At 36.0% G+C, this 225,579-nt stretch carries 272 protein-coding genes, 1 tRNA gene, 1 other RNA gene and 17 pseudogenes (2 of these 291 cut by a window edge); 139 read left to right on the top strand and 152 right to left on the bottom strand.

The window, feature by feature from the left end:
* Both petA and Bandiella_RS00620 read left to right on the top strand, forming a co-directional pair.
* Window positions 1-217, top strand: partial view of a ubiquinol-cytochrome c reductase iron-sulfur subunit gene (gene petA / locus Bandiella_RS00615; RefSeq protein WP_323732987.1) — the end only. Its footprint begins 323 nt before the window's first position; only the last 217 of its 540 coding nucleotides appear in the window; its start codon lies off the left edge, out of view; it ends in the stop codon at window positions 215-217.
* A gap of 12 nt (window positions 218-229) precedes the next feature.
* Window positions 230-1,432 (top strand): cytochrome b, encoded by a 1,203-nt coding sequence (locus tag Bandiella_RS00620; protein ID WP_323732988.1) that lies wholly within the window; start codon window positions 230-232, stop codon window positions 1,430-1,432.
* Between the two features lie 149 nt (window positions 1,433-1,581).
* Here the strand turns inward: Bandiella_RS00620 and Bandiella_RS00625 are convergent, their stop codons facing one another.
* From Bandiella_RS00625 to Bandiella_RS00635, 3 genes are all read right to left on the bottom strand, one after another.
* On the bottom strand, window positions 1,582-2,457 hold the full coding sequence (locus Bandiella_RS00625) for a hypothetical protein (protein WP_323732989.1): 876 nt from the start codon (window positions 2,455-2,457) through the stop codon (window positions 1,582-1,584).
* Window positions 2,454-3,217 (bottom strand): IS5 family transposase gene (locus Bandiella_RS00630; RefSeq protein WP_323732990.1). Its coding sequence is split into 2 segments (ribosomal slippage): window positions 2,454-2,845 and window positions 2,845-3,217, totalling 765 coding nucleotides; the frame shifts between segments, so codons are not numbered across the junction. Before Bandiella_RS00630 ends, Bandiella_RS00625 begins: the two co-directional genes overlap by 4 nt.
* Before the next feature lie 193 nt (window positions 3,218-3,410).
* The gene (locus tag Bandiella_RS00635; RefSeq protein WP_323732991.1) at window positions 3,411-3,674 is read right to left on the bottom strand and encodes a hypothetical protein; all 264 of its coding nucleotides are present in this window, start codon (window positions 3,672-3,674) and stop codon (window positions 3,411-3,413) included.
* 20 nt (window positions 3,675-3,694) lie between these two features.
* Between Bandiella_RS00635 and Bandiella_RS00640 the strand changes: the two genes are divergently transcribed.
* Window positions 3,695-4,168: an IS1/IS1595 family N-terminal zinc-binding domain-containing protein gene (locus Bandiella_RS00640; RefSeq protein WP_323732992.1), complete on the top strand. Its 474-nt coding sequence runs from the start codon at window positions 3,695-3,697 to the stop codon at window positions 4,166-4,168.
* A complete protein-coding gene (locus Bandiella_RS00645) occupies window positions 4,072-4,440 on the top strand; it encodes an IS1 family transposase (protein WP_323733369.1) in 369 nt (122 codons plus the stop codon). The genes Bandiella_RS00640 and Bandiella_RS00645 overlap by 97 nt, the downstream gene beginning before the upstream one ends.
* Here the strand turns inward: Bandiella_RS00645 and Bandiella_RS00650 are convergent.
* Window positions 4,437-5,042 (bottom strand): hypothetical protein, encoded by a 606-nt coding sequence (locus Bandiella_RS00650; RefSeq protein ID WP_323732993.1) that lies wholly within the window; start codon window positions 5,040-5,042, stop codon window positions 4,437-4,439. The two genes, Bandiella_RS00645 and Bandiella_RS00650, sit on opposite strands and share 4 nt — an antisense overlap.
* A gap of 199 nt (window positions 5,043-5,241) precedes the next feature.
* On the opposite strand from Bandiella_RS00650, the gene Bandiella_RS00655 reads away from it, so the two are divergent.
* Together Bandiella_RS00655 and Bandiella_RS07395 are read left to right on the top strand one after the other, a co-directional pair.
* Window positions 5,242-5,667, top strand: coding sequence for an IS1/IS1595 family N-terminal zinc-binding domain-containing protein (locus Bandiella_RS00655; RefSeq protein WP_323732659.1), 426 nt, complete (start codon window positions 5,242-5,244; stop codon window positions 5,665-5,667).
* Window positions 5,616-5,960 carry an IS1 family transposase gene (locus tag Bandiella_RS07395; protein ID WP_407651266.1) on the top strand — a complete coding sequence of 115 codons (345 nt, stop codon included), beginning with the start codon at window positions 5,616-5,618 and terminating at the stop codon, window positions 5,958-5,960. The genes Bandiella_RS00655 and Bandiella_RS07395 overlap by 52 nt, the downstream gene beginning before the upstream one ends.
* A gap of 52 nt (window positions 5,961-6,012) precedes the next feature.
* Here Bandiella_RS07395 and ccmC read toward each other — a convergent pair whose 3' ends face one another.
* The 11 genes from ccmC to gap form a co-directional block, all read right to left on the bottom strand.
* On the bottom strand, window positions 6,013-6,717 hold the full coding sequence (gene ccmC, locus Bandiella_RS00660; protein WP_323732994.1) for a heme ABC transporter permease CcmC: 705 nt from the start codon (window positions 6,715-6,717) through the stop codon (window positions 6,013-6,015).
* An 8-nt stretch (window positions 6,718-6,725) separates the two neighbouring features.
* Entirely contained in the window at window positions 6,726-7,571 is an 846-nt protein-coding gene (ccoP, locus tag Bandiella_RS00665; protein WP_323732995.1) for a cytochrome-c oxidase, cbb3-type subunit III, read from the bottom strand.
* Window positions 7,568-7,720 carry a cbb3-type cytochrome oxidase subunit 3 gene (locus Bandiella_RS07400; RefSeq protein WP_407651250.1) on the bottom strand — a complete coding sequence of 51 codons (153 nt, stop codon included), beginning with the start codon at window positions 7,718-7,720 and terminating at the stop codon, window positions 7,568-7,570. The genes ccoP and Bandiella_RS07400 overlap by 4 nt, the downstream gene beginning before the upstream one ends.
* A gap of 20 nt (window positions 7,721-7,740) precedes the next feature.
* On the bottom strand, window positions 7,741-8,460 hold the full coding sequence (gene ccoO, locus Bandiella_RS00670) for a cytochrome-c oxidase, cbb3-type subunit II (RefSeq protein WP_323732996.1): 720 nt from the start codon (window positions 8,458-8,460) through the stop codon (window positions 7,741-7,743).
* Window positions 8,461-8,464: 4 nt separating this feature from the next.
* The gene (gene ccoN / locus Bandiella_RS00675; protein ID WP_323732997.1) at window positions 8,465-9,856 is read right to left on the bottom strand and encodes a cytochrome-c oxidase, cbb3-type subunit I; all 1,392 of its coding nucleotides are present in this window, start codon (window positions 9,854-9,856) and stop codon (window positions 8,465-8,467) included.
* A 139-nt stretch (window positions 9,857-9,995) separates the two neighbouring features.
* Window positions 9,996-11,921: an ATP-dependent zinc metalloprotease FtsH gene (gene ftsH / locus Bandiella_RS00680; protein ID WP_323732998.1), complete on the bottom strand. Its 1,926-nt coding sequence runs from the start codon at window positions 11,919-11,921 to the stop codon at window positions 9,996-9,998.
* Between the two features lie 86 nt (window positions 11,922-12,007).
* Window positions 12,008-12,844, bottom strand: coding sequence for a pyruvate, water dikinase regulatory protein (locus Bandiella_RS00685; protein ID WP_323732999.1), 837 nt, complete (start codon window positions 12,842-12,844; stop codon window positions 12,008-12,010).
* 105 nt (window positions 12,845-12,949) lie between these two features.
* Window positions 12,950-13,759 carry an NADPH-dependent 7-cyano-7-deazaguanine reductase QueF gene (gene queF / locus Bandiella_RS00690; protein ID WP_323733000.1) on the bottom strand — a complete coding sequence of 270 codons (810 nt, stop codon included), beginning with the start codon at window positions 13,757-13,759 and terminating at the stop codon, window positions 12,950-12,952.
* On the bottom strand, window positions 13,756-14,469 hold the full coding sequence (queC, locus tag Bandiella_RS00695) for a 7-cyano-7-deazaguanine synthase QueC (RefSeq protein WP_323733001.1): 714 nt from the start codon (window positions 14,467-14,469) through the stop codon (window positions 13,756-13,758). Before queC ends, queF begins: the two co-directional genes overlap by 4 nt.
* A complete protein-coding gene (locus Bandiella_RS00700; RefSeq protein ID WP_323733002.1) occupies window positions 14,466-15,659 on the bottom strand; it encodes a phosphoglycerate kinase in 1,194 nt (397 codons plus the stop codon). The genes queC and Bandiella_RS00700 overlap by 4 nt, the downstream gene beginning before the upstream one ends.
* A gap of 1 nt (window position 15,660) precedes the next feature.
* A complete protein-coding gene (gene gap / locus Bandiella_RS00705; RefSeq protein WP_323733003.1) occupies window positions 15,661-16,671 on the bottom strand; it encodes a type I glyceraldehyde-3-phosphate dehydrogenase in 1,011 nt (336 codons plus the stop codon).
* Window positions 16,672-16,764: 93 nt separating this feature from the next.
* On the opposite strand from gap, the gene Bandiella_RS00710 reads away from it, so the two are divergent.
* Complete coding sequence (locus Bandiella_RS00710) at window positions 16,765-19,938, top strand: UvrD-helicase domain-containing protein (protein ID WP_323733004.1); 3,174 nt, start codon at window positions 16,765-16,767, stop codon at window positions 19,936-19,938.
* Between the two features lie 350 nt (window positions 19,939-20,288).
* On the opposite strand, the gene Bandiella_RS00715 is transcribed toward Bandiella_RS00710, so the two are convergent.
* Together Bandiella_RS00715 and Bandiella_RS00720 are read right to left on the bottom strand one after the other, a co-directional pair.
* Window positions 20,289-20,873, bottom strand: coding sequence for an IS6 family transposase (locus tag Bandiella_RS00715; RefSeq protein WP_323733405.1), 585 nt, complete (start codon window positions 20,871-20,873; stop codon window positions 20,289-20,291).
* A gap of 255 nt (window positions 20,874-21,128) precedes the next feature.
* Entirely contained in the window at window positions 21,129-21,740 is a 612-nt protein-coding gene (locus Bandiella_RS00720) for a diacylglycerol/polyprenol kinase family protein (protein WP_323733005.1), read from the bottom strand.
* Window positions 21,741-22,170: 430 nt separating this feature from the next.
* Here Bandiella_RS00720 and Bandiella_RS00725 point away from each other — a divergent pair, with 430 nt between their 5' ends.
* Entirely contained in the window at window positions 22,171-22,755 is a 585-nt protein-coding gene (locus Bandiella_RS00725; RefSeq protein WP_323733405.1) for an IS6 family transposase, read from the top strand.
* Between the two features lie 52 nt (window positions 22,756-22,807).
* Here Bandiella_RS00725 and Bandiella_RS00730 read toward each other — a convergent pair.
* A pseudogene (locus Bandiella_RS00730) lies at window positions 22,808-22,960 on the bottom strand (IS6 family transposase); the annotation flags it as partial.
* 59 nt (window positions 22,961-23,019) lie between these two features.
* Window positions 23,020-23,358, bottom strand: a pseudogene (locus tag Bandiella_RS00735) (IS5 family transposase); the annotation flags it as partial.
* Between the two features lie 108 nt (window positions 23,359-23,466).
* Between Bandiella_RS00735 and Bandiella_RS00740 the strand changes: the two are divergent.
* From Bandiella_RS00740 to Bandiella_RS00750, 3 genes are all read left to right on the top strand, one after another.
* Entirely contained in the window at window positions 23,467-23,859 is a 393-nt protein-coding gene (locus Bandiella_RS00740) for a transposase-like zinc-binding domain-containing protein (RefSeq protein ID WP_323733006.1), read from the top strand.
* Complete coding sequence (locus Bandiella_RS00745) at window positions 23,843-24,211, top strand: IS1 family transposase (RefSeq protein ID WP_323733371.1); 369 nt, start codon at window positions 23,843-23,845, stop codon at window positions 24,209-24,211. The genes Bandiella_RS00740 and Bandiella_RS00745 overlap by 17 nt, the downstream gene beginning before the upstream one ends.
* Window positions 24,212-24,557: 346 nt before the next feature.
* Complete coding sequence (locus tag Bandiella_RS00750) at window positions 24,558-25,754, top strand: porin (RefSeq protein ID WP_323733007.1); 1,197 nt, start codon at window positions 24,558-24,560, stop codon at window positions 25,752-25,754.
* 127 nt (window positions 25,755-25,881) lie between these two features.
* Here the strand turns inward: Bandiella_RS00750 and ftsA are convergent, their stop codons facing one another.
* The 4 genes from ftsA to Bandiella_RS00770 all read right to left on the bottom strand — a co-directional run bounded on the left by ftsA (window position 25,882) and on the right by Bandiella_RS00770 (window position 28,325).
* The gene (ftsA, locus tag Bandiella_RS00755) at window positions 25,882-27,105 is read right to left on the bottom strand and encodes a cell division protein FtsA (protein ID WP_323733008.1); all 1,224 of its coding nucleotides are present in this window, start codon (window positions 27,103-27,105) and stop codon (window positions 25,882-25,884) included.
* A complete protein-coding gene (locus Bandiella_RS00760) occupies window positions 27,102-27,830 on the bottom strand; it encodes a cell division protein FtsQ/DivIB (protein WP_323733009.1) in 729 nt (242 codons plus the stop codon). Before Bandiella_RS00760 ends, ftsA begins: the two co-directional genes overlap by 4 nt.
* 253 nt (window positions 27,831-28,083) lie before the next feature.
* Entirely contained in the window at window positions 28,084-28,185 is a 102-nt protein-coding gene (locus Bandiella_RS00765; protein WP_323733010.1) for a M15 family metallopeptidase, read from the bottom strand.
* A complete protein-coding gene (locus Bandiella_RS00770) occupies window positions 28,185-28,325 on the bottom strand; it encodes a hypothetical protein (RefSeq protein ID WP_323733011.1) in 141 nt (46 codons plus the stop codon). Before Bandiella_RS00770 ends, Bandiella_RS00765 begins: the two co-directional genes overlap by 1 nt.
* 20 nt (window positions 28,326-28,345) lie before the next feature.
* On the opposite strand from Bandiella_RS00770, the gene Bandiella_RS00775 reads away from it, so the two are divergent.
* Together Bandiella_RS00775 and Bandiella_RS00780 are read left to right on the top strand one after the other, a co-directional pair.
* Window positions 28,346-28,738, top strand: coding sequence for a transposase-like zinc-binding domain-containing protein (locus Bandiella_RS00775; protein ID WP_323732635.1), 393 nt, complete (start codon window positions 28,346-28,348; stop codon window positions 28,736-28,738).
* Window positions 28,722-29,090, top strand: coding sequence for an IS1 family transposase (locus Bandiella_RS00780; RefSeq protein ID WP_323733367.1), 369 nt, complete (start codon window positions 28,722-28,724; stop codon window positions 29,088-29,090). The genes Bandiella_RS00775 and Bandiella_RS00780 overlap by 17 nt, the downstream gene beginning before the upstream one ends.
* A 221-nt stretch (window positions 29,091-29,311) precedes the next feature.
* Here the strand turns inward: Bandiella_RS00780 and Bandiella_RS00785 are convergent, their stop codons facing one another.
* The 13 genes from Bandiella_RS00785 to Bandiella_RS07405 form a co-directional block, all read right to left on the bottom strand.
* Window positions 29,312-29,809, bottom strand: a complete 498-nt coding sequence (locus Bandiella_RS00785; RefSeq protein WP_323733012.1) for a hypothetical protein — start codon at window positions 29,807-29,809, stop codon at window positions 29,312-29,314.
* 70 nt (window positions 29,810-29,879) lie between these two features.
* Window positions 29,880-30,203 (bottom strand): hypothetical protein, encoded by a 324-nt coding sequence (locus Bandiella_RS00790; protein ID WP_323733013.1) that lies wholly within the window; start codon window positions 30,201-30,203, stop codon window positions 29,880-29,882.
* The gene (locus Bandiella_RS00795) at window positions 30,169-30,558 is read right to left on the bottom strand and encodes an IS1 family transposase (RefSeq protein ID WP_323733368.1); all 390 of its coding nucleotides are present in this window, start codon (window positions 30,556-30,558) and stop codon (window positions 30,169-30,171) included. The genes Bandiella_RS00790 and Bandiella_RS00795 overlap by 35 nt, the downstream gene beginning before the upstream one ends.
* Window positions 30,521-30,913, bottom strand: a complete 393-nt coding sequence (locus Bandiella_RS00800; protein ID WP_323732428.1) for a transposase-like zinc-binding domain-containing protein — start codon at window positions 30,911-30,913, stop codon at window positions 30,521-30,523. The genes Bandiella_RS00795 and Bandiella_RS00800 overlap by 38 nt, the downstream gene beginning before the upstream one ends.
* The gene (locus tag Bandiella_RS00805) at window positions 30,910-32,037 is read right to left on the bottom strand and encodes an ankyrin repeat domain-containing protein (RefSeq protein ID WP_323733014.1); all 1,128 of its coding nucleotides are present in this window, start codon (window positions 32,035-32,037) and stop codon (window positions 30,910-30,912) included. Before Bandiella_RS00805 ends, Bandiella_RS00800 begins: the two co-directional genes overlap by 4 nt.
* A 96-nt stretch (window positions 32,038-32,133) precedes the next feature.
* Window positions 32,134-33,951, bottom strand: coding sequence for a glutamine--fructose-6-phosphate transaminase (isomerizing) (gene glmS / locus Bandiella_RS00810; protein ID WP_323733015.1), 1,818 nt, complete (start codon window positions 33,949-33,951; stop codon window positions 32,134-32,136).
* A 226-nt stretch (window positions 33,952-34,177) separates the two neighbouring features.
* A complete protein-coding gene (locus tag Bandiella_RS00815) occupies window positions 34,178-34,762 on the bottom strand; it encodes an IS6 family transposase (RefSeq protein ID WP_323733405.1) in 585 nt (194 codons plus the stop codon).
* 200 nt (window positions 34,763-34,962) lie between these two features.
* A complete protein-coding gene (locus Bandiella_RS00820; protein ID WP_323733016.1) occupies window positions 34,963-35,499 on the bottom strand; it encodes a hypothetical protein in 537 nt (178 codons plus the stop codon).
* A 138-nt stretch (window positions 35,500-35,637) separates the two neighbouring features.
* Window positions 35,638-36,885 carry a tRNA (N(6)-L-threonylcarbamoyladenosine(37)-C(2))-methylthiotransferase MtaB gene (gene mtaB, locus Bandiella_RS00825; protein WP_323733017.1) on the bottom strand — a complete coding sequence of 416 codons (1,248 nt, stop codon included), beginning with the start codon at window positions 36,883-36,885 and terminating at the stop codon, window positions 35,638-35,640.
* Window positions 36,886-36,921: 36 nt separating this feature from the next.
* On the bottom strand, window positions 36,922-37,194 hold the full coding sequence (locus Bandiella_RS00830; RefSeq protein ID WP_323733018.1) for a hypothetical protein: 273 nt from the start codon (window positions 37,192-37,194) through the stop codon (window positions 36,922-36,924).
* Window positions 37,195-37,211: 17 nt separating this feature from the next.
* Window positions 37,212-37,649: a phage tail tube protein gene (locus tag Bandiella_RS00835; protein WP_323733019.1), complete on the bottom strand. Its 438-nt coding sequence runs from the start codon at window positions 37,647-37,649 to the stop codon at window positions 37,212-37,214.
* Window positions 37,650-37,663: 14 nt separating this feature from the next.
* Entirely contained in the window at window positions 37,664-38,038 is a 375-nt protein-coding gene (locus tag Bandiella_RS00840) for a hypothetical protein (protein WP_323733020.1), read from the bottom strand.
* 95 nt (window positions 38,039-38,133) lie between these two features.
* Window positions 38,134-38,319, bottom strand: coding sequence for an IS1/IS1595 family N-terminal zinc-binding domain-containing protein (locus tag Bandiella_RS07405; RefSeq protein ID WP_407651251.1), 186 nt, complete (start codon window positions 38,317-38,319; stop codon window positions 38,134-38,136).
* A gap of 42 nt (window positions 38,320-38,361) precedes the next feature.
* Here Bandiella_RS07405 and Bandiella_RS00850 point away from each other — a divergent pair, with 42 nt between their 5' ends.
* A complete protein-coding gene (locus Bandiella_RS00850; RefSeq protein WP_323733021.1) occupies window positions 38,362-38,520 on the top strand; it encodes an HK97 family phage prohead protease in 159 nt (52 codons plus the stop codon).
* A gap of 5 nt (window positions 38,521-38,525) precedes the next feature.
* On the opposite strand, the gene Bandiella_RS00855 is transcribed toward Bandiella_RS00850, so the two are convergent.
* Window positions 38,526-38,602: transfer RNA gene (locus tag Bandiella_RS00855), tRNA-Val, on the bottom strand.
* Window positions 38,603-38,826: 224 nt separating this feature from the next.
* On the opposite strand from Bandiella_RS00855, the gene Bandiella_RS00860 reads away from it, so the two are divergent.
* The 6 genes and pseudogenes from Bandiella_RS00860 to Bandiella_RS00885 all read left to right on the top strand — a co-directional run bounded on the left by Bandiella_RS00860 (window position 38,827) and on the right by Bandiella_RS00885 (window position 41,545).
* Window positions 38,827-39,408, top strand: a complete 582-nt coding sequence (locus Bandiella_RS00860) for a phage major capsid protein (protein ID WP_323733022.1) — start codon at window positions 38,827-38,829, stop codon at window positions 39,406-39,408.
* Window positions 39,405-39,617, top strand: a complete 213-nt coding sequence (locus tag Bandiella_RS00865; RefSeq protein WP_323733023.1) for a transposase-like zinc-binding domain-containing protein — start codon at window positions 39,405-39,407, stop codon at window positions 39,615-39,617. Before Bandiella_RS00860 ends, Bandiella_RS00865 begins: the two co-directional genes overlap by 4 nt.
* Before the next feature lie 129 nt (window positions 39,618-39,746).
* The gene (locus Bandiella_RS00870; RefSeq protein WP_323732863.1) at window positions 39,747-40,151 is read left to right on the top strand and encodes an IS1 family transposase; all 405 of its coding nucleotides are present in this window, start codon (window positions 39,747-39,749) and stop codon (window positions 40,149-40,151) included.
* A gap of 135 nt (window positions 40,152-40,286) precedes the next feature.
* Window positions 40,287-40,493, top strand: a pseudogene (locus Bandiella_RS00875) (IS6 family transposase); the annotation flags it as partial.
* Window positions 40,494-40,563: 70 nt separating this feature from the next.
* Complete coding sequence (locus Bandiella_RS07410; RefSeq protein ID WP_407651252.1) at window positions 40,564-40,830, top strand: hypothetical protein; 267 nt, start codon at window positions 40,564-40,566, stop codon at window positions 40,828-40,830.
* A gap of 130 nt (window positions 40,831-40,960) precedes the next feature.
* Window positions 40,961-41,545 carry an IS6 family transposase gene (locus tag Bandiella_RS00885; protein ID WP_323733405.1) on the top strand — a complete coding sequence of 195 codons (585 nt, stop codon included), beginning with the start codon at window positions 40,961-40,963 and terminating at the stop codon, window positions 41,543-41,545.
* Window positions 41,546-41,593: 48 nt separating this feature from the next.
* Here Bandiella_RS00885 and Bandiella_RS00890 read toward each other — a convergent pair.
* Window positions 41,594-42,171: pseudogene (locus Bandiella_RS00890) on the bottom strand (IS5 family transposase); the annotation flags it as partial.
* A 55-nt stretch (window positions 42,172-42,226) separates the two neighbouring features.
* Complete coding sequence (locus Bandiella_RS00895; RefSeq protein ID WP_323733024.1) at window positions 42,227-42,358, bottom strand: hypothetical protein; 132 nt, start codon at window positions 42,356-42,358, stop codon at window positions 42,227-42,229.
* A 20-nt stretch (window positions 42,359-42,378) separates the two neighbouring features.
* Here Bandiella_RS00895 and Bandiella_RS00900 point away from each other — a divergent pair, with 20 nt between their 5' ends.
* Window positions 42,379-42,504 carry a transposase-like zinc-binding domain-containing protein gene (locus Bandiella_RS00900; protein ID WP_323733025.1) on the top strand — a complete coding sequence of 42 codons (126 nt, stop codon included), beginning with the start codon at window positions 42,379-42,381 and terminating at the stop codon, window positions 42,502-42,504.
* Here Bandiella_RS00900 and Bandiella_RS00905 read toward each other — a convergent pair.
* Both Bandiella_RS00905 and Bandiella_RS00910 read right to left on the bottom strand, forming a co-directional pair.
* A complete protein-coding gene (locus Bandiella_RS00905; protein WP_323733026.1) occupies window positions 42,501-42,632 on the bottom strand; it encodes a hypothetical protein in 132 nt (43 codons plus the stop codon). The two genes, Bandiella_RS00900 and Bandiella_RS00905, sit on opposite strands and share 4 nt — an antisense overlap.
* Window positions 42,633-42,764: 132 nt before the next feature.
* Complete coding sequence (locus Bandiella_RS00910; protein ID WP_323733405.1) at window positions 42,765-43,349, bottom strand: IS6 family transposase; 585 nt, start codon at window positions 43,347-43,349, stop codon at window positions 42,765-42,767.
* Between the two features lie 216 nt (window positions 43,350-43,565).
* Between Bandiella_RS00910 and Bandiella_RS00915 the strand changes: the two are divergent.
* A pseudogene (locus tag Bandiella_RS00915) lies at window positions 43,566-43,763 on the top strand (transposase); the annotation flags it as partial.
* Entirely contained in the window at window positions 43,760-44,371 is a 612-nt protein-coding gene (locus tag Bandiella_RS00920; protein ID WP_323733027.1) for a transposase, read from the top strand. The pseudogene Bandiella_RS00915 and the gene Bandiella_RS00920, both read left to right, overlap by 4 nt.
* Before the next feature lie 167 nt (window positions 44,372-44,538).
* Here Bandiella_RS00920 and Bandiella_RS00925 read toward each other — a convergent pair whose 3' ends face one another.
* The 10 genes from Bandiella_RS00925 to Bandiella_RS00970 all read right to left on the bottom strand — a co-directional run bounded on the left by Bandiella_RS00925 (window position 44,539) and on the right by Bandiella_RS00970 (window position 53,292).
* The gene (locus Bandiella_RS00925) at window positions 44,539-44,718 is read right to left on the bottom strand and encodes an RNA methyltransferase (RefSeq protein ID WP_323733028.1); all 180 of its coding nucleotides are present in this window, start codon (window positions 44,716-44,718) and stop codon (window positions 44,539-44,541) included.
* Window positions 44,709-45,257 (bottom strand): thioredoxin family protein, encoded by a 549-nt coding sequence (locus Bandiella_RS00930; RefSeq protein WP_323733029.1) that lies wholly within the window; start codon window positions 45,255-45,257, stop codon window positions 44,709-44,711. Before Bandiella_RS00930 ends, Bandiella_RS00925 begins: the two co-directional genes overlap by 10 nt.
* A 72-nt stretch (window positions 45,258-45,329) precedes the next feature.
* A complete protein-coding gene (locus Bandiella_RS00935; protein WP_323733030.1) occupies window positions 45,330-45,992 on the bottom strand; it encodes an RlmE family RNA methyltransferase in 663 nt (220 codons plus the stop codon).
* Window positions 45,989-46,642: a guanylate kinase gene (gmk, locus tag Bandiella_RS00940; RefSeq protein ID WP_323733031.1), complete on the bottom strand. Its 654-nt coding sequence runs from the start codon at window positions 46,640-46,642 to the stop codon at window positions 45,989-45,991. The genes Bandiella_RS00935 and gmk overlap by 4 nt, the downstream gene beginning before the upstream one ends.
* A gap of 38 nt (window positions 46,643-46,680) precedes the next feature.
* Window positions 46,681-47,631 (bottom strand): glutathione synthase, encoded by a 951-nt coding sequence (gene gshB, locus Bandiella_RS00945; protein WP_323733032.1) that lies wholly within the window; start codon window positions 47,629-47,631, stop codon window positions 46,681-46,683.
* A gap of 192 nt (window positions 47,632-47,823) precedes the next feature.
* Window positions 47,824-47,946, bottom strand: a complete 123-nt coding sequence (locus tag Bandiella_RS00950) for a hypothetical protein (RefSeq protein ID WP_323733033.1) — start codon at window positions 47,944-47,946, stop codon at window positions 47,824-47,826.
* Window positions 47,943-48,706 (bottom strand): IS5 family transposase gene (locus tag Bandiella_RS00955; RefSeq protein WP_323732779.1). Its coding sequence is split into 2 segments (ribosomal slippage): window positions 47,943-48,334 and window positions 48,334-48,706, totalling 765 coding nucleotides; the frame shifts between segments, so codons are not numbered across the junction. Before Bandiella_RS00955 ends, Bandiella_RS00950 begins: the two co-directional genes overlap by 4 nt.
* A gap of 55 nt (window positions 48,707-48,761) precedes the next feature.
* A complete protein-coding gene (locus Bandiella_RS00960) occupies window positions 48,762-51,599 on the bottom strand; it encodes a hypothetical protein (protein ID WP_323733034.1) in 2,838 nt (945 codons plus the stop codon).
* 78 nt (window positions 51,600-51,677) lie between these two features.
* Window positions 51,678-51,869 (bottom strand): hypothetical protein, encoded by a 192-nt coding sequence (locus tag Bandiella_RS00965; RefSeq protein WP_323733035.1) that lies wholly within the window; start codon window positions 51,867-51,869, stop codon window positions 51,678-51,680.
* Between the two features lie 196 nt (window positions 51,870-52,065).
* On the bottom strand, window positions 52,066-53,292 hold the full coding sequence (locus Bandiella_RS00970; RefSeq protein ID WP_323733036.1) for a hypothetical protein: 1,227 nt from the start codon (window positions 53,290-53,292) through the stop codon (window positions 52,066-52,068).
* A 46-nt stretch (window positions 53,293-53,338) separates the two neighbouring features.
* On the opposite strand from Bandiella_RS00970, the pseudogene Bandiella_RS00975 reads away from it, so the two are divergent.
* A pseudogene (locus Bandiella_RS00975) lies at window positions 53,339-53,554 on the top strand (transposase); the annotation flags it as partial.
* Between the two features lie 3 nt (window positions 53,555-53,557).
* Here the strand turns inward: Bandiella_RS00975 and Bandiella_RS00980 are convergent.
* Window positions 53,558-53,800, bottom strand: a pseudogene (locus Bandiella_RS00980) (IS1 family transposase); the annotation flags it as partial.
* Between the two features lie 52 nt (window positions 53,801-53,852).
* On the opposite strand from Bandiella_RS00980, the gene Bandiella_RS00985 reads away from it, so the two are divergent.
* Window positions 53,853-54,431 carry a transposase gene (locus tag Bandiella_RS00985; RefSeq protein WP_323733037.1) on the top strand — a complete coding sequence of 193 codons (579 nt, stop codon included), beginning with the start codon at window positions 53,853-53,855 and terminating at the stop codon, window positions 54,429-54,431.
* Window positions 54,432-54,467: 36 nt separating this feature from the next.
* Here Bandiella_RS00985 and Bandiella_RS00990 read toward each other — a convergent pair whose 3' ends face one another.
* Both Bandiella_RS00990 and thyX read right to left on the bottom strand, forming a co-directional pair.
* Window positions 54,468-55,052 carry an IS6 family transposase gene (locus tag Bandiella_RS00990; protein ID WP_323733405.1) on the bottom strand — a complete coding sequence of 195 codons (585 nt, stop codon included), beginning with the start codon at window positions 55,050-55,052 and terminating at the stop codon, window positions 54,468-54,470.
* Window positions 55,053-55,288: 236 nt separating this feature from the next.
* Window positions 55,289-56,227: an FAD-dependent thymidylate synthase gene (thyX, locus tag Bandiella_RS00995; RefSeq protein WP_323733038.1), complete on the bottom strand. Its 939-nt coding sequence runs from the start codon at window positions 56,225-56,227 to the stop codon at window positions 55,289-55,291.
* 119 nt (window positions 56,228-56,346) lie between these two features.
* On the opposite strand from thyX, the gene Bandiella_RS01000 reads away from it, so the two are divergent.
* The 7 genes from Bandiella_RS01000 to Bandiella_RS01030 all read left to right on the top strand — a co-directional run bounded on the left by Bandiella_RS01000 (window position 56,347) and on the right by Bandiella_RS01030 (window position 64,501).
* Complete coding sequence (locus Bandiella_RS01000; RefSeq protein WP_323733039.1) at window positions 56,347-58,074, top strand: RelA/SpoT family protein; 1,728 nt, start codon at window positions 56,347-56,349, stop codon at window positions 58,072-58,074.
* Between the two features lie 30 nt (window positions 58,075-58,104).
* Window positions 58,105-58,868, top strand: a protein-coding gene (locus tag Bandiella_RS01005) for an IS5 family transposase (protein ID WP_458693264.1) whose coding sequence is annotated in 2 segments (ribosomal slippage) — window positions 58,105-58,465 and window positions 58,465-58,868 — 765 coding nt in all. Because the reading frame shifts where the segments join, the coding sequence is not laid out codon by codon here.
* A gap of 30 nt (window positions 58,869-58,898) precedes the next feature.
* Window positions 58,899-59,384, top strand: a complete 486-nt coding sequence (locus Bandiella_RS01010; protein WP_323733040.1) for an ACT domain-containing protein — start codon at window positions 58,899-58,901, stop codon at window positions 59,382-59,384.
* A gap of 4 nt (window positions 59,385-59,388) precedes the next feature.
* The gene (locus Bandiella_RS01015; RefSeq protein ID WP_323733041.1) at window positions 59,389-61,443 is read left to right on the top strand and encodes a TRCF domain-containing protein; all 2,055 of its coding nucleotides are present in this window, start codon (window positions 59,389-59,391) and stop codon (window positions 61,441-61,443) included.
* Window positions 61,444-61,517: 74 nt separating this feature from the next.
* Window positions 61,518-61,808, top strand: a complete 291-nt coding sequence (gene groES, locus Bandiella_RS01020; protein ID WP_323733042.1) for a co-chaperone GroES — start codon at window positions 61,518-61,520, stop codon at window positions 61,806-61,808.
* Between the two features lie 19 nt (window positions 61,809-61,827).
* A complete protein-coding gene (groL, locus tag Bandiella_RS01025) occupies window positions 61,828-63,474 on the top strand; it encodes a chaperonin GroEL (protein WP_323733043.1) in 1,647 nt (548 codons plus the stop codon).
* A 442-nt stretch (window positions 63,475-63,916) separates the two neighbouring features.
* Window positions 63,917-64,501, top strand: a complete 585-nt coding sequence (locus Bandiella_RS01030; protein ID WP_323733405.1) for an IS6 family transposase — start codon at window positions 63,917-63,919, stop codon at window positions 64,499-64,501.
* A 36-nt stretch (window positions 64,502-64,537) separates the two neighbouring features.
* Here the strand turns inward: Bandiella_RS01030 and Bandiella_RS01035 are convergent, their stop codons facing one another.
* The 5 genes from Bandiella_RS01035 to Bandiella_RS01055 form a co-directional block, all read right to left on the bottom strand.
* A complete protein-coding gene (locus tag Bandiella_RS01035; RefSeq protein ID WP_323733044.1) occupies window positions 64,538-64,801 on the bottom strand; it encodes a hypothetical protein in 264 nt (87 codons plus the stop codon).
* A 54-nt stretch (window positions 64,802-64,855) separates the two neighbouring features.
* Window positions 64,856-65,080 (bottom strand): transposase-like zinc-binding domain-containing protein, encoded by a 225-nt coding sequence (locus Bandiella_RS07415; RefSeq protein WP_407651253.1) that lies wholly within the window; start codon window positions 65,078-65,080, stop codon window positions 64,856-64,858.
* Window positions 65,077-65,673 carry an MFS transporter gene (locus tag Bandiella_RS01045; RefSeq protein WP_323733045.1) on the bottom strand — a complete coding sequence of 199 codons (597 nt, stop codon included), beginning with the start codon at window positions 65,671-65,673 and terminating at the stop codon, window positions 65,077-65,079. The genes Bandiella_RS07415 and Bandiella_RS01045 overlap by 4 nt, the downstream gene beginning before the upstream one ends.
* Window positions 65,649-66,143, bottom strand: a complete 495-nt coding sequence (locus tag Bandiella_RS01050; protein ID WP_323733046.1) for an MFS transporter — start codon at window positions 66,141-66,143, stop codon at window positions 65,649-65,651. Before Bandiella_RS01050 ends, Bandiella_RS01045 begins: the two co-directional genes overlap by 25 nt.
* 155 nt (window positions 66,144-66,298) lie before the next feature.
* Window positions 66,299-66,937, bottom strand: a complete 639-nt coding sequence (locus Bandiella_RS01055) for an O-methyltransferase (protein WP_323733047.1) — start codon at window positions 66,935-66,937, stop codon at window positions 66,299-66,301.
* 108 nt (window positions 66,938-67,045) lie between these two features.
* On the opposite strand from Bandiella_RS01055, the gene Bandiella_RS01060 reads away from it, so the two are divergent.
* A complete protein-coding gene (locus Bandiella_RS01060) occupies window positions 67,046-67,651 on the top strand; it encodes an NADH-quinone oxidoreductase subunit C (RefSeq protein ID WP_323733048.1) in 606 nt (201 codons plus the stop codon).
* On the top strand, window positions 67,632-68,591 hold the full coding sequence (gene ubiA / locus Bandiella_RS01065) for a 4-hydroxybenzoate octaprenyltransferase (RefSeq protein ID WP_323733049.1): 960 nt from the start codon (window positions 67,632-67,634) through the stop codon (window positions 68,589-68,591). Before Bandiella_RS01060 ends, ubiA begins: the two co-directional genes overlap by 20 nt.
* Before the next feature lie 30 nt (window positions 68,592-68,621).
* On the opposite strand, the gene mraY is transcribed toward ubiA, so the two are convergent.
* The 3 genes from mraY to map form a co-directional block, all read right to left on the bottom strand.
* Window positions 68,622-69,710, bottom strand: coding sequence for a phospho-N-acetylmuramoyl-pentapeptide-transferase (mraY, locus tag Bandiella_RS01070; RefSeq protein WP_323733050.1), 1,089 nt, complete (start codon window positions 69,708-69,710; stop codon window positions 68,622-68,624).
* A 7-nt stretch (window positions 69,711-69,717) separates the two neighbouring features.
* Window positions 69,718-70,647, bottom strand: a complete 930-nt coding sequence (gene holA, locus Bandiella_RS01075) for a DNA polymerase III subunit delta (protein WP_407651254.1) — start codon at window positions 70,645-70,647, stop codon at window positions 69,718-69,720.
* 65 nt (window positions 70,648-70,712) lie between these two features.
* Window positions 70,713-71,507 carry a type I methionyl aminopeptidase gene (gene map / locus Bandiella_RS01080; protein WP_323733052.1) on the bottom strand — a complete coding sequence of 265 codons (795 nt, stop codon included), beginning with the start codon at window positions 71,505-71,507 and terminating at the stop codon, window positions 70,713-70,715.
* Window positions 71,508-71,553: 46 nt separating this feature from the next.
* On the opposite strand from map, the gene Bandiella_RS01085 reads away from it, so the two are divergent.
* Both Bandiella_RS01085 and Bandiella_RS07420 read left to right on the top strand, forming a co-directional pair.
* Window positions 71,554-72,159 carry a COQ9 family protein gene (locus Bandiella_RS01085; protein WP_323733053.1) on the top strand — a complete coding sequence of 202 codons (606 nt, stop codon included), beginning with the start codon at window positions 71,554-71,556 and terminating at the stop codon, window positions 72,157-72,159.
* 335 nt (window positions 72,160-72,494) lie between these two features.
* A pseudogene (locus Bandiella_RS07420) lies at window positions 72,495-72,572 on the top strand (IS5/IS1182 family transposase); the annotation flags it as partial.
* Window positions 72,573-72,626: 54 nt separating this feature from the next.
* On the opposite strand, the gene Bandiella_RS01095 reads toward Bandiella_RS07420, so the two are convergent.
* Entirely contained in the window at window positions 72,627-72,971 is a 345-nt protein-coding gene (locus Bandiella_RS01095) for a DDE-type integrase/transposase/recombinase (RefSeq protein WP_407651255.1), read from the bottom strand.
* A 524-nt stretch (window positions 72,972-73,495) separates the two neighbouring features.
* On the opposite strand from Bandiella_RS01095, the gene Bandiella_RS01100 reads away from it, so the two are divergent.
* Window positions 73,496-73,921: an IS1/IS1595 family N-terminal zinc-binding domain-containing protein gene (locus Bandiella_RS01100; protein WP_323732659.1), complete on the top strand. Its 426-nt coding sequence runs from the start codon at window positions 73,496-73,498 to the stop codon at window positions 73,919-73,921.
* A complete protein-coding gene (locus Bandiella_RS07425) occupies window positions 73,870-74,214 on the top strand; it encodes an IS1 family transposase (protein WP_407651266.1) in 345 nt (114 codons plus the stop codon). The genes Bandiella_RS01100 and Bandiella_RS07425 overlap by 52 nt, the downstream gene beginning before the upstream one ends.
* Here the strand turns inward: Bandiella_RS07425 and Bandiella_RS01105 are convergent.
* Window positions 74,211-74,474 (bottom strand): annotated as a pseudogene (locus Bandiella_RS01105) (IS6 family transposase); the annotation flags it as partial. The gene Bandiella_RS07425 and the pseudogene Bandiella_RS01105 sit on opposite strands and share 4 nt — an antisense overlap.
* A gap of 119 nt (window positions 74,475-74,593) precedes the next feature.
* Between Bandiella_RS01105 and Bandiella_RS01110 the strand changes: the two are divergent.
* The 4 genes from Bandiella_RS01110 (at window position 74,594) to lptB (ending at window position 76,839) form a co-directional block, all read left to right on the top strand.
* The gene (locus tag Bandiella_RS01110) at window positions 74,594-75,193 is read left to right on the top strand and encodes an HD domain-containing protein (protein ID WP_323733054.1); all 600 of its coding nucleotides are present in this window, start codon (window positions 74,594-74,596) and stop codon (window positions 75,191-75,193) included.
* Window positions 75,194-75,274: 81 nt separating this feature from the next.
* Window positions 75,275-75,630: RNase P RNA component class A (gene rnpB, locus Bandiella_RS01115), an RNA gene on the top strand.
* Between the two features lie 14 nt (window positions 75,631-75,644).
* Window positions 75,645-76,142, top strand: coding sequence for an LptA/OstA family protein (locus Bandiella_RS01120; protein ID WP_323733055.1), 498 nt, complete (start codon window positions 75,645-75,647; stop codon window positions 76,140-76,142).
* A complete protein-coding gene (lptB, locus tag Bandiella_RS01125; protein WP_323733056.1) occupies window positions 76,129-76,839 on the top strand; it encodes an LPS export ABC transporter ATP-binding protein in 711 nt (236 codons plus the stop codon). Before Bandiella_RS01120 ends, lptB begins: the two co-directional genes overlap by 14 nt.
* Window positions 76,840-76,919: 80 nt before the next feature.
* On the opposite strand, the gene Bandiella_RS01130 is transcribed toward lptB, so the two are convergent.
* Window positions 76,920-77,558, bottom strand: coding sequence for a DUF2659 family protein (locus tag Bandiella_RS01130; RefSeq protein ID WP_323733057.1), 639 nt, complete (start codon window positions 77,556-77,558; stop codon window positions 76,920-76,922).
* Window positions 77,559-77,719: 161 nt separating this feature from the next.
* On the opposite strand from Bandiella_RS01130, the gene Bandiella_RS01135 reads away from it, so the two are divergent.
* The 4 genes from Bandiella_RS01135 to hemA all read left to right on the top strand — a co-directional run bounded on the left by Bandiella_RS01135 (window position 77,720) and on the right by hemA (window position 81,240).
* On the top strand, window positions 77,720-78,256 hold the full coding sequence (locus Bandiella_RS01135) for a DedA family protein (protein WP_323733058.1): 537 nt from the start codon (window positions 77,720-77,722) through the stop codon (window positions 78,254-78,256).
* 10 nt (window positions 78,257-78,266) lie between these two features.
* On the top strand, window positions 78,267-79,580 hold the full coding sequence (locus Bandiella_RS01140) for a sigma-54-dependent transcriptional regulator (protein ID WP_323733059.1): 1,314 nt from the start codon (window positions 78,267-78,269) through the stop codon (window positions 79,578-79,580).
* Between the two features lie 131 nt (window positions 79,581-79,711).
* The gene (locus Bandiella_RS01145; RefSeq protein WP_323733060.1) at window positions 79,712-80,005 is read left to right on the top strand and encodes a hypothetical protein; all 294 of its coding nucleotides are present in this window, start codon (window positions 79,712-79,714) and stop codon (window positions 80,003-80,005) included.
* A gap of 26 nt (window positions 80,006-80,031) precedes the next feature.
* Entirely contained in the window at window positions 80,032-81,240 is a 1,209-nt protein-coding gene (gene hemA / locus Bandiella_RS01150) for a 5-aminolevulinate synthase (protein WP_323733061.1), read from the top strand.
* Window positions 81,241-81,256: 16 nt separating this feature from the next.
* Here hemA and Bandiella_RS01155 read toward each other — a convergent pair whose 3' ends face one another.
* Entirely contained in the window at window positions 81,257-82,312 is a 1,056-nt protein-coding gene (locus Bandiella_RS01155; protein ID WP_323733062.1) for an ankyrin repeat domain-containing protein, read from the bottom strand.
* A gap of 226 nt (window positions 82,313-82,538) precedes the next feature.
* Between Bandiella_RS01155 and Bandiella_RS01160 the strand changes: the two genes are divergently transcribed.
* Window positions 82,539-82,943 (top strand): IS1 family transposase, encoded by a 405-nt coding sequence (locus Bandiella_RS01160; protein ID WP_323732914.1) that lies wholly within the window; start codon window positions 82,539-82,541, stop codon window positions 82,941-82,943.
* Here Bandiella_RS01160 and Bandiella_RS01165 read toward each other — a convergent pair.
* A complete protein-coding gene (locus Bandiella_RS01165; protein WP_323733063.1) occupies window positions 82,930-83,682 on the bottom strand; it encodes an AAA family ATPase in 753 nt (250 codons plus the stop codon). The two genes, Bandiella_RS01160 and Bandiella_RS01165, sit on opposite strands and share 14 nt — an antisense overlap.
* Here Bandiella_RS01165 and Bandiella_RS01170 point away from each other — a divergent pair.
* On the top strand, window positions 83,567-83,824 hold the full coding sequence (locus tag Bandiella_RS01170; protein ID WP_323733430.1) for a transposase-like zinc-binding domain-containing protein: 258 nt from the start codon (window positions 83,567-83,569) through the stop codon (window positions 83,822-83,824). The genes Bandiella_RS01165 and Bandiella_RS01170 overlap by 116 nt on opposite strands.
* Window positions 83,825-83,829: 5 nt before the next feature.
* Here the strand turns inward: Bandiella_RS01170 and Bandiella_RS01175 are convergent.
* A protein-coding gene (locus Bandiella_RS01175; protein WP_323732779.1) for an IS5 family transposase occupies window positions 83,830-84,593 on the bottom strand; the annotation gives its coding sequence in 2 pieces (ribosomal slippage) (window positions 83,830-84,221 and window positions 84,221-84,593; 765 coding nt in all).
* A gap of 46 nt (window positions 84,594-84,639) precedes the next feature.
* Between Bandiella_RS01175 and Bandiella_RS01180 the strand changes: the two genes are divergently transcribed.
* Window positions 84,640-84,876, top strand: coding sequence for a hypothetical protein (locus Bandiella_RS01180; RefSeq protein ID WP_323733064.1), 237 nt, complete (start codon window positions 84,640-84,642; stop codon window positions 84,874-84,876).
* Complete coding sequence (locus Bandiella_RS01185; RefSeq protein ID WP_323733367.1) at window positions 84,780-85,148, top strand: IS1 family transposase; 369 nt, start codon at window positions 84,780-84,782, stop codon at window positions 85,146-85,148. Before Bandiella_RS01180 ends, Bandiella_RS01185 begins: the two co-directional genes overlap by 97 nt.
* Window positions 85,149-85,200: 52 nt before the next feature.
* Here Bandiella_RS01185 and Bandiella_RS01190 read toward each other — a convergent pair whose 3' ends face one another.
* Window positions 85,201-85,434: an exodeoxyribonuclease VII small subunit gene (locus Bandiella_RS01190; RefSeq protein ID WP_323732424.1), complete on the bottom strand. Its 234-nt coding sequence runs from the start codon at window positions 85,432-85,434 to the stop codon at window positions 85,201-85,203.
* Window positions 85,435-85,507: 73 nt separating this feature from the next.
* Between Bandiella_RS01190 and Bandiella_RS01195 the strand changes: the two genes are divergently transcribed.
* Complete coding sequence (locus tag Bandiella_RS01195; RefSeq protein WP_323732425.1) at window positions 85,508-85,792, top strand: NADH dehydrogenase ubiquinone Fe-S protein 4; 285 nt, start codon at window positions 85,508-85,510, stop codon at window positions 85,790-85,792.
* Between the two features lie 124 nt (window positions 85,793-85,916).
* Here the strand turns inward: Bandiella_RS01195 and Bandiella_RS01200 are convergent, their stop codons facing one another.
* From Bandiella_RS01200 to Bandiella_RS01210, 3 genes are read right to left on the bottom strand one after another with little or no spacing between them, the layout of a single operon-like run.
* Entirely contained in the window at window positions 85,917-86,156 is a 240-nt protein-coding gene (locus tag Bandiella_RS01200; RefSeq protein WP_323732426.1) for a hypothetical protein, read from the bottom strand.
* A 60-nt stretch (window positions 86,157-86,216) separates the two neighbouring features.
* Window positions 86,217-86,606 (bottom strand): IS1 family transposase, encoded by a 390-nt coding sequence (locus tag Bandiella_RS01205; RefSeq protein WP_323733368.1) that lies wholly within the window; start codon window positions 86,604-86,606, stop codon window positions 86,217-86,219.
* Complete coding sequence (locus Bandiella_RS01210; protein ID WP_323732428.1) at window positions 86,569-86,961, bottom strand: transposase-like zinc-binding domain-containing protein; 393 nt, start codon at window positions 86,959-86,961, stop codon at window positions 86,569-86,571. Before Bandiella_RS01210 ends, Bandiella_RS01205 begins: the two co-directional genes overlap by 38 nt.
* Window positions 86,962-87,132: 171 nt before the next feature.
* Here Bandiella_RS01210 and tilS point away from each other — a divergent pair, with 171 nt between their 5' ends.
* Window positions 87,133-88,419 carry a tRNA lysidine(34) synthetase TilS gene (gene tilS / locus Bandiella_RS01215; RefSeq protein ID WP_323733065.1) on the top strand — a complete coding sequence of 429 codons (1,287 nt, stop codon included), beginning with the start codon at window positions 87,133-87,135 and terminating at the stop codon, window positions 88,417-88,419.
* A gap of 67 nt (window positions 88,420-88,486) precedes the next feature.
* Entirely contained in the window at window positions 88,487-89,089 is a 603-nt protein-coding gene (locus tag Bandiella_RS01220; RefSeq protein ID WP_323733066.1) for an AAA family ATPase, read from the top strand.
* Here the strand turns inward: Bandiella_RS01220 and Bandiella_RS01225 are convergent.
* Window positions 89,051-89,557: pseudogene (locus Bandiella_RS01225) on the bottom strand (IS1 family transposase); the annotation flags it as partial. The gene Bandiella_RS01220 and the pseudogene Bandiella_RS01225 sit on opposite strands and share 39 nt — an antisense overlap.
* An 18-nt stretch (window positions 89,558-89,575) precedes the next feature.
* A complete protein-coding gene (locus tag Bandiella_RS01230) occupies window positions 89,576-89,797 on the bottom strand; it encodes a transposase-like zinc-binding domain-containing protein (protein WP_323732861.1) in 222 nt (73 codons plus the stop codon).
* Between the two features lie 20 nt (window positions 89,798-89,817).
* Between Bandiella_RS01230 and Bandiella_RS01235 the strand changes: the two genes are divergently transcribed.
* From Bandiella_RS01235 to Bandiella_RS01250, 5 genes and pseudogenes are all read left to right on the top strand, one after another.
* Window positions 89,818-90,549 (top strand): hypothetical protein, encoded by a 732-nt coding sequence (locus tag Bandiella_RS01235; RefSeq protein ID WP_323733067.1) that lies wholly within the window; start codon window positions 89,818-89,820, stop codon window positions 90,547-90,549.
* 55 nt (window positions 90,550-90,604) lie between these two features.
* A pseudogene (locus Bandiella_RS01240) lies at window positions 90,605-91,293 on the top strand (IS5 family transposase); the annotation flags it as partial.
* A 78-nt stretch (window positions 91,294-91,371) separates the two neighbouring features.
* A complete protein-coding gene (locus Bandiella_RS01245; protein WP_323732659.1) occupies window positions 91,372-91,797 on the top strand; it encodes an IS1/IS1595 family N-terminal zinc-binding domain-containing protein in 426 nt (141 codons plus the stop codon).
* Entirely contained in the window at window positions 91,746-92,090 is a 345-nt protein-coding gene (locus Bandiella_RS07430; protein ID WP_407651266.1) for an IS1 family transposase, read from the top strand. The genes Bandiella_RS01245 and Bandiella_RS07430 overlap by 52 nt, the downstream gene beginning before the upstream one ends.
* 8 nt (window positions 92,091-92,098) lie before the next feature.
* A pseudogene (locus tag Bandiella_RS01250) lies at window positions 92,099-92,179 on the top strand (IS5/IS1182 family transposase); the annotation flags it as partial.
* Window positions 92,180-92,223: 44 nt separating this feature from the next.
* On the opposite strand, the gene Bandiella_RS01255 reads toward Bandiella_RS01250, so the two are convergent.
* The 3 genes from Bandiella_RS01255 to Bandiella_RS01265 all read right to left on the bottom strand — a co-directional run bounded on the left by Bandiella_RS01255 (window position 92,224) and on the right by Bandiella_RS01265 (window position 93,736).
* Window positions 92,224-92,430, bottom strand: coding sequence for a hypothetical protein (locus Bandiella_RS01255; RefSeq protein WP_323733068.1), 207 nt, complete (start codon window positions 92,428-92,430; stop codon window positions 92,224-92,226).
* A 275-nt stretch (window positions 92,431-92,705) separates the two neighbouring features.
* A complete protein-coding gene (locus Bandiella_RS01260) occupies window positions 92,706-93,056 on the bottom strand; it encodes a transposase (protein WP_323732514.1) in 351 nt (116 codons plus the stop codon).
* Between the two features lie 20 nt (window positions 93,057-93,076).
* Window positions 93,077-93,736, bottom strand: a complete 660-nt coding sequence (locus tag Bandiella_RS01265) for a transposase (protein WP_323733069.1) — start codon at window positions 93,734-93,736, stop codon at window positions 93,077-93,079.
* Between the two features lie 70 nt (window positions 93,737-93,806).
* On the opposite strand from Bandiella_RS01265, the gene alaS reads away from it, so the two are divergent.
* Complete coding sequence (alaS, locus tag Bandiella_RS01270) at window positions 93,807-96,380, top strand: alanine--tRNA ligase (RefSeq protein ID WP_323733070.1); 2,574 nt, start codon at window positions 93,807-93,809, stop codon at window positions 96,378-96,380.
* Between the two features lie 103 nt (window positions 96,381-96,483).
* On the opposite strand, the gene Bandiella_RS01275 is transcribed toward alaS, so the two are convergent.
* Window positions 96,484-96,993, bottom strand: coding sequence for a CCDC90 family protein (locus tag Bandiella_RS01275; protein WP_323733071.1), 510 nt, complete (start codon window positions 96,991-96,993; stop codon window positions 96,484-96,486).
* 265 nt (window positions 96,994-97,258) lie between these two features.
* Here Bandiella_RS01275 and Bandiella_RS01280 point away from each other — a divergent pair, with 265 nt between their 5' ends.
* The 4 genes and pseudogenes from Bandiella_RS01280 to Bandiella_RS01295 all read left to right on the top strand — a co-directional run.
* Window positions 97,259-98,251, top strand: a complete 993-nt coding sequence (locus Bandiella_RS01280) for a ribonucleotide-diphosphate reductase subunit beta (RefSeq protein ID WP_323733072.1) — start codon at window positions 97,259-97,261, stop codon at window positions 98,249-98,251.
* Between the two features lie 9 nt (window positions 98,252-98,260).
* Window positions 98,261-99,046 carry a TatD family hydrolase gene (locus Bandiella_RS01285; RefSeq protein WP_323733073.1) on the top strand — a complete coding sequence of 262 codons (786 nt, stop codon included), beginning with the start codon at window positions 98,261-98,263 and terminating at the stop codon, window positions 99,044-99,046.
* Window positions 99,047-99,156: 110 nt separating this feature from the next.
* A complete protein-coding gene (locus Bandiella_RS01290; protein WP_323733074.1) occupies window positions 99,157-99,789 on the top strand; it encodes an MBL fold metallo-hydrolase in 633 nt (210 codons plus the stop codon).
* A 231-nt stretch (window positions 99,790-100,020) separates the two neighbouring features.
* A pseudogene (locus Bandiella_RS01295) lies at window positions 100,021-100,640 on the top strand (IS5 family transposase); the annotation flags it as partial.
* On the opposite strand, the gene Bandiella_RS01300 reads toward Bandiella_RS01295, so the two are convergent.
* The 5 genes from Bandiella_RS01300 to Bandiella_RS01320 all read right to left on the bottom strand — a co-directional run bounded on the left by Bandiella_RS01300 (window position 100,617) and on the right by Bandiella_RS01320 (window position 103,458).
* Window positions 100,617-100,985: an IS1 family transposase gene (locus Bandiella_RS01300; protein ID WP_323733369.1), complete on the bottom strand. Its 369-nt coding sequence runs from the start codon at window positions 100,983-100,985 to the stop codon at window positions 100,617-100,619. The pseudogene Bandiella_RS01295 and the gene Bandiella_RS01300 sit on opposite strands and share 24 nt — an antisense overlap.
* Complete coding sequence (locus tag Bandiella_RS01305) at window positions 100,889-101,362, bottom strand: IS1/IS1595 family N-terminal zinc-binding domain-containing protein (protein ID WP_323732418.1); 474 nt, start codon at window positions 101,360-101,362, stop codon at window positions 100,889-100,891. Before Bandiella_RS01305 ends, Bandiella_RS01300 begins: the two co-directional genes overlap by 97 nt.
* 18 nt (window positions 101,363-101,380) lie before the next feature.
* Window positions 101,381-101,605 (bottom strand): transposase-like zinc-binding domain-containing protein, encoded by a 225-nt coding sequence (locus Bandiella_RS01310; RefSeq protein WP_323733075.1) that lies wholly within the window; start codon window positions 101,603-101,605, stop codon window positions 101,381-101,383.
* Window positions 101,606-101,623: 18 nt separating this feature from the next.
* A complete protein-coding gene (locus Bandiella_RS01315) occupies window positions 101,624-101,938 on the bottom strand; it encodes a hypothetical protein (protein WP_323733076.1) in 315 nt (104 codons plus the stop codon).
* A 182-nt stretch (window positions 101,939-102,120) separates the two neighbouring features.
* A complete protein-coding gene (locus Bandiella_RS01320) occupies window positions 102,121-103,458 on the bottom strand; it encodes an amino acid carrier protein (RefSeq protein ID WP_323733077.1) in 1,338 nt (445 codons plus the stop codon).
* A 131-nt stretch (window positions 103,459-103,589) separates the two neighbouring features.
* On the opposite strand from Bandiella_RS01320, the gene rpsU reads away from it, so the two are divergent.
* Both rpsU and Bandiella_RS01330 read left to right on the top strand, forming a co-directional pair.
* On the top strand, window positions 103,590-103,799 hold the full coding sequence (rpsU, locus tag Bandiella_RS01325) for a 30S ribosomal protein S21 (RefSeq protein ID WP_323733370.1): 210 nt from the start codon (window positions 103,590-103,592) through the stop codon (window positions 103,797-103,799).
* A 45-nt stretch (window positions 103,800-103,844) separates the two neighbouring features.
* Entirely contained in the window at window positions 103,845-105,197 is a 1,353-nt protein-coding gene (locus Bandiella_RS01330) for a sodium:solute symporter family protein (protein WP_323733078.1), read from the top strand.
* An 18-nt stretch (window positions 105,198-105,215) separates the two neighbouring features.
* Here the strand turns inward: Bandiella_RS01330 and Bandiella_RS07435 are convergent, their stop codons facing one another.
* On the bottom strand, window positions 105,216-105,596 hold the full coding sequence (locus Bandiella_RS07435) for an IS1 family transposase (RefSeq protein WP_407651267.1): 381 nt from the start codon (window positions 105,594-105,596) through the stop codon (window positions 105,216-105,218).
* Window positions 105,509-105,934 (bottom strand): IS1/IS1595 family N-terminal zinc-binding domain-containing protein, encoded by a 426-nt coding sequence (locus Bandiella_RS01335; protein WP_323732464.1) that lies wholly within the window; start codon window positions 105,932-105,934, stop codon window positions 105,509-105,511. Before Bandiella_RS01335 ends, Bandiella_RS07435 begins: the two co-directional genes overlap by 88 nt.
* 160 nt (window positions 105,935-106,094) lie before the next feature.
* Between Bandiella_RS01335 and udk the strand changes: the two genes are divergently transcribed.
* Together udk and Bandiella_RS01345 are read left to right on the top strand one after the other, a co-directional pair.
* Window positions 106,095-106,721 carry a uridine kinase gene (gene udk / locus Bandiella_RS01340; protein WP_323733079.1) on the top strand — a complete coding sequence of 209 codons (627 nt, stop codon included), beginning with the start codon at window positions 106,095-106,097 and terminating at the stop codon, window positions 106,719-106,721.
* Window positions 106,722-106,725: 4 nt separating this feature from the next.
* The gene (locus Bandiella_RS01345) at window positions 106,726-107,952 is read left to right on the top strand and encodes a NupC/NupG family nucleoside CNT transporter (protein WP_323733080.1); all 1,227 of its coding nucleotides are present in this window, start codon (window positions 106,726-106,728) and stop codon (window positions 107,950-107,952) included.
* Between the two features lie 320 nt (window positions 107,953-108,272).
* Here Bandiella_RS01345 and dnaJ read toward each other — a convergent pair whose 3' ends face one another.
* A complete protein-coding gene (gene dnaJ, locus Bandiella_RS01350) occupies window positions 108,273-109,427 on the bottom strand; it encodes a molecular chaperone DnaJ (protein ID WP_323733081.1) in 1,155 nt (384 codons plus the stop codon).
* Window positions 109,428-109,950: 523 nt separating this feature from the next.
* Between dnaJ and Bandiella_RS01355 the strand changes: the two genes are divergently transcribed.
* Together Bandiella_RS01355 and Bandiella_RS01360 are read left to right on the top strand one after the other, a co-directional pair.
* Window positions 109,951-110,714 (top strand): IS5 family transposase gene (locus Bandiella_RS01355; RefSeq protein WP_458693267.1). Its coding sequence is split into 2 segments (ribosomal slippage): window positions 109,951-110,311 and window positions 110,311-110,714, totalling 765 coding nucleotides; the frame shifts between segments, so codons are not numbered across the junction.
* A 148-nt stretch (window positions 110,715-110,862) separates the two neighbouring features.
* Window positions 110,863-111,626 (top strand): IS5 family transposase gene (locus Bandiella_RS01360; RefSeq protein ID WP_458693264.1). Its coding sequence is split into 2 segments (ribosomal slippage): window positions 110,863-111,223 and window positions 111,223-111,626, totalling 765 coding nucleotides; the frame shifts between segments, so codons are not numbered across the junction.
* On the opposite strand, the gene Bandiella_RS01365 is transcribed toward Bandiella_RS01360, so the two are convergent.
* The 5 genes from Bandiella_RS01365 to Bandiella_RS01385 form a co-directional block, all read right to left on the bottom strand.
* The gene (locus Bandiella_RS01365) at window positions 111,613-111,861 is read right to left on the bottom strand and encodes a transposase-like zinc-binding domain-containing protein (RefSeq protein ID WP_323733083.1); all 249 of its coding nucleotides are present in this window, start codon (window positions 111,859-111,861) and stop codon (window positions 111,613-111,615) included. The two genes, Bandiella_RS01360 and Bandiella_RS01365, sit on opposite strands and share 14 nt — an antisense overlap.
* Before the next feature lie 568 nt (window positions 111,862-112,429).
* On the bottom strand, window positions 112,430-114,043 hold the full coding sequence (locus Bandiella_RS01370) for a hypothetical protein (RefSeq protein WP_323733084.1): 1,614 nt from the start codon (window positions 114,041-114,043) through the stop codon (window positions 112,430-112,432).
* A gap of 30 nt (window positions 114,044-114,073) precedes the next feature.
* Window positions 114,074-114,679 (bottom strand): hypothetical protein, encoded by a 606-nt coding sequence (locus tag Bandiella_RS01375; RefSeq protein WP_323733085.1) that lies wholly within the window; start codon window positions 114,677-114,679, stop codon window positions 114,074-114,076.
* Window positions 114,680-114,807: 128 nt separating this feature from the next.
* Window positions 114,808-116,697, bottom strand: coding sequence for a tetratricopeptide repeat protein (locus Bandiella_RS01380; RefSeq protein WP_323733086.1), 1,890 nt, complete (start codon window positions 116,695-116,697; stop codon window positions 114,808-114,810).
* Between the two features lies 1 nt (window position 116,698).
* Window positions 116,699-117,973, bottom strand: coding sequence for a hypothetical protein (locus Bandiella_RS01385; protein ID WP_323733087.1), 1,275 nt, complete (start codon window positions 117,971-117,973; stop codon window positions 116,699-116,701).
* A gap of 406 nt (window positions 117,974-118,379) precedes the next feature.
* Here Bandiella_RS01385 and Bandiella_RS01390 point away from each other — a divergent pair.
* A pseudogene (locus Bandiella_RS01390) lies at window positions 118,380-118,532 on the top strand (transposase); the annotation flags it as partial.
* A gap of 158 nt (window positions 118,533-118,690) precedes the next feature.
* Here the strand turns inward: Bandiella_RS01390 and Bandiella_RS01395 are convergent.
* From Bandiella_RS01395 to Bandiella_RS01415, 6 genes and pseudogenes are all read right to left on the bottom strand, one after another.
* Entirely contained in the window at window positions 118,691-119,059 is a 369-nt protein-coding gene (locus Bandiella_RS01395) for an IS1 family transposase (RefSeq protein WP_323733371.1), read from the bottom strand.
* Complete coding sequence (locus Bandiella_RS01400) at window positions 118,963-119,436, bottom strand: IS1/IS1595 family N-terminal zinc-binding domain-containing protein (RefSeq protein ID WP_323733088.1); 474 nt, start codon at window positions 119,434-119,436, stop codon at window positions 118,963-118,965. Before Bandiella_RS01400 ends, Bandiella_RS01395 begins: the two co-directional genes overlap by 97 nt.
* Window positions 119,437-119,518: 82 nt before the next feature.
* Window positions 119,519-119,869, bottom strand: a complete 351-nt coding sequence (locus Bandiella_RS01405; protein ID WP_323732514.1) for a transposase — start codon at window positions 119,867-119,869, stop codon at window positions 119,519-119,521.
* 20 nt (window positions 119,870-119,889) lie between these two features.
* Window positions 119,890-120,474 (bottom strand): transposase, encoded by a 585-nt coding sequence (locus Bandiella_RS01410; protein ID WP_407651268.1) that lies wholly within the window; start codon window positions 120,472-120,474, stop codon window positions 119,890-119,892.
* Window positions 120,475-120,522: 48 nt separating this feature from the next.
* Window positions 120,523-120,744, bottom strand: a pseudogene (locus Bandiella_RS07440) (transposase); the annotation flags it as partial.
* A gap of 191 nt (window positions 120,745-120,935) precedes the next feature.
* Window positions 120,936-121,682 (bottom strand): IS1 family transposase, encoded by a 747-nt coding sequence (locus Bandiella_RS01415; protein ID WP_323733090.1) that lies wholly within the window; start codon window positions 121,680-121,682, stop codon window positions 120,936-120,938.
* 162 nt (window positions 121,683-121,844) lie between these two features.
* Here Bandiella_RS01415 and rseP point away from each other — a divergent pair, with 162 nt between their 5' ends.
* Genes rseP through Bandiella_RS01440 form a run of 5 tightly spaced genes read left to right on the top strand, consistent with a single transcriptional unit; the run spans window position 121,845 to window position 130,281 of the window.
* Window positions 121,845-122,951, top strand: a complete 1,107-nt coding sequence (gene rseP / locus Bandiella_RS01420) for an RIP metalloprotease RseP (protein WP_323733091.1) — start codon at window positions 121,845-121,847, stop codon at window positions 122,949-122,951.
* A gap of 14 nt (window positions 122,952-122,965) precedes the next feature.
* Window positions 122,966-125,317, top strand: coding sequence for an outer membrane protein assembly factor BamA (gene bamA, locus Bandiella_RS01425; RefSeq protein ID WP_323733092.1), 2,352 nt, complete (start codon window positions 122,966-122,968; stop codon window positions 125,315-125,317).
* A gap of 17 nt (window positions 125,318-125,334) precedes the next feature.
* Window positions 125,335-125,865, top strand: coding sequence for an OmpH/Skp family outer membrane protein (locus Bandiella_RS01430; protein WP_323733093.1), 531 nt, complete (start codon window positions 125,335-125,337; stop codon window positions 125,863-125,865).
* Between the two features lie 7 nt (window positions 125,866-125,872).
* Complete coding sequence (locus Bandiella_RS01435; RefSeq protein WP_323733094.1) at window positions 125,873-127,744, top strand: SurA N-terminal domain-containing protein; 1,872 nt, start codon at window positions 125,873-125,875, stop codon at window positions 127,742-127,744.
* Between the two features lie 53 nt (window positions 127,745-127,797).
* A complete protein-coding gene (locus tag Bandiella_RS01440; protein ID WP_323733372.1) occupies window positions 127,798-130,281 on the top strand; it encodes a valine--tRNA ligase in 2,484 nt (827 codons plus the stop codon).
* Between the two features lie 69 nt (window positions 130,282-130,350).
* Here the strand turns inward: Bandiella_RS01440 and clpB are convergent, their stop codons facing one another.
* The 7 genes and pseudogenes from clpB to Bandiella_RS01475 form a co-directional block, all read right to left on the bottom strand.
* Entirely contained in the window at window positions 130,351-132,930 is a 2,580-nt protein-coding gene (gene clpB, locus Bandiella_RS01445) for an ATP-dependent chaperone ClpB (protein ID WP_323733095.1), read from the bottom strand.
* A 235-nt stretch (window positions 132,931-133,165) separates the two neighbouring features.
* Window positions 133,166-134,314 (bottom strand): 1-deoxy-D-xylulose-5-phosphate reductoisomerase, encoded by a 1,149-nt coding sequence (dxr, locus tag Bandiella_RS01450; RefSeq protein WP_323733096.1) that lies wholly within the window; start codon window positions 134,312-134,314, stop codon window positions 133,166-133,168.
* Window positions 134,314-135,159 carry a phosphatidate cytidylyltransferase gene (locus Bandiella_RS01455; protein ID WP_323733097.1) on the bottom strand — a complete coding sequence of 282 codons (846 nt, stop codon included), beginning with the start codon at window positions 135,157-135,159 and terminating at the stop codon, window positions 134,314-134,316. Before Bandiella_RS01455 ends, dxr begins: the two co-directional genes overlap by 1 nt.
* The gene (gene uppS, locus Bandiella_RS01460; RefSeq protein ID WP_323733098.1) at window positions 135,156-135,839 is read right to left on the bottom strand and encodes a polyprenyl diphosphate synthase; all 684 of its coding nucleotides are present in this window, start codon (window positions 135,837-135,839) and stop codon (window positions 135,156-135,158) included. The genes Bandiella_RS01455 and uppS overlap by 4 nt, the downstream gene beginning before the upstream one ends.
* Before the next feature lie 257 nt (window positions 135,840-136,096).
* Window positions 136,097-137,995 (bottom strand): annotated as a pseudogene (locus tag Bandiella_RS01465) (ATP-dependent helicase); the annotation flags it as partial.
* The gene (locus tag Bandiella_RS01470; RefSeq protein ID WP_323733099.1) at window positions 137,995-139,218 is read right to left on the bottom strand and encodes a DNA recombination protein RmuC; all 1,224 of its coding nucleotides are present in this window, start codon (window positions 139,216-139,218) and stop codon (window positions 137,995-137,997) included. The pseudogene Bandiella_RS01465 and the gene Bandiella_RS01470, both read right to left, overlap by 1 nt.
* A 23-nt stretch (window positions 139,219-139,241) precedes the next feature.
* The gene (locus Bandiella_RS01475; RefSeq protein ID WP_323733100.1) at window positions 139,242-140,429 is read right to left on the bottom strand and encodes a D-alanyl-D-alanine carboxypeptidase family protein; all 1,188 of its coding nucleotides are present in this window, start codon (window positions 140,427-140,429) and stop codon (window positions 139,242-139,244) included.
* Window positions 140,430-140,445: 16 nt separating this feature from the next.
* On the opposite strand from Bandiella_RS01475, the gene Bandiella_RS01480 reads away from it, so the two are divergent.
* From Bandiella_RS01480 to Bandiella_RS01520, 9 genes are all read left to right on the top strand, one after another.
* Entirely contained in the window at window positions 140,446-140,922 is a 477-nt protein-coding gene (locus tag Bandiella_RS01480) for a hypothetical protein (protein ID WP_323733101.1), read from the top strand.
* Between the two features lie 10 nt (window positions 140,923-140,932).
* A complete protein-coding gene (gene cgtA, locus Bandiella_RS01485; protein WP_323733102.1) occupies window positions 140,933-141,916 on the top strand; it encodes an Obg family GTPase CgtA in 984 nt (327 codons plus the stop codon).
* 227 nt (window positions 141,917-142,143) lie between these two features.
* A complete protein-coding gene (locus Bandiella_RS01490) occupies window positions 142,144-142,857 on the top strand; it encodes a substrate-binding periplasmic protein (RefSeq protein ID WP_323733103.1) in 714 nt (237 codons plus the stop codon).
* A complete protein-coding gene (ychF, locus tag Bandiella_RS01495) occupies window positions 142,858-143,967 on the top strand; it encodes a redox-regulated ATPase YchF (RefSeq protein WP_323733104.1) in 1,110 nt (369 codons plus the stop codon). It abuts the gene before it with no gap.
* A 3-nt stretch (window positions 143,968-143,970) separates the two neighbouring features.
* Window positions 143,971-145,308 carry a phosphoglucosamine mutase gene (glmM, locus tag Bandiella_RS01500; protein ID WP_323733105.1) on the top strand — a complete coding sequence of 446 codons (1,338 nt, stop codon included), beginning with the start codon at window positions 143,971-143,973 and terminating at the stop codon, window positions 145,306-145,308.
* 19 nt (window positions 145,309-145,327) lie between these two features.
* Complete coding sequence (gene murJ / locus Bandiella_RS01505; RefSeq protein WP_323733106.1) at window positions 145,328-146,821, top strand: murein biosynthesis integral membrane protein MurJ; 1,494 nt, start codon at window positions 145,328-145,330, stop codon at window positions 146,819-146,821.
* A 194-nt stretch (window positions 146,822-147,015) separates the two neighbouring features.
* Window positions 147,016-147,429, top strand: coding sequence for an IS1/IS1595 family N-terminal zinc-binding domain-containing protein (locus tag Bandiella_RS01510; RefSeq protein ID WP_323733107.1), 414 nt, complete (start codon window positions 147,016-147,018; stop codon window positions 147,427-147,429).
* Window positions 147,430-147,477: 48 nt separating this feature from the next.
* Window positions 147,478-148,182 carry an IS6 family transposase gene (locus Bandiella_RS01515; protein ID WP_323732571.1) on the top strand — a complete coding sequence of 235 codons (705 nt, stop codon included), beginning with the start codon at window positions 147,478-147,480 and terminating at the stop codon, window positions 148,180-148,182.
* A 46-nt stretch (window positions 148,183-148,228) separates the two neighbouring features.
* Window positions 148,229-148,417 carry a hypothetical protein gene (locus Bandiella_RS01520; protein WP_323733108.1) on the top strand — a complete coding sequence of 63 codons (189 nt, stop codon included), beginning with the start codon at window positions 148,229-148,231 and terminating at the stop codon, window positions 148,415-148,417.
* On the opposite strand, the gene Bandiella_RS01525 is transcribed toward Bandiella_RS01520, so the two are convergent.
* The 5 genes from Bandiella_RS01525 to guaB form a co-directional block, all read right to left on the bottom strand.
* Window positions 148,414-149,223, bottom strand: coding sequence for an AAA family ATPase (locus Bandiella_RS01525; RefSeq protein WP_323733109.1), 810 nt, complete (start codon window positions 149,221-149,223; stop codon window positions 148,414-148,416). The two genes, Bandiella_RS01520 and Bandiella_RS01525, sit on opposite strands and share 4 nt — an antisense overlap.
* A 140-nt stretch (window positions 149,224-149,363) precedes the next feature.
* Window positions 149,364-149,984, bottom strand: a complete 621-nt coding sequence (locus Bandiella_RS01530; RefSeq protein WP_323733110.1) for a ribonuclease D — start codon at window positions 149,982-149,984, stop codon at window positions 149,364-149,366.
* A gap of 5 nt (window positions 149,985-149,989) precedes the next feature.
* Complete coding sequence (gene ykgO / locus Bandiella_RS01535; RefSeq protein WP_323733111.1) at window positions 149,990-150,115, bottom strand: type B 50S ribosomal protein L36; 126 nt, start codon at window positions 150,113-150,115, stop codon at window positions 149,990-149,992.
* Between the two features lie 105 nt (window positions 150,116-150,220).
* A complete protein-coding gene (guaA, locus tag Bandiella_RS01540) occupies window positions 150,221-151,777 on the bottom strand; it encodes a glutamine-hydrolyzing GMP synthase (RefSeq protein ID WP_323733373.1) in 1,557 nt (518 codons plus the stop codon).
* Between the two features lies 1 nt (window position 151,778).
* Window positions 151,779-152,897: an IMP dehydrogenase gene (gene guaB / locus Bandiella_RS01545; protein WP_323733112.1), complete on the bottom strand. Its 1,119-nt coding sequence runs from the start codon at window positions 152,895-152,897 to the stop codon at window positions 151,779-151,781.
* Window positions 152,898-153,012: 115 nt separating this feature from the next.
* On the opposite strand from guaB, the gene Bandiella_RS01550 reads away from it, so the two are divergent.
* The 8 genes from Bandiella_RS01550 (at window position 153,013) to Bandiella_RS01585 (ending at window position 160,495) form a co-directional block, all read left to right on the top strand.
* Complete coding sequence (locus Bandiella_RS01550) at window positions 153,013-154,326, top strand: amidohydrolase family protein (RefSeq protein ID WP_323733113.1); 1,314 nt, start codon at window positions 153,013-153,015, stop codon at window positions 154,324-154,326.
* A 54-nt stretch (window positions 154,327-154,380) separates the two neighbouring features.
* Entirely contained in the window at window positions 154,381-154,992 is a 612-nt protein-coding gene (locus Bandiella_RS01555) for a transposase (protein ID WP_323732477.1), read from the top strand.
* A 20-nt stretch (window positions 154,993-155,012) separates the two neighbouring features.
* A complete protein-coding gene (locus tag Bandiella_RS01560) occupies window positions 155,013-155,363 on the top strand; it encodes a transposase (RefSeq protein ID WP_323732514.1) in 351 nt (116 codons plus the stop codon).
* Window positions 155,364-155,670: 307 nt separating this feature from the next.
* Complete coding sequence (gene atpH, locus Bandiella_RS01565) at window positions 155,671-156,237, top strand: ATP synthase F1 subunit delta (protein ID WP_323733114.1); 567 nt, start codon at window positions 155,671-155,673, stop codon at window positions 156,235-156,237.
* A 2-nt stretch (window positions 156,238-156,239) separates the two neighbouring features.
* Complete coding sequence (atpA, locus tag Bandiella_RS01570) at window positions 156,240-157,769, top strand: F0F1 ATP synthase subunit alpha (protein ID WP_323733374.1); 1,530 nt, start codon at window positions 156,240-156,242, stop codon at window positions 157,767-157,769.
* A gap of 6 nt (window positions 157,770-157,775) precedes the next feature.
* Complete coding sequence (gene atpG / locus Bandiella_RS01575; protein ID WP_323733115.1) at window positions 157,776-158,678, top strand: ATP synthase F1 subunit gamma; 903 nt, start codon at window positions 157,776-157,778, stop codon at window positions 158,676-158,678.
* A gap of 22 nt (window positions 158,679-158,700) precedes the next feature.
* The gene (atpD, locus tag Bandiella_RS01580; protein WP_323733116.1) at window positions 158,701-160,113 is read left to right on the top strand and encodes a F0F1 ATP synthase subunit beta; all 1,413 of its coding nucleotides are present in this window, start codon (window positions 158,701-158,703) and stop codon (window positions 160,111-160,113) included.
* A 1-nt stretch (window position 160,114) separates the two neighbouring features.
* Complete coding sequence (locus tag Bandiella_RS01585; RefSeq protein ID WP_323733117.1) at window positions 160,115-160,495, top strand: FoF1 ATP synthase subunit delta/epsilon; 381 nt, start codon at window positions 160,115-160,117, stop codon at window positions 160,493-160,495.
* Window positions 160,496-160,611: 116 nt separating this feature from the next.
* On the opposite strand, the gene Bandiella_RS01590 is transcribed toward Bandiella_RS01585, so the two are convergent.
* Complete coding sequence (locus tag Bandiella_RS01590) at window positions 160,612-160,836, bottom strand: hypothetical protein (protein WP_323733118.1); 225 nt, start codon at window positions 160,834-160,836, stop codon at window positions 160,612-160,614.
* A gap of 159 nt (window positions 160,837-160,995) precedes the next feature.
* On the opposite strand from Bandiella_RS01590, the gene Bandiella_RS01595 reads away from it, so the two are divergent.
* The 3 genes and pseudogenes from Bandiella_RS01595 to Bandiella_RS01605 form a co-directional block, all read left to right on the top strand.
* A complete protein-coding gene (locus Bandiella_RS01595) occupies window positions 160,996-161,655 on the top strand; it encodes a transposase (protein WP_323733119.1) in 660 nt (219 codons plus the stop codon).
* A gap of 20 nt (window positions 161,656-161,675) precedes the next feature.
* Window positions 161,676-162,026, top strand: coding sequence for a transposase (locus Bandiella_RS01600; RefSeq protein WP_323732514.1), 351 nt, complete (start codon window positions 161,676-161,678; stop codon window positions 162,024-162,026).
* A 179-nt stretch (window positions 162,027-162,205) separates the two neighbouring features.
* Window positions 162,206-162,352 (top strand): annotated as a pseudogene (locus Bandiella_RS01605) (IS5/IS1182 family transposase); the annotation flags it as partial.
* Here the strand turns inward: Bandiella_RS01605 and Bandiella_RS01610 are convergent.
* Window positions 162,339-163,322 (bottom strand): hypothetical protein, encoded by a 984-nt coding sequence (locus tag Bandiella_RS01610; RefSeq protein ID WP_323733120.1) that lies wholly within the window; start codon window positions 163,320-163,322, stop codon window positions 162,339-162,341. The pseudogene Bandiella_RS01605 and the gene Bandiella_RS01610 overlap by 14 nt on opposite strands.
* A 109-nt stretch (window positions 163,323-163,431) precedes the next feature.
* Between Bandiella_RS01610 and Bandiella_RS01615 the strand changes: the two genes are divergently transcribed.
* Both Bandiella_RS01615 and Bandiella_RS01620 read left to right on the top strand, forming a co-directional pair.
* Entirely contained in the window at window positions 163,432-163,905 is a 474-nt protein-coding gene (locus tag Bandiella_RS01615) for an IS1/IS1595 family N-terminal zinc-binding domain-containing protein (protein WP_323732992.1), read from the top strand.
* The gene (locus Bandiella_RS01620) at window positions 163,809-164,177 is read left to right on the top strand and encodes an IS1 family transposase (protein WP_323733371.1); all 369 of its coding nucleotides are present in this window, start codon (window positions 163,809-163,811) and stop codon (window positions 164,175-164,177) included. Before Bandiella_RS01615 ends, Bandiella_RS01620 begins: the two co-directional genes overlap by 97 nt.
* A 185-nt stretch (window positions 164,178-164,362) precedes the next feature.
* Here Bandiella_RS01620 and frr read toward each other — a convergent pair whose 3' ends face one another.
* The 4 genes from frr to rpsB are packed head-to-tail and all read right to left on the bottom strand — an operon-like array spanning window position 164,363 to window position 167,370.
* Window positions 164,363-164,926 carry a ribosome recycling factor gene (gene frr, locus Bandiella_RS01625; protein WP_323733121.1) on the bottom strand — a complete coding sequence of 188 codons (564 nt, stop codon included), beginning with the start codon at window positions 164,924-164,926 and terminating at the stop codon, window positions 164,363-164,365.
* An 8-nt stretch (window positions 164,927-164,934) separates the two neighbouring features.
* Window positions 164,935-165,657 (bottom strand): UMP kinase, encoded by a 723-nt coding sequence (gene pyrH / locus Bandiella_RS01630; protein ID WP_407651256.1) that lies wholly within the window; start codon window positions 165,655-165,657, stop codon window positions 164,935-164,937.
* Window positions 165,658-165,669: 12 nt separating this feature from the next.
* Window positions 165,670-166,533 (bottom strand): translation elongation factor Ts, encoded by an 864-nt coding sequence (gene tsf, locus Bandiella_RS01635; RefSeq protein WP_323733123.1) that lies wholly within the window; start codon window positions 166,531-166,533, stop codon window positions 165,670-165,672.
* Window positions 166,534-166,548: 15 nt separating this feature from the next.
* Window positions 166,549-167,370, bottom strand: a complete 822-nt coding sequence (gene rpsB / locus Bandiella_RS01640; RefSeq protein ID WP_323733124.1) for a 30S ribosomal protein S2 — start codon at window positions 167,368-167,370, stop codon at window positions 166,549-166,551.
* Between the two features lie 216 nt (window positions 167,371-167,586).
* Here rpsB and Bandiella_RS01645 point away from each other — a divergent pair, with 216 nt between their 5' ends.
* Both Bandiella_RS01645 and Bandiella_RS01650 read left to right on the top strand, forming a co-directional pair.
* Window positions 167,587-168,006: a host attachment protein gene (locus Bandiella_RS01645; protein WP_323733125.1), complete on the top strand. Its 420-nt coding sequence runs from the start codon at window positions 167,587-167,589 to the stop codon at window positions 168,004-168,006.
* A 191-nt stretch (window positions 168,007-168,197) separates the two neighbouring features.
* On the top strand, window positions 168,198-168,347 hold the full coding sequence (locus tag Bandiella_RS01650; RefSeq protein WP_323733126.1) for a hypothetical protein: 150 nt from the start codon (window positions 168,198-168,200) through the stop codon (window positions 168,345-168,347).
* Between the two features lie 34 nt (window positions 168,348-168,381).
* Here the strand turns inward: Bandiella_RS01650 and Bandiella_RS01655 are convergent.
* The 3 genes from Bandiella_RS01655 to Bandiella_RS01665 form a co-directional block, all read right to left on the bottom strand.
* A protein-coding gene (locus Bandiella_RS01655; RefSeq protein ID WP_458693264.1) for an IS5 family transposase occupies window positions 168,382-169,145 on the bottom strand; the annotation gives its coding sequence in 2 pieces (ribosomal slippage) (window positions 168,382-168,785 and window positions 168,785-169,145; 765 coding nt in all).
* A gap of 30 nt (window positions 169,146-169,175) precedes the next feature.
* Window positions 169,176-169,916: an IS1 family transposase gene (locus Bandiella_RS01660; RefSeq protein WP_323733127.1), complete on the bottom strand. Its 741-nt coding sequence runs from the start codon at window positions 169,914-169,916 to the stop codon at window positions 169,176-169,178.
* 125 nt (window positions 169,917-170,041) lie between these two features.
* The gene (locus tag Bandiella_RS01665; RefSeq protein ID WP_323733128.1) at window positions 170,042-170,485 is read right to left on the bottom strand and encodes a YraN family protein; all 444 of its coding nucleotides are present in this window, start codon (window positions 170,483-170,485) and stop codon (window positions 170,042-170,044) included.
* A gap of 51 nt (window positions 170,486-170,536) precedes the next feature.
* Between Bandiella_RS01665 and Bandiella_RS01670 the strand changes: the two genes are divergently transcribed.
* Window positions 170,537-171,271 carry a YebC/PmpR family DNA-binding transcriptional regulator gene (locus Bandiella_RS01670; RefSeq protein ID WP_323733129.1) on the top strand — a complete coding sequence of 245 codons (735 nt, stop codon included), beginning with the start codon at window positions 170,537-170,539 and terminating at the stop codon, window positions 171,269-171,271.
* Window positions 171,272-171,309: 38 nt separating this feature from the next.
* On the opposite strand, the gene Bandiella_RS01675 is transcribed toward Bandiella_RS01670, so the two are convergent.
* On the bottom strand, window positions 171,310-171,714 hold the full coding sequence (locus tag Bandiella_RS01675; protein WP_323733130.1) for a SufE family protein: 405 nt from the start codon (window positions 171,712-171,714) through the stop codon (window positions 171,310-171,312).
* A gap of 77 nt (window positions 171,715-171,791) precedes the next feature.
* Here Bandiella_RS01675 and Bandiella_RS01680 point away from each other — a divergent pair, with 77 nt between their 5' ends.
* The 4 genes from Bandiella_RS01680 to Bandiella_RS01695 all read left to right on the top strand — a co-directional run bounded on the left by Bandiella_RS01680 (window position 171,792) and on the right by Bandiella_RS01695 (window position 175,698).
* Window positions 171,792-172,121 carry an Rrf2 family transcriptional regulator gene (locus Bandiella_RS01680; RefSeq protein ID WP_323733131.1) on the top strand — a complete coding sequence of 110 codons (330 nt, stop codon included), beginning with the start codon at window positions 171,792-171,794 and terminating at the stop codon, window positions 172,119-172,121.
* Between the two features lie 112 nt (window positions 172,122-172,233).
* Window positions 172,234-173,670: a Fe-S cluster assembly protein SufB gene (sufB, locus tag Bandiella_RS01685; protein ID WP_323733132.1), complete on the top strand. Its 1,437-nt coding sequence runs from the start codon at window positions 172,234-172,236 to the stop codon at window positions 173,668-173,670.
* A 23-nt stretch (window positions 173,671-173,693) separates the two neighbouring features.
* Window positions 173,694-174,437, top strand: coding sequence for a Fe-S cluster assembly ATPase SufC (sufC, locus tag Bandiella_RS01690; protein WP_323733133.1), 744 nt, complete (start codon window positions 173,694-173,696; stop codon window positions 174,435-174,437).
* Between the two features lie 58 nt (window positions 174,438-174,495).
* Window positions 174,496-175,698 carry a SufD family Fe-S cluster assembly protein gene (locus tag Bandiella_RS01695; protein WP_323733134.1) on the top strand — a complete coding sequence of 401 codons (1,203 nt, stop codon included), beginning with the start codon at window positions 174,496-174,498 and terminating at the stop codon, window positions 175,696-175,698.
* 184 nt (window positions 175,699-175,882) lie between these two features.
* On the opposite strand, the gene Bandiella_RS01700 is transcribed toward Bandiella_RS01695, so the two are convergent.
* The 4 genes from Bandiella_RS01700 to Bandiella_RS01715 form a co-directional block, all read right to left on the bottom strand.
* The gene (locus Bandiella_RS01700; RefSeq protein ID WP_323733135.1) at window positions 175,883-176,629 is read right to left on the bottom strand and encodes an IS1 family transposase; all 747 of its coding nucleotides are present in this window, start codon (window positions 176,627-176,629) and stop codon (window positions 175,883-175,885) included.
* An 80-nt stretch (window positions 176,630-176,709) separates the two neighbouring features.
* Window positions 176,710-177,156 (bottom strand): protoporphyrinogen oxidase HemJ, encoded by a 447-nt coding sequence (gene hemJ, locus Bandiella_RS01705; protein WP_323733136.1) that lies wholly within the window; start codon window positions 177,154-177,156, stop codon window positions 176,710-176,712.
* Between the two features lie 2 nt (window positions 177,157-177,158).
* Window positions 177,159-178,409, bottom strand: a complete 1,251-nt coding sequence (locus Bandiella_RS01710; protein WP_323733137.1) for an MFS transporter — start codon at window positions 178,407-178,409, stop codon at window positions 177,159-177,161.
* On the bottom strand, window positions 178,399-179,754 hold the full coding sequence (locus tag Bandiella_RS01715) for a sodium/proline symporter (RefSeq protein ID WP_323733138.1): 1,356 nt from the start codon (window positions 179,752-179,754) through the stop codon (window positions 178,399-178,401). Before Bandiella_RS01715 ends, Bandiella_RS01710 begins: the two co-directional genes overlap by 11 nt.
* 241 nt (window positions 179,755-179,995) lie before the next feature.
* On the opposite strand from Bandiella_RS01715, the gene Bandiella_RS01720 reads away from it, so the two are divergent.
* From Bandiella_RS01720 to Bandiella_RS01725, 3 genes are read left to right on the top strand one after another with little or no spacing between them, the layout of a single operon-like run.
* The gene (locus Bandiella_RS01720) at window positions 179,996-180,421 is read left to right on the top strand and encodes an IS1/IS1595 family N-terminal zinc-binding domain-containing protein (protein WP_323732464.1); all 426 of its coding nucleotides are present in this window, start codon (window positions 179,996-179,998) and stop codon (window positions 180,419-180,421) included.
* The gene (locus Bandiella_RS07445; protein ID WP_407651266.1) at window positions 180,370-180,714 is read left to right on the top strand and encodes an IS1 family transposase; all 345 of its coding nucleotides are present in this window, start codon (window positions 180,370-180,372) and stop codon (window positions 180,712-180,714) included. Before Bandiella_RS01720 ends, Bandiella_RS07445 begins: the two co-directional genes overlap by 52 nt.
* 15 nt (window positions 180,715-180,729) lie before the next feature.
* Window positions 180,730-181,497 carry a ribonuclease T2 family protein gene (locus tag Bandiella_RS01725; RefSeq protein WP_323733139.1) on the top strand — a complete coding sequence of 256 codons (768 nt, stop codon included), beginning with the start codon at window positions 180,730-180,732 and terminating at the stop codon, window positions 181,495-181,497.
* Window positions 181,498-181,596: 99 nt separating this feature from the next.
* Here Bandiella_RS01725 and lpxC read toward each other — a convergent pair whose 3' ends face one another.
* A complete protein-coding gene (gene lpxC, locus Bandiella_RS01730; RefSeq protein WP_323733140.1) occupies window positions 181,597-182,445 on the bottom strand; it encodes a UDP-3-O-acyl-N-acetylglucosamine deacetylase in 849 nt (282 codons plus the stop codon).
* 236 nt (window positions 182,446-182,681) lie between these two features.
* Between lpxC and Bandiella_RS01735 the strand changes: the two genes are divergently transcribed.
* The 9 genes from Bandiella_RS01735 (at window position 182,682) to Bandiella_RS01775 (ending at window position 188,970) form a co-directional block, all read left to right on the top strand.
* Window positions 182,682-182,945 (top strand): response regulator, encoded by a 264-nt coding sequence (locus Bandiella_RS01735; protein ID WP_323733141.1) that lies wholly within the window; start codon window positions 182,682-182,684, stop codon window positions 182,943-182,945.
* Window positions 182,946-183,107: 162 nt separating this feature from the next.
* Complete coding sequence (locus tag Bandiella_RS01740; protein ID WP_323733142.1) at window positions 183,108-183,581, top strand: IS1/IS1595 family N-terminal zinc-binding domain-containing protein; 474 nt, start codon at window positions 183,108-183,110, stop codon at window positions 183,579-183,581.
* Complete coding sequence (locus Bandiella_RS01745; protein ID WP_323733375.1) at window positions 183,485-183,763, top strand: IS1 family transposase; 279 nt, start codon at window positions 183,485-183,487, stop codon at window positions 183,761-183,763. The genes Bandiella_RS01740 and Bandiella_RS01745 overlap by 97 nt, the downstream gene beginning before the upstream one ends.
* Entirely contained in the window at window positions 183,729-183,860 is a 132-nt protein-coding gene (locus Bandiella_RS01750; RefSeq protein WP_323733026.1) for a hypothetical protein, read from the top strand. Before Bandiella_RS01745 ends, Bandiella_RS01750 begins: the two co-directional genes overlap by 35 nt.
* A 204-nt stretch (window positions 183,861-184,064) precedes the next feature.
* The gene (locus Bandiella_RS01755) at window positions 184,065-184,694 is read left to right on the top strand and encodes a 50S ribosomal protein L25/general stress protein Ctc (protein ID WP_323733143.1); all 630 of its coding nucleotides are present in this window, start codon (window positions 184,065-184,067) and stop codon (window positions 184,692-184,694) included.
* Between the two features lie 144 nt (window positions 184,695-184,838).
* The gene (trmFO, locus tag Bandiella_RS01760) at window positions 184,839-186,158 is read left to right on the top strand and encodes a methylenetetrahydrofolate--tRNA-(uracil(54)-C(5))-methyltransferase (FADH(2)-oxidizing) TrmFO (RefSeq protein WP_323733144.1); all 1,320 of its coding nucleotides are present in this window, start codon (window positions 184,839-184,841) and stop codon (window positions 186,156-186,158) included.
* A gap of 24 nt (window positions 186,159-186,182) precedes the next feature.
* On the top strand, window positions 186,183-186,389 hold the full coding sequence (gene ccoS, locus Bandiella_RS01765) for a cbb3-type cytochrome oxidase assembly protein CcoS (protein ID WP_323733145.1): 207 nt from the start codon (window positions 186,183-186,185) through the stop codon (window positions 186,387-186,389).
* Entirely contained in the window at window positions 186,386-188,113 is a 1,728-nt protein-coding gene (gene argS / locus Bandiella_RS01770; protein ID WP_323733146.1) for an arginine--tRNA ligase, read from the top strand. The genes ccoS and argS overlap by 4 nt, the downstream gene beginning before the upstream one ends.
* Window positions 188,114-188,206: 93 nt before the next feature.
* Window positions 188,207-188,970, top strand: a protein-coding gene (locus tag Bandiella_RS01775; RefSeq protein ID WP_323733147.1) for an IS5 family transposase whose coding sequence is annotated in 2 segments (ribosomal slippage) — window positions 188,207-188,579 and window positions 188,579-188,970 — 765 coding nt in all. Because the reading frame shifts where the segments join, the coding sequence is not laid out codon by codon here.
* Between the two features lie 193 nt (window positions 188,971-189,163).
* Here the strand turns inward: Bandiella_RS01775 and Bandiella_RS07450 are convergent.
* The 6 genes from Bandiella_RS07450 to Bandiella_RS01800 form a co-directional block, all read right to left on the bottom strand.
* Window positions 189,164-189,532, bottom strand: coding sequence for a DUF2335 domain-containing protein (locus Bandiella_RS07450; protein ID WP_407651257.1), 369 nt, complete (start codon window positions 189,530-189,532; stop codon window positions 189,164-189,166).
* Window positions 189,492-189,719 (bottom strand): hypothetical protein, encoded by a 228-nt coding sequence (locus tag Bandiella_RS01780; RefSeq protein ID WP_323733148.1) that lies wholly within the window; start codon window positions 189,717-189,719, stop codon window positions 189,492-189,494. Before Bandiella_RS01780 ends, Bandiella_RS07450 begins: the two co-directional genes overlap by 41 nt.
* A gap of 66 nt (window positions 189,720-189,785) precedes the next feature.
* A complete protein-coding gene (locus tag Bandiella_RS01785; protein WP_323733149.1) occupies window positions 189,786-191,252 on the bottom strand; it encodes a cryptochrome/photolyase family protein in 1,467 nt (488 codons plus the stop codon).
* Between the two features lie 353 nt (window positions 191,253-191,605).
* Window positions 191,606-191,974 (bottom strand): IS1 family transposase, encoded by a 369-nt coding sequence (locus Bandiella_RS01790; protein ID WP_323733371.1) that lies wholly within the window; start codon window positions 191,972-191,974, stop codon window positions 191,606-191,608.
* Window positions 191,878-192,351 (bottom strand): IS1/IS1595 family N-terminal zinc-binding domain-containing protein, encoded by a 474-nt coding sequence (locus Bandiella_RS01795; RefSeq protein WP_323733088.1) that lies wholly within the window; start codon window positions 192,349-192,351, stop codon window positions 191,878-191,880. Before Bandiella_RS01795 ends, Bandiella_RS01790 begins: the two co-directional genes overlap by 97 nt.
* Before the next feature lie 18 nt (window positions 192,352-192,369).
* Complete coding sequence (locus Bandiella_RS01800; RefSeq protein ID WP_323733150.1) at window positions 192,370-192,612, bottom strand: hypothetical protein; 243 nt, start codon at window positions 192,610-192,612, stop codon at window positions 192,370-192,372.
* 64 nt (window positions 192,613-192,676) lie between these two features.
* Here Bandiella_RS01800 and Bandiella_RS01805 point away from each other — a divergent pair, with 64 nt between their 5' ends.
* Window positions 192,677-193,150, top strand: a complete 474-nt coding sequence (locus Bandiella_RS01805) for an IS1/IS1595 family N-terminal zinc-binding domain-containing protein (protein ID WP_323732830.1) — start codon at window positions 192,677-192,679, stop codon at window positions 193,148-193,150.
* Window positions 193,054-193,422, top strand: coding sequence for an IS1 family transposase (locus Bandiella_RS01810; protein ID WP_323733367.1), 369 nt, complete (start codon window positions 193,054-193,056; stop codon window positions 193,420-193,422). Before Bandiella_RS01805 ends, Bandiella_RS01810 begins: the two co-directional genes overlap by 97 nt.
* A 100-nt stretch (window positions 193,423-193,522) precedes the next feature.
* On the opposite strand, the gene dnaE is transcribed toward Bandiella_RS01810, so the two are convergent.
* The 8 genes from dnaE to secG all read right to left on the bottom strand — a co-directional run bounded on the left by dnaE (window position 193,523) and on the right by secG (window position 203,473).
* Window positions 193,523-196,939 (bottom strand): DNA polymerase III subunit alpha, encoded by a 3,417-nt coding sequence (gene dnaE, locus Bandiella_RS01815; protein ID WP_323733151.1) that lies wholly within the window; start codon window positions 196,937-196,939, stop codon window positions 193,523-193,525.
* Window positions 196,908-197,381 (bottom strand): crossover junction endodeoxyribonuclease RuvC, encoded by a 474-nt coding sequence (gene ruvC / locus Bandiella_RS01820; RefSeq protein WP_323733152.1) that lies wholly within the window; start codon window positions 197,379-197,381, stop codon window positions 196,908-196,910. The genes dnaE and ruvC overlap by 32 nt, the downstream gene beginning before the upstream one ends.
* A gap of 7 nt (window positions 197,382-197,388) precedes the next feature.
* Window positions 197,389-198,426, bottom strand: coding sequence for a class I SAM-dependent methyltransferase (locus Bandiella_RS01825; protein ID WP_323733153.1), 1,038 nt, complete (start codon window positions 198,424-198,426; stop codon window positions 197,389-197,391).
* Window positions 198,416-198,982: an HdaA/DnaA family protein gene (locus Bandiella_RS01830; protein WP_323733154.1), complete on the bottom strand. Its 567-nt coding sequence runs from the start codon at window positions 198,980-198,982 to the stop codon at window positions 198,416-198,418. Before Bandiella_RS01830 ends, Bandiella_RS01825 begins: the two co-directional genes overlap by 11 nt.
* Window positions 198,983-199,056: 74 nt before the next feature.
* Window positions 199,057-199,965: an AEC family transporter gene (locus tag Bandiella_RS01835; RefSeq protein ID WP_323733155.1), complete on the bottom strand. Its 909-nt coding sequence runs from the start codon at window positions 199,963-199,965 to the stop codon at window positions 199,057-199,059.
* 52 nt (window positions 199,966-200,017) lie between these two features.
* Window positions 200,018-201,400 (bottom strand): UDP-N-acetylmuramoyl-L-alanine--D-glutamate ligase, encoded by a 1,383-nt coding sequence (gene murD, locus Bandiella_RS01840; protein WP_323733156.1) that lies wholly within the window; start codon window positions 201,398-201,400, stop codon window positions 200,018-200,020.
* A 129-nt stretch (window positions 201,401-201,529) separates the two neighbouring features.
* Window positions 201,530-203,152 (bottom strand): CTP synthase, encoded by a 1,623-nt coding sequence (locus Bandiella_RS01845; protein ID WP_323733157.1) that lies wholly within the window; start codon window positions 203,150-203,152, stop codon window positions 201,530-201,532.
* A gap of 6 nt (window positions 203,153-203,158) precedes the next feature.
* Window positions 203,159-203,473, bottom strand: a complete 315-nt coding sequence (gene secG / locus Bandiella_RS07455) for a preprotein translocase subunit SecG (protein WP_407651258.1) — start codon at window positions 203,471-203,473, stop codon at window positions 203,159-203,161.
* 77 nt (window positions 203,474-203,550) lie between these two features.
* Here secG and Bandiella_RS01850 point away from each other — a divergent pair, with 77 nt between their 5' ends.
* Window positions 203,551-203,865, top strand: a complete 315-nt coding sequence (locus Bandiella_RS01850; RefSeq protein WP_323733158.1) for an FtsB family cell division protein — start codon at window positions 203,551-203,553, stop codon at window positions 203,863-203,865.
* A 45-nt stretch (window positions 203,866-203,910) separates the two neighbouring features.
* Here Bandiella_RS01850 and Bandiella_RS01855 read toward each other — a convergent pair whose 3' ends face one another.
* Both Bandiella_RS01855 and lgt read right to left on the bottom strand, forming a co-directional pair.
* Entirely contained in the window at window positions 203,911-204,375 is a 465-nt protein-coding gene (locus Bandiella_RS01855; protein ID WP_323733159.1) for a ComF family protein, read from the bottom strand.
* Between the two features lie 259 nt (window positions 204,376-204,634).
* A complete protein-coding gene (gene lgt / locus Bandiella_RS01860; protein ID WP_407651259.1) occupies window positions 204,635-205,429 on the bottom strand; it encodes a prolipoprotein diacylglyceryl transferase in 795 nt (264 codons plus the stop codon).
* 54 nt (window positions 205,430-205,483) lie between these two features.
* Between lgt and Bandiella_RS01865 the strand changes: the two genes are divergently transcribed.
* The gene (locus Bandiella_RS01865; protein WP_323733160.1) at window positions 205,484-205,744 is read left to right on the top strand and encodes an accessory factor UbiK family protein; all 261 of its coding nucleotides are present in this window, start codon (window positions 205,484-205,486) and stop codon (window positions 205,742-205,744) included.
* Window positions 205,745-205,821: 77 nt separating this feature from the next.
* On the opposite strand, the gene Bandiella_RS01870 is transcribed toward Bandiella_RS01865, so the two are convergent.
* Window positions 205,822-206,523 (bottom strand): TIGR02281 family clan AA aspartic protease, encoded by a 702-nt coding sequence (locus tag Bandiella_RS01870; protein WP_323733377.1) that lies wholly within the window; start codon window positions 206,521-206,523, stop codon window positions 205,822-205,824.
* Between the two features lie 219 nt (window positions 206,524-206,742).
* Here Bandiella_RS01870 and dapB point away from each other — a divergent pair, with 219 nt between their 5' ends.
* From dapB to Bandiella_RS01895, 5 genes are all read left to right on the top strand, one after another.
* Window positions 206,743-207,471 (top strand): 4-hydroxy-tetrahydrodipicolinate reductase, encoded by a 729-nt coding sequence (dapB, locus tag Bandiella_RS01875; RefSeq protein WP_323733378.1) that lies wholly within the window; start codon window positions 206,743-206,745, stop codon window positions 207,469-207,471.
* On the top strand, window positions 207,468-208,349 hold the full coding sequence (gene dapA / locus Bandiella_RS01880) for a 4-hydroxy-tetrahydrodipicolinate synthase (RefSeq protein WP_323733161.1): 882 nt from the start codon (window positions 207,468-207,470) through the stop codon (window positions 208,347-208,349). The genes dapB and dapA overlap by 4 nt, the downstream gene beginning before the upstream one ends.
* Complete coding sequence (gene dapF, locus Bandiella_RS01885; protein ID WP_323733162.1) at window positions 208,342-209,211, top strand: diaminopimelate epimerase; 870 nt, start codon at window positions 208,342-208,344, stop codon at window positions 209,209-209,211. The genes dapA and dapF overlap by 8 nt, the downstream gene beginning before the upstream one ends.
* Before the next feature lies 1 nt (window position 209,212).
* Window positions 209,213-210,385 carry an aminotransferase class I/II-fold pyridoxal phosphate-dependent enzyme gene (locus Bandiella_RS01890; protein ID WP_323733163.1) on the top strand — a complete coding sequence of 391 codons (1,173 nt, stop codon included), beginning with the start codon at window positions 209,213-209,215 and terminating at the stop codon, window positions 210,383-210,385.
* A 217-nt stretch (window positions 210,386-210,602) separates the two neighbouring features.
* On the top strand, window positions 210,603-210,836 hold the full coding sequence (locus Bandiella_RS01895) for a hypothetical protein (RefSeq protein ID WP_323733164.1): 234 nt from the start codon (window positions 210,603-210,605) through the stop codon (window positions 210,834-210,836).
* 35 nt (window positions 210,837-210,871) lie between these two features.
* Here Bandiella_RS01895 and Bandiella_RS01900 read toward each other — a convergent pair whose 3' ends face one another.
* From Bandiella_RS01900 to Bandiella_RS01930, 7 genes are all read right to left on the bottom strand, one after another.
* Window positions 210,872-211,576: an IS6 family transposase gene (locus Bandiella_RS01900; protein ID WP_323732571.1), complete on the bottom strand. Its 705-nt coding sequence runs from the start codon at window positions 211,574-211,576 to the stop codon at window positions 210,872-210,874.
* Between the two features lie 29 nt (window positions 211,577-211,605).
* Complete coding sequence (locus Bandiella_RS01905; RefSeq protein ID WP_323733165.1) at window positions 211,606-211,773, bottom strand: hypothetical protein; 168 nt, start codon at window positions 211,771-211,773, stop codon at window positions 211,606-211,608.
* The gene (locus tag Bandiella_RS01910) at window positions 211,722-212,114 is read right to left on the bottom strand and encodes a transposase-like zinc-binding domain-containing protein (RefSeq protein WP_323732428.1); all 393 of its coding nucleotides are present in this window, start codon (window positions 212,112-212,114) and stop codon (window positions 211,722-211,724) included. The genes Bandiella_RS01905 and Bandiella_RS01910 overlap by 52 nt, the downstream gene beginning before the upstream one ends.
* A 43-nt stretch (window positions 212,115-212,157) precedes the next feature.
* A complete protein-coding gene (locus Bandiella_RS01915) occupies window positions 212,158-213,102 on the bottom strand; it encodes a tyrosine recombinase XerC (RefSeq protein ID WP_323733166.1) in 945 nt (314 codons plus the stop codon).
* 430 nt (window positions 213,103-213,532) lie between these two features.
* A protein-coding gene (locus Bandiella_RS01920) for an IS5 family transposase (protein ID WP_323732753.1) occupies window positions 213,533-214,296 on the bottom strand; the annotation gives its coding sequence in 2 pieces (ribosomal slippage) (window positions 213,533-213,924 and window positions 213,924-214,296; 765 coding nt in all).
* A 30-nt stretch (window positions 214,297-214,326) separates the two neighbouring features.
* Window positions 214,327-214,467: a hypothetical protein gene (locus tag Bandiella_RS01925; RefSeq protein WP_323732634.1), complete on the bottom strand. Its 141-nt coding sequence runs from the start codon at window positions 214,465-214,467 to the stop codon at window positions 214,327-214,329.
* Window positions 214,416-214,571, bottom strand: a complete 156-nt coding sequence (locus Bandiella_RS01930; RefSeq protein WP_323733167.1) for a hypothetical protein — start codon at window positions 214,569-214,571, stop codon at window positions 214,416-214,418. The genes Bandiella_RS01925 and Bandiella_RS01930 overlap by 52 nt, the downstream gene beginning before the upstream one ends.
* A gap of 46 nt (window positions 214,572-214,617) precedes the next feature.
* Here Bandiella_RS01930 and Bandiella_RS01935 point away from each other — a divergent pair.
* From Bandiella_RS01935 to traW, 3 genes are all read left to right on the top strand, one after another.
* Window positions 214,618-215,381, top strand: a protein-coding gene (locus tag Bandiella_RS01935; RefSeq protein ID WP_323733147.1) for an IS5 family transposase whose coding sequence is annotated in 2 segments (ribosomal slippage) — window positions 214,618-214,990 and window positions 214,990-215,381 — 765 coding nt in all. Because the reading frame shifts where the segments join, the coding sequence is not laid out codon by codon here.
* A 39-nt stretch (window positions 215,382-215,420) separates the two neighbouring features.
* Window positions 215,421-217,103 (top strand): type IV secretion system protein TraC, encoded by a 1,683-nt coding sequence (gene traC, locus Bandiella_RS01940; RefSeq protein WP_323733168.1) that lies wholly within the window; start codon window positions 215,421-215,423, stop codon window positions 217,101-217,103.
* Window positions 217,096-217,806 (top strand): type-F conjugative transfer system protein TraW, encoded by a 711-nt coding sequence (gene traW / locus Bandiella_RS01945; protein WP_323733169.1) that lies wholly within the window; start codon window positions 217,096-217,098, stop codon window positions 217,804-217,806. The genes traC and traW overlap by 8 nt, the downstream gene beginning before the upstream one ends.
* Window positions 217,807-217,808: 2 nt before the next feature.
* Here traW and Bandiella_RS01950 read toward each other — a convergent pair whose 3' ends face one another.
* Window positions 217,809-218,156 (bottom strand): CCDC90 family protein, encoded by a 348-nt coding sequence (locus Bandiella_RS01950; RefSeq protein ID WP_323733170.1) that lies wholly within the window; start codon window positions 218,154-218,156, stop codon window positions 217,809-217,811.
* Window positions 218,157-218,372: 216 nt separating this feature from the next.
* On the opposite strand from Bandiella_RS01950, the gene Bandiella_RS01955 reads away from it, so the two are divergent.
* From Bandiella_RS01955 to Bandiella_RS01995, 9 genes are all read left to right on the top strand, one after another.
* Window positions 218,373-218,765 carry a transposase-like zinc-binding domain-containing protein gene (locus Bandiella_RS01955; protein WP_323733171.1) on the top strand — a complete coding sequence of 131 codons (393 nt, stop codon included), beginning with the start codon at window positions 218,373-218,375 and terminating at the stop codon, window positions 218,763-218,765.
* A complete protein-coding gene (locus Bandiella_RS01960; protein ID WP_323733371.1) occupies window positions 218,749-219,117 on the top strand; it encodes an IS1 family transposase in 369 nt (122 codons plus the stop codon). The genes Bandiella_RS01955 and Bandiella_RS01960 overlap by 17 nt, the downstream gene beginning before the upstream one ends.
* Window positions 219,083-219,388 (top strand): hypothetical protein, encoded by a 306-nt coding sequence (locus Bandiella_RS01965; protein ID WP_323733172.1) that lies wholly within the window; start codon window positions 219,083-219,085, stop codon window positions 219,386-219,388. Before Bandiella_RS01960 ends, Bandiella_RS01965 begins: the two co-directional genes overlap by 35 nt.
* A 26-nt stretch (window positions 219,389-219,414) precedes the next feature.
* A complete protein-coding gene (gene traN, locus Bandiella_RS01970) occupies window positions 219,415-220,794 on the top strand; it encodes a conjugal transfer protein TraN (RefSeq protein WP_323733379.1) in 1,380 nt (459 codons plus the stop codon).
* A gap of 83 nt (window positions 220,795-220,877) precedes the next feature.
* Window positions 220,878-221,165 carry a hypothetical protein gene (locus Bandiella_RS01975; protein ID WP_323733173.1) on the top strand — a complete coding sequence of 96 codons (288 nt, stop codon included), beginning with the start codon at window positions 220,878-220,880 and terminating at the stop codon, window positions 221,163-221,165.
* Window positions 221,162-221,560 carry a PIN domain-containing protein gene (locus Bandiella_RS01980; RefSeq protein ID WP_323733174.1) on the top strand — a complete coding sequence of 133 codons (399 nt, stop codon included), beginning with the start codon at window positions 221,162-221,164 and terminating at the stop codon, window positions 221,558-221,560. Before Bandiella_RS01975 ends, Bandiella_RS01980 begins: the two co-directional genes overlap by 4 nt.
* A 73-nt stretch (window positions 221,561-221,633) precedes the next feature.
* Window positions 221,634-221,846, top strand: coding sequence for a ribbon-helix-helix domain-containing protein (locus tag Bandiella_RS01985; RefSeq protein ID WP_323733175.1), 213 nt, complete (start codon window positions 221,634-221,636; stop codon window positions 221,844-221,846).
* 56 nt (window positions 221,847-221,902) lie between these two features.
* Complete coding sequence (locus tag Bandiella_RS01990; protein ID WP_323732932.1) at window positions 221,903-222,295, top strand: transposase-like zinc-binding domain-containing protein; 393 nt, start codon at window positions 221,903-221,905, stop codon at window positions 222,293-222,295.
* Window positions 222,279-222,647, top strand: a complete 369-nt coding sequence (locus Bandiella_RS01995; protein ID WP_323733371.1) for an IS1 family transposase — start codon at window positions 222,279-222,281, stop codon at window positions 222,645-222,647. The genes Bandiella_RS01990 and Bandiella_RS01995 overlap by 17 nt, the downstream gene beginning before the upstream one ends.
* Here the strand turns inward: Bandiella_RS01995 and Bandiella_RS02000 are convergent.
* Genes Bandiella_RS02000 through Bandiella_RS02010 form a run of 3 tightly spaced genes read right to left on the bottom strand, consistent with a single transcriptional unit; the run spans window position 222,634 to window position 224,048 of the window.
* Window positions 222,634-223,245, bottom strand: coding sequence for a hypothetical protein (locus Bandiella_RS02000; RefSeq protein ID WP_323733176.1), 612 nt, complete (start codon window positions 223,243-223,245; stop codon window positions 222,634-222,636). The two genes, Bandiella_RS01995 and Bandiella_RS02000, sit on opposite strands and share 14 nt — an antisense overlap.
* A gap of 57 nt (window positions 223,246-223,302) precedes the next feature.
* Window positions 223,303-223,671 (bottom strand): IS1 family transposase, encoded by a 369-nt coding sequence (locus tag Bandiella_RS02005; protein WP_323733369.1) that lies wholly within the window; start codon window positions 223,669-223,671, stop codon window positions 223,303-223,305.
* Window positions 223,575-224,048, bottom strand: coding sequence for an IS1/IS1595 family N-terminal zinc-binding domain-containing protein (locus Bandiella_RS02010; protein ID WP_323733142.1), 474 nt, complete (start codon window positions 224,046-224,048; stop codon window positions 223,575-223,577). The genes Bandiella_RS02005 and Bandiella_RS02010 overlap by 97 nt, the downstream gene beginning before the upstream one ends.
* Between Bandiella_RS02010 and Bandiella_RS02015 the strand changes: the two genes are divergently transcribed.
* Together Bandiella_RS02015 and pdhA are read left to right on the top strand one after the other, a co-directional pair.
* The gene (locus Bandiella_RS02015; protein WP_323733177.1) at window positions 224,032-224,334 is read left to right on the top strand and encodes an aminotransferase class III-fold pyridoxal phosphate-dependent enzyme; all 303 of its coding nucleotides are present in this window, start codon (window positions 224,032-224,034) and stop codon (window positions 224,332-224,334) included. The two genes, Bandiella_RS02010 and Bandiella_RS02015, sit on opposite strands and share 17 nt — an antisense overlap.
* 337 nt (window positions 224,335-224,671) lie before the next feature.
* Window positions 224,672-225,579, top strand: the 5' portion of a protein-coding gene (gene pdhA, locus Bandiella_RS02020) for a pyruvate dehydrogenase (acetyl-transferring) E1 component subunit alpha (protein WP_323733178.1). It continues 73 nt past the right edge of the window; 908 of the gene's 981 nt are visible here — the first part of the coding sequence; it begins with the start codon at window positions 224,672-224,674; its stop codon lies beyond the right edge, outside the window.

Here is a 225,579-nt window from a genome sequence, read left to right on the forward strand (position 1 = left end):
TAAGCCTGGTAAAGCTGAATGGCTAGTAACAATAGGAATATGCACACACCTTGGATGCGTTCCGATTGGTAATAAAGGCGAGTTTGGCGGTTGGTTTTGCCCATGCCATGGGTCTCATTATGATAGCTCAGGCAGAATTCGGAAAGGGCCTGCACCCAAAAATCTGGCTGTTCCACCGTATGAGTTCATTAGTGATACCAAGATTAAAATAGGATAAGATATCTAAAATATGAAGAAAACCACAACAAGCATCTCAGATTCTATTATAAACTGGATTGAATATAGGTTGCCGATATTTAGTTTTATCAAACACTCTTCAGAGTATCAAGTGCCTAAAAACCTTAATTACGCCTGGAGTTTTGGCTCTATGGCTGGAATCGCTTTGGTCTTCCAAATAATAACAGGGCTGTTTTTGGCAATGCAATACACCCCCCATGTAAAAATGGCGTTCGACAGTGTTGAAAACATTATGAGGAACGTTAATTATGGGTGGTTAATCCGATATATGCATGCAGTGGGAGCATCAATGTTTTTTGCAACTATTTACATTCATATGGCCAGAGGGCTTTATTACGGCTCATACAAATCTCCACGTGAGTTGGTGTGGTTTTTCGGGTTATTTATATTCGTGGCTACCATGGCAACAGCGTTTATGGGATACGTATTGCCTTGGGGGCAGATGAGCTATTGGGGGGCTAATGTGATAACCAATTTGTTCTCCGCAATCCCTTTTGTTGGAGATGATGTAGTAATATGGTTATGGGGCGGTTTTTCAGTGGATAATCCTACGCTTAACAGATTTTTTGCACTTCATTTTTTGTTACCATTCGTGATTGTTGGTCTTATAATAGTCCATATTATCGCGCTCCATGTACATGGATCTAACAACCCAACAGGTGTTGAGATAAAGTCCAAGAGGGATTCAATAGCTTTCCATCCTTATTACACGATCAAGGATTTCTTTGGTTTTGGTATATTCTTCATGATATACTTTTACTTCGTGTTTTTCCAACCAAACATGCTTGGGCATCCAGATAATTACATCGAAGCCAATCCTCTTGTAACTCCAGCACACATAGTACCAGAGTGGTATTTTCTTCCATTCTACGCAATTTTACGATCTATTCCGGATAAACTTGCCGGGGTGGTTGCTATGTTTGGGGCAATTGTTATACTATTTGCTTTGCCGTGGCTTGATAGATGCAAAGTAAAAAGCGCTAGATACCGTCCTCTGTTCAGAATTTTTACATATATGTTTTTTGTTAACTTTATCATTTTGGGATATTTAGGTGGTGAGGTTGCAGAAGAACCTTACATCACGTTTAGTCAGATATCTATGGGATGGTATTTTAGCCATTTCTTGATAATTTTGCCACTGTTATCCAAGTTCGAGAAAACAAAGCCCTTACCTGATTCTATCAGCATGAGTTAAATTTATAAGACCGTTAAGAACTCCCTCCGTCAAAAGTTGAAGTTAAAATTTGAAATTTTCTTATGGATTTGATCAGATTTTTATCTGCTTATACCCTCGCTTCACCATACTTCAACATATTTTGACGGAGAGACCGTATACCGCTTTATCTATGATAGTTCATAATGGAAAGTTGTGGTTTCAACGATTGCTAAGGACTGAGTGCTATCGGCAGCATCAGAACTGCCTATAACAACAGTGTTATCACCAACGTCGCTTTCGACATATTTGCTTGGCAATATATTGTCAAACCCGCCACTCTTATAAATTGAGTATAACTCATACGCACCCAATCCTGACACTATTGAACCAGCAAGCAACGGTGTATCCCATATATAACCACCAAGTTGCACAACAGCATTAGCTGAATAGAAACCTACATAAGCAATGTCTGCGACTGTATGCAATGCACCAACACTTAACCATCCCAATGCTGCCGAAGAGTAATAAGCAGCATACCCAATATCCTGTATGATTTCACATCCATGGAAAATGGTCATCCCAACTTGTTCCAAAACGTTTAGAACATATATGGGGGCTGGCCCACTATGAGATAGTACGTCCAATCCCACTACAGCCGCTGTATAATATTTTAGGTGGGTAAAATCGTATAAGCTGGAGTAGGTAAAACCATTAGTATCGCCTTCAGATACATCTTTTGCCAATGGCTGATCTTTATTTTCAATAACGCTGTTTTTAGCCATACTCTCAGAGTTGATTTTTCTATAAAGTTTGGCAAACGCTTTACCCATACCCCCATTAGGAACATACTCAACAACATTGCTTTGTTTAAAAGTAGGCAAATATGTCGAAAATGGCGTGGTTGAAAAATCATCTAAAAAAGGTGAGGAAAGCACATATTCATTGACACCATCAGCACTTTTTACAACATCTACTTGAGACGCCTGTGGAACAGATATTAATATACTGTTTTGTTTATCACTATTCATAAAATATCCCCATATTAAATTAGATAATGTCGTCATGAGATTTTAAGCCAAAGAGATAAACATCTAATCTGAATTGCGGCAAGGAAAGAAGCTGAATTTTTAGCATATCTGGTTGCAATTCCCCTCCATCTTTTAAGATGAAGAAAGGTGTTTTCTACAATATGCCTTATTTTATATAAATCTTTATTGTATTTTCTCTGGGTGATTCTGTTCTTTTTAGGAGGAATAACAACTCTCATGCCCAATTCTTGGGCATGGTCAATTATGTAATTAGCATCGTACCCTCTGTCGGCTAGTAAGTACTCAGCTTTCATCTCTTCAATAAGATTAACAGCCTGCTTGCAATCAGCTTCTGAGCCTTTTGTGATAATAACTTTGAGTGGCATACCATGTGAATCCACGGCAAGGTGAATCTTTGTATTGAGCCCCCTTTTGTACGACTCATATCTTGATTGCCGCCTTTTGCACCTGAAGCATGTGGATGCACTTTACTATGACTTGCGTCTATCATTAACCATTCCATATCAGGTTCTTTCACAAATATCTCCAATAAAGCCTCCCATATCCTTTTGTCTCTCCATCTGCAAAATCTTTTATGTGTATTTTTCCATCCTCCATATTCTGAAGGCAAATCTCTCCAGGGAGAACCTGTTCTTAATATCCAAAATACTGCGTTAATGAATCTTCTGTTATTATGTGCCAAACCTCCCCACGTACCCTCCCTTCCTGGCAAATGATCCTTTATCAAATCCCACATATTATCTGTTATATCATGCCTATGTAGCCCTAAATCCATTTTTACTCCTGATTTATCTTTTCTTTCATATTATACCACAAATCTCATGACGACACTATCTAAGGAAGTTTGGACCATGGTCTAAAAAAATTAACAAAAAACTGGTTTCCCCAAGAATTCAAAAGATTTCTTTGAGGTGGGATATGGTAATTTTTAGCTTTTTATTGATTCTGCGAAGCGTGATTTTATGAGCTTAGGCAGTAAGAACCGTTAAACGTTTTAAATTAAAGCAGATAGCATTCATAAATTCAGCAAACTGATTTTTGGCAATTCCTATGTATCGCAATCGTTTATTATCTTGAGAAAACACCCTCTCAAACGGAGCCCTTATGGAAGTATAGTATCGATCAAGGTCAAAATTCTTTTGCTTCATATTGTTTTTCTTGATGGCGCAAAAATGAATACCTCTGCTTTTAGCTGCATTCTTTGCTGGTGCAACACAAGGGAGTGTTGCCATAAGATAGATAAGATGCTAAAATGAATATAGCGAGCAACAAAGAAAATAGAGATATGAATACAGAGTGTAAAAAATGCAGTAGCAGTAAATACGTTAAGAATGGTAATATTAGGGGTATGCAAAGGTATAAATGCAAAGAGTGTGGATGTAATTTTACAAACACTAAATTAAGAGGCTGTTCGCCAGAGATGAAGGCTCTGGCAGTGTTATTGTACAGCATGGGAAAAAGTAGCTTTAGATGGCTAGGGAAATTATTTAAAGTAGCTCATACTAGCGTATATAAGTGGATAATACTGTATGCTAAAAAGATACCAAGACCAACAGTGCCGGAAGAATTGAGAGAAGTTGAAATAGATGAGATGTGGCATTTTGTAGATTCAAAAAAAACAAATTATGGATATGGAAAGCCTATAGTAGGGAGCTCAAGAGAGTTGTTGCCTGGGTGGTTGGTAAGCGTAACGTTACAACCTTTAGAAAATTGTGGAAAATCATAAGTAGAGATAATTGCACTTATTACACAGACGATTGGTCTGTTTATTCAGAGGTTATACCTCGCCATCAACATGTTGTTGGCAAACAACATACACTCTCAATTGAGTCCAATAACTCAAACACAAGGCACAGAATTGCAAGAATGACCAGAAAAACAAAGGTAGTTTCAAAATCTGAAGAAGTTGTCGATCTTACGATTAAGCTCTGGCTACATTTTGAGGATAACAATAATTTCCTAAGTGAGCAGGGCAATTTTATATCTATCTTTGGCTAACACTCTGAATAATTATTCTCAAAAGTAAAAATCAACGAGGTCTTGTCTGAGATTTTTAATCCTAAAATTGCTGCAAAAAACAATTCATTATTTTTTATTTTAGAATGTAGCTTAGCTGCAGACATGACTTCAAAAAAATTTCCCTTCATTTTTCCCATATCAAATGACCTAGCATAAGCAGCTCCGAACTTCAGTGAGGGATGAAAAACATGAGCACCACCTGCTCCTTGTATAGCAGGCGGCAACCCTATCATTACATCAAAAGAAGCCCGCTGATTTGCTTTTTTATATAACAATGTCCTAAGTCCTAAATCATACCCAACTCCAACAAAGTTCATATTAACTTTTGCATTTCTTAGTAGTATTTTTTCATCTTCTGATATCTGCTGATTACTTTGTATGTATTTCACGTCCTCTTTATTAAGTTGGCTATAATTGCCGTTGTTATGATGTACGGCATTATCTCCTTCGTCTAAGTCTATCTTTAAGGTACACATTATTCTTTGTATCTCTAATTTACTGATAAAAGTAAATCTATCAGATAACCCTCGCTCTTTATAAATTGAAAATATAAGTTTTTTTGTACTATCGTTGAAGAACAACTGTTGATTTGCAGCAGTATTTATATAACAGAACGACGTACTGTAACCTGAATCAAGCGCTATGCCATACTCAGTATATTTGTGTTTTTTTCCTCTTTCCCATGCATAACCAAGAAGCTTTGGGAGTGTTTTAAAAGGGATAGGAAAGAAGAAAAGAATGTGATATAAGGAGAGGGAAGGAAAAAAAAGAAAGGGAAAAATGGAGAAAATAGAATGTAAATATTGCAAAGGGAAAGGGGTATCAAAAAATGGATATGCAAGGAAAAAGCAGAGATACAAATGTAAGAGTTGTAATAAAAACTTTACAGAAGGAGATGGTAGGAAGAATTGGAAATATGGTAATAAAGAGAGGAGCATGGTGATAAAGATGTATCTAAATAACTGCGGAATTAGGAGGATAGCTCACATATTAAATATCCCGTTAAGTACAGTATTTTATTGGATCAAACAAGCAGGGAAAGTAGTAGATGAGATGGTGACGAATCAAAAGATAGAGGGAGATAAGAGGCGTATAGAGATATTAGAGATGGATGAGCTATATACATACGTCAAAAAAAAGAGAATAAAACAAGAATATGGACTGCTGTCGATAGGGACAGATTCAAAACTGTTGCGTTTAAAGTAGGTTCAGGTGATAAAGAAAATTACGTAGATTTAGCTCGTGAGCTAGGAGAAAAATACCAAATTCGTTATATGTGTACAGATGGGTATGAGGTCTATTGTCATTATAAAATTGCTCAAATACATCTGCAGACAAAGTCTGAAACTTGTTTGGTTGAGAGCTTCAATTCCTCCTTAAGGGATATGCTTGCTAGATTAAATCGCAAGACTAAACGCTTTAGCAAGTGTTCTGAAATGCTAAGATTATCCCTTGTTTTATTTTTTAACAAAGCTTTAGCTCTTTCTATCTATTTATGAACACTCCCGAAGCTTTGTTGGGCATAATACAAAACAACATATAATTAGTATTTTAAAAAATTTTTCCCTTAAATGATGCATTTCTTGCCTTCCTGACAACCATCTCTGATTGGATGATAACCATTATTATGGATATAGCAAGAAAAAATATTGCCAGAAATGTGATACTTAAAGGAAAAAGCATAGATGCATGTATCTTGGGGCCGTTAAATGTAAGGACGCTGCTTTTTTGATGCAACGTTGCCCACAAATCAACAGAGAACTTTATAATGGGCAAGTCTAACAGCCCGAAGATCGCAAGGACTGCCGACACTTTGGCGGCTCTGAGTTCATTTTGAAATGAATGCCTCATCATAAAATATAGTAGTTCGAAGCAAAATAATATAAGCATTGATGTCAATCTTGCATCCCAAATCCACCAAGTACCCCATGCTGGTTTACCCCATATTGCACCGGTTAGAAGTGTGCATATAGTCAGATATATACTCACATACGCAGAGGATTTGGCAGTAATATCATAAACTGGATTTCTGAAGATTAAGAACAGCAATGAGAATGCCCCTAAAAAGAAATAAAATGCCACAGCAAGCCATGCAGAGGGTACGTGCAAATATAATATTTTAACTAAACTTCCCTGCAAATAATCATCTGGAGAATCAAAGAAGATTATATATAAAGCATATGCGAATAAAATAGAGGATAATCCAAATGTTATAACAAGTGTTTTAAGGAAATGTTTATTAAAGAATTTAAGCATATTTGAGCCTAATCACTACCACCACTCAATTGGTTCACATAAATTGCAAGTTGCCTAATTGTTGGATCTGATAATTTCCCTTGCCAGTACGGCATCACTCCAGCCCTGCCATTGTAAATAACGTCATAAATAGTGTTGTAATCTTTACCGTAAAGCCAAATAGCGTCACGTAAATTGGGGGCCCCAAATTCCTTTAAACCTGATGCATCCGCACCGTGGCACGAAGAGCAGTTTTGTTGGAACAGCGCGTTTGCATCGTCATCGGAATAAGAATTGTTGTTTAAATTCATAACATATTTTGTTAGGCTGTCTATTTGTTTTGGTGTTAAAATTTTATCCTTGCCAAATGCTGCCATTGCAGAATCTCTTGTATCGTCGTGATTGGAACGTATTCCGTACTTGATCGTTGTGTATATATCATCAATTTCCCCACCCCACATCCATGCACCTGAAGCAAGGCTTGGGTAGCCAATATTGCCACCTCCTCCAGCTCCATGGCAAACTACACAGTTGTTTTCAAATGCAGATTTTCCACCTGCCATAGCAAACTTTGTTAGCTTCTTGTCTTTCAATACCTCCTCAAAACTACTTTTGTTAAATTGTTCCTGATATTTAAATCGTACCTTTTCTAAGTCTTTCAGTTTTTCATCAACTTCTCCACCAGATGACCAGCCTAAAATACCGCCACTATTGGGTACAGGCCACGCTGGGTATAAAAGCCAGTATCCAAGTGCAAAAAACAAAGATCCGTAAAAGAATAGCCTCAACCAGAAAGGGTCAGGTGTGTCATACTCTTTGATACCATCCCATTCATGGCCAGTTGTTTTAGTTTCTTCTTTTTCCTCTTTTCTCACTTTTTTGCCTCATCTTTGTTAATTGGAATTCTACTTAGTTTCTCATATAGTTTCTTTGATTTTGGGCGATATAACCAACCCAAAAGAACCACTATACTAAAACTTAAAAAAATCAGTGTTCCAATTTTTATGTATAGAATTTCACGCATGGTATGTGTATGGTTAATTTTTATTTATTGCTGGTTATTTCAATTTTGTTACCAAGTCCCTGTAAATACGCCACTAATGCATCCATCTCGGTGATTTCATCCGTTTTTCTGTTAAATTTTCTAATAGAAACTTTATCGCTGTATCTTTTTTGAAAATCCGCAAGTGCTTCTGCATCTTGATTTATTCCCAATTGTACTTGTATGTCGACCTCGCTGGCATCTATATCCTTATCACTATATGGGACACCTATCAACTTTAAAGTCGACATCTTTTCTTTTAGATTGCTTGTATTGAGCTTTTTTGTCAATAAAAATGGATACGATGGCATTATCGATTCTGGCACCAGGCTTCGTGGATTGAATAAGTGCTCTGTATGCCAATCATCCGAGTATTTCTCCCCAACTCTTGCCAAATCTGGCCCCGTCCTTTTTGACCCCCAAGTGAATGGAAAGTCATACATACTTTCAGCTGCCAAGGAATAATGACCATATCTTTCTACTTCATCGCTTAAACGTCTGATTTGTTGGCTATGACAGCCATAGCACCCCTCTCTTTTGTAGATGAAAAACCCCTGAAGCTCAAGGGGGGTATAAGGTCTTAACTTCTGGGTTTCTTGGGCCTCTACTTCTTTTTTAAATAACGGGAAGATTTGTATAATCGCCCCTATTGAGGTAACAAAAATCGTTAAAACTAACAGTATGAATATACTCTTTTCTATTTTGCTATGAAAGCCATTCATAATTTCACTCCTTCGTCCTGTATATTGTCATATAAGTATTGTATATCATAACAAAAGTTCCAGACCAAAAAAATAAACCACCTATTGCGCGTATCAAGTAAAATGGTGCCAGAGCTTTGACTACCTCAATAAACGAATATTGCAAAAAGCCCATATCATCATAGCTTCTCCACATTAATCCTTGGGCAATCCCAGCAGTCCACATGGATGTTATATACAAAACAATCCCTATTGTTGATAGCCATAGGTGTATGCTGATTAATTTTACAGAATACATTTCTTTCTTCCCCCATAAATCTGGTATCATATGATACAGAGCGCCAAAACTAATCAATGCAACCCATCCTAAAGCACCGGAATGCACGTGGCTTACAGTCCACTCTGTGTAATGGCTCAGGGCATTTACAGATTTTATGGACATCACCGGTCCTTCAAAAGTACTCATTCCATAAAAAGCAACCGCTATTATCAAAAATCTTAAGACTGGGTCCTCGCGCAACTTATGCCAGGCACCTGATAGTGTCATAATCCCATTCACCATCCCTCCCCAAGATGGTATCCAAAGAATGATAGACATTGTCATTCCTAAAGTCTGTACCCAATCTGGTAAAGATGTATAATGTAAATGGTGGGGGCCAGCCCAGATGTATAAGAATAACAATGCCCAAAAATGCAATATTGACAAGCGGTATGAGTAGACAGGTCTATTTGCTCTTTTGGGAACGAAGTAATACATAATTCCTATGAATCCAGCAGTCAACCAGAACCCCACAGCATTATGACCGTACCACCACTGAATCATAGCTGATTGTACTCCCGAAAAATATGAGACACTTTCGCTACTTGTAATTGAGACGGGAATACTTATGTTATTTCCTAAGTGCAGTACTGCAACAACTATAATAAATGCTAGAAAAAACCAATTTGCTACGTAAATATGAGGCTCTTTTCTGTTTTTTAATGTCATGATAAAAACAAACAGATAGCTCACCCATACAATTGTTAATAGAATATCGGCGTACCATTCAGGCTCTGCGTACTCTTTCCCCTGTGTAATCCCCATTACATAGCCAGAAGCGGCTAACAATATGAAGAGTTGATATGCATAAAAAATAAAGGTAACTAATTTTGGAGCATAGATTTTAGTTTGACTTGTTCTTTGGACAACATAAAGAGAGGTAGCAAGTAAAACATTGCCGCCAAATGCAAAAATAACGCCGCTAGTATGAACTGGCCTCAGCCTTCCAAACGTAGTCCACTCTATACCAAAATTGAGCTCTGGGTAAAATAACTGGAATGCTATAAACACACCGGCACCCATTCCAACAACCCCCCAAAACAATGAAGCCAATGTAAAAAGCTTTAAGTTTTTGTAGTCATAATCTACCGAACTCATCACATATTAAAAAATTGATTGTCAAAACCGGTAACAGGCTAGCATAAATTAGGTTCACAATCAATAGAGGTGATTACAAATGGCTCAAAAATTCATAAAAGCATTTCTTCCATCAGAGTTTATGATTGACAAATTTTCATCAAGTATACTTTACATCTTGCGATACTACTGAACCAGAAGTATCAGACCTACTACTAGGAATTGAGGAAGTGCCAAAATCACTGGATTTGTTAATGTCTGAACTTCTGTTAATTTCTTTTCCAACAAGTAGCCCCTGAATTTCCTCCCCTGTTAGGGTTTCATACTTTATAAGCTGCTTAGCTAAATTGTGCAACTTATCCTTGTTTTTTGTGACAATATCCTGAGCAGTACTATAGGCATGTGTTAACAACTTGTTAATTTCATGATCAACTTTTTCGGCAAGTTGATCTGATATTCCACTTTCTTTACCTGCGCTGTACCCTAAGAATACCTCTTCTTTGTCGTTTCCTATCATAATTGGGCCAATTTCATCACTCAGACCCCATTTTGTCACCATATTTCTAGCAATCTCCGTTGCGACTTTAATGTCATTGGATGCTCCCGTCGTAACTTTTTCCTTACCAAATATCACCTCTTCAGCGACTCTGCCACCCATTAAAATTGCTAATTTGGTCTCAAGCCGTTGTTTACTGTAAGACAGCCTATCTCCTTCTGGTAATTGCATCACCATACCTAAAGCCCTCCCACGCGGTATAATCGTGGCTTTATGGATAGGGTCAGATTCAGGCATAGAAAGCCCAATTAAAGCATGCCCGCCTTCGTGATACGCAGTGATCTCTTTCTCCGTTTCTGACATCACCATCGATCTTCTTTCTGCTCCCATCATCACCTTATCTTTCGCGTGCTCTAATTCTTCCATCGTCACGACGTTTCTGTCTAAACGTGCGGCTGCAAGGGCTGCTTCATTAATTAGATTGGCAAGGTCTGCGCCGGAAAAACCAGGTGTTCCACGGGCAATGATACTGACATTGACGTCAGGAGCAGTTGGAACATTTTTTATATGAACTTGCAAAATCTGTTCCCTACCTCTCACATCTGGTATCGGTACTGTAATTTGCCTGTCAAACCTACCTGGTCTTAAAAGTGCTGGATCTAACACGTCCGGTCTATTTGTGGCTGCCACCACGATTATCCCCTGATTATCGGCGAATCCATCCATCTCAACTAACAATTGGTTCAAAGTTTGCTCACGCTCGTCATTTCCTCCGCCCAATCCAGCTCCTCTATGTCTACCAACTGCATCAATTTCATCAATAAAAACTATGCAAGGAGCATGTTTTTTGGCCTGAACAAACATATCTCTAACTCTGCTTGCTCCAACTCCAACAAACATTTCAACGAAATCTGAGCCAGAAATAGTAAAGAATGGAACTCCAGCTTCGCCAGCAACCGCCTTTGCAAGTAAGGTTTTTCCGGTGCCTGGAGAACCAATCAGCAAGCATCCTTTTGGGATTTTACCTCCTAATTTGCTGAATTTTGCCGGATTTTTCAAGAAATCCACCACTTCTTTTAATTCCTCCTTTGCTTCGTCAACCCCTGCCACATCGGCAAAAGTGATTTTTTTGCCGTGATCTTGCGTTAATTTGGCTTTAGATTTTCCAAACCCCATAGCTTTTTCTCCAGGGTTCTGCATACTTTTCATAAAGTACATCCACACTCCCACTAACAGAAGTACTGGAAACCAAGAAAACAACACGCCCACTATGCTGCCTAATGTGGATTCTAGCGGCATTATGTTTATCTTTACGTCATTGCTTCTCAGATCATCTACCAGCTGAGAGTATTCTTTCGGTGCTAAGGTTACAAAAGACTCTCCGCTGTAAAATATACCATCTATGTTATTGCCGCGTATATTTACCTCTTTGACTTCTTTATTAGCAACTTTATTTAAAAAGTCAGAAAAAATTAACTTTTTACCTGTAACTCCAACCACATCGATTAGGCTATACACCATAATAATAACAAAAACTACGCCAATCCACTTGGTTATGTTGCTGTTGAAGTTATTTTTAAAATCTTTCATAAAACTATTGAAATTTACTTTTTACCTTTACCTTACGATATGGAATGCTACCACATATCAAAATTTTTATCATTAATAATTTATATTTAAGATATTCTCACCAAATGCTCTCCTTTTTTTGTGAAATATAAATTTATAATTTCTGCAGATATTTCTTCTATTGCTTTTGATGTTACATCGATGACAGGAATGTTATGGTGCCGAAAAATTTTATTTGCATACTTCAGTTCTTCTTTTGCAACCAAAGCATCTGTATACTCATTATTACAATGTTTTATATCTTTTGAGATAAGCCTAAACTGCCTAATCTGGATTAGTCTGTCTACACTAATTGTAAGCCCAACTACCAAAGGATTATTGATCTGAGACAGATTGTAATCAATACCATTTATGACTGGCCAATTTGCCACTTTATATCCTCTTTGAGCCAAATACAATGATGTGGGTGATTTAGATGTTCTAGAAACACCCATTATCAATATATCTGCCTCATTAAAATTTTGGCTTAGTTGTCCGTCATCGTGATTTACTGTGAAGTTGATCGCTTCTATTTTTTTAAAATAGCTTTCATCATCAAAAATTTCCTTCTCTGGATTTTTCTTGGATGCTGCAATTCCACAGTAGCTTGATATTTCAGAAATAATATTCCCGATGGGAGAAATACACTTGGTGTTTGTTTCTTGACAACGTGCTTTTAGGTAGTCTCTTAAATCTTTGTTTATTATCGTATATATTACCAACCCGGGTTTTTTCTTAATGCTTTCTATCAGTTGATTGATTTGCGATTTTACGCGTACCAAAGGCCACATATATTCTTTGATCTCGATGTTCTCAAACTGTGATGTTGCAGCTTTAGAAACTGCGATCACGGTCTCTCCAGAAGAGTCTGAAACCATGTATAAGTTTAAAGTTGGTTGCTGCATTTTTTTATTTTTCTGTGTTAGTAAGATTTAGTAAAAGAATTTAATATTTCAAGGGCTGGTTTGAAATTTTAGGAACGCCTTATAATCCTCGCTTGAGGGGGTAAATTATTGTCTTTGCACCCTATAATTTAGTGGGGCCTCGCTCTTCTCAGAGCATCTATAAGGATTAATATCAACCCCGCCTCTTCTCGTATATCTTGCGTATACCTCTAAGTACTCAGGTTTGCAGGTGTGATAAATGTCCATGTATATTTTTTCAATACATTGTTCATGGAACTCATTTAAACCTCTTAGGGAAATTATATAATTTAGCAAACTCGCATAATTTATTTTATTCCCCGAGTAAGTCAACATTAATGTCCCCCAATCTGGCTGCATTGTGACTGGACAATTAGATTTTAGCAGGTTTGTAAATAACTTTTCTTTAAACACTCTGGTTCCCTCTATGGCTGCTAGCTTTTTATTCTCCACTGCGTTTGAGTAAAAATCATCTATACTGACCCCAGGCGGAGTCATATAAGTTACTTTTGTTTCCAAAGGAATCAGTTTCACTTGTACATCGGTGTTCAACTTATCAGACATATCCTTTTGAATGGTGTCCTTAACATGCTGCGGAGAAGTGAAAACAGTTCCGTTAAAGGAATTTAGGTATAATTTGAGTGACTTAGATTCAATTATAAACTCAGATTGAGCAGAATAGATAATTTCGGCCATACTAACCTCAGGCCTTCCATCGCTTCTGAGCCAAGAGATTTCATACGCATTCCACACATCATGTCCAAAAACAGGGGTGTTGGCTGACATTCCCAATTCGTTTCTTTTAAGCGTTCTTGATATAGGGAATAATAAGCTGTTATCATACAATTCTGTATATTCTGATTTTTTCCCTAAAAATGTACCTCTATATGACGTCATAGTGCCAAGTATGTATAAGAATCAGTATATTTTATAGGGTCTCTTAACCCTATGTCTGTAAAGGCATTGATCCTTAACTGGCATGCATCACACTGACCACAAGCAACTCCCTCAATATTTGGGTTATAACATGAAGAGGTAAGTGAGTAGTCAACTCCTAATCTCAAGCCCTCTTGTATAATCTGCGCCTTGTTTAGCTGCAAGAGTGGGGCATGGATTTTTATCACAGCACCACCTCTTTGCGTAGATCTGGCTAATGCTAAATTAGCCATTCGGTTGTAAGCTTCTATATATGCCGGTCTGCAGTCGGGATAACCACTGTAATCTAATATGTTAGCGCCGATAAATATATCGTCAGCAGGCAATACTTCCGCATAAGCAAGAGAATATGACAGAAATATAGTGTTCCTAGCGGGCACATATGTGCTGGTAATGCCGCTTAATATCTCTTCTTGAGTCCTGTTGATTGGCACTTTAATGTCGTCAGTAAGAGCTGAATTTCCAAATGTCTTTAAATCTATTGTTATGATCTTGTGCTGTGCTTCTGGCGCAATTAAAGCCTTTACCTTTTTCGCTGCCTCCAACTCCACAACTTGCTTCTGGCCATAATCAAAACTTATGCAACATGGTTCATACCCTCTTTCTTTCACTATGGCTAATGTTGTTGAAGAGTCAAGGCCTCCACTTAATAACACAACTGCTTTTTTCATATCTTTTTCTCTCTTAAATGTGTTAATCCTATCAAATTTCCTTTTTCAAGCAACTCCAAAAACGCTCCTCCTCCCGTGGAGATATAGGAGAAATCAGACTTTAACCCTGACATCTTTGCAACTGCAGCTGCATCTCCCCCGCCAATGATGCTGATTAAACCATCTATTTTTGTCAAATATGCTATTGCTCTCGCAATATATAAGCTGCTGACAGCATATTGAGGCTCTTCATAAAACCCTATTGGTCCATTCCATACGACCACCTTAGAAGATTTGAGAATATTGTGTATTTTTTCGCAACTATTTGGCCCAATATCAAGTACACAATCATCACCAGAGATGTCTGCCAATTGCTTAATGAAAAGCTTATTGGCGCTATTTTTCCCCACAAAATCTGTTGGTAACACTATCTTATCTTGGTACTCGTAGTAAAGATTTTTTGCTTCTTGTATAAAGTTTTCCTCATAGAAAGAACTTCCAACCTGCAATCCAAGGGCCTTAAAAAAGTTATTTGCCATCGCTCCACCGATGACTATGTTGTCCACTTTGTTTGCCAGGTTTTTTAATACAGAGAGCTTCGTGGATATTTTTTTACCACCGATTATTAAAGTTTGGGGCCTTCTATTTCCATTTAATGCGGTGTTTAGGTGCTGCATCTCATTTGCCACCAATAACCCTGGATAAGATGGAACGAATTCTGTTATAGCCTCAATTGAGGCGTGCCTTCTATGGCAACAGGAAAATGCATCGTTTACATAAATATCGCAAAATTTACTTAATTGCTTGGCAAAGCTTTTATCATTGCTTTCCTCTCCTTCATGAAACCTTAAATTTTCCAACAATGCTATTTCTGTGCTATGCAATTGCTTAATAATATCCACACTGTCTTGCGAGAAGATATCTGCTATAAACTTTACCGAAACATTATAATATGTTTCCAGATAGGGAATAAGCTTTCTTAAGGATAGCTTCGGATCAACTTTACCATTTGGTCTTCCGAAATGGCTTGCCAACACTATCTTAGCTCCACTTTGAGCCAGGTAATTAATGGTAGGAATAATGCTTGTGATTCTTGTGTCGTCAAGCAACGTCTCATTATCATCAAATGGTACATTAAGATCGCATCTTAGCAAAACTCTTCTGCCTGATAAATTGATGTTTTTTAGTTGTTTTAAGCTCTCTTCCTTCATACTAAAGTCCTGTTATTAAGTTTGCAACTTCCAACATTCTACAAGAAAATGCCCATTCATTATCGTACCAAGCCATAATTCTGCAGAATCTTTTGTTTAAAACTCTTGTTTCATTTATATCAAAAATCGCACTGGCAGTTGTATGATTGAAGTCTATGGATACAAGTTGTTCATCCACCACTTCAACTATGCCTTTATAAAGCAGTTTTGCCTCTTTTCTTACTATATCATTGATTTCTTCACTTGAAGTTTCTTTGCTTGCGTAAAAACTTAAGTCAATCATAGAAACGTTTGGGGTAGGGACTCTGATTGCCGCTCCATCAAGCTTTCCCTTTAAGCTTGGAAGGACCAAACCTATAGACTTTGCAGCGCCAGTTGTGGTTGGAATCATTGAAACAGCTGCTGCTCTTGCTCTTCTTAAGTCTGTATGTCCCCCATCTATAATTCTTTGGTCGTTTGTGTATGAATGGATGGTGGTCATAAAGCCACTCTCAATCCCCACTCCGCTATCAAGGATTTTTGCAATAGGTGCCAAACAATTTGTTGTACATGAACCGACAGATATTATTTCATCATCAGACGTAATATCCTGATGATTAACCCCCATAACAATGGTTTTGTCAGCTTCTTTACAGGGTGCAGAAACAAGTACTTTCCTTGCACCCTGCTTGATGTGTTGGTAAGATTTATCTCTGTTAGTAAAATTTCCTGTACATTCTAATACTACATCCACACCGTATTGCTCCCAATTGATTGATTCTATATTTCTTTGAGTCAACAATTTAACCCTCTTACTTCCTACAAAAATCTGATCGTTCTCAATTTTTTCAACGCCGGAGAAATGACCATGCACAGAGTCATGGCGAAGCAGGTGGATCTTGGACTCTATGTTAGATTCTCCCAAATTAACAGCAACCAAGTTAAAGTTCTCATAATCCTCCTCAAAATACCGTCTGAATAAATTTTTTCCTATCCTACCAAGTCCGTTAATAGCAACGTTTTTTTTGCGCATGAATGCAACTTTATTTTGTTTTACGCTTAAGAATTTAAATGTTAACTTCCAGTATGGCAAGTAAGGATTTTAATTATTTTTACAAAAATTACAATGAAAGCGGGTATAAGCACCTCCATAAAAATTCAACAGCAAGCATCAAACCCAGAAAATAGCGTTTATCTGGCTGCATCTGCTGGAACTGGTAAAACAAAAACATTGGTGGACAGAGTCCTAAGGTTCTTATTGGATGGTGTAAAGATAGAAGAAATTCTGTGCATCACCTTTACTAACGCAGCTGCGAACGAAATGCTCGAGAGATTAAAAAGTAGGCTTGAATCTTGGTTTTTAATGCCAGAAGAATGTTTGAGTCTTAGTATAAAAGAGCTAATTGGGAAAGAAGTAACCGTACATCAATTGCAATATGCAAAACAGCTTTATACTATCTGCCTTAATAATTTTGAAAAATTCAGAATACAAACACTCCATTCGTTTTGTGCAGAAGTGCTAAGCCAATTACACTATATAGATGGAAATGAGCTGGATAAAATAAAAATCATAGATAATTATACAAAAAAACGGTTAATAGAAGTGGCCTATGAAAAGGTAGCCGTCTCTTCCCGTTCGAAAATAGAGGTAGACTTGGCAATTACTAGGCTGGCTCATAAGTATGACTATACCGACCTTCTGAATTTAGTTTTTAATCTGCTTTCTCAAAAGCAGAATCTCTATAATTTTTTAAACTCTCACGGATCAATTCAAGAATTGGTTGATGAGCAATACAAGTTTTTTCGCGCAAATAAACAGCTGCCCGCGGATGATATAACGGACAGATTCATAACACACAATATGGATGAATTGACAGCAGACATAAAACATTCGCAAGGGGAAGAAACTTTGCGAACAATCAACGAATGGTGTGAAGGTGATTTGAGTTTTCGCAAGGTTAACCTTAGTGAGTATATAGATTGTTTCTTAACAAAAAGCATGGAACCAAGAATAAGGTTACCATTTAGCAAGCACTTCAGAGACAATAGTCTTGCCTTTATAGATTTATATAAACTTGAGCAGCAAAGGATTATAGATTTTCTTGAAGCGAAAACTGCTTATGAACAAGCTGAGTTCATGCAATACTTAATTATTTTTATTAACCAAATCACCATCGAATATGAAAAGCTAAAAGAAGAACTGGGTTATTTAGAATACGATGATTTAATTTTAAAAGTGCTAATGTTGTTCGAGGAGAATAACGATGCGGAAACCTTATTGTTTTCTCTTAACCTTTATCCAACGCATATCTTGATTGATGAAGCTCAGGATTTAAGTAAAAGCCAATGGCGGTTAATGCAAAAAGTTATAGGGAGTTTAGGGAACTCAAAAAATACCATTTTTATGGTTGGGGACTATAAACAATCAATCTATGGGTTCCAAGGCGCAGAGCCAGAATATTTTTTGGAAATTAATCAACTATATAAAACTAAGTTTACGTCATGGGAGTGTTTGGAGTTAACTCATTCGTTTCGTTCTCAAAAAGAAATTTTAGAGGCTGTTGATAAGATTTTTAACTCAGTTGGACTGACTGATAACCTGGTGCATATAGCAATCAAAGAGGGAATCGGCAAAGTTAATGTTATCCAACATTCTTATCAGGAACCCAAAAAAGATAGAGATACAGAGTGGAGTTTGCCGCAAAAAGAAATAAAAATGCTGGATAAAAAACAGCATAGTGCAAAAGAACTGGCACTTTTTATAGAGCACCTTTTAGGGGGGGGCAATGTAGAGCCTCAAGACATAATGGTGTTGTTTAGGAAAAGGGGAGAAAAGGTAGGATATTTTATTGAAGAACTAAGGAAAAAGAATATTAGTGTATCTCAGACAGATCAGGTGAATTTGAATGAAAACATCTTGATTCTTGATTTGCTATCATTGGTGAAATTTTTTTTGTTACCCGAGGATGATCTTAACTTAGCGAGTCTTCTTAAGTCTTCACTTTTTTGCTTCTCTGAAGATGCTTTGTTTAAAATTACGTATGGAAGAGAAGAAAATACGCTATGGGCTGTTTTACAAGATGTTTATCCAAAAATAAGTAAGACCTTATCAGAACTTAAAGAAGAGTATCAAAGTGGTTCAATCTATCAGTTTTATACTAATATATTGTATAAACGCCAGTTTATCAGAAACTTGAACAAAGAATTTGGTAGTAGTAGTTATGAAGTGGTTGATATATTTCTGGATAAAGTATTAGAATTTGAAAACACGTATCACAGGGGAGGACAGTCTTTTATAGAGTGGATTCAAGCCAATGCCCAGATATCAATCAAGAATGACCACATCCAAGGAGTCAGGGTCATAACTGCGCACGCGGCAAAAGGTCTGCAATCACCCATCGTCATAATAGCAGATGCCTCTGATTCAGAAAATCTGCCAACCGATAATTATTTTTGGCATGAAGACCGACTGATTGTCCAATATTCAAGCCAGTATGAGATACTTGCTCTTACAAAAATAAAGCATGCAAAAAACATTAAAGCGAAGCAAGAAAGCTTAAGATTGCTTTATGTGGCAATGACAAGAGCTGAAAATGAGCTTTATATATTTGGTGATGAAAAGGGTAGAGATGGAAGTTGGTATGGTATTGCAAAAAGTATATTACCGGAGAATTGTGTTTTATTTGAGAACTTAACGCTGAATAAAATGGAGTTAAAAAGCGATGCTGTAAAAAGTGTTGAGGTCCCTACTTTTTTAAAAAATAAACATGACGTAGGAAAAAACCAAGTACATAGACCTGTCGCGTCTACTGGAGAGCAGATATACTCAAATTTATCTGTTGTACGTGGAGTTTTTATTCACAAGATTCTGTCTGAAATTTCAAAAATTCCAGAACGAAGTTGGGTCCCTTATATTCAAAATTTAGCTAATATGGAGGAATTTAAGGTGATAGAGGATGAAGAAGTGGATAATATCATAAGAATAACGCAGATTATCGTGAGCAAGTTCCCTAAAATTTTTTATGGGCAGAATGTATTATCCGAAGTAAACATAAAAACTGATCTTGATGGAGAATTGATGCTGGCAAGAATTGATAAACTTGTTATAAACGATGAGGGCATAGAGATCATTGAAATCAAGGCTGATAAATCAAAGCGAATCAACCCCAATATGCTTCCTCTCGAATACAAAAAGCAGCTAGAGATATACAAAAAGTGCATATCCCTAGCATATCCAGGTAAGAACATCACATACAAAGTTCTTAGTTTCTATCAACAAAAGTTGCTAGAATTTAACTAAACTTTAAAACGAAACAAAATTGACAAAGTTATGATTATTTTCTAACTTCTCGCTGACCCAAAATAAGTGGCTTTCCGCACGCCTAGCGTTGCCAAGCATGTTTTGTTCATTTATGATTTTGGCCATAAAGTCTACTCGTTATTTTGTTGTTTATTTTGCTCGCGTTGTTCACGTTGCTTGTTTTGGCTTTGATCTTTTTCGTTTTGTTTATTAGATTGTTTTTTGTTTGTTAACATAATATCCTCCAAAAATTAAAGTATTAACTACCATAAGTAGAGCATAATTCACAGCTCATTACGGCACCGTCAAGTTAATGGAGGTAAGGGCGTGACAGAGCATCTTTTTGAAAATTATGCAGCAGCTATGGATTGAGCGGCGTGATCCCAAATAGATTTAGCTTCGAAAAACATTTCTTTTTGCTTGCTAGAACTGTTAATATACCTGCCCACATCTACTGAAAATATGTTCCTTATTTTTCCCATCAAAGAAAGAGTTTGCTGTACCCCAGAAGGAGATTTGAATTTTATTAGGCATTTCTCTTTCCTGCGTGTTGGTTGGTGTGCATTTTCAACCCTATTATTTAATCCTTTATGGCGCCTATGCTCTGTTTTAGGGCACATTTCTTTTATAGGTTTGGTATAGCTTTTTAATTTATCTGTCACGATTACTCTGGGTACTGGATTTGATTGTAATAATCTTGATAAAAACCTTATCGCAGACTTTTTATTACGTCTGGTCTGTAGGAAGACATCTATCTCATATCCATCTTCATCTACAGCTCTCCACAAAATAAAATATTTACCGTTAATTTTAATGCTCATCTCATCCAAATGCCATTTATCCTTTACTTTCCTCTGCTTCTTCTTGATTATATCTAAAAACCTTTTTCCAAATTTAATACACCATGCTCTTATCGTTTCATGGCTTACTTCTATACCCCTTTATAACAACTCTTCTGCTACGTCTCTATAACTCAAATTAAATCTGTGGTACAACCAAACTGCATGTCCTATTATCACCATTGGATATCTGTATCTGCTCGCTCTTTCTTCCATTGTTTTTCTATTATTTTTTATTTTGCTCCAATTTACTATTTTTTCCCTCTTCTCTCAATACCTTTTGCACCTCAACTTTTTTAACTTGACGGTGCCAAGCTTTAGCTCTTTCTATCTATTTATGAACACTCCCATTTAGAATGCATACATAATGATGCTTACTGATATAGGGATGGACATGTTATCGTTGATATTACTATTCTTAGAGAACAACTCAACAAGTGTTGCAACCAGAGATGCACAAAATGCAGTTAGCAGAAAACCCATACCTTGTACATAGACATGAGCAATAACTAAGCTTAATATACAGGAAACAATAAAAAATGCACAACTGCCTTCAATACTTTTGCCATTAATTTTTTTAGTGCCAAATAGAATACCAACTATCGCCGCAGCAGTGTCAGAGAATGTTAAAATACACACAGCAAGATTAAAAACTGGCTTTGATGAGATGAGCACACATAACATCATACCAACAAAAGCGAATGTTAAGGCCGAAAATCCACTTTTTTCGTGACTTCTGAATATCTGAGATACCCCCATTTTTTTTAAAAACCAAGCGTCTGTTACATCGAATTTAATGCGTAGCATATCCATAAAAAATGATAGAAACAAAAGGCTTGCAATAGCAACAATCATGCTTTTTTGATCGATAAAGTGATATAACACCGGTATAATCACACCCAACAAGTGTATAGCTTTCCTATAAATTTCTATGGTAAGACACGGAGAGGGAATTTTTTGCATATATACGGCTAGGATATCTTTCAATTTGTTATAGCGTTTATCCTTGTGAGTCGACAAGGTGCGACAAGTGAAGTGCAGTTAAAATCTTATATGAATGAATAATAGCGATGTTTAATTGCAAAAGTGTTTCACCATATGAATTTTCACAGCAAATGATACTCGTATTTACAGAAAAATAAAATAAAAATAATTTTATATTTATAGTGGTAATGAGGGCACCGTCAAGTTAAAAAAGTTGAGGTGCAAAAGGTATTGAGAGAAGAGGGAAAAAATAGTAAATTGGAGCAAAATAAAAAATAATAGAAAAACAATGGAAGAAAGAGCGAGCAGATACAGATATCCAATGGTGATAATAGGACATGCAGTTTGGTTGTACCACAGATTTAATTTGAGTTATAGAGACGTAGCAGAAGAGTTGTTATAAAGGGGTATAGAAGTAAGCCATGAAACGATAAGAGCATGGTGTATTAAATTTGGAAAAAGGTTTTTAGATATAATCAAGAAGAAGCAGAGGAAAGTAAAGGATAAATGGCATTTGGATGAGATGAGCATTAAAATTAACGGTAAATATTTTATTTTGTGGAGAGCTGTAGATGAAGATGGATATGAGATAGATGTCTTCCTACAGACCAGACGTAATAAAAAGTCTGCGATAAGGTTTTTATCAAGATTATTACAATCAAATCCAGTACCCAGAGTAATCGTGACAGATAAATTAAAAAGCTATACCAAACCTATAAAAGAAATGTGCCCTAAAACAGAGCATAGGCGCCATAAAGGATTAAATAATAGGGTTGAAAATGCACACCAACCAACACGCAGGAAAGAGAAATGCCTAATAAAATTCAAATCTCCTTCTGGGGTACAGCAAACTCTTTCTTTGATGGGAAAAATAAGGAACATATTTTCAGTAGATGTGGGCAGGTATATTAACAGTTCTAGCAAGCAAAAAGAAATGTTTTTCGAAGCTAAATCTATTTGGGATCACGCCGCTCAATCCATAGCTGCTGCATAATTTTCAAAAAGATGCTCTGTCACGCCCTTACCTCCATTAACTTGACGGTGCCCCATGCTCTTATCGTTTCATGGCTTACTTCTATACCCCTGTATAACAACTCTTCTGCTACGTCTCTATAACTCAAATTAAATCTGTGGTACAACCAAACTGCATGTCCTATTATCACCATTGGATATCTGTATCTGCTCGCTCTTTCTTCCATTGTTTTTCTATTATTTTTTATTTTGCTCCAATTTACTATTTTTTCCCTCTTCTCTCAATACCTTTTGCACCTGAAGCATGTGGATGCACTTTACTATGACTTGCGTCTATCATTAACCATTCCATATCAGGTTCTTTCACAAATATCTCCAATAAAGCCTCCCATATCCTTTTGTCTCTCCATCTGCAAAATCTTTTATGTGTATTTTTCCATCCTCCATATTCTGAAGGCAAATCTCTCCAGGGAGAACCTGTTCTTAATATCCAAAATACTGCGTTAATGAATCTTCTGTTATTATGTGCCAAACCTCCCCACGTACCCTCCCTTCCTGGCAAATGATCCTTTATCAAATCCCACATATTATCTGTTATATCATGCCTATGTAGCCCTAAATCCATTTTTACTCCTGATTTATCTTTTCTTTCATATTATATCACAAATCTCATGACGACACTATCTAGTATAAATTTCTGGGAGTGTTGCCATAAGATAGATGAGATGCTAAAATGAATATAGCGAGCAACAAAGAAAATAGAAATATGAATACAGAGTGTAAAAAATGCAGTAGCAGTAAATACGTTAAGAATGGTAATATTAGGGGTATGCAAAGGTATAAATGCAAAGAGTGTGGATGTAATTTTACAAGCACTAAATTAAGAGGCTGTTCGCCAGAGATGAAGGCTCTGGCAGTGTTATTGTACAGCATGAGAAAAAGTAGCTTTAGATGGCTAGGGAAATTATTTAAAGTAGCTCATACTAGCGTATATAAGTGGATAATACTGTATGCTAAAAAGATACCAAGACCAACAGTGCCGGAAGAATTGAGAGAAGTTGAAATAGATGAGATGTGGCATTTTGTAGATTCAAAAAAACAAATTATGGATATGGAAAGCCTATAGTAGGGAGCTCAAGAGAGTTGTTGCCTGGGTGGTTGGTAAGCGTAACGTTACAACCTTTAGAAAATTGTGGAAAATCATAAGTAGAGATAATTGCACTTATTACACAGACGATTGGTCTGTTTATTCAGAGGTTATACCTCGCCATCAACATGTTGTTGGCAAACAACATACACTCTCAATTGAGTCCAATAACTCAAACACAAGGCACAGAATTGCAAGAATGACCAGAAAAACAAAGGTAGTTTCAAAATCTGAAGAAGTTGTCGATCTTACGATTAAGCTCTGGGTACATTTTGAGGATAACAATAATTTCCTAAGTGAGCAGGGCAATTTTATATCTATCTTTGGCTAACACTCTGAAGTTTTTTACGCTACGTTTCAAGCCAAAACCTTGTTTATGTAAAGTTTATAATATATACTTAATAAATTAAACGTTGGAGATCTTATAGACGACAGGTAACTGCCAGAAGGTCTATGAATATGCGTGATAAGCAATGAGGAGCGTATAAAGAAGTATGCAACTAAATGCGAAGCTCAGAATACAATGGTCCCGACTTTTGAAGTGAACGGAGTATAACAATGTTATCTGTCTTTCGACTACAAAATAAATAAAACATAAATTAATGCTGAATATACTATCTATCAAAAGTTGTCTTTCCCATGCTGCTTCAACCTTCAGTATCAGAAGTTTTGCAGTTATGGCAGCTGTTCTAATTGGAACATTTTGTACAAGCGCTGATGCCAAAGTTAAGGTCAAAGTTAGTGGGAGTATTGACTCTCAATGGTCGAGCATCCAACAAGCAGAGCCTTTTAAGTACAAAAATCCAAGTGATACAACTAAAGACAAGTTGTCCAGTAACCTTCTTTCAACTGATGCACGTATCAATTTCAATGTGCGTGGCATTGCAAAAAACGGATTGAAATATGGTGGATTAATTGGTCTTAATGCGAATACATCTAAAGCCAAAAAGGAACCATTTATGTATAATAGAGACAGAAGTAATATTGCTGAGCAAGTGATGATGTACCTGGAAAGTGTGTATGGTCGTGTTGAAATTGGTTCTTACAACGGCGTATCCAGCGCAATGCAGGTTGATGCTTCAACATTTGCAGCAGCAACTGGCGGTATAAACGGAGACTCTCAGTATTATTGGAATAGATATATGATTTCAGGAAATGTTAGAACCGCTCGATCTTTTTTACAAAGCCCTAATCTACCTACTAATGACATTGGCACAGTTGGTATCAGTGGTGTGAACGCTGGCAAAATTAACTATTACACGCCGGCTTTCTCAGGTTTAAGAGTGGGCGTTTCGTTTGTTCCAGATTCAAGAAGTCACGGGACAGCCAACAATGTTAGTGGTATAACCAGAACAAGCCAAGGATTCCAAAATGTTTTTGAATCAGGCATATTATACACCACTGAAGTGAAAAATGTTGGAGTTAAAGTTGCTTTAGTTACGGAGCTGGGCAAGAATAAAATTGAACTAAACAAAAGCTTAAAAGCTTGGAATATTGGTGCTAATATCAGTTATCGAGGTTTTGTGTTTGGTGGTTCTTACGGTGATTGGGGAAGGTATAATGTCGTGAAGGCTGATGCTCAACAGTTTGGTCAATCAACTTATTGGAGCGCGGGGGTTGGCTGCGCACAAGGTCCGTTTAGAGCAAGTTTGACACATATGCAGAGTAAAATAGGGGTATCTGTAGCGGGGCAGAGAGATACTAATCAGCTTCGAAATACAGTATTGGGAATTGATTATAAAATGTCTCCAGGCTTATTACCTTATGTTGAGTTTGCATCATTTAAAATGAACGACAAGTCAGCTGAAGGACAAGAAAAAGATGGAAGCAATAATGGACGTGTGTTGCTGACAGGTATTAGACTAATTTTCTAAAAAACTTTTACTTTTTACATTTACAGTAGGTAATACTAAAATGGCTAAACAACTATATCTCTGTTTCAAAAAATAGGTCTTGGCAGTAGAACGCAAGTAAGCAGTCTATCCTTCCTCTTAAATTAAACTAAAAATTTTCTTTCAGCCATTCCCAAACGATTTTTAACAGACTTTTCTTATCTTCCAATAAGTTTCTCCTATCATATTTGTTGGATTCACTGATGCACCTCAGCATCCCCATAGGAACGCTAAAATTAGCCTTGAAATATTCATTGCTAACCCCTATTTGTTCCGCCGGTGCACCAATTCTGACTTTTACTTTAAAAATCTCTCCTATAAATTCCTTTATGCCATAAAGTTGGCTGCACCCGCCTGTAACAATAATTTTATTTACGAGTTCACTCATATCATGATCCTGCAATTTACTCTGTAGCAAAGTGCTGATCTCATACATTCTGGCTTTAATTATGGCGTTTAACTCCGATTGATTAATCAATAATTCTTCCTCTTGCTCAGCACTTCTGTCTATTCTTATAACTTCATCTGTATTGGCGTCATTCGGCATTACAGAACCGTAAAGATTCTTTATTTTTTCTGCATTTTTTATATCTAAGTTCAAAACTTTAGCTATATCTTTAGTTATGTGTATCCCCCCATACGGAATTCCATCAGTAAAAACGATGTTATCATTAAAGAATACTGATATTGTACTTGAGCCCCCACCTATCTCGATCAACGCAGAGCCAAACTCCTTTTCATCATCTTTCAAACACGCTGACCCTGAGGCATACCCACTACTTATATATCCCTCTATATTCAGTGTGCATTTCTCCAAGCATTTAGCTATGTTGATAACATAATTGCTTGGAACTGAAATTACGTGAAAAAATCCAGTTAACTTATTGCCACATAAGCCAAGTGGTTGGGTAATACCTCTGTTGCCATCTAAAATATATTCATACGGAAGTGTATGTACGACTTCTATTTCTTGCCTATCGTACTTTTCTAGTATTTTAAACAGTAACTTGTTGAGGTCCTTTACATTGATCTCCTGATTTGCAAGTATCAAATCTGCAGAGTTTCTTTCCGAAATCAAAAAAGATGAATTCAAACTTACATACACATCTTTTATGTTTTCAGCTGCCATGTCCTCAGCCAATTCAACAGTTTTGATAATCGCGTCTTTAGCAGCCTCAAGATCAATGATCATCCCAGCTTTCACGCCTTGAGAAGCAGTTTGAGCAGTGCCTAAGATGTCATATCCATGAGAAAGGCTTCTCTTTGCTATAAAGCACGTAATCTTAGTACTTCCTATATCAAGAACTGAAATTAAATTTCTTCCTTTGATCATACCTTATCTTTTATCTTCAAAAATATTTTTTTTGGATATAATCTTAAATCTATTATATCAACCTTATTTTTATACCTTGTGTTACCCAGAAGCTTTCCAGCATATTCTAAAGCGGCACCTATGTTTTGTTCTGGTAGTTTTATAACGATATTATTGTTCAGATATATATCCCACCTTCTGTTTCCTATATAATGCATGGTTATAATCTCCCTATATAACGTCCACGCAGAAACGATATTGAGAAAAACGTTTAATTTATCCTCAATGTTTTTTCCAAAAATTATAATTAGGTCATTGTAACCTTGTTTATCATAAATTTGAAGTATTTTTTTGCCGTCCTTGTCAATTAGCCATGGAGTGTTATTGTGCCACCAAATAGCAAAAGGCTCTCTCTCTTCGACCGCAATCTTAATTACGCCTGAGTAATTGATTTGAACGCTCACGTCTTTAATTTCGTTTTCTGAAAGAAGTTTATCCCTAACATTTTGCGCAGATTGTTTGTACAGGGTGTCTCCCTTTTTGATATTTACAATTTCCAATATGTTCGCTGTTGTCAAAAGATGATTGCCAATGACTTGTATTTCTTTAACTTGGGTGAGATCATCAAATTTTAAAATCAGAGAGCGAAGGAGTTTTTGTCCATAATGAGTATTTTGTAAAAAGTGCCAGGGCACCGTAATACAAAAAATTATTACGAAAAATTTCAATAATTTTTTACGCAACATAGTTACTTATTTACCGGGTATTATAATAAATCAAGCTAATGCAGATACTAAACCATATATCTAGCACTGCTATAGGGCTGAGTAAAGCTTTATTTGTCCTCACAACTTCTTTCTTATGTATACCCTCTGCTAACTTCAAAAATTGGTCTCAAATATATCGTGCAGTAGTATTTTTGTTGCGTACTATTGCGTTCATCATGCTTATTACGCATAGTCCTAGCTATTTTTTAGGCTATATGTCGTTACTGGAACGCTACTTTACTGTAAAGTCAAAATATTGATCTTTATATGGCTCATCTATCAGCGTGTAATGCCACCATTCTGTCCATAAATTCTCAAATCCGTGCTTTTCCATTATGTTCTTAAGGAGCTTTCGGGTTTTTTGGCCAAATCGGATATTATTGGAGTTTCTGTGTGTGAGGATTCATCGAAAAAGTCAAATATGGTCCCCATATCAAGCTCTTCATGACTTTCTTTTTCTGGGAGTGTTGCCATAAGATAGATGAGATGCTAAAATGAATATAGCGAGCAACAAAGAAAATAGAAATATGAATACAGAGTGTAAAAAATGCAGTAGCAGTAAATACGTTAAGAATGGTAATATTAGGGGTATGCAAAGGTATAAATGCAAAGAGTGTGGATGTAATTTTACAAACACTAAATTAAGAGGCTGTTCGCCAGAGATGAAGGCTCTGGCAGTGTTATTGTACAGCATGGGAAAAAGTAGCTTTAGATGGCTAGGGAAATTATTTAAAGTAGCTCATACTAGCGTATATAAGTGGATAATACTGTATGCTAAAAAGATACCAAGACCAATAGTGCCGGAAGAATTGAGAGAAGTTGAAATAGATGAGATGTGGCATTTTGTAGATTCAAAAAAACAAATTATGGATATGGAAAGCCTATAGTAGGGAGCTCAAGAGAGTTGTTGCCTGGGTGGTTGGTAAGCGTAACGTTACAACCTTTAGAAAATTGTGGAAAATCATAAGTAGAGATAATTGCAGTTATTACACAGACGATTGGTCTGTTTATTCAGAGGTTATACCTCGCCATCAACATGTTGTTGGCAAACAACATACACTCTCAATTGAGTCCAATAACTCAAACACAAGGCACAGAATTGCAAGAATGACCAGAAAAACAAAGGTAGTTTCAAAATCTGAAGAAGTTGTCGATCTTACGATTAAGCTCTGGGTACATTTTGAGGATAACAATAATTTCCTAAGTGAGCAGGGCAATTTTATATCTATCTTTGGCTAACACTCTGGATTTTTATTATAATAAGAGATGTTAAATTTTATTTTAAAATCTCTTCAAGTGAGACTATAGAGTAATATACCTCTCGTAAATCAAGAGTTGACGAAATTTATAGACGACAGAAAACTTTGAAAAGAGCTAGGAGCGTACTATTTGTACGTGACTAAATGCGAAGTCCGGAGCATTTTAACACCAATTTTTCAAGTTCTCGGAGTATATAACTCTTATTTTACAAGAGGTATACCGGCAAGTTTCCAAATTAGCTGCAACCGCAGCTCTTGTGTTAAAGAAATTAGTATCCGCGTTTTTAGATCGTCTTCAGATACATAATCCGCATATGGAGATTCCGTTATTGCAAAACTATCAAAATCCATCAACTGCCCAGTAGCAATCACATTCCCACCCTGGATATCGGTTACTTCATAATGCATTATTACTTGAATTTTCTTTCTACTAGCAAAGCTGTTGTCCTGAATTAGATAATCATCAATATCAACATCATACTTTACTTTCAGTAGGTATTTTGGTTTATCCTTTGTGTCTAGGATTTTTTCAATTTCATTGTTTAAAAAAAATGTAGCTCGTGGATTTTTTGCGTTATCTTCAATCTTTTGGTAAGCAACATCAAACAACATCCCATGCCGCGTTTTTGCGTGATAAAATGGTTTAAAACCGCACCCAGAACAAAATAACAAAACAAATAATAACTTAACAATCCGCATAACATAGCCAAATTAAAAGTGTATATGGATAATTCAAAACTACAATTACTTTCCCAATCTAACAAGTAATTTAATATATTTCTGCTAAATAATGTCCCCCAATCTCTTCATCATTATGATTGTTACATTCATAGCCTCCTAAAGGAATGCTGCCATAATTAACAGAAGCCCCACCATTTTTGCTATGGTAATCGGCAGTTATAGGGCCAAACCAGCACTCATCCCCAGGATTAGAATCTATTGTGAAACCAATATTATTTTTTTGTTGTTCCTCCCATAACGTGAACTTGAACGATATTTTGTTGTTATTATGTTCATTCATTGCTTTTTCCGAAGCTTCTATAATTATTTTCAGAGTGTTAGCCAAAGATAGATATAAAATTGCCCTGCTCACTTAGGAAATTATTGTTATCCTCAAAATGTAGCCAGAGCTTAATCGTAAGATCGACAACTTCTTCAGATTTTGAAACTACCTTTGTTTTTCTGGTCATTCTTGCAATTCTGTGCCTTGTGTTTGAGTTATTAGACTCAATTGAGAGTGTATGTTGTTTGCCAACAACATGTTGATGGCGAGGTATAACCTCTGAATAAACAGACCAATCGTCTGTGTAATAACTGCAATTATCTCTACTTATGATTTTCCACAATTTTCTAAAGGTTGTAACGTTACGCTTACCAACCACCCAGGCAACAACTCTCTTGAGCTCCCTACTATAGGCTTTCCATATCCATAATTTGTTTTTTTGAATCTACAAAATGCCACATCTCATCTATTTCAACTTCTCTCAATTCTTCCGGCACTGTTGGTCTTGGTATCTTTTTAGCATACAGTATTATCCACTTATATACGCTAGTATGAGCTACTTTAAATAATTTCCCTAGCCATCTAAAGCTACTTTTCCCCATGCTGTACAATAACACTGCCAGAGCCTTCATCTCTGGCGAACAGCCTCTTAATTTAGTGTTTGTAAAATTACATCCACACTCTTTGCATTTATACCTTTGCATACCCCTAATATTACCATTCTTAACGTATTTACTGCTACTGCATTTTTTACACTCTGTATTCATATTTCTATTTTCTTTGTTGCTCGCTATATTCATTTTAGCATCTTATCTATCTTATGGCAACACTCCCAGAAATTTATACTCAAGTTAATCATTGTTTCTGATAGCCCCTTGCTAAATTCTAAATGAAAATCTTGTTTATGAAATTTTAATTGTTCAATAAAAAAATCTCTATTTTCTTCAAAATATTCTTTTAGCCATTTTCTTCCATAATGTGTATAACCAAAGAGATCAGCAACACGTTTAAAATCTGCCTCGTTATAATTGTCTCCACCGAATTCTATATGGTCAGTTTCTTTCTTTGCATCTTTAAGCTTATTTTCATTGTTATTGGAGCTTTTTTCTGTCATTTTTCGCTTTATATTACCATCTCCCTTACTTAATCTATGATCAATAAAAATTTCTTCCATTTCTTTATCGTGTTCTATTAATCCCAGTAGTATGATCGCTTTTTTAATACAATCTTTAGTACATTTACCACTCTGCAATAATAACTTTGCAACTTCCAGGCGTCCGTCACTTACTGCAGATAGTAACGCTTTTCCAACCACCCCCTCACTACATCTTTCATTCTGCAATACCACCTTCATCATTTCCAAATTATGACCTTTCATCACAAAAGATAATATCCTACCAACTTCCTCCTCACTGCATAGCTCGCTTTGTAATAACCTTTGCAATATACTTAGATTCCCATTACTAACAGCGAACTCCAATCCCATCCATAACTCTTCTAAACGACATTTATCGCTCCGTAACAATAGCTCCATTGCTTCTACATAATTATGAATTATTGAGGATAACAGCGCTTTTTCCACCGCATTACAACTGCACCTTTCATTTTGCAACAATATCTGCAATATTTCCAAACGTTGAAAACGTACTGCTGATGATAGCGCTTTTTCTACACCGTTATGACCACATTTTTCATCATGCAACAATACTTTGACTATTTCTATATATCCATGCTTTGTTGCATGGTGTAACGCCGCATCAACACCACTTGTGGTACATGTCCCATATATTAACAAGTCCCCTACCACTTCCAACTGACCCAACGATGCTGCAACTCTCAATTTCATGTCATAAGTGACGATCAAAACATCCCAATAGAGAAAAGAGTCGAGCTTCATATTTACTTCCATTTTAAAATTTTCCACCACATAGCAATATATCAAGTATGTGATAAAATCAAGAAAGTAGCAATAAATTTAGGCCAAGTTTTGAAGTTAGCGGTTTATATATTTGGATTTCGCTTACTCAACAGTAACTGACTTAGCAAGATTCCTAGGTTTGTCTACATTCTTCCCTAAATTAACCGCAACCTGATATGCTATCAACTGCAATGGTATTGTGTAGAATAAAGGGGTTAATATGTCGGAGATTTTTGGGATAGCATACAAATACTCAACTTCCATATCTAATTTACTTTGCTCATCAACACTTGTGAACAACGCAACTTTCGCCCCCCTTGCCCTTACTTCCTCGACGTTAGACATCATTTTATAATAAACTGAATTTCGAGGTGCAAGCGCTATAACTAAAGTCTTGTCATCGATTAAAGCTATAGGCCCATGCTTTAACTCTCCGGCAGCGCTAGCAAAAATCGGAAGATATGAAAGTTCCTGAAGCTTTAGAGCACCCTCTAAAGCAATTGGATACATGGAAGAACGTCCTAGAAAAATTATGGTCTTAGCTTTTTCTATCGCTTTAGAGATATCCATTACATTTTCATTAATCGAAGTCATATCTCCCAAATCCCTCAGCTCAGTATAAATACCATGAAACATTGTCGAATAATCTGTCATAGACAGTATTTTTTTACCAACTGCAGCTAAAAATACGATGTTTGCTAACTGCATCAACTGCGCTGAAAAACTTTTAGTCGATGCAACAGCAATTTCCATACCAGCAGAAATAGGTACAACATAATCAGCTAAGGATGCGATCGAACTTTGTAAAGTATTTACCAACGCTATAGTTCTTACACCAATTTTTTTCGCTTCTTTTAGCGCAGCCAAAGTATCGAGTGTTTCACCAGATTGCGATATAAAAATATATAACGCATTCTTATCATAAACCACATCTCTTGCCCTAAACTCAGACGCAAAATCTACTTCAACCGAAATTTTTGCATAACTCTCAAACCAATATCTTGCAACCATCCCAGCATGGTATGAACTACCACATGCTATAACTGAAATTTTTGTTACGCTATCCCAGTTAAGATCCATTACACTGTTACTTTTCTGCTCAAAGAGAATGTCCCGTAATATATTCTGCATGATTTTTGGCTGCTCATTAATTTCCTTAAGCATATACGTGGGGAAATGAGCTAATTCGTTAGATGTTTCTACCCGATCCGTGCTTTTAATATCACGTATAACGTTCTGATAATCTAAATCCAGCACTTCATATGAACTGTTGGAAACTATCACAACATCACCATCTTCTAAGGTGATTACTTTATCAACAAACAAAGTTAAGGCATTTATATCCGAAGAGACATACACCTCACCATTACCAAGGCCTAAAGAAAGTGGTGATCCATTTTTAACACAATAAATTTTTTCAGGGTCTTGCAAGAATAACGCTGCTATAGAATAGTTCCCCTTTATTTCTTTTATTGCATGTTTAAAGGCATCTAAGCTGTGGCATCCTTTATCCACATGGTATTGAATTAAGTTCAGAATCACTTCGGTATCTGTATCACCATTAAACTTATAATTCTCCTCTATCAATCTACTTTTTAGCTCCCTGTAGTTTTCTACGATGCCATTGTGGATAATAGCTATGTTTGCATTAAAAATGGGATGGGTGTTGTTGATTGTGACTTTGCCATGCGTTGCCCATCTTGTATGCCCAATACCTATGCTACCATCAACGGGCTCAAGGCTGGTTTTTTCCACAAGTTTTGAGACATCTCCTATGGCTTTAATGCATTCTATTTTACCATTTGGGTCTATAAGGGCAATACCAGCTGAATCATATCCTCTATATTCCAGAAACTTAAGTCCATCTGTAATTTGCTTCTTAACACCTTTATTGCTAGCTATGCAAAATATCCCGCACATATATATTTTATATCCGATTTTTCATGCCTATTTTAGTAACATAAAACTACTTCTTTTTCAATGATCCCAAAAGACACAGCTTCTTAGATAGTGTCGTCATGAGATTTGTGGTATAATATGAAAGAAAAGATAAATCAGGAGTAAAAATGGATTTAGGGCTACATAGGCATGATAGGCACCGTCAAGTTAATGGAGGTAAGGGCGTGACAGAGCATCTTTTTGAAAATTATGCAGCAGCTATGGATTGAGCGGCGTGATCCCAAATAGATTTAGCTTCGAAAAACATTTCTTTTTGCTTGCTAGAACTGTTAATATACCTGCCCACATCTACTGAAAATATGTTCCTTATTTTTCCCATCAAAGAAAGAGTTTGCTGTACCCCAGAAGGAGATTTGAATTTTATTAGGCATTTCTCTTTCCTGCGTGTTGGTTGGTGTGCATTTTCAACCCTATTATTTAATCCTTTATGGCGCCTATGCTCTGTTTTAGGGCACATTTCTTTTATAGGTTTGGTATAGCTTTTTAATTTATCTGTCACGATTACTCTGGGTACTGGATTTGATTGTAATAATCTTGATAAAAACCTTATCGCAGACTTTTTATTACGTCTGGTCTGTAGGAAGACATCTATCTCATATCCATCTTCATCTACAGCTCTCCACAAAATAAAATATTTACCGTTAATTTTAATGCTCATCTCATCCAAATGCCATTTATCCTTTACTTTCCTCTGCTTCTTCTTGATTATATCTAAAAACCTTTTTCCAAATTTAATACACCATGCTCTTATCGTTTCATGGCTTACTTCTATACCCCTTTATAACAACTCTTCTGCTACGTCTCTATAACTCAAATTAAATCTGTGGTACAACCAAACTGCATGTCCTATTATCACCATTGGATATCTGTATCTGCTCGCTCTTTCTTCCATTGTTTTTCTATTATTTTTTATTTTGCTCCAATTTACTATTTTTTCCCTCTTCTCTCAATACCTTTTGCACCTCAACTTTTTTAACTTGACGGTGCCATAATACCATTAGCCCTCAAAGCTTCATCTTTTAAAGCTTCGTTTTCAAGATAGGTAATAGCAGCAGAGTTTCCTTTCTCGCCAATCGCTCTATTAAAGTCACCCTTAATGGTTTTTGCAATGCCATAATAATGCAGAAATTCATCTCTATCCTTGCTATTCCTCATCATCTCGAACGCTTCGACAAAGGCTGTGGCTTTTATTTCCTTTTTGCTTTCATCTGGAATGTCCAATTCATTAATCCCTGCAAGCTGTTTCAGACCAAAAGCTTCTTCAGGGTTAAACACACAACCATAAAACTCAAAGATTGCAGAATTTGTTTCAGCCACTAAATAACCATCCACAATATCGTAACCTTTCGTGTCGAGACCAGCTTCTGCTATTAACGAAGATAACTCTTGTACTTTGGGGTTGCTATCGTAAACTTCCTCAGACCTCTTGGCCCTGTTTGTATTTACGTAAATATCACTTAAAATCCTATAATACTGCTTTTTAAAATCATCTATGTTCTCAACCGGCATATCCGAACCCCCAATAAATAGTTATACTACTTAGGGTATATTTATTTTTGTAACGATGCAATCATAAAAAGAGCGAGGCAAATAAAACTATCCAGCCATATTATGAACATTCCCAAAACCCAAACATAAATACGCCATTTATACCAACAGCGCCTGTTTAGAACTTGACTTAACCGTTACGGTATGCAAACTGCCCCTCTCTAATTTTTGCTCAGAGATAACGTGGCAATAGTCTTCCGTATATCCATGGTTTTCTGATTCAGCAAGAATGCATTCTTGCTTGCCAATTTTCTTTTGTAAATATATGCCCAACAGCTCGTCCTTCAGCTCTCTTAGCATTTTTGCCCTTATTTTTATTACATCTCCCTTTACTTGTGGCATTCTTGCCGCTGGCGTTCCTTCTCTTGGAGAGTATGGGAAAGTATGTAGGTGGATGATGTTAAGCTCTTTAACCAAATTATATGTATTTTTAAACATTTCATCTGTCTCGGTGGGGAATCCCGCAATAACATCAGCTCCAAAGGCAATTTCTGGCCTTATGGTGCGGACTTTATTGCAGAAATCAATTGTCTGTTGCCTAGCGTGCCTTCTTTTCATTCTTTTCAAAATCATATCATCTCCAGCCTGAAGACTTAAGTGTAAATGCGGCATAAACCTACTTTCTCCAACGATCAATTCAAATAATTCATCATCAACTTCAGCAACGTCGATTGAGGAGAGTCTAAGCCTCTTAATCTCTGGCACCATGCGTAAAAGGCGCATAATCATGTTACCAAGAGTTGGTTGCCCTGGAATATCCTTACCATAATCCGTTATGTCAACCCCTGTTAGTACAAATTCTTTGTACCCCTTTTCCACAAGATTTTGAGCATATCGAATTATCTCACCCACAGGAACGCTCCTGCTATTCCCCCTACCATACGGAATAATGCAAAAAGTGCACCTATGGTTACACCCATTTTGTATTTGCAGAAAAGCTTTGGACTTATTCTCAAGACCATCGATCATTTGGTGAGCAGTATCCTCAACCGACATGATATCGTTTACCAATATAGGTTCGTGAGGAAATGCCAACTTACTGTATGTATCTCGTTGCAATTTTTCATGATTGCCGAATACAACGTCAACTCCAGGCATTTTTGCGTATTTGGCAGCAGAAATTTGCGCAGCACAACCAGTTACCATAACCTTGCAATTGGGATTATCTTTCTTTGCCTTTCTGATTGCTTGTTTAAGCTTTCTTTCTGCTTCCCTGGTAACAGCACAACTGTTAAAAATGATGGCATCTTTTATCCCAGCATCTTTTGCATGCTTTTTAATCAGCTCGCTTTCATAGATATTAAGTCTACAGCCAAAAGTTATAACCTCTAGCACCATTTTTTGCATAAAAGAAATTTGAGTAGCAGGTATGCTACTATTATTTCAGAAAAAAGTCCACCAAAGCAATAACATACTAATAATCACAAAAGTTTGTATTATACTGATGCTGACGAACCACTTCAACAAACTGTTTTTTGTTTCCAGAAACTTTTGCTCAATTCTAGTATGATGATGCTTTATCGACTCATCAAGACACTTGGATGTTACCTGATTTTTGCTATAAGCGCGAACTAACTTACATAACTTATCAATCATCTTTTTCTGTTCATCACCCCATACCAATTCACCTTCTGAGAATTTTATTTTTTTGGGCATTTTATCTCTTCCTCTGGTTACATATTGTTTTTCAAATGTAATTTGCCGGTGTTTATTAACGTAAAGGTAAAGTACATGAAATCAGTGGTATTACACTCAATTTCAAAATCTGATATCATAAATTTACCACATATATTAAAGTTTTTTTCCAATGCCATTTGGCATTCCAAATATACACCCGAAAAAGAAGCATCTCTCAATATCTGCGCTGCTTCTATATCAGTGTAAAGACCTGTTAGCGAGATTTTTAGCACTTTTTTGTTGCCAATTTCGCGCAATACCACAGCATCATCAAGAAGTGTGGAGCAGTCTTGATACTTGTTTAAAACAACAAGCTTTACTAATTTCAACCCCACCAACTGCTTCACTTCGCTTGGAGAGTTAGTGTGCGGTCTAGTTAAAATTGAAAAAGCAATATTTTTACCTGTTTTTAGGTGCTCAGTTTTTTTTATCATTTTCTTTTACCATTCTAAGAATTAAGCATATAAGTAAACGACACATAAAAATCTGCTCGCCAAAATCCATCCTCACTCTGTAGAAGTTTTTTATCGCCAACACCAAAATGATAATAAGCCGCTATATCCATGTTTATACTGCTATTCATATCTATTCCCTCAAGCTTGCTAACAAGCTGAATACATTCTGCATTGGTAGCGCAGTTAGTGTGAATGCTAAGCTCCACTTCAATTTGATATAAATTCGCCACCATGCCAAAATTATGTTTCTTGCTTATGGTATTGATTTTTATAAATGGGTATGTTGGATTCTGAGGGATATAAGTATACACTTCCTTTATCACCCCACCGAATTCATCACAACCCCTGTAAAATTGGTTCTGTCGCATCTGTGAAAATTCAGTGCAAAAAGTGAAAAGTGAAAATTTCAAAGTGCGGAAAATCGGGAGTTAAAAATTCTTAATTTTTACTTTTATTTCAAAAATTAACAGATGCGACAGAACCCTGGCGAACAGCCTCTTAATTTAGTGCTTGTAAAATTACATCCACACTCTTTGCATTTATACCTTTGCATACCCCTAATATTACCATTCTTAACGTATTTACTGCTACTGCATTTTTTACACTCTGTATTCATATTTCTATTTTCTTTGTTGCTCGCTATATTCATTTTAGCATCTTATCTATCTTATGGCAACACTCCCATATTTTGATGCAAAATCAAATTACAGACTCGTTAAGTATTGGATATGAGGTGGTCGATGCTTATTACAAAGGTTATGTTAGATATATTACCAGAGTGAATCTTTGGGAGGTTAGTATTGTGACATTCCCAGCCAATAAATTTGCAGGGATCACCTGTGTAAACTAAAAACATGGTGGGTGATAGTGGGCTCGAACCACCGACCTCTACGATGTCAACGTAACGCTCTAGCCAACTGAGCTAATCACCCTATTTTATAATGTTCCGATAATTATTCTCAAAAACAACATGGCGCAGCGTTATCTAATTTCATGGTACGCAGTCTGTGATGTTTTTTAAGCTTAATTATCGTAATACACCCTGAGTATTTTGAATATAACGGAAGACTTAGAGTATACCTTGAGTGAATATATATAAATAGTCGCGCAAGTTCAAGATTTTTAATTTTAACAACTTAAACAAAGGAGTGCATCAATGCAAACAAATGAAACAAAATCAAATAAAATAGCTGATCTTTCTACTGCCTATAAGGTGGGGAATGCTTGGGAACAGTACAAGGCCATCAACGATAGAAGAATAGAAGAGGTTGAAAAAAAGGGGGCTCCAGATCCGCTTACCATAAACCATTTAGAGAAGATTAATAAAATGATGGATAGAATGGATGAGATGGAGGCTGTGTTAAATAGACCACAGATGGGGATGCATGAGTTGAGAGAACGTGTGGAGAATCGTGAATATAAATATGCATTTTGCAATTACATCAGAAAAGGTGCGGAATCTGATATTGCAAGTCTTGAGCATAAAAACTTGAGCGAGTCTTCCGAGAGAGAGTTGGGCTATTCAGTGACTTATAAGGTTAATGAGCAAATCAGTACGTTACTTGTGCAAAATTCTCCTATGAGGCAAATATCAAGCGTGATGTCTATATCTTCTGATGCTTTAGAGCTAATTGAGGATAGAGAAGACACTTTGAGCGGTTGGTCGCAAGATTCTCTAGCTGGTATTGAGAAGGAAAAAGGGGAGTGTTGCCATAAGATAGATAAGATGCTAAAATGAATATAGCGAGCAACAAAGAAAATAGAAATATGAATACAGAGTGTAAAAAATGCAGTAGCAGTAAATACGTTAAGAATGGTAATATTAGGGGTATGCAAAGGTATAAATGCAAAGAGTGTGGATGTAATTTTACAAGCACTAAATTAAGAGGCTGTTCGCCAGAGATGAAGGCTCTGGCAGTGTTATTGTACAGCATGGGAAAAAAGTAGCTTTAGATGGCTAGGGAAATTATTTAAAGTAGCTCATACTAGCGTATATAAGTGGATAATACTGTATGCTAAAAAGATACCAAGACCAACAGTGCCGGAAGAATTGAGAGAAGTTGAAATAGATGAGATGTGGCATTTTGTAGATTCAAAAAAAACAAATTATGGATATGGAAAGCCTATAGTAGGGAGCTCAAGAGAGTTGTTGCCTGGGTGGTTGGTAAGCGTAACGTTACAACCTTTAGAAAATTGTGGAAAATCATAAGTAGAGATAATTGCAGTTATTACACAGACGATTGGTCTGTTTATTCAGAGGTTATACCTCGCCATCAACATGTTGTTGGCAAACAACATACACTCTCAATTGAGTCCAATAACTCAAACACAAGGCACAGAATTGCAAGAATGACCAGAAAAACAAAGGTAGTTTCAAAATCTGAAGAAGTTGTCGATCTTACGATTAAGCTCTGGCTACATTTTGAGGATAACAATAATTTCCTAAGTGAGCAGGGCAATTTTATATCTATCTTTGGCTAACACTCTGGGAAAAAGATACTGCTTTTACTAGATAATGTCGGCACCGTCAAGTTAAAAAAGTTGAGGTGCAAAAGGTATTGAGAGAAGAGGGAAAAAATAGTAAATTGGAGCAAAATAAAAAATAATAGAAAAACAATGGAAGAAAGAGCGAGCAGATACAGATATCCAATGGTGATAATAGGACATGCAGTTTGGTTGTACCACAGATTTAATTTGAGTTATAGAGACGTAGCAGAAGAGTTGTTATACAGGGGTATAGAAGTAAGCCATGAAACGATAAGAGCATGGTGTATTAAATTTGGAAAAAGGTTTTTAGGGCACCGTCAAGTTAAAAAAGTTGAGGTGCAAAAGGTATTGAGAGAAGAGGGAAAAAATAGTAAATTGGAGCAAAATAAAAAATAATAGAAAAACAATGGAAGAAAGAGCGAGCAGATACAGATATCCAATGGTGATAATAGGACATGCAGTTTGGTTGTACCACAGATTTAATTTGAGTTATAGAGACGTAGCAGAAGAGTTGTTATACAGGGGTATAGAAGTAAGCCATGAAACGATAAGAGCATGGTGTATTAAATTTGGAAAAAGGTTTTTAGGGCACCGTCAAGTTAAAAAAGTTGAGGTGCAAAAGGTATTGAGAGAAGAGGGAAAAAATAGTAAATTGGAGCAAAATAAAAAATAATAGAAAAACAATGGAAGAAAGAGCGAGCAGATACAGATATCCAATGGTGATAATAGGACATGCAGTTTGGTTGTACCACAGATTTAATTTGAGTTATAGAGACGTAGCAGAAGAGTTGTTATAAAGGGGTATAGAAGTAAGCCATGAAACGATAAGAGCATGGTGTATTAAATTTGGAAAAAGGTTTTTAGATATAATCAAGAAGAAGCAGAGGAAAGTAAAGGATAAATGGCATTTGGATGAGATGAGCATTAAAATTAACGGTAAATATTTTATTTTGTGGAGAGCTGTAGATGAAGATGGATATGAGATAGATGTCTTCCTACAGACCAGACGTAATAAAAAGTCTGCGATAAGGTTTTTATCAAGATTATTACAATCAAATCCAGTACCCAGAGTAATCGTGACAGATAAATTAAAAAGCTATACCAAACCTATAAAAGAAATGTGCCCTAAAACAGAGCATAGGCGCCATAAAGGATTAAATAATAGGGTTGAAAATGCACACCAACCAACACGCAGGAAAGAGAAATGCCTAATAAAATTCAAATCTCCTTCTGGGGTACAGCAAACTCTTTCTTTGATGGGAAAAATAAGGAACATATTTTCAGTAGATGTGGGCAGGTATATTAACAGTTCTAGCAAGCAAAAAGAAATGTTTTTCGAAGCTAAATCTATTTGGGATCACGCCGCTCAATCCATAGCTGCTGCATAATTTTCAAAAAGATGCTCTGTCACGCCCTTACCTCCATTAACTTGACGGTGCCGGAATAACAACTCTCATGCCCAATTCTTGGGCATGGTCAATTATGTAATTAACATCGTACCCTCTGTCGGCTAGTAAGTACTCAGCTTTCATCTCTTCAATAAGATTAACAGCCTGCTTGCAATCAGCTTCTGAGCCTTTTGTGATAATAACTTTGAGTGGCATACCATGTGAATCCACGGCAAGGTGAATCTTTGTATTGAGCCCCCTTTTGTACGACTCATATCTTGATTGCCGCCTTTTGCACCTGAAGCATGTGGATGCACTTTACTATGACTTGCGTCTATCATTAACCATTCCATATCAGGTTCTTTCACAAATATCTCCAATAAAGCCTCCCATATCCTTTTGTCTCTCCATCTGCAAAATCTTTTATGTGTATTTTTCCATCCTCCATATTCTGAAGGCAAATCTCTCCAGGGAGAACCTGTTCTTAATATCCAAAATACTGCGTTAATGAATCTTCTGTTATTATGTGCCAAACCTCCCCACGTACCTTCCCTTCCTGGTAAATGATCCTTTATCAAATCCCACATATTATCTGTTATATCATGCCTATGTAGCCCTAAATCCATTTTTACTCCTGATTTATCTTTTCTTTCATATTATACCACAAATCTCATGACGACACTATCTAGTATTAGTTGGAATATCTATAGGTTTGCTATTTATTAATTCATCGCAGAATATTATCGTTGCCATTACATCCTTCTCTGCTGCAGCGCTGTTATATTTAGTTACAGAAGAAGGGAGTGTTGCCATAAGATAGATAAGATGCTAAAATGAATATAGCGAGCAACAAAGAAAATAGAAATATGAATACAGAGTGTAAAAAATGCAGTAGCAGTAAATACGTTAAGAATGGTAATATTAGGGGTATGCAAAGGTATAAATGCAAAGAGTGTTAGCCAAAGATAGATATAAAATTGCCCTGCTCACTTAGGAAATTATTGTTATCCTCAAAATGTACCCAGAGCTTAATCGTAAGATCGACAACTTCTTCAGATTTTGAAACTACCTTTGTTTTTCTGGTCATTCTTGGGCACCGTCAAATTAATGGAGGTAAGGGCGTGACAGAGCATCTTTTTGAAAATTATGCAGCAGCTATGGATTGAGGGCACCGTCAAGTTAATGGAGGTAAGGGCGTGACAGAGCATCTTTTTGAAAATTATGCAGCAGCTATGGATTGAGCGGCGTGATCCCAAATAGATTTAGCTTCGAAAAACATTTCTTTTTGCTTGCTAGAACTGTTAATATACCTGCCCACATCTACTGAAAATATGTTCCTTATTTTTCCCATCAAAGAAAGAGTTTGCTGTACCCCAGAAGGAGATTTGAATTTTATTAGGCATTTCTCTTTCCTGCGTGTTGGTTGGTGTGCATTTTCAACCCTATTATTTAATCCTTTATGGCGCCTATGCTCTGTTTTAGGGCACATTTCTTTTATAGGTTTGGTATAGCTTTTTAATTTATCTGTCACGATTACTCTGGGTACTGGATTTGATTGTAATAATCTTGATAAAAACCTTATCGCAGACTTTTTATTACGTCTGGTCTGTAGGAAGACATCTATCTCATATCCATCTTCATCTACAGCTCTCCACAAAATAAAATATTTACCGTTAATTTTAATGCTCATCTCATCCAAATGCCATTTATCCTTTACTTTCCTCTGCTTCTTCTTGATTATATCTAAAAACCTTTTTCCAAATTTAATACACCATGCTCTTATCGTTTCATGGCTTACTTCTATACCCCTTTATAACAACTCTTCTGCTACGTCTCTATAACTCAAATTAAATCTGTGGTACAACCAAACTGCATGTCCTATTATCACCATTGGATATCTGTATCTGCTCGCTCTTTCTTCCATTGTTTTTCTATTATTTTTTATTTTGCTCCAATTTACTATTTTTTCCCTCTTCTCTCAATACCTTTTGCACCTCAACTTTTTTAACTTGACGGTGCCGTTATTCCTCCTAAAAAGAACAGAATCACCCAGAGAAAATACAATAAAGATTTATATAAAATAAGGCATATTGTAGAAAACACCTTTCTTCATCTTAAAAGATGGAGGGGAATTGCAACCAGATATGCTAAAAATTCAGCTTCTTTCCTTGCCGCAATTCAGATTAGATGTTTATCTCTTTGGCTTAAAATCTCATGACGACATTATCTAGAGATCAACTAAAATCTCAAGGATATATGAGCGAGGTATTTACTTTTGTTGATGCAAGTCACTTGATCTCCAAAGCTAATTTATGGGAAGAGCGGGATGAAGCCAGAAAACAAAAATATGAAAAACTTAACAACGAAGTCTTGCCTAAAGTCGCACATGATAAACAAGCCAAAATAGGGTGCAAGGGTGGTAGTAAATTTTGGTATGGCTATAAGAAACATGTAAGCGTAGATATTCAATCCGGAATGATCAACAAGGTTGCTATAACGCCTGCTAATGTTACCGATGCAAAGGGAGTTGCGCATGTTTTACCAAATAGTGGAGCAGTTTATGCTGACAAAGGGTATTGTGTTGCACCAGCAAAGAATGCAGCTAAAAGCAGAGGTATTCATTTTTGCGCCATCAAGAAAAACAATATGAAGCAAAAGAATTTTGACCTTGATCGATACTATACTTCCATAAGGGCTCCGTTTGAGAGGGTGTTTTCTCAAGATAATAAACGATTGCGATACATAGGAATTGCCAAAAATCAGTTTGCTGAATTTATGAATGCTATCTGCTTTAATTTAAAACGTTTAACGGTTCTTACTGCCTAAGCTCATAAAATCACGCTTCGCAGAATCAATAAAAAGCTAAAAATTACCATATCCCACCTCAAAGAAATCTTTTGAATTCTTGGGGAAACCAGTTTTTTGTTAATTTTTTTAGACCATGGTCCAAACTTCCTTAAATCAAACCATCACATTTATCCTTATTTTATCTTTCAACGCTCCCGAATATATCGGCCTTTTGCAGCTAATTCATAGGCTTTATCAGAAGGAGGCCATCCATCTCTTGGCAACACAACCCTAAAATCTTCCAATCCAAAATTGCTCATCACCCTTGCAACTGCCCCAATATTCTCAGCAAGTTGCGGGCAGACTAAAACAATACTTATTTCCACTTAATAGAACATCCAATACTTGGGATTTGCTCACCTTTAAATTCTTCCGTCTTAGCAACCTCAGACATTGCAATAAACAATTCCCTCTTCGCGTCTGGGATTACATCTTTTTTTGCTGAATCCAATCTGCCACGATACTGAAGCTCCAGCTTAGAATTAAAACCAAAAAAATCTGGTGTGCAAACAGCATCATACTTCTTGGCAACTTCCTGTGTCGCGTCAAATAGATATGGGAACTTAAATTTATGCTGCCTAGCAAAAATCTGCATGTTGTCATATGAATCATCAGGATATGCAATTGCATCATTTGAATTAATTGCCACAAACCCAACGCCTAATTTACGCAACTCATCCGCTTCTCTGACAATCTTATCGGCAATTGCTTTGACATATGGACAATGATTGCAAATAAATGCAACAACTAATCCATTCTCTCCCCTTACCTCTTCCAGGTTATAATAACCACCATCCACAGAAAGCAAATTAAAATCAACTGCCTTCCATCCTTTCTCCAGTTGTGGGGTTGTTAGTGCTACCATTTATATTCCGTTATGTTTAATTTCATTCTCATAATATAACAACTTTTAGCACAAAATCATTAAAATTTTGCACTACTTTGAGACAATCTTATCTTTGGCAATAATAAAAATTTCTGATGAGTCGCTATAACTAGCCGACGGCTTGAAAAATGAGACTTTTGAAAACCGTTCCTTCAATCTATTAAAAAACAATTTCGTTGTGTTCCCTTCAAAAAGCTTTATAACTAGATTTCCCCTCTCACCTAAAAACTCTTCGGAAAAAAGAAAAACAGCTTCCGCTAAATTCATGATGTTTATGTGATTAATACTCCTAGTACCACTTGTGGATGGCGCCATGTCACTGCATATTAAATCAAAGCCACCCCCATTTCTCAGAACAATCTCCTCCAGTTTAGCCTGTACTTCCGCAGAAGTGAAATCCCCCTGGATAATTTTCACCCTCTCTATGCTTTCAATAAGTTTTAAGTCAACCCCAATCAGCTGACAATCACTTTTCACCACCCCCTTCATATATTGCAACCAAGAGCCAGGATATGCGCCTAAATCCAAAACAAATTTGGCATTTTTTAAAACGTTGAATTTTCGATTGATCTCCTCCAGTTTATAAGCAGCTCTTGAACGCAAATTGTTCTGTTTTGCCAGCTTGCTGTATTTATCTCTGGCATTTCTATCAAGCCATCTTGCGGATGAGTTTGTCAGCTTAGCCTTATTTTTAACTTTCTTAATTATCTTCAAACAACCTTACTCTTAACAAATTTTTCATGAATCAATGACGCCACAAAATCGTTTAAACCCGTCCTTCTTTCCTTCCTTAATCTTTCAGCCCTCAGAACAGATAGCAATTTTTCTGTGCTCTGCTTAATATCCCTATTGATTATTATATAATCATACTCATGCCAATGGCTGATTTCCTCATCAGCCCTTTCCATTCTGTATTGAATGATCTCAGAATTATCTTGATTTCTGGCTTTAAGCCTTTGCAATAACGCCTCTTTAGAAGGGGGCAATAAAAACACACTCGCAACGTCTGACCTTGCTATCGCAGACAACTGCCTATGGCCTTGCCAGTCTATGTCAAACAGCACATCTTCTCCCTTTTTCAACTTGTCTAAAACCTGTTTTTTCAGCGTACCATAAAATTCTCCAAAAATTTCTGCGTATTCCAGAAATTCATCATTATCAATCTGCTTTTGGAACTGTTCCCTGGTTTTAAAGAAATAATACTTACCATCAATTTCATTTGGCCTTTTACTCCTAGTTGTGCATGAGATTGACAAAGAAATATGCTCATCTTCCTCGATAATATTCTTCGCCAACGTGGTTTTACCAGTCCCTGACGGGGCAGACAAAACCAGCATAAGTCCCCTTCGTGTTACGTTTGACATCCATGTTCGTTTAAATTTCCAATCAGCCTGAGACTATATCAACGTTTTAACTTATTTTCAATTTTATCTACAATTATTTTTTCTAAAGTGCGATTATAAAGCTTATTCATCACAACAAGCCCTGTTGGTGAAGTAACGTTTATCTCTATTAGCTTTTCAGATATTAGGTCTATCCCTGCCAAGAATATATTTTCTTCTTTTAAAAACCCACCAACAGCATTACATATGTCTTTCTCCGTTTTTGTGAGAGTTGTTGGGTATCCTTTCCCACCAAGCACCATATTGGCCCTAAATTCCTCAGAAGGAGGTATTCTGCTAATTGCTCCTATAATTTCCCCATCCATCAACATCACTCTTTTATCACCAGAACTAACGATCTCTGGCAGGTACTCCTGCACCATTAAGTAGCCGTAGGTTTTTAGTAACTGTTTGATTGTTACTTGAAAATTTTCATCGACATACTCCAACTTAAACACGCCTTCCCCACCATAATTATATAACGATTTTACGATCACCGTTTTATGTTCATGAGAAAAGCTTATAATTTCACCAATATTTTCAGTCACTATAGTATTTGGAATCAGCCTCTGGAAGTTCATAATGCTTAGTTTCTCAGAAACGTTTCTTATCGCGCGAGGATTGTTGATGATGAGAGGTTTCTGCAAGGTTTCAAGTATATAAGTGGTTGTTAAATACTGCTGATTAAATGGAGGATTTTGACGTATTAAAATGATCTGAAAATCTTCCAACAACAATTTTTGCCACCCATACTTTGTAAAAGTTTCACCCCCACAATCAAGCTCAATATAATCCCCAATTGCATATAACTTCCCGCAATCCAAAAGCAAATCCTGCGGCGAATAACAGAAAAGTTTATACCCTCTCTCCTGCAGTTCACTCGCAATTAACAACGTGCTGTCAGTTGTAAAATTTAACGTCTCTATTGGATCGATCTGAAGCGCAACTTTATTTTTGCCACCAAGGTACATATTTCATGTTATTAAGAATTTTCCAATCATTAATGCCATTCAACAACAAAAAAGCAAATACGATAACTTCAAAAATTAGCAATCATATTTCGTATTTCGCCGTGTATCACTCACATTCCAAGCTCTTTACCTACAGGAACCACAAAGTGATTCAGCAATATGGAATCGCATCATTACACTCGATATAACGTTTTATACACTACGTTTCCTTTTGTCATCATTACTTTTCTCATTGTTGTAGTTGTTAACATGCTCATTTGTTTTGGTTTCTTTTGTATTATCTGAAACCGACATTCCACTAGATAATGTCGTCATGAGATTTTAAGCCAAAGAGATAAACATCTAATCTGAATTGCGGCAAGGAAAGAAGCTGAATTTTTAGCATATCTGGTTGCAATTCCCCTCCATCTTTTAAGATGAAGAAAGGTGTTTTCTACAATATGCCTTATTTTATATAAATCTTTATTGTATTTTCTCTGGGTGATTCTGTTCTTTTTAGGAGGAATAACAACTCTCATGCCCAATTCTTGGGCATGGTCAATTATGTAATTAACATCGTACCCTCTGTCGGCTAGTAAGTACTCAGCTTTCATCTCTTCAATAAGATTAACAGCCTGCTTGCAATCAGCTTCTGAGCCTTTTGTGATAATAACTTTGAGTGGCATACCATGTGAATCCACGGCAAGGTGAATCTTTGTATTGAGCCCCCTTTTGTACGACTCATATCTTGATTGCCGCCTTTTGCACCTGAAGCATGTGGATGCACTTTACTATGACTTGCGTCTATCATTAACCATTCCATATCAGGTTCTTTCACAAATATCTCCAATAAAGCCTCCCATATCCTTTTGTCTCTCCATCTGCAAAATCTTTTATGTGTATTTTTCCATCCTCCATATTCTGAAGGCAAATCTCTCCAGGGAGAACCTGTTCTTAATATCCAAAATACTGCGTTAATGAATCTTCTGTTATTATGTGCCAAACCTCCCCACGTACCCTCCCTTCCTGGCAAATGATCCTTTATCAAATCCCACATATTATCTGTTATATCATGCCTATGTAGCCCTAAATCCATTTTTACTCCTGATTTATCTTTTCTTTCATATTATACCACAAATCTCATGACGACACTATCTAAGACTATTGCCGATTTCTTTTACCTTTTTTTCATCCTCTTTCGTGAGAGTTACAGCATTGGTTGTCACCTTAATCCCACTATCTTGAATGTCGTTAACTTTTTCTGGTTTAGTGATAACTTGTGTATCTTTTCTATTAGTTTTATCATCAACTTTCTGCGTATTGATATCTTTATCGTTGACTTTCTCTGTTCCAACACCCTTTTCTTCACCTTTTGCTTGTCCTTGACCTTTGTCTTTACCCTCAAGCAACCCCTTAACATCCACTCTCTCTAACGCCTCAGAATTAAGCTTAGACGTAGGCTTCTCAAACCATTTGTCATTAACCCAACTTTGAAGCTTACTACCATCATAAAAATGGTTTTTTGCTGCCTTTAACATTAAAAAAGCACATGCTATCAAACCAGCTGGAGGTGCTAACACTGCAAGTGCAACCACGCCCATCACCGCCGTCTGCCAAGGTTTAGGGAACTCACTCTCCGGCCTAAGTGCATTTAGAAGGTCCATTGGTTTTCTCCATAGTGCATTGTACCCCAAACTTGCCAAGCTACCCCTATTATCTTTATCATTCTCATATTCCAGAGCCTTTGTCACATTTGCATCAAATGTGGGAGCATCCATTTTATTTGCTTTGTCGGTATATTTACCATGTAATTCTTCTTTTCCACGCATATCTTGGCCATCCGTGGACCAAGAACCAACTCTTCCTGTCTGGGCAATTAATTCTTTAGACTGCTTTTCTATAGCACTTTTCAACACTGCGTCCTTCCCGTCTAACATTGTTGCCATATTATCATCGGTAATGTCTTTTGCACCAACACCTTCCAATAGATTGTCCACTCTTTTCATTATGGCATCTTTCGCCTTGCCACCTTTGGATAAAATCTCATTCGCTTGTGCATCGCTTACTCCCGCCACTTTCAATATGTTTTTTGCCAAACTCTCCTTCATTTCTGCCAAAGTGACTTTAGGCTTTATTACATCAGGGGTTTTATTTTGTGTTGTATTATTTGTATAAGGCACCTGATCCCCAGTAACATTCTGATCCTGAGTAATATTCTGGTCTTCCTTACCATTCACATCCACGTCCATCGTCGTCTTATCAGAAACTTCTAGTGTATCGTCTGCAGTTATTCTGTTGCCATAGCTTTTTTCTTCAACTTTACTTGTATCCTTATGTATATCTTGATCCTTTACACCTGTGCTGATTTTTATATCTTTTTGGAGATCATTCTTACTGTTATCGACCTGGACACCAGTTAGGTTATTGGATGGATAATTATTTGGATCTATATTTTCATTTTCTTTGGAATTAATATCCTTCCTGTTATCGGCCAAGTTATTAGTATTATTTAACGAATTCTCTCTACCTTCTTGGAGGCTATTATTTATGCTGTTCTCAGGAACATCATCAAGCGATTTACCCAACAGATCTTTAACTAACTTTGCGTACTCAGCATACTTAGTAGTAAAATCTTCTTTGTCTTCGCTCTTCCACATCTCCTCACGTGCTTTTTCAATCTTTTCCCAATCGTGTAGTTCATTTTTGTATTCAGAACGATAAAGACTAGGCGATTTCTCCGCTGCTCTCATTATTTTCTGCAACTCTGAGAAGTTATTTTCTTCTGGTTGTAATTCGACCATTATCTTGAGATTGCAAAATTTTTTGATAGATTCATCTATGTCTGTCCCATTATTTTTAAGATCCAGATCTTTAAAAGCATCATCACCACCTATTTCTTCATACAAATCCTTTGCTTTTTCGTATTTTTCATAAAACTCTGTTGGATTTTTAACCCCCTTCAATTCTGTATAAGCCTGTAAAAACTCTTCTCCTTTAACTGACTTTTCCTGTCTCCTAAAAAATGCTCCCAAATTAACCTGCTCATCTCCACCAATTTCTTTTACCTCTTTGTTTTCCTCAAGCGGTTGATTTTGTATTTCTGAAAAACCCTCATTGATTAGAGCACCCTCATCATACTTCACCGAGCTTTGGTCTTTATATTTCGCCCCCTCTTCTTCAAAGAACTCATCAATGGAGTCAACAACCTGTTTTTGTACGCCAAGCCCATCTGGAATTTTATTTAAATCCAATAAGTCGTCTTTTTCTACATTTGTTTTAGAAGGCCCTTTAAAATGATCATCAATCATATTAAACTCAACTTTCACAATCCCATCCAGATTCTCTCCAGTATCCTTTTCTTTGTATTCTTCTTCGTTGGACAAGCCTGAGTTAAGATATTCCTCTGCATCTTGCAGCTTTTTCTTGATATCCGGATTAAGTTTGTTGTACTCTTGTTCGTTGAAATCAGCTTGATTCTCTGCTGTCTTAAGCATCCAATTCAGATCAGATATCCCCACCTTAGAATTCAGGTCTTCCTCTTTTTCCTGAAATTGCTTCTCAAAGCCTGCAAAACCCCTCATGGCTTTTTCAACATCTAGCCCCTTTGGCTGTTGATCAACATCCTTACCGACATCACCTAATTTATTATATAATTCCTTCACCTTTTCATACTGTTTGAGAAATGCCTCACTTGTTTCACTCCCCTTCATCAAGTTGTAAGCCTGCAAAAATTCCTCTCCTGGAGCCACCCTTTTAGGTTCGTCTTGAACTATAGGATCATTTATCTTATCTTTGTTATCTTCCTTTTCTATCTCTATCTCCTTCTGCAACTCCTTCTCTAAATCCTTTAGTTTTTTCTCATCCTTCAGATCATCATCAAACAATACATTAATATTTTCCCAAACTTGTTCTATTTCTTCATTTTCCCCATCCACCTTCACCTTCTTTTCTATCACTTCTAATTCTTTCTTAAACCCCTCTAGATCCAAATCCTCGTTTTTTGCTAATTCCCCAAGCTCAGCATAATACTTGTAATATTTTTTTATTATACCTATATCTTGATTATTTTATACTAAATCTTCTTTCCAGGCTCTTTTAGACTCTCCATCAGCTTTTGTTGTGTATTGATCAAGTATGGTTTGAAAAAAATTTTTGCTAGCGAATTGAGCTTCGGTTTTTAGTTTATCAACATCACTTTGTTCAGCAATAATGCTAATATTTTTTATAAGACCGCTTTGAAACTCTTGTTCGTTGATCATAACCCACCCACTATAATTTGTTTAAACCACTATTTTGGAGTGTATCAGGTTAACAATCAAGATTCAAGCGAAAATTTTACCATAAGCCCCACATTTTTTGAAAAGAGCACTTATGCAGCGGGCTTTGAAATACTTTGAGTAGACAACAAATACAAAGGGCGGAGTGACGACGCAATCCACCCATAGAGAAATAACACTATACTCCTATACCAGAGCCATTAGAAACACTCTTTCGCCTTCTTTCCTCTTCTTTAGCCAAACTAGTTGACACAGAGCTTCCTGAATCACTTCTAAAGCCCCCCATACTCAAACTCCGCGCAACAGTTGAAATTTTCTCATGATCTTCCACAAGTCTAGCTGATATTGGCATCGATGTAGATGAACTAACAACACGAGCTGGAGTTTCAAAACCCTTAACAACGTCTTGCAGTGCAACCGCCTGTTCTGTTAATGCAGTTGCAGCACCCTTTGTACTTGGGTTAAGACTTGCCACTTCCTCATATGCCCCTGACGCTTTTACCACCTCTTCCACCGCTCTTGCCAATGCCCGCTGAAGATCAGCAAGCCTGGTGTCATCAACAGCCAATGAAGAGCTTCTTCTGCTCGCCATTAATGTTGGTTCTTCTATGGCAGAAGAACTCAGTGAATCTATCGCCCCCCTGCTTGAAGCCACTGTTCCTTCGCTAAGAAACCGTTCCATCTGAGTTAATGCATTGTCCAGATTGGCTGAGCGTTTTTGAGTTCTGGCGCGTGCGATTTCTGGTTCCTCCACTTCTCTCACAGCCCGATCTCTGCCCAGTAGCTGGTCGACAGAAACGCCATCCAACTCCCTCTGATTAAACTTAGGGTGGGGTTCGGCGAACCATTTTTTATTAACTCTCTCCTGTAACTTACTTCCATCATAAAGTTCATTTTTTATTGCTTTGGCCATAAAAAACACACATGCAATCACGTTAGCCGGTGGCGGCAAAACTGCAAGAGCAACAATTCCCATTAAAGCAGTTTGCCATGGTTTTGGAAATTCACTACCAGTTCTAAGTGAGTTGAGCATATCCATTGGCTTTCTGTATAAATTATAGAGGAAACTTTTACCGGTGCTTCTTTCATCCTTCGCTGTTTCGTACTCCAATGATTCTTCTGCCTTTTTATCAAATAGGGCTTCATCCATTTTATTTGCCCTGGCTGTGTATTTTTTATGTAGCTTTTCGTTTCCTCTCATGTCCTGCTTTTGGATGGACCAAGCATTCCTCCTTCCTGTTTGGGCGATAAGTTCTTCCGCCTGCTTGCCTATCTCATCCCTCAAAGCACTATCTTTACCTTGCAGCTTTTCTATCATATTGTTCTGGGTGATATCACCAATACCAATATTGGTCAGAACATTATCAACTCTTTTCATTACAGCCGTCTTAGATAGTGTCGTCATGAGATTTGTGGTATAATATGAAAGAAAAGATAAATCAGGAGTAAAAATGGATTTAGGGCTACATAGGCATGATATAACAGATAATATGTGGGATTTGATAAAGGATCATTTGCCAGGAAGGGAAGGTACGTGGGGAGGTTTGGCACATAATAACAGAAGATTCATTAACGCAGTATTTTGGATATTAAGAACAGGTTCTCCCTGGAGAGATTTGCCTTCAGAATATGGAGGATGGAAAAATACACATAAAAGATTTTGCAGAGTGTTAGCCAAAGATAGATATAAAATTGCCCTGCTCACTTAGGAAATTATTGTTATCCTCAAAATGTACCCAGAGCTTAATCGTAAGATCGACAACTTCTTCAGATTTTGAAACTACCTTTGTTTTTCTGGTCATTCTTGCAATTCTGTGCCTTGTGTTTGAGTTATTGGACTCAATTGAGAGTGTATGTTGTTTGCCAACAACATGTTGATGGCGAGGTATAACCTCTGAATAAACAGACCAATCGTCTGTGTAATAAGGGAGTGTTGCAAGATGGAATAAAGAAAGGTATAGTGGAGTGGATTACAGAATAAAGAAGAGAAAAATGTCATCAGCGCATCAAATAATAATGGTATGTTTGGATCAATTGGTTGGTAGTGAGCATCAATATCGCAAATTTAAGGAGCTGTTTAATTTTGGGGCAGCAGAGCAAGAGCTGAAGGGAATTGAATCTCCTGCTAATTATAAGGGATATGGTGTTTTACGTTTATTTAAATGCTTGTTGTTACAGTTTATGGAAGATTTGTCAGATCGTGAACTAGAAAGATATTTGAGTGACAGTGTTGCAGCCAAGTGGTTTTGTGATTTTGATTTAACCGAAGCCACACCTGATTATAGCGTTTTTAGTAGAATCCGCTCAAAGATAGGAACAAATTTGTTATCAAAAATCTTTGCCATTTTTAGAGATCAACTAAAATCTCAAGGATATATGAGCGAGGTATTTACTTTTGTTGATGCAAGTCACTTGATCTCCAAAGCTAATTTATGGGAAGAGCGGGATGAAGCCAGAAAACAAAAATATGAAAAACTTAACAACGAAGTCTTGCCTAAAGTCGCACATGATAAACAAGCCAAAATAGGGGCACCGTCAAGTTAATGGAGGTAAGGGCGTGACAGAGCATCTTTTTGAAAATTATGCAGCAGCTATGGATTGAGCGGCGTGATCCCAAATAGATTTAGCTTCGAAAAACATTTCTTTTTGCTTGCTAGAACTGTTAATATACCTGCCCACATCTACTGAAAATATGTTCCTTATTTTTCCCATCAAAGAAAGAGTTTGCTGTACCCCAGAAGGAGATTTGAATTTTATTAGGCATTTCTCTTTCCTGCGTGTTGGTTGGTGTGCATTTTCAACCCTATTATTTAATCCTTTATGGCGCCTATGCTCTGTTTTAGGGCACATTTCTTTTATAGGTTTGGTATAGCTTTTTAATTTATCTGTCACGATTACTCTGGGTACTGGATTTGATTGTAATAATCTTGATAAAAACCTTATCGCAGACTTTTTATTACGTCTGGTCTGTAGGAAGACATCTATCTCATATCCATCTTCATCTACAGCTCTCCACAAAATAAAATATTTACCGTTAATTTTAATGCTCATCTCATCCAAATGCCATTTATCCTTTACTTTCCTCTGCTTCTTCTTGATTATATCTAAAAACCTTTTTCCAAATTTAATACACCATGCTCTTATCGTTTCATGGCTTACTTCTATACCCCTTTATAACAACTCTTCTGCTACGTCTCTATAACTCAAATTAAATCTGTGGTACAACCAAACTGCATGTCCTATTATCACCATTGGATATCTGTATCTGCTCGCTCTTTCTTCCATTGTTTTTCTATTATTTTTTATTTTGCTCCAATTTACTATTTTTTCCCTCTTCTCTCAATACCTTTTGCACCTCAACTTTTTTAACTTGACGGTGCCATCGGAGTATATATACAAGTTTACTCAGAGTGTTTATATGGGAATATTTGAATAAGTTCATCCCATTCGCGCTTAGACATACCGCTAGTTTCTTGGCTTATCTTTTCCCCCCTTAACATACTTTGCAATGCCGCAACCCCTGTTTTTGACAAATTAACTGCATCTTTCCTATAATTTATAAATGCCTCGTACGCACACGGCACCCATTTTTCAACAATTCCCAGTATTGCATTGGCATACTCCCTAATTTCATACTGTGCATGAGAGTCTGCCCGCAATCTTAAGAAATGAAGTAAATTGTTCAGGTCTATTTTCCAATACCATTGTGTATAATAGTTTAACGTCAGGTTCATTCTTGCCAGCTCCCTTGCAATACCATCTTTATTTGGGTCTTTCACTTCACCTGTTTCTTCGTCCAGGTTCAGCAAGTCCATGTAGGTATCATAGCACTTCAATGCATCTTCTCTTAAAATATCCAAAACTCTCTGGGCTTTTTGTGTATCTAAGGTATTTCCTCTTCCTTGATTGTTAATTTTAGATTGAACCGCTATGTTCTCTGGATTTGGGAGGTAAAACTCTTTATCCAAAATAGAGTATCTTGCAGAATATTCATTCACATTAGCAGTTCTATGCCTTATCCACTGCCTGGCTATAAATATTGGTAGCTTTATGTGCAGCTTAATTTCACACATCTCGAATGGAGTTGTGTGGTGATGTCTCATTAAGTAATTAATCAGCCCTTTGTCCTGGCTTAACACCTTAGTGCCTTTGCCATATGAAACCCTTGCCGCTTGAACGATAGCTCCATCATCGCCCATGTAGTCAATTACTCTCACAAAACCATGATCCAATACTTTGATTGGATCAAATAATATACGCTCTAATTGCTCAACAGTAGCTCTCTTTGTTGTGAAAGTTTGATCCTTTAAAAGCTCTATTTCTTCTTGGTTTTTGTTCATATCCACACATTATTATTTTTTTATGCTTGATTATCAAAAATACTTACTATTATATTTGGGATGATAGAAAGCAGTAGTTCGCATTATAAATAAAAATCAAAAATTAGTAAAACTATAAAATGAAAGAATTGTCCAACAAACATTGGGAGAGTAAATTACAGGATTCGTTTGCGGAGCTAGTAGGAAAATTAAAGAATAATCATAATATCGACTTAGATTTAGTCACCAAAGCTTTTGATGTAGCAAGAAACGCACATAAAGGGCAATTTAGAGCATCTGGGGAGCCATATATATTTCATCCTCTGGAAGTAGCAAAAATAATAGCTGACTTAAGAGTGGACACTTCCACCATAGTAACTGCTCTTTTACATGATACTATAGAAGACACCACGTTAACATATGATGAGATAAGTGATTTATTTGGCAAAAAAGTTACTGAGATGGTTTTGGGGGTGACGAAGCTAAAAATAATAGAGAATAAGAACACAATCTTAAACAAAGAAGCCAAAAGGATAGAGAATTATAAGAATTTAATATGTGCGGTCTCAAAAGACATAATGGTATTGCTTGTCAAGCTTGCAGACAGACTTCACAATATGCAAACTCTGCATCACATAAAAAATCCTGATAAAAGAAGAAGGATTGCAGCTGAAACAATGGATATCCACTCGGCTTTGGCCGAGAGGATAGGGTTACACAGTTTTAAAAATGAGCTTCAAGATTTGGCATTTACGGAGTTATACCCCCAAGAAAAAAAGAGCATACAGGCCCAGCTAAAGAAGTTGAACAAAAATAACGCTGGGGTGGTTGAAGAGATTGTCGCAGAGCTTAATATGGTTGTGGCCAAGGCCGAATTAAGTTTCGTTAATATATCAGGTAGAGAAAAAAAACCTTGCTCTATATGGAGGAAAATCCAAAATAAAAGGATTTCTTTTGAAAACTTATCTGATATCTTCGCCTTTAGAATTATAGTGGAGGACGTAATTAGCTGTTATAAAGTATTGTATGCAATTCACAGCACCTATCACATGGTGCAAAGCGGGTTTAAAGATTACATAAGCATTCCAAAAACTAATGGTTACAAATCCATACACACCATCATCAATGGTCCTGGTGGCAGAAAAATAGAAATCCAGATCAGGACAAAAGAGATGCATGATATAGCAGAATTTGGGGTGGCTGCACATTGGTGGTATAAAGAAGGATTAATTGACAGAGAAGAAATCAACCGCTTTGCTGGCCTTAACAGCGTTGTATCGGTTGTGAATAATTCGCCAAACTCTATAGAGGTCTTAGAGAATTCCAAACTGGAAATGCGTTACCATCAGGTGTTTTGTTTTAGTACAAAAGATGAGTTATTTTCATTGCCAATAGGTGCTACACCATTGGATTTCGCATTTTATGTGCATTCGAACATAGGATTAAGATGCATAGGTGCTGTTGTGAATAAGAAAGTTGTACCTTTGGTATATGAACTGCAAAATGGAGATTGTGTTGAAATTTTATGTAGCCAAGAAGAAAAAGCTTCAGAATTATGGGAAGATATTTTAGTAACAGGCAAAGCAAAGACTAAATTAAAAAGATATCTAAATGAAAAGAAAAAGAGAAAGCTAACTAAGATAGGGGAATCAATATATAACAAGGCTTTAATTAGATTGAATATGAGTTATGATAGGGCATTAACATATTTCCCATTAAAATTACCGATCAAATATAATGATATAAACCATTTGTTTTACTTATTGGGCCAAGAAAAATTAAAGATGCGTGATGTGGTAAAGGCAATTTATGTTGAGTTGGAAAAAGAAAAAAAGCTAGATAATGTCGTCATGAGATTTGTGGTATAATATGAAAGAAAAGATAAATCAGGAGTAAAAATGGATTTAGGGCTACATAGGCATGATATAACAGATAATATGTGGGATTTGATAAAGGATCATTTGCCAGGAAGGGAAGGTACGTGGGGAGGTTTGGCACATAATAACAGAAGATTCATTAACGCAGTATTTTGGATATTAAGAACAGGTTCTCCCTGGAGAGATTTGCCTTCAGAATATGGAGGATGGAAAAATACACATAAAAGATTTTGCAGATGGAGAGACAAAAGGATATGGGAGGCTTTATTGGAGATATTTGTGAAAGAACCTGATATGGAATGGTTAATGATAGACGCAAGTCATAGTAAAGTGCATCCACATGCTTCAGGTGCAAAAGGCGGCAATCAAGATATGAGTCGTACAAAAGGGGGCTCAATACAAAGATTCACCTTGCCGTGGATTCACATGGTATGCCACTCAAAGTTATTGTCACAAAAGGCTCAGAAGCTGATTGCAAGCAGGCTGTTAATCTTATTGAAGAGATGAAAGCTGAGTACTTACTAGCCGACAGAGGGTACGATGTTAATTACATAATTGACCATGCCCAAGAATTGGGCATGAGAGTTGTTATTCCTCCTAAAAAGAACAGAATCACCCAGAGAAAATACAATAAAGATTTATATAAAATAAGGCATATTGTAGAAAACACCTTTCTTCATCTTAAAAGATGGAGGGGAATTGCAACCAGATATGCTAAAAATTCAGCTTCTTTCCTTGCCGCAATTCAGATTAGATGCTTATCTCTTTGGCTTAAAATCTCATGACGACATTATCTAATATATTTTATCACTATATTGAAAAATTGGCTGGTCAAAATATTTTTTAGAAAAAAAGTACCTGAAGATGAGTTGGATGAAAGTACTGTCCTGTATTTTGCTGATTGCTGTTTCCCTGTTAAGAACGACCAAGCCGTAAAGTTACTGAATAATGGGATGAGTTATTCCGTTCACAGATCAATATGTTTAAAAAGTAGTAATCCAAGTGATCCGCAACAAAAAAGCACAAACTTCAACTGGGATGTGTGCAAGAAAATCAAACTCTATAAGTCTAAAATTGCTGTGCTAATAGAAAATGAAATTGGTAATCTAAAAACAGTGATAGATTGCATTGTGTGTATGAGAATTAATATTTTTAGCATCAATACGGCCAATATATTTGAGGATTTTTTTGAGTGCACTATAGTGGTTGAAATAGAGGATTTAGTAGTGTTGAACAGGCTGCTTGATGAGCTTGGAGAGTTGCAAGCTGTATATTCGGCTGTAAGGTATTTAGAGAGTTAGAGTTTTGGCTAAGGTTCAAAAATTATTTTTTCAGTCAGCCAGTCAGTATGAGGAGGGCGATTATGTAATTCACAGGGATTGTGGTATAGGCAAATTCCTGGGGTTAAAAAAAATTTCTATACAAAATATACATAAGGAATTTATTGCGCTTGAGTATTTAAATGCAGACAAGTTATATGTCCCAATTGAACATATAGAACTGATTTCAAAATACAGCTCAAATAGTCACAAACATATTGAGCTAGACAAATTGGGTAGCAAATCATGGGGAGCTAGAAGACAAAAAGTTAAGCAAAAAATCAAAGAGGCAGCAAAAGAGCTAATAAAACTCGCTGCTTTGCGGATGGGTAAAAAAGCTCCAATCCTGGAAAAATGTGATGTAACTTATGAAAAATTCTGCAGAGAATTTCCCTTCCTGGAAACCAAAGATCAGTTAAATGTAATAGAAGAAGTTATAAATGATTTAAAATCCACAAAACCAACGGACAGATTAGTCTGCGGCGATGTGGGGTTTGGCAAGACGGAAGTGGCGCTAAGAGCTGCTTGCGTCGCTGTTCTTGGTAAAAATAAGGTGCAGGTTGCTGTGATTGTCCCATCAACTTTGTTGGTGATGCAACATGAAAAATTATTTAGAGAGAGGTTTTTTGAGTTCCCGGTTAATATTTGTACTATCTCAAGATTAAACTCAAAGCAAGAGTCTGAGCATTTTAAAGATTTATGCAGATTGGGCAAAGTTGACATCGTTATAGGCACGCATGCACTGTTGGCAAAAGACGTTAAATTTAACAATCTTGGTTTATTAATCATAGATGAGGAGCAGCACTTTGGAGTTTTTCAAAAAGAAAAATTGAAAAATTTAAATAGTAACGTTCATATCGTTTCGCTATCTGCGACTCCGATTCCAAGAACTTTGCATCTTTCATTGTCTGGCGTAAAAGACTTAAGTGTCATCGCCAGCCCCCCTTTAAAAAGGAAACCCATAACAACCTACATATTGCCTTTTGACGAAACAACTCTGAAAGAAGCAATAGTACAAGAAATCAAGAGGGATGGAAAAGTAATTATCGTCACACCAAGAATCAGACATATTCCAGAACTGGAAAAACTAATGGATAAAAATTTGCCAGAAATAAAGCGCATTTCCCTGCATGGAAGCCTTCCTCCTGATGTAATAAAAAGTCATATTAGTTCATTCAAGCAAGGGACGTATAAAGTCCTAATTTGCACACAGATTGTTGAATCAGGCCTGGATATAGAGGGGGCAAACACCATAATCATAGATAGGGCAAACATGTTCGGTTTGGCGCAACTTTACCAGATTAGAGGGCGCGTAGGAAGAGGGGATAAACAAGCTTATGCGTATATAACATACCAACCAAAAGTTAAATTAACAAAATCTGCTAGCGCAAGACTTGATGTGATGCGAAGCCTTGAATCTTTGGGCAGTGGTTTTGATATAGCAGCTGCAGATATGGATATTAGAGGATATGGAAACTTATTGGGGGAAGAACAAACCGGGCATATCAGGGATGTGGGAATGGAGTTATATCAAAAGATGCTAGCGCAGGAGATACAAGATGCTAAAAATTCTGAAGATACTGCTATCCCAAGCCATGAAGATTTTATGCCGAATGTAAACCTTAAGGTATCTGCATTAATCCCAGAAAACTATATCGATAATCACCAGACCAGATTGAATTTTTATAAAAAATTTGCAGAGATTCACGAGGGGGAGGAGCTGGAGGAGATATATCGAGAGCTGGTTGAAAATTTTGGGCCAATTCCGCAAGAAGTGGAGAACTTAGTACTTGTAATGCAGATTACAGAACTTGCAAAAAACGCATATGTTGAAAAGGTTGATGAAACACAGATAGGCTTTTATCTTAAGTTTCATCAAAACAAACCAAAAAATGTAGAGAAAATTATCACCATCATCAAAGATGGAAAGCATAAATTAAATTTCGCTGGGGAACATAAACTGTTTTTGGAGAGAACTGCATGTTCAACAGATGAGAGCAGCTATATGATGCTTAAACATGTTCTACAATTATTAAGTTAATCCTGTTCCTTGAAATTGAAAATTTACTTTATATATTCTGTTGCATACATAAACTTATTGATTTTGAGGTAAAAATGAAATTTCAACCATTACATGATAGGGTTCTAGTTGAAAGACTGGACCAAGAGAGTAAAACAGAAAGTGGTATTATTATTCCGGATACCGCTAAGGAAAAACCTATGCAAGGGCGCGTTATAGAAGTGGGTTCTGGCACAAAGGATGAAAAGGGTAATATCGTATCTTTAGACGTTAAGGTTGGGGATAAAGTTTTATTCGCAAAATGGGGCGGCACTGAAGTGAAGCTTGAAAACAAGGAATATTTGATTATGAAAGAATCAGATATTTTAGGGATAATAAAAGAATAATTATATTAAGAGGTTGAATATGACAAAAATAATTCATACAGGTAGCGAAGCAAGAGACAAATTGCTAAAAGGGATTAAAATTTGTGCAGATACAGTAGGTGCAACTTTAGGGCCAAGAGGTCGAAATGTGGTGATTGAAAAATCTTTTGGGGCTCCAAAGATCACAAAAGACGGCGTTACTGTCGCAAAAGAAATCGAACTGGAAGATAAGCTAAACAATCTTGGAGTTCAAGTACTAAGGGAAGCCGCAAACAAAACTAATGATAGGGCTGGCGATGGAACCACCACTACAGTAGTACTTGGTGAGGCAATAACACGTGAAGGTATTAAAGCTGTGACTGCTGGAATGAACCCTATGGACTTAAAAAGGGGTATTGAAGCAGCAAGTGAGAAGGTACTTCAGGCAATCAAATCCGCTTCTAAAAATATTTCTTCATCGGAAGAAATAGCACAGGTAGCAACAATCTCAGCAAATGGTGACGCTGACATTGGTGACAAAATTGCTAAAGCTTTCGAAAAAGTTGGCAAAGATGGAGTTATTACCGTTGAAGAAGCAAATAAAAGCGATGAATTTGAAGTTGAAATTGTTGAAGGTATGAACTTCGATAGAGGTTATTTATCACCATACTTCATCACAAATTCTGAAAAAATGACATGTGAGTTAGAGAATGCATATGTGTTATTATTCGAGAAAAAAATCAGCAATATCCAGCAAATGTTGCCATTGCTTGAAGCAGTGGTGCAATCTGGCAAACCATTGGTGATTATTGCCGAAGATGTTGAAGGTGAAGCTCTTGCAACACTTGTTGTGAATAAATTAAGGGGAGGTTTGAAAATTGCCGCTGTTAAGGCGCCTGGCTTTGGGGATAGAAGAAAAGCAATGCTTGAAGATATTTCGACAGTGATTGGGGGTCAGCTTATTAGCGAAGATTTAGGACAAAAACTTGAAAACGTTACAATCCAAGACCTTGGTAGTGCCAAAAAAATTATAATCTCCAAAGATGATACCACAATTGTACATGGCGCTGGCGACAAGAAAGATATCGATGCAAGATGTAAGCAAATTAAAGCTCAAATCGCTGAAACAAAATCTGACTATGACAGAGAAAAACTTGAAGAAAGGCTGGCTAAATTAGCAGGTGGAGTTGCAGTTCTTAAAGTTGGTGGCGTGACCGAAGTTGAGGTGAAAGAGAAGAAAGATAGGGTAGAAGATGCATATCATGCAACAAAAGCAGCTATAGCAGAGGGTATCGTTCCTGGTGGGGGTTGCACGTTGTTGTATGCGTCTAAAGTGCTTGAAGGTATGAAAGGTAAAAATGCTGATGAAACTGCAGGAATAGACATCGTAAAGAGGTCACTGTCTGCTCCAATCCGCAAGATACTTGAAAATGCTGGTGTTGAAAGCTCTATGATTGTTGGGAAACTATTGGAACAGAGTAAAAACACCATGATATATGATGCGCAAAATCATGAAGTGGTTGATGCTTTCAAAAAAGGTATTATCGACCCTACAAAAGTAGTGAGAAACGTATTGCAAAGCGCTGTTTCAGTTGCATCATTATTAATCACCACAGAGGCAACTATCACTGAAAATCCTGAGAAAAAAGAAGCTGCAGGAATGGGCATGCCGGGTGGTATGGGCGGTATGGGTGGTATGGGAATGTAATTCATCCCCCTATTAAGTTACTATCAAACTAACAGACTTCCTGCGAAAGTTCACCCTTATTGCGGGAAGTCTGTTATTTAAAATCGCTAAGCGCTCTTTAATCAGCTCTTGGAATGCATGAAGTTGATAACACAAGCACAAATATTATCAATATTGAAATAACATATGTCAGAGGCAATATGGTACCGTTAAAAGAGTATCCTATAATTGCCACAGCAATTGCGACGGCACCGTCAAGTTAAAAAAGTTGAGGTGCAAAAGGTATTGAGAGAAGAGGGAAAAAATAGTAAATTGGAGCAAAATAAAAAATAATAGAAAAACAATGGAAGAAAGAGCGAGCAGATACAGATATCCAATGGTGATAATAGGACATGCAGTTTGGTTGTACCACAGATTTAATTTGAGTTATAGAGACGTAGCAGAAGAGTTGTTATAAAGGGGTATAGAAGTAAGCCATGAAACGATAAGAGCATGGTGTATTAAATTTGGAAAAAGGTTTTTAGATATAATCAAGAAGAAGCAGAGGAAAGTAAAGGATAAATGGCATTTGGATGAGATGAGCATTAAAATTAACGGTAAATATTTTATTTTGTGGAGAGCTGTAGATGAAGATGGATATGAGATAGATGTCTTCCTACAGACCAGACGTAATAAAAAGTCTGCGATAAGGTTTTTATCAAGATTATTACAATCAAATCCAGTACCCAGAGTAATCGTGACAGATAAATTAAAAAGCTATACCAAACCTATAAAAGAAATGTGCCCTAAAACAGAGCATAGGCGCCATAAAGGATTAAATAATAGGGTTGAAAATGCACACCAACCAACACGCAGGAAAGAGAAATGCCTAATAAAATTCAAATCTCCTTCTGGGGTACAGCAAACTCTTTCTTTGATGGGAAAAATAAGGAACATATTTTCAGTAGATGTGGGCAGGTATATTAACAGTTCTAGCAAGCAAAAAGAAATGTTTTTTGAAGCTAAATCTATTTGGGATCACGCCGCTCAATCCATAGCTGCTGCATAATTTTCAAAAAGATGCTCTGTCACGCCCTTACCTCCATTAACTTGACGGTGCCATTTTAATGCTCATCTCATCCAAATGCCATTTATCCTTTACTTTCCTCTGCTTCTTCTTGATTATATCTAAAAACCTTTTTCCAAATTTAATACACCATGCTCTTATCGTTTCATGGCCTACTTCTATACCCCTGTATAACAACTCTTCTGCTACGTCTCTATAACTCAAATTAAATCTGTGGTACAACCAAACTGCATGTCCTATTATCACCATTGGATATCTGTATCTGCTCGCTCTTTCTTCCATTGTTTTTCTATTATTTTTTATTTTGCTCCAATTTACTATTTTTTCCCTCTTCTCTCAATACCTTTTGCACCTCAACTTTTTTAACTTGACGGTGCCTGCCAGAGCCTTCATCTCTGGCGAACAGCCTCTTAATTTAGTGCTTGTAAAATTACATCCACACTCTTTGCATTTATACCTTTGCATACCCCTAATATTACCATTCTTAACGTATTTACTGCTACTGCATTTTTTACACTCTGTATTCATATTTCTATTTTCTTTGTTGCTCGCTATATTCATTTTAGCATCTTATCTATCTTATGGCAACACTCCCTTATAAATAAAGAAACCAGACTTTCTGTATTAGTAAGCCAATACGGAATAATTGGTAAGAAAAGGAAAAATATACCAATCGCTACAGCAGTTATTTTTAAAGGATGATACTTTTTCACAAAACTTATCATCAATATGCCCATTACTATAGTGCATGAGGAAACCTTTAGATTCTGATTAATCACTTTAGCAGCAGTCATACCTAAAGATTCTTTCATGAACCCACCAAGATATACATAAGTAGTATGAACAGACACTGCTACAATCATTGCGGTAAAAATATAACCCAATAATGCTCTTTTATCTATTTTTTCCTTATAAACAGAGAGGGGGTATTCAATCCCTAAGTTTTGTTTAAGCACCTCAGTTTTAATTTTCATTCTGCGTTTAAAATCAGAAAAGTCAGGTGTTTCTCTTAATCTTATTCTTGCAAACAAGCCAATCACAGCTATAACTGCTCCAATGTAAAATGCTAATCTCCAATTAAGGCCTGCTGAAATAGAAAACAAAGCAACGGCCAGAGCAAACATGCCACCTAATCGTGCAGCAATGGCAAGCACTCCACATGCCATGCCATATATCTGTGAGGTGGCTTAAAAATTTCCGATAAATAAAGTGACGCTCCCATCACTTCTCCCAATGATGAAAACCCCTGTAACATTCTACATACCATCACTATAATCGTTGCTGTTATGCCTATTTCTGCATAAGTTCCTACTGTTGCCATCATCAGGCACGATGTAGCCATGATTAATGTGGTGATAACTATAGTTGCCTTTCTACCAATCTCATCTCCGATCCATCCAATGACAAACCCTCCAATTGGTCTTAAAACAAAAGTCATAACAATAGCTAAAGCCCCCATTAGTTTAGCAGTAGTTGGATTGTCTTGCGGGAAGAACAGTCCATTCAAAAGAACGGCCATATGAACGTATAGCATTAAGTCAAAGTACTCAAGAAAAGTACCAATTGACAGAAGGGCTACGGCTTCTTTTTGCTGTCTGCTCAACTTACTGGCGTTGTTAGTCATATTTCTTCCTATATCATGTTAAAAAGAAGCCTTTTAACGCTCAATATTACGCCACTTCAAACATTAGACACAACACACCCTAATTTCTCAATAATACTTCACATTTGCTTCCGGATACAACTATACATAAGTTTGACATAAATTCAACCATCATTTTATATTTTGATAGCTACTGTTAATCCCTCATTTGTTGGGAAAATCAGACTTCTATATTTTTCCGTATCGCTAATTTCCATGTTAAATTTTTTCATAGCTTCTTGCATCTCACCGGGTTGACTGTCATATACCCCACCAAACAGCAAAGTATTATCGGCTATTATTAACCCTCCTTTTCTTAATAAAGTATAGGATAAATTCAGGTATGCTGGATAATCGACTTTTTTCGCATCTATAAAAACTGCGTCCAATTGATAGTCCAGCTCTAAACCTTTCAGATAGGTGGCTCCATCTGCGTTAATTGTTATAATTTTATCTTTAAATTTGGTGGTGGCGAAATTTTTCTTTGCGATTTCAAAATTTTCTTTACTCTTTTCAATGGTAATAACTTTGCCGTCCTCAGGAAGAACAGATGCAATCCAACAACATGAGTAACCAACCAAGGTTCCAATTTCAAGGACATATTTTGCCTTGTGAATCGCCAATATCATGCTAACTAATTTGCCTTCTTCTGGGCTTAATTGTATACCTTTTTTCTCCCCAGCTGTTTGAAAAACATCTGAAAAAGCTGCCTCTTCTTTGCAGTATAGTGACCTTATGTATTGCTGTCTTTTTGTTGTGTCTTCAGTCCGTGCCATTACTTATATTTTAATCCATTTTTTGAATAGTGAAACTATACCATATATAATTTGCAGAAATTTTCAATCTTTGCTAGTCTTCGAAAAATAAACAATGTCGTTGGATTGATGCAAGATATAGCCAAACTACACAAAGATTTAATTGAAGATCAAAGTCTAAAGATGATTATCGAGGAAATTGAAGAAAAAAACGGGGAGCTATCGGTGAAAATTCGCGCTGAACACTTAACAACTTTTTTGTTCCAAATGCGTGATGGGATGCAATATTTATTCAAAGTATTACTGGATGTGTGCGCAGTTGACTACCCAGGTAACGACAAAAGATTTGTTATAGTATATCACCTATTAAGCATAGAGCATAACTTGCGAATAAGAGTAAAGGTTTGGGTAAATGAGGATGATTTTGTACCAACAATCAAAGATATATTCAGCTCATCTCACTGGTATGAAAGGGAGGTATGGGATATGTATGGCATTTTGTTTATTGGTAATGATGATTTAAGGAGGATTTTAACTGATTATGGCTTCTCGGGATATCCTATGAGGAAAGATTTTCCACTAACTGGTTACGTGGAAGTCAGGTATGATGCTGCCAAACAAGGCGTGGTGTATGAAAGTGTTAAGTTAGCACAAGAATATAGAAATTTTGACTGTAAAAGCCCATGGGAAGGCGAAGATTATATATTGCCTGGTGATGAAAAAGCAAGTAAGTAACCGATTCCAAAAAATAGTCACAAAGTGTAACAACTTAATAAGCTCAGTTGGACAAAAAAGCCATAATCTTTTTTTGCAATTACACCACTGTTGTAATAGTTCTCCGTATGCAAGACTTATGCGTTTGCATGAGCCTGTTGGTATTTTGTTGGTTTTGCTCCCAGTCCTTTGGGCTTTGGTTGCCGCTTCTTCAAATGTTTTTCAGTTTATGTTGTGGCTACCCATCTTCATTATAGGTGCAGTGGCCACACGAAGTGCTGGATGCATATTGAACGATATTGTGGATCGGGAAATTGATAAGTATGTTGAAAGAACTAAAAAGAGACCCCTTACAAATGGCGAACTGTCAGTTATTCAGGCTAAAAAATTTGTTATTATCCCTGTTGGCGTGTCACTTATCATATTGTTATTTTTACCAATCAAAGCAATATTTTTTGGGATTTTGGCGGGGGTGCTTACTGCACTGTATCCTTTCGCAAAGAGATATAGTAATTTTCCACAAATTTTTCTTGGACTTATTTTTAATTTAGGCGTGTTTATTGCATGGTTTACGATCCAAGATTATTTATCCTTTGTTCCAATTTTAATTTATATCGCAGCCGTGCTTTGGACAATAGGCTATGATACAATTTACGCACATCAAGATAAGCAATATGATAGAAAAATCGGCGTGAAGTCCATGGCAATTACTTTACAAAACCAAACTAAAGAAGTAGTGAGATACCTATATAGAATGGCAATATTGCTATTGGGATTGGCTGGTTTAAACTTAAATCTTAATGCTGTTTTTTTTCTTTTGATATTTTTGGTATCATTAAAGCTGAATGAACAAATTGATGATGTTGAGCTTGACTCGCCAACGGACTGCAAAAATAAGTTCTACAGCAATGTTGATTACCAGCTAATAATCCTCTTAGCTTTTACGCTGGGCGAGATATAGCGCAATAACTGACGATGCTAATCCTTGGAATTATCTGATTTTAAGGCTTGCAAGCCCTATCAAAGCAAATATTATCGCTAAAATCCAAAATCTAATCACTATAGTTGGTTCAGACCATCCAATTTTTTCAAAATGATGGTGTATTGGCGCCATTTTAAATATTCGTTTTCCCCTCAGTTTAAAAGAGTATACTTGTAAGATAACAGAAATGGCTTCAAAAACAAAGACAAACCCAGTTATAAACAGTATAATCTCGTGTTTTGTAATGATACTGATAATTCCAACCACAGCGCCCAAAGCAAGACTGCCAGTATCTCCCATAATGACTTTTGCAGGGGGTGCATTATACCATAAAAACCCCAATCCTGCACCAATCAAAGCTGAACAAAACACCATGATTTCTCCAGAATTCTTTATGTAAGCAATCTTTAAATAATTAGCAAACACAATATTCCCAGTTAGGTATGCAATTATGGCAAAGAATGCGGATATTATGATAATTGGACCTATAGCCAATCCATCCAGCCCATCAGTAAGATTAACAGCATTAGACGAACCAACAACAACGCACATAGTAAAAATAAAATAAAACACCCCCATATCTAGCATTAAGTTTTTAAAGAAAGGGAAAAATATTGTGGTAGAATGGTTTGCAGTGCTGATCTTACTAACCGTAAAAACCACTATAAGGCTTAAAATCAACTGCAAAGAGAACTTCAACTTAGCTGATAAACCTTTGGAGTTATTAAACTTTAGCTTCTTGTAATCGTCAATCCCGCCTATCAAACCAAATGCTATCAAAGCGAAATTCAATAGCCAAATATAACTATTACCTATATTTCCCCATAATATGGTAGATGCTAATACTGCCAATATAATTAGTATCCCGCCCATGCATGGAGTCCCCTTTTTAATTATAAGATGGTTCTGCGGACCATCTTCCCTAATGGGTTGCCCATGCTTCTGAAATGATGAAAGAAAACTTATAAATCGACTACCAAAAATTAGCATGATTAAAAAAGAGGTAAACAACGCTGCCCCACTTCTGAATGTAATGTATTGGAACACATTGAAAAATGATGAATATTTTATTAAGAAATCAGCAATAATTTGTAACATAAGCCTTCTACTCTACTTTCTGGATTATATAATTGTATAGTAATGTATTTGGATTAAAACTTGTAAATTTGCAACTAATTTCAAGCTGAATTAATTCATTCATTATCTGGATCGCATTCCCATAACTCATATTATTGCACATCTCAACAAGAATGGCTTTTTCCTTGAAAAATACTGGTGGCCTTAGATTGTTAATAATTGCATCTGTCTTGATTTTTTTATCTTGCTCCTCTTTCTTTACATAAAGTACTTTGGCAAATTGATTTTGCAACATCCTTATAACACTAATGTAGTTAATCCCCTCACCTTCCATTCTTCTTAGCTGCTCCAGCATTTTCTTCTGATCTTTAAATACAATACTTGAACATAAGTTGATACAGGAAAAGTCCTTAACACCCGCCAAAATTTTTTCAATAATTTCAATTGTTAATTCTTCCTCCCCCAAATATTGGACCATTTTTTCAAGCTCATTCTGTGCCAAAAGAACGTTGTCCGGCAGATAATTGACTATAATCTGTGGGATCTCTCTTTGATACCTCACCCCGTGGCTCTTAAGAAATTTGTCAACAAAAATGGTCATGTACCTAACATCCAGTTTATAGCAGCTAATAAGACATGTATTATTAAGAGACTCTAGTTCCTTATATGTTTTCGAGGATTTCTTCAGCCCATCTCCCTGTATGATCAACAAATAATCGCTATTTCTGCTTTTTATAACTTCAAGCATTTCTTTCTTTATGGTATCACCCGCACTTTTTATTATAATAGCCTTTTTTTGCGAAAATAATTGTAGTGATTGCAAGCTATTTCGTAATATGGAAACGTCTTTTTGCAAATCACTATAATGAAATGTGTCTGTATAATATTTCTCATCACCAAAATACTTTTTTAGCAGCTTATCAGTTGCACACACCACTTGGCCAAAATCATCACCCACAAGCAAAAAACAATATGCAGTTTCAGATTTGGCTATATAGTCATCTATTTGAGCAAAATTTATATTCATACGTAAGATGGGAGAGTATAATTCTTGGGGGATTTTGTGAATATCTCATGCCCGTCATCTGTAACTCCAATTGTGTGTTCGAATTGTGCAGAAAGTGAGTTATCCTTTGTTACAACCGTCCAACCGTCTTGTAATAAATGTGTTTGATATCCCCCAACGTTTATCATTGGTTCAACTGTGAAAAACATGCCCTTTTGCAGAATTAAATCGTTCTTTTTGTCATAATAATGCAAAACGCTAGGTGCTGTATGGAACTTTCTCCCTATTCCATGCCCACAGTAGTCTCTTACGGTAGAATACCCAAAGCCTTCAATATATTCCTGAATTGTCCTACCAATTTCATAAAGCGGAACACCTGGTTTTATAATCTCAATACCACGCATCATTGCTTCATATGTGAAGTTCACCAGTCTTTTCGCCTTCAATGAGATTTTTTTGCCCACAAAATACATTCTGCTTGTGTCACCATGCCAGCCATCTAATATGACAGTAACATCTATATTTAGTATATCGCCTTCCTGCAGCTTTTTATCCCCTGGTATTCCATGGCAAACAACATGGTTAACTGAGGTGCAAATTGACTTTGGGAATCCTCTGTAATTCAATGGAGCAGGAATCGCTTTATTCTCAATGATTTTGTCATGACATAATGTATTGAGCTCATCAGTAGTAATACCTGGCTTTACATAATCAGTAATATAGTCAAGTACTGAAGCAGCTAATACCCCTGCTTTTCTCATACCTTCAAAATCTTCTTCTTGATGGATTATTACATTGTTCTCGTATTTCATGCGTTTTTATTGTAGAATTGGTCAGTAGTAAAAAGTCATTTATTATATGACAGAGCACATCAGCCACTTAAAGCAAAAAGTGTTATCATCAGTTATTGGGATACTACCTTATGAACCTTTTGATGGCAATATAATTTCTAAAGCTTGTGCAGATATGGGGCTTGAGCCACAATATGGAGATTTACTTTTTCCCAATGGAAGGATGGGGGTGCTTGAGATGTTCCGGGATAGCATAGACCAACAAATGACAGAAAGAGTTAATAATGAGCTTGAGCAAATAAACAGCATAACTTCCAGAATATATGAGGCAATAAAAATTAGGCTTGAAATTCTAGCTGAATATAAAATTGCCATTTCTAAAATCAATACGTTCTTTAGTACTCCATGGAACCATCATAAGCTTTATCCATACACCTGGCATAGCATTAATTTGATATGGAGAGTTGCTGGTAAAGACAAATCTACAGACTTTAATTATTATACTAAAAGAGGATTGTTAACAGCTATATATTTATCAACCGTGTTGTATTGGATTTCGGATGATTCAGAAGATTTTAGTGATACACAAAACTTCTTAAGAAGGAAACTACGCTTGGTAGGAAAGATAGGTGGGAAAATACACTCCTTACGAAGATCAAGGAAACGTGGCTGAGTATACTCCGATAACTTGAAAAATTGGCGTCGTCATACTTCGGATTTCGCATAACGTTTAGGTACATATGTACGCGCCTCATGCTCATCGCTTGTATTCCTAGCTCTTTTCCAAGTTCTCTCTCGTCTATAAATTTGCCAACCCCTGATTTACTAGAGGTATATACGTTGCTTTTGAAACCAGAGAATCTAAATTGATTTCGTTATAAACTCAAAATTCAAATTTAAATTTTTATTGACATAAAAGTTATTATGTAATCCAATGTCATGTAGTAATAACTAGGGGCTGTTATGGATAAAGACTACTATTCAATTTTAAAGTTCAGAGTGTTAGCCAAAGATAGATATAAAATAAGGCATATTGTAGAAAACACCTTTCTTCATCTTAAAAGATGGAGGGGAATTGCAACCAGATAGGCACCGTCAAGTTAATGGAGGTAAGGGCGTGACAGAGCATCTTTTTGAAAATTATGCAGCAGCTATGGATTGAGCGGCGTGATCCCAAATAGATTTAGCTTCGAAAAACATTTCTTTTTGCTTGCTAGAACTGTTAATATACCTGCCCACATCTACTGAAAATATGTTCCTTATTTTTCCCATCAAAGAAAGAGTTTGCTGTACCCCAGAAGGAGATTTGAATTTTATTAGGCATTTCTCTTTCCTGCGTGTTGGTTGGTGTGCATTTTCAACCCTATTATTTAATCCTTTATGGCGCCTATGCTCTGTTTTAGGGCACATTTCTTTTATAGGTTTGGTATAGCTTTTTAATTTATCTGTCACGATTACTCTGGGTACTGAATGTGCGCCGGGCATGAGGTAAGAGCAAAGGGTTCAAGTCCCTTATGGGCTGAGATAGAGCGGTCCATTAGCTGAGGCAAGGTTAACTTCGTGAGGAGTTGGCTGAAGGAAGCTGACGGCAAAGTAAGGCTGAAACGAACAGAAACTTGGTAGTAGGCCGTTATAACTGGGCAACCTAGCATTAACTGGAATAGCCCGCCTCTATGCGGAAGTGTATAGCGGTAAACCAAGTTCAGCCTTATGGAGGTCTTGCATCTTACCCCGGGAGGCCTTTTATCTAGCTTGAGTATAAGCTACTTTGCTAGCAATAGTAGAGGACAGGATAAAAGGAGTCAGCAGAAGGCATAGTACTTAAGAGAATCGGTACCTCTCTTGAGGAAGGCCTGAATTAGATTTGTTAGGTACTGGAATTTTAATTTTGGAGTTATATGGTAGCAAAAGATAGCAATACCATCCACGGAGGGAGTGTTTTAAAAGGGATAGGAAAGAAGAAAAGAATGTGATATAAGGAGAGGGAAGGAAAAAAAAGAAAGGGAAAAATGGAGAAAATAGAATGTAAATATTGCAAAGGGAAAGGGGTATCAAAAAATGGATATGCAAGGAAAAAGCAGAGATACAAATGTAAGAGTTGTAATAAAAACTTTACAGAAGGAGATGGTAGGAAGAATTGGAAATATGGTAATAAAGAGAGGAGCATGGTGATAAAGATGTATCTAAATAACTGCGGAATTAGGAGGATAGCTCACATATTAAATATCCCGTTAAGTACAGTATTTTATTGGATCAAACAAGCAGGGAAAGTAGTAGATGAGATGGTGACGAATCAAAAGATAGAGGGAGATAAGAGGCGTATAGAGATATTAGAGATGGATGAGCTATATACATACGTCAAAAAAAAGAGAATAAAACAAGAATATGGACTGCTGTCGATAGGGACAGATTCAAAACTGTTGCGTTTAAAGTAGGTTCAGGTGATAAAGAAAATTACGTAGATTTAGCTCGTGAGCTAGGAGAAAAATACCAAATTCGTTATATGTGTACAGATGGGTATGAGGTCTATTGTCATTATAAAATTGCTCAAATACATCTGCAGACAAAGTCTGAAACTTGTTTGGTTGAGAGCTTCAATTCCTCCTTAAGGGATATGCTTGCTAGATTAAATCGCAAGACTAAACGCTTTAGCAAGTGTTCTGAAATGCTAAGATTATCCCTTGTTTTATTTTTTAACAAAGCTTTAGCTCTTTCTATCTATTTATGAACACTCCCGTTAATTTTAATGCTCATCTCATCCAAATGCCATTTATCCTTTACTTTCCTCTGCTTCTTCTTGATTATATCTAAAAACCTTTTTCCAAATTTAATACACCATGCTCTTATCGTTTCATGGCTTACTTCTATACCCCTGTATAACAACTCTTCTGCTACGTCTCTATAACTCAAATTAAATCTGTGGTACAACCAAACTGCATGTCCTATTATCACCATTGGATATCTGTATCTGCTCGCTCTTTCTTCCATTGTTTTTCTATTATTTTTTATTTTGCTCCAATTTACTATTTTTTCCCTCTTCTCTCAATACCTTTTGCACCTCAACTTTTTTAACTTGACGGTGCCAATGTAAACACCAACAAAAGTTGATGAATATCATATTAAACAAAGCTAAACAGGAGAACAAAGAGCTGAACATTCCGATGATAAGAAAAGCCATTACATTTGCTAAGAAATGGCATGCTGGACAGAATCCTCGAGACAATGGGGAACCGTTTTATTCCCACCCGTTTGCAGTTGCTGAGATTATGACAGAATTTTATTTAAAAACCGATGTAATAATAGCTGCAATACTTCATGATGTTGTGGAGGACAGTGACTGCACGGTTGAGTTGATAGAAAAAGAGTTCAATCCACGTGTTGCCCAAATTGTTTGCAGATTAACCAATAAAAAACAGGTTGAGAATGGTAAAACAATTGAAAAGCTGAGTTTAAAAGAAGTGGTGGATAAACTGCATGAAACTGGTGATCATGAAGCTTTGCTCATCAAAGAAATCGATAGGTTGCACAATTTGGAAACCATTGGGGCCAGGTCAGAGGGCAAACAAGTCAATGAGGCGCAAAACACCCAAGAATATTTAATCCCAATTGTGGCGCATGTTGGGGATGAGCTGAACATATCTCATGCGTTTAAACTGGAAAATAAGTTATTTAAGTACTGCCGTGATATTTGGCGCAAACGAAAATAAACTAAAAACTTTATTTGGCAATAAAGTGAAAACTTAAATTCCATATGGATTTTTTAGCGAAATTGATTTATCCTCGGACTTGCAGGTAGCTAGATGGTTGCTGTCATTTGAAAATGACAGAGGAAAGTCTGGGCTTCATGGAATTATAGAGTTGGATAACGTCCAGCGAAGGTAACTTCAGGGAAAGTGCCACAGAGAATGTACCGCCTAAGCTATTAGGTAAGGGTGAAAAGGTGGGGTAAGAGCCCACCAGCTTTCTAGCAATAGAAAGTGTTTGGTAAACCCCTCTAGAAGCAAGACCAAGCAGCACTTATATGGTAGATTCCAAACAAGAGTGCGGGTAGGTTGCTAAAATTTAGTGGCAACATTAAATTAAGATGAATAACCATCGGATATAATCATATCTACAGAACCCGGCTTATAGGCTGCCTGCCGTGAACAAATGTATTATATGTTAAAGAAAGGATTCCTAATTGCGCTTTGCCTATTTTTTCCCTCAAGCCAAATTTTTGCTTTTGACTTGAAGAATGGAGACATTGATATTCAAGCTGATAGCCTAAAAATTCTTATTGATGAAAACAGGGCTGAGTTTATTGGAAATGCCGTAGTTAAACAGGGTTTGCTCACTGTTAAAGCAGATAAATTGGATTTGTTTTTCCAAAAAAATCAATTTGAACGGATAACTTTCTTTCAAAATATAAAAGTTTACATGGGTGGCCAAGTTGCACAGGGCGATATGGCACAGTACTCAAAAAACGACCCTATATTTAGGCTAACAGGCAATGTACGTTTAATTCAAAACAACAATGAAATTCACGGAGATTTGTTTACCTATAATATAAAAACTCAAGAAGCCAAAATAAAGACAAAAAAGAATGCGATAACACCGCAAAAAAACCGCGTTAAAGCGAAATTTAATTTTAGTTCAAAAAAAGATGTTGGTAGCTGAAAATTTATGTAAGATTTATTCTAAGAGAAATGTTGTAAAAAACGTGACTTTTTCTATCCAGAAATCTGAGATAGTTGGTTTGCTTGGGCCAAATGGATCAGGAAAATCCACTTCATTTTACATGTTAGCAGGCCTGATTAAACCAGACCACGGTAAAGTGTTCCTCAATGGAATTGAAATCACACACTTATCGCTTGCAGCTCGTGCTAAATTAGGTATAGCTTATCTACCGCAAGAAAGCTCTATTTTTAGAGGCATGACAGTGTCTGAGAATATCATGACAGTTTTAGAAATAACGGAAAAAGAGCAATTCACAAAAGAACAAAGGTTAGAAGAATTACTGGCAGAATTTTCAATAGAACACCTACGTTCTGCAAATGCGGTATCTCTCTCAGGCGGGGAGAGAAGAAGGTTAGAAATTGCCAGATGCGTTGCGATGGAGCCAAAATACATATTACTTGACGAGCCCCTAGCAGGTATTGACCCAATCGCGATTGATAATCTGGTAGAGTTGATTAAACAATTAAAAGCACGCGGTATAGGAATTTTAATAACAGACCACAACGTCAAGGAGGCGTTATCCTTAATTGATAGGGCATATATTCTATATAACGGAGAGGTTATAGCTTGCGATAGTAGCGATAAAATAGTTCAAAATAATCAAGTGAGACACATTTACCTTGGGAAGAACTTTTAGTGTAATCCGCGTCTTTTAAAAGATCAAACATTTAATCTATCGGAGTAAAACTATCTATCGTACCTTCTCATTATTTCTTATTATTGTGTTGCCGCCCTTCTTTGGATAATTCTGGCCAAGTTGATCAACAAAGATGGTGCCTTGGTATCCGTAATTATAAAATTTATTTCTGCTTTAGCTCTGTCTTTATCCCCTTCACTTATAAGTAAAGCGGCTTTTTCAAGCCTTGCAACGTCTTTGAAATATATTGAGTTTTTCAGATATTCGTCAAATAACCCTATGGCATTTTTATTATTAGCCACATTTGCGGCAACTTTTGTTCTAATCAGCATCAATTTTGCATAGTCTAAGTGGAAAACTTCAACATTCCTGTTTTTTATAAGCTGTTCGTAATAATAAATTGCCTTGGTAAAGTCGCCTTTATCAACATAGAGCGCAGCCAACTGTAGTTGAGCTAAACTTGAATATATCGTATTCCTCCCCTTAAAAGCTTCTAGTTTGATTATTCTATCGGCTTTTTTCGCAGAGAGTGCGTCATTGTACATTGTGGCCTCTTCTAAATTTAAATTTTGCTGATAGTTCTGCCACCACAAATTCAATATCAAAGCTAAAATACCTGAGAAAGCTAAATATGCAAAATACCTACCATACTTTTTATAAAAAAAAGCAATCTTCTCGATTTGCACGTCTTGCTTTGCTTCATCCAAAATATCTACCATTTGATATACTCATGTTGTCTTTTTTTTTAATTTCTCTATATTAAGCTATAAGATCGAAAAATAACACCTTTTTTTCAAAAATGTTCTCTGGATTTATCGAAACAACCCTAAAAATTATACTAGAGTTTGTTGAGACATTCGGGTACTTAGGCGTGTTTTTTATGACATTGTTGGAAAGTACGTTTCTTCCAATCCCAAGTGAATTAACCTTAATACCAGCCGGTTACCTCATATCCAAAGGCACGATGCATGTTACTCCAACATTATTTGCAAGCGTGACTGGCACATTACTTGGCTCATTAATCAATTATATGATTGCATATTATTTTGGAAGGAAGCTCTTTATAAACTACGGAAAATACTTCTTTATAAAGCCTGGTCAATTGCATTCTTTAGAGTTATTTTTCAACAAGTATGGAGCTGTATCGACTTTTTTTGGCAGAATGCTGCCAGGAATCAAACATTTTATTTCATTTCCAGCTGGACTTGCAAGAATGAATATTAGGCTTTTTTGCACATATACAGTACTTGGTAGTTTTATATGGGTATCTTTTCTATTATATCTTGGACGAGTAATAGACGAAAATGAGGAATTAATTTCAAAATATATCAGCCGGTTTAATTTTTTTATTATCTTCATCGTTGTTTTGACTATTATTTTAGCTTATACAAAGGGTAGGAATAAAAAGAAACGTTGATCAGATCAATATGACGGATATTTTAGTTGTTGATGATGAGATAGACATAGGGGAGTTGATTAAAGATATCATCGAGGACGAGTTAACACTAAAAACAAGCTTTGTACTTAACTCATCCGCAGCCCTAGAAACGCTAAAAAAAACATCTCCAAAAGCAATTATTCTTGATGTTTGGTTGGAAGGAAGTGATATGGATGGACTGGGTTTGCTCAAACTAATCAAGGAAAAGTACAAAGATATTCCCGTTATTGTTATAAGTGGTCACGGGAACATTGAAACGGCAGTAAAAGCAATAAAATGGGGAGCATACGATTTCATTGAAAAACCCTTTAAATCTGAAAAATTGATACTAACAGTTAAAAGAACTATAGAAAATGCTGATCTAAAGCAATGCAATACCCAGCTTAATCAGAAAAATGATCTTGCCTCCTTGATTGGCAAAAGCAAACAGATAATTGAGATTAAAAATAAAATCACATCGAATTCCACAGATAATGTTAGGACATTGATTCGCGGGGAAGTAGGTGTGGGAAAAGAAAGATTGGCAAAGTTGATACACAATTACTCTAACTTAGCAGAAAAGCCGTTTTTTCAAGTTAACCTAGAAAGTCATCCAGAGGAAGAACTGGAAGCACTCCTGTTTGGTTCAGACAACTCTAGGTCTATATTTGAAAAAGCAAAAGGAGCAACATTGTACCTCAACAATATATCGGCACTTTCCTCAAGGATGCAAACTCAATTGCTTCGATGCATTAACAATTTACAAACCAATCAGAGCAGATGTCGAGTAATATGCTCCTCAATAGTTGATATTAAACAGCTAGTTGTTCTGAATCAATTTAACCCTGACCTATATCAAAGACTGTCTAGTATGGAATTGTATATTCCACCATTACGAGATAGAAAACAAGACATTGAGCCCATTACTAATTATTACATCAATCAATTTGCAAGCAGTTATGGCATTGCGCACATCAAAGTGGATGATGGTGCTTACTCAAAACTTATTGAATATGATTGGCCTGGCAATATAATGGAATTGAAAAATTTTATTGAAAACTTAGTAATAAAACTAACAATATCTGGCAGTTGCGAGTTGAACTCTGGAGATATAAGTTTTACCATACCTAAGGTCAACCAATCTGGAGCTGAGTGCAATACCAATTTTTACGATAAAAATCTAAAAGAAGCAAAAAAGGCTTTTGAGAAACAATATATCGGGTTTCAACTGCAAAAATTTGGTGGCAATATTTCGCAAGTAGCAAAGTTCATTGGGATGGAAAGACCAGCGCTTCATAAAAAAATGCGAGATTTGGATTTATAACTCCCCTAACGTGTGTGTTCAACTAAAGAAAAATATTTATTTTCAATAACCTGCATTTTATGCTTGATTATGTTACGTAAATTATGTATTTATCTTGTAAGATATATAACTAATAGTTTACAGTTCTGATCATGTCTGAAAAAATAATGAATGTCCTGCATGTAATTCCTTTTTTTATTATAATCGCTTTAGAGGTTTGGAGCTTTATGCGTAAAAAAAGCACGAAAAATCAAGCTGGGGTTAACATGTCCGCTACATTCTTGCTATTGAGTGCTGTTGGCATAGCTTCTGGATTTGGATTACATCATAGTCACTCTGCTGGAGAAATCATAGGGTCTTGCTATGTATGCTTTGGGTATGCTGCTGTTCTAACAGTTGTTGCATATAGAATTATGCAAGATTCAAAAGTTGCGAAGAAAGCTTAGTCTTAGACTTGTTGCATCAATAAATAATGAATATTACTGAATACTTTTCTTCAGCTCTAAAAAAAATAAAAGCTGAAGGAAGGTATAGGGTATTTACTGAGCTAAAAAGCTCTCCCTCAAACAGTCCAATCTCTGTAAATGTTGTTACCGGTAAAAATGTTGTTGTGTGGTGCAGCAATGACTATTTGTCTATGAGTAAGCATCCTGAAGTTATCAGCGCACTTGCCCAGGGAGGATATGAATATGGGGTTGGATCTGGTGGAACAAGGAATATATCTGGAAACAGCCATGCTGTGGTTGAAGTTGAGAAAGAAATAAGCAATCTACACAACAAGGAAAGAGCACTTGTGTTTACTTCTGGATATGTTGCAAATCAAGCCACTTTATCAACAATCTCTAAGATCATACCCAATTGCGTTATATTTTCAGATCAAAATAACCATGCGTCAATTATTTATGGGATCAAAGAGAGTGGCCTAGAGAAAGTAATTTTCAAACATAACGATGCGAAGGATTTAGAGACTAAATTAATGGGGTACCCTCTTAGTACTCCAAAACTTATTGTCTTTGAGTCTGTATATTCAATGTCGGGCAGCGTGCCCCCTATAATGGAATTTTGCAGATTAGCAAAAAAATTTAATGCACTGACGTACGTAGACGAAGTTCATTCTGTTGGTATATATGGAAGGGAAGGGGCTGGAATGTGCGAAGAACTAGGTGTTCAAGATGAGGTAGACATTATACAAGGGACTTTCGCAAAAGGTTATGGAGTTATAGGTGGTTATATCGCATCAAAAAACGACATTGTAGATAGCATTAGAAGCTATGCTCCTGGTTTTATATTCACCACATCACTCCCACCTGCGATTGCGAATTCTATACTTACCAGTATACGCTATCTAAGAAAAAGTGACGCAGAACGTTTGGCGCTAAAACATGTCGCTACCAAGCTTAAATCTCAATTAAACAAAGCTCGCATCAACTTTTTACATAATAATACCCACATCGTGTCTATCATGATAAAAGACGCAGTCACTTGCCAAAGTGTATACAAGGAGTTAATCGATACTTACGGAATGTATGTCCAGGGAATTAATTTCCCAACTGTGCCAAAAGGCCAAGAAAGGTTAAGAATCACCCCTAATCCACTCCACACTGACGAAATGATTGACCATTTAGTCACATCTCTTGTCCATGTCTTGAAAAAATTCAACGTAGATAGTTATCTCCCTTGAAGTTGTCCGCTGTCTACTATAGTTCAAAATTTGCAGAATAGTCTTGGTGGATAGTCAGTTCTTGTACGGAATTTTGATGTTTGCATAGGGTTATAACTACATCTTCGGAGTATCTACTCTCGCTACTGTATGCAAAGTAAGGAATAAGCACGCTGCCTATAGCCTGAACATTAGAAGCGCATTCAGATCCTAACGTGATATAAGCATCTTTATCCTGATCTATATATTTTTTAAACCCTATTAACGAACCACTTTCGATCGAAGTGTATTTGCTATAGCCTTCACAAATATGATTGGAGAGGAATTGATGTACTTTTCCTGCAACATCTATAGTGAAATATATAACAGTGGTTGGAAATAGTATGCCCAACGTAAAACTAGTTCCGGGGTTAAGCAGGCTATTCTCAGGAAAAAATTTTGGTACAGATGATATTGCCGCCATTATAGGGAACATAGTCAGGTAAAACAAGTTTATGTACTGATTGCAAAACATACAAGTTGTAGGCCAAGGTTTATATAATGCAGTAAGTTCATACCCGTAATCTTTTAATATATCGACCACTCCAGTATTATTCGCCAAAGCTGCGTAATCTAAAGGTGTTAATTCTGCTATTTTATCCTGCGTGGATAGCAGTTTTATATCGCAATATTTTAATAAAGTTTGGAAGACTTCATGGTTTTTTAAACTAGCAGCAATATGAAAAAAGTTAAAGTTTTCATCTTCGCATTTTAAGCTTGGTTCAGACTGAAATATTGACTCCACAGCCCTTGCGTCGCTGGACTTTATGTTTTGCACTATTCGCGCTATCATCACATCGTACTTTAATTTGCCAAGCCATGTTTTTAATAACGACTTTTCATTGTCTAATAAAGTACCTTTTAACAATGCTTCTTTTTGCAATCTTTCTAACTGATCTCTGATGGTGATTGCAAATATCTCCTGTATTTCAGCGTTTGGTATACTTAAATAATAGCTGTTCTCTTCTTTTCTTGCCGTTAAATAGCCAGAATACACCAACAAATGCGATGCAATTTTCTCATTATCTGCGTATCCCCTAGAATTGACTTCCACCAAAGAGACATGTCTGGAGAATTCAAAAATCTCCTCGTGTTCAATTGAGATTCTACTTAATTTTTGAACAAATGTACTATTGACTATATGGGAGTGTTGCCATAAGATAGATAAGATGCTAAAATGAATATAGCGAGCAACAAAGAAAATAGAAATATGAATACAGTAAAAAGATACCAAGACCAACAGTGCCGGAAGAATTGAGAGAAGTTGAAATAGATGAGATGTGGCATTTTGTAGATTCAAAAAAAACAAATTATGGATATGGAAAGCCTATAGTAGGGAGCTCAAGAGAGTTGTTGCCTGGGTGGTTGGTAAGCGTAACGTTACAACCTTTAGAAAATTGTGGAAAATCATAAGTAGAGATAATTGCACTTATTACACAGACGATTGGTCTGTTTATTCAGAGGTTATACCTCGCCATCAACATGTTGTTGGCAAACAACATACACTCTCAATTGAGTCCAATAACTCAAACACAAGGCACAGAATTGCAAGAATGACCAGAAAAACAAAGGTAGTTTCAAAATCTGAAGAAGTTGTCGATCTTACGATTAAGCTCTGGCTACATTTTGAGGATAACAATAATTTCCTAAGTGAGCAGGGCAATTTTATATCTATCTTTGGCTAACACTCTGGACTATATTTTTCTCCAGAATATTACTCAATATAGTTGCAACACCACTCTCAGCCCAATAGCATTTTGGGCTGAATTCTCCTGCATTATACGCATTACTCATATAGTTCACTACTGCCCAAGGAGTGTAAACATGGAGCTTCTCTCCAAACCCCACCGGAACTGAATATCCGTCATACCAGGCTTTGATGTTTTCACGTACAGTCATTTTCTCTGCTTCTGTAAAGCCCAATTTTGTTATCATCTCTCCAACTTCAGCTTCGGAAAAGCCAAAATGTTTGCTATATTTAGACTCCATTATGCTAGAAGGGATAATATTGTTGAAACCTGAATATCCCTCCTTTTTTAGGGGATCAAATATGCCAATCAAAACTATTTTCTCTAATGCTCTGTTGCCTTTGCCACATGCGGCGAGTATGCCAGTAATTAATTCGGCTGTTTGCTCCATTAAACTCTCATTCTGTGTATAAAGAGACTTTTCTAGAAGATGGTTAAGAGGATTGTCATACTCGTCAACCAATATATATACTCTTTGTCCATAATGCTTCTCTAGCAACTCACTTAAAAATCTTAAACTATTTTTGGGAGTGTTGCCATAAGATAGATAAGATGCTAAAATGAATATAGCGAGCAACAAAGAAAATAGAAATATGAATACAGAGTGTAAAAAATGCAGTAGCAGTAAATACGTTAAGAATGGTAATATTAGGGGTATGCAAAGGTATAAATGCAAAGAGTGTGGATGTAATTTTACAAGCACTAAATTAAGAGGCTGTTCGCCAGAGATGAAGGCTCTGGCAGTGTTATTGTACAGCATGGGGAAAAGTAGCTTTAGATGGCTAGGGAAATTATTTAAAGTAGCTCATACTAGATAATGTCGTCATGAGATTTTAAGCCAAAGAGATAAGCATCTAATCTGAATTGCGGCAAGAAAAGAAGCTGAATTTTTAGCATATCTGGTTGCAATTCCCCTCCATCTTTTAAGATGAAGAAAGGTGTTTTCTACAATATGCCTTATTTTATATAAATCTTTATTGTATTTTCTCTGGGTGATTCTGTTCTTTTTAGGAGGAATAACAACTCTCATGCCCAATTCTTGGGCATGGTCAATTATGTAATTAACATCGTACCCTCTGTCGGCTAGTAAGTACTCAGCTTTCATCTCTTCAATAAGATTAACAGCCTGCTTGCAATCAGCTTCTGAGCCTTTTGTGATAATAACTTTGAGTGGCATACCATGTGAATCCACGGCAAGGTGAATCTTTGTATTGAGCCCCCTTTTGTACGACTCATATCTTGATTGCCGCCTTTTGCACCTGAAGCATGTGGATGCACTTTACTATGACTTGCGTCTATCATTAACCATTCCATATCAGGTTCTTTCACAAATATCTCCAATAAAGCCTCCCATATCCTTTTGTCTCTCCATCTGCAAAATCTTTTATGTGTATTTTTCCATCCTCCATATTCTGAAGGCAAATCTCTCCAGGGAGAACCTGTTCTTAATATCCAAAATACTGCGTTAATGAATCTTCTGTTATTATGTGCCAAACCTCCCCACGTACCCTCCCTTCCTGGCAAATGATCCTTTATCAAATCCCACATATTATCTGTTATATCATGCCTATGTAGCCCTAAATCCATTTTTACTCCTGATTTATCTTTTCTTTCATATTATACCACAAATCTCATGACGACACTATCTAGCGTATATAAGTGGATAATACTGTATGCTAAAAAGATACCAAGACCAACAGTGCCGGAAGAATTGAGAGAAGTTGAAATAGATGAGATGTGGCATTTTGTAGATTCAAAAAAAACAAATTATGGATATGGAAAGCCTATAGTAGGGAGCTCAAGAGAGTTGTTGCCTGGGTGGTTGGTAAGCGTAACGTTACAACCTTTAGAAAATTGTGGAAAATCATAAGTAGAGATAATTGCAGTTATTACACAGACGATTGGTCTGTTTATTCAGAGGTTATACCTCGCCATCAACATGTTGTTGGCAAACAACATACACTCTCAATTGAGTCCAATAACTCAAACACAAGGCACAGAATTGCAAGAATGACCAGAAAAACAAAGGTAGTTTCAAAATCTGAAGAAGTTGTCGATCTTACGATTAAGCTCTGGGTACATTTTGAGGATAACAATAATTTCCTAAGTGAGCAGGGCAATTTTATATCTATCTTTGGCTAACACTCTGGTTTTTAGATGGATGAAAATCTTTCACATACACAATCAAAGACATTTACTCCTTGATTTTTTCAGTTGTTACTATGCCATCTGAATTTTTTACGATCTTTTCAATTTTTAATTTAGCACTATTTAACCTGCTTTCGCAATGTTCTTGAAGAATTATGCCTTCCTCATATAGTTCTATCGCACTTTCCAACGCAACATTTCCGTTTTCCAAATTTTTAATTATTTCTTCCAATCTTTTCATTGCATCTTCAAAACTTAGTTTCCCCACATTTTTAGTCATGACTTGAATAGTTATACATTTAGTTATAGTATCGTAACATGATAAACTGATTTTGATGTTTAGAAAAGTTAAAATGACAGTGAAAATATATGAAAATTACAAATTGCCTACTCAATCTGCCAATATCTGCAGTAACATCTGGGTAATTGAGTTTATACCACAGGAAGTTCGGTTTCAAGAGCAAGTCATGGGATGGACAGGCGCCACAGATATGTCAACAACTCAGGTAAAACTACGTTTCCAAAGCAAAGAAGCGGCGATTAAATTCGCTTGTGATCGCAAGCTTGAGTATCGCGTGCAGGAAAAAAAGAAAAAGGAATGTGTTGTTCAGTCGTACACAGATAACTATAAAACATAATTACCTTTGGTAAACTAAGAGAGTCACTTAAAGCGGTAGATAACCTCAAAAAGAGCTAGGCCTATGAGCGATAAGTATGAGGAGGGCACTTCTTTGTACACTCCTCATACTCTAAATATATAGATTAGTTTTTCGGTGGGTATAGGTTATCGTCTTGCGAGTTTTTTCTACTTTGTATTACTTTATCTACAAATTTATAGTTGATATCTATTTCTGATTGTTTGACCTTTGTCTCATGTATATCATTGTTGGCATAAATATTAGCATGTTCTTCCCTTATTTTTTTGACATCGCTGTTTTTGACTTTAGAATTACCAGTGGAGTTGAGCAGGTTCTCTACAGTAAGTGGACCACATTCATGCACGTTATTTTGCTTTATTGCAGTGTTTGAGATTTTATAGGTTATGTTATCGGCTTCAGAGTGTTAGCCAAAGATAGATATAAAATTGCCCTGCTCACTTAGGAAATTATTGTTATCCTCAAAATGTAGCCAGAGCTTAATCGTAAGATCGACAACTTCTTCAGATTTTGAAACTACCTTTGTTTTTCTGGTCATTCTTGCAATTCTGTGCCTTGTGTTTGAGTTATTGGACTCAATTGAGAGTGTATGTTGTTTGCCAACAACATGTTGATGGCGAGGTATAACCTCTGAATAAACAGACCAATCGTCTGTGTAATAACTGCAATTATCTCTACTTATGATTTTCCACAATTTTCTAAAGGTTGTAACGTTACGCTTACCAACCACCCAGGCAACAACTCTCTTGAGCTCCCTACTATAGGCTTTCCATATCCATAATTTGTTTTTTTGAATCTACAAAATGCCACATCTCATCTATTTCAACTTCTCTCAATTCTTCCGGCACTGTTGGTCTTGGTATCTTTTTAGCATACAGTATTATCCACTTATATACGCTAGTATGAGCTACTTTAAATAATTTCCCTAGCCATCTAAAGCTACTTTTCCCCATGCTGTACAATAACACTGCCAGAGCCTTCATCTCTGGCGAACAGCCTCTTAATTTAGTGTTTGTAAAATTACATCCACACTCTTTGCATTTATACCTTTGCATACCCCTAATATTACCATTCTTAACGTATTTACTGCTACTGCATTTTTTACACTCTGTATTCATATTTCTATTTTCTTTGTTGCTCGCTATATTCATTTTAGCATCTTATCTATCTTATGGTAACACTCCCGGTAATATTACTTTAAATTTTAGTTACTGTTCTTAGCAGAAAGTTTAAAGCCATTTTGAAGTTAGCGGAGTATATAAACAATTGTTTTTTCTTTATTAATGGATAAGGTGGTGGGATAATTAAAAAATCGCTCAAGAGTGCAAGTGGTGCTAACTTTTTCCAGTTTCCAACAAAATCTATTCAACACTGTTGACATCAAGGATGTTAAAAAAATTGCCGTAGCCCTTTCAGGAGGGGCAGACAGTATGTGTTTAACCTTTTTACTACAAGAGGTTTGCAAAACCAATAACATTGAAATTACTGCTCTTACGGTTGATCACAAGCTTCGCAGCAATTCCACCAGGGAAGCAAACCAAGTGTTTGCATACATGCAGTTGCACGGCATCAGGCATGCCATACTTAATTGGGAGCATAATAATTATCTTGCAAATAACGTTCAACAAAAAGCTAGAGAAGCAAGATATTCTCTTCTTTTGAAATACTGTAAAGAAAACAACATCAGCCATTTATTCGTTGCACATAATTATGATGATCAAGCAGAAAGTGTAATGCTTAACATACTAAGAGGTAGTGGCATAGATGGAATAGCAGGGATTAAGCGACAAACTAAATTAGATGACATCAATATTTTAAGGCCTTTACTTAAGTTTACGAGATCCCAAATCATCAATTTTTTAAATGCAGAAAAAATTATCTGGTTTGAAGATGCATCCAACTCAAATCTAAAATTTGATAGGGTAAAAGTCCGTCAACTGCTTAGGCAATTCGATTATAACCACAATCTTGTGGCCAGACTAAATCTGCTATCAGACAATGCGCAAAGAGCAAAAAGTTTCCTCGACTCTTATGTGGATAAAACATTCCAAAACCAATGTGAAATAGGTGATTTTGGCCATATATCAATTAAGGCTTCTTATTTTTTTGCCCAAGAGGAGGAGATTAGGCTAAGGCTCCTTAATAAAATTTTCAGACACGTGCATAATTCCGTTTTTATTTACCCAGTCAGGTTAGAAAGCTTGAAGTTGCTGCAAAATTTATTAAAGCAAGGGGGTAATAACAAATTCACGTTATGTAAGTGCCAAGTCTTACTTCGCAATGGAGTAATTTACTTTTATAAGGAGGGGAAATTTATAGAACAAGAAAAAGTTCTTATAGAGGGAGATAATATCTGGGATGGAAGGTATGTGATCAACGTTAAGGTAAACGGGTTTTACGTAACGAAATTAACAAAAGAAATTTGGGGGCAGATAAAACCAAAACAATATAAACATACAATCCCAAGCGATATTATTTTCTCAACCCCTGTAATAACTTCGTCTGACAGGAATGAATATTACTGGCCATTTTTAAATGGTATGTACTCTTGTTCACAAGATAGATTTAGTACGATAATACACGTTTATAAACTTGCCGTACAACTCTAGAAATATCTTGTATATCATCAAAAAATGCAGTATAATCCCGTGATGTTTAGCTGTATATGTGTGTGTCATGATTGAAATTGACAATAAAAACCTTAAGATTGCCCTTGGAGTTGGTGATTTTAAGAAGATGGTGACAGAAAACGATATTTTTGTTGATAAATCGCTTTTTATCAAAGAGGTGATAGATGCAAGTGAAGAAGCAATATTGATAACATATCCTAGAAGGTGGGGAAAAAGTTTAAATATAAACATGCTTCAAACTTTTTTTGAGCCCGAAGATAAAAACTGCGAGGCAACATTGCGTTGCAATAAAATTATATTTGATGGTGGCTTGTATAAGCTACCTTCTGGTGAAGAAAAGAATATCAGCAGTTTAGCAATATCCCAAGTTGATTCTGGAAAATATATGCAATATCAGGGAAAATACCCTGTGATTTCTATAAGCTTGAAAGATGTTGAAGGGGATTCCATTACGCAGATAGAAAGCCAATTAAAAGATCTGGCGAAGTCTCTTTATAGAGAGCATAGACATCTTTATACGAGCGATTTATTAGAAAAAGATGAGAAGGAAGATTTTCGAAAATATATTGCACAAGACTATGGAGGAATATCATTAAAAAATAGCAGAGTGTTAGCCAAAGATAGATATAAAATTGCCCTGCTCACTTAGGAAATTATTGTTATCCTCAAAATGTACCCAGAGCTTAATCGTAAGATCGACAACTTCTTCAGATTTTGAAACTACCTTTGTTTTTCTGGTCATTCTTGCAATTCTGTGCCTTGTGTTTGAGTTATTGGACTCAATTGAGAGTGTATGTTGTTTGCCAACAACATGTTGATGGCGAGGTATAACCTCTGAATAAACAGACCAAGCGTCTGTGTAATAAGTGCAATTATCTCTACTTATGATTTTCCACAATTTTCTAAAGGTTGTAACGTTACGCTTACCAACCACCCAGGCAACAACTCTCTTGAGCTCCCTACTATAGGCTTTCCATATCCATAATTTGTTTTTTTTTGAATCTACAAAATGCCACATCTCATCTATTTCAACTTCTCTCAATTCTTCCGGCACTGTTGGTCTTGGTATCTTTTTAGCATACAGTATTATCCACTTATATACGCTAGTATGAGCTACTTTAAATAATTTCCCTAGTCATCTAAAGCTACTTTTCCCCATGCTGTACAATAACACTGCCAGAGCCTTCATCTCTGGCGAACAGCCTCTTAATTTAGTGTTTGTAAAATTACATCCACACTCTTTGCATTTATACCTTTGCATACCCCTAATGTTACCATTCTTAACGTATTTACTGCTACTGCATTTTTTACACTCTGTATTCATATTTCTATTTTCTTTGTTGCTCGCTATATTCATTTTAGCATCTTATCTATCTTATGGCAACACTCCCAATTAATAATCTTATGGGTACAAATCTTGACCATAAGGCTCTATTCAAAGTATTAGGTAAGCAAAATTCCATAATACCAAAAGCCGATGTGTTACCTTATATTGAAAACCCACGTCTAAGAGAAATAATGGATGCTTTCATTGATGCACATAACGCAAATTATGAGCTTACTAAAAATAGTAGTCTATTCAAAAGTTTGATAAATTGGGGAGTCAGTTTTGTCGCAGAGACAGGGTACAATGGACCGGCAAGAAGTGGGTTAAACCTTTCTGCCGCAATGAAACGGTTTACCTATTTATGCGATAAATACAAAGACGAGTTGGAGGGATTTGGAATTAAATACGACCCACCACTTATAGATACTTTTTGCAAAAGTGGCAAAGACAGAACAGGGCTTACCGAAGCAACCAGCACATGGCAAAGTATGAATTATAAGATATTAAATAAGGAGTTAGAAAAACTACAGATGTGGTATGTTGAAAAGCGCGGCATGCTTGACCCCAAAGACTCATATCATAAACAGCTTATAGATGGACTGGACCTGGAGTATAAGAAAAAATCCAACCAGTTGTTTAAAGATTTTAAAAAGACAGAACAGGAATTTTTAGACTCACAGGTAAATGCAAAACATACGCAGACCATTCCATCTCTCAATGCTGGCACACCCGGTTCTCATGGTGTGATAGATGCAATGAATCGTGTTTATAATCCTAGATAGTGTCGTCATGAGATTTGTGGTATAATATGAAAGAAAAGATAAATCAGGAGTAAAAATGGATTTAGGGCTACATAGGCATGATATAACAGATAATATGTGGGATTTGATAAAGGATCATTTACCAGGAAGGGAAGGTACGTGGGGAGGTTTGGCACATAATAACAGAAGATTCATTAACGCAGTATTTTGGATATTAAGAACAGGTTCTCCCTGGAGAGATTTGCCTTCAGAATATGGAGGATGGAAAAATACACATAAAAGATTTTGCAGATGGAGAGACAAAAGGATATGGGAGGCTTTATTGGAGATATTTGTGAAAGAACCTGATATGGAATGGTTAATGATAGACGCAAGTCATAGTAAAGTGCATCCACATGCTTCAGGTGCAAAAGGCGGCAATCAAGATATGAGTCGTACAAAAGGGGGCTCAATACAAAGATTCACCTTGCCTTGGATTCACATGGTATGCCACTCAAAGTTATTGTCACAAAAGGCTCAGAAGCTGATTGCAAGCAGGCTGTTAATCTTATTGAAGAGATGAAAGCTGAGTACTTACTAGCCGACAGAGGGTACGATGTTAATTACATAATTGACCATGCCCAAGAATTGGGCATGAGAGTTGTTATTCCTCCTAAAAAGAACAGAATCACCCAGAGAAAATACAATAAAGATTTATATAAAATAAGGCATATTGTAGAAAACACCTTTCTTCATCTTAAAAGATGGAGGGGAATTGCAACCAGATTGGGAGTGTTTTAAAAGGGATAGGAAAGAAGAAAAGAATGTGATATAAGGAGAGGGAAGGAAAAAAGAAAGGGAAAAATGGAGAAAATAGAATGTAAATATTGCAAAGGGAAAGGGGTATCAAAAAATGGATATGCAAGGAAAAAGCAGAGATACAAATGTAAGAGTTGTAATAAAAACTTTACAGAAGGAGATGGTAGGAAGAATTGGAAATATGGTAATAAAGAGAGGAGCATGGTGATAAAGATGTATCTAAATAACTGCGGAATTAGGAGGATAGCTCACATATTAAATATCCCGTTAAGTACAGTATTTTATTGGATCAAACAAGCAGGGAAAGTAGTAGATGAGATGGTGACGAATCAAAAGATAGAGGGAGATAAGAGGCGTATAGAGATATTAGAGATGGATGAGCTATATACATACGTCAAAAAAAAGAGAATAAAACAAGAATATGGACTGCTGTCGATAGGGACAGATTCAAAACTGTTGCGTTTAAAGTAGGTTCAGGTGATAAAGAAAATTACGTAGATTTAGCTCGTGAGCTAGGAGAAAAATACCAAATTCGTTATATGTGTACAGATGGGTATGAGGTCTATTGTCATTATAAAATTGCTCAAATACATCTGCAGACAAAGTCTGAAACTTGTTTGGTTGAGAGCTTCAATTCCTCCTTAAGGGATATGCTTGCTAGATTAAATCGCAAGACTAAACGCTTTAGCAAGTGTTCTGAAATGCTAAGATTATCCCTTGTTTTATTTTTTAACAAAGCTTTAGCTCTTTCTATCTATTTATGAACACTCCCACCAGATATGCTAAAAATTCAGCTTCTTTCCTTGCCGCAATTCAGATTAGATGTTTATCTCTTTGGCTTAAAATCTCATGACGACATTATCTAAGTGAGCAGGGCAATTTTATACCTATCTTTGGCTAACACTCTGTTAATATTTTGGTTAAACCCACTATCAATATAATTCTGAATATTTTGTTTAGTTGTATTTCTATTTGCATCAAGTCTTTGTGAATTTTGGCTAACACTCTGTTAATATTTTGGTTAAACCCACTATCAATATAATTCTGAATATTTTGTTTAGTTGTATTTCTATTTGCATCAAGTCTTTGTGAATTTTGTATCATATCAAACCACCACTACGTTTTCAATCTCTAAATGATGTGACTAGAATAAAAAAAAAGTCAAATAATTTTATATAATTTATAAAAAATAGGTGCTTTAGGGAGCGTTGAAAGATAAAATAAGGATAAATGTGATGGTTTGATTTAAGGAAGTTTGGACCATGGTCTAAAAAAATTAACAAAAAACTGGTTTCCCCAAGAATTCAAAAGATTTCTTTGAGGTGGGATATGGTAATTTTTAGCTTTTTATTGATTCTGCGAAGCGTGATTTTATGAGCTTAGGCAGTAAGAACCGTTAAACGTTTTAAATTAAAGCAGATAGCATTCATAAATTCAGCAAACTGATTTTTGGCAATTCCTATGTATCGCAATCGTTTATTATCTTGAGAAAACACCCTCTCAAACGGAGCCCTTATGGAAGTATAGTATCGATCAAGGTCAAAATTCTTTTGCTTCATATTGTTTTTCTTGATGGCGCAAAAATGAATACCTCTGCTTTTAGCTGCATTCTTTGCTGGTGCAACACAATACCCTTTGTCAGCATAAACTGCTCCACTATTTGGTAAAACATGCGCAACTCCCTTTGCATCGGTAACATTAGCAGGCGTTATAGCAACCTTGTTGATCATTCCGGATTGAATATCTACGCTTACATGTTTTTCTTATAGCCATACCAAAATTTACTACCACCCTTGCACCCTATTTTGGCTTGTTTATCATGTGCGACTTTAGGCAAGACTTCGTTGTTAAGTTTTTCATATTTTTGTTTTCTGGCTTCATCCCGCTCTTCCCATAAATTAGCTTTGGAGATCAAGTGACTTGCATCAACAAAAGTAAATACCTCGCTCATATATCCTTGAGATTTTAGTTGATCTCTAAAAATGGCAAAGATTTTTGATAACAAATTTGTTCCTATCTTTGAGCGGATTCTACTAAAAACGCTATAATCAGGTGTGGCTTCGGTTAAATCAAAATCACAAAACCACTTGGCTGCAACACTGTCACTCAAATATCTTTCTAGTTCACGATCTGACAAATCTTCCATAAACTGTAACAACAAGCATTTAAATAAACGTAAAACACCATATCCCTTATAATTAGCAGGAGATTCAATTCCCTTCAGCTCTTGCTCTACTGCCCCAAAATTAAACAGCTCCTTAAATTTGCGATATTGATGCTCACTACCAACCAATTGATCCAAACATACCATTATTATTTGATGCGCTGATGACATTTTTCTCTTCTTTATTCTGTAATCCACTCCACTATACCTTTCTTTATTCCATCTTGCAACACTCCCTTTAAGCATTTTAATTTTTGATTTGCCATAAAGTGCAATTATATGTAGTATCGCATAATTTGAACAAAGGTTTTTTGCGATGGAATCAAACAATATAAGAAAGTCATTTTTGGAGTATTTTCAAAAAAATGACCATAAAGTTTTATCATCTTCGCCACTGATTCCGCATAATGACCCATCCTTATTGTTTACAAATTCTGGAATGGTTCAATTTAAAAATCAGTTCACAGGTAAGGAAAATGCAAATTTTCCAAGGATTGCCACAGCGCAAAAATGCATAAGGGCAGGGGGTAAGCATAATGATCTTGAAAATGTTGGTTATACTGCAAGACATCACACCTTTTTTGAAATGTTGGGTAATTTTTCTTTTGGAGATTACTTCAAAGAGAAAGCAATTTTTTATGCATGGAATTACCTTACCAAAGAGTTACAAGTAAATAAGGACAGGCTTTATATAACTGTTTACCATGAGGATGAGGAGGCTTTTGCTTTATGGAAAAAAATAACGGGGTTTCATGATGCAAAGATTATAAAAATTAGAACGGCAGATAATTTTTGGTCTATGGGGGATTTTGGTCCTTGTGGTCCTTGTTCTGAGATATTTTATGATCATGGAGAAAAATATGTTGGTGGGCTTCCAGGTACAGAAGATGCGGATGGAGACAGGTACATTGAGATTTGGAACTTAGTCTTTATGCAATTTGAGAAATTAACAACTGGGGAACAGATTAATCTGCCAAAACCATCGATTGATACCGGTATGGGGTTGGAAAGAATTTCAGCAGTAATGCAAGGGGTCAATAATAATTATGATACTGACGCGTTTCAAGTATTGATTAAAGCATCAATGGAAGTCTCTGGAAATGATAGGGATATCACATCTCATAGAGTAATAGCCGATCATATTAGTTCATCATGTTTTCTGTTGGCAGATGGCGTATTGCCTTGCAACGAGGGCAGGGGGTATGTGCTTAGGAGAATAATGAGACGTGCTATGAGGCATATCCATAACATTGGATATAACGGCTTAATGCTGCATAAAGTTGCTATATACTTAATTGAGAGTATGAAAAATGCTTACCCAGAGCTCAGTGATGCGAGAGAATTAATAACCTCCACCCTAAAGATGGAGGAAGAAAAATTTAAGGAAACTTTGAGTACAGGAATGAAGTATTTGAAGCAGGAGATTAATCACATCGCATCTGGTGGAGTTTTTGATGGTAAAAAAGCTTTTAAATTATATGACACCTATGGTTTCCCGATTGATCTGACGGCTGACATTTTAAAAGAAAAGAATATTAGCTTGGATCAAAAGGAGTTTGAAAATGCAATGGAGGAACAAAAAGCAAGGGCCAGAGCCGCTTGGGCTGGTAGTGGAGAAAGCCAAACTGCTTCCATTTGGTTTGATGTTTATCAAAAATTTGGAGCAACAGAGTTCATTAGGAAGGATGTTGTGGATTTTTCGGCTAAAATAGTAGCGATAGTCAAAGATGGTAACTCAGTCGCAAGTGTTACTGCTGGGGACAAAGTTGTAATAGTTACAGATCAAACTTGCTTTTATGCAGAATCAGGTGGGCAAGTGGGTGACAAGGGGGTTATAGGTTGTAATGAGGTTTATGATACAAAGTTATTTGTTGGCCATATACACGGCCACTTAACAATACTTAATGAAGATATAAGTGTTGGCGATGAAGTGAAGATGGGTGTTAATTCTGTCATCAAAAACAAAACTAGGGCTAATCACTCTGCAACACATTTATTGCACTACGCATTGCGGTACGTTTTAGGCAAACATGTTGTGCAAAGGGGGTCCTTGGTAAATGACGAAAAGTTGCGGTTTGACTTCACACATAATGCTGCATTAAGTTTGGAGGAGCTATGTCAAGTGGAGTTGATGGTAAATGGCATTATTACATCCAACCAGAGCGTTCAAACGAACTTAATGAATATTGAAAAAGCAAAAAATATGGGGGCTATGGCTTTGTTCGGTGAAAAATATGAGGAAGATGTTCGTGTGATATCAATGGGGGATTCAATAGAATTATGTGGTGGGACTCATGTAAGTGCCACGGGAGATATAGGCTATTTTATAATTGTTTCAGAAGAATCTATAGCAGCTGGTATCAGACGCATCGAAGCATATACAGGGAAGCAAGCGGTGGTATTCTCCCGCAATAAAACGAACAGGGTGGAAGAGGTGTTGAAACTGCTAAGATGTTCTGAGGCTGATATATCAGCCAACATCAAAGGGTTGCAATATAACATTAAGGAGCTGCAAAAAAATAATGAGCAGTATAAGGTTGAAGCTTTGCTGAGCAAATTACAGGAACATAAGGTGAGCGGTGTTAGCGTTTTATCTTTGCGTTTGCAGGAAAAGAAAATCGACTTAAAAAGCCTTTATGATAGTTTGAGAAAAAATTATCAGAATTCTATAATAGTCGTTATGAATATAGACGAAATAAACTCTAAGATTGGGCTATTGATTGGTATAACTAAAGATTTAGCCCAGAAGTATAATGCGAAATTGATGATTGAACAATGCTTTGACATTATAGGCGGCAAAGGTGGTGGTAATGCTGAAGTTGCACAGGCAAGTGGTATGAAGATAGAAAACATTGATGATGTCCTTAAGGCTGTGGAAAATTGCATATGATAGGCGATTCATAGTTTTTCTGTGCAACGATAGTAAACAGGAGTTGTACAGAACCCGAAATATGACGATGCCAAATTTTAAAAGACGCAGAGTATATGCGTGACTAACTCTTAAAATAAATAGCAATAATCATGGTAATGAAAAGAGTGACCATCCATTTGATAATATCGTACTTATTGCTAGAAATAGAACTTTTAAGCTCCTCAATTTTACCATCAAGCTTATCAATCTTAGCATCAAGATTAGATTCAAACTTATCAATCTTAGCATCAAGATTAGATTCAAACTTATCAATCTTGGCATCAAGATTAGATTCAACTCTATCAATCTTGGCATCAAGATTGGATTCAACTCTATCAATCTTAGTATCAACATTAGAAACTTGTTCGCGAGTGGCGAGAATGGAGATGTCAAAGTCCCGAGATTCAAGAAGAGATTTAACAATTACCTCGGCCTGTCTCTCGTTGAAGCCGGTTTCTTGTAGATTTTTTATGTATTTGTGAGTATCAAAAGCTTTATAATGCATGGCAACCTCTTCGTCTTGTATAAATCTGTATTTTAACAATTTATAAGTGGAGTATACTCCGATAACTTGAAAAATTGGCGTCGTCATACTTCGGACTTCGCATTTCGTCACGTACTTTTGTACGCTCCTCATGCTCATCACTCGTATTCCTCGCTCTTTTCCAAGTTCTCTGTCGTCTATAAATTTCATCAACTCTTGATTTACGAGAGGTATATAACACAGGCACAGAAGCAAATCCAGAGGAAACAATCCCTTTTTGTATACTTAGTTTGAAGTAATTTGGCTATATGTATTGCGTATTTATTTTTAAGTTATATTATGTCTAAAATTATCAAATATATAGCAGTGATTTATGTCTTTATTGTCAGCTGAACCAATTTTTAAGCCTTTTCACTATCCATGGGCGTATGATGCTTGGAAAATGCAGCAGCAGATTCATTGGTTACCAGAAGAAGTGCCAATGGCAGATGATGTACAGGATTGGAAAAAAAAGCTTACCGAGCAAGAGAAGCATCTTTTAATGCAAATATTCAGATTCTTTACCCAGGCGGACATAGAAGTTAACAACTGCTATATGAAGAATTATGCCAGAATTTTTAAGCCGACAGAAATACAGATGATGCTTTCGGCATTCTCTAATATGGAGACAATTCATATTGACGCATATTCTCACTTGCTAGACACCCTTGGGATACCAGAAGTAGAGTATCAGGCGTTTATGAAATATAAGGAGATGAAAGACAAGTACGATTACATGCAAGCATTTAATGTGGATACAAAATCTGACATTGCAAAAACATTGGCAGTATTTGGTGCGTTTACAGAAGGACTTCAGCTTTTTGCTTCGTTTGCTATGCTTTTGAATTTTCAACGATTTGGGAAAATGAAGGGTATGGGGCAGATTGTTGCGTGGTCTGTAAGGGACGAGACTCTACACACAAATTCAATTATTAAGTTATTCAGAACATTTATCAGTGAAAATCCAGAGATTTGGAACAAAGACCTACAAGATTTTTTATATCAAGCATGTGAAGCAGTTGTTGAACATGAAGACGCTTTTATTGATTTAGCGTTTCAGTTTGAAGGTGCAATAGAGGGAATGACCGATCGTGATATTAAAAGTTATATTAGGTTTATTGCTGATAGAAGGTTAAATCAACTTGGCCTGAAAAACATTTACAATATTCAGAAAAACCCGCTTCCATGGTTGGATGAAATGCTTAATGCCCCGGAACATACGAACTTTTTCGAAAACAGAGTTACTGAGTACGCAAAGTCCGCAACAGAAGGTAGTTGGGAAGACGCATTTTCTATATTTAAGGACAATTCTGAAAATAGAAGATAGGTAATGTACATGTTAGTTGATTCTCATTGCCATTTGGATTTTAAGGTTTTGAGTGATGACATAATTGCGGTATTGAAGCGTGCAGAAAAGAATGGAGTTGGGGTAATGCAAACCATATGTACTAAAATAAGTGAGTTTGATTCAATACATGAAATTGCAAAAGAAAGAAGTAACATTTTTTGCTCAATTGGTAATCATCCATTGAATCTGGAAGAGGAGGGGGTCGTTACTGCTTCAAAGATATTAGGATATGCAAAAAAAGCAAAAGTTATAGGGATAGGCGAAACTGGTTTGGATTATTACTATTCAAAAGAATTGGAGGGGGAGCAGAAAAAAAGCTTTGCAGAACATATAATAGCTGCGCAGGAATCTGGTTTGCCAGTTATAATCCATACAAGAGAGGCGGAAAAAGATACGCTTGATATCCTAAAACATCACATGAAACAAATCCCGTTTACAGGGGTAATTCATTGTTTTACAGCAAGTGAAAAGTTTGCTTTAGAATGTGTGGAAATGGGGTTTTATATCTCAGCATCTGGGATTGTGACGTTTAAAAATGCAACCGAGATTCAACAGGCTTTTATGAGTGTTCCAATTGATAGGATACTAATAGAGACAGATGCACCGTTTTTATCCCCTGTGCCAAAGAGGGGGAAAAGTAACGAACCGTCCCATTTGATATATACGGCAGATTTTATGGCCAAGTTGCTTAGAATGAAATCGGAGGATTTTATAGAGGCAACAACCCGCAATTTTTTTAAGTTGTTTAGTAAAGCTAAGATTCCAGTATCATGAAAATTACAATTTTAGGGTGCGGAAGTTCCCAAGGAGTGCCATATATTGGGTGTAAATGCTATGTATGTGCATCTGATGATAGTAAGAACAAAAGGAGACGTGTTTCCATATTGGTTGAAACTGATGCAACAAAGATTTTGGTTGATACTTCGCCTGACCTAAGGCAACAATGTCTGGATAATAACATCACGAGTTTGGATGCAATAATTTTTACGCACGATCATTCAGATCACGTTGCTGGAATAGATGAGGTGCGTGCGTTGCGCAAAAATAAAAAGTTAATAGATGCATATATCGATGATGAAACTTTTCGCAGCCTATCCAATAGGTATAGTTATATTTTTAATTACTCCACTCCTCTTTATCCACCGACTCTAAGAAGAAAAAAATTGGATAAAAGTCAAATTATAGGAGATGTTCAAGTTAAAGCCTTTGATCAAATGCATGGTGATATTATCTCTCAAGGTCTGCGTTTTGGTAATGTTGCATATTCAACTGACTTCAATAAAATTCCAGATGAATCTATGGAGTGCTTGCAAAATTTGGACGTATGGATAGTTGATTGTTTACGTTATTCTTATGCTCCAACACACTCTTATTTTGAGAAAACGCTATTATTGATAGAACAAATAAAACCAAAATTAGCAGTATTAACGCATATGGGGCATGACATAGATTATAACGAAATATCAAAAATCTTACCAAAAAATGTCGTGGCAGGTTTTGATAACATGGTGATATAATAATGCTCTCGTCTTCATATTTTAGACTGGGGTGGGGCATTTAGGAGTGTGCTTTTGTATAATCCTCATTACTCATAACCTGAGTTTTGGATAAGGAGTAAAAAGAAGGTAATAGGTTAGCTTAAGGTTGAAAAAACAAAAAAAGAAAGCCTACTATGAAATATACCTCTAGATAGTGTCGTCATGAGATTTGTGGTATAATATGAAAGAAAAGATAAATCAGGAGTAAAAATGGATTTAGGGCTACATAGGCATGATATAACAGATAATATGTGGGATTTGATAAAGGATCATTTGCCAGGAAGGGAAGGTACGTGGGGAGGTTTGGCACATAATAACAGAAGATTCATTAACGCAGTATTTTGGATATTAAGAACAGGTTCTCCCTGGAGAGATTTGCCTTCAGAATATGGAGGATGGAAAAATACACATAAAAGATTTTGCAGATGGAGAGACAAAAGGATATGGGAGGCTTTATTGGAGATATTTGTGAAAGAACCTGATATGGAATGGTTAATGATAGACGCAAGTCATAGTAAAGTGCATCCACATGCTTCAGGTGCAAAAGGCGGCAATCAAGATATGAGTCGTACAAAAGGGGGCTCAATACAAAGATTCACCTTGCCGTGGATTCACATGGTATGCCACTCAAAGTTATTGTCACAAAAGGCTCAGAAGCTGATTGCAAGCAGGCTGTTAATCTTATTGAAGAGATGAAAGCTGAGTACTTACTAGCCGACAGAGGGTACGATGTTAATTACATAATTGACCACGCCCAAGAATTGGGCATGAGAGTTGTTATTCCTCCTAAAAAGAACAGCAGAGTGTTAGCCAAAGATAGATATAAAATTGCCCTGCTCACTTAGGAAATTATTGTTATCCTCAAAATGTAGCCAGAGCTTAATCGTAAGATCGACAACTTCTTCAGATTTTGAAACTACCTTTGTTTTTCTGGTCATTCTTGCAATTCTGTGCCTTGTGTTTGAGTTATTGGACTCAATTGAGAGTGTATGTTGTTTGCCAACAACATGTTGATGGCGAGGTATAACCTCTGAATAAACAGACCAATCGTCTGTGTAATAAGTGCAATTATCTCTACTTATGATTTTCCACAATTTTCTAAAGGTTGTAACGTTACGCTTACCAACCACCCAGGCAACAACTCTCTTGAGCTCCCTACTATAGGCTTTCCATATCCATAATTTGTTTTTTTTGAATCTACAAAATGCCACATCTCATCTATTTCAACTTCTCTCAATTCTTCCGGCACTGTTGGTCTTGGTATCTTTTTAGCATACAGTATTATCCACTTATATACGCTAGTATGAGCTACTTTAAATAATTTCCCTAGCCATCTAAAGCTACTTTTTCCCATGCTGTACAATAACACTGCCAGAGCCTTCATCTCTGGCGAACAGCCTCTTAATTTAGTGCTTGTAAAATTACATCCACACTCTTTGCATTTATACCTTTGCATACCCCTAATATTACCATTCTTAACGTATTTACTGCTACTGCATTTTTTACACTCTGTATTCATATTTCTATTTTCTTTGTTGCTCGCTATATTCATTTTAGCATCTTATCTATCTTATGGCAACACTCCCCTTTTCCCCATGCTGTACAATAACACTGCCAGAGCCTTCATCTCTGGCGAACAGCCTCTTAATTTAGTGTTTGTAAAATTACATCCACACTCTTTGCATTTATACCTTTGCATACCCCTAATATTACCATTCTTAACGTATTTACTGCTACTGCATTTTTTACACTCTGTATTCATATTTCTATTTTCTTTGTTGCTCGCTATATTCATTTTAGCATCTTATCTATCTTATGGCAACACTCCCATATCTTTACCTTGCTCTGCTTTTTTTTCATCACTTAATTCATCTGTACGAGATTGCACTTCTTTAATTTCAGCATCGACTGGCTGAGCTTTATCGCTTTGAATATTTTTGAAATCTTGTATTATATCAAAGATTTGTTGATGTGAAAAATCTTGAAAAATTTCTTCAGATTCAAGCTTACCGTTGCTTTTTTTATTTGATATAACACCGTTATATACAATTTTATCCTGGTTTGAAAATATCAATCCATCATTTCCGTCAAACCTTTTTTTCACACATTCACCAGTGTTTTTGATCAATACTATCTCCCTTATATCAACATTACTGAGTATGCTTTTATATACTTTATAGGCCACAAATATCAAACAAACGCTCCCAATTAAAATTACGAGCAATTTTAGAAAAAACCTCCTCTGGGTCTGCCTATAATTCCGACTGAAAGACCTTGCCCTCCTCCCTCCACTTTTCTTTTTTTTTCGCTTCATAAGAACTTTATTGATTTTCTCAATTTTAATACACCAAGTATGTTTATAAGCATTAGGAGTCCACCGGAAACACTCATCACAAGTATTACTTGTTCTTGGTTGTAAAAAGAAAAGAAAATGAAGGCAAATATAGAATAGAGAATATAGGCTTTCGTACCATATTTTGGGTGCAGGTATCTAGCACATTTTTGTCCAACCACCAAGTATCCAGTGATGGTTGTGAAACCCGCCAAAACAAAAAGAGCAGCCATAAAATACTCAGCTTTTGGTATATACAATCTCAAAGCACTCGCAACATACTCTGAAGGCTGTAACCCATGAACCTTCCAAAGCCCAGTAACAAGTAATATCATAATGCTGATAGTACATATCAAAGAATCGCTAAACAAAGCAAAAATTGCCATTCTAGCTTGTTTTTCTGGGTGAACTGTTTGAGTCTCACTTTGTATGATCGAATCATAACCTATGCCTATATCCCCAGAATATACGGCTCTTGACATACCATAATGCGCTGCGACGATCATTCCACCAGCTAACATGCCACCAGCTTGAGATTTAACATCAAAAAAAGAGGAGAAAATAAGAGAGGCGATAGCAGGAAGTTCTGCAAAGTGGTCTAAAATAACCCAAACCCCAATTGCCACGTACACAATCATAAATGGTGGCATCATGATGGAGCAAACGTTTGCAAATCTCTTAACCCCTCCAACTGCTGTAAGAAGGACAAAGAACAGCAAAAACCCTATCACAACATATCTGTTAAAAGAAAATGTGTGAGTTAATGTATCTGTTAAAATTAAAAACTGGGAAACTTCTGCTCCGTATATGCATAAAAGTATACACACAAGAATAGGCAAAAGTTTATTGTTAAACGCAACTTTTAGGTAATACATGGGGCCCCCATCGAAACCACCATGATCATTCTTAACGCGATATTTTACTCCCAAGTATATTTCCGAATACTTTACCAGCATTCCCAAAAATGATGCAATCCAAAGCCATACCAAACTTCCAGGCCCACCAATTGTCACAACACTAACCACTGTGACTAAATTACCAAGACCTATCATTCCACCTATAGAAGCAAAATAAAGCTTAAACGGATGTGTCCCTTGTTTATTTTTATCTGCACATACGGATAAATCCTTCATATGCGCAACTGTTTTGAATAATGCGCGTATTTGAAAAAATTTAGAATATATTGTTAGATATATACCTGCAGATAAAATCAGGACAAGACCTAAACAATTCCAAAGAACACCATCCAAGAATGTCATGTAATCCCAAAATCCCCACTGCATAAGAACTTTCAAAACCGCAAAATTTTCCAACATCGAAGTAATACTTATTTTTCCAAGATATTATTGGCATAAAAACAATAAAATCAACAGATATCTCTAACATTATGCAGGAAGTCTATTGATAATTCGCAAAAACTATGCTAATTGTTTCAAATAATCCAATCATGCGGAGTATAATTTTGTCAGAAGTACAAGTAAAGTTCAATAATTTCGAGTATTCATTAAAGGTACTAAAGAAAAAGTTACAGAGGGAAGGCGTTTTTAAAATAATGCGCGAAAAAAGGCATTATGAAAAGCCATCAGAAAAAAAACTTAGAAAAAGAGTAGAAGCTCAAAAAAGGACACACAAGGTGAACAAGGGTTCTTGGAATTAAATTCCTGCTGACAGCTCAAATATATGCTATGGCCTGTAAAAAGTTATGAATTACTACCTTTTAGTACTTTTAGTGGCTTCTCTTGGTGCCTTGTCTTTTTTTGGTTACAGGTCAGCTAAAAAAATAAAAAACTACGATAATTACTTTTTAGCTGGGAGACAATTGGGCATTTTCTCAGTATGCGTTTCTCTCTTAGCAACTCAAATAGGTGGAGGTGTTATTCTGGGAACTTCTCAGGCATCTTATAAATATGGCATCTATGGCATCTTTTATACGTTTGGATTATCCCTAGGGCTTATAGCAGTGGCATTTTTTGGCGCAAAACAGCTACGTGAAAAAAATGTTGCAACTGTGGCTGAATTATTTGAAAAAGAATACAATTCCGTTTTTCTAAAAAAAATCGCATCAATCATTTCTATTACCTCTCTTTACGGAATATTGATTTCTTTGATTATAAGCACCAAAGGTTTTCTTGTAGCGTTTGGTATGAAAAATGACTTAATACTGTATGCGTTTTGGGTAATATTACTTACCTATACCATATTAGGAGGGATTAGAGCTGTAGTTTACATCAATATGGTAAAAATAACTCTTATTTTCATAGTCTTCACAAGTGTTATTGCTTATTATGCAATAGAAAGATTTGAATTTTTGCAATTTTCTCTGGATAGTTTGTTGGTCAGTATAAAACCCAAAGGTGAAATATCCTTCAGCGACTACATAATAGTTCCGTTTTTATTTGTTTTTATAGAGCAGGACATGGCACAAAACTTTTTTGCGGCAAAAAACACAAAAGTTGCTTATATCTCAGCATTTTTAGCAGGTGTGTTGCTGCTATTATTCTCATTTATACCGGTAATTTTCGGCGTTGCCGCAAGGAGTATAGGAAATATCCCTGATGGAGCAAATGAAATGATGTTTTTCTTTACACAAACATCCAATGGATTTGTCACTTTAGCAACATCGGTTGCAACGCTTTGTGCCATACTTTCAACTGGTGACGCATTACTCTGCGCAATAAGTTCAAATTTAGCACTAGACTTCAAGACAAAATCAAAAAACAGCTTACTACATACAAGAATAATAACGATTGCACTTGGGGTTGGAGCTATTGCCCTAGCTCATTATTTTAATGATATAATCAAAATAATGCTCATCAGCTATGAAGTTATGGTCTGCACACTTTTCCTCCCAATAGTGACTTCATATTTTAACTTCAAAAACACTACCGCTTTTGCTTATATATCAATTATTTTAGGTATAGTAGGGTTTATTTCATACCAAAAATTTGTAGTACTTTTTGAGCACAACATTTCAAGAGAAATATTTTGCATTCTGTTGGCACTTTTCGCTTTTCCTCTAAGCAGGGTTTACACCTTAAGTCAAGCTAAGAATTGAAAAAAAAATAGGGAGTGTTCATAAATAGATAGAAAGAGCTAAAGCTTTGTTAAAAAATAAAACAAGGGATAATCTTAGCATTTCAGAACACTTGCTAAAGCGTTTAGTCTTGCGATTTAATCTAGCAAGCATATCCCTTAAGGAGGAATTGAAGCTCTCAACCAAACAAGTTTCAGACTTTGTCTGCAGATGTATTTGAGCAATTTTATAATGACAATAGACCTCATACCCATCTGTACACATATAACGAATTTGGTATTTTTCTCCTAGCTCACGAGCTAAATCTACGTAATTTTCTTTATCACCTGAACCTACTTTAAACGCAACAGTTTTGAATCTGTCCCTATCGACAGCAGTCCATATTCTTGTTTTATTCTCTTTTTTTTGACGTATGTATATAGCTCATCCATCTCTAATATCTCTATACGCTTCTTATCTCCCTCTATCTTTTGATTCGTCACCATCTCATCTACTACTTTCCCTGCTTGTTTGATCCAATAAAATACTGTACTTAACGGGATATTTAATATGTGAGCTATCCTCCTAATTCCGCAGTTATTTAGATACATCTTTATCACCATGCTCCTCTCTTTATTACCATATTTCCAATTCTTCCTACCATCTCCTTCTGTAAAGTTTTTATTACAACTCTTACATTTGTATCTCTGCTTTTTCCTTGCATATCCATTTTTTGATACCCCTTTCCCTTTGCAATATTTACATTCTATTTTCTCCATTTTTCCCTTTCTTTTTTTTCCTTCCCTCTCCTTATATCACATTCTTTTCTTCTTTCCTATCCTTTTTAAAACACTCCCCAAGATTTACTTGCAAAGTCTATTGTGTATAATTATTTTTGTGATACATTGCTTGGTGTTTGTTAATTTGATTATGTAAGTTGTGGCAAAAAGCATCATCATAGCTGTTTCCGGTCCTTCAGGTTCAGGTAAAAGTCTCTTTAGCAAAAGCATCTGTAACAGTTTCAATACAGACGAAGCTGAAATCATTAGCGAAGATGGGTATTATAAACATCGTCCCGAACTGTCTTTTGAGGAAAGAAGCGTTCAAAATTACGATCATCCAGATGCATTTGAGCACGAACTATTAACGATACATTTATCGAAGTTAAAGTCTGGCAAATCAATTGAAGTTCCATTATATGATTATGTGTCTCATTTGAGAAAAAATCAGACCTTGTTAGTATCTAGCTGCCCAGTTATTGTACTTGAGGGAATATTGCTATTGGCTGACGAGAAGCTCAGAAATTTGATTGATATAAAGATATATATGGATGCTCCTCTTGACATATGCTTATCCAGAAGAATATATAGAGATTCAGTCGAAAGAGGAAGAGACATCGCATCTGTAATTACGCAATACAACAACCATGTTAGACCTATGTACTTTAAATTTGTGGAGCCTTCAAGAAAATATGCAGACATCATAGTACCAAAAGGTGGGAAAAACAAGGTTGCCATTGAAGTTATACAGGCAAAAATAGGAGAACTAATCCAAAATAAAAAATAACATTATGCAATACGTTCACTGCGCGCTTACAATATTATTAACCTTGTTCATTGCTTTCTTACTAAGTAACGATAAAAAAAGGATTAAAATCAAACTTATATTTTTAGGTTTATTTTTCCAATTCGTTTTTGCCATTGTGTTATTCAAAATACCAGTTATAGCAAAGGTATTTTTAGGGTTCAATCACGTACTTGATGCTATATCGGCATCGACGACGCACGCGACCAGCTTTGTATTCGGTGGGCTTGCTAACCCTCCTGAACAATCTGGCCTCGGATATATACTGGCATTTCAAGGTTTTCCTGTTTTAATCACAATATCAGCCCTCAGTGCTGTTTTAACTTACTGGAAAATACTGCCATTCATAATCAACATATTCTCCATAATATTTAGGAGAATTTTGAATGTTGGTGGGACTCTTGGTTTTGCAGTGTCAGCCAACATATTCTCTGGAATGAGTGAAACGCCATTGGTCATCAACACTTATTTAAGGCGTTTAAGTCATAGCGAAATTTTTTCATTAATGGTGTGCGGAACTTCTGCTGTTGCAAGTTCTGTTATGGTTCTGTACTCAATGATTTTAAAACCCATTATAGAAAACCCTTTGGGTCATATTATAACCTCCGTTTTAATCAGCATACCAGCTGCACTTACAATATCGCGCATTATCATACCAGAAGTATCTGAGGTTTCTGAAGGAAAAGATGCCAATTATTCACCGGCAAAAAACACATTAGACGCTCTTTACACTGGAATTATAGATGGCGGTAAGGTAATCATTACCATACTTGCAATGCTGATTGGTTTTGTTGCTTTAATAGACATCACAAATCAGGCAATTGCTGCAATCAACCCAACAGAGCATAGCGTTACAATTCAAGGAATATTAGGAATGATAATGTACCCTGTTGCTTGGGTGATAGGGATACCTGCACATGAAGCTGGGATTGCTGGTTCTTTACTTGGAACAAAATTGGTGTTAAATGAGATTATATCATTTCAGGAGTTGGTGAGGGTTGGGGCTCAGTTAACATATAAAACCAAGATTATGATGTTATACGCCCTTTGTAGTTTTGCAAATTTGGGCAGTATTGGCGTTATGATTGGTGTTTACGGAGCATTAATCCCAGAACGTAAAAGTGAGGTAATAAAATTAGGATTTAAAGCGATAATTGCTGGCACGCTGGTGAACCTTTCTATCGCAAGTATCATAGGTGTGTTGATAGGTTAAGGCTGTTAAGGCTTTTCAAGTCTCTGTGTTAACGAAATGCCCAGGCTGCAAGAAAAAGGGGGGTGCGATTTAGCATAAGCCGCGCATTCATAAAGCCTGACGGCTTGGATTTTTTACTTGCCAACTTTTAATTTACTCGAAGTATACTCCGATAACTTGAAAAATTGGCGTCAAAATACTTCGGACTTCGCATTTCGTCACGTACTTCTATACGCGCCTCATGCTCATCACTCGTATTCCTCGCTCTTTTCCAAGTTCTCTGTCGTCTATAAATTTGCCAACTCTTGATTTACTAGAGGTATATATGTATCACCAGAGGTTTAGTTATGCTTTTTAATATCAGATACAAAATTTTTCATCTTTGCAAAGAAGCCTTCAGTTTTTGGATTAGCACCAGATTGATGAATCTTATCAAATTCTTCTAACAATTCTCTTTGCTTTGCAGTAACTTTGACAGGCAGTTCAACGCCGATGTTAATGTACAAATCTCCATATTTTGATGTTTGCATAATAGGCATTCCTTTACCCTGCAACCTCAACTTTGCACCAGATTGTGTTCCTGGAGTGATGTTAACTTTTGCAACATTGCCGTCTATAGTTGGGATTTCAATGCTGCCACCCAAAATTGCAGTCACCATCTTTATTGGCACCGAACAATATAAGTTCTCATTCTCTCTTTGATAAAAATCATGAGCCATAATAGAAACATATATATACAAATCTCCTGCAGCCCCCCCTCTAATTCCAGCCTCACCTTCTTTGGCCACCCGGATTTTTGCTCCGTCACTAATTCCAGCTGGAATTTGGACAGATAGATTCTTTTCCTGCTCGTACCGGCCTTGCCCTTTACATTTTACGCATGGATCTTTGATTGTCACTCCGGAACCAGCGCAGTTCACACAAGTCTTTTCTATCATAAAAAACCCCTGTTGATATCTGACCTTCCCAGAACCATGGCAAGTTGAACAGTCCACTGTGCCATTTTTTGATTTTGTGCCGCTCGCATTACATTCACCACAGACACCAGCAACCCTAAACTTAACGTTGCATTTAACGCCAGTGTAAGCTTCTTCTAGGCTAATTTCTGTGTTATACCTAATGTCGGCCCCATTACTATTTTGCCGTTTCGCAGAGCTAGAACCACCTCTTCTACCAACAAAATCACCAAATATGTCCCCAAACACATCCGCAAAATCTTCAAAACCCCCTGCTTGCCCTTGGAATCCTCCACCACCAGCCCTATTGAAATTTTGAGCTCCCTCAGCACCATATCTATCATATGCTGCTCTTTTTTGTTCGTCCTTTAAGACTTCGTATGCCTCGTTAATCTCTTTAAATTTCTTCTCGGACTCTTTATTTCCCTGATTTTTGTCCGGATGATGTTTTAGCGCCAGTTTCCTAAAAGCTTTTTTTATTTCATCAGAAGATGCTTCCCTATTTACACCCAAGGTTTTATAGTAATCTTTTTCCGCCATTAATCAATGCATGTACTAAGTTGTTGGTTCATAAGCATACCTTGTGTTTTTTGCCTATGCTTCTTATGGATTTTACACTCATAAAAACACCCACATCATTTTCAAACATAAGTCGTTTAACACCTAAGTATACTTCATATATCTTGCAAGCCACATATACTCCACTAACTTAAAAATTGGCATCGTCTACACATTTTTAAAAATTGGCATCGTCTACACATTTTGCCAATTCTCAGTTTGACTTGAGGTATAATAAAAGTTGATGTTATCATTTTCGCACTCTTGGATTTTGTTGCGTACTATTTTGTACGCTCCACATGCTTGACAATGAATTCCTCATCAATTTTTAGTACCTTGAGTATATAGCAATAGATAATATAAATATTTTATATATCAAGTTAAAATCACTAAATATTTTCAGAGTGTTAGCCAAAGATAGATATAAAATTGCCCTGCTCACTTAGATAGTGTCGTCATGAGATTTGTGGTATAATATGAAAGAAAAGATAAATCAGGAGTAAAAATGGATTTAGGGCTACATAGGCATGATATAACAGATAATATGTGGGATTTGATAAAGGATCATTTGCCAGGAAGGGAGGGTACGTGGGGAGGTTTGGCACATAATAACAGAAGATTCATTAACGCAGTATTTTGGATATTAAGAACAGGTTCTCCCTGGAGAGATTTGCCTTCAGAATATGGAGGATGGAAAAATACACATAAAAGATTTTGCAGATGGAGAGACAAAAGGATATGGGAGGCTTTATTGGAGATATTTGTGAAAGAACCTGATATGGAATGGTTAATGATAGACGCAAGTCATAGTAAAGTGCATCCACATGCTTCAGGTGCAAAAGGCGGCAATCAAGATATGAGTCGTACAAAAGGGGGCTCAATACAAAGATTCACCTTGCCTTGGATTCACATGGTATGCCACTCAAAGTTATTGTCACAAAAGGCTCAGAAGCTGATTGCAAGCAGGCTGTTAATCTTATTGAAGAGATGAAAGCTGAGTACTTACTAGCCGACAGAGGGTACGATGCTAATTACATAATTGACCATGCCCAAGAATTGGGCATGAGCGTTGTTATTCCTCCTAAAAAGAACAGAATCACCCAGAGAAAATACAATAAAGATTTATACAAAATAAGGCATATTGTAGAAAACACCTTTCTTCATCTTAAAAGATGGAGGGGAATTGCAACCAGATATGCTAAAAATTCAGCTTCTTTCCTTGCCGCAATTCAGATTAGATGTTTATCTCTTTGGCTTAAAATCTCATGACGACATTATCTAGGAAATTGGGAGCGTTGAAAGATAAAATAAGGATAAATGTGATGGTTTGATTTAAGGAAGTTTGGACCATGGTCTAGATAGTGTCGTCATGAGATTTGTGGTATAATATGAAAGAAAAGATAAATCAGGAGTAAAAATGGATTTAGGGCTACATAGGCATGATATAACAGATAATATGTGGGATTTGATAAAGGATCATTTACCAGGAAGGGAAGGTACGTGGGGAGGTTTGGCACATAATAACAGAAGATTCATTAACGCAGTATTTTGGATATTAAGAACAGGTTCTCCCTGGAGAGATTTGCCTTCAGAATATGGAGGATGGAAAAATACACATAAAAGATTTTGCAGATGGAGAGACAAAAGGATATGGGAGGCTTTATTGGAGATATTTGTGAAAGAACCTGATATGGAATGGTTAATGATAGACGCAAGTCATAGTAAAGTGCATCCACATGCTTCAGGTGCAAAAGGCGGCAATCAAGATATGAGTCGTACAAAAGGGGGCTCAATACAAAGATTCACCTTGCCGTGGATTCACATGGTATGCCACTCAAAGTTATTGTCACAAAAGGCTCAGAAGCTGATTGCAAGCAGGCTGTTAATCTTATTGAAGAGATGAAAGCTGAGTACTTACTAGCCGACAGAGGGTACGATGTTAATTACATAATTGACCATGCCCAAGAATTGGGCATGAGAGTTGTTATTCCTCCTAAAAAGAACAGAATCACCCAGAGAAAATACAATAAAGATTTATATAAAATAAGGCATATTGTAGAAAACACCTTTCTTCATCTTAAAAGATGGAGGGGAATTGCAACCAGATATGCTAAAAATTCAGCTTCTTTCCTTGCCGCAATTCAGATTAGATGTTTATCTCTTTGGCTTAAAATCTCATGACGACATTATCTAGCCATCTAAAGCTACTTTTCCCCATGCTGTACAATAACACTGCCAGAGCCTTCATCTCTGGCGAACAGCCTCTTAATTTAGTGCTTGTAAAATTACATCCACACTCTTTGCATTTATACCTTTGCATACCCATAATATTACCATTCTTAACGTATTTACTGCTACTGCATTTTTTACACTCTGTATTCATATTTCTATTTTCTTTGTTGCTCGCTATATTCATTTTAGCATCTTATCTATCTTATGGCAACACTCCCTTATCTGTTATATCATGCCTATGTAGCCCTAAATCCATTTTTACTCCTGATTTATCTTTTCTTTCATATTATACTACAAATCTCATGACGACACTATCTAACTCCCACACCTTTTATTTCTTTACAACCTATATCCTTGCCATAATATTCATAAAAAAAGACCAGCATAACACCTAAAAACGCAATTAAAGCTCGCTTCTTCATCAATTCCTTTTTTTATTCTTTGTTGCTTTTTTCATAGAAACTTTGCCAACATCGTTTCACTTCTCTTTTCTCTTTCTCTATTCTTGCCATATCTCTTTAAATCTATAGAATGCGTACCTATTATAGCCCATTTCTTCCATGCCAAAAATACATTCCCTACCTGTTTTGCCAATTCTAGCAATCCTAGTTTTGCCTTATTTATTTTCTCTCTCTATGTTATTTGTTTTTTACTCTTATTCATTATGTTATCATGTTTTATATGTGTCTGTTAGGTGATATCTTCTCTATTACAAATAGATGCGACAAAGACGTTTTATGCAAGCAGTCTATTTATAATTTTAGGCCTATCTCTAAAGAACAACCATTTTTTTTATTGTCATTATGCCAATAAATAAATTTTATAACTATATCATTATCTCTCATTCTTACTGGGATAACATCTATGCCGATTATTTTTTGTAATTTACTGTTTTCTATACTAGTTATTTGGATATTATTATTTTTTTTATTATGTCCTTTTATATTCATATATCGAAGACCTATATAAGGCTTCATTTGCTCTAATATCTTGCTAGATATATTTATTTTTTTACCTACTACAAATTCGTTGTTATAATAAAGCTCTCTATGTTCAGAATTTATATTTCTGTTTCCATACATAGAAAGTGCATTAAAGTAGTAATCTTTTAATGCCCCTTTATATAGGATTGCAGCTATAGTGTCTTTGTATTTTTTATTAAAGGTAAGTTCTTTTTCCAAGTATAGATAGATTCCTAGATTCTCAAATCTAATGATACCATATGCATTGCTTACATTGTATCTATAATTTCTATACGAATCTAATTTGTGTTTATATTTTGTCCATCTATGCCCACACCCAATTGTATAATCTATATCAGGACTATATAGTCCTGTATAATTAAAATCTAAAATCAAGTTATTTGATAAATAATTATTACCAAGGTCTAGTATGTCAATTGGTGAATTATTAAAATTATCTAGCGTATATACATCTGACATATAATCAAAATTATTATACGAGACGCTGCTCTTAATAAATTGAGTAGCTTTGATATTAAGTAGTTTGCTGTACTTAATATTATGCTTGAACTGCTTACTATAACTTTTTATTTCATAATTTAATCTACTATTTTTAAGTAACATATCATTATAACCCATTGCAAAATAATTTAATCCAGAATGTTTAGGCTCCCCCTCTTCTATTACAAAAGCTTTCTTACCTGTATTTAAGCCTAGGTCTGTTGATAGATTTTTTAGATCTAACGATAAAGTACCGTACAATGCCAATTCATTCTTTTCATCATAGTTATCAAAAGTCAGCTTAAGTGAATTAGGATATATGTTGCGATTGATATAGTTAATGTATGCAAAAGCCTTGCACACATTAAAAGGGCTTATACTTTCAATGTATTTTGCATAATCCATTAATATATCATTATAGTGATCATATTTAGTTAAAATGACTTTTAATTTGATGAGATTACCCTTTTGCTCCTTACAAGGATTAGCAAAATCATTAGAGGTTAAGTCGATTTCATTTCTTATTATTTTCTCTTTTGCGCTTTGTAACTTTTCAATGACAGATATATTCTGCCTCTTCCTCAATCCTTCTTTTAACTCTTTTATATAGTAAGAACTACAAATTTCTTCTTTAGTGCTACTTAAATGTGGGCTAGCACTACAAAAAGGCTTATTTTTATAATTTTCTAAATAAACTAAGGGCGTGTATTTATTTGATGTTAAGTTATCATTTTTTTGCTTGCACAGTTTATCTATAGTATAGGATAAAAATTTTGATGTAGAGCAGTGATACTTATCATTATTCTTGTTTTTATGTAAAATGGTATATAGCTTTGCGTTACATTCAAAAGTAGTAATGTTTAAAATTATGCTATAAACGGCGATAAGTTTGTAACTTCGCATTAAATGCCGATGAATTAAATTGGTAAGACGCTAAAAATTACATATTGTATTATCAGCTAATACAGAAATATTTAAACAAGTTTCATAAGCTAATATTAAAGATTCTTCTGAAAAAAAAGATTCTTGATTGTAATCAGATAGTGAAAATATTTCGCATACTAGGTTTATGAATTCAGGTACTTTATTATGCGTAGCAAATATACTTTGGCCTTCTTCGCTACAAACTAATTGCCTCATCATTATTTCATAGTTCTTAATATACCGATCAAAAATAGTAAATATTTTAGGATTAATATTTTCTACTTCAGGACACTTATGGTATCCATAGAAAGTTTTGTCTATGAAAGTATCAAACTCACTATTTTGGTTTATATAGTCGAAAGATATAACTAGGTCGCTTTTTGTATATTGCCTTGGACAGTGACTACTAAGCGCTATTTCATAACCTACTGTCTGATTGTAACTTTTATCTTTTAAAATATCTCGCAACGCAAAGTACATAAATTCTAGATATGAAGAGCTAATTATTATATTTTCTTGCGTTACCTTTTTATATTTTTCAACTAAATAAATTGTTGGATGAAAATGATTGTTTTTTATACCTATCTCGTTCATAAATAATCTGGTCACTTTCATACAGTCAAAAAAAAAATTCACCGACCTTCTTCGATACTATCTTGTCATCGTAGTGCCGTATGTAATCACTAATTTCTGAATTCATTTGCTTTTTTATTTCATCAATATACATAACTATTTCTATAAATTTACAAATCTACCTTGGCACAAGGTGTGTAATTTACTGAGTCTGTGTTATTGCTAAATAAATGAAATAAAAAGTCTTCTTCAAACAAATCAGAAAGAACAGGTGGCGTGTAGTGACTATCAACGTAATCAAAGTTATGAAGATGCTGAAGTGTAAGTACGCAATCATCATCTATCTTTCCCTCTTTATAAATTGTATAGGCACAATCTAGCAATACTTTATCATCAGGATTTTTTTCTAAAATTTCCCTTGCAATTTTTTTAGCCTCAGATTTGTTTTGAGATAGACACTTCCCATTTAAACGATCAGTAGCTTCAAGATATTTAAAATACACATCCTCTTTTTTATTCAAGAAAACATCCCGGACATTGATGCAATTTTTTGTATGTAGATTTATGACTAATTCTATATAAGAGGTGTCATGTAGGTTTTCTTTTGCAGCTTTGATATGATGATGTGCTTTATTTATATTGTTATCATTCGTTAAGTTTAGCACAGCTAGAGTATAATGCGCCAAGCCTTTAATGTGCATATTTTCAGTTAATAGAGTATTTAAGCAATTTTCCGCCAGCTCTTCATTTTTTTGTACAAAAAGCCCATGCATGTGAAAGAGACAGATTGAGTATTTCGACAATGGATCGATTTTAGAATACTGCAAAAAATAGTTATATGCTTGTTCGTACTTACCATCTCTCAATGATATAGCTCCTAAAATATAGTAAGCCTCTATACTTTCATTTTTTAATGATTCCAGTAAGTACTTTTTAGATTCCGTATAGTTACGATCAGCATAATAAATTTTACCCAAAAATAGATTTGCTTGAGCGTAACCTTTTTCTATCGATATTTTTAAAAGCTTTATAGCAAAATCATGATGTAATTTTTCTCTAAGATTTTTATCTATAGGTTGGTTACCCATCGTTTTATCAAGCTGCATTCTATCTATTATTTGAACTGACTTATTATCAATCACTCTTTTATAATAAGACATATAGCCCAATATCGCTAACGCATGTCCATCTAAACCATGGTATTCTGCCTCTTCTATTACAATAATTTTGTCTGATCTTAAGTCTTCCTTATCTATTAAGGGAGATAATTTTAATAAACTAATGATTTTAGTCGAGTACGCACTCTTACTTGCTAAATAATGCAAAAAATTTTTTAACTTATTTTTTTCTGTTGCGTTTTTTATGTCAAAATAAAAAAAAGCAACAATATATAATGCATTCTCGTCTAGCCCATCATATTCTTCTATAGAATCAATATATGTAGTTAGACGATTAATGTCTTTAGATAGTAAATATAGACTATAAATGGAAGGTAAATGCCATTTCTCAGCGCCAGCTTTGAAAAATTCCAATGCTTTAGTATACTCTCTATTATGTTTATACAACAGACCCAATCCATGCATAGAAGATAAATGATTTTTACCAATCTCTAGGTATTTTTGCTTTTGCTCTAGATTGCTCTGCGAATACGCTAAATAATAAGAGTAATCTGGATTATTTTCTAAGAATTTTTTAGGGACTTTCTCTAAGTATAGAAACTCATTGTAATACTGATCATTCAAATTTTTGTACAGTTTTTTTAAAAAATCAGGTACATAGAAATATTGCTCTAAGATTTGTTTAAAATAATTACTATAATTATAATGCTCTTTTATTAAAATTTGATTTATTTGATCGTCTTCACCAAAAAGCTCTTCCATTAACATTAAAGCTTTTTCACAATAACTAGAGTCGCACTTGTAATAAAGCTCTAGTTTGCACATATTATTATCGTAGTTCCCGCTCTCTTTATAATATTCTATAGCTAAGTCTCTTTTTACCTTTTTTGAATGAGGATTTTTTCTTAATCTCTCTTCCAGAGCTCTGATAATTGCTTCCATGCTACAAGTCTTCTTGCGGCTCTTCTACGCTTTGAAGAGCACTATCTTTTAGCTCAAGATTATCTAATGCTTCATATCTATTATCAAAGGATTCTTCTGCATAATCATCTAATATATACTTACTTAGTTGAATTATATCTTGACATATCATCTGATGTAAGAAGGGTAACGGACTTCCTATAAAAGATGTTTTGCAAATATGTACATATTGATCTTTTTCAACGTTGTATAGAGTTTGCATTTGAGGGTAAACTGAGCTCAAGCCTTTTAGAATATGAGCCTTAAATGCTTCGCCATATTGTTTGAGAATGCTTAGCCGAGGTTCAGCATAATCAATCTCTCCTGTAGATTCATTATATACAGTTGCAACCAAAGGCTTATTACTATCTTCATTAGATACTTGAAAATTTGTTAAGAACTGCTCTAGGTTGTGATAGTCTATTTGCTCTAAAACTTTTTTATCCGCACTCCTCTTAATTTCATGAAACTTAGAGCTGATTATTTGGTGTGGCTCTTTTATAATCTTATACTCGTCCCCTAGTATAAAATCTCTTAAAAATACAAATAAAAAGGTATAATTTGGGTCTGGAGTGCTAATTGGCTCTGGCGATCCTATTGAGCCGAAAAGTGCGGAGTTATCGTTTGGTTTCTTTGGGCTAGATATGTAATTAAATTCAAATTCGTCTCCATTTTTCTCATACATTCTATAATAAAGTGCGCACATATCTTTTCTCTGCGGCCTATTAGACAGCATTGCGCACTCCTCATCAGTTATTTCGTAGTCGTTGAATTTTGCAAAAACTTTCTTATATTGCTCTTGCTTTTCTTTAGGTATGTTTATCGTGCGCTCAATGTCATCAACTATATCCTTACCAATTTCTAGCGGCACAAAAGATTGCACATAAAATTGCGGCATGTTAAAATCCACTTTGTATTGAACATTATTATAAGTCAGCCTATAATCACTTTTATATGATGCAACAAAGGAGTCTGCAAGACTCTTTATGTGATCAAATAATTGATCGGCAGCTAAAATAAGATTTTGCGATATTGTGTAATCGGCAGTATCTTTCTCCAAAACCTTATTGCGAAAATCTTGGTCTTTATATATCTTTGGATCAGACCAAATTTCATTTTTTTCAACAAAATTAGCAAGCTTAGAGTGAGACATTGTCGAAAGAGTTAAGCTCGTTTCTTGGTTTTTTTCTTGATCTCCTGATAAATTATCTAAATGCTTAGGTTTGATTTTTTTATTATTTATTTTTTGTTTAGGCATATGCTATATTTTTTTTGCGAGTCATTAGCTTACATATTAGAAATAATTTTTCTGAAGTCAACTTCGAATATGCCCTAGGCATGACGAAAGAGCAGAGGGTTCAAGTCTCTCATGACTGATATAGAGCTGCCCATTAGCTGAGGCAATGTTAGCTTCGTGAAGAGTTAGCCGAAGGAAGCTGACGGCAAAGTAAGGCTGAAACGAACGGAAACTTGGTATTTAGGCAGTTACAACTGGGTAACATAGCATTATCTATAACAACCAGCTCTGTCGCGTCTACAATTGAAGATTTTTTGATAATTTTCTAAATAGCGTCGTCATGAGATTTGTGATATAATATGAAAGAAAAGATAAATCAGGAGTAAAAATCGATTTAGGGCTACATAGGCATGATATAACAGATAATATGTGGGATTTGATAAAGGATCATTTACCAGGAAGGGAAGGTACGTGATGAGGTTTGGCACATAATAACAGAAGATTCATTAATGCAGTATTTTGGATATTAAGAACAGGTTCTCCCTGGAGAGATTTGCCTTCAGAATATGGAGGATGGAAAAAATACGCATAAAGGGAGCGTTGAAAGATAAAATAAGGATAAATGTGATGGTTTGATTTAAGGAAGTTTGGACCATGGTCTAAAAAAATTAACAAAAAACTGGTTTCCCCAAGAATTCAAAAGATTTCTTTGAGGTGGGATATGGTAATTTCAGAGTGTTAGCCAAAGATAGATATAAAATTGCCCTGCTCACTTAGGAAATTATTGTTATCCTCAAAATGTACCCAGAGCTTAATCGTAAGATCGACAACTTCTTCAGATTTTGAAACCACCTTTGTTTTTCTGGTCATTCTTGCAATTCTGTGCCTTGTGTTTGAGTTATTGGACTCAATTGAGAGTGTATGTTGTTTGCCAACAACATGTTGATGGCGAGGTATAACCTCTGAATAAACAGACCAATCGTCTGTGTAATAAGTGCAATTATCTCTACTTATGATTTTCCACAATTTTCTAAAGGTTGTAACGTTACGCTTACCAACCACCCAGGCAACAACTCTCTTGAGCTCCCTACTATAGGCTTTCCATATCCATAATTTGTTTTTTTTGAATCTACAAAATGCCACATCTCATCTATTTCAACTTCTCTCAATTCTTCCGGCACTGTTGGTCTTGGTATCTTTTTAGCATACAGTATTATCCACTTATATACGCTAGTATGAGCTACTTTAAATAATTTCCCTAGCCATCTAAAGCTACTTTTTTCCATGCTGTACAATAACACTGCCAGAGCCTTCATCTCTGGCGAACAGCCTCTTAATTTAGTGCTTGTAAAATTACATCCACACTCTTTGCATTTATACCTTTGCATACCCCTAATATTACCATTCTTAACGTATTTACTGCTACTGCATTTTTTACACTCTGTATTCATATCTCTATTTTCTTTGTTGCTCGCTATATTCATTTTAGCATCTTATCTATCTTATGGCAACACTCCCGGTAATTTTTAGCTTTTTATTGATTCTGCGAAGCGTGATTTTATGAGCTTAGGCAGTAAGAACCGTTAAACGTTTTAAATTAAAGCAGATAGCATTCATAAATTCAGCAAACTGATTTTTGGCAATTCCTATGTATCGCAATCGTTTATTATCTTGAGAAAACACCCTCTCAAACGGAGCCCTTATGGAAGTATAGTATCGATCAAGGTCAAAATTCTTTTGCTTCATATTGTTTTTCTTGATGGCGCAAAAATGAATACCTCTGCTTTTAGCTGCATTCTTTGCTGGTGCAACACAATACCCTTTGTCAGCATAAACTGCTCCACTATTTGGTAAAACATGCGCAACTCCCTTTGCATCGGTAACATTAGCAGGCGTTATAGCAACCTTGTTGATCATTCCGGATTGAATATCTACGCTTACATGTTTTTCTTATAGCCATACCAAAATTTACTACCACCCTTGCACCCTATTTTGGCTTGTTTATCATGTGCGACTTTAGGCAAGACTTCGTTGTTAAGTTTTTCATATTTTTGTTTTCTGGCTTCATCCCGCTCTTCCCATAAATTAGCTTTGGAGATCAAGTGACTTGCATCAACAAAAGTAAATACCTCGCTCATATATCCTTGAGATTTTAGTTGATCTCTAAAAATGGCAAAGATTTTTGATAACAAATTTGTTCCTATCTTTGAGCGGATTCTACTAAAAACGCTATAATCAGGTGTGGCTTCGGTTAAATCAAAATCACAAAACCACTTGGCTGCAACACTGTCACTCAAATATCTTTCTAGTTCACGATCTGACAAATCTTCCATAAACTGTAACAACAAGCATTTAAATAAACGTAAAACACCATATCCCTTATAATTAGCAGGAGATTCAATTCCCTTCAGCTCTTGCTCTACTGCCCCAAAATTAAACAGCTCCTTAAATTTGCGATATTGATGCTCACTACCAACCAATTGATCCAAACATACCATTATTATTTGATGCGCTGATGACATTTTTCTCTTCTTTATTCTGTAATCCACTCCACTATACCTTTCTTTATTCCATCTTGCAACACTCCCTTTATGTGTATTTTTCCATCCTCCATATTCTGAAGGCAAATCTCTCCAGGGAGAACCTGTTCTTAATATCCAAAATACTGCGTTAATGAATCTTCTGTTATTATGTGCCAAACCTCCCCACGTACCTTCCCTTCCTGGCAAATGATCCTTTATCAAATCCCACATATTATCTGTTATATCATGCCTATGTAGCCCTAAATCCATTTTTACTCCTGATTTATCTTTTCTTTCATATTATATCACAAATCTCATGACGACACTATCTAAGTGTTTGCAGAGTGTTAGCCAAAGATAGATATAAAATTGCCCTGCTCACTTAGGAAATTATTGTCAGAGTGTTAGCCAAAGATAGATATAAAATTGCCCTGCTCACTTAGGAAATTATTGTCAGAGTGTTAGCCAAAGATAGATATAAAATTGCCCTGCTCACTTAGGAAATTATTGTTATCCTCAAAATGTACCCAGAGCTTAATCGTAAGATCGACAACTTCTTCAGATTTTGAAACTACCTTTGTTTTTCTGGTCATTCTTGCAATTCTGTGCCTTGTGTTTGAGTTATTGGACTCAATTGAGAGTGTATGTTGTTTGCCAACAACATGTTGATGGCGAGGTATAACCTCTGAATAAACAGACCAATCGTCTGTGTAATAACTGCAATTATCTCTACTTATGATTTTCCACAATTTTCTAAAGGTTGTAACGTTACGCTTACCAACCACCCAGGCAACAACTCTCTTGAGCTCCCTACTATAGGCTTTCCATATCCATAATTTGTTTTTTTTTGAATCTACAAAATGCCACATCTCATCTATTTCAACTTCTCTCAATTCTTCCGGCACTATTGGTCTTGGTATCTTTTTAGCATACAGTATTATCCACTTATATACGCTAGTATGAGCTACTTTAAATAATTTCCCTAGCCATCTAAAGCTACTTTTTCCCATGCTGTACAATAACACTGCCAGAGCCTTCATCTCTGGCGAACAGCCTCTTAATTTAGTGCTTGTAAAATTACATCCACACTCTTTGCATTTATACCTTTGCATACCCCTAATATTACCATTCTTAACGTATTTACTGCTACTGCATTTTTTACACTCTGTATTCATATTTCTATTTTCTTTGTTGCTCGCTATATTCATTTTAGCATCTTATCTATCTTATGGCAACACTCCCTAAATCAGTTATCACCTCAACGATTCTAAAGCCCTCAAACTAAAAAGCAATCATTTGTTTGAAATTTTCGATTGTAAATTGCATCATTTGTTGATATCTAATACGTTTATCAATATGCATACTTTTTTATGGCAGCATTAATTTGGTTCATTATAATACTAACACCGATAGTCTTTATACATGAGTTGGGACATTTTGTTTTTGCAAGGCTGTTTGGGGTTAAGGTGGATGTATTTTCGATAGGTTTTGGCAAAACACTCTTCAAATGGAAAGATAGTAAAGATACCACATGGCAAGTGGCACTTATACCGCTTGGGGGGTATGTTAAGATGCACGGGGATGATAATGCAGCAAGTGTGCCAGATGAAACTAAGCTGCAGTCTTTTGATGAAGATGAGAAAAAATTGTCTTTGCATCACAAAAAACTTTGGCAAAAATCTTTAATTGTTTTTGGTGGTCCGCTGGCAAATTATCTTTTGGCCATAGTGCTTTTTATAGGGGTTGCACTTTATAGTGGGAAGCAAGAAGTCACGCTTGAGATAACCGGTATTCAAAATGAATCTCCTGCTCAAAAAAGTGGTCTTGAGGTTGGTGATGTTATTGTGGAATTTAACGATCAAGCTGTTGATTCCATGTTTGACTTAAAGTCTAAGTTAATGCTTAACACTGAAGAAGAAATAAAACTGGGTTATATAAGAGGTGATAGCTATATGACTGTGAATGTCGTCCCAGATTTTATCGATATTGTTGATATTGGTGGTAACCAGCGTAAGCAGGCAATACTAGGCGTAATATTTGGAAAGTTTATTTATTCAAAGATTGGAGTTTTAGAATCTATAAAATATTCTGTTCAACAAGTGTTTGACATGTCATGCAACATGCTTTTGGGAATTTGGCAAATGATCACCGGGCAACGTAACACTGACGATTTAGGTGGGCCGATCAAGATTGCTAAATATTCCGCAGCATTTGCAGAGCAAGGGGTACTGGCAGTTTTGTTATTCATGGCCATAATCTCGTTAAATTTGGGGTTAGTTAATTTGTTGCCAATTCCTATGTTAGATGGTGGACATTTATTTCTTTATGCGTTAGAAGGGATAATGAGAAAACCTTTGAATTACAAAATTCAAAATATGATATTTAAAATTGGCATGGCTCTATTGATTGCTCTTATGTTGATGGCATTTTGGAATGATTTAAAAGGTATAGAATTTTTAAGGAATTTATTTAATTAATTTAGGGACGTAATATGAACTTCATCAAAAATATTCTTTTTACAACAGTCTTTTTATTTGGTGTTATTTGTGTTTTTGCATCAGACAGAATTTCCAATGTTGAGATTATTGGTAACAAAAGAATCCCAATAGATACTATAATTTTTCATCTTGATTTCAAAGGGGGGAATAACATATCCCAGGACCAGATAGACCAATCTGTTAAGAATCTTTATGCTACTGGGTTTTTCTCAAGCGTTTCTATGAAAAAGAAAGAAAACAATCGTATTTTTATTGAAGTGCAGGAAGCACCAATCATCAAGAGAATCTCCATAGAAGGAAGTAAAAAATTAAAGGCGGCGGAAATAAAGAAGAATTTGCTAAGCAAAGAAGGTGGTATGTACTCTAAGTTTAAGCTAGAAAACGATGTAAAATCATTGGCTGCTTCATATAAAAAAATGGGGTACTATTATACGGAAGTTAATTACGCTGTGAAAAATTCTAATGAAAATTCTATAGATGTCTCGATATTAGTTAATGAGGGAGTGAAACCCAAAATCAAAAAGATTAAATTTTTGGGTAACGAGAGGTACGCTGAGCGAGATTTGTTAAAAGTGATATCTTCTAAGGAATCTGCTTGGTATAGGTTTTTTTCTTCCAGTGATTTATATGACCAAGATAGGATTGCATTTGACAAAGAACTTTTGAGAGAGCACTACATGCAGGAGGGATACGCAAAATTTAAAGTGATCTCCTCATCCTCTGAAATTACACCAAACCAAAAGGACTTCCTCATAACTTGTTTGATTAGCGAGGGAGAAAGGTTTAATTTTGGCAAAACTTCTGTGGACTCTAAAATTAAAGATATAAAAAATTCAGAGTTAATGAAAGTGGTTCAGTATAAAGAAGGGCAAATATTTAATGAGAAGCTGATAGAAAAAACCGTTGATGAAATGACTAAGCATTTTGGAGACAATGGTTATACATTCGTAAACGTTGATTATGAGCTGAATAAAGACGAAAAAAACAAAACAGTAAATATCAAGTTTATTGCGAATGAAACATCGAAATACTTCATAAAAAATATTAATATAGTTGGTAATACAAGAACTTTGGACAGAGTAATTAGAAGAGAAATGAAAATTTATGAAGGTGATCCGTACAATGCATCTAAAATTCAAAGATCGAAGCAAAAGATCGGCAATCTTGGTTATTTTAGCTCAGTAGAGATAGAGAATAAGGCAACATCTGAGCGCGATAAAGTGGACCTTGAAGTTAAAGTGAAGGAGACGTCCACGGGTTCTTTAAATCTTTCTGTAGGGTATAATAGCGCTGTTGGGATGATAGGATCTGTTGCTCTTTCTGAATATAACTTTCTTGGAAAGGGACAGATCGTGAGGATGGAATTTGCTAAAGCAAACAAAAGCTCCGATATATCTTTTGGTTTTACAGAACCAAGGTTGATGGATAGAAATTTAAGTGTTGGCTTTGATGTGTTTAATAGTACCCAAGACTTAACAAATTTGAGCTCCTACGGTGCAAGAAGTAAAGGACTTACTCTAAGATTTGGGTATGATATTACAGATTATCTATACCACACAGTAAATTACTCTATTAAGAAAGATAAAATCAAAAGAGAAGATGAGGCTTCATTGTTTTTGAAGGCTCAGCCTACCAACTCTTTAACATCGTCTATTGGACAATCTTTCATGTATGATAAACTGGATAGTGCTATCAGTCCTACTAAAGGTTATATGATAAAACTTAGTCAGAACTTTGCTGGAGTTGGCGGTAATGTAAAATACATACAGCATCAATTGCATGGTAATCACTACACGCCTTTGTATAAGGACAGTGTTATATTAAAACTGGTGGGACGAGTTGGTGATGTACGTGGAGTTGGTGGGAATAACGTAAGTATCAGTAACAGCTTCTTTGTTGGCGAAGAATACTTGAGAGGATTTTATAGTATTGGTCCAAGACAAAAAGTCGTTAGCGAGCTTAAACCACAAGACCATGCTTTAGGTGGTAAGCAGTTTATTACTGGGACGGCGGAAGTGCAGTTCCCGCTTGGACTGCCTAAAGAATTTGGCATGAAGGGAGCAGTATTTACAGATTTTGGCACGCTTTACAACACTGATGCCGCTAAATATAAATGTATCTCACCTGAATGTGTTTGTAGTACCGATGTTTGTAAGGCATCATCTGATGATGAGTTTGACTCCAGTAAGATACATAACACTAAGAAGTTTAGAGCATCGTATGGTGTTGGGATATTATGGGAATCTCCGCTGGGCTTTATCAGATTTGATTACGGTATTCCAATTAAAAAAGAAGCCTTTGACAAATTGGAGAGAGTAAGATTAAGTATGGGAACAAATTTTTAACTAAAAAGGAGCAATAAATGAAAATTTTAAAACTACTAACTGTATTATTCGCGCTGTGCTTATTTAGCACTGTCTGTTATGCAGAAACAAACCTCGGTTTGGTTGATATACAAAAAATTGCGCAAGAATCCAATGCTTTTAAGGATGCAATGGCGAAGATTGAATCTAAAGCTGGAGAATTCCAAAAAAACACGGAAAAGCTAAGTGCAGTTCTTACTAAGAAAGGCGCTGAACTGGAAAAACAAAAAAACGTTTTATCGCCTGAGGAATATAACAAAAGACAGGATGCGTTTAGCAAAGAAGTTGAAAAAGAGGAGAAGAACTTTTACAATCAAAGGATTGCTCTTGAGAAAGCAACTCAGACCGCTAAAGAGGCTTTGTTTTCTCAAACAAAATCAATAATTGAAAACATTGCAAAGACAAAGAGCATTTCGGTTGTTTTCGATAAAAACTTTGCTTTTTATAATGTGGATTCTATAGACATAACAAATGATGTGCTTTTGGAAGTAAACAAACAGCTGAAGTCTATAGAGATAAACTTATCCTAAGATAACTGTGGTACATAATAAAATAACAAGAAATTTTGCAAAGCTACTTTTAACACTGTTGATTGTAGCTTTTGTTTTTTGGGGGTTTGGCAATGCTTTTAGGAGCAAAGATGAAAATTATGCGATAAAAATAGGTAATATTGAGTACTCCTTCCATCAATGGAACCAAATGCTAAGTAATAACATAAAAGATGCAACGAGGGAACATGGACGAGAGTTGAATGCTGAAGAAATCTATGAGTTAAAAAAATATGTATTGAACCAAATTGTGGATAGCACATTATTGTATATTAAAGCACGAGATTGGGGTATTGAAGTAAGTGATGACATGGTGAGGAAAGAAATCTTAAAAATACCTGCTTTTTTTGATGGTGGCAAATTCAGCAAAAATCTCTTTGATCTAACCATAAAAAGTTATGGTCTATCAGAAGAAGGGTTTATTGCCAAAATTAAAGAAGAGCTGATAAGGGATATATTTGTTGGTTCTTTATCAGGCAATAAACTCGTTCTTACACAACTAACGCAAGTGGTGCTACAAGATTTCCTGGGCACTTATGAGTTTGAGCGTATTAGAATTCCTTTTGATGCATTTAAAATTCCTTCTACTGCTTCAAAAGAAGATTTGTTATCAATTTATGAGAAAAACAAAGATCAATTTAAAATTCCAGAGGAACGGGATATCACTTATGTTGATATTTCAATGAATAAGATCAAAGACTCTGTAGAAAAAATTTATGAAGAACAAACGAGAGAAGAAGGATTACGCAAGCTGTACCAGCAAAAAGCTTTTTTATTTACAGAACCTGAAAAAAGAGTTGTTGAGCAAATACAATTCAGTTCTCTGGATATAGCAAAGAAAGCCAGGGAAGAATTGATCAAAGGGGTAGATGTTAAGACTATTGCCAAAAAATATGCCCCTGAATTTAAAAATATTGACTTGGGGGAGATAACTGCACAAGACTTCGATGGAGATATATCCGTGCAATTGTTTAAACTTAACAAAGGAGGGATTAGTAACATAATAGAAACTCCATTGGGTCTTTATATTTTTAAGGTATCAGATATAATTTCTGCGAAAACAAAAACATATGAAGAAGTAGAACATATAATAAAAAGAGAGTATAAGAGGGAGCTTATTCAAAATCAATTTTTGTCAGTTGTAAAAGATGTCCAAGACGCCGTAAACAATGGACAAAGCGTAGAGAAAATTGCTAAAACGTATAATTTAGAAATACGTCAAATAAAGTTACGCTTTTTAAGCGAGCAAGAAAATCAAACTGATTATGCGCAATATGCAAAATATGCATTTAAAGCACCATTGAATGCCGCAGCTGTAATTAAAACTGGTTCGGATAAATTTTCTATACTGAGGGTGGATAAAATTACTGAATCAAAAATTCAAGATTTTGAAACGATACAAAACCAACTTCAACAAATGTGGACTAAAGAAGAGGTTGCTAAAAAAGCTAATGAACTTGTATTTGTTGCAAACCAGGGCTATGACACCGAACAAAATAAGGAGTTAGTCGATTTTAAAAAGGTTGATATCAGTATTGTTAAAGTTGCAATAGCACATATGGAGAACTTAAGCTATGCAGTTAAGAACGAAAGCGAAGCTAAATACATTGCTTTTTCAGAAGAGATGAAAAAGTTAGTGCAAGATGAGTTCACAAAGCCGCATATCTATAACTTAAAACGTGAAGTTTTGTTCTGGAGACACAAAAAAATAATACCTGCATCTCAAACTGAAATAGATAAACATAAGACCAGGCTTGAACCACGTATCCAGCAAATTGAACAAGAAGCAATCATCACAGAGTTATCTCAACATTTAAGGAAGAAGTATGGGGTGAAAATAAACCAAAAAGTGATGGATTAAGTAATTCTGCGTGGATTTTTAAAGATTTTTTAACACAATACAAACTATTGAATATGGGCTTGCATGATAAATTAGACATGTCTAAGATTGAATCAAAATGGCAGAAAATATGGAAAGAGAACAATGCTTATAAATGGGACATTTCTTGTTCTAGGGCTGAAACTTTTTCTATAGACACCCCTCCTCCAACAGTTTCAGGTGAGCTGCATATGGGGCATGTTTTTAGTTATACCCAAGCAGATTTTATTGCCAGATTCCAAAGGATGTATGGTAAAAATGTATTTTATCCTATAGGGTTTGATGATAATGGACTTCCTACAGAAAGACTTGTTGAGAAAGTTAAGAAAATTAAAAGTAAGGACTTATCAAGAAATGAGTTTGTTAAAATCTGCCAGGAAGTTGTTGCAGAAGTGGAGCAAAAGTATCGGGAGACATTTCAATCACTAGGATTAAGTTTCGATTGGGACCAAGAGTATCAGACCATTGGTGAAAAGTCTCGCAAGCTTTCGCAAATGTCGTTTATCGATTTATATAACAAGGGTAAAATAATCCGAAAATTTGGCCCCAGCTTTTGGGATGTAATTGATCAGACAGCTATTGCTCAAGCTGAAAATGTTAATAAAGAGCAAGTCGGTGTATTGAACGACATCAAATTCAAAACCAATGACGGGCAAGATATCATAATTGCAACCACCAGGCCAGAAATGTTGCCCGCCTGTGTTGCGGTTTTCTATCACCCAGATGACTTAAGATACAGTCATCTGATTGGGAAGAAAGCAGTTGTTCCATTCTTTGATCATAGCGTTGACATTTTGCCAGACCATGATGTTGAACAAGAGAAAGGTACAGGCCTAGTTATGTGCTGTACATTTGGGGACATCCAAGATATTGAATGGTGGAGGAGGCATAAACTAGGCACTAAAGAGTGTATTAGTCCTCATGGTAAGATGAAGAATGCAGGATTTTTAAATGATATGAAAATCAAAGATGCACGTCTGTTCATTATAGAGAAACTAAAACAAGATGGTAAACTTGTAAAACAAACTGAGGTTATCCAAAACGTAAAGTGTGCAGAAAGATCAGGGGGAGTGCTGGAAATTATCCCAACAGATCAGTGGTATATTGAAGTTTTACCTTATAAAGATCAACTACATAAGAAAAACGATGAGTGCAATTGGTACCCAAAGTTTATGAAGGAGAGATTAACAAATTGGATTAATGGGTTGAATCAAGATTGGTGTATCTCTCGTCAGCGGTACTTTGGTGTTCCGTTCCCAGTGTGGTATTCCAAGAGAAAAGGGGAGGAGGGTAAGGTGTTATTACCGAAAATTCATCAACTTCCTGTTGACCCATATACCGATTTGCCTGAGGGATATACAGCTGATGAAGTTCAACCAGAAACTGACGTGATGGACACATGGGCAACAAGTGCTCTTACTCCACAGCTCTCGAGCCTTGGAATTAATGATGAGTTAATGATAGATAAAGTCCGGCACAGTAAGTTATTTCCGTTTGATTTGAGGCCACAAGCTCATGAAATTATAAGGATATGGGCTTTTGGAACAATAGTGAAAGCAATGTATCACCAAGATACAATTCCTTGGAAAAATTTGATGATCAGCGGCTGGTGTTTGGCTGCGGATCAGTCTAAAATGAGCAAGTCTAAAGGGAATGTTATTGTGCCAGAAAAGCTGATTAAAGAACAAGGTGCAGATGTAATTAGATATTGGGCATCCAACTCAAAACTGGGTACAGACATCATATACAATGAACAAGCTTTTAAAATAGCAAAAAAATTGATCACCAAGCTTTGGAATGCTGCAAAGTTTGTGGAATCGCATATTAAATATGTATCTGACAACCACATTAATGTGAATGATGATGTTAGTAAGGGGCAAATTTTTTGCGATCTTGACTTATGGATTATTTCAAAATTACACCAAGTAATCAACGCTGCAACCAAGTCATTGAATGAATATGAATATTGCGATGCTAGGACTGCTGTAGAGTCGTTTTTTTGGCATAACTTCTGTGATAACTATTTAGAGTTGGTTAAAGCTCGTGTTTATGACGAGCTAAATCAATCTCCAGAACAAAAGTACAGTGCTGCTCTTACGCTGCGCTATGTTATCCATGCTATACTAAGGCTTTTTTCACCATATATACCACATGTAACGGATGAAATAAATTCTGCTCTGTTTATGGGTTCTGAATCCATTACGCGAATTAATCAATGGCCTAAAGTTGATCACTATTATTTTGATGAGAAGTATGTAAAGCTTGGGGATGACGTAGTGAACATTCTTGAATTAATCAGAAAATATAAATCTATGAATGAGCTTTCTTTAAGGGCTGAGATAGGTGAAGTTACTTACTCAATTGAGGGTCGAGAAGAAATCATGCCTATGTCCGCGCTTTTGGATTTAAAAAATGCTGCTAATTGTGAATCGCTAAGTTTTAATGTGCGGATTAACACGGTGGAAAAGTTGGAATCTGATTGTGGTAAATATAATGTTTCAGTTGCTTATAAAGGCTAAAACACATTAGGTTAATTTGTCCCTCCGTCAAAAAGTAGTAGAATGAGGAGGAGGGGCTTATTAGAATGGCTATGATGCTTTAGACCTTATTATTTCTCCCTGTTCAAAGTCAAGGATTACCTTGCTCTTTGGGTTAATCTCACCAGCAATTATCTGCTCTGCCATATAGTTTTGTATACTATTTTGGATAACTCTTTTCAGTGGCCTTGCTCCATAAATTTCGTCGTATCCCTCTTCTGCCAACCAAGTTTTCAGCTTTGGAGTTAATTCTAAGGTGATATCTTTTTCAGCAAGCAGCTCTTGCAATCTTTTTACCTGGATATCAACAATCGCTGCCATATTTTCTTTCTTCAACTTATTAAACAGAATTATCTCATCCAAACGGTTGATGAATTCATGTTTAAATGCTCTCCTCACATGCACCATGATCTCATCCTTAATTTCATTTACATCTTTTGTCGGAGGTAATGAGGATATAAGCTCTGATCCTAAATTCGACGTCAGAATAATGACTGTGTTTTTAAAGTCTACTGTCCTGCCTTGTCCATCTGTTAACCTTCCTTCATCCAATACTTGCAGCAATATATTAAATACATCAGGATGCGCTTTTTCCACCTCGTCAAACAATATCACCTGGTAAGGCCTCCTTCTGACGGTTTCGGTTAACTTCCCCCCCTCTTCATAACCAACGTAACCTGGTGGTGAGCCTATCAGCCTTGATACGGAATGCTTTTCCATGTATTCAGACATGTCTATTCTGAGGATGGCTTTGCTATCGTTGAATAAAAACATTGTCAATGCCTTGGTAAGCTCGGTTTTTCCAACCCCGGTTGGGCCTAAGAATAAGAATGAGCCTATAGGCTTGTCTTTGTCAGAGATGCCAGCCCTGGACCTTCTCACTGCTTGGCTGACTATGTGAAGTGCATGGTCTTGCCCCACCACATAGCTTTTTAAAAAGTCTTCCATTTTCAGTAGCTTATCTTTCTCGGAGGACAACATCTTGTCAACAGGAACCCCCGTCCATTTTGATACTATGGCTGCTATATCGTTTTCAGAGACTGTTCCTTTCAGAATATTACCATCTTTCTCCTGTTCAATCTTCTTGATGCTACCCTCAAGTTCTGGAATAACGCCATATCTCAATTCCCCAGCTTTGTTAAAGTCTCCTTCTCTTTGGGCGAATTCCAAATTAATTTTGGCCATGTCGAGTTTTTCCTTCAATGATTGTAAACTGGACATCTTTAACTTTTCTGATTGCCATTTACTTGTTAAATCAAGATACTCAGATTCTAATTTCTTCAGCTCTTCTTCTATGGATTCTAATTGGTCTTTTGACCCAGAGTTATCTTCCTTTTCTAGTGCACTTTTCTCTATTTTTAGCTGTATAATTTTTCTGTCCAATTCATCGATATGCTCCGGTCTGCTATCAATTTGCATTTTTAGACGGCTTGCAGCCTCGTCAATTAGATCGATTGCCTTGTCTGGTAAAAACCTATCTGTAATGTATCGATTAGATAAATTTGCAGCAGCAATAATGGCATTATCTGTGATCTTGACGCCATGGTGCAGTTCGTATTTTTCCTTAAGTCCTCGCAAAATGGAAACACAATCTTCAACACTTGGTTCCGGGATAAATATTGGCTGAAATCTTCTTGCAAGTGCCGCATCTTTTTCAATATATTTTTTATATTCAGCAAGTGTGGTTGCACCTATACAATGCAGTTCTCCTCTGGCCAAAGCTGGCTTCAGTAAATTTGAAGCGTCCATGGCCCCTTCACTTGCCCCTGCACCAACAAGTGTATGTAATTCGTCGATAAACAATATCACTTCACCTGCTGACGCGGTCACCTCATTTAAAACGGCCTTTAATCGCTCTTCAAATTCACCCCTAAACTTTGCCCCTGCAATCAATGCACCCAGATCTAATGACAGTACCTTCAAGTTTTTAAGGCTTTCAGGAATGTCGTTATTGCAAATCCTCTGTGCTAAGCCTTCTATGATTGCAGTTTTACCAACACCAGGTTCACCGATTAAAACTGGGTTATTCTTTGTTCTTCTGGACAACACCTGTATAGCTCGCCTTATCTCCTCATCCCTACCTATCACTGGGTCTAATTTTCCCTTAGATGCAAGTTCTGTAATATCTTTAGTGTACTTTCTTAAAGATTCAAGAGTGCTTTCTGCATTGGCTGAATTTGCTGTTCTACCCTTTCTGATTTCATCTACTATTGTTGCAATTTTGGATGGAGTTATGCCGGCATCGGCTAATATGCGATATATCTCAGTGCCCTTGGTCTCCACCATCGCTTGCAGTATACTCTCTGTACTTACAAATCCATCTCCTCTCTTTTTTGCTATTTGTTCTGCAAGAAGCAACATTTTAGCATTCTCACCAGAGAGGTACAATTGCCCGGAAGTGGTACCAGTAATGCTTGGCACTTTATCTAAATAAGCAGATATTTTTTCAACTATATCATCGGGATTTGTATTGCAAAGGTTTATAATTCTACGGCAAATTTCTTCCTCATCATTCAGCATTACATAGGCTATATGTTCGGGCTTAAACTGCTGGTGATTTTTGGAGATTGCCAAAGCCTGAGCTTGTTGTATAGCTGATTTAGACCTGTCCGTAAATTTTTCAAAATTCATATACGCCACCTTAATTAATTGTCGTTAATATGCTCAGAATGTTTTGAGATGTGGTTTTTAAAAGCATCAAAAGCTTCTAAATACGTTTTAGCCCCTCTTGCCTCATTTTAAATTCGTTTTTTCATAAGTACGCCGAGCATATTGTAATAAATATAATAAAGTTTGGCTGATTTCAACCCAACCTGGGTTGAGTAAGCTTAGCTTAGCTTAGCACTAATAATGTAAACGATCCTGTTCAAAGGCTGATTTTTGAACAATAAAGAGCGTATGTTTCAGAGTAGTTGATTACGTCTTCCACAGATGAAATCTGAGTTTGTTCTATTTTTTGTAATGCGTTTTCGATGATTTTGTTAATATCTAAAAATCCTATTTTTCGTTCTAAATATGCTTTTACCGCGACTTCATTTGCTATATTCAAAACAATAAGAGCACAGTTTCCCATTGCATATGCTTGTTTGGTTAAATAAAACAACGGGAAGCGCTTCGCGTCAATTTCCTTGAAAGTAAATGAGCCAATTTTAGCTAAATCCAATCGATGGTGGCTAAATTCAGTTCTTTTTGGATAATCAAGTGCTGTTGATATTGGTGTTCTCATGTCATGATAACCCATTTGTGCAAGAATAGAGCCATCACTATAATGCACCATCCCGTGAATCAAAGACTCTGGATGTATTATGGCCTCTACTTTCTCTATGTCCAGGTCAAACAATTTGCAGGCCTCAATTACTTCCAGGCCTTTATTCATCATGTTTGCGCAATCTACGGATATCTTGCTGCCCATTTTCCAATTTGGATGCTTTATTGCTTCCTCTGGTGTGACATTTTTCATCTCATCCAAACTTTTATTTAAAAATGGTCCTCCTGAGGCTGTTAAAACCAATTTTTCAATATGTTTTCTATTGTTGTTTTCAAAAACTTGAAATATGGCATTGTGCTCAGAATCAAGTGGAATTAGATGTGTTCCTTTTTTTCTTGCTTCTTCTATGATGAAATCACCAGCACATATGATGCTTTCTTTGTTTGCAAGCCCAACTATCTTAGAGTTCTTTAGTGTACTCATAATTGGCATAAGTGCTGCAATGCCTGATATTCCAACTATTGCAACATCATATTCCATACTGGCTAGGCTATTTAAGTCCGTCTCACCGCCATACACGTTTATGTCATAAGAGCTTAAGAGCATCTTTAATGCGGCATATTTGTCTTCATTACAAATGACCACATTTTTCACCTGAAACTCAATTGCCTGTTGTGCAAGCTTACGTACATTATCGTTTGCGGTGATGGTTAAAACATCGTATTTATCCCTGTGTTGGGAAATCAAGTTCAGGGCGCTACAACCAATGCTTCCCGTTGAACCTAAGATACAAACTTTCTTTTTCATTACTTCAATCCAATTATGACAAGAAAATATAAAACTATTCCTGCAAAAAAGAAACTATCCATTCTGTCGAGCACTCCGCCATGCCCCGGCAATAAATTTCCACTATCCTTAACATCAAACTTTCTTTTGAACCAGGATTCCAATAAATCACCAGCTTGCCCTACTAAGCCAATAGCAACTACAGTTATCCCTGCAAGTATAGAGCCAAAAATGAGCTCCAAATTATCTTGATGCGTCGTTCCATAGACATACTCTTTAAGTATGGAATAGGAGAACAACACAACTAAAAAAGCCAAAAGAAAGGTAAAAAAACACCCTCCCATAAGACCAGACCAGGTTTTGTTTGGACTAATTTTAGGACATAGTTTCGGACCCTTAAAAAAACTACCAACAAAATATGCAGCTGTATCAAAAGTCCAAATAGCTAAAAATAATATAGATAATCTTATATCAAATAACTCACTGAAACTTAAAGCAAACAAAAAACCGGTCGATATTAATAGATATACGCATGCAAAGGAAAAATATAAAATTTTTGTTGGAATTTTTTGTGTGCTGCTAAATACTATATTTATCACTTCAGATATAGACAATAATAATACCAGAAGTAAAAATGCTCTAAAAGTTGCAGCATCAAATATTACATTACAGATTGCCAACACTAAGAAAATAGAGGTGATGGTTCTTTTGCCTAAGTCTTTCTTAAATAATTTGGCTATTAATATGCAAATAACAAATGATAACGTAATAAAAATCATTGTAAGACTATGGAGTGCTATTGATGTAAACAGCCATATCAAAAGAGCTAGTACTTGAATAGACCTGCTAATAATTTTTGTGATCATTTTCCGTACTTCCTCTCTCTTTTATTGAAATCTTCTATGGCATTAAGCAAATCCTGCTTGGCAAAATCTGGCCAGAACTTATCAATGAAAAAAAGTTCTGTATAAGCCATCTGCCATAATAAAAAGTTGCTGAGTCTATGCTCTCCCCCAGTTCTGATTAATAAGTCCGGGTCTGGTATGTTGTGTGGATTAATGATCGAAGCGAATAACTCATCTGGGTTTTTTATATTTTCATCATAAAACTTACTAAACTGCACTGCTGTATTCACCACTTCATCTCTTGATCCGTAACTAATTGCTATAATAAGTTTAAAGTTATTTCTGGATGATTTTTCTTCAACATTAAGCATAGAATCCCTTATGTCTGCTTCCAATTTGTTGCGTTGGCCGATGAAAATCACTCTAATATCGTTTTTAATCAGGTTGTCTATGTCGTTAGTTAAGTAACTTCTGAACATATTCATAAGATTATCAACTTCAGTTTTTGGTCTTTGCCAATTTTCCAGCGAAAAAGCGTATAAAGTTAGATACTGCACCCCTATGGCCTTAACATATTCTATTATAGTTTGTGCAGTTTCAATTCCATGCTGATATCCCATAAGTTTTGGGACATTATTGTGTTTAGCCCATCTTCCATTTCCATCCATAATTATTGCGATGTGCCTTGGAATATTTTTCATATTGTTCATCTTTATACTATCTTTAAAAATTCTACCATAATCTTTTTAACGCCAGTTTTTTCAAAAAAAACTTGTCTTACGTTTCCATCTGCAGATAAAACCACTCCTTTGCCAAAGGTTACATGTTCAACTTTTTCCCCCACGCCAAATTTGGCATGCTCAATTGAGCGTGCTTTATTTATTTTTATTACAGGGTGATTATTATTTTGCTTATATGTATTGTTGAAGTAGTTATTAATAAGTTGATATGCGTTTTTTGGCAATTCGTTAATAAATCTGGAGATTTCTGAAGCTTGAAAATCACCATATACCCTTCTGTAACAGGCATATGAAATTGTTAAATTGCGTTTTGCCCTTGTAATTGCAACATACGCTAATCTCCTTTCTTCTTCCAACCCGTTTTCTCTGTCTTCTTCGATTGATTTTGAACTTGGAAAAACTCCTTCCTCCCATCCTGGTAAAAATACAGTATCAAATTCCAGTCCTTTTGCGGCGTGCATGGTCATGATGTTAACCCTATTGTCTTCTGCCACATTATCAGCATCATTTACAAGAGTTATATACTGTAAAAAATCATTCAGACTCTCGTATTCTTCCAGGCTTCTAACCAGTTCTTTTATGTTGCCAAATCTATCCTTTGCATCCTCTTTATCCTCTTTTCTATACATTTCTAAATAACTGGTTTTTTCCATTAGCTCTTCAACTACTTTACGATGTTCAGTGTGTTTTAGCTGATGATTACTTGTTTCTATGTGATTTATGAAATCAGCCAAACTATCCATCGCCTTACTTTTGGATTTTTTCTGTTGGACAAGCATTTTGGTTGCGGCAAAATATGAAATGCCATTTTCCTTTGAAAGTTGGATTATATTTTGTAATGTACTTGGTCCCACCCCCCTTTTTGGTACGTTAATGATTCTTTCAAATGCTAAATTATCATCGTGGTTTATAAGGAGGCGAATGTATGCCACGCCGTCTTTTACCTCTGTTCTGTCATAAAATTTTGTGCTACCTATGATTCTATAAGGTATCCCTAAAAAATTCAGACTTTCTTCGAAATTTCTTGTTTGATATCCAGCTCTTACAAGTACTGCTATGTCAGATAAAGAACACTTCTTCATTCTTTCTAGCATGTCAATTTCATCTGCTATCGCTCTTGCTTCTTCTTTGTCGTCATAATAATTAACCACCTTAACCATATCTCCATCTGTTCTTTCAGTCCACAGCTCTTTAAAATGCCGCATTGTATTATTGGCAATTAATTTACTGGCTATATTCAATATATGTTGGGTTGATCTGTAGTTTCTTTCTAATCTTATTACTTTAGCGTCTTTATAATCTTTATCAAAACGCAATATATTACTAATCTCAGCTCCTCGCCAAGCATATATAGATTGGTCGTCATCCCCAACGCAACATATATTGTTATTGTTTTGGGATAATATTCTAAGCCACATATACTGAGCTATGTTGGTATCTTGGTATTCGTCTACCAACATATACTTGAATTTGTTTTGATAAAGTAGGCAGATATCCAAATGTGTGTTAAAAAGGGTTATATTATTCAAAAGTAGGTCGCCAAAATCCATTGCATTGAAATTTTTTAGCCTATCTTGATATTCATGGTATAGTTGTTTGATTTTATTATTTGCAAAGTGTCCTATATCATTGGATGCAACATTCTCTGGTAAGATTGCTCTATCTTTAAATCGATTGATATAGTAAAGTAAAAGTTTTGCTGGAACATCTTTTTCGTCAAATCCAAAGTCTTTAACTATTTGTTTTATGAGCCTTATCTGATCATCCTGGTTTATGATGGTATAATCACTTTTATAGCCAAGAAGCTCTGCGTGTTTTCTAAGAATTTTTGCAGCAATTGAATGGAATGTACCTATATTCATTGAACCCATTACGTCACCTAAATACTTTTCAACCCGTTGTCTCATCTCACTTGCAGCTTTATTTGTAAAAGTTACAGCAAGAATTTGGGATGGAAAGGCGTGCGCATTATCAACAATATTGATAATCCTTGAGGTAAGAACCCTTGTTTTTCCTGTCCCTGCACCTGCTAAAATAAGGAGTGGTCCCTCAACATGAGTGACGGCTTCTAATTGGCTTTCGTTAAGTCCTGATAAGTATTCTTTTGTGTCATCCATTATGAAAGTGGTAATTTTTCAACATTTTGTAACTTATTTTTTATAATATTTCCTTTATATTCAGCGTCCTCTATTGCCTTGCTGGCCTGGTCTAATTTCATCTTTGTTTGACTCAGTATAGTCACAAAATTGGAAAACTCATACCTCACTGCATCCAATAACTTCCAAACTTCGCTAGACCTTTTTTTGATCGCTAAAGTTTTAAATCCCATTTGTATGCTGCTTAACAAAGCGGTCAATGTAGTTGGGCTTGTAACAATCACTCTATAATCACGCTGTAATTTTTCTAAGAGCCCTGGTATCCTCACAATCTCCGCGTATAATCCCTCAACTGGCAAAAACATAACAGCAAAATCTGTGGTATAAGATGGTTTGATATACTTATCGCTTATAGTTTTTGCCTCTTTTTTAACTATTGTTTCAAGTATCCTGGCTTGTTTTTCTATTTGGATTTTATCCCCATTTTCGTAAAATTCAATAAGCTTATGATATTCAGTAATTGGGAATTTTGCATCAATTGGAAGGAAGGTGGTGGTGTTTTCCATATCTCTGTTTGGAAGCTTCAAAGCATATTCAACTCTTTCGTTGCTTTTGGGATCCATCTGTGCATTTTCAACGTATTGCTCGCTTGTCAATACTTGGCTTAATATACTGCCCAATTGTACTTCGCCCCAAACACCCCTAGTCTTCACGTTTGACAGTACTTTTTTCAAATCTCCAACACCAGTTGCAAGGTTTTGCATCTCACCCAATCCTTTATAGACCATTTCAAGTTGACTGCTTACCAGCTTGAAGGATTCGCTTAACCTTTTTTCCAAAGTTGATTGGAGTTTTTCTTCAACCGTTAGTCTGATTTCTTCAAGTTTTTTCTGGCTATCATTTTGCATCTGGTTCACTTTTTCTTCCATAGTTTTGCGCATATTTTCAATTTTATGCTCATTGAGTTCTGAGATTTGCAACAGCTGAGTTTGCATAAACTCCAACTGTTTTTGTTGGTTTATATGGTTGGAGGATATTTGTGTTGTGATGCTGTTGTGTAAAAACTGAACTTGTTTATCAAAAAAATCGTTTAAATAACCAATGGATGAATTTTGCTCCTGTATTGCTTGTTTTATTGTTTCTATCGCGTTCTTATTATTTTTATTTCTAAAGTTTAGTAGAAGCACTAACCCAAAAACAAACACCGTAAAGGCTAGTAATATTATAATATAGTCATCTGTCATACTTCAATCCGTACCTTGGGACATCAACTTACTTTTTTGCTGAAGAAATATTTGATACTTTGGAAGATGCTCTTGATCGGGCCAGATTTTTTCACATCTTCATCTGCAACCAAATCCACCTCTTTGATTAGAATCTTGTCCTTTGCACTTAGTATTTTCAATTTACCAACAACTTCGCCTTTTAATAACGGTGCTTCGATTGGTTCATGAAATTCGGTGATAAAGACCATATCTTTGATTCTGTCATATTCAGCTGGCACAGTGACGATGACCTCATCTTTCACGTTTAAAAACACCTCACTTTTAACACCATATATCACTTTAGCTTTGATCACTTGCTTATTACCAGTGAACAGGTGAAGATTTTTAAAATTTATAAACCCATAGTTAAGGATTTTTTCTGCTTCTTCCATGCGCTCTTTTTCCGTTTTCAATCCATTTATTACTGCTATCAACCTTCTTGCGTCACGTTTTGCGCTGATCACTATTCCATAACCACCAATATCAGTTTTCCCTGTTTTTATTCCATCCACACCACCGATTCCAATAAGTGAATTTCTGTTGTTTTGTTTAATGTTGTTAAAGGAATATTGTTTGTTGGAGTGGTAGTGGTAATATTCTGGGAACTGCTTTATAAGTTCTGATGAAAGCACAGCCAGGTCTCTTGCAGAGGTAAGGTGCCCTTCATCAGGCCATCCATTGCTGTTTTTGAATACTGTGTTGTTCAAGCCTAATTTTTTTGCTTCTGAATTCATTTTTTCTACAAAAGCAGCCTCACTACCATATAAACCTTCTGCCAAAGCGATGCATGCATCGTTGCCAGATAACACAATAACCCCATTTAACAATTCTTCTATAGTAACTTGCTGATTTGGGGCTATGAACATTTTAGAACCATCTTTCTTTGAAGCATTCGCGCTAACGATAAATTGATCTGTCAATTTTAGTCCTCCGTTTTTTAGTTTGTCGAAAACTATGTATGTTGTCATAATCTTGGTCATTGAGGAGGGTACCATTTTTGTATTGCCCTCTTTGTCAAACAACACAGCACCACTATCATAATCCATTAGATAGGCATAATTTGCTTTAGTTTCAAAATGTGTGGGAAAAATGTTATCTTGAGCTAAGCTGAAAATTGCTGTATAAATTATGAGAAAGAATGCCGAACTAAATTTAAACATATAATTAATGAAATTAAGGTACACAGTCATTTTTATCCTTTTCCTTATGTTTACTCAAAATATTGTAAGGTCGCAAGGCATAAAAAAAGAGCAAAGAAATATAGGTAACTGGATAGCATATATTGAACAAAAAAGTAACAAAAAAATTTGCTACGCATACTCCAATCCTGTTAAGACACGTTTGTACCAGGGTGAAAGAGAGAAGCCTTACATAAATATCAATTACTTGGGCAACCATGAGTTCACAATCATGATTTATTGCGGATATAAAATTGCATCGGATTACCCTGTTATTATAACTATAGATAACAAAAAAAACCAACTGAACGCTGGATACAATAATGGATACTCAATTACGTATGATAGTACGCAGGATGCATATATCACAGATCTGTTGATCAGGACTCTTGATAACTATTTTATCGTTAAAAGCCATGAAGACAAAGACAACATTGCCATTGACTATTATAGTTTATCAGGGTTTAAAGAAGTCTTAAAATATCTTGAGAATAATTGTTCCTAAGTAAAAATATATGCATTTTATAGATGAAGTAAAAATTTACCTAAAAGCTGGTGATGGTGGAAACGGTACTGCAAGTTTTAGAAGAGAAAAATTCATAGAAATGGGCGGGCCAGATGGTGGTAATGGCGGAAGAGGTGGCTCTGTAATTATTAGGGCGACGCCTAATTTAAATACACTGATTGATTTTAGATATAAACAACATTTTAAGGCGCAACAAGGTCAGAAGGGGAGTGGACAGAATAAAACCGGGAGGTCTGGAGAAGATTTAATTATAGAAGTTCCAGTTGGGACGCAAATTTTATCTGAAGATAAGAAATATGTACTATATGATATGGATAATGCTGAGCAAGAGGAATCCATAATAAATGGTGGAAGAGGTGGGGTTGGAAATAGCAGTTTTAAATCATCAAGGAACCAAGCTCCAAGGAAGTTTACCGAAGGTGAGCCTGGTGCGGAAATGTGGGTATGGTTAAATTTAAAGTTGCTTTCTAATGTTGGTTTATTAGGCTTGCCTAATGCTGGTAAATCCACATTTTTATCAAGGGTCAGTTCGGCTAAGCCAAAGATTGCAAATTACCCATTCACAACGCTAGTCCCTCAGTTAGGGGTTGTCTACTTTGAGCAAAAAGAGTTTACAATAGCTGATCTTCCAGGTTTAATTGAGAACGCAAGTAAAGGAGAGGGGCTTGGTATTAGATTTTTAAAACACATGGAACGCTGCCAGCTACTACTGCATGTTTTGGACATAACCAGTGAAGACGTCATCAAAGACTATGAGATTATCAGAAATGAATTAAGGAACTTTGGTAATCTGACGGAGAAAAAAGAAATGGTTATGTTCTCTAAGGTTGACTTGCTTCACAATGAAGAAGTATTGATGAAAGTACGAGATTTTGAAAAATATGTGAAAAAAGAAGTTATGTTTTATTCCGGCATGACGCAGCAAGGATTGGACGCAGTAGTAAAAAATATTTTTTCTCAATTGAATATATAACATCCTATATTCTTGATAACTTGCTGAACTTGTTTCATAGCGCCTAAATAGTTTTTAGAAGCATGCTAAACCAAATATTGATATTGCATTTACAAAATTTTTACGTTACAGTGCGCGTGTTTGGTAATTGTAATCGTTAGAAAAATGAATGACAAAACAAAAAGTATAATTATAGCCTCAATTCTTCCTATTATTTTTTTATTGGAGGGTTTTTTCTTTTTAAAAAGGTGCTTAAAAATGAGGCCAGGCCCGTTATAACAGTAGGTATAAGCCCTGATTATCCACCTTTTGCATTTGTTAAAGGCTCAAGAACAATGGGTTTGGACATAGAATTAATCAGGACTATTCTAAACAACATGGATTACAATACAAAAATTGAAGAAATGGAGTTCTCAGCTTTGATCCCAGCTTTGAATTCAAATAAAGTGGATGTGATACTCTCTGGGTTGTCTGAAACACCAGAAAGAGCTGAGCATGTAAAATTCTCCAATCCATACTATACATCTTCTTCATTCAGCGTGATTGTGAGCAAAAAATCCACAATCAGTGAAATAAATGAGCTTCCTCAAAACGCTAAGATAGGGGTTCAAACCGGAAGTGTGATGGAGCAATTTATCAATAAATTTGATGAGGCAAATAAATCTTCTTTTGAGATTATGTCAGACAGCTCTAATGCTATTCTAATCGAAAAAGTAAAAAGCGGTGAGATAGACGGGATGATAGTAGAGGATGTATCAGCTCCTGGTTTTACAAAGGATATAGACGAGTTGAAATATTTTGACATTAAAAATGGTGTTGCAGGTCTTAGTGAGCGGAAATATAGCATAGGATTCAGAAAAGATTCACAACTTGTTGACGGTGTTAATGAGGAATTAGAGAATCTGAAGAATTCGGGAGACTTTAAAAAACTGCTAAAGGGTTGGAAACTAAAGTACGAGTAAATGGAATCTAGATTTGGTATAGTTGGTTTGCCAAATGTGGGGAAATCAACATTGTTTAATGCACTAACTAACAGTCACAAGGCAAATGCGGCTAACTATCCGTTTTGCACAATTGAGCCTAACGTTGGGATAGTGGCTGTGCCGGATTTTAGGTTGGATAAATTAGCTGAAGTTGCTGGTTCCAAAAAGATAATTCCAGCTCAGATAGAATTTGTTGATATTGCAGGGTTAGTAAAAGGTGCAAGTAAGGGTGAAGGCTTGGGAAATAAGTTTCTATCTCACATTCGTGAAGTGGATGCGATTGTGTACATGTTAAGATGCTTTGAAGACGATGATATAACCCATGTGGAGGGAAATGTTGATCCAATAAGGGATAGTGAAATAATAGAGACGGAGTTGATATTATCTGACATTGAAAGCCTAACCAAACAGCTAAAGAATGTTGAAAAAAAAGTAAAGCAAGATAAGTTGTATGCACAGCAGGTGGAGTTGATTGGGGATATTCTTAAAGTTCTTAACTCTGGGAGTCCTGCAAGGTTGCTAGTAAACGATAGCAATTCACAGGAAATAAAAAAGTTGAATTTGTTAACTTCCAAACCTTTTTTCTATATATGCAACGTAGAAGAAGAAAACGTTGTAAACGGAAACAAGTTTACCGAACTTGTTAAGAATAAAGCAGCGCAACAAAATTCTGTCAGTATTAACATATCCGCAAAAATAGAAGAAGAAATTGCAAATCTGGACGATGAGATTGACAGGCGCGAATTTCTAAAAGAGATTGGTCTTGAAGAAAGTGGTTTAAACAGAGCCATAAAAGTTGGGTATAAAATTCTCAATTTAAATACGTACTTTACCATTGGTCCAAAAGAGGCTCATGCTTGGACGTATAAAACTGGCACAACTGCGCAAAAAGCTGCTGGAATAATACATACCGACTTTGAAAAGGGGTTTATCTGTGCAGAAACTATTTCTTACGATGACTATGTAAAGTTTAATGGAGAGCAGGGTGCTAAAGAGGTGGGAAAATTGAGGCAAGAGGGCAGGGAATATATTGTGCAAGATGGTGACATTATGCTATTTCGTTTTAACGTTTCCAATAATCAAAAATAAAAGATGCAAAGCTCAATTTTTGGAACTGACGGAATTAGAGGGTTGGTTAATAGTTATCCAATCACTGCAGAAATTGCACTAAAAATTGGAACAGCAATTGGCGTGTATGTAAGTGACACTCAGTTTAGAAAAAGGGTGGTTATTGCTAAAGACACAAGGTTGTCTGGATACATGATAGAACCAGCCTTAACATCGGGACTAATATCAAGTGGTATTGATGTTATTTTAGTTGGGCCAATGCCAACCCCTTCAGTACCAATGTTGATAAAGTCATTGAGAGCTGATTTTGGCATAATGATTACGGCATCTCATAACCCGTACCATGACAATGGGGTAAAGCTATTTGATAAAGAGGGATGTAAGCTAGATAAACCAACCAGAGAAAAGCTAGAAAAACTGATTTTCAGTCCAGAGTTAGCAAACGGGCTGGCAGAACCACAAGAGTTGGGTAGAGCCAAAAGACTGGAAGATGCCCCCGGTAGGTATATTGAACATGTAAAAACATCATTCCCAAAGGAGCTAACGCTGTTGGGACTGAAGGTTGTTATTGACTGTGCCAATGGTAGTGCATATAAATTGGCGCCTACTATATTATGGGAGCTTGGTGCAGAAGTTACAGTATTGGGGTGTGAGCCAAATGGTTTTAATATAAATCATGACTGTGGTTCTATGCATCCTCGGGCTCTTGCCCAAAAAGTTAGGGAGATGGAAGCTGATGTAGGCATTGCATTAGATGGTGATGCTGACAGAGTTGTGATATGTGATGAAAATGGAAAAGTGATTAAAGGTGATCACATCATTGGAATGATTGCAAAACATCTAAAAGATGAAAACAAATTAAAAGGCGACGCTATAGTTGTTACACATATCTCTAATACTGCGTTGGAAGATTATTTAAAAAGTATAGGTATAAAAACGATTTACTCGAACGTTGGAGATATCAATGTACATCAAAAAATCAGGGAAAACGACCTCAACTTTGGTGGAGAGGAATCAGGACATATTATTTTTGCTGACTATTCTAACACGGGTGATGGCATTGTTTCAACGCTACAAATACTAGCCATTTTAGTTGAAAGCCAGAAAAAATTAAGTGAGTTTGCAGATATATTTACCCTTAACCCACAAATGACGCATAACCTCGCATTTCAAAATAAGGACCCATTACAAGATCCTAAGACTATAGCTAAAATAAGGGGTATCCAAGATGATAATGCGGATTTGAAAATTATTGTTAGAAAATCTGGTACTGAAAATTTAATTAGGATATTAGTTGAGGGTAAAGAAAAAGATCGGATCGCTAAAACGCTTGATGAACTGATCAGAGCGATTCAATTGTAAGAATAATATAGTAACATAGGTGGATAGGCTATTTAAATCTACATTCATAGTAAGTTCTTGCACATTGATCTCAAGGATTTTTGGCTACCTAAGAGATATGGTAATTGCCGATAAGTTGGGGGCAGGGGGGTTGAATGATGCTTTTGTCGCTGCATTTAGGCTTGCTAATGTATTTCGTAATATCTTTGCAGAAGGGGCACTGAACGTGGTATTTGTTCCTGAATTTTCCCAAATATTAAAAACAAGTGGTAAGAAACAGGCATTTATCTTTGCCGCAAAGGTACATTCTTTGTTATTGGTGGTTTTAGCAATCTTTTGCCTTTTGGCCATAATAATGATGCCAGAGATCATATGGTATACAACGCCGGGATTTAGAGAAGACACATACATATATAATTTGGCGGTGTTGTTTGGGAGGATAACATTTCCATATCTATTTTGCATTTCCCTAGCAGCATTTTATGGTGGGATTCTTAACACTTTTAATAAATTCTTTCCATTTGCCATAGCCCCAGCTTTATTAAATATAATATCGGTTATTGGGTTGTGTTTTTTTGATCAATGTGAAACTAGTGCTCATACTTTATCTATGGCAACGTTAATTGGTGGGGTTTTTGAGCTTGCATGGATGATATACTTTTTATTTAAGCACGGTTGCAAATTAAGTATTGTGAAGTTTAAATTAGATTCCAAAATTACAAGGGTGTTAAAAAACATGCTCCCAATCGTCGTTGCGTCTGGAGTGACTCATATAAACGCTTGTATAAGCATGATTGTGCTATCCTACTTTCCAGGTGGTTTATCATATATGTATTATGCTGATAGAATAGTACAGTTGCCGCTTGCGTTGATTGGAACAGCAATTGGTACCGTATTACTGCCGATGCTTGCAAAGACTTTAGTGAGTAAACAAAAAAACACCTCTTTGGAAATACAAAATGGTGCGATTAGTTTAGTGATGTTTCTGGCAATTCCAGCTACTGCCGCATTGTTATTTCTGGGGCATGATATTATCGAAGTACTGTTTGAAAGAGGAAATTTTCCTCATAGCGCAACGATACAAACAGCAAAAACGTTAATGCTCTTAAGTATTGGGCTGCCTGCTTTTGTTCTAATAAAGTTATTCCAAACACAATTTTATTCTAAATTAAATACAAAACTCCCTGTAGTTATCGCCATAATTTCTATCTGTATAAACCTTATTATTAGTTTATTGACGATGAATAGTTTGCAATATCTTGGGGTTGCAGTCGCAAACTCTGTTTCTGGGTGGGTAAACTTTATCTTACTTTTGGTATTTGCAAAGAAAAACTTGGGATTTAATTTTTATCCTAACACCCTAATGAAGGGAGGCAAATATGTAGTAGCTTCAGTGGTTATGGTTTTGGTGATGTGGGGTATTGCAAGCGCTTTACCTATGCCTAACAAATATCTATTCTTGGGATTAGAAATCACAGTTGGATTGCTTACATATCTAATTTCTTGTTATTTATGGAGCAATGTGCTCCGCTAATTTCTAAAAAAATTCAGAGTGTTAGCCAAAGATAGATATAAGGGAGTGTTGCCATAAGATAGATGAGATGCTAAAATGAATATAGCGAGCAACAAAGAAAATAGAAATATGAATACAGGGGAGTGTTTTAAAAGGGATAGGAAAGAAGAAAAGAATGTGATATAAGGAGAGGGAAGGAAAAAAGAAAGGGAAAAATGGAGAAAATAGAATGTAAATATTGCAAAGGGAAAGAGGTATCAAAAAATGGATATGCAAGGAAAAAGCAGAGATACAAATGTAAGAGTTGTAATAAAAACTTTACAGAAGGAGATGGTAGGAAGAATTGGAAATATGGTAATAAAGAGAGGAGCATGGTGATAAAGATGTATCTAAATAACTGCGGAATTAGGAGGATAGCTCACATATTAAATATCCCGTTAAGTACAGTATTTTATTGGATCAAACAAGCAGGGAAAGTAGTAGATGAGATGGTGACGAATCAAAAGATAGAGGGAGATAAGAGGCGTATAGAGATATTAGAGATGGATGAGCTATATACATACGTCAAAAAAAAGAGAATAAAACAAGAATATGGACTGCTGTCGATAGGGTTCTGTCGCATCTGTTGAAACACATAAGAATTTTTGATATTCTGAAAGAAATAGTTGCTGGTAATAATGTTTAAAGTAGACCCAAAATTAATGAAGTATTTTAAGAACCATGAATATGGCGCAGAAATCATTATGGTATCGCTGTATATGAAAGGAAGATATTCTTTAAGTTACAGAGAGATAGAAGAGATAGGCGGGTTGAGAGGACTCAACATAGATCACGCCACTCTACAAAGATGGGTAGTAAAGTTTATGCCAATACTTGAAGGAAGATTCAGAAAAAGAAAAAAGCCAGTCAACGGCAGCTGGAGAATGGACGAGACATATATCAAGGTTAAAGGTAAATGGGTCTATTTGTATAGAGCAGTTGATAAATACGGGGATACCATAGATTTTATGCTAAGAGCAAAAAGAGATAAAAGGGCAGCTAAAGCGTTTTTCAGGAAAGCAATTAAATCTAGTGGCCAGCCTATAAAGGTTAATATAGATAAAAGTGGCTCTAATACTTCTGCTTTGAATTCGATCAATAAGCCATTATCTAAAGAAGACCAAATAGAAATTAGGCATAACAAATATCTAAACAATAGGATAGAAGGCGATCACAGATTTGTAAAGAAACGAACTAGACCGATGCTTGGTTTCAAATCCTTTAGAAGTGCCGCCAGGACTATTGCAGGAATAGAGCTCTTGCACATGATTAAAAAAGGACAACTTGCTGACAATGACAATTATAATTCTGACTTTGATAAATTTCTTTCACTAACTGCTTAATGGAAAAATATACAAATAATTTGAAAGTTTTTGCATCATATTACAGATGCGACAGAGCCCAATTGAGTCCAATAACTCAAACACAAGGCACAGAATTGCAAGAATGACCAGAAAAACAAAGGTAGTTTCAAAATCTGAAGAAGTTGTCGATCTTACGATTAAGCTCTGGGTACATTTTGAGGATAACAATAATTTCCTAAGTGAGCAGGGCAATTTTATATCTATCTTTGGCTAACACTCTGTCTTTTTTATGGTGGATTTTATTTTGCGAGCTTTTGCTTCTTTTTCTGTTAATTGAGTATTTAATATCTCTAAAATTTCCTCCATGGAACGAATATACTCCATGTCATCTTCTAAATATCCTAATATTGTCTTGATGTTTTCGCCTAAATTAGCATCAAAAGAGCTTTCTTTTATTTGTTTTTGTAGTTTTAAAACAACATCCTGATATTCAGCGTTTTTCTTTGAACTTGATTTTTGTAGCTCCTCGCACCTTGCTAAATTGTTTTGCAGTTTCCAATCATCGGAAATTAATTCCTCCAAAGCACCCTCAATATTATCGTCTTTTATTACAGATTTTAATAGGATCAGTATACTAGACATCAATTTAATGTCTTTTTGTAATCTTGCAATTTCAGCTTGGAGATATACCCTCCTATTTAATGCTATGTCATTACCAATTACCTCAGAGTACTTCTCTACATCTAAGAGTGTTTCTTGCATTTTTTTCTTTTCTTTATCAAGCTCATACAATTGTTTGATTAAGGTATCTGCATAGTTTTTATAAAGCTTTTTTTGTTCACGATTGAAACCAAAGCTTTTGCAATAATCGCGATAAATATCAGAATTTTTATATTCTTCCTTTGATGGTGTAAAAGTTGTTTTAAAAAAATGTTGTATATAAGTAATAGCGTTACTATTGCTTGTTTCATTTTTTTTAGACTTCTGTTTTTTAGCATCAGAGTCATTATTGCTTATTTCTTCATCCGTATCATTGCTTTCGTCTTGAGGATCGTTTGGATTGTGGTTGTCTCTTTTCATTTAAGCCTCTATATCTTTTTACAGCTAAAATGATTATAAGTGCAATTTTAAATTGAGTGCAATAGTTAATTGAAAACAAATGGTAATTTTCTTAAATTAGCTAGCTTTAAAAATTGGGTAGTACCTTTATGAAAAGCAGTTTAGTGATGAGCAAAGATATCTGAATCCATCCAGCCTAGATTATCAAGTTTTGCTTTAGTTGGCAAAAATCTGAAACATGCTTCTGCTACTTCCTTCCTTCCTTCTCTTTGCAACAAGGTGGTTAGTTTATCTCTTAGTCGGTGCAGATACTTAACGTCCTGAGCTGCATAGGCTAACTGATTTGGGTTTAAATTTGCCGCGCCCCAATCCGAAGATTGTTGCTGTTTGGAAATCTTAACCCCAAGCAGTTCCTGGCATAAATCTAACAGACTGTGGTAATTGTTGTAAGTTCTGCATAGTTTGGATGAAATTTTTGTACAAAAAATACTATCAATGTCTATTTTCAGGTAGTGTTGTATTATTGCCACATCAAACCTGGCAAAATGAAATATTTTCTGCCTACTGTTGTCAGACAACAGTTTTTTTAGATTAGGGGCATCAAAATTCTGATTTTTAAAATGAACTAAGTGTATGGCACCTAATTCATCAGCTATTTGAATAAGACATAACCTATCTCTATGGTTATTCAATCCCATAGCTTCAGTATCAATCGCCAAACTTCCAGTAAGTACTATATCGCCTGGCAAGTCCCCTATATGATATTGATATTCATATTGCATGAATATTAACCTTGCTTCGCTTTAAACTTTGGATTTTTTCTGTTAATAACGTATAACACTCCCTTTCTTTTTATCAATTTGCAATTCAAATCCCTTTTTTTCGCAGATTTTAAAGATGATAGTACTTTCATTGTATCGAAATAATAATTATTATCAGAAACTTATAATATGTTTATTAACAATTAACAAGCTTTTTATGGAGGTTTTTCAATTTTTAAAAGAGCTATGGGGCTATGTTACTCCATCTCAATTGTTGCTGGGGGTTTAGACGTGACGTCATAAAGTACCCTGTTAATTCCATGAACTTCATTCACTATTTTTTTTGCAACTGCTCCCAACAGTTCATGCGGCAAATCCACATAATCTGCGGTCATTCCATCAATAGAGGTAATCGCTCTTAACACACATATATACTGATAAGTCCTAGCATCGCCCATCACGCCAACAGTTTTAACTGGAAGCAATGCGGCATATGCCTGCCATATTTTATGGTACAGCCCTCTATTTTTAAGCATGCTAATAAAAATATGGTCAGCTTGTCGCAATATTTCACATTTTTCTTGAGTTACCTCACCTAAAACCCTGATGCCAAGTCCTGGCCCGGGGAATGGGTGCCTGTTTAATATGGCATCCGGTATATCGAGCTTTTTACCTAAAATTCGTACTTCATCTTTAAATAGCAACCTCAAAGGTTCAATAAGCTTTAACTCACCCATATTTTCAGGCAGTCCACCAACGTTGTGATGAGACTTGATTGTAACCTTTTTACCAGTTGAAGTGGCAGCTGATTCTATCACATCGGGATATATCGTTCCCTGTGCCAAGTATCTGATATTTCCTAAGTTTTTAATAGTGTCTTGGAATGTTTCGATAAAAACCCTTCCAATAACTTTACGTTTTTCTTCAGGATCCTCCACACCTTTTAATTCTGATGAGAACTTTGTGCTTGCATCTACTGTGATAAGTTGGAGGTCAAGGTCATTCTTTAAACTATTTTGTACTTCCTCCACTTCATTGTGTCTTAAAAGACCGTTGTCTATAAACACACAGTATAGTTGTTTTCCAATTGCTTTGCTAAGGAGTGCTGCTACAACCGTGGAGTCGACCCCTCCAGATAATCCAAGTACCACTTTTTCCTCACCAACCTTATTTCGCATCTCAACAATCTGTTCATCAATAAAACATCCCATTTCCCAATCTTTTTTACATCCGACAATTTTGCTTAAAAAATTGTCCAACAATCTCATTCCGTCTGGTGTATGTGAGACTTCAGGGTGAAACTGTATGCCATAAATTTCTTTGGTTTTGTGCTCAATAGCTGCGTATTGTGCCTTATCAGTTCTTGCCACAACCTCAAAGTCCTTTGGTAATGTGCTTATGCAATCCCCATGGCTCATTAACACTTGGTGATTTTCTCCTTGTCTCCAAAAGTCTTTAAAAAGCCTAGATTCTGAGAGGATTTCTAATTGTGCAGGGCCGTAACTTCTGGATGTGGAGCTTGATACAATCCCACCAAAATCTTTGCACAACGCCTGCTGCCCATAACAAATCCCTAAAATTGGTACATTCAAATCGTAAATTATCCGAGGTATTTGTGGAGCACCTTCATCGGTAACTGATTCGCTACCGCCCGACAGAATGATTGCTTTTGGATTGAATTTCTTTATTTCCTCATCTGATATTGAATATGGTTTTATTTCACTGTATATGTTTAGCTCCCTGATCCGTCTTGTGATCAATTGTGTGAATTGAGAACCAAAATCCAATATAAGTATTTTATCGTGACTATTCATTTTATTTTTTATAATTAATTGCAGCTTCAAATCTGTCCAGGCTGTGCACATGGCTTTCATTTATTCCCGCATGTGTGATTTTGACAAAAGTACATTTTTTCTTCATTTCTTCTATGTCTTTACTGTCTGTATAACCCATCGCTGAAGTAAGTCCCCCTTTTAGTTGTGTTATAACGTCGCTTAGAGACCCCTTGTACTCCACATAACCTTCAACGCCTTGTGGTACTAAATTTGTCTCACCCTTTTGAAAATACCTATCAGCAGAGCCAGACTTCATTGCTGCAAGAGACCCCATCCCTCTATATTTTTTGTATTTTTTATGATCAATCACAATCACTTGCCCAGGAGTTGGGTCTGTCCCTGCAAGCATTGAGCCAAGCATCACACAATCCGCTCCAGCGGCAATTGCCTTTGCAACATCTCCTGAGTACCTAATGCCACCATCTGCTATCAAATATACGTCTTTTGTCTGGCACACCTCAGCCACTTCCATAATTGCGGAAAGCTGTGGAACACCCACCCCTGCAACAATCCTTGTAGTGCATATGGAACCTGGTCCTACACCAACTTTAAGAGCATCTGCGCCAGCATAAAGCAAAGCAAGAGCTGCATCTTTTGTTGCTATATTGCCAGCTATAATCTCGATGGTTTTTGAGATTTTTTTTATTTCTTGTATGGTGTCTAATACATTTTGTGAATGCCCATGCGAAGTATCGATTGCAATTAGATCAACATTAGCCGCTATCAAAGATTTGGCTCTAGTAACTGCCTCTTCACCTGCTCCAACGGCGGCAATCACACGTAAACGTCCAGCATTATCAAGGCACGCTGATGTATTATTTATGCTGTCGACTCTGCAAGCTTTCACCTTTGCCACCTCCTGACATTGTGCATCGATGCTCATATTTTTATGAATCGTACCTATGCCACCGATAAGTGCCATCTGAGTTGCCATTTCATGCTCTGTAACAGTATCCATGGCTGCGGAAACAAATGGTAAGTTAAGGGTTACTTTTTTCGTTAACTTTGTGGAAACGTTAGCATCTTTTGGTATAATGTTAGAATAATTTGGAGCTATCAGCACATCATCAAAGGAATAGCCTTCTTTAAATTTTTTCATACAGTAAAAATACTTGCATTTTATTGTTAATAATATAGATATCACTATCTATATAGTAGTCTGAACAATTATGACAAGCAATTTCTTAAATGGAGTAACAATACTTACTCAAGAGATGATAGACGATTTGCCAGTCTGTGATATACACGTACATTTGCCTGGGGTTATATCACCAAACACTGCTTGGGATCTTGGCTTAAGAAATAAATTAATTTCTGTTGAGAGAAAGGAAAATGGTGAATATATATGCTTCAGTGGCCCTAATTCCTTATCAATTGAAGACCCTCATGAGCATTATCTTGATATCTTTAATAGGGATTTTCAACTAGATGCCAATGGCCAGCCGCAAAATTTAAAATACGCGATCGATTTTGAAAGCTTTAAAAGTTTTGACAGGATCATGGCAACTGTGCAAGGGCATAGAAACCCACCAGGAGGCATTCAAACCAAAGATGACTTATTGTTTGTTCTGTATAGATATTTGGAGGAATGCATAAAACAAAAAATATTCTACACGGAATTGCAACAGAACATTAAGATCGCATATTTATTATTTCCTGATGAAAATCGTGAAAACGCCAGAAAACAACTTTACCTTTTGTTTCAAGAAGTGGTTGAAAAATTTCAAAGCTATGGAGTACACCTAAGATTCTTACATTGCTTCAATAAAACTAAAGCAGCGGGTGAATCAAAATCCACTCACGAAAGAACCCTGGAGGCAGCACTATGGCTTGAGGAAGCGAAAAAAATAGCCCCAGGTGTTTTGGTTGGGATTGAATCAGCCGGGCATGAGAAAGATCAAACAGGATGGCCGATACACTTAAAAGCTGGGTATGATAGAGTTCGTGAATTAGGCCTTGGATGCGAAGCACATGGAGGGGAGGGGATAGGTGTTGAACATATGTTGGATGTGATAAAGACCTTACCTATAACACGCGTTGCACATGGGTTTCAGGCAATTGAAGATTCTGAGGCAATTGAGTATCTCAAAGATAATAAGATAACTTTAGTTATGATGCCAATCATCAACCTAAATTTAGGGTTATGCCTGCATGTTAAGGAAAAAGAAGGTGTTTATGTTCCTTTTGCAAAAACAAAAGGTGGAGAAAAGGTTCACTTTAGAAAACTAGAACAACATCCTTTTTTCGAATTATTCAAAAAACATAAGCTTAAAATCACTTTAGGCTCTGATAACCCTGAATTTGGTGGCGTTTCCATTAAGAAAACCATATACGCTCTGGCAGGACTTGATTCTGAATATCAGTTGCCAGAGAATTTCGACAAATTAAATGCAGAGGAAGTAGTGACGCTCTGTTTAAATGGAATAGAAGCAATCTTTGGGGAAGAAAAGCTTAAAACAGGATATAAAAAATTACTGGCTCATTGGATAGAAAAATACCAAGTTAATTGCAGCATCAACTTAGCTTAAAAAACTGTATACTAAGGGAGTGTTGCAAGATGGAATAAAGAAAGGTATAGTGGAGTGGATTACAGAATAAAGAAGAGAAAAATGTCATCAGCGCATCAAATAATAATGGTATGTTTGGATCAATTGGTTGGTAGTGAGCATCAATATCGCAAATTTAAGGAGCTGTTTAATTTTGGGGCAGTAGAGCAAGAGCTGAAGGGAATTGAATCTCCTGCTAATTATAAGGGATATGGTGTTTTACGTTTATTTAAATGCTTGTTGTTACAGTTTATGGAAGATTTGTCAGATCGTGAACTAGAAAGATATTTGAGTGACAGTGTTGCAGCCAAGTGGTTTTGTGATTTTGATTTAACCGAAGCCACACCTGATTATAGCGTTTTTAGTAGAATCCGCTCAAAGATAGGAACAAATTTGTTATCAAAAATCTTTGCCATTTTTAGAGATCAACTAAAATCTCAAGGATATATGAGCGAGGTATTTACTTTTGTTGATGCAAGTCACTTGATCTCCAAAGCTAATTTATGGGAAGAGCGGGATGAAGCCAGAAAACAAAAATATGAAAAACTTAACAACGAAGTCTTGCCTAAAGTCGCACATGATAAACAAGCCAAAATAGGGTGCAAGGGTGGTAGTAAATTTTGGTATGGCTATAAGAAAAACATGTAAGCGTAGATATTCAATCCGGAATGATCAACAAGGTTGCTATAACGCCTGCTAATGTTACCGATGCAAAGGGAGTTGCGCATGTTTTACCAAATAGTGGAGCAGTTTATGCTGACAAAGGGTATTGTGTTGCACCAGCAAAGAATGCAGCTAAAAGCAGAGGTATTCATTTTTGCGCCATCAAGAAAAACAATATGAAGCAAAAGAATTTTGACCTTGATCGATACTATACTTCCATAAGGGCTCCGTTTGAGAGGGTGTTTTCTCAAGATAATAAACGATTGCGATACATAGGAATTGCCAAAAATCAGTTTGCTGAATTTATGAATGCTATCTGCTTTAATTTAAAACGTTTAACGGTTCTTACTGCCTAAGCTCATAAAATCACGCTTCGCAGAATCAATAAAAAGCTAAAAATTACCATATCCCACCTCAAAGAAATCTTTTGAATTCTTGGGGAAACCAGTTTTTTGTTAATTTTTTTAGACCATGGTCCAAACTTCCTTAAATCAAACCATCACATTTATCCTTATTTTATCTTTCAACGCTCCCACTTTCTAAGAAGACGGGTTTTAAGAATTTATAACGACTTTTAGTTGTGCTCGATGATTTTATATTTACAAAATGCCAAGATACATATAAAAGTATCTCGTATATGACAATCAAATTTGGCTACATGTTATGGGTCATGAAAATCTGACAGCGAGAAGATATGCGAAAGCCTTGTTTCTTGTGGCAAATGACTTAAAGAAACTAGATGAAGTTTTTGCTGAGCTAAACTCTTTTTGGGATAGGATAAACGAAAATAAAAAAATAAAGAAATTATTGCTCAATGAGCTTGTACCACAAAATGTAAAATTAATATTTTGCAATACCGTTTTACAGAAAATGCCAGTATCCAATGTCGTGAGAAAGTTTATCAACATGTTGATTTTTAAAAAAAGGCTTTTTTTGTTACAAAACATGATTTTATCTTTTAAAGATTTGCTATATGAATATACTAACACACGTGTTGTTGAGATAACCCTTGCAAAAAAAATGGAAGGTGAGGTTATTGAAACAATTAAAAAGCAGTTGATGAAATATTTCCAAGATGAAAATTTAGAATTTAACTTTGAGTTTGATGCAAGAATTCTTGGTGGTATGGTAATAAAAACCAATTCAAATATGTTTGATTTTTCCATTTTATCTAAGCTATACAAAATCCAGCGTGCTACTGGTTATTCAACTTTAAAGATAATAAATTAAGTATTTATATGAAAGCTTCAGAAATTGTAAACATTTTAAAAGATGAGATTAGTAGCTTAGACCAGGAGATTAATCTGGAAGAAGTTGGGCAAATTGTTAAAGTATTTGACGGAGTTGCTATAGCTTACGGGTTGGATAACGTTCAATTTAATGAAATTGTAGAATTTCAAAACGGTGCTCAGGGAATTGTTTTCAATATTGAGGAGGATAGTGTCGGGATTGTGATCTTAGGAAATGAATCAGACATTCATGAGGGAGATATAGTCAAAAGAACCTGCGATGTATTTAAAACCCCAACAGGAAGGGCATTGCTTGGTAGAGTAGTTGATGCTTTTGGTAACCCATTAGACGGTAAAGGGCCGATGAAAGATACGGTACATAAAAAAGTTGACATCAAGGCACCCGGGATTATTGAAAGGAGATCTGTACATGAACCTGTGCAAACTGGAATTAAAGCGATTGATAGTTTAATACCAATAGGAAGAGGGCAACGTGAGCTTTTAATTGGTGATAGACAGACAGGCAAAACATCAATAGCAATCGACACAATACTGAATCAAAAAGAAGTCAATAAGTCAAAAAACGAACATGACAAGTTGTATTGCATCTATGTAGCAATTGGCAAAAAAAATTCTTCAGTTGCGAAAATTGTGAAAAAATTGGAAGAAGCTGGGGCACTTGAGTATACAATCGTGGTTGTTGCTTCTGCATCAGACCCTGCACCTTTGCAGTTTTATGCACCTTATGTTGGGTGTGCTATGGGGGAATACTTTAGGGACAACGGCATGCATGCCCTTGTGATTTACGATGATTTGAGTAAGCATGCAGTTTCGTATCGTCAGATGTCGTTGTTATTGAGAAGACCGCCAGGAAGAGATGCTTACCCTGGGGATATATTTTATGCACATTCAAGATTACTTGAAAGGGCGGCTAAGTTATCAGACAAAATGGGAGGAGGGTCTTTAACGGCTTTGCCAATTATCGAGACTCAAGCCGGTGATGTTTCTTCCTACATTCCAACAAATGTAATTTCAATTACTGATGGCCAAATTTTTCTGGAAACAGAGCTGTTTTATAAAGGAATTAAACCAGCTATTAATGTTGGTTTATCCGTGAGTAGAGTTGGTTCTGCAGCACAAATCAAAGCAATGAAAAAAGTTGCAGGTTCAATCAAACTTGATCTTGCTCAGTATAGAGAACTACAGGCTTTTGCTCAGTTTGCATCGGACCTGGATCCCATCACTAAAGCTATGTTGGACAAGGGGGATAAACTGACCGAACTATTGAAACAGCCATTGTATGCTCCAATGCAGGTGGAAGATCAGGTTATATCAATATTTGCTGCGATCAATGGTTATTTGAAGAATGTTGCATTAAGTACTATTAGTGACTTTGAAAATAAGCTTTTATACCAAATTAAGAAGGAAAAACCGCATTTGATCCAAAAAATTAGGGAGGAAAAAACCCTTTCTGATGAGATGAGCGAGGAGTTAAAAGAATATTTAGACCAATTTATCAAATTATTCATTTAAGAAACAATGCCGTCGCTAAAGGATATCAAAAATAGAATAAAAGGAATTAGCTCCACAAAGAAGATTACCCAAGCGATGAAGATAGTATCTGCCTCTAGGTTAAAGCAGTCTCAAAACAATATAGGAAAGACCCAGCATTATCTCAAAGCGCTGAACGATCTTCTGATAGATTTATATAACCTTGACCATTCTCTATTTTTTAGTTCACATTCTCCTTATTTGCGAAAGGGGGAGGGGAAAAATGTTTTATTAGTTATTTTCAGTTCAGACAAAGGGTTATGCGGTTCATTTAATTCCAAAATCACCAGTGCTGTGGCAAATATAATAGAGCATAATAAAAGCCAGGGAAAAAATATTAGGCTTATTTGTGTTGGGAACAAAATCTCGCAGTATATCAACGCGCACTATAAGGATTTAATGGAATTTAGCATGCCTTTTGCAAACTTAGAGAACAAAAACATTTCTTATAACCATTCTGCGAGTTTAGGTCAAAAAATCAGAGATTTATTTATGAGTGGGGTAGTTGACGAATGCAGAGTTTTGTACACGAAGTACCATACTGTAATGAAGCAAGAAATTACGAATGTGCAGTTGCTGCCTTTTGGGATAGAGTGTATAGAGGGTTTAAGTAATAAAGAGCAGGCTGGTAAAACAGTGTTTGAAGTTGATAACAAATTATCCAATGTGCTAGAGAGCATTATTGTCAATTTAATCAATGCTATAATTTTCAACGTATACGCAAACAGTATCACTTGCGAATACTCTGCGAGAATGATAGCAATGGATGGTGCTACACAAAACTCCATCAAAGTATTAAAAGAGCTTAACTTGCTTTATAACAGAAGCAGGCAAGCTTTGATTACAAAAGAACTAATGGAAATTATCTCAGGGGCAGAAGCCATTAATTAACAATTCAGAAAATAGGTTAGATATGAACACAGGAAAGATAATACAGATTTTTGGGGCGGTAGTGGATGTTAAGTTTGAGGGGGCTATACCCAACATACTCAATGCTCTAAAATACCAAAGCGATTCTAGAGAAATTACCTTTGAGGTAGTTCAGCATATTGGTGAAGGAATAGTCAGAACAATAGCGATGGATTTAACGGATGGGTTAAAAAGAGGTGATTTAGTTACAGATACAGGGCAACACATTACTGTTCCTGTTGGTAAAGAAACTCTGGGAAGAATAATTGATGTGATTGGAAACCCAATAGATGGGAAAGGACCAATTAATAGCAAAGATTACGCTTCAATACACAGTTCTCCACCAAATCTTGCCTCTTTATCTACTAAAACAGAAATCTTGGTTACAGGAATTAAAGTTATAGATTTATTAGCTCCATACATAAAAGGTGGAAAAATAGGGCTTTTTGGTGGCGCAGGAGTAGGTAAAACTGTACTAATTATGGAATTGATCAACAATATAGCAAAAGCACACGGTGGTTACTCTGTTTTTGCCGGTGTTGGCGAAAGAACAAGGGAAGGAAACGATTTATACCATGAAATGATGGATTCAAAGGTAATCGATGAAGAGAATATTAGCAGTTCAAAAGTGAGTTTAGTTTATGGGCAAATGAATGAACCGCCTGGTGCAAGAGCAAGAATAGCGTTTACTGGCCTTTCAATTGCTGAGTATTTTAGAGATAAAGAACAGCAGGACGTTCTATTTTTCATAGATAACATATTTAGGTTTACACAAGCTGGTTCTGAAATATCTGCTTTGCTTGGTAGGATTCCATCAGCTGTGGGATACCAACCCACATTAGCAATGGAAATGGCAGCTCTCCAAGAAAGAATAACTTCGACAAAAAATGGATCCATCACTTCTGTGCAGGCCGTATATGTACCAGCTGATGATTTAACAGATCCGGCACCTGCGACTTCATTCTCACACTTGGACGCAACAACTGTTTTAAGTCGTCAAATTGCGGAACAAGGTATATATCCAGCAATTGATCCACTTGATAGTAGTTCCCAGGCTTTGTCTAAAAGCATTATAGGTGAAGAACATTACGAGGTTGCAAGAGAAGTACAAAAAATACTGCAGACATATAAATCTTTGCAGGACATTATTGCAATTCTTGGAATGGATGAGCTTTCTGAGGAGGATAAATTAGTTGTGGCAAGGGCACGAAAAATCCAAAAGTTTTTATCTCAGCCGTTTCATGTGGCTGAAGTGTTTACAGGCTCTCCTGGTAAGTTTGTGGCAATTGAGGATACAGTTCGTGGTTTTAGGGATTTAATTAAAGGTAAGTATGATGATGTTCCTGAATCTGCGTTTTATATGGTTGGTAGTATAGAAGAAGCTTTAGAAAAAGCAGAAAAAATGCGTCGAGACTAGCATGCAAAAGGATAAAATAAGGTTAAGAATCATTACACCAGAGAAAATTATTGTAGATGAATGTTATAAAGCTATAACATTGCCAGGGGAAGCAGGCGATTTTCAATTACTTGCCAATCATGAAAACTTTATCAGCCAATTAAGCGCTGGAATCGTATACACAGGCGCGAACGAAGATAAACACTTGAGCTTCGTAATATCACGGTCCTTTGCAAAATTTATTCATGAGCAAAATCTATGTGAAGTAATATCAGAGTATGCTCTTAGCATGACTGACATAAAGAAAATGGCTAAAGGCGACGTAACTAAAAAACTCGCCAATACTAAGATTGAATCCGAAATACAGTTTTACCAGTTCATACGTGATTATATACTCCGATAACTTGAAAAATTGGCCTCAAAATATACTTCGGATTTCGCATAACGTTTAGGTAAATATGTACGCGCCTCATGCTCATCACTCGTATTCCTCGCTCTTTTCCAAGTTCTCGGAGTATATCAGGTAAAACTGCGGCCAGAGATGTGAGTTTTTGCATTTTCTATGACTTGACTTCCTGTTATATTATAATTGCCAAGCTCATTCAAAAATTTATTGATATGCTCCTTGTTATCTACATCATTAAGAAAATATTGTACTTGGTTTTTGATGTTTTCTTTATTATCCCTTACATAAGTTAGTGTTTCTTTATCTCCCTTATTCTTAGCAATATAATCATCTATCACCGCAAATACCAATGCATCTCTCTCTTTATAATAACTACCTGTTTCGCTTATGTTTTTTACCCAGTAATTTGGGATTATAAAGCTCCATTTTGCAGGTTCTATGCAGTCTTTTACTTCTTTTAATACAGCTTCTTTTTCCTCTATAAGCTGTTTATTGGATTGTATAAGGGGAGTGTTGCAAGATGGAATAAAGAAAGGTATAGTGGAGTGGATTACAGAATAAAGAAGAGAAAAATGTCATCAGCGCATCAAATAATAATGGTATGTTTGGATCAATTGGTTGGTAGTGAGCATCAATATCGCAAATTTAAGGAGCTGTTTAATTTTGGGGCAGCAGAGCAAGAGCTGAAGGGAATTGAATCTCCTGCTAATTATAAGGGATATGGTGTTTTACGTTTATTTAAATGCTTGTTGTTACAGTTTATGGAAGATTTGTCAGATCGTGAACTAGAAAGATATTTGAGTGACAGTGTTGCAGCCAAGTGGTTTTGTGATTTTGATTTAACCGAAGCCACACCTGATTATAGCGTTTTTAGTAGAATCCGCTCAAAGATAGGAACAAATTTGTTATCAAAAATCTTTGCCATTTTTAGAGATCAACTAAAATCTCAAGGATATATGAGCGAGGTATTTACTTTTGTTGATGCAAGTCACTTGATCTCCAAAGCTAATTTATGGGAAGAGCGGGATGAAGCCAGAAAACAAAAATATGAAAAACTTAACAACGAAGTCTTGCCTAAAGTCGCACATGATAAACAAGCCAAAATAGGGTGCAAGGGTGGTAGTAAATTTTGGTATGGCTATAAGAAAAACATGTAAGCGTAGATATTCAATCCGGAATGATCAACAAGGTTGCTATAACGCCTGCTAATGTTACCGATGCAAAGGGAGTTGCGCATGTTTTACCAAATAGTGGAGCAGTTTATGCTGACAAAGGGTATTGTGTTGCACCAGCAAAGAATGCAGCTAAAAGCAGAGGTATTCATTTTTGCGCCATCAAGAAAAACAATATGAAGCAAAAGAATTTTGACCTTGATCGATACTATACTTCCATAAGGGCTCCGTTTGAGAGGGTGTTTTCTCAAGATAATAAACGATTGCGATACATAGGAATTGCCAAAAATCAGTTTGCTGAATTTATGAATGCTATCTGCTTTAATTTAAAACGTTTAACGGTTCTTACTGCCTAAGCTCATAAAATCACGCTTCGCAGAATCAATAAAAAGCTAAAAATTACCATATCCCACCTCAAAGAAATCTTTTGAATTCTTGGGGAAACCAGTTTTTTGTTAATTTTTTTAGACCATGGTCCAAACTTCCTTAAATCAAACCATCACATTTATCCTTATTTTATCTTTCAACGCTCCCTTTATACAAAATAAGGCATATTGTAGAAAACACCTTTCTTCATCTTAAAAGATGGAGGGGAATTGCAACCAGATATGCTAAAAATTCAGCTTCTTTTCTTGCCGCAATTCAGATTAGATGCTTATCTCTTTGGCTTAAAATCTCATGACGACATTATCTAGAAGGCTTCTTATTTCATTATTGTATCTACCAGATAATCCAATCGGTGTTTTGCCAGCCTTGTTTTTGCTGTGCAGTATATCCTCAAGTATGCGATCATCTCTTGCTGCGTTTAAAATTTTCTCAACAACTGCTTTATTAGGTCTATAACTACCCACTGCAGAGTGGAGTGGTTGATCGCCGTATTTATCTTTAGTATTTAAAAGCCACTTTAGCATGCCAGCATCTTTTGCCACAGCCAAAATTTTCTCAACCTTCTCTGGATTACTGTCCCAAATTGCAATGTGCAATATGGTCTTGCCAACCAGCTTTTCCCTACCAAATAAAAACGATACAAAAGCATCGCTATATGAAGGCCTAATATCACGTTCATATATATCATCGTCTCCATATTCTAAATAATAATCTTTACCACCATACACTGTGCCTAAAATTTTTTTTAACATGCCAGCATCTTTTGCTATAGTTAAAATCTTTTCAAGCATTTGTACTTCTTGGTTCTGTATTGCATCATGAAGTGGTAAATAGTGATTGTAATTTTCGGTGTTCAACATTTTTTCCAACATGCCAACATCTTTTGCTGCAGCCAAAACTTTTTCGATTGTCTGTGGATTGGATTTATTAATAACACTTCCAAGCAGTGTCTCATTAGGTCTCATTCTTATACCCAAGAACAAATAGTCCATAATTGGAGTAAGCCATCCAGACTCATTAGTTATTGTGTCTAAGATATTTTGCAACATACCAACATCTTTTGCTGCGGTTAAAATTCTGTCGACAACATCAGGATTGTCTGTATCAATCGCACTTTTAAGAAGCGCGTTATAACCACTTGTATGTTCAAAAAGCTCTGTTAATATTTTTTCATTTTTTGCTTCAGTCAAAATTCTGTCAACAATATCCAGGTTATTTGCAGAGATTGCCATACGAAGCAGTGAGAAGCCAAAATTATTTTTCATAGTTAGAACATCCTTCAATTGACCATCTGTTTTGGCGTCATCAAGCATCTTATTGAGCTCTTCATTATTTTTATTGGGAGTGTTGCCATAAGATAGATAAGATGCTAAAATGAATATAGCGAGCAACAAAGAAAATAGAGATATGAATACAGAGTGTAAAAAATGCAGTAGCAGTAAATACGTTAAGAATGGTAATATTAGGGGTATGCAAAGGTATAAATGCAAAGAGTGTGGATGTAATTTTACAAACACTAAATTAAGAGGCTGTTCGCCAGAGATGAAGGCTCTGGCAGTGTTATTGTACAGCATGGGAAAAAGTAGCTTTAGATGGCTAGGGAAATTATTTAAAGTAGCTCATACTAGCGTATATAAGTGGATAATACTGTATGCTAAAAAGATACCAAGACCAACAGTGCCGGAAGAATTGAGAGAAGTTGAAATAGATGAGATGTGGCATTTTGTAGATTCAAAAAAAACAAATTATGGATATGGAAAGCCTATAGTAGGGAGCTCAAGAGAGTTGTTGCCTGGGTGGTTGGTAAGCGTAACGTTACAACCTTTAGAAAATTGTGGAAAATCATAAGTAGAGATAATTGCACTTATTACACAGACGATTGGTCTGTTTATTCAGAGGTTATACCTCGCCATCAACATGTTGTTGGCAAACAACATACACTCTCAATTGAGTCCAATAACTCAAACACAAGGCACAGAATTGCAAGAATGACCAGAAAAACAAAGGTAGTTTCAAAATCTGAAGAAGTTGTCGATCTTACGATTAAGCTCTGGGTACATTTTGAGGATAACAATAATTTCCTAAGTGAGCAGGGCAATTTTATATCTATCTTTGGCTAACACTCTGCAAAATGGTTTAGATGAAATTAGCCAAATTTCTGATAACCAAGATGAAATGAACGCAGGTTTTTTATGTTATTGTGGGCAGAGTAATTTTTTATCCAATTTTTCATTTTATTAAACCTTATAAAACTCAACAACGGCGATAAATTTTGCCAATTTTTCAAGTTACCGGAGTGTATAGCTTATATGCTTAAGATGTCACGAGACTTTGCTTCCAGGCCGGCGTCCACCTTTTCTATATAGCTATCCGTAATTTTTTGAACTTCTTCTATGTATGCCTTCAACTCGTCTTCCGAGATAAGCTTTTCTTTCTCTTGTTTTTTATAGCTGTCGATACCGTTCCTTCTAATGTTCCTAATGGATACCTTAGCCTGCTCACTATATTCGTTGGCTTTTTTTACCAATTCTTTTCTTCTATCTTGTGTTAAATCCGGTATAGGAAGTCTTACCAATTGCCCATCTGTATTTGGTGTAAGCCCCAAGCCAGAATTCATAATGGCTTTTTCCACAGCAGGTACCAGTCCTTTATCCCATACTTGAACCACAATCATTTTCGCATCTGAAACACTGACACTACCAACCTGGCCAATTGGCATACTGCTACCATAAGCTTCAACTTTTACAGAATCTAACAATGCAGCAGATGCTCTGCCAGTTCTAAGGCCACCAAATAGATGCTTTAGCGAACTGACCGCACCTTCCATTTTCTTTTTTAATTCTTGTAATATCTCTGAATCTCTATCCATTAAAGACCTCATTTTATAGTTGTAAAATCACCGGTATTCTTCAAAACCTTGGCAAATTCCCCTTTTTTATTAATATTGAAGATTTTAATCGACACATGGTTGTCACGCGCCAAAGTAATCGCCGTTGTATCCATCACAGCTAAATTATGCTTTATTACATCGTTATAGCTTAACTCTTCGTATTTTAAGGCGTTTGGATTATGTTTAGGGTCCTCGCTATACACACCATCCACTAAGGTTCCCTTTAAAACGAATGAACAATCCATTTCTATTGCTCTTAAGACTGCGCAGGTATCAGTGGTGAAGAATGGATTCCCTGTTCCAGAGGCAAAAATCACAACTCTTTTTTTCTCTAAATGCCTAATTGCTTTTCTTCTGATGTACTGCTCAACGATTGTAACAATCGGGATTGCAGATATCACCCTGGTGTATAACCCTTTACTCTCCAGCTTGCTTTGTAGGGCTATGGCGTTTATTACAGTTGCAAGCATTCCCATATAATCTGCCGTTGCTCTTTCAATTCCAACTTCTGCAACAGCTGCACCCCTGCAGATGTTGCCACCACCAACTACCAGGCACACCTCGTACCCCAAGTCGTATACCTCCTTGATGTCTTCGCAAATTTGATCTATCGTGCTATTGTCGTGACCAAACTTTTCTTGCCCCATTAACGCCTCGCCAGAGATTTTAAGGAGTATTCGATTGGATTTTTTCATAATACGCGATGCCACAAAAAGGTTCAATCAGCTTTCGCCAACCTCATACCTAATATAACTAGAAACTGTAAAGTTAGATTTGGTTTTGTTTTGTAGCTCCTCGATTATTTCTTTAATTTTGGTCTTGCCGTCAACAACAAAAGGCTGTTCTAGCAAAACTATTTCTTCTAAGAACTTTCTGATTCTTCCTTCAATCATTTTCTCAACTACATCAGCTGGTTTTCCACTTCCTAGTGCCTGAGCTCTTAACACATCTTTTTCTTTCTCAACAACATTGGCATCCAAAGAGCTTTTGCTCAGAGCTAATGGTTTAAGTGCTGCAATATGCATTGCAAGCTGCTTGCCAAATTCTTCTACCTCTTCGTTTACTTCCCCTTCAAAAGCAACAACAACTCCTATCTTCCCTATGTTATCAGTTAGTCTATTGTGGAAATATGGAATGATTTTGCCATGTGGAACGCTGATTTTCTTGAGCTTTTTTAGTATTATGTTTTCACCTATCACTGCGATGTGCTCGGCTATCAAATCGGCTATAGTGGCTTTTCCATGGTGTGATGTCAAAAACTCAGATATCACATCTCCTTTAAAATTGTGTGCACTTTTGACCAGTGAGTCTGCCAATTGTAAAAACTTCTCGTTTTTTCCAACAAAATCTGTTTCAGAACTTAACTCAATTATTGTGGCATGATTGCCATCAACAAATGCAGCAATAACGCCTTCACTTGTTTCTCTTCCAGCCTTTTTGCCAGCAGAAGCCAACCCCTTTTTTCTAAGCCATACTATTGACTCTTCCATGTCGCCATTGGTTTCTTCTAGAGCTTTTTTACAATCTAACATACCAGCTCCGGTTTTTTCTCGAAGCTCTTTTACCATACTTGCAGTTATAGACATTTATCTTACCCCTTTTTATTGTTCTTGAGTGTCGCTTGTTTCATTATTATCTTCGATAGCATCGTCATCTTTTTCTATTTTTTTAGAACTATTCTCATGCTTCATCTTAGAAAAGCTGCTTTTTGTATCAACTCCTGCAGAAGTCAAGCTCTTTTGAATGCCGGCCAGAATTGTATCAGCTACTAAATTGCAGTACAATTCTATAGCTCTTCTAGAGTCATCATTCCCTGGGATAACGTAGTCAATCCCTTCTGGGCTGGAGTTGGTATCAACTACAGCAATGACTGGTATATTAAATTTTTTAGCTTCCTGCACAGCAATTGCGTGAGTTTTGACATCAATTACAAATAGTACATCGGGTTTCCCCCCTAAGTTTCTCATCCCACCTATTGCTCTTTCCAACTTATCTCTTTTTCTAGCGAAAGTTAAGAGCTCCTTTTTAGTATAATTGTCGCTTTGTTCCCCTATGATTTTGTCGTAGTTTTGTAGGGTCTTAATGGACGATGAAATTGTCGACCAATTTGTTAACATCCCACCTAACCAACGATGGTTAACATAACATTGCCCGCATCTTGAAGCAGCTTCTTTTACCACATCAGTGGATTGTTTTTTTGTGTTTACAAACAATATCCTGCCGTTTTGTGCTGCAATTGAATAAACTACTTTTAAAGCTTCAAGCAGCATTGATGCAGTTTGTTGCAAGTCTATTATATGGACTTTGTTTTTTATTCCATATATATACTGTGCCATTTGTGGGTTCCACAAGTTTTTCTTATGCCCGAAATGTGCGCCCGCTTCAAGCAGCGCTTTAATATCAAAATCTACCTTAAAATCCATAAAACTCCTTTTTATTTTGGTTATACTGATGCAGTCGTAATTGGCTGTAAAGCCAACACCAAAAACTTTTTCTGCACGCTATTGGCCCAGATGATACACCATTTCGCGTAAATTTCAACTCAAAATCTTTTATATTGACAATTTATTTTTTTTTGCATCTGAGTATGAAGTTGGATACATTTTTATTATGATCGTAACATAGTGGGAGTATAAAGAATGACAAAAATTATTTTAGTTATGGATGCGAAGTTTGCAAAATTATATGATGCGGAGGGACTTAAAATCAAGAGCCTGATCTCTGAACATACATCAGAAGAATTTGGCATCCATCATAAAAAACAATCTTTGCGCACAGGGTTTAAAACTCAATCTAACGGTGTTGGTGGACATTTTTTTGACCCTCATACCGAGCCGAAAGATATAGATAGAGCAAAATTTAGCAAGGAGATTTCAGAAATTATAAAGGAAAAAATAAAGGACAATGGGTTTTCTGAGCTTATAATTATCGCAACGCCAAAGATGTTAAGCTTAATGAGAAAAAGTTTGCCAAAGTTGCATAAAATTCAGATAAAAGAGGTTGCAAAGGACCTCGTGCAATCCGCAGAATCTCAAATAGCAGAAGTGGCATTCGCTTAAGTTTTATACTTCGCTAACCTTAAAAATTGGCGTAGTCATATTTGGACAAGTGTTAAGGTAGCTGTGCTGAGATATATCCCTCTGTTAAATTGGGAAATTCTTGATTTGGTTTTCATGCTCTTTTTGGCGATCCGCTAATGGTAATTTAGAATAAATTTCTAATGAATTATAATATATGGAGGTTGATTATGATGAATATTAACAAATGTAAGGATATAGCAAAATCTTTAGCTAATCAAAGTAAAGAAAAATTAGGTGATCAAAAATTGAATGATTTCTTTAATTCTTTTGATAAATTTATTGCTGAATATAAAAATAAACAGAGTGTTAGCCAAAGATAGATATAAAATTGCCCTGCTCACTTAGATAATGTCGTCATGAGATTTTAAGCCAAAGAGATAAGCATCTAATCTGAATTGCGGCAAGGAAAGAAGCTGAATTTTTAGCATATCTGGTTGCAATTCCCCTCCATCTTTTAAGATGAAGAAAGGTGTTTTCTACAATATGCCTTATTTTATATAAATCTTTATTGTATTTTCTCTGGGTGATTCTGTTCTTTTTAGGAGGAATAACAACTCTCATGCCCAATTCTTGGGCATGGTCAATTATGTAATTAACATCGTACCCTCTGTCGGCTAGTAAGTACTCAGCTTTCATCTCTTCAATAAGATTAACAGCCTGCTTGCAATCAGCTTCTGAGCCTTTTGTGACAATAACTTTGAGTGGCATACCATGTGAATCCACGGCAAGGTGAATCTTTGTATTGAGCCCCCTTTTGTACGACTCATATCTTGATTGCCGCCTTTTGCACCTGAAGCATGTGGATGCACTTTACTATGACTTGCGTCTATCATTAACCATTCCATATCAGGTTCTTTCACAAATATCTCCAATAAAGCCTCCCATATCCTTTTGTCTCTCCATCTGCAAAATCTTTTATGTGTATTTTTCCATCCTCCATATTCTGAAGGCAAATCTCTCCAGGGAGAACCTGTTCTTAATATCCAAAATACTGCGTTAATGAATCTTCTGTTATTATGTGCCAAACCTCCCCACGTACCTTCCCTTCCTGGCAAATGATCCTTTATCAAATCCCACATATTATCTGTTATATCATGCCTATGTAGCCCTAAATCCATTTTTACTCCTGATTTATCTTTTCTTTCATATTATACCACAAATCTCATGACGACACTATCTAGGAAATTATTGTTATCCTCAAAATGTACCCAGAGCTTAATCGTAAGATCGACAACTTCTTCAGATTTTGAAACTACCTTTGTTTTTCTGGTCATTCTTGCAATTCTGTGCCTTGTGTTTGAGTTATTGGACTCAATTGAGAGTGTATGTTGTTTGCCAACAACATGTTGATGGCGAGGTATAACCTCTGAATAAACAGACCAATCGTCTGTGTAATAAGTGCAATTATCTCTACTTATGATTTTCCACAATTTTCTAAAGGTTGTAACGTTACGCTTACCAACCACCCAGGCAACAACTCTCTTGAGCTCCCTACTATAGGCTTTCCATATCCATAATTTGTTTTTTTTTGAATCTACAAAATGCCACATCTCATCTATTTCAACTTCTCTCAATTCTTCCGGCACTGTTGGTCTTGGTATCTTTTTAGCATACAGTATTATCCACTTATATACGCTAGTATGAGCTACTTTAAATAATTTCCCTAGCCATCTAAAGCTACTTTTTCCCATGCTGTACAATAACACTGCCAGAGCCTTCATCTCTGGCGAACAGCCTCTTAATTTAGTGTTTGTAAAATTACATCCACACTCTTTGCATTTATACCTTTGCATACCCCTAATATTACCATTCTTAACGTATTTACTGCTACTGCATTTTTTACACTCTGTATTCATATCTCTATTTTCTTTGTTGCTCGCTATATTCATTTTAGCATCTTATCTATCTTATGGCAACACTCCCAAATTTATAAAAATATATAGTATCTTATGCTATATGTGAAATTTCAGTTCAATATCAGGTTTTATTTTCTCGAAATTGCACTTAAAAAACACTAGCTTGAGTTAGATGTTAGGTCTGTTATTTCCCAGCTGTTTTGGATATGTTTTATTTCACCGTACGCATCTATAAAAAAACAATCGAAGCGCATTGTGAAATTTGAAAATTGAGGGTTATTGGCAAGAAAATGTAGCGCTGTGTCATAGCAGCGTTTCTTTTGCTTTTGGCTTATTACCTCATAATTGGGAATTATTTTTCTATTTTTCACTTCTATGAACAGAAGAACGTTTTGCCTTGCTGCTATTATGTCCAACTCTCCATATTTCGTCTTATATCTGTGTTTAATAATACTGTATCTATGACGAATTAAATGGCTTATCACAACCATCTCTGCATTCATACCATTTTTATAATTTGATAAATTTCTTTGCGCCATAGCGTTTTTAAACTCTTTATTATTGAATAAATTTACGAATAAATGTATTTTGTCAATAAACATACTTCTAAAAGATGCGGAGTATACAGAAGTTTTTTTAATAGGATAATCAAGATGGCAGGACATTCAAAATTTAAAAATATAATGCATAGAAAAGGGGCACAAGATAACAGAAGGGCTAAGGCATTTACCAGAGTTGTGAAAGAAATTATTGTGGCGGTTAAATCTGGTATGCCGGACCCAAATTTTAATCCAAGGCTTCGGGCTGCAATCACCGCAGCCAAACAAGTGAATCTACCTAAAGATAAGATAGATAGTGCAATAAAAAAAGCAATATCAGGAAATGATGGGGTGGATTATGAGGAAGTTAAATATGAGGGATATGCCCCAGGTGGTGTTGCTCTAATTGTTGAGGCTTTAACGGATAATAGGAATAGGACAGCAAGTGAGGTGCGAGCAGCATTCAGTAAGTTTGGTGGAGCATTGGGAGAGCAGGGGAGTGTTGGATACTTATTTAGGCGCGTGGGCTTAATTGTGTATGATGATTCTGGTGATATTGATAAAGATAATCTCATTGAGTATGCGTTGGAGTTGGAAGTGGAAGATTGTCTTGAAGAGGAAGGTTGCATGGAAATTTTATGCAGTGTAGAAAAATATCCAGAGATTAGTGAAAAGTTGGAACAAAAATTTGGCAAGCCAATAGAGTCAGAGATAAAATGGGTGGCAGACCTAATGGTCGATTTAGATGAAGATAAAAGCGTGAAAATATTAAAATTGGTGGAAGCTTTGGATAACCTGGATGATGTTCAGTCTGTTAGTGGAAACTATAGGCTTGCTGAATCTGCTTAACTTTAGGGTTGATAAAATTTAGGTGCGCGCAATAAATTCTACTGTTTAGACACGATGTCTTTTATTTTCTCAACCACTGCAAACATACCATTGCTTCTGCTTGGTGTAAGATGAGTTTCTAAATTTAAAGCCTTGAATAGTTCTTGAAAACCGGCATCTAAAATTTGCGTCTTGGTTTGTCCAGAAAAAATTCTAAGTATTATGGCCAAAAGCCCTTTTACAATTATGGCATCGCTATCTGCAGAAAAATAGTATTTATTATCCTTCTGGTTTGTAGTCAACCAGACCTGGCTTACACAACCATCAACTTTATTAGCGTCAATTTTTTCCAATGTGCTTAAGCTTGGCAGTTTTTTTCCCAAGTCTATTATGTAAGAATATCTATCTTCCCAATCTGTAAATAATTCAAATTCTTGGATAATCTGCTTTATTTCATTATTCATTATTGACCTTAATATCAGCTGACTATATAATTGGGACAAAAATAGTACTAATTCGCTTCTATTTCAATAATAATATGATGAAAGTTAATAGATTGACTGATTATGCCACATTGTTGATGTGCGAGATAGTTAATGACAAAGAAAATATAATCAGTGCAAAATACCTAAGCGAAAGGACGAAAATTGCAGAGCCTACCGTTATCAAACTCCTTAAAATGTTGGTTAGAAATGGGTTAATAAAATCATATAGAGGCAACACTGGTGGATATCAATTGGATAAAGAACCATCTGATATCAGAATTTTAGATATAATAGTGGCTATAGAAGGGGATATATCTCTAACTATATGCGGGATGAATTCGCATAATGCCTGCGAATATAATACGGGATGTAGGGTGAAGCATTGATGGAACAAGCTTAACAACCTGTTTATGCAGGCGCTGCAGAGCTTTACCATAAAGGATTTTATAGATGATAAGGCCAGTTTCCAATTGCAAAAAATAGGTTGAATAAAGATATATGACAAACGCAGCACAAGAGCATTTTTTTCAACAGAACTATAAACATGGGTTTATAACACAAGTTGAGTCCATCAAAGCACAAAAAGGAATAAATGAAGGGGTGATTGAATTCATATCCAATAAAAAATTAGAGCCAAAATGGATGCTTGAAAAAAGACTGCTCGCATATCAGGCGTGGAAGAATATGCAAGAACCAAAATGGGCTGATGTTAAGTATCCAAAGATAGATTTTCAGGATATATATTATTATTCGGAACCAAAAATGAAAAAGCTTGGAAGCTTAAATGAGGTTGATCCAGAAATATTAAAAGCATACGAAAAATTGGGGATTCCAATTCATGAACAAAAGCTGTTGTCTGGTGTTGCTGTTGATGCTGTGTTTGATAGTGTCTCTGTTGCAACCACTTATAAAGAAGCACTAAAAGAAAAGGGAGTGATATTTTGTCCGATCTCTGAAGCAATAAAAGAACATCCGGAATTAATTCAAAAGTATTTTGGCTCGGTGGTGCCACACTCAGATAATTATTTTGCGGCACTTAATGCAGCTGTGTTTAGTGATGGGACGTTTGTTTATATTCCAAAAAATACGAAATGTCCCATGGAATTGTCCACATATTTTCGAATAAATGAAGCAAAAACAGGGCAGTTTGAACGGACACTAATTATTGCAGACGAGGGAAGTGAGGTAAGTTATCTTGAAGGGTGTACCGCCCCTCAAAGGGATGAAAATCAGCTACATGCAGCAGTTGTTGAGCTTATTGCCCTTAAGGGTGCAAAAATCAAATACTCAACAGTTCAAAATTGGTATCCTGGGGATAAAAATGGCAAGGGTGGAATATATAATTTTGTTACCAAACGCGGTTTATGCAAGGGGGATAATTCAAAAATTTCATGGACCCAATTAGAAACAGGATCTGCAATTACTTGGAAGTATCCAAGCTGTATTTTAAAGGGAGACAATTCGGTTGGTGAGTTTTATTCAGTGGCACTCACAAACAATCTTCAACAGGCAGATACTGGTACCAAAATGGTGCATATTGGAAACAATACCAAAAGCACAATAATTTCAAAGGGAGTTTCAGCAGGGAATAGTAGAAACACTTACCGTGGATTGGTGAATGTATTGCCTGGGGCCAAAAATGCCAGAAATTACACTCAGTGCGATTCATTGTTGTTAGGTAACAAATGTTCGGCTAGCACAATCCCATATATCGAGGCAAGGAATAATACTGCACAAGTTGAGCATGAGGCCACAACATCAAAAATTGGTGAAGATCAGCTGCAATACTGCTTACAAAGAGGTATTTCTACAGAGGACGCAATTTCACTGATAGTGAATGGCTTTTGTAAAAAAGTGCTGAGCGAGTTGCCAATGGAATTTGCCGTTGAAGCCAAGGCCTTGCTTAGCATTAGCCTGGAAGGCTCTGTTGGTTAAGATTAAAAAATAATTATAATATGATGCTATTAGAAATTTTAAAATTAAAAGTAAACGCTGGCGACAAAGAGATTATCAAGTCGTTGGATTTAAAAGTCAAAGCCGGAGAAACTCATGTGATAATGGGGCCAAATGGCACTGGTAAAAGCACTGTGGCAAATATTATTGCAGGCAAGGCAGGTTATCAAATTACAGATGGCAAGATTGAATATAAAGGGCAAGACATTAGGGATGTCAGTATTGATGCACGCGCAAGGCTTGGAATATTTATGTCATTTCAATATCCAATTGAGATACCAGGTGTTAATTGGATCAGTTTTTTAAAAGCTTCTGTTAATGCTATCAGAAAACACAATGGCATGCCAGAAGCAGATGCACTGGAGTTTCTAAAGACGCTGAGAGAAAAGGCAAATCTACTTGGGATAGATGAAAATTTTTTTAAACGTTCAGTTAATCATGGGTTTTCTGGTGGTGAAAAGAAAAAGTTTGAGATACTGCAAATGTTGTTATTAGAACCAAAGCTTGCAATCCTGGATGAGATTGACTCCGGGCTTGACGTTGACGCTTTAAAGATGGTTGCGCAAAACATCAACAATTATCGCATTAGGGATAATTCAATCATAATTATCACGCACTACCAACGGCTTTTGGACTATATCGTTCCAGATCACGTACACATTTTTTATGACGGAAAAATCGTTCGATCTGGAAATAAAGACCTTGCTAAACAGGTTGAACTTCAAGGGTATGATAAACTGGTGAACTAGTCAGATCATGGAACAGATAGGATACCTGAATAAATTTAGACAACTTGCGATAGATGTTTTGGCAACCATTAAAAAGCCAACAAAAAGAAACGAAGATTGGCGATATTCTAATTTAAAATTATTAGACATAGTTTTAAAAGAAAAATCTATGGTACAGCCTTTAGCTATACCACCTTTTGATGATGCTTTTTACCTAATAGTTTTTGTTGATGGCAAGCTCCAGGAAGAATGGTCAAATTTGCCGAAAAAAGGAGTTGAACTAAGCAATGTTGAAGAAGAACTCAAGAAGTTGAGGTTTGAGGATGGGTTTGACAGCAAATACCAAGTTTTACAGAATTACTCTAAGATGGAATGTGAATTTGTGATAAACTTAACTCTAACGCTTGAAAAACCCTTGAAAATATGGCACTTATATAAAACTCATCATACCTCAAACACTTTTGTAAAAATTGGTGATGGGGTTGATATCACTATATACGAAGAATTTGTTAGGGGTGAAGATTTTACAAACAATGTTAACCAAGTCACCAAAATTGAATTGGGGAAGGAGGCTGGTTGTAAGCACTTCAAAAAGCATGATTTGATAAACAATTCAAATTTTATATATACAAGCGAGGTTATTTGCAATAAAAATGCTAGGTATAATAATTATGTCGCACATCATGGGCATAGTTCATATAGGCAGGAAACTGAATGTAGTCTACAAGGCGATGGTGCAATGGCTAACTTTCATGGGATTATAATTGGAAACAACAAAGAAAATTACGATATTATAATCAAAGTCAAGCATAAAAGTTCCCACACAAAAAGTTTTCAGCATTATAACCAAATTTTTAATGATCAGTCTTCTGGGGCTTTTTATACTAAAGTCGAAATATTAGAGCAACTTAGCAACGTTGAAGCACATCAACTAAATAAAAATTTACTTTTAAACGATGAGGCAAGGGTATTTTTTAGACCAGAGCTTGATATCTGTTCTGATGATGTGGTTTGCTCTCATGGAGCCACAGTTGGTAATATTGACGAAAACGCTCTGTATTATCTTATGTCTCGCGGAATTGATATTGATATTGCAAAACAGCTACTTCTTCAAGGCTTTTTAAGTTCTGTGTTCGAAAATCAAAATCTAAGCGAGGAAGAATACGAGGCATTCCTTTTAGAAATCTCAAAAAAAGCAAGAAATACGAGTGATGAGCATGAAGAGTGTACAAGAGTGCGTGATAAAACGCAAACCCCAAAACATGACGATACCAATTTTTGAAGTTATCGGAGTATATAGATAACTTGAGGGTTTAAAAGTAATAACGCATCCCAACAAGGAAGTTATTGGTACGCAATTTTGACTGGTCTATATTTTTAGACTTAAATGAAGAACCATCGTACATAACATATTTCCCACTTGCCTTGATTTTTCCTAAATCTGCATACTTATATTCCACAGAGTGTTAGCCAAAGATAGATATAAAATTGCCCTGCTCACTTAGGAAATTATTGTTATCCTCAAAATGTACCCAGAGCTTAATCGTAAGATCGACAACTTCTTCAGATTTTGAAACTACCTTTGTTTTTCTGGTCATTCTTGCAATTCTGTGCCTTGTGTTTGAGTTATTGGACTCAATTGAGAGTGTATGTTGTTTGCCAACAACATGTTGATGGCGAGGTATAACCTCTGAATAAACAGACCAATCGTCTGTGTAATAAGTGCAATTATCTCTACTTATGATTTTCCACAATTTTCTAAAGGTTGTAACGTTACGCTTACCAACCACCCAGGCAACAACTCTCTTGAGCTCCCTACTATAGGCTTTCCATATCCATAATTTGTTTTTTTTTGAATCTACAAAATGCCACATCTCATCTATTTCAACTTCTCTCAATTCTTCCGGCACTGTTGGTCTTGGTATCTTTTTAGCATACAGTATTATCCACTTATATACGCTAGTATGAGCTACTTTAAATAATTTCCCTAGCCATCTAAAGCTACTTTTTCCCATGCTGTACAATAACACTGCCAGAGCCTTCATCTCTGGCGAACAGCCTCTTAATTTAGTGCTTGTAAAATTACATCCACACTCTTTGCATTTATACCTTTGCATACCCCTAATATTACCATTCTTAACGTATTTACTGCTACTGCATTTTTTACACTCTGTATTCATATCTCTATTTTCTTTGTTGCTCGCTATATTCATTTTAGCATCTTATCTATCTTATGGCAACACTCCCTACTTTATATTGTGCACAAAAACAATGGTAAGAAATTAAACTCTGTCTATAAAAATTTTACTACAACAAGAGTCACAATTAGGATCATTAAAACTGTTGGGACTTCGTTAAAAATTCTGAAATATCTTTCGCTTTTCATATTTTTGTTCTGAGCAAAGGCAGTAGCATATTTTGCCATTAAATGATGAGAGTATAATAAAAACACCACTAATAGAAGCTTAACATGCATCCAAACATTTCCCTCAAATCCAATCGCATATATTAAAAGCATCCCAGAGGTTGAGCTTGTTATCAAACTGGGAAGCATTATTATTCTTAACAACTTTCTTTCCATCGTTTTGAATAATTCATCTGCATCAGAATGTGCCTTAACACGAGTATGATATACAAAAATTCTTGGAAGGTATAGCAACCCTGCCATCCAAGATATTATGGATATTATGTGAAAAGCCTTGATGTAGAGATAATAATCTATGACAAAATCTTTAAACATGGTTAAATTTCATTTGGTTTAGATTCGCCTAAGATATGTTCAAAAGCCAAATATACCAATGCAAGCAAAATTATATAAAAAGCTGGGGAATAGCTCAGTTCTGTGGTCCGCATTAAATAAGAGCATATCGCAGGAGCAAACCCTCCAAAAATTGCTATTCCAAGGGTATAGCTCACACCAACACCACTATACCTTACTTCTGTAGAAAACTTTTTTATGGCATATGGATAAGCTGGTGCACAAAGCCCAGCACTCAAAAGTGGAATCAAAGATATTCCGATCAAAAATAACATTTTATTGTCACTATTGATTGCCAAAAACGCTGGTATTAGCAGGAATATAATTGCATATGCAAAAGCAATCGTAAAATTTCTTGCACCAAACCTAACTGATACTTTGCCCATCAATACAAGAAAACTGATGAATAAAAAGATGGAGTATAAAGAATACTGCAGTGCTGCGATATGTGGTATATTTAATTGTTTTTCAAAGTAAGGGGTGAAATACGCCATAATAATATATGAAATAGCAGTAGTCACTCCCCCAAGGGATGCGATCAACATCATTTCTCTCCAATAGCTTTTTAAAACCGTTTTAATCGGAATTTTTTGTATTTTATTCTTTTTTTGTACGATGATAAAATCATCAGTCTCTGGTAAGGAGAACCTTAAATACAATTCTATAAGACCAAAACATGACGCTATAAAAAAAGGGATTCGCCAACTAAAGGAGCCAACAACACCTAATTGATTAATTAATATCCCAACCAAAGTTGCCAAGAAAGAACCTGTGATGATGGATGCGATAACTACACCCCCAATCATTCCTCTGTTTTCAACCTTACTGTGTTCCAAAATATATAATGCTGCACCAGGTCCTTCACCACCTACAAAAAATCCTTGGCACAGTCTTAACACCACGAGCAAAACAGGAGCTAAAGCAGCTAACATTTGATATCCAGGAATAACCGCAATTAAAAATGTGATAACGGACATCCCAAGTATTGTGTAGCTCAGACTTTTTTTCCTACCTATTTTATCCCCAAAATGGCCAAAAAATAATGCTCCCAATGGCCTTGAAAGAAATCCCGTTCCAAAAATAATAAACACTGAAAGAGTTTGGACAAAATCATCTAATTTTGGGAAAAAAGACTGACCTATCTCTTTTGAAAAAACAGCAAAAAGAGTGAAACCAAAATACTCAATGACATTACCCATTAATGACGTCAATGCTATTTTATATTTATTTGACATTCTCATTTGTTTTCCTAGAAACAGACGTTTTAGAGAATATACTGCATTGTATAAAAATTACAATGCTTGAAAGTATAAATCCAGGGATAATCTCGTATAGTTCAAATATACCTCCAAATTCTTTTAAAGAGTGCCAGATTATAACCGTCACTCCACCAGTAATCATTCCGTACATCGCTCCTTGTTTTGTAACCTTATTGAAATAAAGCGACAGCAAGATTACTGGACCAAATGCACTCCCCAATCCAGCCCACGCAACAGAAACCAAACCCAATATAGTATTGTTAGGCTTATGAGCAAACAAGGTGGATATGGTGACGACCAAAAACATAAACGATCTAGTATGCCAGATTTTATGCGACGCTTTATATTTAAAATCCAGCTCTGCCAAAGAGCACGAGATTGCATGAAGCTGAGAGGAGATTGTGCTCATAATAGCAGAAAGTACTGCAGCTAACACAACACCTGCAAGCCATTCTGGAAAAAGCCTGTCTGCTGCCAGTAAAAATATTGATTCTGGGTTAATTCCTTCATCTGCATTGAAGAGTACTTTACCAAATAAACCTACACAAAAAGCCCCTATTAACGATAATATCATCCATCCCATACATATTTTTTGAGATACATTCATTACGCGGGATTGCTTAATCGCCATAAACCTAACTAATATATGTGGCTGTCCAAAATAGCCAATCCCCCAACTTAAAAGCGAGATTATACCAATAACGCTCATGTTTAAAAAAGGGTTGCTAGTATTTATATCTAGTGCTTGAAAATTGTTATAAGCAGTCGATATACTACCTTGACTGGTTACTATGGCAATTGGAACAACTATAAGAGCAAATAGCATTAATGAACCCTGCATAACGTCACTCCAAGTAACTGCAACAAACCCACCTATTGAAGTGTACACAAAGATGAAAGCTGCACCAAACCACAGACAGTATGTATACTCAAAGTTTGTGAAGGTATTAATAAGTACTGCTAAGGCAATTAGTGCAGAAGCTATGTAGAGCATAAAAAACATAAACATAGTGACGACTGCAGTTACCTTAATTGCACCTGATGCATCAGAAAACCTGTTTGCAAGATAACTAGGGATTGTAAGTGAATTACCGTACTTTTGGGTATATACCCTAAGCCTTCTGGCAACAAATTGCCAATTCAAATACGCTCCCACTGATAAGCCTATTGGCAGCCACATTTCACTGGCTCCATATAGATATACAGCACCTGGAAGACCCATCATAAGCCATGCACTCATATCAGCAGCGCCAGCTCCAAGTGCAGTTGTGACAGCATTGAATTTCCTGCCACCAAGAACAAAATCTTTGGTATTTTTCACACTTTTTGAGGCTATAACACCAATTACAACGATAATAAAGAAATATAGTGCTATTACTAATAGTTTCATCTAATTGAAGTATTTTTAATCGTTTGAGCTTACCGAAGTGGTTAATATAGCATATACTTTGATAATATCAATAAACACAAGGAGGCAATTTCGAGGGAGTGTTTTAAAAGGGATAGGAAAGAAGAAAAGAATGTGATATAAGGAGAGGGAAGGAAAAAAAAGAAAGGGAAAAATGGAGAAAATAGAATGTAAATATTGCAAAGGGAAAGGGGTATCAAAAAATGGATATGCAAGGAAAAAGCAGAGATACAAATGTAAGAGTTGTAATAAAAACTTTACAGAAGGAGATGGTAGGAAGAATTGGAAATATGGTAATAAAGAGAGGAGCATGGTGATAAAGATGTATCTAAATAACTGCGGAATTAGGAGGATAGCTCACATATTAAATATCCCGTTAAGTACAGTATTTTATTGGATCAAACAAGCAGGGAAAGTAGTAGATGAGATGGTGACGAATCAAAAGATAGAGGGAGATAAGAAGCGTATAGAGATATTAGAGATGGATGAGCTATATACATACGTCAAAAAAAAGAGAATAAAACAAGAATATGGACTGCTGTCGATAGGGACAGATTCAAAACTGTTGCGTTTAAAGTAGGTTCAGGTGATAAAGAAAATTACGTAGATTTAGCTCGTGAGCTAGGAGAAAAATACCAAATTCGTTATATGTGTACAGATGGGTATGAGGTCTATTGTCATTATAAAATTGCTCAAATACATCTGCAGACAAAGTCTGAAACTTGTTTGGTTGAGAGCTTCAATTCCTCCTTAAGGGATATGCTTGCTAGATTAAATCGCAAGACTAAACGCTTTAGCAAGTGTTCTGAAATGCTAAGATTATCCCTTGTTTTATTTTTTAACAAAGCTTTAGCTCTTTCTATCTATTTATGAACACTCCCAATTTCGATGAGTATAGCAACAATAAAATCACGTGAGCCAAAAAACAACAAATTCCTGTATATATTATTCTTATTGTTAAGTGGAGCTTTGATATTGGTTTTGCATAATTTTTCTATAGCACAAAGCAATATTACTAAGAATGCTGAGTCTGGCAAATTTGACTATTATGTTTTTGCTCAAGCTTGGTATCCAACTTTTTGCAAGGGTCGGCCTAAAGGTGGGTGTGATGATTTATCCAACTATATGAAGACTGATCTTGCACCACATGGTTTATGGCCAAACTTGGAAAGCAAAAATCATACCACAAGCTACAATACTTCATGCGTAAAAAGCCCAGGGTGTAGGGATGATTATACCTGCACTATGGACGCTGAAACAATCGGCCCAGAGGTATTGGCAAAAATCCAAAACATGATGCCAACATCACTAATGAATCATGAGTGGAAAAAGCATGGAACATGCACAGGATTAAACCAGAAAGAGTATTTTGAAACTATATTAACACTGCAAAATTCGCATGCCACTCCCGATTTTATAAAGTACAATATTGGGGAGTATGTAACTTTCAACAATATTGCGCAGGCATTTGGAGGAGAGAAAATGGTTAATATAATTTGCAAAAGAAAAAACAAAAAACAGTACCTAGTTGAGGTTCATCATTTTTTGGATAAAAATTTAACCACCATAGAAAAAAAATATAACGCAACAAATAACTGCAAGAAAAACGAAGAGATATACATCGCGACAGCTGAGAGTCATAAACCAATATTTTAAGCATGTTCCATGCCAGCCTAAAGTCTATGTCACAGCTATTAGCCTGCACTCCTATACTCCGCTAACTCCAAAAATTGGCGGAGTATACAATCAATCGTATCAGATTATTCTATAATCTGCTTCAGTTTGGAATATTTTTCTTAGAATCTGGTTGTTAAGATTATGTCCTGCTTTTTTTGCTTCAAATTCTCCTATTATCTCGTAACCAGATAAAAAAAGATCTCCAACGCAATCCAATATCTTATGCCTGACAAACTCATCTTTGCACCTTAGCCCCCCAGGATTCATCACCCCGTTTGCATCCAGTCCTATACTATTGGTAAGAGATGCACCTTTTGCTAACCCTATCTTTTTCAAGTATTCAACTTCCTCAAAGAACCCAAAAGTTCTTGCATAGCCAATTTCTCTTTCAAATTCTTGCAAACCTGTAAATTCGCAGCTCTGCTTACCTATCGCTTGATGTTGAAAATCTATAGCAAAATTTACAGAAAATTTATCTGAGGGCCTAACAATCATCTCCTTATCATCCTGTACAACCTTAATCGTCTTTAAAATTTTAAGCTTTCTTTTTTCCTTGAATTGCTTCTGGAGCCCAGAATTTTTTATAAGTTCTACAAAGTCTTTAGAGCTTCCATCCATCGCTGGCACTTCCGGCCCAGTTAGCTCAACTAAAGCATTATCAATTTTCATCCCCCAAAGAGCAGCCATCAAGTGCTCTATAGTACTGATTTTAACACCGTGTTCATTGGAAATTTCCGTACACATCTTGGTATCAGTTACATTATAAAATTTGGCTGGCACTATGTTGTTCGAAGAAATATCGCTGCGTTTGAACACGATCCCTGAATCTACTTCTAGTGGGCTGATTTTTAACTGAACATCCGCCCCAGAATGCAGACCTATCCCAGATAAAACACCTGTTTTGCGTATTGTTTGTTGATATTCCATTTATTCAATTAATACATATGCTTCAATAGACAAATACCCTAAAACAATCTGTATTTTAAATGAAAAAATATTACTAAATATTGCAATCAGCTAGTAACATTCAGAGTTATTGTTCTAAGTGAGGTTATGCAAGAAGTTCTAATGTTCCTTGAGATTATATTAAAAAAACACTTGCAAATCTCAATAAAATATAACTAAGATATAAACCAGTTGGGAATATAATATAATTTAGAGAAATGTATATAGAACGTTCAGATTTACAAAGAAAAAAGGCAAATAAAGAGATTACCATACTAATTGTGGAAGATAATTCCTACGTTAGAAATCTGGTTTGCTCAATTTTAAAAAAACATGAATACAACCTGGTAGTTGCAACAAACGGGGCGGAAGCAATAAATAAACTAAACATATATGGCGCAAAGATTATAGATTTGATCATAACCGATTATCAAATGCCGCAAATGAATGGCTTGGAATTCATGAATGAAATAAGACAGTAAGATAACTTCAAACATATTCCTGTTATTTTACTATCCCAGTACAATAGCGTTTTCTTCCACGCAAATAATAAAAGTCAATTAGAGGTGTTTGATAGCGTTGTCCACAAAACAAATTTATATAAATTTTTGGGAGTGTTGCCATAAGATAGATGAGATGCTAAAATGAATATAGCGAGCAACAAAGAAAATAGAAATATGAATACAGAGTGTAAAAAATGCAGTAGCAGTAAATACGTTAAGAATGGTAATATTAGGGGTATGCAAAGGTATAAATGCAAAGAGTGTGGATGTAATTTTACAAGCACTAAATTAAGAGGCTGTTCGCCAGAGATGAAGGCTCTGGCAGTGTTATTGTACAGCATGGAAAAAAGTAGCTTTAGATGGCTAGGGAAATTATTTAAAGTAGCTCATACTAGCGTATATAAGTGGATAATACTGTATGCTAAAAAGATACCAAGACCAACAGTGCCGGAAGAATTGAGAGAAGTTGAAATAGATGAGATGTGGCATTTTGTAGATTCAAAAAAAACAAATTATGGATATGGAAAGCCTATAGTAGGGAGCTCAAGAGAGTTGTTGCCTGGGTGGTTGGTAAGCGTAACGTTACAACCTTTAGAAAATTGTGGAAAATCATAAGTAGAGATAATTGCAGTTATTACACAGACGATTGGTCTGTTTATTCAGAGGTTATACCTCGCCATCAACATGTTGTTGGCAAACAACATACACTCTCAATTGAGTCCAATAACTCAAACACAAGGCACAGAACCCAGAATTGCAAGAATGACCAGAAAAACAAAGGTAGTTTCAAAATCTGAAGAAGTTGTCGATCTTACGATTAAGCTCTGGGTACATTTTGAGGATAACAATAATTTCCTAAGTGAGCAGGGCAATTTTATATCTATCTTTGGCTAACACTCTGAAATTTTTAATCTTGGAAGTTCAGAATCTGTTAATGAAAATCAATGCAGGTTCCAGGCAAAAGTTCACAAGTCAAAAATGTGCTTCAACCCTTTAACGCAAATGTTATATGTATAAAATTTTTTGTTGCGAATAATGTGGCTATACTATAGAATTCCTCGTAAATAATCTTTTATTGTTATTACAGGTATACAAATTATGACTGAATTAATATTGGCATGTGAAGAGAAGGCGCTAGCAGGAAGAGGAAGTTCTAGAGCTTTAAGAAGGCAAGGTAAAATTCCAGCTATTATATATGGATTTGATAGCAACAGGATGATTAGTGTTGTCTATAAAGACTTTTTGAGGGAGTACATGAAGGGGAGTATGCTTTCGAAACTTTTTAGTTTGCAAATTGGCAAAGAAGTTTTAAAGGTCATACCTAGGGAAGTGCAAACTGATCCTGTTACCGACAATCCAATCCATGTTGATTTTCAGTTAGTAAACGAAAACATCCCAATAAAAGTTTCTGTAAGAGTAAAAGTTATCAATCAAGATAAATCTCCTGGTATCAAAAAGGGTGGCGTGTTAAACATCGTAAAACGAAATATTGCTTTGAACTGCATTCCTAGAAATATACCAAGATATCTAGAAATTGACGTATCAGGTTTTGAAATAGGTCAAAACATTCATATCAACGATATCAAACTAGCAGATGGTGTTTCGCCTGTTGAGCATGGTAATTTTACGGTTTTAACAATTACTGGAAGAGTAGAAGAGGAAAAAGAAGAGGGTAAAGAAACAGAAACCGCAGCAGCAGCTAAACCAGCTGAAAAGAAGGTAAAATAAATTATACACAACACACAAAATAGCATAATTCAGTAATCATATAACTGTTAGACTTTGTTTTTGCTGTTTTGTCATTTCTCTCTTGATTATACGTCTGTATACAGTTTATTTATGCTTAAACAACGAATTGCAGCCTTTTAAAACATGAAGAGTGTAAACATTATTGGTGCCGGTCTTGCTGGATGCGAGGCGGCTTGGCAACTTGCCCAAAGAGGGGTGAAAGTTGAGCTTTTTGAAATGAGGGGAGTGGAAAACACTCCAGCACACAAAACAGATGATTTGGCAGAGCTTGTTTGCTCAAACTCATTTCGTTCTGATGACATAAAATCAGCGGTTGGTATTCTGCATCAAGAAATGAGATGCCTTCAGTCTTTGATAATGCAAGCTGCAGATGATTCTAAGGTACCAGCTGGTTCTGCTTTGGCTGTTGACAGGAATGTTTTTTCTAAAACAGTAGAGCAGCATATAACAAACCATCCAAACATTAACCTGGTTCGTAAAAGAGTAGATATAATACCAGAAGGTAATACGATTATCGCAAGTGGACCTTTAACCTCTGATATACTAGCCAATAACATATTAAAAAGTAGTAATTCAACTGATTTTCTATCTTTTTTCGATGCTATATCCCCAATTGTTTATAAGAATAGCATTAATTTTGACATAACTTGGTTTCAATCCAGATATGATAAAGGTGGTGGTAAGGACTATATAAATTGTCCTCTCACAGAAGAACAATACTACAGTTTTGTACATCATCTGGTTGCCTCAGAGAAAATAGAGTTTAAGCAGTGGGAAAAGAATACTCCGTATTTTAATGGGTGCTTACCGATTGAAATAATGGCAGAAAGAGGCAAGGACACTTTAAGGTTTGGGCCTATGAAACCGGTTGGGTTGGTAAACCCAAAAACGGGAAATAGGCCATTTGCCGTCGTTCAACTGAGGCAAGATAATAAAGATGGGTCCCTATACAATATAGTTGGTTTTCAAACTAAGATGAAGTATGACGAGCAAAAGAGGGTATTAAAAATGATTCCAGGCCTTAAGAATGCTGAATTTGCAAGATTGGGAGGAATACATAGAAACACTTTTATCAATAGCCCCAAAGTGTTGAATGCAAATCTAAGCCTAAAAAACAACCCTGTATTAAAGTTTGCTGGTCAAATTACTGGGGTTGAAGGGTATGTTGAAAGCGCAGCTATTGCTTTATTATCAGGAATTTATTTAGCGTATGAATTAAAAGAAGCACCCACACCATTTATAAGCAGAGATACGGCTTTGGGTTCTTTAGTGAATTATATTGTGAATGAGGCTGACAGTTCTAATTTTCAGCCGATGAACATTAATTTTGGCTTATTTCCAGAGATTCATGTAAAAAAAGGAGAGGATAAAAAGGGCTTGCTATCCGACAGAGCATTAGCCAGCTTGCAAAAATGGAAAAACACCTATAGCATAGCCGCATAGATTGCACAAAACCACATAATTATTATGAGCGTATTATTATTCTTAATTCCAATTGCTGCCGGTATAGCATTTTTAGGCGTTGTTGGCATCTTTTGGTCTATTAAACACAACCAATTTGAAGACTTAAAAGGAGCAAGTCAGAGAATACTTTATGAAAAAAAAATAGTATTCAAAATTTTGGCAATATCACGTGCCAATATACCCATGAAGAACTCAATGACTAAAATATGAATATATTTAAATATTTTAAGGATAGGATTTACAACATCCTTTTGCCGAGCTACAAAACTTTATGTTATGAAGATGTAAAGGTGGAATATCCAAAGAATAAAGAACATGGTGACTTGTCCACAAACGTTGCGATGGTTATTGCAAAAAAACTTGGTGTACCCCCAATGGACATAGCCAATGAGTTGGCACATCTCATAAAACATGACGAGCACCTTATAGAAGACATAAGTGTTGCCGGAGCTGGCTTTCTTAATATCAAATTAAAGGGAGTGTTTTGGTCACTTTTTTTAAAAGATCTGCTTGAATTTGATACCAATGCTCCAATGTTAGACATAGGACAAAACGAGAGAGTAAATATAGAATTTGTTTCGGCTAATCCAACAGGTCCATTGCATATAGGTCATGCAAAAGGTGCTGTTTTTGGTGATGTTATAGCTAACCTATTGTCAAAATGTGGGTATGACGTGACAAGAGAATTTTACATCAATGATGCAGGAAATCAAATACTAACATTGGCCAAATCATTGGATATAAGGTATCAACAGTTATTGGGAAATGATGTTATACTGAGTGATGATTGTTATCCGGGAGAATATTTAATAGATGTAGCACAAAGGCTTCATGCAAAATTTGCAAAAAGTCAAGACATGTTAGAAACAACGCAGAAAGAAGAGATATTAAAAACTTTCGCAACCGATGAAATGTTGCAGACCATAAAACAGGACCTAGAAGAGCTAGGGGTTTACCATGACGTATTCACATCTGAAAAAAAACTAATTGAGGAAGGAAAAGTCGCGCATGCGATTGAAGTCCTTAAAATGAAAAATTTGCTATATACTGGCATGCTTGAAAAGCCAAAAGGGGAAATGGCTGATGATTGGGAACAAAAAGAACAGCTGATATTTAAATCAAAAGAGTTTGGTGATGATAATGACAGAGCCGTTGTAAAGTCAGACGGAAGTTATACATATTTTGCATCCGACATTGCCTATCATCTTGATAAATTTGAACGTGGTTATAACAACATGATTTTATTACTCGGTGCTGACCATATTGGGTATAAAAAAAGGCTTACCAGCGCAGTTACAGCGTTAAGTGATGGCAAAGCGCAGTTAAATGTTAAAGTTTGCCAATTGGTAAAACTCTTGCGAAATGGGGTTCAGGTAAAAATGTCTAAACGTTCTGGAAATTTTATCACAATGAAAGAGGTGTTAGATGAAATAGGGAAAGATGCTTTGAGATTTGCAATTTTAACAAAAAGCTCAGATACCATGCTTGATATAGACATGGAAAAAATAAAACAGCAAACAAAAGAAAATCCGGTTTTTTATGTTCAATACGCTTCAACCAGAGCTAATTCTATCTTAAGAAAAGCGAGGGAGATTGGCGTGAATGCAGAAAGCCTCAACGTCGATGATGTTGATCTATCTCTCCTAAACACCGAATATGATCTTAACATTATCAAACTTTTAGCCCTGTTCCCTAAGATTTTGGAGTCTTGCGCAAGCAGTCTGGACCCGCATAAAATCACATATTATCTTTATGATCTTGCTTGCACATTTCATCAAATTTGGAGTAAAGGCACTAAGGAGGAAGATATAAAATTTATTGTTAAAGAGAACATAAAGTTAACACAGGCCAGGATAATACTGACAAAAGCTGTCTTGGTAATTATAGAATACGGCCTTGATATTTTAGGCATTAAGGCAGTTAAATCAATGTGAGAAATCAAGACTAGTATATTTTTTGTAATCTTAGATAGTGTCGTCATGAGATTTGTGATATAATATGAAAGAAAAGATAAATCAGGAGTAAAAATGGATTTAGGGCTACATAGGCATGATATAACAGATAATATGTGGGATTTGATAAAGGATCATTTACCAGGAAGGGAAGGTACGTGGGGAGGTTTGGCACATAATAACAGAAGATTCATTAACGCAGTATTTTGGATATTAAGAACAGGTTCTCCCTGGAGAGATTTGCCTTCAGAATATGGAGGATGGAAAAATACACATAAAAGATTTTGCAGATGGAGAGACAAAAGGATATGGGAGGCTTTATTGGAGATATTTGTGAAAGAACCTGATATGGAATGGTTAATGATAGACGCAAGTCATAGTAAAGTGCATCCACATGCTTCAGGTGCAAAAGGCGGCAATCAAGATATGAGTCGTACAAAAGGGGGCTCAATACAAAGATTCACCTTGCCTTGGATTCACATGGTATGCCACTCAAAGTTATTATCACAAAAGGCTCAGAAGCTGATTGCAAGCAGGCTGTTAATCTTATTGAAGAGATGAAAGCTGAGTACTTACTAGCCGACAGAGGGTACGATGTTAATTACATAATTGACCATGCCCAAGAATTGGGCATGAGCGTTGTTATTCCTCCTAAAAAGAACAGAATCACCCAGAGAAAATACGATAAAGATTTATACAAAATAAGGCATATTGTAGAAAACACCTTTCTTCATCTTAAAAGATGGAGGGGAATTGCAACCAGATATGCTAAAAATTCAGCTTCTTTCCTTGCCGCAATTCAGATTAGATGCTTATCTCTTTGGCTTAAAATCTCATGACGACATTATCTAGTTTGCAAGAGGTTTATACCTCTCGTAAATCAAGAGTTGATGAAATTTATAGACGACAGAGAACTTGGAAAAGAGCGAGGAATACGAGTGATGAGCATGAGGAGCGTACAAAAGTACGTGACGAAATGCGAAGTCCGAAGTATGACGACGCCAATTTTTCAAGTTCTCGGAGTATATCTCTTTAGTTTCTATACTTCCTGTTCATCAAGAAGAAAAACACAAACCATGTAATAAACAAAACGGCTCCACTGCCAAATTGTTGTTCATAAAAGAACCTAGTTGATATTATTAATACAACTATGCTGAACAAAAATGCTAATATTTGCCCAATCCTCATCGTCATATTCATAGACTTTAAATAATTATCTTCCCAATTTTTTTGCTGCTCTTGCTTTTGCTTTGTGAGTTCCAATAATCTTTCTGTAAACCCGGGTGATATTTCTTCATAGCTCTCAAGCATTGCTGGAGAAGGTAGTGATGAAGATGGCCTGTTGTTTTTGTAGTTCGGCTTATAATCCCTTTTTATGTAACGTACGTTCTTTTGCTTCATTTTTTTCGTTTTTTATTATATTGAAGTTATCTAATATGCTATGCACAACCACATCAAAATGGTTAGAATGTGAGCTATACCCTGCAACATTCTTAATAATTGCATCAACAGAGGATAATTTTCCAAATGATATAAACCCTTTAAGCAATACCTTGCTAAGCGTTTTTAATTTAGATATTGACATCATTTTATATAAATGCTTTTAGGTATAATTTGATAGTCGCAATTTTAGCATTAATAAATTTTATTACAATCAGTTTTCGTCTAACTCTTCGTATTGACTTGTTACTGCGCGCGAACCAGCAATATTACGGGTGTAAGCTAATAACGCTGCTTCTCTGGATATCTTTAGATCAATGATTGGATTTGGATAATTTACACCCAATACAACACCTGCGCTGTGTAATATTTTTTCTGGGGCCTGCCATGGTTTAAACAAATATCTGTCTGGTAATGATTTTAATTCTGGCACAAATCTTCTCGTATATTCTCCTGTGCTATCAAATTTTTCCCCCTGCGTTATAGGGTTAAATACCCTAAAATAAGGAGCAGCATCAACACCACAACCAGCAACCCATTGCCAACTGGCACTATTATTCGCAATGTCCGCATCAATAAGACAGTCCCAAAACCAGTCTCTACCAAAATGCCAATGTATCATCAAATTTTTCACCAAAAATGAAGCAACAATCATACGCACTCGATTATGCATATATCCAGTTTGCCATAGTTCACGCATCCCAGCATCAATGATTGGATATCCTGTATTCCCAGTTTGCCACGCATGTAAGTAAACATCATTTTGCTTCCAAGGGAATCGATGAAACTTGCTTTGAAAGTTTTCTTTATGAAGCGCTGGAAAATGATACATCAAATAACATGAAAATTCTCGCCATATCATTTCACTGAAAAAATGCTCAGAATCGTCTTCCCCCGCATTAAAAACACCAATCGAATAAATTGCATCAAAAATTTGATGCGGCGATATCTCTCCAAAACGAAGATGTGGAGAAAGTCCAGAAGTATGGTTTTGACCTGGATAATCTCGTCCTTTTTTATAGCCACACAGCTTGTTTGTTATAAATCCAGATAACTTATGTGCAGCAGCTTCCTCCCCTACACGCCAACCATTCATTATTTTTGTCTGCCAACTGTGTTGTGAAATAAACTTAAAGGTCTCGATAGTTGTGTCATTATTTTTATCTTTAATAAGATCGAGAGTTATGGGCTTAGAGATTGGATTTCTCGGAGCAATGGTGATAGCCTTTCTTTTATATGCGCCAAATACCTTATAATAACTGCCATCATCTTTTAAAATAGCTGTTGGGGACCACAGATACGAACTATTATAACTCTTGTATAAAACGCCCAGCTTTTTAAGCATGGTTATAACCAAAGTTTGCTGCTCGATACCCCACTTATCATAACAATCACTCCAGAAAACATGTGTCACGCCATGTCTTAGGATCAGCTCTCTTATAACTTCTTCTGGCTTACCCTGATATAAATTTAGGTTATTTTTTAGGGATTTTTGCAAATTTTGAAGAGAGTGGTGCAGCCAAGTCCTACTGGCACTGCCAATTTCAAATTCTTTCGGACAGGTATTATCATTGATGTAGATGGGCAAAACTTTCCCCATATTAGCAGCCTCTGTTAAACCTGCGTTATCCGATAAACGCAAGTCCTGTCTAAACCAAAAGATAGATATAACTTTATTCATATCCAGAAACTCCTTTAATAATTTGTTATAACTAGAGAATGGAAAAAAATTCAAGCTGGAAGGCCATATGAATGCGAAGCCTTTAAGCAGTGTATTCATTTAACCAATCATTCAAGTAAATTGGTACACCGCTTCAAAAAAATGTCCACTATAGCTAGCTGCATCTTAGCAAAATAAGTAAGCTACAGCAAATTGAAAAATTGATTGCATAATATAAAAAAATTTTTTAGCCTCAGAAAGAGCAAGTGAAAAAGGAGTGTTTTATGTCTAAATTAACATCTAAAGAAAGATTTGATAAGTTAAATCATAAAGTTTCTGATCGTGATCGTCTAATGGTTAATAAAAACAGAGTGTTAGCCAAAGATAGATATAAAATTGCCCTGCTCACTTAGGAAATTATTGTTATCCTCAAAATGTACCCAGAGCTTAATCGTAAGATCGACAACTTCTTCAGATTTTGAAACTACCTTTGTTTTTCTGGTCATTCTTGCAATTCTGTGCCTTGTGTTTGAGTTATTGGACTCAATTGAGAGTGTATGTTGTTTGCCAACAACATGTTGATGGCGAGGTATAACCTCTGAATAAACAGACCAATCGTCTGTGTAATAAGTGCAATTATCTCTACTTATGATTTTCCACAATTTTCTAAAGGTTGTAACGTTACGCTTACCAACCACCCAGGCAACAACTCTCTTGAGCTCCCTACTATAGGCTTTCCATATCCATAATTTGTTTTTTTTGAATCTACAAAATGCCACATCTCATCTATTTCAACTTCTCTCAATTCTTCCGGCACTGTTGGTCTTGGTATCTTTTTAGCATACAGTATTATCCACTTATATACGCTAGTATGAGCTACTTTAAATAATTTCCCTAGCCATCTAAAGCTACTTTTTTCCATGCTGTACAATAACACTGCCAGAGCCTTCATCTCTGGCGAACAGCCTCTTAATTTAGTGCTTGTAAAATTACATCCACACTCTTTGCATTTATACCTTTGCATACCCCTAATATTACCATTCTTAACGTATTTACTGCTACTGCATTTTTTACACTCTGTATTCATATCTCTATTTTCTTTGTTGCTCGCTATATTCATTTTAGCATCTTATCTATCTTATGGCAACACTCCCCCATTTTGATTATTTACCAACTCATGCTCGTTAGAAACGTCACCAGATCCCTCTTCCTCAATTACATAAAGTTCTATACCTGGTCTCTGGTTAACAGTATTAATACCTATACTGACGTCACCAATATCTAGGAGTTTAACATTCGTAGACAAATTCTCCTCCGCACTTTTTTGCCCTTTTCGCTTCTTTAAACTATCTTGAGAATTTTCAATGCTCCTTAATTTCATTCTTATACTTTTTCTTCCACTTTACTTTATGGGAGTGTTGCCATAAGATAGATAAGATGCTAAAATGAATATAGCGAGCAACAAAGAAAATAGAAATATGAATACAGAGTGTAAAAAATGCAGTAGCAGTAAATACGTTAAGAATGGTAATATTAGGGGTATGCAAAGGTATAAATGCAAAGAGTGTGGATGTAATTTTACAAACACTAAATTAAGAGGCTGTTCGCCAGAGATGAAGGCTCTGGCAGTGTTATTGTACAGCATGGGGAAAAGTAGCTTTAGATGGCTAGGGAAATTATTTAAAGTAGCTCATACTAGCGTATATAAGTGGATAATACTGTATGCTAAAAAGATACCAAGACCAACAGTGCCGGAAGAATTGAGAGAAGTTGAAATAGATGAGATGTGGCATTTTGTAGATTCAAAAAAAACAAATTATGGATATGGAAAGCCTATAGTAGGGAGCTCAAGAGAGTTGTTGCCTGGGTGGTTGGTAAGCGTAACGTTACAACCTTTAGAAAATTGTGGAAAATCATAAGTAGAGATAATTGCAGTTATTACACAGACGATTGGTCTGTTTATTCAGAGGTTATACCTCGCCATCAACATGTTGTTGGCAAACAACATACACTCTCAATTGAGTCCAATAACTCAAACACAAGGCACAGAATTGCAAGAATGACCAGAAAAACAAAGGTAGTTTCAAAATCTGAAGAAGTTGTCGATCTTACGATTAAGCTCTGGGTACATTTTGAGGATAACAATAATTTCCTAAGTGAGCAGGGCAATTTTATATCTATCTTTGGCTAACACTCTGAAATGGCGATCCTCATTTATCACGATAAACTCCGGTTCTCATTTTCACCATTCCTATAAATTCCTAAAAAATTTCTACTTATGCAGAGGCCTTTCATATGTTCACCTTAATTCCATTTTGAATTAATTTTTCTAACTCAATTATGTCGATCAACAAAGGACTGTTATGTTTAAAATCCACAACATCGCCTGACTCCAACTCGGCCATTAAACTTATCTTAACACCATCATCATTATTTATTTTATCCCTTAGAAAATCTAATTGATTTTTGTTTTTTATCACGATGTTAAGACGTATGTCTGAATCCAAAATTGCTTGTCTAACCTCTTGAACGTCTTCAGCTATAATTCTGATCCCAGCTGCATCCTTCCTTACCTCAGCTTTAAAATAAAGGGTGTTCCCTTCTTTTAAAAGATCAATGGTTTTATAAAGCAAATCTTCGTTAAAAATGGATAAGTCAATAATTCCTTTTAGATCTGAAATCTGTAAGAAGGCGTACTTACCTCTTGCTGTTGAACGCACTTTTTTTGATAACAAAACGCCTGCCAGTTTTATTTTTGATAGCTGATTTTCAATTTCATCTATTTCGCATGCTTCTGTGATGCCTAATTTTTGTAATATAATCTGGTACTTTTCAAGTGGATGAGCAGTTAAATAATATCCAAAAGATTCAAACTCAGCTTGCATCCTCTCTTTTTCATTCCACTCGTTGAATTCCTCTAATTTTGGCTTAAACCTCACACTACTGTTGGAGTCAAAAAATAGGTCTAGTTGATCCTCATTTTTATTCACTACACTGCTTTGCTTAAGCAGCAACTCTATATTCATCAACAATGTAAGTCTTCCAACGTTAAAATCATCAAAAGCTCCTGATTTTATAAGATTTTCAAGGACTTTTTTATTGATTCCAACTTCGGCTAATCTTTCGACAAAATCGAATATATCTTTGAATCTCCCTCTTTTTTCTCTTTCCTCCGTAATTAAATCCATTATCTTTTTTCCAACGCCTTTAAGACCTGCAAGTCCAAACCTTAGCTTCCCATTTTTTATTGTGAACTCCGCTTTAGAGTAATTAATATCAGGCAGTAAAATTGTGATACCGAATTTCTTCGCCTCCATTAGGAATATGTATATTTTATCAGTGTTATCTATCTCTAAATTGATAGAAGCAGTTAAAAATTCTAATGGAAAATTAGCTTTTAAATAAGCTGTTTGATATGAGATATATGCATAAGCCACAGCATGGGATTTGTTAAATCCATAGCTTGCAAATTTATTTACAAGGTTGAAAATCTCTTCAGCTTCATAGTTTTTAATGCAGTTATTTATGCAACCCTGGACAAACTTATTTCTTTGAGCTTCCATCTCCTCTTTGATTTTTTTGCCCATTGCTCTTCTTAGCAAATCTGCTTCTCCTAGTGAATATCCAGCTAATACTCTGGCTATCTCCATTACTTGTTCTTGATACACAATAATCCCGTATGTTTCCTTCAGTACTGGTTCAAGAAGTGGATGTATATAATCGATCTTTTCTCTGCCATGTTTTCGATTAATATAACTTGGTATATTATCCATTGGCCCAGGTCTGTAAAGAGAGCCCAAAGCTACTAAGTCATCGATGTTATCTGGTTCAGTTTTTTTGATGCTTTCTCTCATACCGGAGCTTTCAAACTGAAATACGCCGATACAATCTCCGTTTGCCAACATCTGATAAGTTTTAGCATCATCCAAAGCGATCTTATTAAAATCCAAGTTAATACCGCTGGCTTTGATCAATTTACAAGTCCAAGAAATTACTGTTAAAGTTTTTAACCCCAAAAAGTCAAACTTTACCAGCCCGATTTTTTCTGCATATTTTAATGAATATTGCACAACCGGCATACTGGAATTTGCATCTTTATAAAGCGCAATAACTTTGGTTAGCTCTTTATCAGCAATAACAACGCCAGCAGCATGGGTGGAGATATGTCTGTTTACACCTTCTAACTTTAAACTAATAGATATTAGCTTTTCCAAACTTGGATCACTTTTGCTTTGTGCTTTTAATTCCTTATCCATATCAATTGCCTCTTTAAGGCTGACTGGATTGGCTGGGTTATTTGGTACCATTTTACAGATGCTGTCAACTTGCATGTATGGTATCTGAAGTACTCTTCCAACGTCTCTAAGTACTGCCCTTGCTTGCAGTTTTCCAAAAGTGATGATATGGGCCACTTTGTCACTTCCAAATTTTTTCCTTACATACTCAATTACCTCATCTCTTCTATCCTGGCAGAAATCTATATCAAAATCAGGCATAGATACTCTGTCTGGATTTAAAAATCTCTCAAAAAGAAGGCCAAATTTTATTGGGTCCATATCGCTAATCTGTAAACTCCAAGCAACGATAGAGCCAACCCCAGAACCACGACCAGGCCCAACAGGTATGCCATTTTTTTTACTCCATTGTATAAAGTCAGCAACGATCAGAAAGTATCCACCAAAATCCATCTTGTTGATAACCGCCAACTCAAACTCCAGTCTGTCAAAATACTTTTTTTGCGTATCTTCGTTAAAATTTGTGCTTGCCAATCTTAACTTCAGCCCTTTGGTTGCCTGTTGTTTCAGTTCCTCTGCTTCATCTTGATTGGAGTTTAAAAATTTTGGAAGGAGTGGTTTACTTTCTTTTAATAGAAAAGAACATTTTTTTGCAATTAACTCTGTATTTCGTACTGCCTCTGGGACATCTGAAAACAGCTCTTCCATCTGTCTTTTGCTTTTAAAATAAGACTCACTCCCTGCTTTGTTGCGATCATCCTCAATTAGGTACCTTCCTTCTGTAATGCATATTAGGGCATCAAGTGCATCTTGCATTGTTTGGTTAATGTATTGGGCAGGATTGGTTGCAACAATTGGAATGGATTTTTCCAGTGCGACTGTGGCCAAAAATTTCTCAAATTCATATTGATGTTCATGGTTCTCCGTTCTGGTTAGTTCTAAGAATAAGTTATCTTGAAAATTTTCCAATAATAAGTTAACCAAATCTTTGGCTGCTTCATGTTTATCTGCGTAAAAAAGTTGTTCCATCGGAGAATTATTGCTTCCGCATAGCGCTATCAGTCCTTTTGAATTTTCAAAAATATCCTCCAGTAAAACATGTGGGGGAGTTGTATGATCCGTATTACCCAAGTAGCAGTTGCTTACTAATTTCATTAGGTTTTCATATCCTTCCCTGGTTTTGGCTATCAGTAAAATGTTTGCGTATTGTTCCTTTTCATTACCATAATTGAGAGTTAATACTGAACCTATGATGGGTTGAACTCCCTTTTTTTGGCATTCCAACGAAAACTCTAATGATCCAAACAAATTATTAAAATCCGTAAGAGCAACTGCTGGTATATGGCTTTTAAAGCAATGCTCCGCAAGGTCCTGAACTTTGATAACACTTTTTCCTATAGAGTAATCAGAGTATGTGCGGAGATTGATGTAGTTGGACATCTTACTCTCCTTTTTGTTTGTAATGGCTAGCATAACACAAAGCTATTGCCAAAGCATCTGCTTCATCAGAAATTTCAGTTGTAACTTCTGGTAGCCAGTACTTGATCATTTTGATTACTTGTGTTTTATCTGCGCTTCCGCTCCCAGTGATGGTCTTCTTCACTTTTTTGGCTGGGTAATCAACAAGTGGGATTTTATGATGGGAAATTGCAATAATTGCTGCCGCTTTGGCTTGAGCCAGTTTTATTGAACTTTGGTTGTTGATGTTGATATATGTATCTTCAATTGCTGCAGCATCTGGGGTGTGTATATTTACAACGTCCATAATCTTAGAAAAAAGCTGGTGTAGTCTTTCTGGATAAGGTGTTTTTAACGATGTTTTTATTACACCAGATGCAATATATACAAATTTATCTGCCCCTTTATGCTCAATCACCCCCCATCCTGTAAAATTAAGTCCTGGGTCTATGCCCATAAATCTGTTATTCACCTTGTTTTTCATAACTTGATGCAATTAAAACTTTAAATAATTCCCCCATTTCTTCCTTAGAGGTAAGCTTATTAATCTGGTGCTGAATTTTTTCAACCGAGGCAGATTTGCTTTGTAACATCTCTGCTCTTTGTAAAATGCCAAGGTTTAATAAAAAATCCCTTTGTGTTGTGATTGTTGTTTGTATACCAAATTTAGCAAATGAGTTGGCAAGGCTGCTGAAATCTACCAAAGAAGTTATGTCACAACAGCCGATCAATTCCAATATTTTAGCCTGTGCATGTGATTTTAACGCTTGTAACGTGCTTCCACTTTGAGTGGTTTTATAACCATAATCTATTATAAGCGCATGACCGTTTTTATCGCGAATCTTACCAGCTATACTTTTTGCATACTCCTCTCTCTGGAGCGACACCTCAATAAATTGATGTTCCTTCAATTTATCAACATAAAAAGGGGGGCAATTACTTAGAGCCGAACCAAAAATCAAATTGTGATTCTGATCCATCATGACGACGACTTCACATAAAGTACCATTCTGAAAATGATACTGTTTGATTGGCAAAGCATCAAAAAACTCATTCGCCAGTATAAAAAGATTATTCTCTTTGACCTCTTCAATGTTTTGGTACCATACCATGTTAATATCACCGAAACATTCCAATCGCTTTTGTTGTTTTGTTTTTAGAAGGTGACTGTTTTCTATCAATATAACCCTATTAATATTTTCATACACTTCTTGAAAGGTCTTTATTGTTCTTAGTACATCATACATCATCGTCCCATTACCTGGCCCCAATTCGACTAGGTGGATAGGTTTTTGAATTGAGTTATACCAAATGTCAACAATATAGATACCTATCATTTCTCCAAACATTTGGCTGATTTCTGGGGCGGTAATAAAGTCTTGCCCTATGGAGTTGTAGTTAGAGTAGTAGTAGTGAGAAACAAGCTGCATAAAGCGGTCAAGCGTCAAAGCCCCGCGGTCAATTATAATGTTCTTGATGTAATTTTCTAAGTTATAAATCATCGGTTTGATAGTATTTTATGAGCATTTCTCTAACGAATGGCAATGTTACGCTTCTTTTAGTTATTTTCGATAATTTATCAATAAACTTAACAACTTCATAAGCGGATTCATAATTTCTTTCTATGCTGCGAAATATCAAGCTGATTATCTCGTCTGAGATTTTTATTTGAAGCTGTTTAAATGACTTTGCTAGGATTAACTTTAACAACTCTTCATCTGGTTCTTTTATTATAACTTTGTATATGGATTTTATTCTAGAATTTAGGTCTTTTAAATTAAAAGACGGGTATTGGTTCGCGGTAAGCAATAATGGCAGGCCCCTCTCATTGGTGAAATTTATTATATTAACCAGGTTAATTTCAGATAACTCTTCTATATTATCAACAATGACTTTTTCTGCATCTTTAAAATCTTCTACATTCTTAATAACTACAGCATCAGTATTTTTTCTCCATATGGTAGTTAATAAAGTTTTGCCAGACTTGTGTGGCCCTATTATAAGTAACTTTTTATTTGGCCATTTTTCCCAATGTAAAATACTGTTGTATGCTTCCAAGTTTGCACAAGATAATATAAAGTCTTCTATACTAAACTTCTGCTCATTTTCTAAATTCAGTAATCCTTGTATCATCAAAAAAATTGTAAAAAGAATGGTATATATATGGTGGCAATCAATGTGCCAATCAAGACGCCAACAGCAGCTTTTTCTGGGTGTTTGTGATATAAGGAGCACAGCACTATGCAATCCACACCTGTAGGGAGTGCAGAGATTGTGAATAATAACTTATACATCTCGTTATCGTAAATGTGTAGCACAAATTTATCTAAGAGAATAAATAGTAAATAAATTCCAGGTGATATTATCGTTTTTAGTACAATGAATAAACTAATGAATGTCTTGCCAACGCTAAAGTTCACCTTACTTAAGCTTAAGCCAAATACCAGCATTCCCAAGACTAAATATGTAGTTCTCATTTGAGAAAACAAGTGGTTAAACCCATCGAATAGCTGAATATCAAATAAGTTACCGCATAAACCCATGATAAAAGCATATATTGGTGGAAGTCTGATAAGATCGTAGGACATTTTTTTCCATGAATCTGTGTTGGATGATATTACGATATATCCCACACTATAAACAAATAACACGATGCCGATACTGGATAGCATAAAAATTCTTATGTGCTCATCATCAAAAACCAACAGTACAATTGAAAGTCCAACACTACTTGTGTTAACACTACCAGCGGCATAAGCTATCACCGTTTCTCTTCCATCGTTAAATAGTTTTGATGCTATGTAAAAACCAATTCCCATTAAAGCACATGAGGCTGTAAAACATATAACTGGCAGTATCGCGTACTTTAATTCTATTTTGGTATTAAGTGCAACATCAAAAAATATCACAGGTAAAATGAAATGAAACATCAATTTACTCAACGATTTAGTATCTATTTCATATAACTTGCCTGCTATATATCCCTGGATTGCTATAATGTATAATGGTAAAATTTTTGATAACAAACTAAAAAAACTCATTTCACTATTACATCCATTTTTCTTTTTTTATTTCTATACTACCTTAGCTTTCCTAAGATGCAAAATGTTTGAGGACCAAGGCCCTAAAAACATCACCTCTTTCCTCAAAGTTTTTCCACTGGTCAAAAGAAGCACAAGCTGGGGAAAGCAACACAGTTCCTTTTGGCGTTTCTTTTTTTATTTCTAGTAAAGCATTTTCAATACTTCCTGCCCTCATATAAGGGACACTGTGCTTGGCCAATAATGGAATAAAAATTTCAGCATCCATCCCAACTAAGTAACAACGTTTTACATTCCGAAGATGAGAGCCCAATGAAAAAACGTCTTTTTCCTTAAATATGCCACCTGCTATCCAATATATATCTTGATATAAATCCAGCGCTTTTGATGCAGATGCAATATTGGTCGCTTTGCTGTCATTTATAAACGTCATCTGGCCTCTTTGGAAAACCAACTCCATCCTATGTGGCAACCCAACAAATGTACTTAGGGCTTGTATAATTTCTTGTGTCGTAATGCCAAGTATTTTTGCCGCTACATAAGCTACTGTAATATTTTCTGCATTGTGTTGCCCCCTCAATGATTGTGGTAAGAAAATGTGCAAAGTTTCATGCTCAAAATAGCAATCATAAAGTTTATCTTCAATGATAGAAACGCCAGAATCTAATATTTTTTCACTTGATATTGGAATAATTTTTTGTGCGCAAACTTCATTAAGCTTGTAGTGAATATTCCTACCATTCTCTGTATTGATTGAAATAATGGCAAAATCATCAGGCATTTGATTTTGGAATATCCTTAATTTTGCCTCAGTATAAGAATCAACCGATTCATACCTGTCTAAGTGATCTGGCGTTATACTTAATAAAGCTGCTATGTTGAACTGAAAGTTGTTAAGTATTTCCAGTTGATAAGAAGAAAGTTCAAGAACATAATTTTCTGACGGATCCTGCAAAATTGGTAAACTTAAAGCAGGAGTACCAATATTTCCGCCCAATACAGAACGGCGATTACTAACCTCAAGAACATGGTTGATCAAAGATACAGTCGTTGATTTACCATTTGTTCCAGTTACTCCTATGAAGTTGGCGTTTGGGCTGGCCTCAAACAATAATTCAATATCAGTTTTGATTGGAATGTTATATTTTTGGCAATACGTAAATATCCTATGCGGCGCTGGATACTTAAAAGGTATGCCTGGACTTACAATAACAAACTCTAAATCTGCGATCTCATCCTCATTTAGCACATTGGAAAACATAACGTTGTTATCCTTTATGATCTTCTTGACTTCCAGGACTTTCCCTTCACTATCATCCCAGGCATTAACTATAAAGCCCTTTGCCAACAGTGTTTTTACAGATTGAACTCCAGTTTTACCAAGTCCAAATACTCCAACTTTCCTGTTGCTAACAGAGCCAATTTCAGATTGCACAACATGTACAGCCACTAATAACTAAATAGTATGTTTTTGGTTTTTATAAAACAATCTGTAAATAATAGCAATCTACTTGTTTATCCTCGTCAACTGCTAGCCTCACTTTGGGTGCCAAAACTAAAGCTATTACGCTATAGTTTTTATGGCACAGTCAACAAAAGACACAAATAATGGATGAGGCTCAAATGGTTTAGATTTGTACTCTGGGTGAAACTGCACCGCGATAAACCATGGATGTTCATCTACCTCTATGGTTTCAACATACTTGTTATCCAAAGATATTCCGGCTAATGACAGTCCGCTGGATTCAAAACTTTTTTTGAAATCGCCATTAAATTCATACCTATGCCTATGCCTTTCCTCTATGAACGTTTTTCCATATGCTTTATGGATTTTGCTATTAGTCTTTAATTGACATTTATAACTGCCTAACCTCATTGTTCCACCTATTTCTCTGGTTTCTGAGAGTTTTTCCAAATTATTCCCTTCAATCTGGTCATCCATTATATCTATGACGTTTTGGCAGTGTATATCAAATTCAGTAGAGTTGGCATTTTCTAAGTTTAACACATTTCGGGCATATTCTATCACCGCAAGCTGCATACCTAAACATATGCCTAAAAACGGTATTTTTTGAGTACGTGCAAATTTTATGACTTCTATTTTACCCTCGACTCCCCTTTTACCAAACCCGCCTGGCACCACAATGCCATTTACGTTTTTGAGCTTTTCAACGACGTTTGAGGCTGTTAAATTTTCTGAGTTCACCCAAACAAGTTCCACTTTTCTTTTATGGAACAGTTCAGCATGCTTGAAGGATTCTATTAATGACTTATACGAATCTTGATAAGAATCATACTTTCCTACTATTGCAATTTTGACACGTCCCTGGATTAGACTTTGATTATTTTTAATGCTGCGCCAAACAGACAAATCCACATCCTGTTTATATGGTAAATTCAGGCTCTTTAATATCTGATAATCAAGTCGTTCTTCATGATAATCAAGTGGTATGTCGTAAATTGAATTTACATCCTGAGATTGTATTACATTTTCCTCCTTGATATTGCAAAATAGCCCAATTTTCTTTCTTTCATTATGCATAAGTTTCTTTTCTCCTCTGCATAATATAATATCTGGTTGGATTCCAATAGAGCGCAACTCCTTTACTGAATGTTGTGTCGGCTTTGTTTTAAGCTCTGATGCGCTGCGAAGATAAGGGATAAGTGTTAAATGCACATATAAGACATTTTCTTTTTCAAGTTCATAGCCTAATTGTCTGATTGCCTCAAAATATGGCAGCCCCTCTATATCGCCAACCGTACCTCCTATTTCGCAAAGCATAAAGTCAACCTCTTCTTTGCCATCCAATATGAATTCCTTAATCAGGTCTGTTACATGTGGTATAACTTGCACCGTACCACCTAGATAATCACCAGCACGTTCTTTGGCAAGCAATTTAGAATAAATTTGCCCACTTGTTACTGAATCACTTTTTCTGGATGCAATGCCTGTGAATCTTTCATAGTGCCCTAAATCCATATCTGTTTCTGCACCATCATCCGTGACAAAAACCTCACCATGTTGCAGAGGGCTCATTGTTCCAGGGTCCACATTTAAGTATGGATCTAGTTTTTTGATCCTCAATTTATACCCATGCGCCTGTAACAGAGCAGCTATCGAAGAAGTTGAAATTCCTTTCCCTAATGAAGAAACAACTCCTCCGGTGATGAAAATAAACCTTGCCATCAGATTTTATTCCATTTTTGGTACATTCTGGTCGCTAACGTCATTTTCCAAAGGAGCTGGCTCGTTTTCTAGGGCGTTGATAATTGACTTTTCTCTCTGATACCTGCTGATACAATCCTTAGCCAAAATGAGGCTGTTGGCCATAAAAACAAAAACCAAAAAGATTGTAAATTTGCTAATAAATGAAGTCTGAGAGTTGCTTGGTAACTGGTTGCCAATATTACTTGATACTATACCATCGCTACTTGATTTCTGAAACACAATTACAATCGCAATCAATATTGTAATAAAAATTTGAAACCCAAACAGAACAGAATACATTAATTTAATAATAATTGTTATTGATGCTAATTGCCAAGCAGAATATAATAATAATCGAAATTAATCAAAGCCTTTATATGCAAAAGCATAAGAAAATAACTTTTAGTTTCGTTATATTGAATTTTGTTTCCCTAATTACCCTGGTATATTTTATATACCATAGTTTTATTGGAAATAGAGGGTATTTTGAGATGTTAAGATTAGAGGACGAAATAGAAAAACATAAAGCGATGCTACACAAGAGTAAATCTGAGAGAGAGTACTTAAACAATAGGGTCAGTTTATTATACGATAAAAGTCTGAATAAAGATCTTTTAGACGAGGTTGCAAGAGATTATTTTGGCCTGATAGCCCCAAATGAGCTATGCATAATGCTAGATGATCAGAAGTAGGTTGTGGCCCAAAAAGTATTTGACGAAATGCGAATTATAAAGGATTCAACGTCTGGCAATTGATATCACATTGACTTGTGATGCTTTATGGTGCATCAGGACTTTTGAACATTCATTGATGGTTGTCCCGGTTGTTATTATATCATCAACCAATAGTATTTTTTTGTTTTTTATAAGATGAATATTGCCAGGGTAGGGGGCAAATGTGTTTTTGAGGTTTTTTTCCCTTGCCTCTTTGCCAAGATTGCTTTGGCTAATGGTATTTTTATTTTTTATCAGAATCTTGGAATGGTATTTTACCTTGATTATGCGTGAAATAGTTTTTGCAAGGATTGCAGTTTGATTATAGCCCCTTGCTTTCAATCTTTCTTTATGCAAGGGGACAGGGATAATATAGTCCATGTCTGAGTATTCGGAGTCGTTTAATATGCAACTAAACCAATTTTTGAACAGTTTTAATACCTCAAAATTTGCATAAAATTTGAACTGAGCAATCAAATCTTTAGCCACATTCCCATATTCCATTAACGATCTTGTTGAGTGGTAATGGTGTTCTTTGTTTACACAAGAATCTTTCATACATAGACAAATATGGTTAGGGTTTGCAAGAGAAGAGCTGCATTTTTTACAATATGGTCTTGTTATAAATACTATATCTAGCCAGCATTTTTCACATAATAAATTTGCATTATAGCATTCAGATTTGCATCTGATGCAAGTGGGGGATAGAGTATGTTAAATAATGGGGTGAAAAAATTATGCATTTTTATTACTGTCTATAATCCCTCTTAAGGTATAGATATGTGCCCAATATCAACATTGGAATTGAGAGCGACTGGCCAAGGGTTATGATATTCATAATATATCCTATATGTGCATCTGGTTCCCTGAAAAGCTCGATTACAATTCTGAATATGGAATAGAATATCAAAAACACACCACTAATACGTCCTTTATATTTTCGTATATTTTCTATTTTTACGACAATAAGCATTATAGAGAGCAATAAAATCCCTTCTGCAAATGCTTCATATAGTTGACTGGGGTGTCTGGGATAGAAATCTGTACCTGGAAAAATCACGCCCCATGCGACTTCTGTTCTTTTTCCATATAATTCAGCATTAACAAAATTGGCAATACGACCAAAAAATAATCCAACTGGTGCGGCGCATGCAATTAAGTCCGTAACCCTTAAAAAATATTTCTTGTATTTAACAGAAAACATCCAAATTGTTACAATAATTCCAATAACACCTCCATGGAAAGACATACCGCCATGCCATATTTTGAACACCTCAAAGAAGTCATTGATAACTAAGTGCGGCATATAAAAAATCACTTCTCCCATTCTTCCGCCTACTATTATCCCGATTACTATATAAATGACTATACGATCAAAATCTTCAGAGGTAAGATGTGCAATTTTATACCTTTCCTCTAATTGCTGCATGATGTAAGTTCCTAGAATAATGCCAACAACATAAGCTATACCATACCAATGTATGGATATAGTTCCTAAATTAATTGCAATTGGGTCTATATTAGGAAAAAGTATTGCAAGCATTGTTCCGGTGATGATATCTTATGGGTAACAGTTTAATAATCAATATTTGAAAAAATGAAAAAAGACAATAAAATAATGGACGATATTGCGAAACTTGCAGGTTCTACTTTTGCAGGAGCGGTAAATGCGAAAAATGAATTGCTTGAGTATATTACTAAACAAGTTGAGACTTTATTAAAAAAAATGAAGTTTGTAACTCGTGAGGAATTTGAAGTCGTTAAAAAATTGGCAGAGGATGCGAATATGAGGTTAAAAAACTTAGATAAAGCTAAAAATTCGTCTTCAAGAGCGGCAGCAAAAAAAAACTACAACTAAAAAGAAGCAAGAGACACCCCGCTAGCTTTAAAATACTTTGAGTATACTCTATGTCTTTTAATAGAGCATATGTGCTTTCATTTTTGAAAGAAGCTTAATGTATCATCATGAACCTGGTAAGAATCAAGCTTATTTAAAAAACTCATCCCAAGTAAAGACACATCCAAACCCTCATCTATACTAACAGAAGCAGATACATCGTTGACTGTTATGTCTCCAACTTGTATGGAATCTAATTTTATGGGGGCACTCCATGTTGTACCATTGGCTGTTAATACTTTTTTTGTGTATGAGAGTGACTCCAAATTAATCCCCAATTTTTTGGCATCATTCCTTGTTAAAGCCACGTCTGTTGCACCTGTGTCAATCAAAAAGCTTATATCAACACCATTAACTTGCGCATTTGCAAAGAAATGTGCAGATTGGTTGGCAACAAGCATTACAACCTTTCCATTTCCATCTTCGCTCTCTCCTTGAATTACAGTTCCGGGGATAAGATTGGCGTATACTTTGTTAAAAACATTCTGCAGATCGGCTTTATATGTGTACCCCGTTAATAATGTCCCGATAATCAATGTCCAAACTGCGGCATAACTTAACACCTGCCCCAGAGGAATCCTTGAACTTATGATATTCATGCCAATTGTGCTAATGATTATGACAGCATATACAACATTCAGCAATCTATCGTTATCTAAACTGATGTGCCCCACCCGTTCTTTTAGTAAATATACCAACACTGCTGTAATCAAAGCGATAAAAAAGAATTTGTTTTTCATATTCAAACTCTCGCTATACCTCTGTTTTGTTCGTTTTTACAGTGTATAATACTTTTAGATTTTTAGAAAGAGTTATTACTTCAAAAATTGGTGTCGTCATGTTTCGGAGTTTGCATCTTGTTGTGTACTTTTGTACGTTCCTCATGCAAATGAAGTAATATATTGACAATATTAACTATAGGTGGTTAAATTCCGCCATAAACGTAAGTGTTTTTTAGTATGAGAATTGCAATTATAGGTTACGGCAAAATGGGTAAAATGGTTGAGCAAGAAGCCTTAAATGCGTCCATACCTGTGTCTAAAGTTATTGATAATCAGGACGTTTTGTTAGCAAGTAGCTTTGACAAAGATGAGGTTGCCATAGAGTTTACAGAGCCATCTGTATGTATTGCCAATATAGAAATACTTGCTTCTAAAGGGGTGAACATTATATGTGGTACCACAGGGTGGCACGCAGACGTTGGGAAAGTCAAAAAGATAGTTAACGAACATAATATAGGTTTCTTGTACGCCACCAATTTTGGAATTGGAGTGAACATTTTTTGGAGAATTATCAAAAATGCCGCGCAAATTATAGATAAATTCGAAGAGTATGACATTTTTGGGCATGAGATTCACCATAGCAGAAAAAAAGATTCCCCGTCTGGTACGGCTTTAACGACAGTCCAGATTTTACTTGATAACGTAAGAAGAAAGCGCCAGCTGATTACCCAAATGGTTGATAGAGAAATCAGCGAAGATGAGTTGCACTTTAGTTCCACAAGGGGTGGTTATGTGTTTGGTAAACACGAAGTGGTGTTTGATGGGCCGTCTGATACTATTAAAATCTCACACAATTCTAAAGGACGCTCTTCTTATGCTAAAGGAGCAATTAATTGTGCCAGGTGGATTGAGGGCAAACAAGGGTTTTTTGACATTAATGATTATATGGAGGGACTATTAATATGAAATTTTCTGGATTATACACTGCTTTGGTTACACCATTTAATGGTAATAAAAGCATAGATTATATCGCTCTTGACAAGTTGTTTGCAGAACAAGTTGAAGCTAGGGTGGATGGGTTGGTGATTTTGGGTACAACTGGGGAAAGCCCAACAGTTGATGAGCGAGAAGGTGAGGAGATTGTAAAACGTGCGGTAAAGGCTTCCAATGGAAAGGTCAAAATTATTATGGGAACTGGCAGCAATGATACTAAGATTGCAGTACAAAAAAGCAAAAAAGCGCAGGATTTAGGCGCAGATGCAATTCTTTGTGTAAACCCATATTACAACAAACCAACGCAGGAAGGTTTGTATCAACATTTCATGAGTATCGCAGATGGTAGTGATATACCTATGATATTATATAATATCAAGGGTAGGACTGCGGTTAACCTTGAGATAAAAACATTAATGAAACTTGCTCAACACGAAAGAATAGTTGGAATAAAAGAAGCCAGCGGTGATCTTGTGCAGATCATGAATGTAATAAAAAGCGTTCCACAGAATTTTGCTGTTCTGTCTGGTGATGATGTGCTTACATACCCTATTATGTGCCTTGGTGGGCATGGTGTGGTGTCTGTTGCATCTAATGTATTGCCGATGGAGATGAAGAATATGGTGTGGGAAATATTCACGGGTAATTTTGATTCAGCTAAAAAACGTCATTACAAGCTATATAACTTAATGATTTCGCTTCTGTCATTATCAAGCAACCCTATTCCTATTAAGTCACTATTGGCATATCTTGGTAAGATACAAGAAGAATTTAGGTTACCACTTTGTAGTATGAGCGAAGAGGCACGTGAAGAACTGGTAAAACATTATGAGGAGTCCATCAGTGGCTGATTTCTATAAATATCATGGACTGGGTAACGATTATTTGGTTATTGATCCCAGAAAAATTAGTTTTGGTTTAAATCTTCACGAAGAAAATATCAGGCTGATTTGCCATAGAAATTATGGAATTGGGTCTGATGGAATTCTGTATGGTCCAATACAATGTAAGGATGGGGAGATTGGGTTTAAAATATTTAACCCAGATGGCTCTGAAGCGGAAAAAAGCGGTAACGGGATTAGAATCTTTGCGCTTTACGTGCTTGACCAATTATATGTAAACCCCGAGGCTTTTGAAAAAGAGAGCCCATATTTTAACCTTCATACTAAGGGAGGTAAAGTATGTGTTCAACTAATAGATGCAAAAACCAATACGATTAAAGTCGATATGGGTAAATATTCATTTATCACTTTAGACGGACTTGAAGCAATCAATAAGGAGATTAAAATATTAGGCCAGAGTGAAATGATCAGTTGTGTTGATATTGGCAATCCCCATTGTGTAGTCATTAAAGAAAAGGCAACTGAAGAGTTGGCAAGGCAGTTGGGGCCAGTTTTAGAGAATCACGAACTTTTTCCAAATAGAACCAATGTACAAATTATGGAGATTCTGGATCAATCCAATATTAAGATAGAGATATGGGAAAGAGGCGCTGGTTACACACTAGCATCTGGTACAAGCAGTTCTGCATCCAGTTGTGTTGCACATAAACTTGGTTTTGTTGGGAGGAGTGTAACTGTCCACATGCCTGGCGGAAAAGTCAATGTTGAGATAGCGAAGGAAAACGTGTATCTAACTGGTGTGGCTACACGAGTCTTCAAAGGTGATTTTGCAAAAGATTTAAAATACCAATTAATAAGTAACAAGAGTTAATATGAAAATAATTTATTCAGATTTAATTAATGACACGCCAAAGTATGCATTTGCTGAAATAGATAAAAAAGCACAGGAGTTAAAAGCAAAAGGGATAGAGGTAATAGATTTTGGTGTGGGGGACCCGAAAAGTCCAACCCCAGATTTGGTAATTGATAACTTGTCCAGGTTTGCAAAGGATAGGGCAACATCTGGATATCCTAGTTATATCGGGGATATTTCATACCGTAAGGCATGCGCTGAATATATAAAGAGGGAATATAACGTTGCACTCAATCCAGAAACCGAGATATCATCAACAATTGGTTCAAAGGAAGCAATTTTTAATTTTCCAATAGGTTTTGTTAATCCAGGAGATTTTGTTATATGCCCAACACCCGGATATCCAGTGTATAAATCAGGCACTAGATTTAGAGGGGGGGAGGCGTATTTTACACCGCTTCTTGAAAAGAACAAATTCTTAATAGACTTCTCATCAATTCCAGATGAAGTGGCGCGTAAGGCTAAGATTATTTGGACGAATTATCCCAATTCCCCAACAGGAGTTACGGCACCCAGAGAGTGGTTGCAGGATTTAGTCGCATGGGCAGAGGAGTATAATGTGATAATAGCTGCAGATGAGGGATGTTACAATGACATATATTTTGAGAAAAAGCCTATTAGTATCCTGGAGATTCAAAAAGAGGGGGTGATCACATTTTACTCACTTTCAAAACGTAGTAATATGACTGGGTATAGAATTGGTTTTGTTGCTGGTGATGAGAGAATTGTCTCTGGTTTCAAAAAGGTGAAAACAAACATTGATTCTGGAACTCCAACATTCATTCAGGATGTTGCGGTATTAGCCCTTAAAGATGAAAGTGTAGTTTCTGAAATGATCGCTCAATACAAGCAAAAGCGTGATATTATGATGGACGTCTTAACTTCGAGAGGTTTGGAGAAACCAATTGGTGATTCTACTTTTTATCTGTGGCAGAAAACGCCAAAAGGTATGAATAGTTTGGAGTTTGCCAATAGTTTGGCCGATCTTGGGATTATTGTAACCCCTGATCAGCTGATTTCTGACGAAGTTGGTGGAATAAATCCTGGTGAGAATTTTGTTAGATTTGCATTGGTTCCAACAATCGAAGAAGTTGTTGAAGCTGCAAAAAGAATAAGGGGCAATAAATTTTAAGCTCGTGACTACAATCTTTGGAAAGAAGCTGGTAAATTTATAGATGACAGGGAACTTCAAAAAGAACTAGAAACGTATAAAAATACGTTAGGAAATGCTAATCCCAACATATTTTGAGACCAATTTCTAAAGTTAGCAGAGTTATACTTCCAGAACTTTGTCAATGTGGGTACTATAAGAAAAAATATAGATATCTTTTTTCTTACTTATGTCCTCAATGATTTTTAATGGCATTGGCTCTCTTATTAAACATGGGTTATCTGGTGGTGATTTTGGCTCAGGTATTGGAAAAATAGCCAGTACGTTTTTGAGGCAAAGTCTTGATAGATATCTGTGGAGTAACAGCTATTACGCAAGTTATGATGGGAAAAGGTTGGAGCAAATAAATGTGCAAACCGTTAAGTATGGTAAGGATATCCCAATAATTGGCTCTGTCGCATCTGTAATATGATGCAAAAACTTTCAAATTATTTGTATATTTTTCCATTAAGCAGTTAGTGAAAGAAATTTATCAAAGTCAGAATTATAATTGTCATTGTCAGCAAGTTGTCCTTTTTTAATCATGTGCAAGAGCTCTATTCCTGCAATAGTCCTGGCGGCACTTCTAAAGGATTTGAAACCAAGCATCGGTCTAGTTCGTTTCTTTACAAATCTGTGATCGCCTTCTATCCTATTGTTTAGATATTTGTTATGCCTAATTTCTATTTGGTCTTCTTTAGATAATGGCTTATTGATCGAATTCAAAGCAGAAGTATTAGAGCCACTTTTATCTATATTAACCTTTATAGGCTGGCCACTAGATTTAATTGCTTTCCTGAAAAACGCTTTAGCTGCCCTTTTATCTCTTTTTGCTCTTAGCATAAAATCTATGGTATCCCCGTATTTATCAACTGCTCTATACAAATAGACCCATTTACCTTTAACCTTGATATATGTCTCGTCCATTCTCCAGCTGCCGTTGACTGGCTTTTTTCTTTTTCTGAATCTTCCTTCAAGTATTGGCATAAACTTTACTACCCATCTTTGTAGAGTGGCGTGATCTATGTTGAGTCCTCTCAACCCGCCTATCTCTTCTATCTCTCTGTAACTTAAAGAATATCTTCCTTTCATATACAGCGATACCATAATGATTTCTGCGCCATATTCATGGTTCTTAAAATACTTCATTAATTTTGGGTCTACTTTAAACATTATTACCAGCAACTATTTCTTTCAGAATATCAAAAATTCTTATGTGTTTCAACAGATGCGACAGAACCTGATTTTCCACAATTTTCTAAAGGTTGTAACGTTACGCTTACCAACCACCCAGGCAACAACTCTCTTGAGCTCCCTACTATAGGCTTTCCATATCCATAATTTGTTTTTTTGAATCTACAAAATGCCACATCTCATCTATTTCAACTTCTCTCAATTCTTCCGGCACTGTTGGTCTTGGTATCTTTTTAGCATACAGTATTATCCACTTATATACGCTAGTATGAGCTACTTTAAATAATTTCCCTAGCCATCTAAAGCTACTTTTTCCCATGCTGTACAATAACACTGCCAGAGCCTTCATCTCTGGCGAACAGCCTCTTAATTTAGTGTTTGTAAAATTACATCCACACTCTTTGCATTTATACCTTTGCATACCCCTAATATTACCATTCTTAACGTATTTACTGCTACTGCATTTTTTACACTCTGTATTCATATTTCTATTTTCTTTGTTGCTCGCTATATTCATTTTAGCATCTTATCTATCTTATGGCAACACTCCCACTTTTTTCTTAGTTTTTTTGCACTTTTCTAGGGTGAAAAGCAACAAAGCTCTTCATAAGTTGGTTGGTGTCAATTTTTGTATATCTTTGAGTGGTGGACAAGTTCCTGTGTCCCAATAGTTCTTGAATGGTTCTTAAGTCACCATCAGAATTTGCAAGCAAATGTGTTGCGAAACTATGCCTCAGAGAATGTGGAGAGGTATGATCTGGCAAATACAATTTTGCCTTCAATTTTCGTATGGTCTTCCTAAAAACATCCGCATTCAACTTTTCCCCCTTCTCACCCCAAAACATATAGCTATTCCATTCCAAGTTATACGGACAGCTGGACATATATTGCATGATCTGTTTTTTTATCACTGGCAGTAATGGTAATTCCCTCTCTTTATTCCCTTTGCCCAGAACTATGACTTTATCAAACTGGTCTTTAAAATCACTAACTTTAAGGTTTAATGCCTCACTTATCCTTAATCCACATCCATAAAGCAAATAAGTAACAGCTTTATCCCTTTGTCCTACCCATTTAACTTTGCTTATACTATCTATGACATCCAGGATTTCAACAGCAGATTTTACAGATAATGCTCTTGGCAAAGGCTTGTGTAATTTTGCAATTTTTAGACGGTTGATCCCATGGTTGTCTATACCATATTCATTCTTTATAAACTTATAAAAGTTTTTTAAGGAAGATAGAGTTCTATTATTAGAAACGCACGCTATTTCATTTTTTTTTCTGTATGCAAGAAAGGACCTGAAATCATAAATCTCTAATTCACCCAATAATTTAAGCGTTACAGTCTCTTCGTAATGCTTAAAAATAAAGTCTAAAAAATAATATATATCCGTAATATACGCATTTGTCGTATTTTTAGAATATTTGAGATTCACATCAATATAGGTGACCCAATTTTTTAAACAATCTTGTAATATTTTATCAATTCTTATGCTTTGCATTCCTAATTTTTTTGCATATATGTATTTTCAAAATCAACCACTCAAATATATAGAACTTACACCAACCAAGTTGTCAATATGAGTTGTGATTTTTAAAACCAAATTTAAGATAAAGTACGCTTTTCATACTCTTTACTTTTTTAAGCTTATCTTGACTTGAGGTATGCACTATTCTAGGCGTTTTATTTACAAGTTTTGCTCAGATCAGTGACCAATATTATATCATCATTGGCATAGATATTGCAAAATATAAATTTGATGTCGTAACAATGGGTTATACTCCGCCAACTTTAAAAATTGGCCTTGTAGTATCGTATAACGTCTGAGTACTACTTGTGCGCTCCTAATGCTCATCGCTCGTATTTCTAACTCTTTTTAAGTTGGCGGAGTATGCAAACAAGGTTTTATCGCAGTTGCTTAGATAATGTCGTCATGAGATTTTAAGCCAAAGAGATAAGCATCTAATCTGAATTGCGGCAAGGAAAGAAGCTGAATTTTTAGCATATCTGGTTGCAATTCCCCTCCATCTTTTAAGATGAAGAAAGGTGTTTTCTACAATATGCCTTATTTTGTATAAATCTTTATCGTATTTTCTCTGGGTGATTCTGTTCTTTTTAGGAGGAATAACAACGCTCATGCCCAATTCTTGGGCATGGTCAATTATGTAATTAGCATCGTACCCTCTGTCGGCTAGTAAGTACTCAGCTTTCATCTCTTCAATAAGATTAACAGCCTGCTTGCAATCAGCTTCTGAGCCTTTTGTGATAATAACTTTGAGTGGCATACCATGTGAATCCAAGGCAAGGTGAATCTTTGTATTGAGCCCCCTTTTGTACGACTCATATCTTGATTGCCGCCTTTTGCACCTGAAGCATGTGGATGCACTTTACTATGACTTGCGTCTATCATTAACCATTCCATATCAGGTTCTTTCACAAATATCTCCAATAAAGCCTCCCATATCCTTTTGTCTCTCCATCTGCAAAATCTTTTATGTGTATTTTTCCATCCTCCATATTCTGAAGGCAAATCTCTCCAGGGAGAACCTGTTCTTAATATCCAAAATACTGCGTTAATGAATCTTCTGTTATTATGTGCCAAACCTCCCCACGTACCTTCCCTTCCTGGCAAATGATCCTTTATCAAATCCCACATATTATCTGTTATATCATGCCTATGTAGCCCTAAATCCATTTTTACTCCTGATTTATCTTTTCTTTCATATTATACCACAAATCTCATGACGACACTATCTAAAGGTTGTAACGTTACGCTTACCAACCACCCAGGCAACAACTCTCTTGAGCTCCCTACTATAGGCTTTCCATATCCATAATTTGTTTTTTTGAATCTACAAAATGCCACATCTCATCTATTTCAACTTCTCTCAATTCTTCCGGCACTGTTGGTCTTGGTATCTTTTTAGCATACAGTATTATCCACTTATATACGCTAGATAGTGTCGTCATGAGATTTGTGGTATAATATGAAAGAAAAGATAAATCAGGAGTAAAAATGGATTTAGGGCTACATAGGCATGATATAACAGATAATATGTGGGATTTGATAAAGGATCATTTGCCAGGAAGGGAAGGTACGTGGGGAGGTTTGGCACATAATAACAGAAGATTCATTAACGCAGTATTTTGGATATTAAGAACAGGTTCTCCCTGGAGAGATTTGCCTTCAGAATATGGAGGATGGAAAAATACACATAAAAGATTTTGCAGATGGAGAGACAAAAGGATATGGGAGGCTTTATTGGAGATATTTGTGAAAGAACCTGATATGGAATGGTTAATGATAGACGCAAGTCATAGTAAAGTGCATCCACATGCTTCAGGTGCAAAAGGCGGCAATCAAGATATGAGTCGTACAAAAGGGGGCTCAATACAAAGATTCACCTTGCCTTGGATTCACATGGTATGCCACTCAAAGTTATTATCACAAAAGGCTCAGAAGCTGATTGCAAGCAGGCTGTTAATCTTATTGAAGAGATGAAAGCTGAGTACTTACTAGCCGACAGAGGGTACGATGTTAATTACATAATTGACCATGCCCAAGAATTGGGCATGAGCGTTGTTATTCCTCCTAAAAAGAACAGAATCACCCAGAGAAAATACGATAAAGATTTATACAAAATAAGGCATATTGTAGAAAACACCTTTCTTCATCTTAAAAGATGGAGGGGAATTGCAACCAGATATGCTAAAAATTCAGCTTCTTTCCTTGCCGCAATTCAGATTAGATGCTTATCTCTTTGGCTTAAAATCTCATGACGACATTATCTAAGTGAGCAGGGCAATTTATATCTATCTTTGGCTAACACTCTGTCCATTTTTACTCCTGATTTATCTTTTCTTTCATATTATACCACAAATCTCATGACGACACTATTTAAGAAGACTGGGATGTTGGCGAAGGCATCTAGGGTGGAGTCACAGGCATCATCGCCACTTGGGAATTGGATACCGGCACTTAAGCGAGAAGCGAAGGAATGGGAATTTGTGAGGGAGCAATTAGAAAAGAATGAGAGGTTGGTGAGGACTGGAATGCAGATAGTGCTTATAGATAGAAAAGAGAGTATAGGATCATCTGAGCAAATAATGAATAGTTTGTATAGAGCGAATGGATGGGAGTTAAAGAGAGATAGGTTTGTGGTGATGTTATCACTTAAGAGTATATTGCCGTTATCATGGGGAGAAGATATGGCGTTAGATATGAGTTACTTAAAGAAGTTAAGAACGACACTATCGCATGAGCCTGTTAACATGATGCCACTACAAGGAGAGTCAAAGGGATGTAAAAAGGCAGGAATGTTGCTTGCAGGAAGGAGAGGGCAGTTATACTACTGGTATCCATTTGATGAGAGTTTAGGAAATACAAATTACAATGTATCGGTAGTAGGAAGGAGTGGAGCTGGGAAGTCAGTATTTATGCAGGAGCTTGCGGTAAGTATACTTAGGAGGGGAGAGAAGGTATATGTACTTGATGTGGGAAGGAGTTTTGAGAAGCAGGTTAAGATGTTAGATGGGCAGTTTATAGAATTTAGCACGGAATCAGGATTATGTTTAAATCCATTTAGCAGTATAGATGAGAGGTCAAAGGAGCATATAGAGGATGCGCTATCGGTAATGAAGCCAATAATAAGTATGATGGCAGCACCGAAAGAAGGGACAAGTAGTTATGAAGATTCATTGATAGAGAAGGCGTTAATGGAAGTGTGGAGTGAGAAAGGATCTAAAGCAGGAATTGGAGAAATAGCTGAGTGGTTTTTGAATCAGGAAGAGGATAGAGTTACGTGTCAAAGGATAGGGACGATGTTATTTCCATATACGAGGGATGGAGCGTACGGGAAATATTTTAATGGTAAGGCTAATATAGATTTTAGTGCGAGATTTTTTGTAACAGAATTAGAGGAGTTAAAGAGTAAGAAGGATTTGCAGAGAGTTGTAGTACAGATATTGATGTTACTGATTACAAATCAGGTGATACTTGGAGGAAGGAAGGTAGAGAGTGCAATAATATTTGATGAGGCATGGGACTTACTTAAGGGTAAGCAGGGAGGAGAATTTATAGAGAGGCTTGCAAGAACGCTTAGAAAGTATAGAGGAGCGCTGGTGGTGGGAACACAGAATCTAGATGATTTTTATTCAAGTCCTGGAGCTGAGGCTGCATTTATGAATAGTGATTGGTTATGTTGTTTGAAGCAGAAGAGTGAATCGATAGCGTTACTTAAGAAGAGTGAAAAATTTAAGATCAATGATTATCAGCAGAAAATGTTAGAGTCGGTAACGTCAAAGCCTGGTGAGTATTCAGAAGTGATGATAATGACATCTGAGCATGCGAGCATAGGTAGATTGATGCTTGAACCATTTTCTAGGGTGTTATATTCAACAAAGCCGGAGGAGTATGAGAGAGTTAAGAGATATGGGGGAGATGGGAAGAAGTTAGAAGAGGCTGTTGAGCAGGTAGCGAAGGAGATGTATGGAGATGGTTAGGAAGAATCATAGTAAAAACCAGAAAATAGAAGATAAGGTTTACTCTTGGGTTAGAGTTATAACGACAACTGGTATCGCTATAGTAGGGGTAGCGATGTTAATAGTAATATGTTTTTTAATACTTTCAATTAATGCAAAGGCAAAAGATTTTGGAGTGGTGGGAAGGACGAGTGAAATTAAGGAAGTAGATGCGATAGAGGAGATAAAGGGAAAGTTAAGTGATATGGAGGCAAGGGGAGAGTTGGATGAGCATAACGAGAGAATGAAGAAAGAGGTAAGTGATAGAATTAAGAGTCCTAAATCTTTGAATTTAGGAAGGGCTAGTGAAGTAAAGGAATATGAATATGATCCGAGCATAGAGGTAAAGGAAGATTTAAGAGACGCAAGAGGTATAGTGTTCCATAGGAAGGGAACAAAGGTAAATCCACTGGATGTGGTTAGTATGCCATATGAGTTAATATTTTTTGATGGGGAAGACGAGGATCAATTAAAGTATGTAATTAAAAAATACGAAGAATCAGAAATAAAGCCAAAGTTAATATTAACAGGAGGATCTCCTGTTAAATTAGAAGAGGAATATAAATTAGATTTTTACTTTGATCAAAGAGGAGTTCTGATAAAGCAGCTTGGGATAAAAGCAGTTCCTGCGATAGTTATGCAAGATGGGAAGGTACTCAAGATAAGGGAGGTGATGGTAAGATGAAGTTAAAGAAGTTTCAGCGCAATTCCAACTGCAATACCGACGATAGTAAGCATCATAGGGACAATCCATTTAAGCATATCATGTTTAATACTAGAGATGCTTTCTTTGAGTTCAGATTTAAGTTCGATAATCTTTTTCTCAAGATTAGATTCGACCTTATCAATTTTACCGTCAAGTTTTGCAACCTGTTCACGAGTAGCAAGAATAGAGAGGTCAAAGTCTCTGGATTCAAGAAGGGATTTAACAAGCATTTCAGCTTGTTTTTCATTAAAGCCACTTTCTTGAAGGCTTTTAATGTATTTATGAGTATCAAAAGTTTTATAATGCATAGTAACCTCTTCGTCTTTCATAAAAAAGTAAGTAGTGTAATTCGTAATTCATGTAATGAGTGTAGCATAGATATAGAGAAAAATCCAGAAGAAAGCAACATCCATATAGAAGCTCACAGGCGGTATGAAGTCATAAGGTTTGGAAAAAATAGTGGGCCCACCTGTAAGCAACAATGTGACCGATTAAAGTATATAAAACCATTGGGAGTGTTGCCATAAGATAGATAAGATGCTAAAATGAATATAGCGAGCAACAAAGAAAATAGAGATATGAATACAGAGTGTAAAAAATGCAGTAGCAGTAAATACGTTAAGAATGGTAATATTAGGGGTATGCAAAGGTATAAATGCAAAGAGTGTGGATGTAATTTTACAAACACTAAATTAAGAGGCTGTTCGCCAGAGATGAAGGCTCTGGCAGTGTTATTGTACAGCATGGGAAAAAGTAGCTTTAGATGGCTAGGGAAATTATTTAAAGTAGCTCATACTAGCGTATATAAGTGGATAATACTGTATGCTAAAAAGATACCAAGACCAACAGTGCCGGAAGAATTGAGAGAAGTTGAAATAGATGAGATGTGGCATTTTGTAGATTCAAAAAAACAAATTATGGATATGGAAAGCCTATAGTAGGGAGCTCAAGAGAGTTGTTGCCTGGGTGGTTGGTAAGCGTAACGTTACAACCTTTAGAAAATTGTGGAAAATCATAAGTAGAGATAATTGCACTTATTACACAGACGATTGGTCTGTTTATTCAGAGGTTATACCTCGCCATCAACATGTTGTTGGCAAACAACATACACTCTCAATTGAGTCCAATAACTCAAACACAAGGCACAGAATTGCAAGAATGACCAGAAAAACAAAGGTAGTTTCAAAATCTGAAGAAGTTGTCGATCTTACGATTAAGCTCTGGGTACATTTTGAGGATAACAATAATTTCCTAAGTGAGCAGGGCAATTTTATATCTATCTTTGGCTAACACTCTGAATTCAAATAGACCAGGAAGAGCTGATTTAATAATTAGCAGCGGCTCAAATAGTGCTCCATGTTGGCGATTATATCCGAATAACGGTCAAAATCACTATGATTATGTGGGAAAAGATGCCGGGTCATATTTAAGAGAAGGCTGGAATGAGATAGAAATAGAATTAGTATATTCTTGGGAAGGTCAAGTAAATGTGGTTTTTGAAGCAGAGCAGTATTGTTGTAAAGAATGGAGTGATGAATGGGATGGAGATTGTCCGCTATGATAATAAAAGGCAATAAATTGGTAAAAATGGAAAGCTCGGGATCTTGGGGGTATAGATATTTTAAAATCCTGCTACTGGGAATTGCGTTAATAATGACATTAATAATTATTTTAATACTTTCAATTAATGCAAAGGCGGAAGATGTTGGAGTATCAGGGGAAGGTTATAAAGTAAGTGAAGATATGGATGAATTGATAGAAAAAGCAAGGAAAGAGCGAGAAGAAAAAGAAGTAGAGTTAAATGGGAAGTGTGAGAGGGTTGGAAGGGATTGCATAGAGCCAGGAGCAAGCAGAGTAATAAATGGAAAAACTGTTTACAGGGACTGTTGGAGATATAAGGATGCATATAGATGTAAGGGATATGCAAGGAATAACTGCACGGAATATGATGATGCATCATATTGCAATCTAAAGAGTACAGAATGCAAAAAGAAGGTGGGAGATTGGTGCGTGGCGCAGAATAGAGTATATAATTGTGAAGAAAGTGAGAAATATATAAGAAAGGAGAAGAGGTATAGGCCTCCATCATTTAAAAGGGATAACATAGAAGAGAGAAAGAGAGTTGTGTGTGGGGAGGAAATAAAGTGCATAGATGGAAAATGCTTTGATATGAGTTACAAGGCAAATGATGAGATGGGGAACGCTGCAGGGATGTTGGCTACACTTAAGGAGATGCAGGGTGAGTGGAAAGCTAATGGTTCGGTGTTTAAGGGTAATAATGAAAAATGTGATAATAAGATAACAAATTGGACAAATTGCTGTGAAGATATGGGGGGATGGGGAGAAATATTAGGAGCAAAATGTAGTGCAAGAGATAAGAATCTGGCAAAGATGAAGCAGGAGGAAAGGTGCATAGAAATAGGGACGTACTGTAGTAGTGAGCTATTGGGAGCATGTATAATAGAGAGAACAACATATTGTTGTTATGATTCGAAAATAGCGAGGGAGATAAATAAGCAGTCAAGGGAGAAAGGATTAATAAATAAGGGATGGGGAGATGTAGAGTCACCAAATTGTAATGGATTTAACATAGAGGAGCTACAAGGTATAGATTTTGAAAAGATAGATTTTGAGTTTTTGTCAGAAGATATTAAGAAAAAGAATATATGGAGCAGGATGGGAGATATGAAGAAGGCGCTTGAGCATACGCAAAGATTAATGGAAGGAGAGATTAATACAATTAAAAAGGAGGTGATGGCAGAGGGTGGCACAGGTACTGTTACAGAAGATATAAATGAGCAGATAGATGATCAGAAGTTATATGAGAAGAAGTTTGCTGAAGCAGAGGATTTAAACGAAAGTAGGCAAAAAAAGCCAGATGGAAGAGATAAGAGCAAAGATACAAAAGATGCAGAGACTTTATACAATAAGGAAGAGTGTAAAAATAGGGATAATGGGGGATTATAAATGTTAATAATAGTGCAAAAAAGTTATAAATATAGCACTTATATAAAGTGCAGTAGTTGCATTAGAGTAATAAATATGATACAATGCAATATGTAACAAATAATTATAATATTATGAAAGAACCGCAAAGACCAACAGTGACAATTACATTTAGTCCTAAAATAAGAAATTTAATAATCAGCATGTCTGAAAGATATGCCATGTCTAGAAGTAAAATTATATCAGAAGCAGTAGAAATGTATGCGGAAAGGAAAGCAAAAGAAGTAGGAACTTTAATGAGTTTTGCTGGAAGTATAAAAGATGACCAAGGTAAAGAGATATTAGAGATAATTAAAAAGCACAGAATAAATAAAGAGGAGATAATGCAATGAATTACGTACTAGACTCAGATACAATTATATACTTTTTACAAGGTCAAAATGCTCTTGTAAATAAGATAGGTTCAATAGATATAGATAAAATACACACAACAGCAATAAATGAAGCTGAATTATATTTTGGAGCGTATAACTCATCTCAAGTAAAGGGTAATATAGAAACTGTTAGAGGATTTATAAGAAATATTAAGGTACTGGATTTTGATAGTAGTGCTGCAAAGAGATATGGGGAGATTAAGGCAGAATTAAAAAAGCAAGGCAAGATAGTTCCTGATATGGATATTTGTATAGCATCAATAACCAAAAGCAAGAAAATGACTTTAGTTACAAATAACATTAAAGATTTTGCTAGAATAGAAGGACTTAAAGTAGAGAATTGGATTAAATAAAAAAGAAATCATGTTGATTATAAAAAGCATAAAAAGTATAATAAAAGATATAGTAACAATATACAGCAACATAATGTTTAAGACACAATTATATTTACCTAACAGTGCAAATGAAATGTTAGATAAGTTAGCTAAAAAAATAGGAAGCTCAAAGTCAGAGTTGGTGAGGAAGGCGGTAGATGAGTTTTTACAGAAATATGACAAAACCAAGCTCAAAGAAGCATATGGAATATGGGACGGATATGAAATTGATTTAAGAGGTATGAGAGATGACTGGAAAAGGTAAATACCTATATGATACAGATGTAGGGAGTGTTGCCATAAGATAGATAAGATGCTAAAATGAATATAGCGAGCAACAAAGAAAATAGAAATATGAATACAGAGTGTAAAAAATGCAGTAGCAGTAAATACGTTAAGAATGGTAACATTAGGGGTATGCAAAGGTATAAATGCAAAGAGTGTGGATGTAATTTTACAAGCACTAAATTAAGAGGCTGTTCGCCAGAGATGAAGGCTCTGGCAGTGTTATTGTACAGCATGGGAAAAAGTAGCTTTAGATGGCTAGGGAAATTATTTAAAGTAGCTCATACTAGCGTATATAAGTGGATAATACTGTATGCTAAAAAGATACCAAGACCAACAGTGCCGGAAGAATTGAGAGAAGTTGAAATAGATGAGATGTGGCATTTTGTAGATTCAAAAAAACAAATTATGGATATGGAAAGCCTATAGTAGGGAGCTCAAGAGAGTTGTTGCCTGGGTGGTTGGTAAGCGTAACGTTACAACCTTTAGAAAATTGTGGAAAATCATAAGTAGAGATAATTGCACTTATTACACAGACGATTGGTCTGTTTATTCAGAGGTTATACCTCGCCATCAACATGTTGTTGGCAAACAACATACACTCTCAATTGAGTCCAATAACTCAAACACAAGGCACAGAATTGCAAGAATGACCAGAAAAACAAAGGTAGTTTCAAAATCTGAAGAAGTTGTCGATCTTACGATTAAGCTCTGGGTACATTTTGAGGATAACAATAATTTCCTAAGTGAGCAGGGCAATTTTATATCTATCTTTGGCTAACACTCTGCTTTCTTATACAATAAAACAATCTATCCTCATCTTCCTCACATTTCTTATCCTCTTTTATTAACCTACTATCTTCCACATCTACATAATATTCCTCAAACTCTACATTCTCCCCTCCCACATCTTTATCTACTATTTTACACTCTGTTTTCCCTTCTACATTCAATCCTGATATCGGATTCGAAGTTACCGCATCACTCTTTTTTATAAATTCTTCATGCTGCAATTTCCCAACTGTGTAACTCGATCTATGTGGATTCTCTGCATACGAACTCTTTGCCGCTCCTATCGCCTCCCTAACCCCTTCGTTTTCATCCTTTTCTTCTCCCTTTACCCTAGCGTCTCCCTTGGACCTTAGTTCATGCTCACTATACCCTACTTCCTTTGGCTTATCCGTATATCCATCTAATTCCTTTACTTTTCCTGCAAGATCTCCCTTGCCAGTCTCCCCCACATACTCTTTTGCCTCTTTTTTATAATCATCTATGTAATCAAAATTATACTCTTCTCCCTTAACTTCCCTCATCAACAACATTCCCGCCATACTCAATATTACTAAAAACACAATTACCCTTAGGCTCTCTTGAATCATTGTTTTAACAACCTTCGCTAGCCACATACCATTTCACCAGATTTTTTAAACAGAGTGTTAGCCAAAGATAGATATAAAATTGCCCTGCTCACTTAGGAAATTATTGTTATCCTCAAAATGTAGCCAGAGCTTAATCGTAAGATCGACAACTTCTTCAGATTTTGAAACTACCTTTGTTTTTCTGGTCATTCTTGCAATTCTGTGCCTTGTGTTTGAGTTATTGGACTCAATTGAGAGTGTATGTTGTTTGCCAACAACATGTTGATGGCGAGGTATAACCTCTGAATAAACAGACCAATCGTCTGTGTAATAAGTGCAATTATCTCTACTTATGATTTTCCACAATTTTCTAAAGGTTGTAACGTTACGCTTACCAACCACCCAGGCAACAACTCTCTTGAGCTCCCTACTATAGGCTTTCCATATCCATAATTTGTTTTTTTTGAATCTACAAAATGCCACATCTCATCTATTTCAACTTCTCTCAATTCTTCCGGCACTGTTGGTCTTGGTATCTTTTTAGCATACAGTATTATCCACTTATATACGCTAGTATGAGCTACTTTAAATAATTTCCCTAGCCATCTAAAGCTACTTTTTTCCATGCTGTACAATAACACTGCCAGAGCCTTCATCTCTGGCGAACAGCCTCTTAATTTAGTGCTTGTAAAATTACATCCACACTCTTTGCATTTATACCTTTGCATACCCCTAATATTACCATTCTTAACGTATTTACTGCTACTGCATTTTTTACACTCTGTATTCATATTTCTATTTTCTTTGTTGCTCGCTATATTCATTTTAGCATCTCATCTATCTTATGGCAACACTCCCAAAAAAGGAATAGAACAACTTAAATCAAAGTGTCCAAAGGTTGAAAGAACTAGAATAATTGGGACAATAGCTGCATTTGATCTCAAGAATTCAACGCATTTGATGTCTTCTCTGAAGCAACAATTCTTAGAGCAAGGTATTTTACTTAGACCACTTGGTAACACAATTTATTTGTTGCCGCCATATTGTATTACAAATGAGGAAATGGAATTGGCTTATAATAAAATAATTGCAAGCGTCTTATATTTATAGGGAAAATATTTTATTAAAATCTGCATTTATTTAACGACACAATCAAAGCCCCGATTGAAAAGTTGTTTTTTTAGTCGTTTAGCTGTACAATCTGTACTGTTGTGCTTTATGTCTTTTTAAGAGTTGGTGTTAGAAAAAGTTTGTGCTTTTGTATGTGCAACATATATTGAGCACATGTGTTTTAGCTGCAACTTAAAAATGTTTTGAGCTTGTGTTCAAAGTGTTTTTAAATTTGATATCAGGTGGTGAACATGGCAGCATGTGAAGAAGTAAGTAACGTCAAATTTAAAAGACTTATAGTTATATAACCTAATAGTATTAAAATGTGTTGAGTTAAATGAAAAAAGAAAATTTAAGTTTTACCAAAGAGGAATTTTTAGCCATTTATAGAGAAATGCTTTTGTTAAGAAGATTTGAGGAGAACGCAGGTCAGCTATATGGAATGGGATTAATAGGTGGTTTTTGCCATTTGTATATAGGGCAAGAGGCTGTGGCTGTTGGCATTAAAAGAGCGATAAAAAACACAGATACTATTATAACCAGTTACAGAGATCATGGACTGATGTTGTCAGCTGGTGGGTGTCCAAAAAGCATTATGGCTGAGTTGCTTGGGAAAAGTACTGGTTGCTCCAAAGGAAAAGGGGGATCAATGCACATGTTCGATTTGGAAAAAGGTTTTTACGGCGGGCATGGAATTGTTGGGGCCCAAGTTTCGCTTGGCACTGGTCTTGCGTTTGCTCATAAGTATAAGGATACAGATAACATATCGGTAACTCTTTATGGTGATGGTGCGTCCCATCAGGGGCAGGTTTATGAATCTTTTAACATTGCAAAACTATGGGGTCTGCCAGTTTTATACATAATAGAGAACAATGAATATGCGATGGGAACCTCTGTAGAGAGAGCATCAAGTACTAAAGAGTTGTATAAAAGGGGTGAATCTTTTGGTATCACAGGGAAACAAGTTGATGGGATGAATTTTTTTGCGGTATACGAGGCAGTAAAAGAGGCTGCAGATTTTATTAGGAAAAATAGCACCCCGTTTTTACTGGAGATGAAAACCTATAGATATAGGGGGCACTCCATGTCTGACCCTGCAAAATATAGAGCAAAAGAAGAGGTGGAAGAATATAAAGCTCATCATGACCCATTGACTTCATTAAAAGAATTCTTTGCTCAAAATCAAGTAGTGAGTGAAGAAGAATTAAAAGCCATAGAAGTGGAGGTGAAGGAGATTGTGAAGGA

The organism is Candidatus Bandiella woodruffii (genome assembly GCF_034359465.1).
Lineage (GTDB): Bacteria > Pseudomonadota > Alphaproteobacteria > Rickettsiales > Midichloriaceae > NDG2.

Bases quoted from the DNA above. Each gene is read 5' to 3' on its own strand.
- Bandiella_RS01230 (WP_323732861.1), bottom strand. From the start codon at position 89,797: ATGAATATAGCGAGCAACAAAGAAAATAGAAATATGAATACAGAGTGT.
- clpB (WP_323733095.1), bottom strand. From the start codon at position 132,930: ATGAATTTTGAAAAATTTACGGACAGGTCTAAATCAGCTATACAACAA.
- gmk (WP_323733031.1), bottom strand. From the start codon at position 46,642: ATGTCAAACGTAACACGAAGGGGACTTATGCTGGTTTTGTCTGCCCCG.
- Bandiella_RS01480 (WP_323733101.1), top strand. From the start codon at position 140,446: ATGTTTACTCAAAATATTGTAAGGTCGCAAGGCATAAAAAAAGAGCAA.
- Bandiella_RS00820 (WP_323733016.1), bottom strand. From the start codon at position 35,499: ATGCCGGTTGAGAACATAGATGATTTTAAAAAGCAGTATTATAGGATT.
- Bandiella_RS01900 (WP_323732571.1), bottom strand. From the start codon at position 211,576: ATGTTTAAAGTAGACCCAAAATTAATGAAGTATTTTAAGAACCATGAA.
- Bandiella_RS01285 (WP_323733073.1), top strand. From the start codon at position 98,261: ATGTTAGTTGATTCTCATTGCCATTTGGATTTTAAGGTTTTGAGTGAT.
- Bandiella_RS00930 (WP_323733029.1), bottom strand. From the start codon at position 45,257: ATGGTAGCACTAACAACCCCACAACTGGAGAAAGGATGGAAGGCAGTT.
- Bandiella_RS01475 (WP_323733100.1), bottom strand. From the start codon at position 140,429: ATGACTGTGTACCTTAATTTCATTAATTATATGTTTAAATTTAGTTCG.
- Bandiella_RS01520 (WP_323733108.1), top strand. From the start codon at position 148,229: ATGCGACAGAGCCCAATTGAGTCCAATAACTCAAACACAAGGCACAGA.
- Bandiella_RS01145 (WP_323733060.1), top strand. From the start codon at position 79,712: ATGTCTGAAAAAATAATGAATGTCCTGCATGTAATTCCTTTTTTTATT.
- Bandiella_RS00840 (WP_323733020.1), bottom strand. From the start codon at position 38,038: ATGCGACAGAACCAATTTTACAGGGGTTGTGATGAATTCGGTGGGGTG.
- Bandiella_RS00835 (WP_323733019.1), bottom strand. From the start codon at position 37,649: ATGATAAAAAAAACTGAGCACCTAAAAACAGGTAAAAATATTGCTTTT.
- Bandiella_RS01785 (WP_323733149.1), bottom strand. From the start codon at position 191,252: ATGAATAAAGTTATATCTATCTTTTGGTTTAGACAGGACTTGCGTTTA.
- ubiA (WP_323733049.1), top strand. From the start codon at position 67,632: ATGAAAAAGCAAGTAAGTAACCGATTCCAAAAAATAGTCACAAAGTGT.
- Bandiella_RS01255 (WP_323733068.1), bottom strand. From the start codon at position 92,430: ATGATACAAAATTCACAAAGACTTGATGCAAATAGAAATACAACTAAA.
- ftsA (WP_323733008.1), bottom strand. From the start codon at position 27,105: ATGATCAAAGGAAGAAATTTAATTTCAGTTCTTGATATAGGAAGTACT.
- Bandiella_RS01415 (WP_323733090.1), bottom strand. From the start codon at position 121,682: ATGAATATAGCGAGCAACAAAGAAAATAGAAATATGAATACAGAGTGT.
- Bandiella_RS01800 (WP_323733150.1), bottom strand. From the start codon at position 192,612: ATGAAATTAAGGAGCATTGAAAATTCTCAAGATAGTTTAAAGAAGCGA.
- Bandiella_RS00620 (WP_323732988.1), top strand. From the start codon at position 230: ATGAAGAAAACCACAACAAGCATCTCAGATTCTATTATAAACTGGATT.
- ruvC (WP_323733152.1), bottom strand. From the start codon at position 197,381: ATGGGCATAGACCCAGGACTTAATTTTACAGGATGGGGGGTGATTGAG.
- Bandiella_RS01305 (WP_323732418.1), bottom strand. From the start codon at position 101,362: ATGAATATAGCGAGCAACAAAGAAAATAGAAATATGAATACAGAGTGT.
- Bandiella_RS00920 (WP_323733027.1), top strand. From the start codon at position 43,760: ATGACGACATTATCTAGAGATCAACTAAAATCTCAAGGATATATGAGC.
- Bandiella_RS00865 (WP_323733023.1), top strand. From the start codon at position 39,405: ATGAATATAGCGAGCAACAAAGAAAATAGAAATATGAATACAGAGTGT.
- Bandiella_RS01915 (WP_323733166.1), bottom strand. From the start codon at position 213,102: ATGCAAAGCATAAGAATTGATAAAATATTACAAGATTGTTTAAAAAAT.
- Bandiella_RS01825 (WP_323733153.1), bottom strand. From the start codon at position 198,426: ATGATTTATAACTTAGAAAATTACATCAAGAACATTATAATTGACCGC.
- Bandiella_RS01440 (WP_323733372.1), top strand. From the start codon at position 127,798: ATGGGCTTGCATGATAAATTAGACATGTCTAAGATTGAATCAAAATGG.
- Bandiella_RS01835 (WP_323733155.1), bottom strand. From the start codon at position 199,965: ATGAGTTTTTTTAGTTTGTTATCAAAAATTTTACCATTATACATTATA.
- Bandiella_RS01430 (WP_323733093.1), top strand. From the start codon at position 125,335: ATGAAAATTTTAAAACTACTAACTGTATTATTCGCGCTGTGCTTATTT.
- Bandiella_RS01110 (WP_323733054.1), top strand. From the start codon at position 74,594: ATGAATATCATATTAAACAAAGCTAAACAGGAGAACAAAGAGCTGAAC.
- Bandiella_RS00905 (WP_323733026.1), bottom strand. From the start codon at position 42,632: ATGACCAGAAAAACAAAGGTAGTTTCAAAATCTGAAGAAGTTGTCGAT.
- Bandiella_RS01530 (WP_323733110.1), bottom strand. From the start codon at position 149,984: ATGCAATATGAATATCAATATCATATAGGGGACTTGCCAGGCGATATA.
- mtaB (WP_323733017.1), bottom strand. From the start codon at position 36,885: ATGCAAAAAATGGTGCTAGAGGTTATAACTTTTGGCTGTAGACTTAAT.
- Bandiella_RS02000 (WP_323733176.1), bottom strand. From the start codon at position 223,245: ATGATTCAAGAGAGCCTAAGGGTAATTGTGTTTTTAGTAATATTGAGT.
- Bandiella_RS01170 (WP_323733430.1), top strand. From the start codon at position 83,567: ATGAATATAGCGAGCAACAAAGAAAATAGAAATATGAATACAGAGTGT.
- trmFO (WP_323733144.1), top strand. From the start codon at position 184,839: ATGAAGAGTGTAAACATTATTGGTGCCGGTCTTGCTGGATGCGAGGCG.
- ychF (WP_323733104.1), top strand. From the start codon at position 142,858: ATGGAATCTAGATTTGGTATAGTTGGTTTGCCAAATGTGGGGAAATCA.
- ccoO (WP_323732996.1), bottom strand. From the start codon at position 8,460: ATGAATGGCTTTCATAGCAAAATAGAAAAGAGTATATTCATACTGTTA.
- Bandiella_RS01600 (WP_323732514.1), top strand. From the start codon at position 161,676: ATGATCAACAAGGTTGCTATAACGCCTGCTAATGTTACCGATGCAAAG.
- ccmC (WP_323732994.1), bottom strand. From the start codon at position 6,717: ATGCTTAAATTCTTTAATAAACATTTCCTTAAAACACTTGTTATAACA.
- uppS (WP_323733098.1), bottom strand. From the start codon at position 135,839: ATGAAAAATATTCCAAGGCACATCGCAATAATTATGGATGGAAATGGA.
- Bandiella_RS01845 (WP_323733157.1), bottom strand. From the start codon at position 203,152: ATGGCAAGGTTTATTTTCATCACCGGAGGAGTTGTTTCTTCATTAGGG.
- Bandiella_RS01140 (WP_323733059.1), top strand. From the start codon at position 78,267: ATGACGGATATTTTAGTTGTTGATGATGAGATAGACATAGGGGAGTTG.
- Bandiella_RS00950 (WP_323733033.1), bottom strand. From the start codon at position 47,946: ATGACGACATTATCTAGTGGAATGTCGGTTTCAGATAATACAAAAGAA.
- Bandiella_RS01735 (WP_323733141.1), top strand. From the start codon at position 182,682: ATGTATATAGAACGTTCAGATTTACAAAGAAAAAAGGCAAATAAAGAG.
- guaA (WP_323733373.1), bottom strand. From the start codon at position 151,777: ATGAATAGTCACGATAAAATACTTATATTGGATTTTGGTTCTCAATTC.
- Bandiella_RS01130 (WP_323733057.1), bottom strand. From the start codon at position 77,558: ATGGTAGATATTTTGGATGAAGCAAAGCAAGACGTGCAAATCGAGAAG.
- Bandiella_RS01085 (WP_323733053.1), top strand. From the start codon at position 71,554: ATGACAGAGCACATCAGCCACTTAAAGCAAAAAGTGTTATCATCAGTT.
- Bandiella_RS00860 (WP_323733022.1), top strand. From the start codon at position 38,827: ATGCAAACAAATGAAACAAAATCAAATAAAATAGCTGATCTTTCTACT.
- Bandiella_RS01210 (WP_323732428.1), bottom strand. From the start codon at position 86,961: ATGAATATAGCGAGCAACAAAGAAAATAGAAATATGAATACAGAGTGT.
- dapB (WP_323733378.1), top strand. From the start codon at position 206,743: ATGAGAATTGCAATTATAGGTTACGGCAAAATGGGTAAAATGGTTGAG.
- alaS (WP_323733070.1), top strand. From the start codon at position 93,807: ATGGAATCAAACAATATAAGAAAGTCATTTTTGGAGTATTTTCAAAAA.
- Bandiella_RS01035 (WP_323733044.1), bottom strand. From the start codon at position 64,801: ATGGAAGAAAGAGCGAGCAGATACAGATATCCAATGGTGATAATAGGA.
- Bandiella_RS01560 (WP_323732514.1), top strand. From the start codon at position 155,013: ATGATCAACAAGGTTGCTATAACGCCTGCTAATGTTACCGATGCAAAG.
- Bandiella_RS00970 (WP_323733036.1), bottom strand. From the start codon at position 53,292: ATGACGACACTATCTAAGACGGCTGTAATGAAAAGAGTTGATAATGTT.
- Bandiella_RS01780 (WP_323733148.1), bottom strand. From the start codon at position 189,719: ATGATGTCAATATCTAAATTAAAAACGCTTAGCAAGGTATTGCTTAAA.
- Bandiella_RS01890 (WP_323733163.1), top strand. From the start codon at position 209,213: ATGAAAATAATTTATTCAGATTTAATTAATGACACGCCAAAGTATGCA.
- Bandiella_RS01710 (WP_323733137.1), bottom strand. From the start codon at position 178,409: ATGTCAAATAAATATAAAATAGCATTGACGTCATTAATGGGTAATGTC.
- atpD (WP_323733116.1), top strand. From the start codon at position 158,701: ATGAACACAGGAAAGATAATACAGATTTTTGGGGCGGTAGTGGATGTT.
- sufB (WP_323733132.1), top strand. From the start codon at position 172,234: ATGACAAACGCAGCACAAGAGCATTTTTTTCAACAGAACTATAAACAT.
- Bandiella_RS01725 (WP_323733139.1), top strand. From the start codon at position 180,730: ATGAGTATAGCAACAATAAAATCACGTGAGCCAAAAAACAACAAATTC.
- Bandiella_RS01895 (WP_323733164.1), top strand. From the start codon at position 210,603: ATGATTTTTAATGGCATTGGCTCTCTTATTAAACATGGGTTATCTGGT.
- Bandiella_RS01930 (WP_323733167.1), bottom strand. From the start codon at position 214,571: ATGACGACACTATCTAGCGTATATAAGTGGATAATACTGTATGCTAAA.
- Bandiella_RS00900 (WP_323733025.1), top strand. From the start codon at position 42,379: ATGAATATAGCGAGCAACAAAGAAAATAGAAATATGAATACAGAGTGT.
- Bandiella_RS07405 (WP_407651251.1), bottom strand. From the start codon at position 38,319: ATGAATATAGCGAGCAACAAAGAAAATAGAAATATGAATACAGAGTGT.
- Bandiella_RS01865 (WP_323733160.1), top strand. From the start codon at position 205,484: ATGAAAAAAGACAATAAAATAATGGACGATATTGCGAAACTTGCAGGT.
- Bandiella_RS01120 (WP_323733055.1), top strand. From the start codon at position 75,645: ATGTTAAAGAAAGGATTCCTAATTGCGCTTTGCCTATTTTTTCCCTCA.
- lgt (WP_407651259.1), bottom strand. From the start codon at position 205,429: ATGCTTGCAATACTTTTTCCTAATATAGACCCAATTGCAATTAATTTA.
- Bandiella_RS01525 (WP_323733109.1), bottom strand. From the start codon at position 149,223: ATGAAAAGAGACAACCACAATCCAAACGATCCTCAAGACGAAAGCAAT.
- ykgO (WP_323733111.1), bottom strand. From the start codon at position 150,115: ATGAAAGTACTATCATCTTTAAAATCTGCGAAAAAAAGGGATTTGAAT.
- Bandiella_RS01400 (WP_323733088.1), bottom strand. From the start codon at position 119,436: ATGAATATAGCGAGCAACAAAGAAAATAGAGATATGAATACAGAGTGT.
- Bandiella_RS01955 (WP_323733171.1), top strand. From the start codon at position 218,373: ATGAATATAGCGAGCAACAAAGAAAATAGAGATATGAATACAGAGTGT.
- Bandiella_RS00655 (WP_323732659.1), top strand. From the start codon at position 5,242: ATGGAGAAAATAGAATGTAAATATTGCAAAGGGAAAGGGGTATCAAAA.
- dnaE (WP_323733151.1), bottom strand. From the start codon at position 196,939: ATGCTAGCCATTACAAACAAAAAGGAGAGTAAGATGTCCAACTACATC.
- Bandiella_RS07415 (WP_407651253.1), bottom strand. From the start codon at position 65,080: ATGAATATAGCGAGCAACAAAGAAAATAGAAATATGAATACAGAGTGT.
- ftsH (WP_323732998.1), bottom strand. From the start codon at position 11,921: ATGAAAGATTTTAAAAATAACTTCAACAGCAACATAACCAAGTGGATT.
- Bandiella_RS00640 (WP_323732992.1), top strand. From the start codon at position 3,695: ATGAATATAGCGAGCAACAAAGAAAATAGAGATATGAATACAGAGTGT.
- atpG (WP_323733115.1), top strand. From the start codon at position 157,776: ATGCCGTCGCTAAAGGATATCAAAAATAGAATAAAAGGAATTAGCTCC.
- Bandiella_RS00635 (WP_323732991.1), bottom strand. From the start codon at position 3,674: ATGGCAACACTCCCTTGTGTTGCACCAGCAAAGAATGCAGCTAAAAGC.
- Bandiella_RS01805 (WP_323732830.1), top strand. From the start codon at position 192,677: ATGAATATAGCGAGCAACAAAGAAAATAGAAATATGAATACAGAGTGT.
- Bandiella_RS01750 (WP_323733026.1), top strand. From the start codon at position 183,729: ATGACCAGAAAAACAAAGGTAGTTTCAAAATCTGAAGAAGTTGTCGAT.
- Bandiella_RS01245 (WP_323732659.1), top strand. From the start codon at position 91,372: ATGGAGAAAATAGAATGTAAATATTGCAAAGGGAAAGGGGTATCAAAA.
- groES (WP_323733042.1), top strand. From the start codon at position 61,518: ATGAAATTTCAACCATTACATGATAGGGTTCTAGTTGAAAGACTGGAC.
- Bandiella_RS01345 (WP_323733080.1), top strand. From the start codon at position 106,726: ATGCAATACGTTCACTGCGCGCTTACAATATTATTAACCTTGTTCATT.
- mraY (WP_323733050.1), bottom strand. From the start codon at position 69,710: ATGTTACAAATTATTGCTGATTTCTTAATAAAATATTCATCATTTTTC.
- Bandiella_RS01195 (WP_323732425.1), top strand. From the start codon at position 85,508: ATGACAGTGAAAATATATGAAAATTACAAATTGCCTACTCAATCTGCC.
- Bandiella_RS00850 (WP_323733021.1), top strand. From the start codon at position 38,362: ATGCAAAATCAAATTACAGACTCGTTAAGTATTGGATATGAGGTGGTC.
- rpsU (WP_323733370.1), top strand. From the start codon at position 103,590: ATGCGGAGTATAATTTTGTCAGAAGTACAAGTAAAGTTCAATAATTTC.
- ccoN (WP_323732997.1), bottom strand. From the start codon at position 9,856: ATGAGTTCGGTAGATTATGACTACAAAAACTTAAAGCTTTTTACATTG.
- Bandiella_RS00700 (WP_323733002.1), bottom strand. From the start codon at position 15,659: ATGAAGGAAGAGAGCTTAAAACAACTAAAAAACATCAATTTATCAGGC.
- Bandiella_RS07450 (WP_407651257.1), bottom strand. From the start codon at position 189,532: ATGAAGCAAAAGAACGTACGTTACATAAAAAGGGATTATAAGCCGAAC.
- Bandiella_RS01515 (WP_323732571.1), top strand. From the start codon at position 147,478: ATGTTTAAAGTAGACCCAAAATTAATGAAGTATTTTAAGAACCATGAA.
- Bandiella_RS07400 (WP_407651250.1), bottom strand. From the start codon at position 7,720: ATGCGTGAAATTCTATACATAAAAATTGGAACACTGATTTTTTTAAGT.
- frr (WP_323733121.1), bottom strand. From the start codon at position 164,926: ATGGATAGAGATTCAGAGATATTACAAGAATTAAAAAAGAAAATGGAA.
- cgtA (WP_323733102.1), top strand. From the start codon at position 140,933: ATGCATTTTATAGATGAAGTAAAAATTTACCTAAAAGCTGGTGATGGT.
- Bandiella_RS00720 (WP_323733005.1), bottom strand. From the start codon at position 21,740: ATGCAAAAAATTCCCTCTCCGTGTCTTACCATAGAAATTTATAGGAAA.
- hemA (WP_323733061.1), top strand. From the start codon at position 80,032: ATGAATATTACTGAATACTTTTCTTCAGCTCTAAAAAAAATAAAAGCT.
- traW (WP_323733169.1), top strand. From the start codon at position 217,096: ATGGTTAGGAAGAATCATAGTAAAAACCAGAAAATAGAAGATAAGGTT.
- Bandiella_RS01380 (WP_323733086.1), bottom strand. From the start codon at position 116,697: ATGGAAGCAATTATCAGAGCTCTGGAAGAGAGATTAAGAAAAAATCCT.
- glmS (WP_323733015.1), bottom strand. From the start codon at position 33,951: ATGTGCGGGATATTTTGCATAGCTAGCAATAAAGGTGTTAAGAAGCAA.
- Bandiella_RS01335 (WP_323732464.1), bottom strand. From the start codon at position 105,934: ATGGAGAAAATAGAATGTAAATATTGCAAAGGGAAAGGGGTATCAAAA.
- Bandiella_RS01985 (WP_323733175.1), top strand. From the start codon at position 221,634: ATGTTTAAGACACAATTATATTTACCTAACAGTGCAAATGAAATGTTA.
- Bandiella_RS01260 (WP_323732514.1), bottom strand. From the start codon at position 93,056: ATGATCAACAAGGTTGCTATAACGCCTGCTAATGTTACCGATGCAAAG.
- Bandiella_RS00800 (WP_323732428.1), bottom strand. From the start codon at position 30,913: ATGAATATAGCGAGCAACAAAGAAAATAGAAATATGAATACAGAGTGT.
- Bandiella_RS07410 (WP_407651252.1), top strand. From the start codon at position 40,564: ATGGAAGAAAGAGCGAGCAGATACAGATATCCAATGGTGATAATAGGA.
- secG (WP_407651258.1), bottom strand. From the start codon at position 203,473: ATGTATTCTGTTCTGTTTGGGTTTCAAATTTTTATTACAATATTGATT.
- Bandiella_RS01615 (WP_323732992.1), top strand. From the start codon at position 163,432: ATGAATATAGCGAGCAACAAAGAAAATAGAGATATGAATACAGAGTGT.
- Bandiella_RS00770 (WP_323733011.1), bottom strand. From the start codon at position 28,325: ATGGCAACACTCCCAGAAAAAGAAAGTCATGAAGAGCTTGATATGGGG.
- Bandiella_RS00965 (WP_323733035.1), bottom strand. From the start codon at position 51,869: ATGATCAACGAACAAGAGTTTCAAAGCGGTCTTATAAAAAATATTAGC.
- Bandiella_RS01190 (WP_323732424.1), bottom strand. From the start codon at position 85,434: ATGACTAAAAATGTGGGGAAACTAAGTTTTGAAGATGCAATGAAAAGA.
- hemJ (WP_323733136.1), bottom strand. From the start codon at position 177,156: ATGTTTAAAGATTTTGTCATAGATTATTATCTCTACATCAAGGCTTTT.
- Bandiella_RS01000 (WP_323733039.1), top strand. From the start codon at position 56,347: ATGAAAGAATTGTCCAACAAACATTGGGAGAGTAAATTACAGGATTCG.
- Bandiella_RS01455 (WP_323733097.1), bottom strand. From the start codon at position 135,159: ATGATCACAAAAATTATTAGCAGGTCTATTCAAGTACTAGCTCTTTTG.
- Bandiella_RS01330 (WP_323733078.1), top strand. From the start codon at position 103,845: ATGAATTACTACCTTTTAGTACTTTTAGTGGCTTCTCTTGGTGCCTTG.
- argS (WP_323733146.1), top strand. From the start codon at position 186,386: ATGAATATATTTAAATATTTTAAGGATAGGATTTACAACATCCTTTTG.
- dapA (WP_323733161.1), top strand. From the start codon at position 207,468: ATGAAATTTTCTGGATTATACACTGCTTTGGTTACACCATTTAATGGT.
- Bandiella_RS01990 (WP_323732932.1), top strand. From the start codon at position 221,903: ATGAATATAGCGAGCAACAAAGAAAATAGAAATATGAATACAGAGTGT.
- bamA (WP_323733092.1), top strand. From the start codon at position 122,966: ATGAACTTCATCAAAAATATTCTTTTTACAACAGTCTTTTTATTTGGT.
- tsf (WP_323733123.1), bottom strand. From the start codon at position 166,533: ATGTCTATAACTGCAAGTATGGTAAAAGAGCTTCGAGAAAAAACCGGA.
- Bandiella_RS01550 (WP_323733113.1), top strand. From the start codon at position 153,013: ATGATAGACGATTTGCCAGTCTGTGATATACACGTACATTTGCCTGGG.
- Bandiella_RS01365 (WP_323733083.1), bottom strand. From the start codon at position 111,861: ATGAATATAGCGAGCAACAAAGAAAATAGAAATATGAATACAGAGTGT.
- Bandiella_RS01320 (WP_323733077.1), bottom strand. From the start codon at position 103,458: ATGTTGGAAAATTTTGCGGTTTTGAAAGTTCTTATGCAGTGGGGATTT.
- ccoS (WP_323733145.1), top strand. From the start codon at position 186,183: ATGAGCGTATTATTATTCTTAATTCCAATTGCTGCCGGTATAGCATTT.
- Bandiella_RS01660 (WP_323733127.1), bottom strand. From the start codon at position 169,916: ATGAATATAGCGAGCAACAAAGAAAATAGAGATATGAATACAGAGTGT.
- Bandiella_RS00785 (WP_323733012.1), bottom strand. From the start codon at position 29,809: ATGCGGATTGTTAAGTTATTATTTGTTTTGTTATTTTGTTCTGGGTGC.
- Bandiella_RS01680 (WP_323733131.1), top strand. From the start codon at position 171,792: ATGAAAGTTAATAGATTGACTGATTATGCCACATTGTTGATGTGCGAG.
- sufC (WP_323733133.1), top strand. From the start codon at position 173,694: ATGCTATTAGAAATTTTAAAATTAAAAGTAAACGCTGGCGACAAAGAG.
- queC (WP_323733001.1), bottom strand. From the start codon at position 14,469: ATGAAAAAAGCAGTTGTGTTATTAAGTGGAGGCCTTGACTCTTCAACA.
- Bandiella_RS01275 (WP_323733071.1), bottom strand. From the start codon at position 96,993: ATGACGACGCCAATTTTTCAAGTTATCGGAGTATACTCCACTTATAAA.
- Bandiella_RS01610 (WP_323733120.1), bottom strand. From the start codon at position 163,322: ATGAAAAATAATTTTGGCTTCTCACTGCTTCGTATGGCAATCTCTGCA.
- atpH (WP_323733114.1), top strand. From the start codon at position 155,671: ATGGGTCATGAAAATCTGACAGCGAGAAGATATGCGAAAGCCTTGTTT.
- Bandiella_RS00750 (WP_323733007.1), top strand. From the start codon at position 24,558: ATGGCAGCTGTTCTAATTGGAACATTTTGTACAAGCGCTGATGCCAAA.
- traN (WP_323733379.1), top strand. From the start codon at position 219,415: ATGGAAAGCTCGGGATCTTGGGGGTATAGATATTTTAAAATCCTGCTA.
- Bandiella_RS01795 (WP_323733088.1), bottom strand. From the start codon at position 192,351: ATGAATATAGCGAGCAACAAAGAAAATAGAGATATGAATACAGAGTGT.
- Bandiella_RS01220 (WP_323733066.1), top strand. From the start codon at position 88,487: ATGATTGAAATTGACAATAAAAACCTTAAGATTGCCCTTGGAGTTGGT.
- Bandiella_RS01910 (WP_323732428.1), bottom strand. From the start codon at position 212,114: ATGAATATAGCGAGCAACAAAGAAAATAGAAATATGAATACAGAGTGT.
- groL (WP_323733043.1), top strand. From the start codon at position 61,828: ATGACAAAAATAATTCATACAGGTAGCGAAGCAAGAGACAAATTGCTA.
- Bandiella_RS01055 (WP_323733047.1), bottom strand. From the start codon at position 66,937: ATGGCACGGACTGAAGACACAACAAAAAGACAGCAATACATAAGGTCA.
- Bandiella_RS01405 (WP_323732514.1), bottom strand. From the start codon at position 119,869: ATGATCAACAAGGTTGCTATAACGCCTGCTAATGTTACCGATGCAAAG.
- Bandiella_RS00895 (WP_323733024.1), bottom strand. From the start codon at position 42,358: ATGGCAACACTCCCTTCTTCTGTAACTAAATATAACAGCGCTGCAGCA.
- Bandiella_RS01235 (WP_323733067.1), top strand. From the start codon at position 89,818: ATGGCAACACTCCCAATTAATAATCTTATGGGTACAAATCTTGACCAT.
- Bandiella_RS00685 (WP_323732999.1), bottom strand. From the start codon at position 12,844: ATGCAGCAACCAACTTTAAACTTATACATGGTTTCAGACTCTTCTGGA.
- Bandiella_RS01675 (WP_323733130.1), bottom strand. From the start codon at position 171,714: ATGAATAATGAAATAAAGCAGATTATCCAAGAATTTGAATTATTTACA.
- rseP (WP_323733091.1), top strand. From the start codon at position 121,845: ATGGCAGCATTAATTTGGTTCATTATAATACTAACACCGATAGTCTTT.
- Bandiella_RS01180 (WP_323733064.1), top strand. From the start codon at position 84,640: ATGACGACACTATCTAGCGTATATAAGTGGATAATACTGTATGCTAAA.
- Bandiella_RS01850 (WP_323733158.1), top strand. From the start codon at position 203,551: ATGCAAAAGCATAAGAAAATAACTTTTAGTTTCGTTATATTGAATTTT.
- Bandiella_RS01645 (WP_323733125.1), top strand. From the start codon at position 167,587: ATGACAAAAATTATTTTAGTTATGGATGCGAAGTTTGCAAAATTATAT.
- Bandiella_RS01410 (WP_407651268.1), bottom strand. From the start codon at position 120,474: ATGTCATCAGCGCATCAAATAATAATGGTATGTTTGGATCAATTGGTT.
- Bandiella_RS00830 (WP_323733018.1), bottom strand. From the start codon at position 37,194: ATGCCCAAAAAAATAAAATTCTCAGAAGGTGAATTGGTATGGGGTGAT.
- queF (WP_323733000.1), bottom strand. From the start codon at position 13,759: ATGACGTCATATAGAGGTACATTTTTAGGGAAAAAATCAGAATATACA.
- Bandiella_RS01100 (WP_323732659.1), top strand. From the start codon at position 73,496: ATGGAGAAAATAGAATGTAAATATTGCAAAGGGAAAGGGGTATCAAAA.
- Bandiella_RS01720 (WP_323732464.1), top strand. From the start codon at position 179,996: ATGGAGAAAATAGAATGTAAATATTGCAAAGGGAAAGGGGTATCAAAA.
- Bandiella_RS01665 (WP_323733128.1), bottom strand. From the start codon at position 170,485: ATGTTTATTGACAAAATACATTTATTCGTAAATTTATTCAATAATAAA.
- Bandiella_RS01470 (WP_323733099.1), bottom strand. From the start codon at position 139,218: ATGACAGATGACTATATTATAATATTACTAGCCTTTACGGTGTTTGTT.
- lptB (WP_323733056.1), top strand. From the start codon at position 76,129: ATGTTGGTAGCTGAAAATTTATGTAAGATTTATTCTAAGAGAAATGTT.
- Bandiella_RS00760 (WP_323733009.1), bottom strand. From the start codon at position 27,830: ATGTTGCGTAAAAAATTATTGAAATTTTTCGTAATAATTTTTTGTATT.
- Bandiella_RS00710 (WP_323733004.1), top strand. From the start codon at position 16,765: ATGAAAGCGGGTATAAGCACCTCCATAAAAATTCAACAGCAAGCATCA.
- dxr (WP_323733096.1), bottom strand. From the start codon at position 134,314: ATGAAAAAGAAAGTTTGTATCTTAGGTTCAACGGGAAGCATTGGTTGT.
- Bandiella_RS01135 (WP_323733058.1), top strand. From the start codon at position 77,720: ATGACATTGTTGGAAAGTACGTTTCTTCCAATCCCAAGTGAATTAACC.
- Bandiella_RS01375 (WP_323733085.1), bottom strand. From the start codon at position 114,679: ATGAAAGTGACCAGATTATTTATGAACGAGATAGGTATAAAAAACAAT.
- Bandiella_RS01650 (WP_323733126.1), top strand. From the start codon at position 168,198: ATGAATATTAACAAATGTAAGGATATAGCAAAATCTTTAGCTAATCAA.
- Bandiella_RS01755 (WP_323733143.1), top strand. From the start codon at position 184,065: ATGACTGAATTAATATTGGCATGTGAAGAGAAGGCGCTAGCAGGAAGA.
- rpsB (WP_323733124.1), bottom strand. From the start codon at position 167,370: ATGGATTTTAAGGTAGATTTTGATATTAAAGCGCTGCTTGAAGCGGGC.
- Bandiella_RS01700 (WP_323733135.1), bottom strand. From the start codon at position 176,629: ATGAATATAGCGAGCAACAAAGAAAATAGAGATATGAATACAGAGTGT.
- map (WP_323733052.1), bottom strand. From the start codon at position 71,507: ATGAAATACGAGAACAATGTAATAATCCATCAAGAAGAAGATTTTGAA.
- Bandiella_RS01060 (WP_323733048.1), top strand. From the start codon at position 67,046: ATGCAAGATATAGCCAAACTACACAAAGATTTAATTGAAGATCAAAGT.
- gap (WP_323733003.1), bottom strand. From the start codon at position 16,671: ATGCGCAAAAAAAACGTTGCTATTAACGGACTTGGTAGGATAGGAAAA.
- Bandiella_RS01950 (WP_323733170.1), bottom strand. From the start codon at position 218,156: ATGAAAGACGAAGAGGTTACTATGCATTATAAAACTTTTGATACTCAT.
- Bandiella_RS01740 (WP_323733142.1), top strand. From the start codon at position 183,108: ATGAATATAGCGAGCAACAAAGAAAATAGAAATATGAATACAGAGTGT.
- Bandiella_RS01870 (WP_323733377.1), bottom strand. From the start codon at position 206,523: ATGAAAAACAAATTCTTTTTTATCGCTTTGATTACAGCAGTGTTGGTA.
- gshB (WP_323733032.1), bottom strand. From the start codon at position 47,631: ATGTACCTTGGTGGCAAAAATAAAGTTGCGCTTCAGATCGATCCAATA.
- Bandiella_RS01585 (WP_323733117.1), top strand. From the start codon at position 160,115: ATGCAAAAGGATAAAATAAGGTTAAGAATCATTACACCAGAGAAAATT.
- Bandiella_RS01980 (WP_323733174.1), top strand. From the start codon at position 221,162: ATGAATTACGTACTAGACTCAGATACAATTATATACTTTTTACAAGGT.
- Bandiella_RS01370 (WP_323733084.1), bottom strand. From the start codon at position 114,043: ATGCGAAGTTACAAACTTATCGCCGTTTATAGCATAATTTTAAACATT.
- lpxC (WP_323733140.1), bottom strand. From the start codon at position 182,445: ATGGAATATCAACAAACAATACGCAAAACAGGTGTTTTATCTGGGATA.
- thyX (WP_323733038.1), bottom strand. From the start codon at position 56,227: ATGAACAAAAACCAAGAAGAAATAGAGCTTTTAAAGGATCAAACTTTC.
- Bandiella_RS00625 (WP_323732989.1), bottom strand. From the start codon at position 2,457: ATGACGACATTATCTAATTTAATATGGGGATATTTTATGAATAGTGAT.
- Bandiella_RS01050 (WP_323733046.1), bottom strand. From the start codon at position 66,143: ATGACTAACAACGCCAGTAAGTTGAGCAGACAGCAAAAAGAAGCCGTA.
- glmM (WP_323733105.1), top strand. From the start codon at position 143,971: ATGCAAAGCTCAATTTTTGGAACTGACGGAATTAGAGGGTTGGTTAAT.
- Bandiella_RS01280 (WP_323733072.1), top strand. From the start codon at position 97,259: ATGTCTTTATTGTCAGCTGAACCAATTTTTAAGCCTTTTCACTATCCA.
- Bandiella_RS00740 (WP_323733006.1), top strand. From the start codon at position 23,467: ATGAATATAGCGAGCAACAAAGAAAATAGAAATATGAATACAGAGTGT.
- Bandiella_RS01670 (WP_323733129.1), top strand. From the start codon at position 170,537: ATGGCAGGACATTCAAAATTTAAAAATATAATGCATAGAAAAGGGGCA.
- Bandiella_RS01975 (WP_323733173.1), top strand. From the start codon at position 220,878: ATGCAATATGTAACAAATAATTATAATATTATGAAAGAACCGCAAAGA.
- Bandiella_RS01310 (WP_323733075.1), bottom strand. From the start codon at position 101,605: ATGAATATAGCGAGCAACAAAGAAAATAGAAATATGAATACAGAGTGT.
- Bandiella_RS01265 (WP_323733069.1), bottom strand. From the start codon at position 93,736: ATGCTTAAAGGGAGTGTTGCAAGATGGAATAAAGAAAGGTATAGTGGA.
- Bandiella_RS00775 (WP_323732635.1), top strand. From the start codon at position 28,346: ATGAATATAGCGAGCAACAAAGAAAATAGAAATATGAATACAGAGTGT.
- Bandiella_RS01385 (WP_323733087.1), bottom strand. From the start codon at position 117,973: ATGCCTAAACAAAAAATAAATAATAAAAAAATCAAACCTAAGCATTTA.
- guaB (WP_323733112.1), bottom strand. From the start codon at position 152,897: ATGAAAAAATTTAAAGAAGGCTATTCCTTTGATGATGTGCTGATAGCT.
- Bandiella_RS01095 (WP_407651255.1), bottom strand. From the start codon at position 72,971: ATGCCCGGCGCACATTCAGTACCCAGAGTAATCGTGACAGATAAATTA.
- dnaJ (WP_323733081.1), bottom strand. From the start codon at position 109,427: ATGGCGGAAAAAGATTACTATAAAACCTTGGGTGTAAATAGGGAAGCA.
- Bandiella_RS02010 (WP_323733142.1), bottom strand. From the start codon at position 224,048: ATGAATATAGCGAGCAACAAAGAAAATAGAAATATGAATACAGAGTGT.
- Bandiella_RS00765 (WP_323733010.1), bottom strand. From the start codon at position 28,185: ATGGAAAAGCACGGATTTGAGAATTTATGGACAGAATGGTGGCATTAC.
- Bandiella_RS01510 (WP_323733107.1), top strand. From the start codon at position 147,016: ATGGAGAAAATAGAATGTAAATATTGCAAAGGGAAAGAGGTATCAAAA.